At 61.2% G+C, this 230,686-nt stretch carries 200 protein-coding genes, 1 tRNA gene, 11 pseudogenes and 2 riboswitches (2 of these 214 cut by a window edge); of the genes and pseudogenes, 115 read left to right on the top strand and 97 right to left on the bottom strand.

Features of this window, described 5'->3' with window-relative positions; translation table 11 throughout:
* Positions 1-343 carry the 5' portion of a TadE/TadG family type IV pilus assembly protein gene (locus tag JG739_RS31510; protein WP_202364704.1) on the bottom strand. The gene continues 218 nt to the left of window position 1, outside the view, so the window shows 343 of its 561 coding nt (coding positions 1-343); it begins with the start codon at positions 341-343; its stop codon lies beyond the left edge, outside the window.
* A gap of 152 nt (positions 344-495) precedes the next feature.
* Positions 496-918, bottom strand: a complete 423-nt coding sequence (locus JG739_RS31505) for a pilus assembly protein N-terminal domain-containing protein (protein WP_202364703.1) — start codon at positions 916-918, stop codon at positions 496-498.
* 633 nt (positions 919-1,551) lie between these two features.
* On the opposite strand from JG739_RS31505, the gene JG739_RS31500 reads away from it, so the two are divergent.
* From JG739_RS31500 to JG739_RS31455, 10 genes are all read left to right on the top strand, one after another.
* Positions 1,552-1,722: a Flp family type IVb pilin gene (locus JG739_RS31500; RefSeq protein WP_202364702.1), complete on the top strand. Its 171-nt coding sequence runs from the start codon at positions 1,552-1,554 to the stop codon at positions 1,720-1,722.
* 160 nt (positions 1,723-1,882) lie between these two features.
* Positions 1,883-2,401, top strand: a complete 519-nt coding sequence (locus JG739_RS31495; RefSeq protein ID WP_202364701.1) for an A24 family peptidase — start codon at positions 1,883-1,885, stop codon at positions 2,399-2,401.
* Between the two features lie 211 nt (positions 2,402-2,612).
* Positions 2,613-3,425 (top strand): Flp pilus assembly protein CpaB, encoded by an 813-nt coding sequence (gene cpaB / locus JG739_RS31490; RefSeq protein WP_202364700.1) that lies wholly within the window; start codon positions 2,613-2,615, stop codon positions 3,423-3,425.
* A complete protein-coding gene (locus JG739_RS31485; protein WP_202364699.1) occupies positions 3,422-4,939 on the top strand; it encodes a type II and III secretion system protein family protein in 1,518 nt (505 codons plus the stop codon). The genes cpaB and JG739_RS31485 overlap by 4 nt, the downstream gene beginning before the upstream one ends.
* Before the next feature lie 12 nt (positions 4,940-4,951).
* On the top strand, positions 4,952-5,689 hold the full coding sequence (locus JG739_RS31480) for a CpaD family pilus assembly protein (RefSeq protein ID WP_202364698.1): 738 nt from the start codon (positions 4,952-4,954) through the stop codon (positions 5,687-5,689).
* Between the two features lie 34 nt (positions 5,690-5,723).
* Complete coding sequence (locus JG739_RS31475) at positions 5,724-7,007, top strand: AAA family ATPase (RefSeq protein WP_202364697.1); 1,284 nt, start codon at positions 5,724-5,726, stop codon at positions 7,005-7,007.
* A gap of 29 nt (positions 7,008-7,036) precedes the next feature.
* Positions 7,037-8,542, top strand: coding sequence for a CpaF family protein (locus JG739_RS31470; RefSeq protein ID WP_202364696.1), 1,506 nt, complete (start codon positions 7,037-7,039; stop codon positions 8,540-8,542).
* Positions 8,543-8,571: 29 nt separating this feature from the next.
* Positions 8,572-9,585, top strand: coding sequence for a type II secretion system F family protein (locus tag JG739_RS31465; protein WP_202364695.1), 1,014 nt, complete (start codon positions 8,572-8,574; stop codon positions 9,583-9,585).
* A 12-nt stretch (positions 9,586-9,597) separates the two neighbouring features.
* Positions 9,598-10,614 (top strand): type II secretion system F family protein, encoded by a 1,017-nt coding sequence (locus tag JG739_RS31460; protein WP_202364694.1) that lies wholly within the window; start codon positions 9,598-9,600, stop codon positions 10,612-10,614.
* 549 nt (positions 10,615-11,163) lie between these two features.
* On the top strand, positions 11,164-12,288 hold the full coding sequence (locus JG739_RS31455; protein WP_446720507.1) for an IS110 family transposase: 1,125 nt from the start codon (positions 11,164-11,166) through the stop codon (positions 12,286-12,288).
* 434 nt (positions 12,289-12,722) lie between these two features.
* Here JG739_RS31455 and JG739_RS31450 read toward each other — a convergent pair whose 3' ends face one another.
* Positions 12,723-13,544 carry a tetratricopeptide repeat protein gene (locus JG739_RS31450; RefSeq protein ID WP_202367718.1) on the bottom strand — a complete coding sequence of 274 codons (822 nt, stop codon included), beginning with the start codon at positions 13,542-13,544 and terminating at the stop codon, positions 12,723-12,725.
* Between the two features lie 122 nt (positions 13,545-13,666).
* On the opposite strand from JG739_RS31450, the gene JG739_RS31445 reads away from it, so the two are divergent.
* From JG739_RS31445 to pdeM, 5 genes are all read left to right on the top strand, one after another.
* A complete protein-coding gene (locus JG739_RS31445; RefSeq protein WP_202364693.1) occupies positions 13,667-15,031 on the top strand; it encodes a leucyl aminopeptidase family protein in 1,365 nt (454 codons plus the stop codon).
* A gap of 61 nt (positions 15,032-15,092) precedes the next feature.
* Positions 15,093-15,443: a MarR family winged helix-turn-helix transcriptional regulator gene (locus JG739_RS31440; RefSeq protein ID WP_202364692.1), complete on the top strand. Its 351-nt coding sequence runs from the start codon at positions 15,093-15,095 to the stop codon at positions 15,441-15,443.
* Between the two features lie 37 nt (positions 15,444-15,480).
* On the top strand, positions 15,481-16,341 hold the full coding sequence (locus JG739_RS31435; protein WP_244749651.1) for a C40 family peptidase: 861 nt from the start codon (positions 15,481-15,483) through the stop codon (positions 16,339-16,341).
* A gap of 365 nt (positions 16,342-16,706) precedes the next feature.
* Positions 16,707-19,229 carry a ligase-associated DNA damage response DEXH box helicase gene (locus JG739_RS31430; protein ID WP_202364690.1) on the top strand — a complete coding sequence of 841 codons (2,523 nt, stop codon included), beginning with the start codon at positions 16,707-16,709 and terminating at the stop codon, positions 19,227-19,229.
* Entirely contained in the window at positions 19,226-19,936 is a 711-nt protein-coding gene (gene pdeM, locus JG739_RS31425; protein WP_202364689.1) for a ligase-associated DNA damage response endonuclease PdeM, read from the top strand. Before JG739_RS31430 ends, pdeM begins: the two co-directional genes overlap by 4 nt.
* Before the next feature lie 6 nt (positions 19,937-19,942).
* On the opposite strand, the gene JG739_RS31420 is transcribed toward pdeM, so the two are convergent.
* Genes JG739_RS31420 through JG739_RS31410 form a run of 3 tightly spaced genes read right to left on the bottom strand, consistent with a single transcriptional unit; the run spans position 19,943 to position 24,549 of the window.
* Positions 19,943-20,878: a dimethyl sulfoxide reductase anchor subunit family protein gene (locus JG739_RS31420; protein ID WP_202364688.1), complete on the bottom strand. Its 936-nt coding sequence runs from the start codon at positions 20,876-20,878 to the stop codon at positions 19,943-19,945.
* Positions 20,879-20,887: 9 nt separating this feature from the next.
* A complete protein-coding gene (locus JG739_RS31415; RefSeq protein ID WP_202364687.1) occupies positions 20,888-21,622 on the bottom strand; it encodes a 4Fe-4S dicluster domain-containing protein in 735 nt (244 codons plus the stop codon).
* The gene (locus JG739_RS31410; protein ID WP_202364686.1) at positions 21,619-24,549 is read right to left on the bottom strand and encodes a molybdopterin oxidoreductase family protein; all 2,931 of its coding nucleotides are present in this window, start codon (positions 24,547-24,549) and stop codon (positions 21,619-21,621) included. The genes JG739_RS31415 and JG739_RS31410 overlap by 4 nt, the downstream gene beginning before the upstream one ends.
* 278 nt (positions 24,550-24,827) lie before the next feature.
* Between JG739_RS31410 and JG739_RS31405 the strand changes: the two genes are divergently transcribed.
* Positions 24,828-25,730 (top strand): LysR substrate-binding domain-containing protein, encoded by a 903-nt coding sequence (locus tag JG739_RS31405; RefSeq protein WP_202364685.1) that lies wholly within the window; start codon positions 24,828-24,830, stop codon positions 25,728-25,730.
* A 6-nt stretch (positions 25,731-25,736) separates the two neighbouring features.
* Here JG739_RS31405 and JG739_RS31400 read toward each other — a convergent pair whose 3' ends face one another.
* From JG739_RS31400 to JG739_RS31385, 4 genes are all read right to left on the bottom strand, one after another.
* Positions 25,737-26,993, bottom strand: a complete 1,257-nt coding sequence (locus JG739_RS31400; protein ID WP_202364684.1) for an Hsp70 family protein — start codon at positions 26,991-26,993, stop codon at positions 25,737-25,739.
* Between the two features lie 110 nt (positions 26,994-27,103).
* Complete coding sequence (locus tag JG739_RS31395) at positions 27,104-27,895, bottom strand: TIGR02186 family protein (RefSeq protein ID WP_202364683.1); 792 nt, start codon at positions 27,893-27,895, stop codon at positions 27,104-27,106.
* Positions 27,895-28,818, bottom strand: a complete 924-nt coding sequence (locus JG739_RS31390; RefSeq protein WP_202364682.1) for a sulfite exporter TauE/SafE family protein — start codon at positions 28,816-28,818, stop codon at positions 27,895-27,897. Before JG739_RS31390 ends, JG739_RS31395 begins: the two co-directional genes overlap by 1 nt.
* A gap of 192 nt (positions 28,819-29,010) precedes the next feature.
* Complete coding sequence (locus JG739_RS31385; protein ID WP_202364681.1) at positions 29,011-33,000, bottom strand: peptidoglycan-binding protein; 3,990 nt, start codon at positions 32,998-33,000, stop codon at positions 29,011-29,013.
* A gap of 466 nt (positions 33,001-33,466) precedes the next feature.
* Between JG739_RS31385 and JG739_RS31380 the strand changes: the two genes are divergently transcribed.
* From JG739_RS31380 to JG739_RS31350, 7 genes are all read left to right on the top strand, one after another.
* A complete protein-coding gene (locus tag JG739_RS31380; RefSeq protein WP_202367717.1) occupies positions 33,467-33,928 on the top strand; it encodes a MerR family transcriptional regulator in 462 nt (153 codons plus the stop codon).
* Positions 33,929-34,211: 283 nt separating this feature from the next.
* Entirely contained in the window at positions 34,212-36,008 is a 1,797-nt protein-coding gene (locus JG739_RS31375) for an acyl-CoA dehydrogenase (protein WP_202364680.1), read from the top strand.
* 238 nt (positions 36,009-36,246) lie between these two features.
* Positions 36,247-37,416, top strand: a complete 1,170-nt coding sequence (locus tag JG739_RS31370; RefSeq protein WP_202364679.1) for an acyl-CoA dehydrogenase family protein — start codon at positions 36,247-36,249, stop codon at positions 37,414-37,416.
* Positions 37,417-37,446: 30 nt separating this feature from the next.
* The gene (locus tag JG739_RS31365; RefSeq protein WP_202364678.1) at positions 37,447-38,655 is read left to right on the top strand and encodes an acetyl-CoA C-acetyltransferase; all 1,209 of its coding nucleotides are present in this window, start codon (positions 37,447-37,449) and stop codon (positions 38,653-38,655) included.
* 14 nt (positions 38,656-38,669) lie between these two features.
* Positions 38,670-40,889, top strand: a complete 2,220-nt coding sequence (locus JG739_RS31360) for a 3-hydroxyacyl-CoA dehydrogenase NAD-binding domain-containing protein (RefSeq protein WP_202364677.1) — start codon at positions 38,670-38,672, stop codon at positions 40,887-40,889.
* An 82-nt stretch (positions 40,890-40,971) separates the two neighbouring features.
* Positions 40,972-41,622 carry a S24 family peptidase gene (locus JG739_RS31355; RefSeq protein ID WP_202364676.1) on the top strand — a complete coding sequence of 217 codons (651 nt, stop codon included), beginning with the start codon at positions 40,972-40,974 and terminating at the stop codon, positions 41,620-41,622.
* A gap of 8 nt (positions 41,623-41,630) precedes the next feature.
* Positions 41,631-42,494: a thermonuclease family protein gene (locus JG739_RS31350; RefSeq protein ID WP_202364675.1), complete on the top strand. Its 864-nt coding sequence runs from the start codon at positions 41,631-41,633 to the stop codon at positions 42,492-42,494.
* Here the strand turns inward: JG739_RS31350 and JG739_RS31345 are convergent.
* A complete protein-coding gene (locus JG739_RS31345; RefSeq protein ID WP_202364674.1) occupies positions 42,457-44,106 on the bottom strand; it encodes a lysine--tRNA ligase in 1,650 nt (549 codons plus the stop codon). The two genes, JG739_RS31350 and JG739_RS31345, sit on opposite strands and share 38 nt — an antisense overlap.
* 167 nt (positions 44,107-44,273) lie before the next feature.
* On the opposite strand from JG739_RS31345, the gene JG739_RS31340 reads away from it, so the two are divergent.
* Complete coding sequence (locus JG739_RS31340; RefSeq protein WP_202364673.1) at positions 44,274-44,684, top strand: tellurite resistance TerB family protein; 411 nt, start codon at positions 44,274-44,276, stop codon at positions 44,682-44,684.
* A gap of 40 nt (positions 44,685-44,724) precedes the next feature.
* Here JG739_RS31340 and JG739_RS31335 read toward each other — a convergent pair whose 3' ends face one another.
* Positions 44,725-45,543: a transporter substrate-binding domain-containing protein gene (locus tag JG739_RS31335; RefSeq protein ID WP_202367716.1), complete on the bottom strand. Its 819-nt coding sequence runs from the start codon at positions 45,541-45,543 to the stop codon at positions 44,725-44,727.
* A 287-nt stretch (positions 45,544-45,830) separates the two neighbouring features.
* Here JG739_RS31335 and JG739_RS31330 point away from each other — a divergent pair, with 287 nt between their 5' ends.
* The 3 genes from JG739_RS31330 to JG739_RS31320 all read left to right on the top strand — a co-directional run bounded on the left by JG739_RS31330 (position 45,831) and on the right by JG739_RS31320 (position 48,060).
* Entirely contained in the window at positions 45,831-46,562 is a 732-nt protein-coding gene (locus tag JG739_RS31330; protein ID WP_202364672.1) for a helix-turn-helix transcriptional regulator, read from the top strand.
* A gap of 97 nt (positions 46,563-46,659) precedes the next feature.
* Positions 46,660-47,298 (top strand): acyl-homoserine-lactone synthase, encoded by a 639-nt coding sequence (locus tag JG739_RS31325; RefSeq protein ID WP_077377404.1) that lies wholly within the window; start codon positions 46,660-46,662, stop codon positions 47,296-47,298.
* A 15-nt stretch (positions 47,299-47,313) separates the two neighbouring features.
* Positions 47,314-48,060: an enoyl-CoA hydratase-related protein gene (locus tag JG739_RS31320; protein WP_202364671.1), complete on the top strand. Its 747-nt coding sequence runs from the start codon at positions 47,314-47,316 to the stop codon at positions 48,058-48,060.
* A gap of 71 nt (positions 48,061-48,131) precedes the next feature.
* Here JG739_RS31320 and ppk2 read toward each other — a convergent pair whose 3' ends face one another.
* Positions 48,132-49,040, bottom strand: coding sequence for a polyphosphate kinase 2 (gene ppk2, locus JG739_RS31315; protein WP_202364670.1), 909 nt, complete (start codon positions 49,038-49,040; stop codon positions 48,132-48,134).
* A gap of 212 nt (positions 49,041-49,252) precedes the next feature.
* Between ppk2 and JG739_RS31310 the strand changes: the two genes are divergently transcribed.
* On the top strand, positions 49,253-50,524 hold the full coding sequence (locus JG739_RS31310) for a sensor histidine kinase (protein ID WP_202364669.1): 1,272 nt from the start codon (positions 49,253-49,255) through the stop codon (positions 50,522-50,524).
* Positions 50,525-50,725: 201 nt separating this feature from the next.
* Positions 50,726-51,448, top strand: a complete 723-nt coding sequence (phoU, locus tag JG739_RS31305) for a phosphate signaling complex protein PhoU (protein ID WP_202364668.1) — start codon at positions 50,726-50,728, stop codon at positions 51,446-51,448.
* 114 nt (positions 51,449-51,562) lie between these two features.
* On the opposite strand, the gene JG739_RS31300 is transcribed toward phoU, so the two are convergent.
* On the bottom strand, positions 51,563-52,081 hold the full coding sequence (locus JG739_RS31300; RefSeq protein WP_202364667.1) for a GcrA family cell cycle regulator: 519 nt from the start codon (positions 52,079-52,081) through the stop codon (positions 51,563-51,565).
* Between the two features lie 355 nt (positions 52,082-52,436).
* On the opposite strand from JG739_RS31300, the gene JG739_RS31295 reads away from it, so the two are divergent.
* The 3 genes from JG739_RS31295 to JG739_RS31285 all read left to right on the top strand — a co-directional run bounded on the left by JG739_RS31295 (position 52,437) and on the right by JG739_RS31285 (position 55,722).
* The gene (locus JG739_RS31295) at positions 52,437-53,636 is read left to right on the top strand and encodes an aspartate aminotransferase family protein (RefSeq protein ID WP_202364666.1); all 1,200 of its coding nucleotides are present in this window, start codon (positions 52,437-52,439) and stop codon (positions 53,634-53,636) included.
* Between the two features lie 16 nt (positions 53,637-53,652).
* Positions 53,653-54,564 (top strand): ornithine carbamoyltransferase, encoded by a 912-nt coding sequence (gene argF / locus JG739_RS31290; RefSeq protein WP_202364665.1) that lies wholly within the window; start codon positions 53,653-53,655, stop codon positions 54,562-54,564.
* 147 nt (positions 54,565-54,711) lie between these two features.
* Positions 54,712-55,722 carry an Hsp33 family molecular chaperone gene (locus JG739_RS31285; protein ID WP_202364664.1) on the top strand — a complete coding sequence of 337 codons (1,011 nt, stop codon included), beginning with the start codon at positions 54,712-54,714 and terminating at the stop codon, positions 55,720-55,722.
* Between the two features lie 232 nt (positions 55,723-55,954).
* On the opposite strand, the gene apaG is transcribed toward JG739_RS31285, so the two are convergent.
* Positions 55,955-56,347 carry a Co2+/Mg2+ efflux protein ApaG gene (gene apaG / locus JG739_RS31280; RefSeq protein WP_202364663.1) on the bottom strand — a complete coding sequence of 131 codons (393 nt, stop codon included), beginning with the start codon at positions 56,345-56,347 and terminating at the stop codon, positions 55,955-55,957.
* 357 nt (positions 56,348-56,704) lie between these two features.
* Here apaG and JG739_RS31275 point away from each other — a divergent pair, with 357 nt between their 5' ends.
* Positions 56,705-57,856 carry a ceramide glucosyltransferase gene (locus JG739_RS31275; RefSeq protein WP_202367715.1) on the top strand — a complete coding sequence of 384 codons (1,152 nt, stop codon included), beginning with the start codon at positions 56,705-56,707 and terminating at the stop codon, positions 57,854-57,856.
* A gap of 151 nt (positions 57,857-58,007) precedes the next feature.
* Here JG739_RS31275 and JG739_RS31270 read toward each other — a convergent pair whose 3' ends face one another.
* Positions 58,008-59,198: an O-succinylhomoserine sulfhydrylase gene (locus JG739_RS31270; RefSeq protein WP_202364662.1), complete on the bottom strand. Its 1,191-nt coding sequence runs from the start codon at positions 59,196-59,198 to the stop codon at positions 58,008-58,010.
* 72 nt (positions 59,199-59,270) lie between these two features.
* Positions 59,271-59,348, bottom strand: a riboswitch (SAM riboswitch).
* Positions 59,349-59,472: 124 nt separating this feature from the next.
* On the opposite strand from JG739_RS31270, the gene JG739_RS31265 reads away from it, so the two are divergent.
* The gene (locus JG739_RS31265; RefSeq protein ID WP_202364661.1) at positions 59,473-60,567 is read left to right on the top strand and encodes a 2'-deoxycytidine 5'-triphosphate deaminase; all 1,095 of its coding nucleotides are present in this window, start codon (positions 59,473-59,475) and stop codon (positions 60,565-60,567) included.
* 92 nt (positions 60,568-60,659) lie between these two features.
* The gene (locus tag JG739_RS31260; protein ID WP_202364660.1) at positions 60,660-61,433 is read left to right on the top strand and encodes an ABC transporter substrate-binding protein; all 774 of its coding nucleotides are present in this window, start codon (positions 60,660-60,662) and stop codon (positions 61,431-61,433) included.
* A 177-nt stretch (positions 61,434-61,610) separates the two neighbouring features.
* On the opposite strand, the gene araD1 is transcribed toward JG739_RS31260, so the two are convergent.
* From araD1 to chvE, 4 genes are all read right to left on the bottom strand, one after another.
* Complete coding sequence (gene araD1, locus JG739_RS31255; protein ID WP_202364659.1) at positions 61,611-62,603, bottom strand: AraD1 family protein; 993 nt, start codon at positions 62,601-62,603, stop codon at positions 61,611-61,613.
* Between the two features lie 287 nt (positions 62,604-62,890).
* A complete protein-coding gene (gene mmsB, locus JG739_RS31250) occupies positions 62,891-64,183 on the bottom strand; it encodes a multiple monosaccharide ABC transporter permease (protein WP_244749649.1) in 1,293 nt (430 codons plus the stop codon).
* Positions 64,180-65,712, bottom strand: coding sequence for a multiple monosaccharide ABC transporter ATP-binding protein (gene mmsA / locus JG739_RS31245; protein ID WP_202364658.1), 1,533 nt, complete (start codon positions 65,710-65,712; stop codon positions 64,180-64,182). The genes mmsB and mmsA overlap by 4 nt, the downstream gene beginning before the upstream one ends.
* 101 nt (positions 65,713-65,813) lie before the next feature.
* The gene (gene chvE, locus JG739_RS31240) at positions 65,814-66,878 is read right to left on the bottom strand and encodes a multiple monosaccharide ABC transporter substrate-binding protein (RefSeq protein ID WP_202364657.1); all 1,065 of its coding nucleotides are present in this window, start codon (positions 66,876-66,878) and stop codon (positions 65,814-65,816) included.
* Positions 66,879-67,216: 338 nt separating this feature from the next.
* On the opposite strand from chvE, the gene JG739_RS31235 reads away from it, so the two are divergent.
* Together JG739_RS31235 and JG739_RS31230 are read left to right on the top strand one after the other, a co-directional pair.
* A complete protein-coding gene (locus JG739_RS31235; protein ID WP_202364656.1) occupies positions 67,217-68,206 on the top strand; it encodes a LysR family transcriptional regulator in 990 nt (329 codons plus the stop codon).
* Between the two features lie 215 nt (positions 68,207-68,421).
* Positions 68,422-69,423 carry a L,D-transpeptidase family protein gene (locus JG739_RS31230; protein WP_202364655.1) on the top strand — a complete coding sequence of 334 codons (1,002 nt, stop codon included), beginning with the start codon at positions 68,422-68,424 and terminating at the stop codon, positions 69,421-69,423.
* A 195-nt stretch (positions 69,424-69,618) separates the two neighbouring features.
* Here JG739_RS31230 and JG739_RS31225 read toward each other — a convergent pair whose 3' ends face one another.
* The 8 genes from JG739_RS31225 to JG739_RS31190 all read right to left on the bottom strand — a co-directional run bounded on the left by JG739_RS31225 (position 69,619) and on the right by JG739_RS31190 (position 75,705).
* Positions 69,619-70,500, bottom strand: a complete 882-nt coding sequence (locus JG739_RS31225; RefSeq protein ID WP_202364654.1) for a hypothetical protein — start codon at positions 70,498-70,500, stop codon at positions 69,619-69,621.
* Positions 70,497-70,799, bottom strand: coding sequence for a phage holin family protein (locus JG739_RS31220; RefSeq protein WP_244750002.1), 303 nt, complete (start codon positions 70,797-70,799; stop codon positions 70,497-70,499). Before JG739_RS31220 ends, JG739_RS31225 begins: the two co-directional genes overlap by 4 nt.
* A gap of 89 nt (positions 70,800-70,888) precedes the next feature.
* Positions 70,889-71,602: a hypothetical protein gene (locus JG739_RS31215; RefSeq protein ID WP_202364652.1), complete on the bottom strand. Its 714-nt coding sequence runs from the start codon at positions 71,600-71,602 to the stop codon at positions 70,889-70,891.
* A gap of 328 nt (positions 71,603-71,930) precedes the next feature.
* The gene (locus JG739_RS31210; RefSeq protein ID WP_202364651.1) at positions 71,931-72,134 is read right to left on the bottom strand and encodes a hypothetical protein; all 204 of its coding nucleotides are present in this window, start codon (positions 72,132-72,134) and stop codon (positions 71,931-71,933) included.
* A 138-nt stretch (positions 72,135-72,272) separates the two neighbouring features.
* Complete coding sequence (locus tag JG739_RS31205) at positions 72,273-72,998, bottom strand: Crp/Fnr family transcriptional regulator (RefSeq protein WP_202364650.1); 726 nt, start codon at positions 72,996-72,998, stop codon at positions 72,273-72,275.
* 153 nt (positions 72,999-73,151) lie between these two features.
* A complete protein-coding gene (locus JG739_RS31200; RefSeq protein WP_202364649.1) occupies positions 73,152-73,400 on the bottom strand; it encodes a DUF3606 domain-containing protein in 249 nt (82 codons plus the stop codon).
* Between the two features lie 269 nt (positions 73,401-73,669).
* Positions 73,670-73,743 (bottom strand) — tRNA-Gly (locus JG739_RS31195).
* A 90-nt stretch (positions 73,744-73,833) separates the two neighbouring features.
* Entirely contained in the window at positions 73,834-75,705 is a 1,872-nt protein-coding gene (locus tag JG739_RS31190) for an acyltransferase family protein (RefSeq protein WP_202364648.1), read from the bottom strand.
* Between the two features lie 287 nt (positions 75,706-75,992).
* On the opposite strand from JG739_RS31190, the gene JG739_RS31185 reads away from it, so the two are divergent.
* Complete coding sequence (locus tag JG739_RS31185) at positions 75,993-76,256, top strand: DUF6460 domain-containing protein (RefSeq protein ID WP_202364647.1); 264 nt, start codon at positions 75,993-75,995, stop codon at positions 76,254-76,256.
* Between the two features lie 41 nt (positions 76,257-76,297).
* Here the strand turns inward: JG739_RS31185 and JG739_RS31180 are convergent, their stop codons facing one another.
* From JG739_RS31180 to JG739_RS31170, 3 genes are all read right to left on the bottom strand, one after another.
* Entirely contained in the window at positions 76,298-77,200 is a 903-nt protein-coding gene (locus JG739_RS31180; protein ID WP_202367713.1) for a histone deacetylase family protein, read from the bottom strand.
* A 160-nt stretch (positions 77,201-77,360) separates the two neighbouring features.
* Complete coding sequence (locus JG739_RS31175) at positions 77,361-78,437, bottom strand: quinone-dependent dihydroorotate dehydrogenase (RefSeq protein ID WP_202364646.1); 1,077 nt, start codon at positions 78,435-78,437, stop codon at positions 77,361-77,363.
* Complete coding sequence (locus tag JG739_RS31170; RefSeq protein WP_202364645.1) at positions 78,434-78,784, bottom strand: DUF952 domain-containing protein; 351 nt, start codon at positions 78,782-78,784, stop codon at positions 78,434-78,436. The genes JG739_RS31175 and JG739_RS31170 overlap by 4 nt, the downstream gene beginning before the upstream one ends.
* 168 nt (positions 78,785-78,952) lie before the next feature.
* Between JG739_RS31170 and JG739_RS31165 the strand changes: the two genes are divergently transcribed.
* Both JG739_RS31165 and JG739_RS31160 read left to right on the top strand, forming a co-directional pair.
* Entirely contained in the window at positions 78,953-79,390 is a 438-nt protein-coding gene (locus JG739_RS31165; protein ID WP_202364644.1) for a hypothetical protein, read from the top strand.
* Between the two features lie 126 nt (positions 79,391-79,516).
* Positions 79,517-80,176, top strand: a complete 660-nt coding sequence (locus JG739_RS31160; protein ID WP_192364323.1) for a response regulator transcription factor — start codon at positions 79,517-79,519, stop codon at positions 80,174-80,176.
* Between the two features lie 12 nt (positions 80,177-80,188).
* Here JG739_RS31160 and JG739_RS31155 read toward each other — a convergent pair whose 3' ends face one another.
* Positions 80,189-83,677: a PAS domain-containing hybrid sensor histidine kinase/response regulator gene (locus tag JG739_RS31155; RefSeq protein ID WP_202364643.1), complete on the bottom strand. Its 3,489-nt coding sequence runs from the start codon at positions 83,675-83,677 to the stop codon at positions 80,189-80,191.
* Positions 83,678-83,915: 238 nt separating this feature from the next.
* Between JG739_RS31155 and mscL the strand changes: the two genes are divergently transcribed.
* Positions 83,916-84,338 (top strand): large conductance mechanosensitive channel protein MscL, encoded by a 423-nt coding sequence (gene mscL / locus JG739_RS31150; protein WP_202364642.1) that lies wholly within the window; start codon positions 83,916-83,918, stop codon positions 84,336-84,338.
* Between the two features lie 112 nt (positions 84,339-84,450).
* Positions 84,451-85,617: a pyridoxal phosphate-dependent aminotransferase gene (locus JG739_RS31145; protein ID WP_202364641.1), complete on the top strand. Its 1,167-nt coding sequence runs from the start codon at positions 84,451-84,453 to the stop codon at positions 85,615-85,617.
* A gap of 230 nt (positions 85,618-85,847) precedes the next feature.
* Here JG739_RS31145 and hemA read toward each other — a convergent pair whose 3' ends face one another.
* The gene (hemA, locus tag JG739_RS31140) at positions 85,848-87,125 is read right to left on the bottom strand and encodes a 5-aminolevulinate synthase (RefSeq protein WP_027155522.1); all 1,278 of its coding nucleotides are present in this window, start codon (positions 87,123-87,125) and stop codon (positions 85,848-85,850) included.
* A 281-nt stretch (positions 87,126-87,406) separates the two neighbouring features.
* Here hemA and galE point away from each other — a divergent pair, with 281 nt between their 5' ends.
* The 3 genes from galE to JG739_RS31125 all read left to right on the top strand — a co-directional run bounded on the left by galE (position 87,407) and on the right by JG739_RS31125 (position 91,228).
* On the top strand, positions 87,407-88,402 hold the full coding sequence (galE, locus tag JG739_RS31135) for a UDP-glucose 4-epimerase GalE (RefSeq protein WP_202364640.1): 996 nt from the start codon (positions 87,407-87,409) through the stop codon (positions 88,400-88,402).
* A gap of 94 nt (positions 88,403-88,496) precedes the next feature.
* Positions 88,497-89,753 carry a D-amino acid dehydrogenase gene (locus tag JG739_RS31130; RefSeq protein WP_202364639.1) on the top strand — a complete coding sequence of 419 codons (1,257 nt, stop codon included), beginning with the start codon at positions 88,497-88,499 and terminating at the stop codon, positions 89,751-89,753.
* Between the two features lie 260 nt (positions 89,754-90,013).
* Positions 90,014-91,228: an integrase core domain-containing protein gene (locus tag JG739_RS31125; RefSeq protein WP_202362542.1), complete on the top strand. Its 1,215-nt coding sequence runs from the start codon at positions 90,014-90,016 to the stop codon at positions 91,226-91,228.
* Between the two features lie 75 nt (positions 91,229-91,303).
* On the opposite strand, the gene JG739_RS31120 is transcribed toward JG739_RS31125, so the two are convergent.
* The 7 genes from JG739_RS31120 to JG739_RS31090 all read right to left on the bottom strand — a co-directional run bounded on the left by JG739_RS31120 (position 91,304) and on the right by JG739_RS31090 (position 98,423).
* Positions 91,304-92,662 carry an FGGY-family carbohydrate kinase gene (locus tag JG739_RS31120; protein WP_202364638.1) on the bottom strand — a complete coding sequence of 453 codons (1,359 nt, stop codon included), beginning with the start codon at positions 92,660-92,662 and terminating at the stop codon, positions 91,304-91,306.
* Positions 92,659-92,976 carry an L-rhamnose mutarotase gene (gene rhaM, locus JG739_RS31115; protein ID WP_202364637.1) on the bottom strand — a complete coding sequence of 106 codons (318 nt, stop codon included), beginning with the start codon at positions 92,974-92,976 and terminating at the stop codon, positions 92,659-92,661. Before rhaM ends, JG739_RS31120 begins: the two co-directional genes overlap by 4 nt.
* A complete protein-coding gene (locus JG739_RS31110) occupies positions 92,976-93,977 on the bottom strand; it encodes an ABC transporter permease (RefSeq protein ID WP_202364636.1) in 1,002 nt (333 codons plus the stop codon). The genes rhaM and JG739_RS31110 overlap by 1 nt, the downstream gene beginning before the upstream one ends.
* Positions 93,974-94,951 carry an ABC transporter permease gene (locus JG739_RS31105; RefSeq protein WP_202364635.1) on the bottom strand — a complete coding sequence of 326 codons (978 nt, stop codon included), beginning with the start codon at positions 94,949-94,951 and terminating at the stop codon, positions 93,974-93,976. The genes JG739_RS31110 and JG739_RS31105 overlap by 4 nt, the downstream gene beginning before the upstream one ends.
* Complete coding sequence (locus JG739_RS31100) at positions 94,948-96,489, bottom strand: sugar ABC transporter ATP-binding protein (protein WP_202364634.1); 1,542 nt, start codon at positions 96,487-96,489, stop codon at positions 94,948-94,950. The genes JG739_RS31105 and JG739_RS31100 overlap by 4 nt, the downstream gene beginning before the upstream one ends.
* A gap of 83 nt (positions 96,490-96,572) precedes the next feature.
* Positions 96,573-97,568 (bottom strand): rhamnose ABC transporter substrate-binding protein, encoded by a 996-nt coding sequence (gene rhaS, locus JG739_RS31095; protein ID WP_202364633.1) that lies wholly within the window; start codon positions 97,566-97,568, stop codon positions 96,573-96,575.
* Between the two features lie 45 nt (positions 97,569-97,613).
* Positions 97,614-98,423, bottom strand: coding sequence for a DeoR/GlpR family DNA-binding transcription regulator (locus tag JG739_RS31090; protein ID WP_202364632.1), 810 nt, complete (start codon positions 98,421-98,423; stop codon positions 97,614-97,616).
* Positions 98,424-98,615: 192 nt separating this feature from the next.
* Here JG739_RS31090 and JG739_RS31085 point away from each other — a divergent pair, with 192 nt between their 5' ends.
* The 3 genes from JG739_RS31085 (at position 98,616) to ggt (ending at position 104,307) form a co-directional block, all read left to right on the top strand.
* Entirely contained in the window at positions 98,616-100,718 is a 2,103-nt protein-coding gene (locus JG739_RS31085) for a bifunctional rhamnulose-1-phosphate aldolase/short-chain dehydrogenase (RefSeq protein WP_202364631.1), read from the top strand.
* A 150-nt stretch (positions 100,719-100,868) separates the two neighbouring features.
* Positions 100,869-102,161 carry an L-rhamnose catabolism isomerase gene (gene rhaI, locus JG739_RS31080; protein ID WP_202364630.1) on the top strand — a complete coding sequence of 431 codons (1,293 nt, stop codon included), beginning with the start codon at positions 100,869-100,871 and terminating at the stop codon, positions 102,159-102,161.
* A 412-nt stretch (positions 102,162-102,573) separates the two neighbouring features.
* On the top strand, positions 102,574-104,307 hold the full coding sequence (gene ggt / locus JG739_RS31075) for a gamma-glutamyltransferase (RefSeq protein WP_202364629.1): 1,734 nt from the start codon (positions 102,574-102,576) through the stop codon (positions 104,305-104,307).
* 153 nt (positions 104,308-104,460) lie between these two features.
* Here ggt and JG739_RS31070 read toward each other — a convergent pair whose 3' ends face one another.
* The 3 genes from JG739_RS31070 to JG739_RS31060 all read right to left on the bottom strand — a co-directional run bounded on the left by JG739_RS31070 (position 104,461) and on the right by JG739_RS31060 (position 106,618).
* On the bottom strand, positions 104,461-104,805 hold the full coding sequence (locus JG739_RS31070; RefSeq protein WP_370463479.1) for a hypothetical protein: 345 nt from the start codon (positions 104,803-104,805) through the stop codon (positions 104,461-104,463).
* Between the two features lie 563 nt (positions 104,806-105,368).
* Positions 105,369-105,893, bottom strand: coding sequence for a hypothetical protein (locus tag JG739_RS31065; protein WP_244749648.1), 525 nt, complete (start codon positions 105,891-105,893; stop codon positions 105,369-105,371).
* A gap of 194 nt (positions 105,894-106,087) precedes the next feature.
* Positions 106,088-106,618, bottom strand: a complete 531-nt coding sequence (locus tag JG739_RS31060) for a class I SAM-dependent methyltransferase (protein ID WP_202364628.1) — start codon at positions 106,616-106,618, stop codon at positions 106,088-106,090.
* A gap of 643 nt (positions 106,619-107,261) precedes the next feature.
* Between JG739_RS31060 and JG739_RS31055 the strand changes: the two genes are divergently transcribed.
* From JG739_RS31055 to JG739_RS31040, 4 genes are all read left to right on the top strand, one after another.
* Positions 107,262-108,050: an NYN domain-containing protein gene (locus JG739_RS31055; RefSeq protein WP_202364627.1), complete on the top strand. Its 789-nt coding sequence runs from the start codon at positions 107,262-107,264 to the stop codon at positions 108,048-108,050.
* Between the two features lie 467 nt (positions 108,051-108,517).
* Entirely contained in the window at positions 108,518-109,363 is an 846-nt protein-coding gene (locus JG739_RS31050) for a type IV toxin-antitoxin system AbiEi family antitoxin domain-containing protein (RefSeq protein WP_244749647.1), read from the top strand.
* Positions 109,360-109,569 carry a nucleotidyl transferase AbiEii/AbiGii toxin family protein gene (locus JG739_RS31045; RefSeq protein WP_202364626.1) on the top strand — a complete coding sequence of 70 codons (210 nt, stop codon included), beginning with the start codon at positions 109,360-109,362 and terminating at the stop codon, positions 109,567-109,569. The genes JG739_RS31050 and JG739_RS31045 overlap by 4 nt, the downstream gene beginning before the upstream one ends.
* A gap of 611 nt (positions 109,570-110,180) precedes the next feature.
* Positions 110,181-110,762, top strand: coding sequence for a reverse transcriptase domain-containing protein (locus JG739_RS31040; protein ID WP_244749999.1), 582 nt, complete (start codon positions 110,181-110,183; stop codon positions 110,760-110,762).
* A gap of 11 nt (positions 110,763-110,773) precedes the next feature.
* Here JG739_RS31040 and JG739_RS31035 read toward each other — a convergent pair whose 3' ends face one another.
* Both JG739_RS31035 and JG739_RS31030 read right to left on the bottom strand, forming a co-directional pair.
* The gene (locus JG739_RS31035; protein WP_202364473.1) at positions 110,774-112,999 is read right to left on the bottom strand and encodes a recombinase family protein; all 2,226 of its coding nucleotides are present in this window, start codon (positions 112,997-112,999) and stop codon (positions 110,774-110,776) included.
* Entirely contained in the window at positions 112,992-113,150 is a 159-nt protein-coding gene (locus tag JG739_RS31030; protein ID WP_202364472.1) for a hypothetical protein, read from the bottom strand. Before JG739_RS31030 ends, JG739_RS31035 begins: the two co-directional genes overlap by 8 nt.
* Before the next feature lie 360 nt (positions 113,151-113,510).
* Between JG739_RS31030 and JG739_RS31025 the strand changes: the two genes are divergently transcribed.
* The 3 genes and pseudogenes from JG739_RS31025 to JG739_RS31015 all read left to right on the top strand — a co-directional run bounded on the left by JG739_RS31025 (position 113,511) and on the right by JG739_RS31015 (position 115,768).
* Complete coding sequence (locus JG739_RS31025) at positions 113,511-114,428, top strand: group II intron maturase-specific domain-containing protein (RefSeq protein WP_244749641.1); 918 nt, start codon at positions 113,511-113,513, stop codon at positions 114,426-114,428.
* 84 nt (positions 114,429-114,512) lie between these two features.
* Positions 114,513-115,301: pseudogene (locus JG739_RS31020) on the top strand (nucleotidyl transferase AbiEii/AbiGii toxin family protein); the annotation flags it as partial.
* Positions 115,302-115,381: 80 nt separating this feature from the next.
* Complete coding sequence (locus JG739_RS31015; RefSeq protein ID WP_172234340.1) at positions 115,382-115,768, top strand: 3'-5' exonuclease; 387 nt, start codon at positions 115,382-115,384, stop codon at positions 115,766-115,768.
* Positions 115,769-115,812: 44 nt separating this feature from the next.
* Here the strand turns inward: JG739_RS31015 and JG739_RS31010 are convergent, their stop codons facing one another.
* The 7 genes from JG739_RS31010 to JG739_RS30980 form a co-directional block, all read right to left on the bottom strand.
* Complete coding sequence (locus JG739_RS31010; protein WP_202364625.1) at positions 115,813-116,673, bottom strand: ABC transporter permease; 861 nt, start codon at positions 116,671-116,673, stop codon at positions 115,813-115,815.
* On the bottom strand, positions 116,670-117,611 hold the full coding sequence (locus tag JG739_RS31005) for an ABC transporter permease (protein WP_172374760.1): 942 nt from the start codon (positions 117,609-117,611) through the stop codon (positions 116,670-116,672). Before JG739_RS31005 ends, JG739_RS31010 begins: the two co-directional genes overlap by 4 nt.
* Positions 117,611-118,570, bottom strand: a complete 960-nt coding sequence (locus tag JG739_RS31000; RefSeq protein WP_202364624.1) for an ABC transporter ATP-binding protein — start codon at positions 118,568-118,570, stop codon at positions 117,611-117,613. Before JG739_RS31000 ends, JG739_RS31005 begins: the two co-directional genes overlap by 1 nt.
* Positions 118,567-119,598 carry an ABC transporter ATP-binding protein gene (locus JG739_RS30995; protein WP_202364623.1) on the bottom strand — a complete coding sequence of 344 codons (1,032 nt, stop codon included), beginning with the start codon at positions 119,596-119,598 and terminating at the stop codon, positions 118,567-118,569. Before JG739_RS30995 ends, JG739_RS31000 begins: the two co-directional genes overlap by 4 nt.
* Before the next feature lie 5 nt (positions 119,599-119,603).
* Positions 119,604-121,166, bottom strand: a complete 1,563-nt coding sequence (locus JG739_RS30990; RefSeq protein WP_202364622.1) for an ABC transporter substrate-binding protein — start codon at positions 121,164-121,166, stop codon at positions 119,604-119,606.
* Positions 121,167-121,356: 190 nt separating this feature from the next.
* Positions 121,357-122,148: a DeoR/GlpR family DNA-binding transcription regulator gene (locus tag JG739_RS30985; protein WP_010913596.1), complete on the bottom strand. Its 792-nt coding sequence runs from the start codon at positions 122,146-122,148 to the stop codon at positions 121,357-121,359.
* A 54-nt stretch (positions 122,149-122,202) separates the two neighbouring features.
* On the bottom strand, positions 122,203-123,909 hold the full coding sequence (locus JG739_RS30980) for a pyridoxal phosphate-dependent aminotransferase (RefSeq protein ID WP_202364621.1): 1,707 nt from the start codon (positions 123,907-123,909) through the stop codon (positions 122,203-122,205).
* 166 nt (positions 123,910-124,075) lie between these two features.
* Between JG739_RS30980 and JG739_RS30975 the strand changes: the two genes are divergently transcribed.
* A complete protein-coding gene (locus tag JG739_RS30975; protein ID WP_202364620.1) occupies positions 124,076-125,383 on the top strand; it encodes an alkaline phosphatase family protein in 1,308 nt (435 codons plus the stop codon).
* A 38-nt stretch (positions 125,384-125,421) separates the two neighbouring features.
* Here the strand turns inward: JG739_RS30975 and asnB are convergent, their stop codons facing one another.
* The 8 genes from asnB to JG739_RS30935 form a co-directional block, all read right to left on the bottom strand.
* Positions 125,422-127,314, bottom strand: coding sequence for an asparagine synthase (glutamine-hydrolyzing) (asnB, locus tag JG739_RS30970; RefSeq protein ID WP_202364619.1), 1,893 nt, complete (start codon positions 127,312-127,314; stop codon positions 125,422-125,424).
* 32 nt (positions 127,315-127,346) lie between these two features.
* Entirely contained in the window at positions 127,347-128,261 is a 915-nt protein-coding gene (locus JG739_RS30965) for a class I SAM-dependent methyltransferase (protein ID WP_202364618.1), read from the bottom strand.
* A gap of 30 nt (positions 128,262-128,291) precedes the next feature.
* Positions 128,292-128,891 (bottom strand): phosphatidylcholine/phosphatidylserine synthase, encoded by a 600-nt coding sequence (locus JG739_RS30960; protein ID WP_199201497.1) that lies wholly within the window; start codon positions 128,889-128,891, stop codon positions 128,292-128,294.
* Positions 128,888-129,706 carry a phosphocholine cytidylyltransferase family protein gene (locus JG739_RS30955; RefSeq protein ID WP_202330550.1) on the bottom strand — a complete coding sequence of 273 codons (819 nt, stop codon included), beginning with the start codon at positions 129,704-129,706 and terminating at the stop codon, positions 128,888-128,890. The genes JG739_RS30960 and JG739_RS30955 overlap by 4 nt, the downstream gene beginning before the upstream one ends.
* Positions 129,707-129,736: 30 nt before the next feature.
* The gene (locus tag JG739_RS30950) at positions 129,737-130,927 is read right to left on the bottom strand and encodes an aminotransferase class I/II-fold pyridoxal phosphate-dependent enzyme (protein ID WP_202364617.1); all 1,191 of its coding nucleotides are present in this window, start codon (positions 130,925-130,927) and stop codon (positions 129,737-129,739) included.
* A gap of 47 nt (positions 130,928-130,974) precedes the next feature.
* Positions 130,975-131,883: a phosphoenolpyruvate mutase gene (aepX, locus tag JG739_RS30945; RefSeq protein WP_202364616.1), complete on the bottom strand. Its 909-nt coding sequence runs from the start codon at positions 131,881-131,883 to the stop codon at positions 130,975-130,977.
* A 507-nt stretch (positions 131,884-132,390) separates the two neighbouring features.
* Complete coding sequence (locus JG739_RS30940; RefSeq protein ID WP_010913587.1) at positions 132,391-133,434, bottom strand: LLM class flavin-dependent oxidoreductase; 1,044 nt, start codon at positions 133,432-133,434, stop codon at positions 132,391-132,393.
* Positions 133,435-133,684: 250 nt separating this feature from the next.
* Positions 133,685-135,277 (bottom strand): SDR family oxidoreductase, encoded by a 1,593-nt coding sequence (locus JG739_RS30935; RefSeq protein WP_244750001.1) that lies wholly within the window; start codon positions 135,275-135,277, stop codon positions 133,685-133,687.
* Here JG739_RS30935 and JG739_RS35775 point away from each other — a divergent pair.
* The gene (locus tag JG739_RS35775; protein WP_006333834.1) at positions 135,167-135,400 is read left to right on the top strand and encodes a hypothetical protein; all 234 of its coding nucleotides are present in this window, start codon (positions 135,167-135,169) and stop codon (positions 135,398-135,400) included. The genes JG739_RS30935 and JG739_RS35775 overlap by 111 nt on opposite strands.
* Positions 135,401-135,508: 108 nt before the next feature.
* Here the strand turns inward: JG739_RS35775 and JG739_RS30930 are convergent, their stop codons facing one another.
* The 4 genes from JG739_RS30930 to JG739_RS30915 all read right to left on the bottom strand — a co-directional run bounded on the left by JG739_RS30930 (position 135,509) and on the right by JG739_RS30915 (position 138,210).
* Positions 135,509-136,048 carry a nuclear transport factor 2 family protein gene (locus JG739_RS30930; protein ID WP_010913584.1) on the bottom strand — a complete coding sequence of 180 codons (540 nt, stop codon included), beginning with the start codon at positions 136,046-136,048 and terminating at the stop codon, positions 135,509-135,511.
* Positions 136,049-136,259: 211 nt separating this feature from the next.
* Positions 136,260-136,505 carry a ferredoxin gene (locus JG739_RS30925; protein ID WP_202367710.1) on the bottom strand — a complete coding sequence of 82 codons (246 nt, stop codon included), beginning with the start codon at positions 136,503-136,505 and terminating at the stop codon, positions 136,260-136,262.
* Positions 136,506-136,543: 38 nt separating this feature from the next.
* Positions 136,544-137,761, bottom strand: coding sequence for a cytochrome P450 (locus JG739_RS30920; protein WP_010913582.1), 1,218 nt, complete (start codon positions 137,759-137,761; stop codon positions 136,544-136,546).
* A 17-nt stretch (positions 137,762-137,778) separates the two neighbouring features.
* The gene (locus JG739_RS30915; RefSeq protein ID WP_010913581.1) at positions 137,779-138,210 is read right to left on the bottom strand and encodes a hypothetical protein; all 432 of its coding nucleotides are present in this window, start codon (positions 138,208-138,210) and stop codon (positions 137,779-137,781) included.
* Between the two features lie 1,001 nt (positions 138,211-139,211).
* On the opposite strand from JG739_RS30915, the gene JG739_RS30910 reads away from it, so the two are divergent.
* Together JG739_RS30910 and rpoN are read left to right on the top strand one after the other, a co-directional pair.
* Positions 139,212-139,760: a peroxiredoxin gene (locus tag JG739_RS30910; protein WP_096458527.1), complete on the top strand. Its 549-nt coding sequence runs from the start codon at positions 139,212-139,214 to the stop codon at positions 139,758-139,760.
* Positions 139,761-139,834: 74 nt separating this feature from the next.
* Complete coding sequence (gene rpoN, locus JG739_RS30905; RefSeq protein ID WP_096453603.1) at positions 139,835-141,289, top strand: RNA polymerase factor sigma-54; 1,455 nt, start codon at positions 139,835-139,837, stop codon at positions 141,287-141,289.
* On the opposite strand, the gene JG739_RS30900 is transcribed toward rpoN, so the two are convergent.
* From JG739_RS30900 to JG739_RS30885, 4 genes are all read right to left on the bottom strand, one after another.
* Positions 141,286-141,933: a nitrogen fixation protein NifQ gene (locus JG739_RS30900; RefSeq protein WP_010913578.1), complete on the bottom strand. Its 648-nt coding sequence runs from the start codon at positions 141,931-141,933 to the stop codon at positions 141,286-141,288. The two genes, rpoN and JG739_RS30900, sit on opposite strands and share 4 nt — an antisense overlap.
* A complete protein-coding gene (gene fdxB / locus JG739_RS30895) occupies positions 141,930-142,247 on the bottom strand; it encodes a ferredoxin III, nif-specific (RefSeq protein WP_096453599.1) in 318 nt (105 codons plus the stop codon). The genes JG739_RS30900 and fdxB overlap by 4 nt, the downstream gene beginning before the upstream one ends.
* Positions 142,244-142,447: a CCE_0567 family metalloprotein gene (locus tag JG739_RS30890; RefSeq protein ID WP_027033180.1), complete on the bottom strand. Its 204-nt coding sequence runs from the start codon at positions 142,445-142,447 to the stop codon at positions 142,244-142,246. The genes fdxB and JG739_RS30890 overlap by 4 nt, the downstream gene beginning before the upstream one ends.
* A gap of 618 nt (positions 142,448-143,065) precedes the next feature.
* Positions 143,066-144,961: an ABC transporter ATP-binding protein gene (locus tag JG739_RS30885; RefSeq protein ID WP_244750000.1), complete on the bottom strand. Its 1,896-nt coding sequence runs from the start codon at positions 144,959-144,961 to the stop codon at positions 143,066-143,068.
* Positions 144,962-144,995: 34 nt separating this feature from the next.
* Between JG739_RS30885 and JG739_RS30880 the strand changes: the two genes are divergently transcribed.
* Complete coding sequence (locus JG739_RS30880; RefSeq protein WP_171903241.1) at positions 144,996-145,151, top strand: hypothetical protein; 156 nt, start codon at positions 144,996-144,998, stop codon at positions 145,149-145,151.
* Between the two features lie 214 nt (positions 145,152-145,365).
* Here JG739_RS30880 and JG739_RS30875 read toward each other — a convergent pair whose 3' ends face one another.
* Positions 145,366-145,677: a hypothetical protein gene (locus tag JG739_RS30875; RefSeq protein ID WP_199201489.1), complete on the bottom strand. Its 312-nt coding sequence runs from the start codon at positions 145,675-145,677 to the stop codon at positions 145,366-145,368.
* Between JG739_RS30875 and nifS the strand changes: the two genes are divergently transcribed.
* From nifS to JG739_RS30815, 12 genes are all read left to right on the top strand, one after another.
* Positions 145,676-146,932 carry a cysteine desulfurase NifS gene (gene nifS / locus JG739_RS30870; RefSeq protein WP_199201488.1) on the top strand — a complete coding sequence of 419 codons (1,257 nt, stop codon included), beginning with the start codon at positions 145,676-145,678 and terminating at the stop codon, positions 146,930-146,932. The two genes, JG739_RS30875 and nifS, sit on opposite strands and share 2 nt — an antisense overlap.
* Positions 146,913-147,293 (top strand): nitrogenase stabilizing/protective protein NifW, encoded by a 381-nt coding sequence (nifW, locus tag JG739_RS30865; RefSeq protein ID WP_202308795.1) that lies wholly within the window; start codon positions 146,913-146,915, stop codon positions 147,291-147,293. Before nifS ends, nifW begins: the two co-directional genes overlap by 20 nt.
* Positions 147,294-147,479: 186 nt before the next feature.
* Complete coding sequence (locus JG739_RS30860; protein ID WP_010913571.1) at positions 147,480-148,331, top strand: electron transfer flavoprotein subunit beta/FixA family protein; 852 nt, start codon at positions 147,480-147,482, stop codon at positions 148,329-148,331.
* Positions 148,332-148,351: 20 nt separating this feature from the next.
* Positions 148,352-149,458 (top strand): electron transfer flavoprotein subunit alpha/FixB family protein, encoded by a 1,107-nt coding sequence (locus tag JG739_RS30855; RefSeq protein WP_010913570.1) that lies wholly within the window; start codon positions 148,352-148,354, stop codon positions 149,456-149,458.
* Between the two features lie 11 nt (positions 149,459-149,469).
* Complete coding sequence (locus tag JG739_RS30850) at positions 149,470-150,777, top strand: FAD-dependent oxidoreductase (RefSeq protein ID WP_027056558.1); 1,308 nt, start codon at positions 149,470-149,472, stop codon at positions 150,775-150,777.
* 12 nt (positions 150,778-150,789) lie between these two features.
* Positions 150,790-151,089: a ferredoxin family protein gene (locus JG739_RS30845; protein WP_006333856.1), complete on the top strand. Its 300-nt coding sequence runs from the start codon at positions 150,790-150,792 to the stop codon at positions 151,087-151,089.
* A gap of 156 nt (positions 151,090-151,245) precedes the next feature.
* Positions 151,246-153,006 carry a nif-specific transcriptional activator NifA gene (nifA, locus tag JG739_RS30840; protein ID WP_044548983.1) on the top strand — a complete coding sequence of 587 codons (1,761 nt, stop codon included), beginning with the start codon at positions 151,246-151,248 and terminating at the stop codon, positions 153,004-153,006.
* Between the two features lie 250 nt (positions 153,007-153,256).
* Positions 153,257-154,738, top strand: a complete 1,482-nt coding sequence (nifB, locus tag JG739_RS30835; RefSeq protein ID WP_096453589.1) for a nitrogenase cofactor biosynthesis protein NifB — start codon at positions 153,257-153,259, stop codon at positions 154,736-154,738.
* Positions 154,739-154,770: 32 nt separating this feature from the next.
* The gene (locus JG739_RS30830; protein WP_010913566.1) at positions 154,771-154,965 is read left to right on the top strand and encodes a 4Fe-4S binding protein; all 195 of its coding nucleotides are present in this window, start codon (positions 154,771-154,773) and stop codon (positions 154,963-154,965) included.
* A 90-nt stretch (positions 154,966-155,055) separates the two neighbouring features.
* Positions 155,056-155,382, top strand: a complete 327-nt coding sequence (locus JG739_RS30825; protein ID WP_096453587.1) for a nitrogen fixation protein NifZ — start codon at positions 155,056-155,058, stop codon at positions 155,380-155,382.
* Positions 155,379-155,591 carry a putative nitrogen fixation protein NifT gene (nifT, locus tag JG739_RS30820; protein WP_010913564.1) on the top strand — a complete coding sequence of 71 codons (213 nt, stop codon included), beginning with the start codon at positions 155,379-155,381 and terminating at the stop codon, positions 155,589-155,591. Before JG739_RS30825 ends, nifT begins: the two co-directional genes overlap by 4 nt.
* Positions 155,592-155,632: 41 nt before the next feature.
* The gene (locus JG739_RS30815; protein ID WP_044548978.1) at positions 155,633-156,544 is read left to right on the top strand and encodes an SIR2 family NAD-dependent protein deacylase; all 912 of its coding nucleotides are present in this window, start codon (positions 155,633-155,635) and stop codon (positions 156,542-156,544) included.
* A gap of 235 nt (positions 156,545-156,779) precedes the next feature.
* On the opposite strand, the gene JG739_RS30810 is transcribed toward JG739_RS30815, so the two are convergent.
* The 4 genes from JG739_RS30810 to JG739_RS30795 form a co-directional block, all read right to left on the bottom strand.
* Positions 156,780-157,364 (bottom strand): hypothetical protein, encoded by a 585-nt coding sequence (locus JG739_RS30810; RefSeq protein ID WP_202364614.1) that lies wholly within the window; start codon positions 157,362-157,364, stop codon positions 156,780-156,782.
* 235 nt (positions 157,365-157,599) lie between these two features.
* Positions 157,600-158,568, bottom strand: a complete 969-nt coding sequence (locus JG739_RS30805) for a GDP-L-fucose synthase family protein (protein WP_027033168.1) — start codon at positions 158,566-158,568, stop codon at positions 157,600-157,602.
* A 72-nt stretch (positions 158,569-158,640) separates the two neighbouring features.
* Positions 158,641-159,741, bottom strand: a complete 1,101-nt coding sequence (gene gmd, locus JG739_RS30800) for a GDP-mannose 4,6-dehydratase (protein ID WP_010913561.1) — start codon at positions 159,739-159,741, stop codon at positions 158,641-158,643.
* A gap of 142 nt (positions 159,742-159,883) precedes the next feature.
* Complete coding sequence (locus JG739_RS30795) at positions 159,884-160,873, bottom strand: nodulation protein NodZ (RefSeq protein WP_096453585.1); 990 nt, start codon at positions 160,871-160,873, stop codon at positions 159,884-159,886.
* A 462-nt stretch (positions 160,874-161,335) separates the two neighbouring features.
* On the opposite strand from JG739_RS30795, the pseudogene JG739_RS30790 reads away from it, so the two are divergent.
* Positions 161,336-161,731 (top strand): annotated as a pseudogene (locus JG739_RS30790) (IS481 family transposase); the annotation flags it as partial.
* 73 nt (positions 161,732-161,804) lie between these two features.
* On the opposite strand, the gene JG739_RS30785 reads toward JG739_RS30790, so the two are convergent.
* Positions 161,805-162,971, bottom strand: coding sequence for an NAD(P)/FAD-dependent oxidoreductase (locus JG739_RS30785; protein WP_202364613.1), 1,167 nt, complete (start codon positions 162,969-162,971; stop codon positions 161,805-161,807).
* Positions 162,972-163,103: 132 nt separating this feature from the next.
* A complete protein-coding gene (locus tag JG739_RS35770; RefSeq protein ID WP_446720348.1) occupies positions 163,104-163,241 on the bottom strand; it encodes a methionine adenosyltransferase domain-containing protein in 138 nt (45 codons plus the stop codon).
* Positions 163,242-163,307: 66 nt separating this feature from the next.
* Between JG739_RS35770 and JG739_RS35765 the strand changes: the two genes are divergently transcribed.
* A complete protein-coding gene (locus JG739_RS35765) occupies positions 163,308-163,577 on the top strand; it encodes a hypothetical protein (protein ID WP_244749646.1) in 270 nt (89 codons plus the stop codon).
* Between the two features lie 223 nt (positions 163,578-163,800).
* Here the strand turns inward: JG739_RS35765 and JG739_RS30775 are convergent.
* The 3 genes and pseudogenes from JG739_RS30775 to JG739_RS30765 form a co-directional block, all read right to left on the bottom strand.
* Positions 163,801-164,322: pseudogene (locus tag JG739_RS30775) on the bottom strand (IS3 family transposase); the annotation flags it as partial.
* A 77-nt stretch (positions 164,323-164,399) separates the two neighbouring features.
* A complete protein-coding gene (locus tag JG739_RS30770) occupies positions 164,400-165,767 on the bottom strand; it encodes a sigma-54-dependent transcriptional regulator (protein WP_172352494.1) in 1,368 nt (455 codons plus the stop codon).
* The gene (locus JG739_RS30765) at positions 165,764-167,635 is read right to left on the bottom strand and encodes a sensor histidine kinase (RefSeq protein WP_244749645.1); all 1,872 of its coding nucleotides are present in this window, start codon (positions 167,633-167,635) and stop codon (positions 165,764-165,766) included. The genes JG739_RS30770 and JG739_RS30765 overlap by 4 nt, the downstream gene beginning before the upstream one ends.
* A 256-nt stretch (positions 167,636-167,891) precedes the next feature.
* Between JG739_RS30765 and JG739_RS30760 the strand changes: the two genes are divergently transcribed.
* The 16 genes from JG739_RS30760 (at position 167,892) to tnpC (JG739_RS30685) (ending at position 186,672) form a co-directional block, all read left to right on the top strand.
* Complete coding sequence (locus JG739_RS30760; RefSeq protein ID WP_202367708.1) at positions 167,892-169,325, top strand: dicarboxylate/amino acid:cation symporter; 1,434 nt, start codon at positions 167,892-167,894, stop codon at positions 169,323-169,325.
* 318 nt (positions 169,326-169,643) lie between these two features.
* Positions 169,644-170,675, top strand: coding sequence for a LacI family DNA-binding transcriptional regulator (locus JG739_RS30755; RefSeq protein ID WP_010913552.1), 1,032 nt, complete (start codon positions 169,644-169,646; stop codon positions 170,673-170,675).
* Positions 170,676-171,304: 629 nt separating this feature from the next.
* Positions 171,305-173,047 carry a nif-specific transcriptional activator NifA gene (gene nifA, locus JG739_RS30750; protein ID WP_202367707.1) on the top strand — a complete coding sequence of 581 codons (1,743 nt, stop codon included), beginning with the start codon at positions 171,305-171,307 and terminating at the stop codon, positions 173,045-173,047.
* A gap of 576 nt (positions 173,048-173,623) precedes the next feature.
* Positions 173,624-174,583 (top strand): NUDIX hydrolase, encoded by a 960-nt coding sequence (locus tag JG739_RS30745; protein WP_010913550.1) that lies wholly within the window; start codon positions 173,624-173,626, stop codon positions 174,581-174,583.
* 64 nt (positions 174,584-174,647) lie between these two features.
* Positions 174,648-175,622, top strand: coding sequence for a quinolinate synthase NadA (gene nadA / locus JG739_RS30740; RefSeq protein WP_006333927.1), 975 nt, complete (start codon positions 174,648-174,650; stop codon positions 175,620-175,622).
* Positions 175,619-177,160 (top strand): L-aspartate oxidase, encoded by a 1,542-nt coding sequence (locus JG739_RS30735; RefSeq protein ID WP_202364612.1) that lies wholly within the window; start codon positions 175,619-175,621, stop codon positions 177,158-177,160. The genes nadA and JG739_RS30735 overlap by 4 nt, the downstream gene beginning before the upstream one ends.
* A 1-nt stretch (position 177,161) precedes the next feature.
* Positions 177,162-178,043 carry a carboxylating nicotinate-nucleotide diphosphorylase gene (nadC, locus tag JG739_RS30730; protein WP_010913548.1) on the top strand — a complete coding sequence of 294 codons (882 nt, stop codon included), beginning with the start codon at positions 177,162-177,164 and terminating at the stop codon, positions 178,041-178,043.
* A gap of 503 nt (positions 178,044-178,546) precedes the next feature.
* Positions 178,547-179,542: a biotin synthase BioB gene (gene bioB, locus JG739_RS30725; RefSeq protein ID WP_010913547.1), complete on the top strand. Its 996-nt coding sequence runs from the start codon at positions 178,547-178,549 to the stop codon at positions 179,540-179,542.
* Positions 179,539-180,678, top strand: a complete 1,140-nt coding sequence (locus tag JG739_RS30720; RefSeq protein WP_202364611.1) for an 8-amino-7-oxononanoate synthase — start codon at positions 179,539-179,541, stop codon at positions 180,676-180,678. Before bioB ends, JG739_RS30720 begins: the two co-directional genes overlap by 4 nt.
* Positions 180,675-181,310: a dethiobiotin synthase gene (bioD, locus tag JG739_RS30715; protein WP_202364610.1), complete on the top strand. Its 636-nt coding sequence runs from the start codon at positions 180,675-180,677 to the stop codon at positions 181,308-181,310. The genes JG739_RS30720 and bioD overlap by 4 nt, the downstream gene beginning before the upstream one ends.
* Positions 181,310-182,575, top strand: a complete 1,266-nt coding sequence (locus JG739_RS30710) for an adenosylmethionine--8-amino-7-oxononanoate transaminase (RefSeq protein WP_202364609.1) — start codon at positions 181,310-181,312, stop codon at positions 182,573-182,575. The genes bioD and JG739_RS30710 overlap by 1 nt, the downstream gene beginning before the upstream one ends.
* Positions 182,572-183,555 (top strand): beta-ketoacyl-ACP synthase III, encoded by a 984-nt coding sequence (locus JG739_RS30705; protein WP_202364608.1) that lies wholly within the window; start codon positions 182,572-182,574, stop codon positions 183,553-183,555. The genes JG739_RS30710 and JG739_RS30705 overlap by 4 nt, the downstream gene beginning before the upstream one ends.
* A gap of 58 nt (positions 183,556-183,613) precedes the next feature.
* Positions 183,614-184,066, top strand: a complete 453-nt coding sequence (gene panD, locus JG739_RS30700; protein WP_202364607.1) for an aspartate 1-decarboxylase — start codon at positions 183,614-183,616, stop codon at positions 184,064-184,066.
* 161 nt (positions 184,067-184,227) lie between these two features.
* On the top strand, positions 184,228-184,614 hold the full coding sequence (locus JG739_RS30695; RefSeq protein ID WP_183445375.1) for a transposase: 387 nt from the start codon (positions 184,228-184,230) through the stop codon (positions 184,612-184,614).
* Positions 184,611-184,955, top strand: a complete 345-nt coding sequence (gene tnpB, locus JG739_RS30690; protein WP_183445374.1) for an IS66 family insertion sequence element accessory protein TnpB — start codon at positions 184,611-184,613, stop codon at positions 184,953-184,955. The genes JG739_RS30695 and tnpB (JG739_RS30690) overlap by 4 nt, the downstream gene beginning before the upstream one ends.
* 76 nt (positions 184,956-185,031) lie before the next feature.
* Positions 185,032-186,672 (top strand): IS66 family transposase, encoded by a 1,641-nt coding sequence (gene tnpC / locus JG739_RS30685; RefSeq protein ID WP_202364606.1) that lies wholly within the window; start codon positions 185,032-185,034, stop codon positions 186,670-186,672.
* A 377-nt stretch (positions 186,673-187,049) separates the two neighbouring features.
* Here the strand turns inward: tnpC (JG739_RS30685) and JG739_RS30680 are convergent, their stop codons facing one another.
* Positions 187,050-187,241, bottom strand: a complete 192-nt coding sequence (locus JG739_RS30680; protein WP_010913541.1) for a hypothetical protein — start codon at positions 187,239-187,241, stop codon at positions 187,050-187,052.
* Positions 187,242-187,545: 304 nt separating this feature from the next.
* Positions 187,546-187,671, bottom strand: a pseudogene (locus tag JG739_RS30675) (beta-ketoacyl-ACP reductase); the annotation flags it as partial.
* A 201-nt stretch (positions 187,672-187,872) separates the two neighbouring features.
* Between JG739_RS30675 and JG739_RS36560 the strand changes: the two are divergent.
* Positions 187,873-188,016, top strand: a pseudogene (locus JG739_RS36560) (LysR family transcriptional regulator); the annotation flags it as partial.
* Here the strand turns inward: JG739_RS36560 and JG739_RS30670 are convergent.
* The 4 genes and pseudogenes from JG739_RS30670 to JG739_RS30655 all read right to left on the bottom strand — a co-directional run bounded on the left by JG739_RS30670 (position 188,003) and on the right by JG739_RS30655 (position 191,741).
* A pseudogene (locus JG739_RS30670) lies at positions 188,003-189,207 on the bottom strand (beta-ketoacyl-[acyl-carrier-protein] synthase family protein). The pseudogenes JG739_RS36560 and JG739_RS30670 sit on opposite strands and share 14 nt — an antisense overlap.
* Positions 189,208-189,503, bottom strand: a pseudogene (locus JG739_RS30665) (acyl carrier protein).
* Between the two features lie 290 nt (positions 189,504-189,793).
* Entirely contained in the window at positions 189,794-190,702 is a 909-nt protein-coding gene (locus JG739_RS35755) for a hypothetical protein (RefSeq protein WP_244749644.1), read from the bottom strand.
* Between the two features lie 649 nt (positions 190,703-191,351).
* A complete protein-coding gene (locus JG739_RS30655; RefSeq protein ID WP_080511923.1) occupies positions 191,352-191,741 on the bottom strand; it encodes a hypothetical protein in 390 nt (129 codons plus the stop codon).
* A gap of 57 nt (positions 191,742-191,798) precedes the next feature.
* On the opposite strand from JG739_RS30655, the pseudogene JG739_RS30650 reads away from it, so the two are divergent.
* Positions 191,799-192,013: pseudogene (locus tag JG739_RS30650) on the top strand (MFS transporter); the annotation flags it as partial.
* Positions 192,014-192,132: 119 nt separating this feature from the next.
* On the opposite strand, the gene JG739_RS35750 reads toward JG739_RS30650, so the two are convergent.
* The gene (locus JG739_RS35750) at positions 192,133-192,318 is read right to left on the bottom strand and encodes a hypothetical protein (protein ID WP_202362419.1); all 186 of its coding nucleotides are present in this window, start codon (positions 192,316-192,318) and stop codon (positions 192,133-192,135) included.
* On the opposite strand from JG739_RS35750, the gene JG739_RS35745 reads away from it, so the two are divergent.
* Positions 192,230-192,748, top strand: a complete 519-nt coding sequence (locus JG739_RS35745; RefSeq protein WP_342216469.1) for a hypothetical protein — start codon at positions 192,230-192,232, stop codon at positions 192,746-192,748. The two genes, JG739_RS35750 and JG739_RS35745, sit on opposite strands and share 89 nt — an antisense overlap.
* A 274-nt stretch (positions 192,749-193,022) precedes the next feature.
* Positions 193,023-194,315, top strand: coding sequence for an oxygen-independent coproporphyrinogen III oxidase (hemN, locus tag JG739_RS30640; RefSeq protein WP_202364605.1), 1,293 nt, complete (start codon positions 193,023-193,025; stop codon positions 194,313-194,315).
* A gap of 4 nt (positions 194,316-194,319) precedes the next feature.
* Here hemN and tnpC (JG739_RS30635) read toward each other — a convergent pair whose 3' ends face one another.
* From tnpC (JG739_RS30635) to JG739_RS30625, 3 genes are all read right to left on the bottom strand, one after another.
* A complete protein-coding gene (tnpC, locus tag JG739_RS30635) occupies positions 194,320-195,960 on the bottom strand; it encodes an IS66 family transposase (RefSeq protein WP_183445373.1) in 1,641 nt (546 codons plus the stop codon).
* Between the two features lie 76 nt (positions 195,961-196,036).
* Positions 196,037-196,381, bottom strand: coding sequence for an IS66 family insertion sequence element accessory protein TnpB (gene tnpB, locus JG739_RS30630; protein ID WP_183445374.1), 345 nt, complete (start codon positions 196,379-196,381; stop codon positions 196,037-196,039).
* Positions 196,378-196,764, bottom strand: coding sequence for a transposase (locus JG739_RS30625; protein WP_183445375.1), 387 nt, complete (start codon positions 196,762-196,764; stop codon positions 196,378-196,380). Before JG739_RS30625 ends, tnpB (JG739_RS30630) begins: the two co-directional genes overlap by 4 nt.
* Before the next feature lie 441 nt (positions 196,765-197,205).
* Here JG739_RS30625 and JG739_RS30620 point away from each other — a divergent pair, with 441 nt between their 5' ends.
* From JG739_RS30620 to JG739_RS30595, 5 genes and pseudogenes are all read left to right on the top strand, one after another.
* On the top strand, positions 197,206-198,018 hold the full coding sequence (locus tag JG739_RS30620; protein ID WP_010913531.1) for an arylamine N-acetyltransferase family protein: 813 nt from the start codon (positions 197,206-197,208) through the stop codon (positions 198,016-198,018).
* A gap of 268 nt (positions 198,019-198,286) precedes the next feature.
* A pseudogene (locus tag JG739_RS30615) lies at positions 198,287-198,778 on the top strand (Tn3 family transposase); the annotation flags it as partial.
* A 364-nt stretch (positions 198,779-199,142) separates the two neighbouring features.
* Complete coding sequence (groES, locus tag JG739_RS30610; RefSeq protein ID WP_010913529.1) at positions 199,143-199,439, top strand: co-chaperone GroES; 297 nt, start codon at positions 199,143-199,145, stop codon at positions 199,437-199,439.
* Positions 199,440-199,504: 65 nt separating this feature from the next.
* Positions 199,505-201,163: a chaperonin GroEL gene (groL, locus tag JG739_RS30605; protein WP_096453558.1), complete on the top strand. Its 1,659-nt coding sequence runs from the start codon at positions 199,505-199,507 to the stop codon at positions 201,161-201,163.
* Between the two features lie 550 nt (positions 201,164-201,713).
* Complete coding sequence (locus JG739_RS30595; RefSeq protein WP_202364604.1) at positions 201,714-203,207, top strand: NAD-dependent succinate-semialdehyde dehydrogenase; 1,494 nt, start codon at positions 201,714-201,716, stop codon at positions 203,205-203,207.
* Between the two features lie 303 nt (positions 203,208-203,510).
* On the opposite strand, the gene JG739_RS30590 is transcribed toward JG739_RS30595, so the two are convergent.
* Both JG739_RS30590 and JG739_RS30585 read right to left on the bottom strand, forming a co-directional pair.
* Complete coding sequence (locus JG739_RS30590) at positions 203,511-204,194, bottom strand: transposase (protein ID WP_080511922.1); 684 nt, start codon at positions 204,192-204,194, stop codon at positions 203,511-203,513.
* Between the two features lie 626 nt (positions 204,195-204,820).
* Entirely contained in the window at positions 204,821-205,906 is a 1,086-nt protein-coding gene (locus tag JG739_RS30585; protein ID WP_202364603.1) for a cytochrome-c peroxidase, read from the bottom strand.
* Positions 205,907-206,694: 788 nt separating this feature from the next.
* On the opposite strand from JG739_RS30585, the gene JG739_RS30580 reads away from it, so the two are divergent.
* The gene (locus tag JG739_RS30580) at positions 206,695-206,955 is read left to right on the top strand and encodes a transcriptional regulator (protein WP_006333988.1); all 261 of its coding nucleotides are present in this window, start codon (positions 206,695-206,697) and stop codon (positions 206,953-206,955) included.
* A 1,023-nt stretch (positions 206,956-207,978) separates the two neighbouring features.
* On the opposite strand, the gene JG739_RS30570 is transcribed toward JG739_RS30580, so the two are convergent.
* Both JG739_RS30570 and JG739_RS30565 read right to left on the bottom strand, forming a co-directional pair.
* Complete coding sequence (locus JG739_RS30570; protein ID WP_010913522.1) at positions 207,979-209,394, bottom strand: mannose-1-phosphate guanylyltransferase/mannose-6-phosphate isomerase; 1,416 nt, start codon at positions 209,392-209,394, stop codon at positions 207,979-207,981.
* Positions 209,394-210,827, bottom strand: coding sequence for a phosphomannomutase (locus JG739_RS30565; RefSeq protein WP_202364601.1), 1,434 nt, complete (start codon positions 210,825-210,827; stop codon positions 209,394-209,396). The genes JG739_RS30570 and JG739_RS30565 overlap by 1 nt, the downstream gene beginning before the upstream one ends.
* 412 nt (positions 210,828-211,239) lie before the next feature.
* Here JG739_RS30565 and JG739_RS36275 point away from each other — a divergent pair.
* From JG739_RS36275 to JG739_RS30515, 11 genes and pseudogenes are all read left to right on the top strand, one after another.
* A pseudogene (locus JG739_RS36275) lies at positions 211,240-211,437 on the top strand (hypothetical protein); the annotation flags it as partial.
* A gap of 83 nt (positions 211,438-211,520) precedes the next feature.
* Entirely contained in the window at positions 211,521-211,790 is a 270-nt protein-coding gene (locus JG739_RS36270) for a hypothetical protein (protein ID WP_342216473.1), read from the top strand.
* A gap of 526 nt (positions 211,791-212,316) precedes the next feature.
* Positions 212,317-213,015 carry a 7-cyano-7-deazaguanine synthase QueC gene (queC, locus tag JG739_RS30555; protein ID WP_172352507.1) on the top strand — a complete coding sequence of 233 codons (699 nt, stop codon included), beginning with the start codon at positions 212,317-212,319 and terminating at the stop codon, positions 213,013-213,015.
* On the top strand, positions 213,015-213,371 hold the full coding sequence (gene queD, locus JG739_RS30550) for a 6-carboxytetrahydropterin synthase QueD (RefSeq protein WP_202364600.1): 357 nt from the start codon (positions 213,015-213,017) through the stop codon (positions 213,369-213,371). Before queC ends, queD begins: the two co-directional genes overlap by 1 nt.
* On the top strand, positions 213,368-214,105 hold the full coding sequence (gene queE / locus JG739_RS30545; protein ID WP_136617730.1) for a 7-carboxy-7-deazaguanine synthase QueE: 738 nt from the start codon (positions 213,368-213,370) through the stop codon (positions 214,103-214,105). The genes queD and queE overlap by 4 nt, the downstream gene beginning before the upstream one ends.
* Before the next feature lie 280 nt (positions 214,106-214,385).
* Positions 214,386-214,502: riboswitch (TPP riboswitch) on the top strand.
* 103 nt (positions 214,503-214,605) lie between these two features.
* Positions 214,606-216,441, top strand: a complete 1,836-nt coding sequence (gene thiC, locus JG739_RS30540) for a phosphomethylpyrimidine synthase ThiC (protein WP_202364599.1) — start codon at positions 214,606-214,608, stop codon at positions 216,439-216,441.
* Positions 216,438-217,439, top strand: coding sequence for a glycine oxidase ThiO (thiO, locus tag JG739_RS30535; protein WP_202364598.1), 1,002 nt, complete (start codon positions 216,438-216,440; stop codon positions 217,437-217,439). Before thiC ends, thiO begins: the two co-directional genes overlap by 4 nt.
* Positions 217,408-217,605 (top strand): sulfur carrier protein ThiS, encoded by a 198-nt coding sequence (gene thiS, locus JG739_RS30530; protein ID WP_202364597.1) that lies wholly within the window; start codon positions 217,408-217,410, stop codon positions 217,603-217,605. Before thiO ends, thiS begins: the two co-directional genes overlap by 32 nt.
* A gap of 3 nt (positions 217,606-217,608) precedes the next feature.
* Positions 217,609-218,382 carry a thiazole synthase gene (locus JG739_RS30525; protein WP_202364596.1) on the top strand — a complete coding sequence of 258 codons (774 nt, stop codon included), beginning with the start codon at positions 217,609-217,611 and terminating at the stop codon, positions 218,380-218,382.
* Positions 218,379-218,984 (top strand): thiamine phosphate synthase, encoded by a 606-nt coding sequence (locus JG739_RS30520; protein ID WP_202364595.1) that lies wholly within the window; start codon positions 218,379-218,381, stop codon positions 218,982-218,984. Before JG739_RS30525 ends, JG739_RS30520 begins: the two co-directional genes overlap by 4 nt.
* On the top strand, positions 218,975-219,745 hold the full coding sequence (locus JG739_RS30515) for a hydroxymethylpyrimidine/phosphomethylpyrimidine kinase (protein WP_202367705.1): 771 nt from the start codon (positions 218,975-218,977) through the stop codon (positions 219,743-219,745). The genes JG739_RS30520 and JG739_RS30515 overlap by 10 nt, the downstream gene beginning before the upstream one ends.
* Positions 219,746-219,939: 194 nt before the next feature.
* Here JG739_RS30515 and JG739_RS30510 read toward each other — a convergent pair whose 3' ends face one another.
* From JG739_RS30510 to JG739_RS36555, 3 genes and pseudogenes are all read right to left on the bottom strand, one after another.
* Positions 219,940-221,034, bottom strand: coding sequence for an LLM class flavin-dependent oxidoreductase (locus JG739_RS30510; RefSeq protein WP_244749643.1), 1,095 nt, complete (start codon positions 221,032-221,034; stop codon positions 219,940-219,942).
* A gap of 126 nt (positions 221,035-221,160) precedes the next feature.
* Positions 221,161-222,270 (bottom strand): histidinol-phosphate transaminase, encoded by a 1,110-nt coding sequence (gene hisC / locus JG739_RS30505; RefSeq protein WP_202364594.1) that lies wholly within the window; start codon positions 222,268-222,270, stop codon positions 221,161-221,163.
* 617 nt (positions 222,271-222,887) lie between these two features.
* A pseudogene (locus JG739_RS36555) lies at positions 222,888-223,125 on the bottom strand (GAF domain-containing protein); the annotation flags it as partial.
* Between the two features lie 1,171 nt (positions 223,126-224,296).
* On the opposite strand from JG739_RS36555, the gene JG739_RS30495 reads away from it, so the two are divergent.
* Genes JG739_RS30495 through JG739_RS30485 form a run of 3 tightly spaced genes read left to right on the top strand, consistent with a single transcriptional unit; the run spans position 224,297 to position 227,303 of the window.
* Positions 224,297-224,572: a hypothetical protein gene (locus JG739_RS30495; protein ID WP_202364593.1), complete on the top strand. Its 276-nt coding sequence runs from the start codon at positions 224,297-224,299 to the stop codon at positions 224,570-224,572.
* A gap of 19 nt (positions 224,573-224,591) precedes the next feature.
* Complete coding sequence (locus JG739_RS30490; RefSeq protein WP_202364592.1) at positions 224,592-226,505, top strand: hypothetical protein; 1,914 nt, start codon at positions 224,592-224,594, stop codon at positions 226,503-226,505.
* 12 nt (positions 226,506-226,517) lie between these two features.
* Positions 226,518-227,303 (top strand): hypothetical protein, encoded by a 786-nt coding sequence (locus JG739_RS30485; RefSeq protein WP_202364591.1) that lies wholly within the window; start codon positions 226,518-226,520, stop codon positions 227,301-227,303.
* Between the two features lie 261 nt (positions 227,304-227,564).
* Here JG739_RS30485 and JG739_RS30480 read toward each other — a convergent pair whose 3' ends face one another.
* Together JG739_RS30480 and JG739_RS30475 are read right to left on the bottom strand one after the other, a co-directional pair.
* Entirely contained in the window at positions 227,565-228,275 is a 711-nt protein-coding gene (locus tag JG739_RS30480; protein ID WP_202364590.1) for a hypothetical protein, read from the bottom strand.
* 29 nt (positions 228,276-228,304) lie between these two features.
* On the bottom strand, positions 228,305-228,904 hold the full coding sequence (locus JG739_RS30475; RefSeq protein WP_202364589.1) for a hypothetical protein: 600 nt from the start codon (positions 228,902-228,904) through the stop codon (positions 228,305-228,307).
* Positions 228,905-229,106: 202 nt separating this feature from the next.
* Between JG739_RS30475 and JG739_RS30470 the strand changes: the two genes are divergently transcribed.
* Positions 229,107-230,686: the beginning of an SIR2 family NAD-dependent protein deacylase gene (locus JG739_RS30470; RefSeq protein ID WP_202364588.1), read on the top strand. 2,128 nt of this gene lie beyond the right edge of the window; the window shows 1,580 of its 3,708 coding nt (coding positions 1-1,580); its start codon is at positions 229,107-229,109; its stop codon lies off the right edge, out of view.

Genomic DNA, 230,686 nt, shown 5'->3' with positions numbered 1-230,686 from the left:
AGCCCGCCTGGGCTGCGGCGGCGAAGCTCGGATACGCGCGCAGATCCACTTCCAATCCGGGGCAGCCCTTGGCGACCATGATCTCCAACTGCCTGCAGATCATGGTCTTCAGCGTCGCCTCGGTTACGTTCGCCTGTCTTTCCTGGCCCGTTCGGAGCCGGCGCGCGACATCGTCGGTGATATTGGCCATCACCTCTTGCCCGGCAAATGAAATGCAGCTCTCCAGTATGGCAAAGACGAGGAGCGCAAACGGCACCGCAAGCATCGCGAACTCCAGAGCGGTGCTGCCGCGCCGGTCGCCAAGGAAGCGCGCCGAAAAACTTGATCGTCCTGCTTTGCTCATGTCCCGTGCCTACCAATCCCTTAGGGGTGTCGGAGGCAAGATTAGCGTAAACCCATTGAAGTGCGGTTTGGATGATCGTTAAATTCGGCTGGAAGGTTTTAACAGGCCGATAACCGAAGCGGCTTTTCAGGGAGACGAAACGGTCGGGTCGCTTACTGGCCGGCGCTCATCTCGGCTTCCGAGGCCTTTTCAGCGTCGCTCTTATACGAGCTCTCGCAATACGGTGTGCAGGACATGGTCTGTATTTCGGCGCGTCGATAGATGCGCACCGATGACGCGCCCTGTCGCACGACGGTGATCTGCTCGTCGACGATCGGACGGCCCTCCTGATCGAGGACGACGAGATTGGTAACGCCGAAGCCCTTGCCGGTCAGCACGATCGTCGAAGCATCCTGCACCGAGGCGTCGGCGATCGCCGGATTGCCGACGACGATCGTATCGGCGGCGCGCGACAATTTGACGATCTTCGCCTGGTGCATTGTGACCTCGATGCCGGTGTCGGCCTTGGCCGGCACGACAAGAGCCGTGGCGGCAAGAAGTGCTGCAATCGGAAAGGACGATCTCGGCCCGGTCATTGTAGCGCTCCACGGCGGCAAATTGCTCAACGGAACATGAGCGAGATTGGTGAACCAACGGTTAAGCGAGGAGGGCCGTGAAAACGCCCCCGTGCCTTCGTCATCCTAGGTCGAAGCAAGGAGCGAAGCGACGCGGCGCAGAACCTAGGATCCATGCCGTGACCTCGGAGCGCTGCTGCGGAGCAGAACCTTTAATGCCGGCGGGACAGCGCCCCCCTCTGTCCTGCCGGACATCTCCCCCACAAGTGGGGAGATTGGCCTTCATCACTGATTTCGCCAACCACCAACCCTGCAAAAAGGACGCTGTCCGCGAAGCTGCCGATCTCCCCCCAAGTGGGGGAGATGTCCGGCAGGACAGAGGGGGGGCGCTTCGCTCCGCCATCAAAGGTTCTGCACAGTCGTGACGCTCTGAGGTAACGGCAGTCGCGTCTTTCGCGGCCCTTGACCTGCCTGTCGCATCCATAGGCGTCACTTAGTCTACGGTTAACCACGCAATGTCATCGAAACCGGAAAGGAATCGCTAAGGCTGTTTATTAAGCCGATCGAAAGAGCTTCTCCGTAGATTGGCAGCATCCGATCAGCCACCAGAGAAGTTGACGGAATTGCTGTAACACCTGGAGTAGGAGCTCTCGAATGTCTAATCTCATTGCACGTTTTGTGAAGGACGAATCCGGCGCGACCGCCATCGAATACGGTCTGATCGCCGCACTCATCGCGCTCGCCATCATGGTCGGCGCCACCTCGCTGGGCGACGCGCTGAACGCCAAGTTCACCACCATCGCCGGTAAGGTGAGCGGTAGCTGACCGTAACAGGTTCGGTTGTACTCCAATAAGGGCCGCCGCATTGGCGGCCCTTATTTAGTCTTTAGTCCTAGCATGATTTGAAATTCCAGCCCTCATCAATCGTCAAGCGAATATGACTAGGCTGGGGGCCAGATACAATTTGACCACAGGCGCCGCGCCCATGCTTGAAGCCGTGATCTTCGTCGTGTTTCCGTTCTGCATGCTCTTTGCCGCGATCTCCGACATGCTGTCGATGACAATCGCCAATCGCGTGCCGGTGCTGCTTGTCGCCGTCTTCGCCCTGGTCGCGCCGCTGACCGGCATGGACTGGGCAAGCTATGGCTGGCATTTCGCCGCCGGTGGCCTGGTTCTCGCCGTGACCTTTGGGCTGTTCGCGCTGGGCGGCATGGGTGGCGGCGACGCCAAGCTGCTGGCCGCCACCGCCGTTTGGATGGGGCTGAACATCCACCTCGTCGAATATCTCGTGGTCTCGACCTCCATCGGTGGCCTGCTGACGCTCGCCATCCTCGTCTATCGGAAATCGCCGCTTGCAGCCGTCACAAGCCACAATCCGTTCTTACGCCATTTCGCCGACGAGACATCAGGCGTTCCCTATGGCATTGCGCTTGGCATTGGCGGCCTGCTCACCTTTCCGGATTCGCCGTTGATGGCGTGGGCACTTGCAAGGCTGGCGGCCTGATTCTTCGCTCGTCAGGCCAGCCTACCATTCCTTCAATTTGACGTTGAAACAGGGCGGCTTGGCCCCTTTTTTGCGGTCCGGAGCGATGCCTAAAATTTATGTAAACGTTAAATTAAGCACGATCGTAAGTATTAAATTAACCTTGTTTTGACGATTGCCGCTGCAAGGTCCGGCTTGGCTAGGTTGTTTGCCAAGGACGAGGTTCGGACAGATGCCAGCATCCCGATTGATCATTCTAGGCGTGGCGGTAGCCGCGGCGGGTGGCGCAGGATATGTCGCAAAAAACATGGTGGCGGCTCCGCCGCCTCAAATCGTCGATTCCGGCCCCGAGACGCCGGCAATCGCGCTGCAGGACGTGCTTGTCCTGTCCGGTGACGTTCCGATGGGCAGCCCGCTCGACAACAACATCGCCTGGCAGTCATGGCCGGCCGATGGCATCAACGCGAATTTCATCACCCGCGCCGCCGAGCCCGATGCGTTGGAGAAGCTGAAAGGCGGTATTGCCCGTGTGGCGATGTATGCCGGTGAGCCGCTGCGCCGCTCCAAGCTGATCGGCGAGGGACAGAGCTTCATGTCGTCGATCCTGCCCTCGGGCATGCGGGCCGTCGCCACAGCCGTATCGGCCGACACTTCGGCCGGCGGCTTCATTCTTCCCAATGATTTCGTCGACGTCATCATGACCCGCAGAGCCGATGCGGCAGGCGGCGGCAGCGGCTTTACCACCGAGACCATCCTCAAGAACATTCGCGTCCTGGCGATCGACCAGACCATCCAGGAGGACGAGGAAGGCAAGCGCACCAGGGTCGGCCAGACCGCCACCCTGGAACTGACACCGCAGCAGGCGGAAATCATCACAGTCGCCCAGCAGATGGCGGATCGGCTGACATTAGCGCTGCGGTCGATCACCGACACCCAGGAGAAGGATCTGGGCGAGGCCGACTATCTCGTTTCCGGCAATGGGCGGCGCGGCACGGTGCGCCTGATCAAGTCGGGCGAAGTTTCCGAAGTGGGAGCAAGGCAATGAGGTTAAACGCTCCGGTCGTACTGGCTGCGGCAATCGGCCTGTTCCTGCTTGGGACCAACGCGCATGGCCTCCTCGAGGCCAATGCGGCAGGCGCCGAGGTGTCGGCTTCGACCGCCACCCAGCGCGTAAAGCTCGGTCTCAACAAATCCGTGGTCATCGACCTGCCGAGCGATGCCTATGATATTCTCGTCGCCAACCCGGCGGTCGCCGATGCGGTGACCCGCACCGCCAGGCGCATCTATCTCTTTGGAAAGGCGGTCGGCGACACCAACATCTTCGTCTTCGGCCCCAATGGCGAACAGATCGTCAGCCTGGATCTGGCGGTCGAACGCGACGTTGCCGGACTGGAAGACTATATCAGGCGCTTCATACCGTCATCGAGCATCACGGTCGAATTGCTGAACGACAACGTCGTCCTGACCGGAACCGTGGACACGCCCCTGGATGCCAAGCGCGCGGTCGATCTGGCCACCATCTTCGTGTCGGGCGGTGAAGCGACCACTGGACAGTATTCGCAGACCGCCTTCGGCGGCTCGGCCGAAGCCGGCGTCGACATCGACAATCCCGATTCCGAGCGTCGCGTCAGCCAGATCGTCAACCTGCTGCAGATCATCGGCGACGACCAGGTGACGCTGAAGGTGACGGTCGCCGAAGTCAGCCGCTCGGTAATGAAGCAACTCGGTGTCAACCTGATCGGCAGCGGCAGCAGCAACGGCATCAGTTGGAGCGCGATAAGCGACAACTTCGCCGGCTTGGGCAAGTCGCTGTCGAACTCTGGCCTGGCTATCGGCACCTCGACGCTGGACGCCTACATAAACGCCATGGAACAGTCAGGCGTCATGAAAACCCTGGCCGAGCCGACGTTGACGGCCGTATCCGGCGAGAAGGCGACCTTCAAAGTCGGCGGCGAATATAATTTGGTGACCAGCGCTTCCCGAGCCGTGTCCGACGATAACCAGACCGGTGTGAAGACGTATGAAATCGAGAAGATCGAATACGGCATTGGCCTGGAATTCCAGCCGGTGGTGCTGTCTCCCGGCCGCATCAGCCTGAAGGTCAGGACGTCGGTTTCCGAGCCGACGACGGAGGGATCGGTATCTTTGTCCGATGGCGTAACAAGCCCCGGTATGAACGCCCTGTCGATTCGTAAACGCTTGGCCGACACGACGGTGGAGCTGCCTTCCGGCGGCTCGATGATGATCGCCGGCCTGGTTCGGGATGACATCAGGCAAGCCGTCAACGGCCTGCCGGGGCTGACCAAGATTCCGGTGCTCGGCACGCTGTTCCGCAGCCGCGATTTCGTCCGCAACGAGACCGAGCTGGTCATCATCATCACGCCCTATCTGGTCAAGCCGGTGACGCGCAACGCCCTTGCCAAGCCGGACGACAATTTCAACGCCGCCAGCGACGGCGCCGGCATGTTCCTTGGCCGTGTCAATCGCGTCTACGGCACCATGCAGACCGACAAGCCCAACGGCCGTTATCACGGCGTCGTCGGCTTCATCTACAAATAGGGGGAAGCGGACATGTCTCAGTCGGCGTTGAAGGCAAGGACGATCACCGCAGCGATGCGATCCGGCCGTTCGCGGATCTGCCGGCCGGTCCTGCCGCTCCTGGCGGGTGCGGTCGCGGTATTGCTGGCCGGCTGCGCCAACCGGGACAGCATCACGGTCGGCGCTGTTCCGGACGACTATCGCACCAACCATCCGATCGTCATCGCCGAGAAAAACCAGAAGATCGACCTTCCGGTCGGCGCCGGCGATCGCGGCATGACCCGGTCGCAGCGCGACACGCTTCTGGGCTTCCTGGACGGCTATGACAAGAGCGCCGCTCCGACCCTGACGATCTCGATCCCGAGCGGTTCGGCCAACGAGATCGCCGCGACCGCGGCCGGGCGCGATTTCGCCAGGCTTGCGATTGCCAGCGGCATCAGCCGGAACCGGATTGTCATCACCACCTACCAGTCGGTTTCGGCCGAAGCGTCCGCCCCGATCCGCGTCGCCTATGTCACGGTGAAGGCGCAGACCGGCAGATGCGGGCGCTGGCCCGAAGACCTGCTGCAGACCTCGGAAAACAAGCACCATGCCGATTTCGGCTGCTCATATCAGAACAATCTTGCCGCCCAGATGGCAAACCCGACCGATCTGCTCGGGCCGCGCAAGCAATCCGATATCGACGCGGAAAATCGCGGCGAAGTGATCGACGTCTACCGCCAGAGAGGCATTTCGGACGAATTCCTCGGCAATTCGGAAGTCGATTATTGAGCTTGAGCCGCGCAAGTCACGGAAAGAAATGACGATGAGCAATCTTGCCTACGACACCGGGATAGATGGCGGCGAAATCTCGCAGCAGGACATCGCCGCCATGCAGGCGTTGCGGCCGATTCCGCGCATCTCGATTCAGGCATTCTGCGAGACCGAGGGCGTTGCCAATCCGGTCGAGCGCGCCGGAGAGGATCGTCGCATGGCGAAGGCCCATCTGAAGGTTCATATGGGCGGCATCGCCACCGCCATCGAGTTCTACCAATCGGCGCCGACACCGAACCTGATCCTGCTGGAATCGCGCAGCGAGCCGAAGCAATTGCTCGAGCAGCTCACGCAGCTCTCCGAATATTGCGATCCGACCTCAAAGGTCGTGGTCATCGGCCACTACAATGATGTCGGGTTGTATCGCGAGCTCATCCGCTCCGGCATTTCCGAATATGTCATCGCGCCGGTATCGATGGCCGATATCGTCAGCGTGGTATCGACGATCTTCGTTGATCCGGAAGCCGAGCCGATCGGCCGCTCGATCGCCTTCATCGGCGCCAAGGGTGGCGTCGGCTCCTCGACCATTGCCCACAATGTGGCCTGGGCGATGTCGTCGCTGTTCAAGTCCGAAGTGGTTGTCGCCGATCTCGACCTGGCTTTCGGAACCGCCAACATCAATTTCGATCAGGATCCGGCGCAAGGCATTGCCGAAGCCGTTTTCTCGCCGGAGCGCCTCGACGAGGTCTATCTCGACCGGCTGCTCGCCCAGTGCGCCGAGCATTTGTCGCTGCTTGCAGCGCCGTCAACTCTCGATCGGGTCTACGATTTCGATCCCGACGCTTTCACGCAGCTTATCGACACGGCGCAGCGCAGCGTGCCGCTGCTGGTGCTCGATGTTCCGCACGTCTGGACAGGCTGGACCAAGAACATACTGGTCAAGGCCGACGAGATCGTGATCACGGCGACGCCGGAGCTGGCCAATCTGCGCAACACCAAGAATCTCACCGACATGCTCAAGCGGCTTCGCCCCAACGATCCGCCGCCGAAGCTGATCATCAATCAGGCCGGTATGCCGAAGCGCCCGGAGATCTCGACATCCGACTTCGCCGACTCGCTCGGCCTGTCGCCGATGTCGGTCATTGCTTTCGAGCCGCTGTTGTTCGGAAACGCCGCCAACAATGGGCGCATGCTCGGCGAGATGGATGCCAGGAACCCGGTCGTCGGCACGATCAACGAGATTGCGCATGTGCTGACCGGGCGCAGCGAAATCAAGGCGAGAAAGAAAGCGGGCCTAGGCAATCTCCTTGGCAAGCTCTCGCGCGGCAAGAAGTGATGCTTCCGGGGCGGAATTGGTAATCGATCATGTTTGGTAAAAGAGGCAGCGACGACGGCAGCCGGTCCACCCCGGAATTCCGCCAGCCGGCACCAGCGCCTGCCGCGCCGGCGGCAAAACCTGTTGAAACGGCGGTTCTTGCCAAACCCGCACCGCCGCCATCTGGCACGCTTGGCGCGCCGGCGCCCGTGCGCCGTGCGGTCGAGGCGCCGCCATTGGCCCCGGAGCCGAAAAAGCTCCAGCGCCAAAAGAGCGAAACCTACTACGATACCAAGAGCCAGGTCTTTGCCGCGCTCATCGACACCATCGACCTGTCGCAACTCGCCAAGCTCGATCCGGAGAGCGCACGCGAGGAAATCCGCGACATCGTCAACGATATCATCGCGATCAAGAATTTCGCGATGTCGATCGCCGAGCAGGAAGAACTGCTGGAGGATATCTGTAATGACGTGCTCGGTTACGGGCCGCTGGAGCCGTTGCTCGCCCGCGACGACATCGCCGACATCATGGTCAACGGCTCCAAGGACGTTTATATCGAGGTAAACGGCAAGGTCGAGCAGACCGGCATTCGTTTCCGCGATAACCAGCAGCTCCTCAACATCTGCCAGCGCATCGTCAGCCAGGTTGGCCGCCGCGTCGATGAATCGAGCCCGATCTGCGACGCGCGCCTTCCCGATGGCTCCCGCGTCAACGTCATCGCGCCGCCACTCGCCATCGACGGCACCGCGCTCACCATCCGCAAGTTCAAGAAGGACAAGCTGACGCTCGACCAGCTGGTCAAGTTCGGCGCCATTTCGCCGCACGGCGCCGAGATTCTCAAGATCATTGGCCGCGTCCGCTGCAACATCGTCATTTCAGGCGGTACCGGTTCGGGCAAGACGACGCTGCTCAACTGCCTGACCAATTATATCGACCGCGAGGAACGCGTCATCACCTGCGAGGATTCGGCCGAGCTGCAGTTGCAGCAGCCGCATGTCGTGCGTCTGGAAACCCGCCCGCCCAATCTCGAGGGCGAGGGCGAGGTGACCATGCGCGATCTGGTCAAGAACTGCCTGCGCATGCGGCCCGAGCGCATCATCGTCGGCGAAGTGCGCGGACCTGAAGTGTTCGATCTTCTGCAGGCGATGAACACCGGCCATGACGGCTCGATGGGCACGATCCACTCGAACAGCCCGCGCGAATGCCTGAACCGTATCGAATCGATGATCGCGATGGGCGGTTACACGCTGCCGCAGAAAACCGTGCGTGAAATCGTCGTCGGTTCCGTGGACGTGATCATCCAGGCGGCACGCCTGCGCGACGGATCGCGGCGCATCACCCACATCACCGAGGTGATCGGAATGGAGGGCGACGTCATCATCACGCAGGACATCGTTCTCTACAACATCAAAGGCGAGGACGCGAACGGCAGGCTGCTGGGAGAGCATGTTTCAACAGGCATCGGTCGTCCGCATTTCTGGGAGCGCGCCCGCTACTATGGCGAGGAACAGCGCCTCGCCAATGCGCTCGAGGCAATGGAGAAACGCGCTGACTGATTCATCTGGAGGCGTAGGAGCCAGGGCCGATGTTTGGAATTGACGGCACCGTGCTGGCATTCATCGTGCTCGCCGGCTTCAGCGCCGGCGCAGTCGCCTACGCCTTTCTGTTCAACCGGATCAGCGCCGAGAGGCAGGTCGGCAGGCGGCTTGAAACGATCAAGACCGCCGAGACGGATGGTGCCGTCGTCAAGGCTTCGCGCGATCGTGTCGCGGAAGCGGCCAAGCGGCGCAAATCGGTTCAGGATTCGCTGAAGGATCTCGAACAGAAGCACAAAACCAGCCAGGGCATCGTCAAAAAACCGCCGCTGAAGGCCCAGATCCGTCAGGCGGGCATGAAGGTCTCGATCGAGCGCTTCTATCTCTACTCGGCGGTTTGCGGCGTCGTCCTGACGTTTCTTGCCTGGTTCGCCGGCGCGCCGTTGTTTGTCCTGCCGGGCACGCTCCTGGTCGGTGGCCTCGGCCTGCCACGCTGGTTCGTCTCGTTTTGCCGCGCCCGCCGGGTCAAGGCATTCCTCAACGAATTTCCGAACGCGCTCGACATCATCGTGCGTGCGGTCAAATCCGGCCTGCCGCTGAACGATGCCGTCCGCCTGATCGCCAATGAATCGCCCGAACCGGTCAAGACCGAGTTCCGCCGCATCATCGATTCGCAGCAGATGGGCCTGTCGATCCCCGACGCCAGCATGCGTATGGCCGAGACGATGCCGTGCACCGAGGCGAGCTTCTTCGGCATCGTCATCCAGATCCAGTCCCAGGCCGGCGGCAATCTCTCCGAGGCTCTGGGCAATCTTTCGCGGGTGCTTCGCGACCGCAAGAAGATGAAGGCCAAGGTCCAGGCGCTGTCGATGGAAGCGAAAGCGTCCGCGGTGATCATCGGCGCCTTGCCATTCGTCGTCGCCTTTCTCGTCTACCTGACAAGCCCGAACTACATCATGCCATTGTTCACCACCAGCGTCGGCAATCTGATCCTCGGCTGCTCCGCCGCCTGGATGTCGATCGGCATCCTGGTGATGCGCAAGATGATGAACTTCGATGTTTAGGATTTCGAGCGCATGACCGAGAACGTCGTCAAAACCCTTACCGATCCGGCATTTCTGATTGCCCTGTTGGTCGGCATTGCGGTGTTTGCGACCGTGTTCACGCTGCTGCCTGCCTTTGGCGGAAACCAGCTCAAGGCGCGCATGAAATCGGTGGCGCTGGAGCGCGACGAACTGCGCGCCAAGCAGCGTGCGCGGCTTGCCCTCGATGCCGATCGCCGCCGCAAGGGCCTGCGCGAGCAACAGTCGATCGGCATGCGCAATATTGTCGACCGGCTGGACCTGAGGCGCGCCCTGGCCGATGAAGGCACCTTGCAGAAACTCAAGGTGGCTGGCTTCCGCGGGCAGAATCCGTTGACGCGTTTCCTTTTCTTTCGTCTGATCCTGCCCTTTGTCGGCTTTGCCCTGGCCGCGATCTATCTGTTCGTGCTCGGCGGGTTGCCGGAGCAGCCGCCTGTCATCAAGTTGTTCGTCTGTATCGTCGTCGCCTATGCGGGTTTTTACGCGCCGGTGCTCTATGTCAACAACCGCGCCACCAAGCGCAAGCAGTCGATCCAGATGGCGTGGCCGGACGCGCTCGACCTGATGCTGATCTGCGTCGAATCCGGCATGTCGGTGGAGGCGGCGTTTCGCAAGGTCGCCGACGAGATCGGCGCGCAGTCGGTGGCGCTTGCCGAAGAGTTCATCCTGACCAATGCCGAGCTTTCCTACTTGCAGGAACGCAAGCAGGCTTACGAGAACCTTGCAAGCCGCACCGGGCTGGAATCGGTCAAGTCGGTGTCGCAGGCGCTGGTCCAGGCCGAGCGCTACGGCACGCCGGTGGCGCACGCGCTGCGCGTGCTTGCCGGCGAAAGCCGCGACATGCGCATGAACGCCGCCGAGAAGAAGGCCGCGGCCCTGCCGCCGAAGCTCACCGTGCCGATGATCCTGTTCTTCCTGCCGGTGCTGTTCGCCATCATACTGGGTCCCGCCGGCATCCAGGTAAGCGAGCGCGGCATTTTCGGCGACCAGCCGTCATCGAGCAGCCAATAGACGAGGCGACAATGCAATTCATGCGGAGCCGCACTTGCGCATGACGTCGAAAATCGGAACCGATTTTCGTTGCGCTGAAGCGATCATCTCTGACGCTGGGGATTAGCCACAGGCCAACATGCCTTCGTCATCCTAGGGCGAAGCAAGGAGCGAAGCGACGCGGCGCAGACCCTAGCTAGGATCCATGCCGTTACTTCAGAGCGTTGCTGTGGTGCAGAACCTTTGATCGCCGAGGGACAGCGCCCCCCTCTGTCCTGCCGGACATCTCCCCCACAAGGAGGGAGATTGGCGGTTTTAGCGCCCCGCTAGTCCTGCAATGTTGAAGGGTTGGCCAAGGCCGGCGGTCACGGCCAATCTCCCCCTCGTGGGACCCTCGTGGGGGAGATGTCCGGCAGGACAGAGGGGGGCGCGAAGGATCGCTACAGAGCGCTTTTATTCTGAGCCGCTGCATTCTTCGGCTGAGGTAACGGCATGATGGGGTGGACGGCGCCCGACGGCATCGGATGTGCCAGAATGAGTTCGTTGAGATCTCAAACAAGGGAGCCGTCCGTGGAACAGCTTATCCGTATTGGCATGGATACGTCCAAGAGTGTTTTTCAGCTGCATGGTGTCGACGCTGCGGAGCGTCCGGTGCTGGTGCGTAAATTGCGACGGCGGGCGGTAGTCCCGTTCTTCGCCAAGCTTGCGCCAGTGAGGATCGGGTTGGAGGCGTGCGGCGGCTCGCATTACTGGGCGCGCACGCTGTCGGGGCTGGGTCATGAGGTGGTGCTGATCGCGGCGCAGCACGTGAAGCCGTATGTGCGGCGCGGCAAGCATGACGCGGCTGACGCCGAGGCGACCTGCGAGGCGATGAGCCGGCCCAGGACACGCTTTGTTGGGGTCAAGAGCGGCGAGCAGCAAGCGGCGCAGATGCTGTTTGGGGTGCGCGAGCAGCTGGTGCGGCGGCGCACGCAGCTTTCCAACACGATCCGCGGCTACGCAGCCGAATTCGGCCTGGTGGCCGCACAAGGCCTTGCCCGCATCGAGCCACTGCTGGCCCGCATTGCCGGCGACGCGACGGTGCCGGCGCTGGCAAAGGAACTGTTTGAGACGCTCGGCGAGGAATACCGCGCGGTGTGCGCGCGATACGCGGCAATCGACAAGAAGCTGTTGGCCCATCACCGCAAGGACGAGACTGGACAGCGACTGGCTGCGATGCCCGGCGTCGGGCCGGTCGTGGCGAGCCTGCTCGGCGTCAAGGTCACTGATGCGACAGCGTTCGGCTCGGGACGCGACTTCGCGGCGTGGCTGGGGCTGACGCCGAAGAACCATTCGACCGCCGGCAAGAACCGGCTGGGGGTGATCACGCGGGCCGGCGACGAGATGCTGCGGCAGGCGCTGGTGGTGGGCGCGACGGCCCACATCCAGCAGGTGCGTCGCGGCCGCGCCAAGGCCTCGCCGTGGCTGGCGGCGTTGATTGCGCGCAAGCCGCCGAAGCTGGCGGCTGTGGCGCTCGCCAACAAGACCGCCCGCATGGCCTGGAAGATGATGATCACCGGCGAGCCGTACCGTTGCGGCCCATCCGGGCAGCCTGACGCCTCCTCGCCGCCCTCAAGGCCGCTTCGCGCCGCCTGCGGCGGTGGCCTGCGGCCAGCCCTGACCGCGGCTCAGCACGGCGCTGACATGCCCGGATAGGCCGCAACGGAGGAACACCGAACACAAGCTCTTGCAACGGAAGGAAGATGGACGTGATCGATCGATCCGTGACGCGCGAAACTCCGAGGGATCCATTGGCCAACGAAACCGCTGGCATGATTGGAACGGGCGTCGCGAACCCCACCTTGGCCAGCGGCCGCACGGACCGCGCTCAAAGGCCGGACATATGGACGCAAGCGATCGAAAACGACGCAAGACAACCGTTGCAGGCAGGGCGCCGTCCACATATGGATCCCAGGGTCTGCGCCGCGTCGCTTCGCTCCTTGCTTGCCCTGGGATGACGAAGTGGAGGGGTATCTCAGCCAAGCTCCAAGGTTTGCGATTGCCACTGACGCGAATTATCGCCATTCGCTGCCTATCGCCGATCGGTCAAAATCACTCTGTCGAGGCCTCTGGCGCCGGGGCGGGCGCGGTCAGTTGGTGGCGGGCTTTGTCTTGTCCTGGTCCTTGAGTTGGCTCCAGGCGTTCTGCTGGGCGAGCATCTGGCGAAGATAAGCCACGTTCGCCTGCGCCTGTTCGGACGAAAGCTCCTGCGAGGCGATCTTCTCGGCCTCGTCGAAGCGGCCCTGCAGGCCGACGACCAGCGCCAGGTTCTGGCGGACGCGGCTGTCGGCGTTCGGCTGCTGGGCGGCCGAGCTCATATAGGTTTCAGCCGTGCGCAGATCACCTTCCAGCACATAGGACATGCCGAGATTGGAAAGGATCGAAGGTTCGTTCGGCTTGAGGTCAAGCGCCTTGCGGTAATTCTGGCGCGCCGCGTCTCTCTGGCCAAGCTGATCGAGAATAGCGGCTTCCGCCGACACCAGCTTCCAGTCGGGATATTCCGGTGTCTGCGCGCGGCGCACCGCGTCGAGCGCCGGCTCGAACTGCCCGTTGGCGGCAAGCGCCTTGCCATAGGCGGCGAGCACTTCGCGGTCCTTCGGCAGGACGATCGCCAGTTTGCGCATCACGGCGAGCGACTGGTCGGCGTCGCCATCCATTTGCAGCGCCGCGGCATAATTCGTCGCGATCCGCTTGTCGTTGGGGTTCTTGGCATAGGACTGACCCAGCGCGATCGTCGCCTTGTGCAACTCGCCGGCCGACATGGTTTCCAACGGTTTGCCGCTGGGGCGTCCTATCGAGCCCGTCGTCAACTTGCTGGTTCCGCAGCCTGCAACGCTGGCCGCGAGCGCCATTATGAATGCCGTGGTGATCAGCCGCTTTCCCCTGGCGTTCGTCATGCTGTTGGTCGGCATCTGCACCAGGGCCTCCATTCGTCAAATTGGCTATTACGTGGCCATCTTCCCTCCCGCAGAAATATTCTGTTAACCCTAACGGATAGTTAAAAAGCGCCGACTCGGAAGCCGGAGACCATCGAATGCCAGTCGAATTCATCGAGGGAAAACTGAAGACCACGCTGCCGGTCCATCTGGTGGCGAAGAACAGACTGGATGCAGCGGCGCTTGCCTCGTCTTCGCTCGCCTGGGCCAGGGCCAACGGCTTTTCCGGTCAGGCCGGCAGGACGCTGATCCTGCCCGGCGAAAACGGCGCGCTTGCCGGAGCACTGTTCGGCACCGGCGACGGCGAAGGCGCGCTTGCCGTCGGCGCGCTGGCGAGAGCCTTGCCCGAAGGCGATTGGCATTTCGCCTCGACACTGGCCGAGCCGGAAATCGCGGCCATCGCACTGGCGCTCGGCGGCTATGTCTTCACCCGCTACGGCAAAAAGCCTGGCAAGACGCTGCGTTTTTCGCTCCCGCCAGGCGCTGAAGGGGCGTATGTTCGCCGCATCGCCGATGGCGTTTTCCTGACGCGCGATCTGGTCAACACGCCGACCAGCGACATGGGACCGGACGAGTTGGAGGAGGCAGCTCGGAACTTGGCCGGGACGTACAAGGCCGAAGCGTCGGTGACCAGGGGCGACGACCTGCTCAAGAAGAATTTCCCGATGATCCATGCGGTCGGCCGCGCTTCCGTCGGCGCACCGCGGCTGATCGATATGATTTGGGGACCGGAGAACGCCCCGAAGGTGACGCTGGTCGGCAAGGGCGTCTGCTTCGACACCGGTGGTCTCGACATCAAGCCGTCCTCGGGCATGCTCTTGATGAAGAAGGACATGGGCGGCGCGGCCAACGTATTGGGCCTCGCCTCGATGATCATGGCCGCCAGGCTAAAAGTCCGGCTGCGTGTACTGATCCCAGCGGTCGAAAATTCGATTGCCGGCAACGCCTTCCGGCCCGGCGACGTGCTGGTGAGCCGTAAGGGCATCACAGTCGAGATCGGCAACACCGACGCCGAGGGGCGGCTGGTGCTGGCGGACGCCTTGGCACTGGCGGACGACGACGAGCCGCAGCTGCTGATCGACATGGCGACCCTGACCGGGGCTGCTCGCGTCGCGCTCGGTCCCGACCTGCCGCCGTTCTACACCGGCGATGAAGCGCTGGCCTCCGACCTGGCTGCGGCCTCTGTCGCAGTCGAGGATCCTCTGTGGCGCATGCCGCTGTGGAAACCCTATGACGCAAAGCTGTCGTCGAAGATCGCCGACATCAGCAACGTCACGTCAGACAGTTTCGCCGGCTCGATCACCGCAGCGCTTTTCCTCAAGCGCTTCATCGAGAAGACCGCCGTCTGGGCGCATTTCGACATCTTCGCCTGGAACCCGTCCGATCGTCCGCAGGGCCTGGCCGGCGGCGAAGCGCAAGGCATCCGCGCGCTGGAAAGGGTTATCTCGAAACGCTATGCCTGACAGCTCCTGTTCAGCACGAGACTGAAACGGAACCGAAACAATTTGCCGTCATTCTGGTCGGATGTCGATCTCGATGCGTCCAAGCCAGGCCTTGCGACTGTGGCAGCAGGTGGTGCTGTCGCAGGTGCGCGACGACGCACCAGACCTCACCATGCGCCAGACGGCGATCCTGTTCACCATCTATCTCGACCCGCCGCCGCATACGGTGCGCGGGCTCGCCGCCCGGCTCAATGTCACCAAGCCGGTGATCACCCGGGCGCTCGACACGATGGGCGCAATGAAGCTGGTTTCGCGCCATCGCGATGAGCTCGACAAGCGCAACGTGCTGGTCAAGCGAACCGTAGAAGGCGCTCTCTTTGTCGAGCGCTTCGGCGATGTTATCATCGCCAGAGCCCAGGAATTGCCCATCTGACCGAACCGCCGACCTCCCTTCTGAACGAGTTGCCGATTTGACCGCCAGGGATGCCCGCCTTCACGCCTTCCGTTCCGATCTCGCCGATGCCAGGCTGGAGGGCGAGGTCGCCGCCGATCGCTTCGTCGCCGGGCGGCCAGCGCGGATTTCAGCCGCAGTGGCCGATATCCGCAAGGCGCCGCGGCCGGATGCCGGCGTCAACACGCAAGCCCTGTTCGGCGACGACGTCCTCGTCTTCGAAGACGTCGAGGGCTGGGCCTGGATCCAATCGGAGCGCGACGGCTATGTCGGCTATGTCGGCGACACCGTCCTGGGCGGACGGGACCATACGCCAACCCATGTCGTCTCGGTGCCGCGCACCTTCCTCTATCCCGGACCGGATTTGCGGCTTCCGCCGAGCGGGCAACTTTCGATGGGATCGGCGGTGACGGTGGTGGGCGCGGCAGAAACGCGCGGCACGCATTACGCGCTGCTGCCGTCCGGCGACGCCGTCATATCAGGCCATCTCAGCCCCCTGGGAGAGCCGGCTGCCGACTATGTCGCGGTCGCGGAGGCTTTTCTCGGCACGCCCTATCTGTGGGGCGGCGCCTCCGGCTTCGGCATCGATTGCTCCGGCCTCGTGCAACTGGCGATGCACATGGCCGGCAGGCAAGTGCTGCGCGATTCCGACATGCAGGCGGCGACCATCGGCGAGCCGCTCGACCCGGGTCCGGAGTTTGCCGGGTTGCGGCGCGGCGACCTGGTGTTCTGGAAAGGCCATGTCGCTGTCATGACCGACCCGGAAACGATGATCCACGCCAACGGCCACACCATGCTGGTCTCGCGTGAAGGGTTCAGGCAAGCCGTCGCCCGCATCGGCTATCTCTATGGCAGTCCGACAGGGTTCCGGCGGCCGTAGGGTAAGCGCTTTTCCTTCTCCCACAAGGAGGGCTTTGCGTGGGTTGAGGAGAGGGGGCGCTGTCGCTCGACCTCTCAAGACTTGGGTTCCTCGCCCCCGCCAAGGGCGGGGGAGAGGTGGCCGCGAAGCGGCCGGAGAGGGGGCTTTCGTCGGGCGCAGTCCCCCTCTCCGTCTCGGCTTCGCCGAGCCACCTCGCCCCCACTTCGTGGGGGCGAGGAACCCAAGCTGGAACGAAACCGCGATCCACACTGCCCTCTGCCCTGCCCGGCATCTCTCCCACAACAAGGGGAGAAGGGACAAGAAAACGATCACCTTTTGTTCCGATTGTTCTTGGCGATTGCTCGCCGCCGCGCTACCTCTGGCGGGTGACAGAGCAGCCGCGCCTTGCCGAACAGAATGCCGCCGCGCACTTGCCCGAGCCATTCCTCAAATGGTTTGCGCAAAAAGGCTGGTCGCCGCGCGCCCATCAGATCGAATTGCTGGCGACTGCCCAGGCCGGGCAGTCGGTTCTGCTGATCGCGCCGACCGGCGCCGGCAAGACGCTGGCCGGCTTTCTGCCGTCACTAACCGAGCTGGCCGGGCGGCCAGGGAGAAGGCCGGGGCAGGCGCGTCGCGGCATCCACACGCTCTACATCTCGCCGCTGAAAGCGCTGGCCGTCGACATCGAGCGCAATCTCGGCAAGCCGGTGGAAGAGATCGGTTTGTCCGTCACCATCGAGACGCGCACCGGCGACACGCCCGCGCACAAGCGCCAGCGGCAGAAGCTGGCGCCGCCCGACATCCTCCTGACCACGCCCGAGCAACTGGCGCTGCTGATTGCTGCGCCCGATGCCAGGCGCTTCTTCGAGGATCTGCGCTATGTCGTGCTCGACGAACTGCATTCTTTGGTGACGTCGAAGCGCGGCCATCTCCTGGCGCTCGGGCTGGCCCGGCTGCGGTCCTTTGTTCCCGGCTTGCAGACGATCGGCCTGTCGGCGACGGTCGCCGAGCCGGACGAATTGCGGCGCTGGCTGGTCAGCCAGAATCCACCGGGCGGCATGGCCGAATTGATCGTCGTCACCGGCGGCGCCAAGCCCGAGATCTCCATCCTCGATTCGGAGGAGCACGTGCCGTGGGCGGGACATTCGGCCCGCTACGCCACACCGGAAATCTACAACGAGGTCAAACGTCACAAGACGACGCTGCTGTTCGTCAACACGCGCAGCCAGGCCGAGCTGCTGTTCCAGGAATTGTGGCGGGTCAATGACGACACTTTGCCGATCGCGCTGCATCACGGCTCGCTCGATGTCGCCCAGCGCCGGCGCGTCGAAAAAGCGATGGGTGAGAATGCGCTGCGCGCCATCGTCGCCACCTCGACGCTCGACCTCGGCATCGACTGGGGCGATGTCGACCTGGTCGTCCATGTCGGCGCTCCCAAGGGTGCCAGCCGGCTGGCGCAGCGCATCGGCCGCGCCAACCACCGTATGGATGAGCCGTCGAAGGCGATTCTGATTCCGGCCAACCGGTTCGAGGTGCTGGAATGCCGGGCGGCGCTCGACGCCAATTATCTCGGCGCCCAGGACACGCCGCCGCTGGTCGATGGCGGGCTCGATGTGCTGGCGCAGCATGTCTTGGGTTGCGCCTGCGGCGCGCCTTTTCATGCCGATGCGCTGTTCGAGGAGGTGCGAACCGCCGCGCCCTATGCCGAACTCGACCGGCCGACTTTCGATCGTGTCGTCGACTTCGTCGCCACCGGTGGCTATGCGCTGAAGAACTACGAGCGCTACGCCCGCATCCGGCTGAACAAGGATGGGCTGTGGCGGGTGTCCAATCCTCGCATCGCCCAGCAGTACCGGCTGAATGTCGGCACCATCATCGAGGTGCCGGCGCTCAACGTGCGTTACGTCAAGGCCGGCAGCAAAGGCTCTGCCTCGCGCGGCGGTCGGGTTCTCGGCAAGATCGAGGAGGCGTTCCTCGAAACGCTGACGCATGGCGACACCTTCATGTTCGCCGGCAAGGTGCTCCGCTTCGAGGGCATCCGCGACAATGAGTGCTTCGTGTCGAATGCGCCCGGCAGCGACGCCAAGGTGCCCTATTATGGCGGCGGCAAATTCCCGCTTTCGACTTACCTCGCCGAACAGATCCGCATCATGCTGGACGACCCGCAGCGCTGGAAGAAGCTGCCGGAACAGGTCGCCGACTGGCTGCGCTTCCAGGCCGACAAATCGGTGCTGCCGAAACGCGACGACCTGCTGATCGAGACCTTTCCGCGCGGCAACCGCCACTATCTGGTGGCCTACCCGTTCGAGGGCAGGCTGGCGCACCAGACGCTCGGCATGCTGCTTACCCGCCGCCTCGACAGGGCGGGAGCCAGGCCGCTCGGCTTCGTCGCCACCGACTATGTGCTTGCCATATGGTCGCTGGCCGATATGGGCAGGATGTTCCGAGCGAGGAAACCGTCGCTCAGCCAGCTTTTCGACCAGGACATGCTGGGCGACGATCTCGAAGCCTGGCTGGCCGACAGTTGGCTATTGAAGCGCACCTTCCGCAATTGCGCGCTCATCTCCGGACTGATCGAAAAACGACATCCGGGCCAGGAGAAGAGCGGCCGCCAGGTCACCGTCTCGACCGACCTCATCTACGACGTTTTGCGCAGCCATGAGCCTGACCACATCCTGCTGCAGGCGACGCGTGCCGACGCGGCCACGAGGCTGCTGGATGTCAGCAGACTTGGCGAGATGCTCTCGCGCATCCAGGGACGAATCGTGCATAAGCATCTCGAGCAGATCTCGCCGCTCGCCGTGCCGATCATGCTCGAGATCGGCAAGATGCCGGTGCATGGCGAGGCCGATGATACGCTGCTGATGGATGCGGCAACGCTGGTCGAGGAGGCCATGGGGACGAAATGACATTCGCACTCGCCATGACTGCGCTCCTGGCGGATCCTATCGGCATCGCTGGCGAGCGCGCGATCTGCGACCGGCGCGGCGTGCTTTATTTTCCCGAGCTTCGGCTTCTGACAGTGTCCGACCTGCATCTGGAAAAGGGTTCGTCGCTGGCACGGCGCGGTTCATTGATCCCGCCTTATGATACCGGTGCGACGTTGCTGCGATTGCAGGCGGTGATTGCCGATTATCAGCCGGCGATCGTCATCAGCCTCGGCGACAGCTTTCATGACGGCGGCGGCGCTGCGCGCATGCATGCAAGCTTTCGCGAACGCCTGGAAGCGCTGATGGCCGGCCGCGACTGGTTCTGGGTTGCCGGCAATCATGACCCGGATGCGCCGGCCGACCTGCCCGGCGATACGGTCCGCGAACTGGCCATAGGCTCTCTCGTATTCCGGCACGAGCCTTCGGCGGTGAGAGTGGAAGGCGAGGTATCAGGTCATCTGCACCCTTGCGCCCGAATCGTGCAGCAAGGCCGCTCGGTGCGACGGCGCTGCTTCGCCGGCGACGGCGGCCGCATGATCATGCCGGCCTTCGGCGCCTATACCGGCTCGCTCAATGTGCTCGACCGCGCCTATGCCGGGCTGTTCCGTCGCGAAACGCTGATGGCCTATATGCTTGGCACCGAGCGCATTTTTGCGATCTCCCACGCCATGCTGCGACCAGGCTGAGCTGCTCTACCTGCCGTAGTAGAGAGTGACGGTGTGTTTCGCCTCGGCGAAGAACAGCCAGCGTTCGACCAGCATGCCAGCGAATTGGGCTGATGTGGCGACTGCCGACAGCACCGCCGCATAGGGCCGTGGCAAGGCGAACGCGGCAATCAGCAGCGAGGCGGGCAGGGCGAAGGCCAGCACTTGCGTGATCTGGCGCAGCCGCGCCTTGTGCTTGCGCGCGATGCGAAAGCCCATCTCCTTGAGCAGGTAGTTTTCTTCGGTGTGCGGCCATTCCAGCGACCGCACGGTACCGCTGGCAAGTCCGGTCGCGGTGTTGGCGTTGGTCGGGATTTCCAGCCTGTCGTTGTATCGCCAGGTTGCCAGCTTCCAGCCCCAGCCGAGCAAGGTCAGCAGCACGCAACCCGTCAGAACGATAGTCGAGCCGAGGGCGAAAGCCTGCAGCAGCGCGTTGAGAAGCACGCTGCCGCTCATCGCCGAAAAGATCAGATAGCCGGGCAAGGTAAAGCGGCTGTGCCACTGGGCGATCGGCTTCAGCGAGGCGTAGATCATGCCGGTGGTGCAGACGGTGGCGACCGCGCCGACCGCAGCCAGCAGTCCGGCGACGGCCACCCAGCCGTTTGTGCGGCCGATGAACACCCAGCCGACGGCGAACAATCCCGCCGGCACGAAGGTTGCGACCGAGGCGACACCTTCGCGCGACAGCCACGAGCTGCGCCATTGCGAGAATGCTCTCCAGGCGCGTTCTGGGCGGCCGAGATGGCCGGCCGACGACAACAGGCCGGCCGAGATCAGGCCGAGCGCCAGCCCCATGCCGACAAGGCCGAGCCAGAAGTCAGGCGGGACAAATCCTTGTCCGGCCAACACGCCGAGCAGTGCGAGCAGGCCGTAACCGGCGCCCGTGGCAGTGGTGAAGAAGACGACGGAGAAGGCTGGATGCATGGATGCTGATCAATGCGAAAGCATGCGGTCGACCCAGCCGAGGAAGCCGCCTTCGGCCTGCACCGGTTCGAGCCTCGGCGCCGGCACCGATGCGGCGCGCGGCGTGTGGGCGCGCGGCGGCAAATATTTGTTGGTTGGGTGATAGCCGAGTTCGGGCATCAGGTCGACGCCGCCGCGCTCGGCCACCAGCTGCGAGATCGCCGATGCCGGGTCGCCGAGATCGCCAAAGTGCCGCGCGCTGGTTGGACAGGCGGCGACGCAGGCCGGCACGCGGTCTTCTTGCGCCAGATTGTCGTTGTAGATGCGGTCGACGCATAGCGTGCACTTCTTCATCACGCCGACATCGGTATCGAATTCGCGCGCGCCATAGGGGCAGGCCCAGCTGCATAATTTGCAGCCGATGCACTTGTCCTCGTCGACCAGCACGATGCCGTCCGAGGCCCGCTTGTAGGAGGCGCCGGTCGGGCAGACGGTGACGCAGGCCGGTGTCTCGCAATGCAGGCAGGAGCGTGGGAAATTGACCGTTCGCCCGCCCATCTCCGTCATATGCTCATAGCTGTGGACGCGGTTGAACCATACCCCGTCGGCATCGCCGCCATAGGGATCGATGTCGGTCAGCGGCGCCATGTGACCGCCGGTATTCCATTCCTTGCAGGCGGTGACGCAGGCCTGGCAGCCGACGCAGGTGTCGAGGTCGATGACCAGGCCGAGTTTTTTGTCGGTATGGGCGGGAACGCAGGTCATTCGGGAGCTTCTCTTTTCATGCGGAACTCGGCGCCGAAATTGAGCTTGTCGGGCGAGGGCTCAAAATGCGGCGGTTGCCGGAAGCGCTCGAACTGCGGCTCGGTGAAGCCGGCTTCTTCAGCCGCGCATTTGACGATGCGGACGCGCAGGTCGAACCATGCCGCCTGGCCGGTCACCGGATCGGAATTCGAATAGCGTCTGCCGTTCGCATCAGCGGAAGTCTGGTCGCCAATGATATGGTTGAGCAGGAAGCCGCGGTTGGATTCGGCGGCGTCGTCCTTCAGGCCCCAGCTGCCGCGCCGCTTGCCGATCGCGTTCCAAGTCCACACCGTATCCGCGTTGACCCCGTCGACCAGCTTGATCTGTCCCTTGACCCTGCCGTTGATGCTCTCGATCCACACCCAGTCATCGTCGACAAGCCCGAGGCCGGCGGCGGTGCGGCTGTGCACGAACAGCCGGTTCTGGCTGGTGATCTGCCTGAGCCAGGCGTTTTGCGAGCCCCAGGAATGATACATGTGCATCGGCCGCTGCGTCAGCGCGTGCAGCTTGTATTTCTCGAGGTCGACAGCCGCCTCCTCGAACGGCGTGTACCAGAACGGCAGCGGGTCCATATAGGTCTCGATGCGGCTGCGCTCCGCCTCTGGCGGCAGCACCCGCCCATGGCCGCGGCCGGCGAGCCGAAAGCGCTGCATCGGCTCGCAATAGAGCTGGAACACGATCGGCTCGGCCTTCGGGATGAAACCCATAGTCTCGGCGAAGTCGAGATAGGAGCGGTTGGCCATCTTGTAGTAGCGCTGGTCGTCGGCAAAATCATGGTGCCAGAAGCCGCCATTGTCGATGTAACGCTGAAGCTGGTCGGGATTGGCCTCGCCCTTGCCGATCGAGGTTCCGTCCTTGCCGCGCCAGCCGGCGAGCGGGCCGATGCCCGGCGTGCGCTCATGATTGACGATGTAATCGGCATAGTCGCGGTATTTGGCCGAGCCGTCGTCGTCGACGAAGCCGGGCAGGCCGAGCCGCGCCCCGAGCTCGATCAGCACCGTCTGGAACGGGCGGACGTCGCGGTCCGGCTCGACAACCGGATGGCGGATGGCGTCGCCCGGTCCATCGGCATGGCTGATCGGCCGGTCGAGCAGGCTGATGCAGTCATGCCTTTCGAGATAGGTCGTGTCAGGCAGCACGACATCGGCGAACGGCACGGTCTCGGAATAATAGGCGTCGGAATAGATGATGAACGGGATCTTGTACTCGCCTGACGCGTCCATGTCGGTCAGCATCGCCATCGTCTCGACGGTGTTCATCGACGAGTTCCAGGCCATGTTGGACATGTACATGAACAGCGTATCGATCCTGTAGGGATCGCTGGCCCAGGCGTTACGGATGACCGTGTGCATGAGCCCGTGTGCTGCCAGCGGCGCATCCCAGGAATAGGCCTTGTCAATACGGATCGGCGTGCCGACGTCATCGACCAGCAGATCGTCCGGGCCGCAGACGAATCCAAGCGGCATGCCTTCGAGCGGCGTCATCGGCCTGACGTCCTTGCCCGCCGGCTTCGGCCCCGGCGGCGCCGACCGCGGATAGGGCGGCTTGAAGCGAAATCCGCCGGGCACGTCAACCGTACCCAGGAGTACTTGCAGCAGGTGGATGGCGCGGCAGGTGTGAAAACCGTTGGAATGCGCCGAGATGCCGCGCATCGCGTGCATCGACACCGGCCGGCCCTTGATCGTCTCATGCCGGCGGCCGGCCCAGTCGGTCCACGCCACCGGCAGTTCGATCGCCTGTTCGAAGGCGACATGCGCCAGTTCGGCGGCGATGCGGCGGATGGTGTCGGCGGCAACGCCGCAACGTTCGGCGACCGCATCGGGAGAATAGCTCTCCTGCAGATAGCGGTCGGCAACCAGCTGGAAGACCGGAACGCAGCGGCGGCCATCGACCTGGAAGTTGCCGGTCAGCGCCGGTTTTGCACCATTATCGGTGGCGCTGACGGGCATTTTCGCCACCCTGTCCCAGGCCAGCGGATTGCCGTCGCTGTCGCGCGCGAACAGCCCGTCATCGGCAGCATTCGGCTCCTGGATGACGAGGACATGGGCATTGGTATAGCGCAGCAAATAATCGAGATCGACGCGGCCGGCCTTCAGCAGCTCGTGGATGAGGGCAAACACGAACAGGCCGTCGGTTCCGGGCCGGATGCCGATCCAGTCATCGGCAATGGCGTTGTAGCCGGTGCGGCACGGATTGATCGAGACCACCTTGGCGCCGCGCGCCTTGAGCTTGCCGAGACCGATCTTGATCGGATTGGAATCATGGTCCTCGGCAACTCCGAACAGCATGAAATACTTGGTGTTGTCCCAGTCGGGTTCGCCGAACTCCCAGAACGAGCCGCCGATCGTATAGAGCCCGCCGGCCGCCATGTTGACCGAGCAGAAGCCGCCATGGGCGGCGAAATTCGGCGTGCCGAACTGGCTCGCCCACCAGCCGGTCAACGATTGCGACTGGTCGCGGCCGGTGAAGAAGGCGAGTTTCTTCGGGTCGGTGCGGCGGATTTTCGACAGCCGTTCCGTCGCGATCGACAAGGCCTCCTCCCACTCGATCTCGCGAAACTCTCCCGAGCCGCGCGGACCGGTGCGCAGCAATGGCTTCTTCAGCCGGGCCGGGCTGTAATGCTGCATGATGCCGGCGCTGCCCTTGCCGCACAGCACGCCGCGATTGACCGGATGGTCCTTGTTGCCGTTGATGTAGCGGACCTTGCCGTCCTTGATGTGGACGTCGATGCCGCAGCGGCAGGCGCACATGTAGCAGGTGGTCTTGGCGATGCTGTCGGAGACGTCAGGCGAGGTATCGACGCCATCACCCTCGTCGGGCGCGCGGGTGTTGGCAAGCGATCGTTGGGACGGTGCCGAATTGGCGCCGCGCAGCGTTCCGTGGTTCATGATCCGGCGCTTTTGCGGTCTGCGAATTTGGCTCTCGTCTTCGGCCCGGGGCCGCGCATGTAGTGTTCTTCCGGATGATAGCGGTTGCCGGCAAGCCGACACCGCAGACCGCGGGTCCAATGGGCAAACAAGGATTTGAACCGCTCGATCACTTTTCTACCCGTTGCAGCTTGGCCGCGATTTTTTTCCAACTCCGTCGGGAAAATTAGAACAAAACAATCGATCCTTCTAACAAATTACTCTTGTAATTCCGATCGAATTTCTTTCTTAATTCTGCCATGACCCTGGACCAACTGCGCATATTCGTTGCTGTCGCCGAACGTGGGCACATGACCAAGGCGGCCGAACTGCTGGGCATTTCCCAGTCGGCCGCCTCGGCCGCCATCCGCTCGCTCGAGCAGCAGCATGGCGTCCAGCTGTTCAACCGGGTCGGTCGCAACATCGAGCTGGCGCAGACCGGGCGCAGGTTTCTGCCCGAGGCCAAGGCCGTGCTCGAACGGGCGGCTGCCGCCCACGACGTGCTGGAGCATGTCTCGCAGACGATCACCGGCAGCCTTTCCATCGCCGCCAGCCAGACCATCGCCAGCTACTGGCTGCCGCGCCGGCTGGCCTCCTTCCACGAGGCCTATCCCGCCGTCAGGCTGAGCGTGACCATCGGCAACACCAGGCAGGTTGAGACCACCGTACTGGACGGTACGGCTGATTTTGGCCTGGTCGAGGGGCGCACTGAATCCGACATATTGCGGCGCGCCAAGGTCGATGTGGATCGCCTGATGCTGGTCGTGGCGCATTCGCATCCCGAGATCGCTGAAGTCTCGCGCGGGCATCCCGATATCAGGGAGCTCCGCTGGATCATCAGGGAGGGCGGATCAGGCACGCGCGAGGTGCTGGAAGATCTTGCCCGCCGCGAAGGGATCTCGTTCGCGGACCTGCGGATATTCCTGGTGCTGCCAAGCAACGAGGCGGTCCGTCAGGCGGTCGAGGCCGGCGCCGGCGCCACCATCATTTCGGAGCTCGTCGTCGAACGCGCGGTTGCCGAGGGCAGCCTGCGGTCCGTGTCGATCGATCTGCCGAAGCGCGATTTCGCCATGATCACGCATCGTGACCGGCAGGCAAGCCTGGCCCAGATGGCGCTCAAGGCGCATCTCGGCGCGAAGGCCGGCGAGACCGCCAGGGGGTAAGCCGGGTCAAGCGAATTTCCGCTGCGCATCGAGCGCCAGCCCAAGCCCGACCGAGCCGAACATGTCACCTTCGATGACCGACGCCTGCGGCACCAGAGCCAATATCTGCTCCCTTGCCAGCGGGATGGCGGTCGATCCGCCGGTCAGGAACACTGCGGTGATGGCGGACGGTTTCACCTGCGCGTCGCGGATCGTCTCACCAACCGTCGCGGCAACCCGCTCGATATCCCTGGCGATCGTGGCCTCGAGCCCGGCGCGGGTAATTTCGGTCGCAAACTTCGCTCCGGTCAGCGCGACCATCACCTTGGCCGACGGTTGCTCCGTCAGCGCGATCTTGGCCCGCTCGACCAAAGCGGCCAGCGCGTGCCCGTAACGATGCTCGACGATGTCGATGAAGCGGTCGACCAGGTCGGCGCGTTCCGCCTCGTAGCGGATCTGGCGCAGATGCGTCATCGCCCGGGTGGTGTAGACCAGATTGATGCGCTGCCATGTCGCCAGGTCGATGAAGTAGCTGGCCGGCAAGTTGCGCTTGCCGTCCTTGGTCGGCGAGAGGTAGCCGAGCTGCGGCATCACATGGGCGATGCTCAACAGCCGGTCGAAGTCGGTGCCGCCGATATGGATGCCTCGGCTCGCCAGAATGTCGTCCTTGCGATCCAGCGAGCGGGCGCGCTGAGGCGAGACCCGAACGATCGAGAAGTCGGACGTGCCGCCGCCCATGTCGACGATCAGCGCCAGCTCTTCGCGCGTCACCTTCTGCTCGTAGTCGAGCGCCGCCGCGATCGGCTCGAACTGGAAGGCGATATGCTTGAAGCCATGGGTGCGGGCCGCGTTTTCGAGTTCACCTTCGGCCTTGGCGTCGGCCTCGGTATCGTCGTCGACGAACTGCACGGGACGACCGAGCACCACGCTCTCGACCACGTCGCCGGCATCCTCTTCCAGCCTTCTCCTGAGGTGACCTACGAACAGACCGATGATCTCGGTGAAGGCGATCGATCGGGTCTTGATGCGGGTCTTTTCATTGACCAGCGTACCGCCGAGTACGCTCTTCAGCGAGCGCATCAGGCGACCCTCGACACTATCGGTATAGTTGGCGATGGCGCGGCGCCCAAAGTAGGTGCGGTTGTCCTCGAAATTGAAGAACACCGCGCTGGGCAGCGTCACCTCGCCGTCTTCCAGCGCCACCAATTGCGGCTGCCCGTTCCTGATCACGCCGACGGTGGAATTCGAAGTGCCGAAGTCGATACCGCCGAATGCTGGTCGCATCGCAAAGTCCTGTATTTTTGATTTGGGGAGCGACAGCCGGTGTTCGGCCGGGCCGCGGTCGCGATCTAACCCGCGAGCGTAAAAAGGGGAACCGCCTTTTGAAGAGAGTTTTAATCCTTCCGGAAGACGAGCCTTCCGAGCCAGCCGGTCAGCATGGCAAGCGATACGGCGAAGATGCCGTAAAGCAAGGAATAATCGTGGGCGACGCGGAAGATCGACTGTTCGAAACCGGACTTGCGGATTTCGAGCTGGGCGGAACTTTCCTTGATGAACAGGCCGCTCTTGAACAGGAACGCGCGGGCCTTGTGGGTGCCGACCGGAACATTGGGGGCGAGCCTGACGGTGGCGCGGAACAGGTTCTGCGACAGGAATTGCACGCCGCCGACATTCACGCTGTAGAGGCCGGTCGCCGTTTTGCGCTCGCGCAGCGCCGCGGTGAATTCCTGGATGGTCGCCGGACTGTCGTCATCGTCGGCCGGCTGCATGTAGATGTTGGCGGCGCCGAGGGACAGTTGCTTGTAGCTGTTGGGGTCGGTGACGTCCTGCAGCGGCCGCGTCGTCGCCACCGAATAGGACACCGGCACATTCTCGAAGGTCTCGGACTCCAGATTGATCCAGATGCCGAGCACCCGGTCCTTGCGGCGCACGACGACCGGCCGGGCCGGACCCTCAAGCACGACGACGATGTCGTAGCGCCCCTGGCGGGCGACACGCGGGTCGGCATTTTCCAATGAGCCGAAGATGGTGAGGTCGGCACCGGAAAAGCCGGCGGTGATTGAGACATGGTCGGTGGACAGGCCGATCTGGATGTTTTCGGTAACTGGCGTCTGCGCTCTGGCCGGTGACAAGGCGGCGAGCAGCGACAGCGAGGCAGCGGCCAGGAAAGCCCTAAAGCCCGCCATCAGCTCGGATCCACGCCGGACAGCGAATAGAGGCTGGGCGGCGTCACGAACAGATCGATGGCGAGCCGGAAGGCAACCGCCAGCACCAGCAGTGCCAGCAGCGCCCTGAGCTGCTCGCCGCGCAGCCTTTGGCCGGCCTTGGCGCCGTATTGCGCGCCGGCGACGCCGCCCGCCATCAACAGGAAGGCGAGCATGACGTCGACCGTCTGGTTGGTGGTGGCATGGACCAGCGTGGTGTAGGCCGAGGTGAAGATGATCTGGAACAGCGAGGTGCCGATGACGACGTTGGTCGGCACTTTCAAGAGATAGATCAGCGCCGGCACCATGATGAAGCCGCCGCCGACGCCCATGATCGACGACAGGAAACCGATGCCGGCACCGAGGCCGAGCACCGGGATGACGCTGACGAAAAGCTTTGAGGCCCTGAACCGCATTTTCAGCGGCAAGCGGTGGATCCAGTTGTGCTGGCCGGATTTCTTCAGCACCGGTGCCGCGCCGCTGCGCGTGGCGCGCAGCGCATTGACGCTCTCGACCAGCATCAGCCCGCCGACGGTGCCGAGCAGCACGACATAGAGCAGCGAGATGAACAGGTCGAGCTGGCCAAGCCGGCGCAAGAAGCCAAAGACGAAGATGCCGCCGGTCGAGCCGACGATGCCGCCGGCCAAAAGCACACCGCCGAGCTTGAAGTCGAGCGTGCCGCGCTTCAGGTGCGACAATGCGCCGGAGAAGGAGGAGGCGATGACCTGGTTGGCGCCGGTGGCGACCGCGATCGCCGGCGGTATGTTGTAGAAGATCAGCAGCGGCGTGATCAGGAAGCCGCCGCCGACTCCGAACATGCCCGATAAGAAACCCACCGCCGCGCCCATGGCCAGCAGCACGAAGATGTTGACGGAAATTTCCGCGATCGGGAGATAGATGCCCACCCGTCAGTCTCGATCAGTTTGCCCCGTCGGCGAATGCAACCATTGCGGGCATTCGTGCCAAAAAGCCCATCTCGTTCTTGCGCCGGCCGGGCGGCGAAGTCAAACCTCGCCACGTCGCCGAAACAAAAAACAACTCAATCAGTTAACAGGCAAATGTGTGGCAAAGGCGTCGCGGAAACGACGCATCCGACGTTATTTGCGCGCCAGCAGCGCCTTGACCAGCTTTTCGTCGACCGTGCCGGTCGGCTTCAGATCGTTGTCGGTCTGGAAAGCCATGATGGCATCCTTGGTTTTCTGGCCCATCACGCCGTCGTCATTGCCGGCCTCATAGCCGTTCTTGTTGAGAATGCGCTGGATGTTCTGAACGACCTTCTTCATGTCGACACTGGCGGTCGTCTGCGGCGTGCCGTCCTGCCACGATTCGGGAATATCGGCCGAATTGGCCGCGGGATCGAGCGGCTTTGCCTTCCACAGTTCGGTGGCGGCGCGTGCGCGTTCGAGCTGCTCGGGCCTGAGCGCCTTGGCGATCTCGTCGCGCTTTGCCGCCGCGTCCTTGTCGCCGGTCTTGGCGACGAGCGCGAACCATTTGTAGGATTCTTCGAAATTCTGCTTCATGCCGACGCCCTTCGCCGCCAGGATGCCGAGATTGAACTGGCTGTCCTTGACGCCGAGATCGGCGGCGGCCTGGAACCAGTGCGCGGCCGATTCATTGTCGGTCACGCCGTCCGCAGCCATGGCGAAGAGCACGGCGAGATTGTGCATGGCGCTGGCGTTACCCTGCGCCGCCGCGAGCTGGTACCAGGTTTTCGCCTTCTTGACATCGCGCGCGACACCGGTGCCCTTCTCGTAGAGGTTGCCGATGCGGTATTCCGCCGGCGCGTAGCCGAGCTCGGCTGATTTCTCGTACCATTTGGCCGCCGCTGCCATGTCTTGCTTGACGCCGCGCGATTCGGCGTAGCGCGAGCCGATCTCGAACAGTGCCTTGGCGTCGCCGCCGGCCGCTGCGTCACGCAAAGCGGCTGGGCCGGCATCGGCTGGAATGTCGATCTTGGCAGTGGCCGCTGCCGTCGAGGCAACCGCTGACGTGACCGTGCCGGTCATGTCCCGGGTCGCGGGGCTGGCGTCCGGCGCCGTCGCCATTGGTTCGGCGTCCGCAACCGTCGGGCCCGCAGGTGCCGACGCTGTCATGTTCGCCGCCGCCGGATCGGGCGACGTCGTTGAAACCATTGGCACAGGAACAGGATCGGCCGCGGACCCTGGGTCGATCGGCGTTTCGGCATCCGCCGATATTTCGTTATCCGACGGCGTGGCGATGCCGGTCTGCGCCGGCATGTCGCCCTCGGCTACCGATTCGGATGGCTCTGCCTGCCGGGTGGCGCGGTCTGGTGCGCTATCCCTTGCGGTTTGTGCGTCGGTCTTCGGCTCGCTGACGGTACCGGTCGATGCGGTTTCCGCTGGCTGCGCGGCCGCCATCGGCGCCGTATCATTGCTGGCCCTTTCGACCGGGTCGGAGACAAAGGCCTTGCCTAATTGCAGGCCGGCGAGCGCCAGCATGACAGCGGCGGCCGCCATCAGAATCGGCTTGCGTCGCGCCTTGAGCAGATCGCCGATCCTGAGCGCCTTTACCGGCCCCCTCATCGTCGACTGCTTTTTGAGAGCGTCGGCCTCGGCAGCGGCCGCTTGCGCCGCGCGTCTGGCTGCGGCGATGAAGTCGGATTTCGATGCATCGGCATTGCCGGCCCTGACGGGCGGGCCGCGTTCGTCGCGCACGCGCTTCATGATGGCGTTGAGGTCCGGTGGACCGGAGCCGGGCTCCAGCGGCCGGTTTGCAAGCTTCGGGTCCAGCGGCTCGTCGAGATCGGCAATCGGTATCTCGACATCAGGCGCGGAGCCGGCAAGCGGTGGAACGATCGTCTCCTTCTTGGCCTTGAAGGCGCGCGCCAGTCCGCCGAGCATCGACTTCCGGCCGCCGGTCGGCTGGCTTTTTTCCGCCGTGTCCGAGCCAAGCGCCGCCATGGCCGCGGCCGCGGCGGCTTCGGCCGGCGTACGGGTGCCCGGGTCGCTACGCGTACCCGGGTCGCCGCGGGAACCTGATTCATCGCTGATCATGGCAGAGACATGGCTGTCGAGGTCGGCCGTGTCTTCCGTCAGCGGCAATGGCTGGTCGATGTCCATGGACGGCGCGTCACGTACGGCCATCTTTGACGATCGCACGCCGCGCCAGCCGTCCGGCTCGGCCGGTTCCGTATTCAGAAATTCGCTCACAGCGTCGGTTGGCTCGCCGGTTTCCAGCGAGCCCAGCCGGTCGACGATCTTGAGCAGCGTGTCGTGGATGGCTTCAAAGGTCCTCGAATTGCGCTCGTCGGAACGGCGCGTCAGTGCTTCAAGCGTCTTCAGATCCTGGGCGAGGCCAGAGACGGCCGCCGTGTTGGCACTTGAGCCCGCCAACGAACGGACGGCGCTCTCGGCTGCCTCGCGCGCCGCGCTGAGGATGGAATCGCGGGTGCCGGCCAGCGACTTCTCGATTTCGTTGAGACGAGGGCTGATATCCTCCAATTCCGGCAGTGGCGCGCCTGGTTTCGAAAGGTGCGCCGACAGGCCCGCGACCTGCGCTTCCAGGCTGCGGATCAGGGCCGGGTCGATGCCGGCGACTTGTGCCGCGGATGAATCCAGCCGGATTGAAATGTCTTCGAGCCGGCTTTCCAGGCCACGGATCGCCGCTTCACCTGCGTGATCGGGAATGCGCGTCTCCAAGCGCTTGGCCAGCGCGCTGAAGCGGGCGTCGAGGGCGTCCATGATGCCGGCCCCGTCGATCTGCGGCATGCGCTGGTCCAGCCTGTCGGCAACTTCGTCCAGCCGGCGCTCGAGATCGCGAAACAGCATGTTGCCCTGTTCAATCGCGTCGCCCTGGCGGCGCTCCATCATACCGGACAGCACGTCGAAACGCTGTTCCAGGCCCTGGAAGATATAGTCGGCGTCCGGCATGGCAGGCGCCCGGTCGATCTTGTCGGCAATAAGCGCGATCTGCTTGTCCAGACGCTCCATCGCCTGCTCCGGCAAATTGGCCCGGCTGGCAAGATCGTCGACACGGCTCGACAGCATGTTGAGGCGGTCGATGACCTCGCCGCTGGGGTGGACTTGCGTCACTTCCTCGATCTGTGCGGCAAGCGAGGCGATCCGCTTCTCGATACGCTCGAATGCTTCGGGGTCGAATGAATTGGCCTGCGCGGCGACGGTCGAGGCGACGATGGCGCGCGAAATCTCGTCCAGCCGCTCATCGATCATTGCGAATGTGCTGCTGCCGAGGCTGTCCTGCTGGAGGGCGAAATGCTCGACGGCGCCGGCAAGCGTGCGGACCTTTTCTTCGAGTGAACGCAGCGACAGCGATTCCGGCAGATTGTTGACGGCATTGCTGATCTGTTCGAGCCGTTCGGTCAGCATCGAAAGACCGGGTGCGTCCGACCGCTGTCGCTGATCGGCATCGACACGATCCTCGAACGCGGTCCAGCGGCGGTCGAACTCATCCCAGCGGCGGCCGACCGCCTGCACGCTCTCCTCGCGCGCCAACGTGTCGAGCGCGGCCTTGACCTGCTCCAGGTCGAGCCGGAGCATGTTGACGCTTCTGTCGTCGCTCTTTTCGGCCAGGGACTGGATGGCGCCGGAAAGCCGCTCGAACTCGACGCCGAGTTCGGCGCTGCCTTTGCCTCCGGATTGGCCACCCGGCTGGGTGCTTGCCTGGAAAGCCCGCTCGATGTCGTTGCGCAGCGCTTCGAATTCGCGCTGCAGGCCGGCGGTCATCTGGTGGCGCAGTTCCTCGCGCAGGCCGCGCAATTCGCCGGCGATCTTGCCGACCACGGCGACGCCGTCTTCCTGGCCGCGCACGCGGTCGATGTCGCGGGCGATCGCCTGGTAATTCTGATCGAAGTAATTCTGGTCGAAGGCAGCCGGCTCCGGGCTTTTCGGCGGCTGCGCCGGGCGCGGATCCTCATAGGGTCGGGCGCTGGCATAGCGCGGCTCAGCGCTCAGCCGGCGCGGATCGGGACGTTCGCTCAAGTCCTCGCGCGTCCGCTCCAGCCGCTGCTCCAGCGTTTCCAGAGAACGGTTGAGCTGTTCAAGCGTGGTGTACGGCCTGCGCTGCCGGCCGGCGTTGAGTGTATCGAGATAGGACCGCTTGCTGTTCATCGATGCGCCCGTTCAGTTTCACTGCTGGCTTTATGACCAGTTTTCCCAAAGTCCTGCCGGAAGCGAAGGCGGCCGCGGCTTTGCTGCGGTGGAAGACTAGCTTCCCGGGTTTCACCCGCGCTCCGAAAAACCGTGAAAAATTCGCTACAGGATAAACACGGGTGACCGACATGCGCACAATTCGCCCAACGTGGTAAACAACGCGTTAACCAAGCTTAAGAAGTTACAACATCGTCGACGAGCGCCTGGGCCATGCGCTGGCGGATGCGGCAAAAAGATCCTCCCGCACGACGCCCTTGCTTCGTGAGGCGGCTATCGGTATAGAATTGACGTAAACGTAAGGGTGCAAGACTGTGCCGTTTGCGATTTGTTTGTTGAAACCACGGGTGGAAGCACGCCCCCGCTTCCACTCAGGCGACGCACGGTCCGGGACCGCGGCGCCACCAGATGGGGAAAGCCAGTGACCATGAAACTTGTTTCGCCCGGCGAAGCCGCGGCCAATACCAATGACATGTCTGATAAAGCCGGCGAGGATCTTGTCCGCATCGGCGAGATGGCCAAGAAATACGGAGTAACGCTGCGTACGCTGCGTTTCTACGAGGACAAGGGCCTTCTCAATCCGCAGCGCGACGGCTCGACCCGTCTCTACACGCGCCGCGACAAGGCGCGGCTGAAGCTGATCCTGCTCGGCCGCAAGGTCGGATTCTCGCTGCGCGACGTCAAGCAGATGATGGATCTGTATGACCCAACCGGTTCCAACACCAAGCAGTTGCGGCTGACGCTCGACAAGTCGGAGAAGCAGCTTGCCCGTCTGCGGAAGCAGCGGGCGCTGATCGATGATGCCATCAACGAGTTGAGCAACTCGATGGCGGCGGTGCGTCAGATGCTGAGCGAACGCTCGGCGGCGCAGGCCAGCGTCGCCGGGTAATTCCTCGCCGGATTCCTGTGAACGGCCTTTCTGGGAGAGAGCCGCGTGGACCTTGGCCGCGCGGCTCTTTGCGTTGTCTTGCGGCTGCGTCGGGATTTTTCAATCTGTTCGGACTGGCTACGGCCAGCGCCGTTACGCTTGTGAGCGAGCGGCGGGGATAATTTGTCGCATCAAAAAATTGACGTTTACGCAAACGTCAACTTTTGCTATTCCGATCTGAACATTGGTCCGCATGCCTTCACACTGGGGATTCGGGGCCAAGGCCGCATGGTGGAGGAAACGCATGCCGATCTACAGGGCGCCGGTCCAGGACACGCTGTTTGTGCTGAACGAAGTACTGGGCTACCAGCGCTATTCCAATCTTCCTGGATTTTCCGACGCGACGCCGGACGTGGTCGAGGCCATCCTCGCCGAGGGCGCCAAGCTCGCTGAAAATGTCATGCAGCCGCTGAACCGCGTCGGCGACATGGAAGGCTGCGTGCGTCATGGCGACGGTTCGGTGACGACGCCGAAAGGCTTCAAGGAGGCCTTCGACCAATACCGCGAGGGCGGCTGGATGGGGCTGGCCGCGCCCGTCGAATTTGGCGGCCAGGGTTTGCCTTACGCGGTGCATACCGCTGTTTCCGAATATATGATTTCGGCCAACATGTCGCTGATGATGTACCCCGGCCTGACGCAGGGAGCGATCGCCGCGATCATTACTCACGGCACCGACGAGCAGAAGGCGCTCTGGTTGCCGAAGCTGGTCGAAGGCGTCTGGACCGGCACCATGAACCTGACCGAGCCGCATTGCGGCACCGATCTCGGCCTGCTGCGCACCAAGGCGGTTCCCAACGGCGACGGCACCTACAGGATCTCAGGCCAGAAGATCTTCATATCGGCCGGCGAGCACGACATGTCGGACAACATCGTCCACCTGGTGTTGGCCCGCATCGAGGGCGCGCCGGAAGGCGTGAAGGGCATTTCGCTGTTCATCGTGCCAAAACTCAAGCTCGATGCATCAGGCAATCCTGGCGAGAAAAACACCGTCTCCTGCGGCTCGATCGAGGAGAAGATGGGCATCCATGGCAATTCGACCTGCGTCATGAATTATGACGAGGCGCAAGGCACGCTGCTTGGCGAGACGAATGGCGGGCTGAAAGCCATGTTCACGATGATGAACGAAGCGAGGCTCGGCGTCGGCCTGCAGGGGCTTTCTGTGTCGGAGGTCGCCTATCAGAACGCTGTGTCCTATGCCAAGGATCGCCTGCAGGGACGCTCGCTGTCAGGGCCGAAGGCGCCGGACAAAAAGGCCGATCCGATCATCGTCCACCCCGATATCCGTCGCAGCCTGATGACCATGAAGGCCTTCAACGAGGCCGGTCGCGCACTGGCGCTGTGGACGGCAATCAAGTCCGATATCGCCCACCGCGCCAGTGACGACAAGGACCGCCAGGCCGCCGACGACTACACCGGGCTGATGACGCCGGTGGTCAAGGGGGTGCTCACCGACAAGGGTTTCGACCACGCGGTGATGGCGCAGCAAGTGTTCGGCGGGCACGGCTATATCGAAGAGCACGGCATGAGCCAGTTCGTGCGCGATGCCCGCATCGCCATGATCTACGAGGGTGCCAACGGCATCCAGGCGCTTGACCTCGTCGGCCGCAAGCTGGCCTTGAATGGCGGCCGTGCCGTGCAGGCCTTCTTCAAGGAGGTCGGCGAATTCTGCGAGGAGAACCGCACTGACGAGAAGATGGCGCCCTTCACCAGGGTGCTGAAGAAGAGCCTCAACGATCTGCAGGCGGCGACGATGTGGCTGATGCAGAACGGCATGGCCAAGCCCGACAACGCCGGTGCCGCCTCGACCGACTACATGCATCTCTTCGGCCTCGTGGCGCTGGGCTATATGTGGGCGCAGATGGCCAAGGCAGCCCGGGCGAAATTGGCCAATGGCGCCAATGGTTCTTCGGCCTTCTACGACAGCAAGCTGGTGACGGCGCGCTTCTTCATGGAGCGGATCATGCCGGAGACATCGGCGCACCTCGCCCGCATCTCCAGCGGCGCCGATACATTGATGGCACTGCAGGCGGAAGCGTTCTAAGCTCGATTTCCCTCCCCCTCGAGGGGAGGGTGGCCGCGAAGCGGCCGGGAGGGGTCCTGCGTGTAGTGCGCCGACCTGGTTGGCGCCTTGGGAGGAGAATGATCGCGTTGCCTCAAATCCATGTCGGTTTCGAACTGCAGCAAGATAAGGCCGAGCACTCCATCGGCGACCCCACCCGGCCCTTCGGGCCACCCTCCCCTCGAGGGGGAGGGGGATGTCGGCGCGAGGGAGAAACAGCATGACCAACCCCGCCGAAATTCTTGGCCTTCCCAAACCCGCCTGGGCGGCGGACGAGGTCGGCATGCTCTACGACATGGCGCACCGCTTCATGTCGGAAGAGATCGCGCCGCGCTATGACGAGTTCGAGAAGAACGAGATGGTCGACCGCGAGTGCTGGCTGAAGGCGGGCGCGGCCGGTCTGCTCTGTGCCTCGATGCCGGAGGAATATGGCGGTTCGGGCGGGACGTTCGCGCATGAGAGCGCCATCATTGAGGCGATCGGCCATGTCGGCGTCGACGGTTTCGGCATCGGCCTGCACAATTCGATCGTCGCCCCCTACATCCTCCACTACGGCTCGGAGGAGCAGAAGAAGAAGTGGCTGCCGAAGCTGGCGACCGGCGAGCTGATCGGCGCAATCGCCATGACCGAACCCGGCGCCGGCTCCGATCTGCAAGGCGTAAAGACGCGCGCCGAGAAGGACGGCAACCAGTACAAGGTCAACGGCTCGAAGACCTTCATCACCAACGGCCAGCTCGCCAACTTCATCATAATCGTCACCAAGACCGATCCGGAGAAGGGCGCCAAGGGCACTTCGCTGATCGTCGTCGAGACCGATGAGATCGAAGGGTTCGAGCGCGGCCGCAACCTCGACAAGATCGGGCTCAAGGCCAACGACACGTCGGAACTGTTCTTCAACGATATGCGCGTGCCGACTTCCAATCTGCTCGGCCGCGAGGAAGGCCAGGGCTTCGTCCAGTTGATGCAGCAATTGCCGCAGGAGCGGCTGCAGATCGGCACTGGCGCCATCGCCATGGTCGAACGGGCGCTGGCGTTGACCATCGACTACGTCAAGGAGCGCAAGGCCTTCGGCAAGGCGATCATCGATTTCCAGAACACCCAGTTCAAGCTGGCCGAACTGAAGACCGAGGCGACCATCGGCCGGGTCTTCTACAATGACTGCGTCGCCCGCCATATCGATGCTGGTCTCGACCCGGTGACGGCCTCGATGGCCAAATACTGGCTGTCCGACCTGCAGGGAAAAGTCGTCGACGAATGCCTTCAATTGCATGGCGGCTATGGCTACATGAATGAGTATCCGATCGCCCGCATGTTCCGCGATGCCCGCGTCCAGCGCATCTACGGCGGCACCAACGAGATCATGAAATTGCTGATCGGGCGCTCTCTCTGAGAGACTTTCAGCAAACCAAGGAGCAGGAAAATGGCCGAAGCTTATGTCTATGACGCCGTGCGCACGCCGCGCGGCAGGGGCAAGAAGGATGGCTCGCTGCACGAGGTGCCGGCGGTGCGGCTCGGCGCCAAGGTGCTTGAGGCGATCCGCGACCGCAATGGGCTGGACACCGGCACCGTCGACGACATCATCTTCGGCTGCGTCGATCCAGTCGGCGAGGCGGGTTCCGTCATTCCGCGCGCCGCCGCTTTCGAGGCCGGTTACGATACCAAAGCCCCCGGCATGCAGATCTCGCGTTTCTGCGCCTCTGGCCTGGATGCCATCAATTTCGGCGCCGCCAAGATCGCGCAGGGCGCCGACGAGATCGTCATCGCCGGCGGCGTCGAATCGATGTCGCGCGTCGGCATGGGCGCGTCCGGCGGCGCCTGGTTCATGGACCCCTCGGTCGGCCTGCCGGGCTGGTTCGTGCCGCAGGGCATCTCGGCCGATCTGATCGCCACGAAGTACGGCTTTTCGCGCGACGACGTCGACGCCTATGCGGTCGAAAGCCAGAAGCGCGCCGCCAACGCCTGGGGCGAAGGCCGCTTCAAGAATTCGGTGATCTCGATCAAGGACCAGAACGGCCTGACCATTCTCGACCACGATGAGCACATGCGGCCTTCGACCGATATGCAATCGCTGGCGGCCCTCAACCCGTCTTTCGTCATGCCCGGCGAAATGGGCGGCTTCGATGCCGTCGCGGTGCAGAAGCATCCCGAAGTGGAGGAGGTCAATCACGTCCACCACGCCGGCAATTCGTCCGGCATCGTCGACGGCGCGGCAGCCGTTCTGCTCGGCTCGAAGAAGGCCGGAAAGTCGCTCGACCTGAAGCCGCGCGCGCGCATCCGTGCATTCGCCAATATCGGCTCGGAGCCGGTGCTGATGCTGACCGGTCCGGTCGACGTGACCGAGAAGCTGCTGAAGCGCGCCAGGATAAAGCTGTCGGACATCGACCTGTTCGAACTCAACGAGGCGTTCGCCTCGGTGGTGCTGCGCTACATGCAGGCTTTCGACATTTCGCACGACAGGATCAACGTCAATGGCGGCGCCATCGCCATGGGCCATCCGCTCGGCGCAACTGGTGCGATGATCTTCGGAACGGTGCTGGACGAACTGGAGCGCCGCGACCTGAACACCGCGCTGGTGACGCTCTGCATCGGCGCTGGCATGGGCACCGCAACGATCATCGAACGCGTCTGACGGGAGAGAGACCGATGAGCTACACCAATTTCACCCTCGACATCGACGCCGATGGCATCGCGCTGGTCACCTGGGACATGCCCGACCGCTCGATGAACGTTTTCACCGAAGAGGCGATGCTGGAGCTGAACGCCATCGTCGACAAGGTGGCGAACGACGCGGGGATCAAGGGGGCAGTGATCACCTCCGGTAAGGACACGTTCTCCGGCGGTGCAGACATCACCATGCTGCAGAAGATGCTGTCGAAGTTCGCAGCCGATAAAGCCAAGGACCTGGACAAGGCGACCAAGGTATTGTTCGACAATGCCGGCTACATGACCGGCCTGTTCCGCAAGTTGGAGACCTCAGGCAAGCCGTGGGTATCGGCGATCAACGGCACCTGCATGGGCGGCGCCTTCGAGCTGTCGCTCGCTTGCCATGGCCGTGTCGCGGCCGATTCTGACAAGGTCAAGATGGCGCTCCCCGAAGTGAAGATCGGCATCTTCCCGGGTGCCGGCGGCACCCAGCGCGTGCCGCGGCTGACCGACCAGCAGCAGGCGCTGCAGATGCTGACTTCCGGTCAGACGCTGTCGCCGCAGAAGGCCAAGTCGATGGGCCTGATCCATGAGATTGCCGAACCGACGAAGCTGGTCGATACCGCCAAAGCCATGATCAAAAATGGCTTGAAGCCAGTGGCGCCGTGGGACGAGAAGGGCTTCAAGCTGCCCGGCGGGCCGGTCTATTCGGTGGCCGGCGCCAATCTGTGGCCACCGGCAATCGCTATCCTGCGCCGCGAGACCTATGGCAACTATCCGGCTGCCGCGGCCATCCTGAAATGCGTCTATGAAGGCTTGCTGGTGCCGTTCGACACCGGCTTGCGCATCGAGCAGCGTTATTTCACCGAGATCATGCAGACCAGGGCGGCGGCGGCGATGATCCGCTCGCTGTTCGTGTCGCTGCAGGAACTGAACAAGGGCGCGCGTCGCCCGGCCGGCGTGCCGGAAACCAAGTTCAAGAAGATCGGCGTGCTCGGCGCCGGCTTCATGGGCGCTGGCATCGCCTATGTCACGGCCAAGGCCGGGATTCCGGTGGTGCTGCTCGACCGCGACATGGACGCTGCCGCCAAGGGCAAGGCGCATTCGGACAGCCTGATCTCGGATCAGGTCAGGAAGGGCCGCGCCAAGCCGGAGGACAAGGACAGGCTGCTGTCGCTGATCACGCCGACGGCGGACTATGCCGACCTCACAGGCTGCGACCTGGTGGTCGAGGCGGTATTCGAGGATTCGGGCGTCAAGAAGGACGCCACCGAAAAGGCGGAGGCCGTGCTGAAGCCGTCGGCGGTCTTCGCGTCGAACACGTCCACCATCCCGATCACGTCGCTGGCGAAGAATTCGGCGCGGCCGAAGAATTTCATCGGCATCCATTTCTTCTCGCCGGTCGACAAGATGATGCTGGTCGAAATCATTTTGGGCAAGAAGACGGGCGACAAGGCGCTGGCCACCGCGATCGACTTCGTTCGCGCCATCAAGAAGACGCCGATCGTCGTCAACGACACGCGCGGCTTCTACGTCAACCGCTGCGTACTGCGCTACATGTCGGAAGCCTACAAGATGCTCATCGAGGGCGTTCCGGCGCCGATGATCGAGAACGCAGCGAAGGCCGCAGGCATGCCGGTCGGCCCCTTGGCGCTGACGGACGAAACGGCGATCGACCTCGCGCAGAAGATCATGAAGCAGACCATGCGCGATCTCGGCGACAAGGCTGTCGACGCGAAGCAGATGGCGCTGATCAACACGCTGGTCGATACGCATGGCCGCTTCGGCCGCAAGAACGGCAAAGGTTTTTACGATTATCCGCAAAAGCCTGCCAAGAAGAAGCTGTGGCCGGGCCTGAAGGATCTCTATCCGCAGTTGGCGCCTGAAAAGGTCGACTATGAGGAGCTGAAGCAGCGGCTCCTGGTCACCATTGCATTGGAGGCGGCGCGGGTGATGGAGGAGGGCATCGTCACCGATCCGCGCGAGGCCGATGTCGGCTCGATCCTCGCCTTCGGCTTCGCACCATTTACCGGCGGCGTGCTGTCCTACATCGACGGCATCGGCGCGAAGAAATTCGTAAAGATCGCCAAGGGTCTGCAGAAGAAGTACGGCGGCGAGTTCAAAGCGCCGAAGCTGCTGCTCGACATGGCAGAGAAGGGCGAGACTTTCTACGAACGCTTCGATCCCTATGCCAGGAGTGAGGCCAGGAAGGCGGCGTGACGCCGCCTTCGGTGGTGGACAAAATCACGGCCAGCGGTTAGAACGGAGAAGGTATTTTTTCCTGTTCTGAAGGAGAGCAAAAGTGCTCTCGCATGACCGCGTATGGGCCGCTATCGATGCTCTCGCCGAGCGCTATTCGCTCTCGGCGTCGGGACTGGCAAAACGCGCGGGCCTCGATTCGACCGCCTTCAACAAATCGAAGCGGCTGTCCTCGGACGGGCGGCCGCGCTGGCCGTCGACCGAGTCGCTGGCCAAGATCATCGAGGCGACCGGCGCCTCGCTCGACGAATTCACCGGGCTGGTCGAAGGCCGGGGCAAGGCCGTTCCCGGATCTCTGCCGCCACAGAGGTTTTCGGTGCCGCTGCTCGGCTTCGCCCAGGCCGGCGCCGGCGGCTTCTTCGACGATGCCGGCTTTCCCGTGGGGCAGGGCTGGGACCTGATCGAGCTTCCGGCACGGGCGACCGAAACCTCCTATGCGCTGCAGGTCCAAGGCGATTCCATGCTGCCGCTCTACCGCAACGGCGACGTGCTGATTGTCGAGCCGGGCGCCGCCACCCGCAAGGGCGACCGCGTCGTCGTCAAGACCAATGCCGGCGAGGTGATGGCCAAGGTGTTGGAGCGTCAGACGGCGAAGTCGATCATGCTGGTCTCGCTCAATCCCGATCACCCGGATCGCGACATCCCGATGCGCGATGTCGAATGGGTGGCGCGGATTGTCTGGGCAAGCCAGTAGGGCCGCCGGTGCGCCCGCTTCATGCAGCCGCTGCGGTGTTGACGATCCTGGTAATGGGGGCTGCGATTGCCGCCGGTGGCCGCGCCGTGCTGCAGGACGAAAATCGGCGCGTCGCGGCTCGGGCGCAGGCCGGCATCGCGGTGCAATCCCAAGCGCCTGCGCCATCAGCAAATCCGCGCCCCAAGGCGGCGAAGCAACCGGAGGCACATTCCAGAGCCATCGATCCCAAAGTCGTCGCGCCGCCGCAGCTTCAGCCCGAAGAGCTTGAACGGGTCGAGCCGCGCGCGCCGCTGAGTGAGTTGGCGCTGGCCGGGCCGCCCAAGCCGCCCAAAACGAAAATGCCCGACGACTGGAACGGGACAAAACTGTTCCAGCCGGTTGCATCGGCCGCCGGCGTGATCGAGGCCAAGGGCTACTCCGTCGCGATTTCCGGCGTCGACATCGTCAGGCAGGACGAAAATTGCACCGACGGCGGCAAGTCCTGGACGTGTGGCGCCCGGGCGCGAACGGCGTTCCGTGCCTTCCTGCGCGGTCGGGCGGTGGTCTGCACGGTGCCACCCGAGGGCGGCCGCGACCTGATCACCGCCGAATGCCGCGTCGGCAACCAGGATGTCGGCCAGTGGTTGATCGAAAACGGCTGGGCGCGCGCCGCCAAGGGTGGCCCTTATGTCGAGGCCGGCGACAAGGCCCGTATGGCGAGGAAGGGCATTTTCGGGCCGGCGCCCAGTCTCTCCGGCCTGCCTCCGGCACCAGCCCCTTTTGCGGCCCCGACGCAGCCGACGCAGCCGATTCTCGATCCGTCGGCGGCGGCTACGCCGCCAACCGATTCGTCGGCTACGCCGCCAGCTGGCCGGCCAGCGCCTTCTGAATGAGCGCGCGGGTTTCTGCTATGCCGTAGAGCGCGGCGAAGGAACCGAAGCGCGGGCCGCGCTCCTGTCCGATCAGCACCTGGTAGATCATCTGGAAGAAGGCGACGGAGACGCCCGGCCCGCCTTCCGGGCTCTGCTTCGAATGGTCTTGATAGCGTTCGATCTTGCGCGCGACGTTGAGCGCGGCATTCTGGATCGCCTCGCCATCGGCATCTGGCGGCAATGCGGCGAGCGCTTCGGACAGTTTCGTCAGCGCCTCGCGCTCGACCGCATCGGCGGCCCGGTACACCTTGGCCGGCTTCACGAAATCGTCGAAATAGCGGATTGCATATTCGGCCAACCGGTCGAGTTCGGGATGGGTCTTCGGCGTCACGCCTGACGTGTGGCGCAAAATGAACCCCCACAGCACGTCCTTGTTCTGGGCATTCGAGGCGCTGACCAGGTTGAGGAGCAGCGCGAACGACACCGGCAGGTCGACGACAGGCGGGTTACCATCATGCATGTGCCAGACGGGATTTCCCAGCCGCTCCTTCCACTCCTGCCGGCGATAGGCGGACAGAAAGGCGTAATACTCGTCCACCGCCTTCGGAATGACGTCGAAATAGAGTTTCTTGGCCTGCCGCGGCCGCTGGTACATGTAGAGCTCGAGGCTTTCGGTCGGCGCGTAGGTCAGCCACTCGTCTATGGTCAGTCCGTTGCCCTTGGACTTCGAAATCTTCTGACCGTTCTCGTCGAGGAACAGCTCATAGACGAAATGCTCGGGCGCCCGCCCGCCCAGGATATTGCAGATACGGTCGTAGATCACCGCATTCGTCTGGTGGTCTTTGCCGAACATTTCGAAATCGACGCCGAGCGCCGCCCAGCGCATGCCGAAATCCGGCTTCCACTGCAGCTTCACCCTGCCGCCGGTTATCGGCAGCGTGGTTTCGGTGCCGTCATCGTCGAAGGTGATAGTGCCGGCCTTGGCGTCGACATGCTTCATGGGGACGTAAAGCACTCGGCCGCTTTTGGGGGAAATCGGCAGGAACGGACTGTAGGTCGCCTGACGCTCGCCGCCGAGCGTCGGCAGCATCACCGCCATGATCTCGTCGAAACGCTCGGCGGCGCGCAACAGGGTTTCGTCAAAATGGCCAGCCTTATAATATTCCGTTGCGCTGGCGAACTCGTAATCGAAGCCGAACGTGTCCAGAAAGCGGCAAAGCATTGCGTTGTTGTGGTCTGCGAAGCTTGCATAGTCGCCGCCGAAAGGATTGGGGACGGACGAGAGCGGCTTGTGCAGGTGCGGCTCGAGTGCGGCGCGATCGGGGACGTTGTCCGGGATCTTGCGCATGCCGTCCATGTCGTCGGAAAAGCACAAGATCTTGGTTTTGACCGTATCGCCGGTGAGCACGCGGAAGGCGTGGCGCACCATCGAGGTGCGTGCGACCTCGCCGAAAGTACCGATGTGCGGCAGCCCCGACGGACCGTAGCCGGTCTCAAACAGTACGGTTTCGGGAAAGTCAGTGCCTTTGTAGCGCTCGACGATCTTCCTGGCTTCCTCGAATGGCCACGCCTTGCTTTCAGCCGCTGCCGCAAGCACCTCGGGATTGAGATCGACGATGTTTGATCCCGCCATGTCACTGTTTTCCAACTTATTCGCCGGCATCGCCGCAAAAGGGGCCGGATGATTTTTTCAACCGGTCTCTAGGCGCGCCTGCCGTGGGCGTCAACGATCGCGGCGCTTTTTCCTTGCGACGTCGGTGCCGCGTTCCTAACTTCGGAGCCCGTTTGAGGAGTATTTAAATGCCATTGCCGCCGCATGAAGCCCTGATCCATCTGATGGTCATCACCTCCGCGTCCGATCGCGACATGACCAATGTCGAATTGGCACGGATTGGCGACGTCGTTCGCTCGTGGCCGGTGTTCGAGGATTTCGACCACGACCGCCTGGTCGGCGTCGCCCAGGACTGCCAGAAGTTGCTGCACGAAAAGGACGGGTTGGAAGGCGTTTTGGCGCACGTCGCCGAAGCACTGCCCGAGCGCCTGCTCGACACCGCTTATGCCGCAGCCTTCGAGGTTGCGGCCGTCGACCTCGAAATGCGCCTGGAGGAGGTGAGGGTGCTGCAGCTTATCCGTCGCCAGCTCGATCTCGACACGCTCACCGTCGCCGCCATCGCCCGGGCTGCCAAGGCCCGCCTGCGCACGCTGACTTGATCCAGACCCCAAGGGATCAGAAAAAAACCGACCGGCCGGGTCAGAAAAAGCTGACCGGGAAATAGCGCAGGTAGAATTCGGCAAAGGTGCCCTTCACCGAAATCTGCTGTAGTGCGTAGTCGAACGCTGCGGCCAGCGCTGGATCCTCGGCCCGGGTGGCGATGGCCATGCCCGACCCCAGATATTCGGGCGCCAGATAGGGACCGCCGGCGAAGCGGCAGCAGGCTGCGGCATTCGAACTGCCCAGCCAGAAGGCGAAGCGCATGCCGTCGCCGAAGCCGGCGTCGACTTTGCCGGTCTTGAGACCATCGTAAAGCTCTTCCAACTGCGCGAAGGGAACGACCTGGACGGTGCCGAAATAGTCGCGCAGCATCCGCTCATGCGCGGAGCCTGCGGTCACGCCGACGCGCTTGCCGCGCAGTCTGTCGAAGATCGGCTCCGTGAGCGCCTTTGCCTTCGGCATGATGAAGCGCGCCGGAAACTGCAGGTAGGAACGCGAGAAGGCATATTTCGACCGCGACTCCGGCGTGGCGGCAATGCCGGCAATGATCGCTTCGCCTTCGCCCTTCTTCAGTGCCGCTTCGAGCTCGGCCCAAGGCAGCGCCTGGATCTGGCATTTTTCGGCGATGTCGAGTTCGGCGCAGATCGCGCGCGCCAGATCGACATGGAAGCCGGACAGGCGGCCCGCCCCGTCGAGGAAATTGAACGGCGGGAAATCGGTGGTGGTCAGGAATCTCAGACGCGGCAGCGCGGACAGGTCAGGCTTCGGCAGCCGCTCCTTGGCATCCCACAGCACCGGCACTTGTGGCTCCGCGGCGCGTGCAGTGGTGAGCCACTGTGCCCCTGTCATTGCCAGCATCAAGACGATGGTCATCCACCGAATTGCCACGATCGAGCTCCGCCCTGTCCTGTCCAATGTGGCTTTTGGTACGAAAATGCCACAGGCACAACGGTTTTTGATTTCATCACGCCGATTTAGGGCTATGCTTCAGCGAGCTTGCAAACATGTGTGGCGTCGGCTGGAGGGTAGCCGCAACGCCGCAAACTGAGGAGCAGGTTTGCAATCCGGGGTCGAGGGCGAAGTGCGGGTGAAGCACTGGGCCAATTGATCTCAACACGGGAAGGCAACATGGGGTAGATGTTGCAATGGGCCACTTCGATCGCACATTGGAATTCATCGATCAGCTGCAGCACGCCGATACGGCGGCCGCGGTCTGCGAAAAGCTGCTTGGCATAACCTCGGAGTTCGGCCTGACCGCACTGATGGCCGGAACGGTTCCGCAACCGGGCACGCCAAGTGGCCAGCAAAAGGACCATGTGCTGCTTTGCGAGTGGCCGGGAGAATGGCTGGAGCGCTATGTGGCGCGCAATTATGTCGACCATGACCCGGTTGTCAGCCACATGAAGCAGCTGCAGGCGCCGTTCCAGTGGCGGGAAGCGTCTCAGGCCATTCGCATCGACAAGAGCAGCGGCGAAGTGATGGGCGACGCCGGCGAATTCAAGCTGCGCGACGGATTGGCCTTCCCGCTGATCACGCTCGATGGCCAGATCGTCATGGTGTCGCTGGGCGGCGAGGCCGTCGAATTGTCGGGCGCCGATTTTGGGCTGGTGTCGCTGGTGGCGACCTATGCGATTGGCCGCGCCATGCAGATCCACACGATGGCGGCCAAGACCATCGACCACGTCGAACTGACGCCGCGTGAGCGCGAATGCATGCAATGGGCCGCCGTCGGCAAGTCCGAATGGGAGATTTCACAGATTCTCGGCATTTCGGAGCACACATCAGAGAAACACCTTCTTAACGCCAAAAGCAAACTCGGTGCCGTCAACCGGGTGCAGGCGGTCGCGGAAGCGATAAGGCGCGGCTATATTAGCTAGCTCTGCCGCGCCGGCCTAGAAATTCTTGCCTACGTGATCGCGTAATTTTCTCGGGACAGCCCGGCCGTATCTTCCTATTGAACCTAGGAGACGGCAGATGCTTTTTTCCCTTACCACACAGGAACTTATGGAACGTCCCGACCTTTGGGAGGCCGTTCATCGCCTACGCTACAAGATTTTCGTCGAGGAGATGGGGTGGACCGACCTGCAGCGCCCCGATGGCCTTGAGATCGATCAGTTCGACCATGACGAGGCGGTGCATCAACTCGTCATCCGCAATGGCGAGCTCGCCGGTTATCAGCGGATGTTGCCGACAACGCGTGCGCATCTTCTGACCGAGGTGCTGGCGGACCTCTATGAAGGGACGCCGCCATCCGGGCCGAACGTCTGGGAACTGACCCGCTATGCGGTGGCGCCGGGCTTTCGTGACGGCAAGCGCGGCGTCTCGACGGTCGGCACCGAGCTAATTGCCGGCTTCGTCGAGTGGGGGCTGAAGCGGAACGTCAACCAGGTGATCATCGAGTTCGAGCCGATGTGGGTCCTGCGGGCGCTGCAGTTGCATTTCCTGGCGAAGCCGCTTGGCTACCAGCGCACCTATGGCAACCAGCAGGTCGTCGCCACACTGCTCACCTTCAACGAGCACACGCTTGAGGTGGTGCGGTCGCGTCGCAGTCATTTCGCGCCGGTGCTGGCCAGGGGATATCCCGACAGGCTCGGAATGAGGCAAGCCTCGTGAGAATTGGAGAAAGCCATGAACATCCACCCGCAAAGAGAGTTCCGCAATCATACGTTGATCGTCACGGTGTCGTCTGATGACGGCCGGCCGGTGCTGGACGGGCGAGCCTATGAAAGCCTGGCCAGGATCTTCCACGAAGCTGCAATCGACGACGATGTGCGCGTCGTGGTGCTGCGCGGCCTCGCCGGCTGCTTCTGCCTCGGCGGCGATTTCTCCGAGTTCCTCGACGCCAACAAGCATCAACGGTTGATCGCTGCCGTCACCGACATGTTCCGCACGTTGGCGACGTTTCCCAAGCCGGTCCTTGCCTGTGTCGACGGCGACGCCGTCGGTGTCGGCTGCACCATCCTGTTCCATTGCGACATGGTGATCGCATCTGACGAAAGCACGTTCCGGGTGCCGTTCGTCGATTTCGGCCTGGTGCCGGACGCGGCGACCAGCATCCTGGCGCCGCAGAAACTCGGTTATGCCGGCGCTTTCCGCTTCTTCTGCCTGGGCGACACACTCAGAGCCGCGGACGCCCGGATGCTTGGCCTGGTCACGGAGATCGTGGTCGGCGATGTCGAGGAAGCCGCACTTGGCAGAGCCAGGCAACTCGCCAAGAAGCCGGTTGCCGCACTGTTGCAGACGCGCGACCTGCTCAAGGGCGACACAGGCGCGCTCTGCGACCGCATCGACCAGGAGATTTCGCTGTTTCAGCAGGCTTTGCAGGACGATACCACCCTGCGGCGGCTGCAGCGGATTGCCCGGCTGGCGGCATGAGAAGTCGTTCGGCAGGATGACAGAATCATCCGGAATCGTCCCGCGCGTCCTTTGGGGCGCGCGGCGGCGCTTCAGGCCTGTATTCCCAGGAACGAAGGCCCTTCCCCGATGATCTTCCTGTCTTCCGTGCCGATGGCGTCGAGATCGCGGCCGTCATAGGGGAGCGACAACAGGATGCGCCGGATGACGGCAAGTCGCGCGCGCCGCTTGTCGTTGGCCCGTACGATGATCCAGGGCGCGAATTCCTTATGCGTGCGTTCGAACATGAGATCGCGCGCCCTGGTGTAATCGTCCCATTTTGAGATGCCGGCAATGTCGATGGGCGAGAATTTCCAGCTCTTCAAAGGACTCCAGCGGCGATCGTGAAACCGCTCAAGCTGTGTTTCCCGACCGATGTTCAGCCAGAATTTGAAGAAATGGATGCCTTCGTTGCAGATCATCCGTTCGAAATACGGCGTCTCGTCCAGGAATTTCTGATGCTGCTCCGGCGTGCAGAAGCCCATGACCGGCTCGACGCCGGCGCGATTGTACCAGGAGCGATCGAAGGTGACGAACTCGCCCGATGTCGGAAAGTGCGCGACATAGCGCTGGAAATACCATTGCCCGAGTTCGGTTGGGCTAGGCTTGGTCAGCGCCACATTGCGCGCTGTCCTGGGGTTCATGTACTGGCGCAGCGCGAAGATCGTGCCGCCCTTGCCGGCGGCATCGCGTCCTTCGAACAGCGACATCACCCGCTTGCCCGCCGCTTGCAGCCATGCCTGCGCCTTGGCCAGCTCGATCTGCAGCCGCTCGAGCGTCTCGTCATACTCCTCGCTATCCATTTTCTTGTCGTAGGGGTAGCCGCCAGCGGTCAGCTTGTTGTCTTCGACCCAGTCCGGAAGCTTGGGATCCTCGATGTCGAACTCGCGCTCCTTGCCGTCGATGCGGATCTTGAGCGGACCTGGAACGGGCGCGGCGGCATTTTCCCTAGGGTTTTTCATCGAGACGAACCTTTCCAGTTTCCGGACACATGCTATTGGAGCCTTACTGCATCGGCCCGAAAATCGGAATCGATTTCGGAAAGAACGATGCAGCGGATTAGAAGTAGTAGAGCGTCCTTTTCCAATTGGACGCACGGCGCTCTAGCGCCGGTCAGCGGAAGGTCGACCCGGCCGGGCGGGGATGGAGGCACAGTGCGCGCGAATGGCTGACAATGGCTGACATGGGCGGCGCAGAACAGCCAAGCACGGCGCAAGCGGTCGCCACCCGGTTGTGGAATAGCCGCTGGCTGTTGGCCGCCGGCATCGTCGCGGTCTTGACGGTGTATGCTTTCGCAGACACGTCCTTCTATGTTGTGCTGCTGGCATGTGCAGTGCTGCTGCTTGCCGCCGCGATGTTGCCGGCCGGCGTTGCGCGCCAGTCCGCGGAGGATGCCGCGGCGATCGAGGCTGGCGGGCTGCAACAGCTGTCGGGAGAATATCTGGCGGCCGCCGTTGCCGATCCGCTGATCATCTTCGATCGCACCGCCACGATCGTCCATGCCAACGCCGCCGCCTTCGCCGCCTTCGGCGGCATCGCACCGGGCATGTCGCTGGCGCTGAAATTCCGCGCGCCCGAGATGCAGGCCTTGCTGGACAGTATTCTGTCGGGTGCCGCCGCTTCGGACGTCGTCGACTATACCGAAAAGCTGCCGGTCGAACGGGCCTATCGGGTGAGTGCGTCTTCGGTCGGTCACGGCACCGACCTCTATGTGCTGGTCTTCAAGGACCAGAGCGAGGCGCGCCGCATCGACCGGATGCGGGCAGACTTCATCGCCAATGCCAGCCATGAACTGCGCACCCCGCTCGCCTCGATCTCCGGTTTCATCGAGACGCTGCGCGGCCCGGCCCGCAACGATCCGGTGGCGCGCGAGCAGTTCCTGCAGATCATGCACAACCAGACCGGCCGCATGGCGCGCCTGATCGATGACCTGCTGTCGTTGTCGCGGCTGGAGATGAAACCCTATCTGAAGCCGGGAACCGAGGTCGATCTTCGCCAGACCCTCGACAGCGTCATCGATTCGCTGGGTCCGCTTGCCCGGGAAAACAGCGTTGCCATCGAGCGGGATTTCGCGAACGGACCACTCAATGTGCCGGGGGATCGCGATGAACTTTTCCAGGTTTTCGAAAATCTGCTGGAAAACGCCTGCAAATATGGACAGGCGGGTGGACGTGTCGTGGTGACGATTGCCCACAGCGACGACGGCCCCGAACCGGGCATCGACGTCACCATCCGGGACTTCGGCCCCGGCATTCCCGAGGAGCACATCCCGCGCATCACCGAACGCTTCTACCGCGTCGATGTCGAAAACAGCCGGACCCAGAAGGGCACCGGCCTTGGCCTGTCCATCGTCAAGCATATCCTGACGCGTCACAACGCCAGACTGTCGATCAAGTCGGAGGTCGGCAACGGCGCAGCTTTCACGGTGCATTTGCCGGCACACTGACGCTCACGATCCAAGAACGCGCCGACCCTAAAACCGGAAGATTTTAAGATAGCCGTATGCGTGGATAAGGCGCTTAGAGCGTACTATCTATCCAAGTGGGCGCACGTCGCTCTAACGGTTTCTTTTTTCTGTCATCCGGCTAGTGTATCAGCGGGGATTCGAGGAAACGACTCGGGACCAGAAGACCGGGAAGGCATCTCCATGCAGTCCGTGCACATCGTCAGCGCCTATGACGAGGAGCTGAAATATCTGTCGAAGCGCATTGCCGCGATGGGCGGCCACGCCGAACGCATGGTCGAACAGGCGATTGCGGCCCTGGTCAACGCCGACCCTGGCCTTGCCCAGAAGGTCATCCGCGACGATGCCGTTCTTGACCAGGGGCAGCGCGAGATCGACGACAAGGCGATCATCATCATCGCCAAGCGCCAGCCGATGGCGACGGATTTGCGCGAGATCGTCGGGGCGATCCGCATCTCGGCGGATCTCGAGCGGGTCGGCGACCTCGGCAAGAATGTCGCCAAACGCGTTGTTGCCGTCATAGAAGGGCGCCAGCCGACCAGCCTGTTCCGCGGCATCGAGGCCTTGGCCGACCTGGCGTTGACGCAGCTCAAGGAAGTGCTTGACGTCTACGCGTCGCGCTCGGTGGAAAAGATCGGCTTCGTGCGTGACCGCGACGATGAGATCGATGCCGTGTACACCTCGCTGTTTCGCGAGTTGCTGACCTACATGATGGAAGATCCGCGCAACATCACGCCCTGCACGCATCTGCTGTTCTGCGCCAAGAACATCGAGCGGATCGGCGACCACGCCACCAACATCGCCGAGACGATCTACTACATCGTCACCGGCGACCAGATGCCGGCCGAGCGGCCGAAGGGCGACAAGACAGACAGGATTGTTATTCCGGTAGCGAATAGGGAGTAGCGAATAGGGAAAGACCGCTTGCTTTCGATTCACAAGGGATCAAGCTACTTCTATTCGCTATTCGCTATTCGCTATTCGCTATTCGCTATTCGCTATTCGCTATTCGCTATTCCCTCACCGGCTGCGCCGCCGCTCCGAAGCGGGCTGAAACGCAACGCGGGCGTGATACTTGCAATAGGGTCCGGTTTCGGCCGCGTCGTTGCCGCAGAAATGGAACTCTTCCGAAAGCGGATCGCCATTCGGCCATTTGCATGTCCGCTCGGTCAATTCGACAAGCTGCAGATGCCGCGAGATCGGCACGACGACGTTCTCGACCGGACGGACATAATGACGCGTCACCGGTACGGCGTCGAATTGCGCCTGCAGCGCGGTCGCGCCGATCGACGTGGTGATATGCCGCGCAGTGCTTGCCGCCCGCGACACTGATTTCTGCACGGTCGACCCCTGCACGCTCTTCTTCTGGCGTGCCGGCGTGGCAGTCGCGCGTCCGCGGCCCGACAGTTTCAGCCGATGCACCTTGCCGATGACGGCATTGCGGCTGACACCCCCAAGCTGTGCGGCGATCGCGCTGGCGCTCAGCCCCTCAGACCACAGTTTTCTAAGAAGTTCGACCCGCTCGTCAGTCCAATTCATGAGACCGCGCTCCTGCTGAAATGTGCGGCGATCGGAATCCTTCCACGATCCGGCTTCCGCCGGGCAGACACCACATATATCGGGTGATTAGGTCCGCCGCACGAAATCTAGTTATTTCTCGACCTACAATTACCTTATGCGCTGACTCGGTGACAAGAGTCCGAGGGCCAACGCGAATCGGTTTTTTTGGTTTTCCCCAACTTGCCCGGTCGCTGATGAGCCGGCGTCTCGCTGGAAAGCTTGCCGCGCGTCCTTGCGCGACGTTTTCGTTGACTTCATGGCCGAAAAACACGATAAGCCGCAAAGGCCGCCGCTTTGGCGGCTTTTTGATTTTCCGGTTCCGGAGACGCATATAATGAGCGGTTCGGCGCTTTTCGAGACCTTTACCCGCGCGCCCCTGGCCTTCGACCATGGGGAAGGCACTTGGCTGGTCACCGACAAGGGCGAGCGATATCTCGATTTTGGCGGCGGCGTTGCCGTGAATTCGCTGGGCCACAGCCATCCGCATCTGGTCTCGGCACTCACCGAGCAGGCGGCCAAGCTCTGGCATGTCTCCAACCTCTACGAGATTCCGGGGCAGAGCCGTCTGGGCGAGCGGCTGGCCAACGCAACCTTCGCCGACAAGGTGTTTTTCACCAATTCCGGCGCCGAGGCGCTGGAATGCGCCATCAAGACGGCGCGGCGCTACCATTTCGTCAAGGGCCATCCCGAGCGCTTTCGCATCGTCACCTTCGAAGGCGCCTTTCATGGCCGCACGCTGGCGACCATCGCCGCCGGCGGCCAGTATAAATACCTGGAAGGTTTCGGCCCCAAGGTCGAAGGTTTCGACCAGGTCGGCTTCGATGACATCGACGCGGCCGAAAAGGCGATCACATCAGAGACCGCCGCGATCCTGATCGAGCCGGTGCAGGGCGAGGGCGGTATTCGCCCGGTGCCGACGCAGTCGCTGAAGCGGCTGAGGCAACTCTGCGAACAGCATGACCTGCTGCTGATCTTCGACGAGGTCCAGTGCGGCATCGGCCGCACCGGAAAACTGTTTGCCCATGAATGGGCTGGCGTCACGCCCGACATCATGGCCGTCGCCAAGGGCATCGGCGGCGGCTTCCCGGTGGGCGCCTGCCTCGCCACCGACGAGGCAGCCGCCGGCATGACCGCCGGCGTGCACGGCACCACTTTCGGCGGCAATCCGCTGGCGATGGCGGTCGGCAACGCCGTGCTCGACGTCGTGCTGGAAGACGGTTTTCTGGAAGATGTGCAGCGCAAGGCGTTGCTGCTGAAGCAGGGGCTGGCGGGTATCGCCGACGAATTTCCCGACGTCATCGAAGACATCAGAGGCAGCGGTCTGATGCTCGGCCTGAAATGCGCCGCGCCCAACACCAAGGTGAACATGGCGTTGCGCGACCAGCATCTGCTGGCGGTTCCGGCCGGCGACAACGTTCTTCGCCTGCTGCCGCCGCTCACCGTCACCGACGCCGAGATCCATGAGGCGCTCGACCGCATCCGCGCCGGCGCCCGGGGCCTGTCGGACGCCATCGCCGCGGCTGCGGCGAAATAACAGTCGGAAGACCCAAATGAGCCTTCGCCATTTCACCGATCTTTCCGCCGTTTCCGAGGGCGATCTGCGCCTTATGCTGGACGATGCCGTCGTGCGAAAGGCAAGGCTCAAGGCTGGCGAGCGGACAAAACCGCTTGAAGGCAAGGTGCTGGCGATGATCTTCGACAAGCCGTCGACGCGCACGCGCGTGTCCTTCGACGTCGGCATGCGCCAGCTTGGCGGCGAGACCATCATGCTGACCGGCGCCGAGATGCAGCTTGGCCGCTCCGAAACCATCGCCGACACGGCCAAGGTGCTGTCGCGCTATGTCGATGCGATCATGATCCGCACCACATCGCATGACCGGCTGCTGGAGCTGACTGAGAACGCCACCGTCCCCGTCATCAATGGGCTGACCGACGATACCCACCCCTGCCAGCTGATGGCCGACATCATGACCTTCGAGGAGCATCGCGGCCCGGTCGCCGGCAAGACCATCGCCTGGACCGGCGACGGCAACAACGTGCTGCATTCGCTGCTGGAGGCCTCGGCGCGGTTCCGCTTCAACCTCAACGTCGCCGTGCCGGAAGGCAGCGAGCCGGCGCAGAAGCATGTCGACTGGTCGAGGGCGCATGGCGGCAAGTTGAACTTCACCCGCTCGCCCGAGGAGGCCGTCCACGAGGCCGACTGTGTCGTTACCGATTGCTGGGTGTCGATGGGCCAGGAGCACCGTGCTCGCGGCCACAATGTCTTCTCACCCTATCAGGTCAATGCGGCACTTATGGCGAAGGCAAAGCCCGATGCGTTGTTCATGCACTGCCTGCCAGCGCATCGCGGCGAGGAGGTCACCAACGAAGTCATCGACGGGCCGCATTCGGTGGTGTTCGACGAGGCCGAGAACCGGCTCCACGCGCAGAAGGCGGTTCTGGCGTGGTGCCTCGGCGCTTGATCCGGGCCGCCTTGATCAGGACCACCGAGATCCGGGCCGCCTTGATCCGGGAGTGCGTGATGCCTATCTCAGGCGCATCACGCAAATCGAGCGCGTTTCGACGCATGCGCCCCGGAGGGCGGCATCGCCGCGCCCCGGAGCTTTGTCATGTTGGAAACTCGTCAATTGGCTGAACATCAACCCAAACTCGGCGAATTCGGTTACGCCGGCGACGATCATGTCGTGCCCTTCGAGGTCGGCCCGCTCGACGTGCGCGGCCGCACCGTCCAGCTGGGGCCGATGCTCGACGCGATCCTCAGCCGTCATGACTATCCCGAGCCGGTCGCCCGCCTGCTGGCGGAAGCCTGCGTGCTGACGGTGCTGCTCGGCACCTCGCTCAAGTTCGAGGGCAAATTCATCCTGCAGACCCGCACCGACGGGCCGGTCGACATGCTGGTGGCGGATTTTTCCACGCCGCATGCGCTCCGCGCCTATGCCCGCTTCGACGGCGACCGGCTGGAGGCACTGACATCTGCCGGCGAGACCTCGCAGCAGACGCTGCTCGGCAGCGGTGTCCTGGCGCTGACCATCGACCAGGGCGCCCACACGCAGCGCTATCAGGGCATCGTCCAGCTCGACGGCGAGACGCTGGAGGAGGCTGCGCGCACCTATTTCCGGCAGTCGGAGCAGATCCCGACCGATCTCAGGCTTTCGGTGGCCAAGCTGTTGACGCCCGGCATCGGCGGTGCCCGCGAGCAATGGCGCGCCGGTGGCATTCTGGCGCAGTTCCTGCCGCAATCGTCCGAACGCATGCGCGTGCCCGACCTTCCGGGTGGCGATGGCGATCCGCGCGAGGATATCCATCATCCGGCCGACAATTCCTGGCAGGAACTGCTCGCGTTGCTTGGCACTATCGAGCCGACGGAACTGATCGACCCGACGATCGGCGCCGAGCGGTTGCTTTACCGGCTGTTCCACGAGCATGGCGTGCGCGTCTTCGGCGGCGTGCCGGTAGCCGACCAGTGCTCATGCTCCAGGGAAAAAATCCGCGGCATTCTCGAAGGCTTCTCCGCCGACGAGATCAAGGACAGCACTGAGGATGGCGGCATTCACGTCGCCTGCGAATTCTGCTCGAAGCAGTATGACTTCGACCCGGCGGAATTTGCTGCGGCTCAGTAAGGAAGTCCCTTCTCCCCGTCCGCGGGGAGAAGGTGCCCGAAGGGCCGATGAGGGGCAGCGCAAAGTTCGGCGAATGGCCGCGTGTATTCATTCAGACGCCATTGTGCATGCAAGAAAATCTCACGAGCCCGGCGCCGCCCCTCATTGCCCTGCCGGGCATTTCTCCCCTTACAGTGACTTACAGTGACGGGGAGAAAGACGCTGTCGCGCAGAGTTTCGCCAATCGCCGTTCTCAGTTGACGGTGCGCCGTGTGCCCGGCAGATCGAGCGAAAAGGCGGGGATGGCGACGTCGAACGTCTCGCCCCGCTTGTTGCGCATCGTGTAGTGGCCGACCATGATGCCGGATGGCGTCGAGAGTGGGCAGCCAGACGTATACTGATAACTATCGCCGGGATTGAGTTCAGGCTGTTCGCCGACAACGCCGGCGCCGCGCACCTCCTCGACCCGGCCGGTGCCGTCGGTGATCTGCCAATAGCGTGACAGAAGCTGCACGAATTCATCCGACTGGTTGTCGATGGTCACCTGGTAGCCCCAGACATAGCGGTTCTCCGACGGGTCGGAGCGATCTTCCAGATAGAACGGCCTGACCTGTACTTCGATGTCGCGCGTGACGGCGCTGTACATAAATCACTCCACAATATGCAGACGGAACATTCGACTCTCTCCGCAGTTCGGTCAACGGGGTGCCTCCGCTCAGTGCCTGCCATCGTTGCCTGAATCTGTTGAGCGCAGGTGCCGAACAACAATGTCATTTGAGTGACACATGACAATGATGGTGTGCAGGGCCGGGGATGGTGTGCAGGGCTGGCGACTTAGCATTCTGTCGAACTACCGCTTCGGCCCGAAAATCGAATTCGATTTTCGGAAAGCACGGTGCGTAGACTCAAAGTGTTAGAGCGTCCTTGCGCGTCCAACTGGACGCGCGGCGTTCTAATGAAAACGGCTTTCATGCGGCCGGCTTTCTGGAGCGACCAGATATTGATGGAATTGACAGTCACAGCCGCCTTGTTTTCCATAACACTCCTTATTGTCAATCTCGCCAGCATTCTGCTCGCTTCGTTGAAGCTGAAGCGGCCCGGCAGGATCACGCCGCCAGCCGGCAAGGCGCCGCCGGTGTCGATCGTCGTGCCGTCGCGCGGCGCCGAGCCGTTTACCGAGGAGACGCTCGAGCGCGCCTTCTCTCTCGACTGGCCGCATTATGAGCTCATCTTCTGCGTCGCCCATGCCGACGACCCGGTGGTCGGGCCGATCACCGATGCGATCGCCCGCTTCCCGGCCGTGCCGGCCCGGCTGCTGGTCGGCGACGACCGCATCAGCGGCAATCCGAAACTCAACAATTGCGTGAAGGGCTGGGAGGCAGCGCGTCACCACTGGGTCATCCTTGCCGATTCCAACGTCCTGATGCCGAGGGACTATGTCCAGCATCTGATGAAGGCATGGCGGCAGGACACCGGCCTCGTCTGCTCGACGCCGATCGGCTCGCGGCCGGACGGGTTCTGGGCGGAGGTCGAATGCGCTTTCCTCAACACGCTGCAGGCGCGCTGGCAATATACCGGCGAGGCGCTCGGCCTCGGTTTTGCTCAGGGCAAGAGCATGCTGTGGAACAAGCCATTGCTCGACGCCAATGGCGGCATCCGCGCGCTTGCTGCCGAGATCGCCGAGGACGCCGCCGCGACCAAGCTGGTCAACGGGCTCGGACTGCGCGTCAATCTCGTCGCCGCGCCCTTCGAGCAGCCGCTCGGTTCGCGCACATTTGGCGAAATCTGGTCGCGCCAGGTCCGCTGGGCGCGCCTGCGTCGCGTCACCTTCCCACTGTTCTTCGCGCCCGAGATCCTGATCGGAGCGGTGCCGCCGCTGGTGCTTGCGCTGGTTGCGGCAGCAGGCGCCGGTTTCAGCCTGCCGGCTACCGTCATCGCCGTGCTGATCGTCGCCTATCTCCCTGAATGCGCTCTCGCTTCGGCCAAGGGCTGGCACCTGTCGTTGCGCATGATCCCGGCGATGGTTGCGCGCGATGTGATGCTTCCCGCCATCTGGGTGCGCGGCTGGCTCAGCGGCGCCGTCGACTGGCGCGGCAACACGATGACCATCTCCCGCGCCGGTGCGGAATTGGAAGAGACCCCGTCGGGCGCCTGATCGCGCCTGCTTTGCAGATCAGGGCGCAGCAGTTCGGCGCGTATCCCTAAAGCGCATCGCGTTCGACCAGCCTCATGCGACGCGCTTTAGGTTCCTTGTTTTCATGCATGTCGTTATCGCAAAACCGCTGCACACTTTTGCGCGACATGCATTATCTGGCAGCTTTCAAGGCCTGCTCGATGTCTTCGAGCAAGTCGTCAGTGTCCTCCAGTCCGACGGACAGCCTGAGCGTGCCTGGCCCGATGCCGAGTTCGGCGCGCGCCTCGTCGCTCAGATTCTTGTGCGTCGTCGTCGCCGGATGGGTGATCAGGCTCTTGGCGTCACCGAGATTGTTGGAGATCAGCACGACATCCAGCGCGTTCTGGAAGGCGAAGGCCGCCTGCTTGCCCCCGTCGACGTCGAGGCAGATCAGCGTCGAGCCGCCCGTCATCTGCTTCTTGACGACCGCCGCCTGCGGGTGATCGGCGCGGCCGGGATAGATGACGCGGACAATTTCCGATCGCTCGGCGAGGAAGTCAGCGATCCGGCCGGCACTTTCCGTCTGCTGGCGAACGCGCAGCGGCAGCGTCTCCAGGCCCTTCAGCAGCGTCCAGGCGTTGAACGGCGAGAGGCTGGGACCGGTGTGGCGGAAGTAGTCGTGCAAATTCTCATCGATCCACTTCTTGTCCGACAGGATGATGCCGCCGAGGCAGCGCCCCTGGCCGTCGATGTGCTTGGTCGCCGAATAGACGACGATATGGGCGCCGAGCTGCAACGGCTTCTGCTGCAAGGGCGTGGCAAAGACGTTGTCGACGATCAGCCGCGCGCCGATCGAATCGGCAAGCGAGGCTACGGCTGCGATGTCGACGACCTCCAGCGTTGGATTGGTCGGGCTTTCAAGGAAGAACAACTTGGTGTTGGGCCTGACCGCCTTTTGCCAATTGGCGATGTCGGTGCCGTCGACCAGCGTCGCCTCGATGCCGTATTTCGGCGCCAGCGTCTCGACCACCCAGCGACAGGAGCCGAACAGCGCGCGCGCCGCCACGATGTGGTCGCCCGCCCGGGCACTGCACAGCAACGCCGCCGTCACCGCCGCCATGCCGGATGCGGTGGCGCGGGCATCTTCGGCGCCTTCCAGCGCACACATGCGCTTCTCGAACATGTCGACCGTCGGATTGGCATAGCGCGAATAGATGAAGCCCGGTTCCTCGCCCTTGAAGCGGGCTTCCGCCGCCTGCGCCGTGTCGTAGACATAGCCTTGCGTGAGATACATCGCCTCGGAGGTTTCGCCAAAGCCGGAACGCAGCGTTCCTGCATGCACGAGGGCAGTCTGAGGCTTCCAGTTGCGCGTGTTGCTCGTCATCACCTTGTTCCAAACAAAAAAATCGTCCAAACACAAAAAAACCGGCCGCGAAAGTCGCAACCGGTCGTACGGCCTTTCGGCCCGACGGTCCTTTAGCGACTTGTTTAACGTGGCTGCAAGCCGACCGGCCAAATCACCACGGGATAACGATCCTTTAGACCTGCACCGCGCTTGCGTCAATTGCCGGCATGATTAAGAGGTTTGTACCAGCGGGTTCCGGGGCAAGAACCTGCGACAAGACGAGACCACGCCCGGCCTTCGAGCGGAGCCAGACTTGCGGCAGACAGGCATTCTTCCGGATCAGGATATTTCCGCGCTGTACCGATCGGGCGCGCTGAAGTCAGAGCGCGCGCTCGACGCCGACCAGGTCCAGCCGGCCAGCCTCGACCTCAGGCTTGGCGACAAGGCCTGGCGGGTGCGCGCCTCCTTCCTGCCCGGCCCCAACCACAGGGTTGCTGAAAAACTCGACCGCCTGAAGCTGCACGAAATCAATCTCGCCGATGGTGCGGTGCTGGAGACGGGCTGCGTCTATATCGTGCCGCTGCTCGAGAGCCTGGCGCTTCCGGTAAACATTTCCGCTTCGGCCAACCCGAAGAGCTCGACCGGACGGCTCGACATCTTCACCCGGGTGATGACCGACCGCGGCCACGAGTTCGACAAGATCGCTGCCGGCTACGACGGCCCGCTCTATCTCGAAGTCAGCCCGCGCACCTTTCCGATCGTCGTTCGTACCGGCTCGCGGCTGTCGCAGATCCGGTTCCGCACCGGCAATGCGCTTTTATCGGAAAGCGAGCTGCACGAATTGCACCGTGCCGAGACGCTCGTCGCCACCGAGCCGCCGAACATTTCCGGCGGCGGCATCGCCCTGTCGATCGACCTCGACGGCGACAAGGACGGGCTGGTCGGCTACCGCGGCAAGCACCACACCGGCCTGGTCGATGTCGATAAGCGCGCCGCACAGGATGTCGTCGATTTCTGGGAGCCGCTCTACAAGAGCGGCGCCGGCGAACTGGTGCTCGACCCGGACGAATTTTATATCCTCGTCAGCCAGGAAGCGGTGCATGTGCCGCCGCTTTACGCCGCCGAGATGACGCCCTTCGATCCGCTGGTCGGCGAATTCCGCGTCCACTATGCCGGTTTCTTCGATCCGGGTTTCGGCCATTCGGCCTCGGGCGGCACCGGCAGCCGGGCCGTGCTCGAGGTGCGCAGCCACGAAGTGCCGTTCATCCTCGATCACGGCCAGATCGTCGGACGGCTGGTCTACGAGCACATGCTGAAGCGGCCGCAGGCGCTCTACGGCACAGATCTCGGCTCGAACTATCAGGCACAGGGCCTGAAACTGTCCAAGCATTTTCGCGCCGCGCGCTGATCGCCCACTATGATCAGACCATGCTTGCCTGGCCCTGCGGGTCGTGCTTGGCTGTGCCTGGCCGTCAACGCGGTTGAACAAGGGGAACAAAAATGCAGATTTCAAGATGGATCGCATCGGCAGCAACAGCCGTCATGCTGGCGATATCAGCCGGGTCCCTGTCGGCGCAAGCACAGGAAAAACTGAAGATCGCCACTGAAGGCGCCTATCCGCCGTTCAACACCATCACCGCGGATGGCAAGCTCGTAGGCTTCGACGTCGACATCACCAATGCGCTTTGCGCTCAGATGAAGGTCGAATGCGAACTTGTCACGCAGGACTGGGACGGCATGATCCCGGCGCTCCAGGCCAAAAAATTCGATGCCATCATCGCGTCGATGAGCATCACCGAGGAACGCAAGAAGCAGGTCTCCTTCACCAACAAATACTATACGACGCCGCTTTCTCTGGTGGCCCTGAAGGACAGCGATATTGCCTCGACCGAACCGGCGGCACTCGCCGGCAAGACAGTCGGCGCGCAGGCTTCGACCACCCAGGCCGACTATGCCCAGGATGTCTATGGCAAGGCCGGCGCCGAGGCGAAGCTCTATCCAACCCAGGAGGAGGCGGTCACCGATCTGATGAACGGCCGTCTCGATGCCGTCCTTTCCGACAAGTTCGTGCTGATGGACTGGATGAAGAAATCGAGCGACGGCTGCTGCAAGATGGTCGGTGACGTCAAGGGCACGGAGACCGAAGCCGGTATCGCCGTGCGCCAGGAAGACAATGCGCTGCGCGAAAAGCTCAATGCCGCGATCGATGCGATTGTCGCAGACGGCACCTACAAGAAGATCCAGGCCAAATATTTCGATTTCGATATTTACTGAGGGCGGAACTGTCGATCCCCCCGCTTGAGGGGGAGATGGCCGGCAGGCCAGAGGGGGTCGCTGCGCGTAAAGTGCCAACGCTGTTTCCGTCACGAGAAACGGCGTTGGCGATTTATGTGAGACGACCCCCTCTGTCACCTTCGGCGACATCTCCCCCTCAAGGGGGGAGAGCACACATCAAAGCGCCTTCACCGCCACTTTCACCGGCTGCTCGATTTCAAGCGGGTTGCGCAGCGGCAGGCCGAAATCCTTGGCCTCGATCTCGAAGACGTCGCCGGCCTCGGTCCTGACGCCGTCGGCGAAGGACAGTGTCGCAGTGCCGAACATGTGCACATGCACGTCGCCCGGCTGGCGGAAGGCCGAATATTTGAAATGGTGATGTTCGAGATTGGCGATGGTGTGCGACATGTTCGCCTCGCCCGACAGGAACGGTTTTTCCCACAGCAACTGGCCGTCGCGCAGGATGCGCGAGGAACCCCTGACGTCGGACGGCAGCTCGCCGATCAGGATCTCCGGTCCGAACGAGGCGTTGCGCAGCTTGGAATGCGCGAGGAAAAGGTAGTTCACGCGCTCGGTGACGTGATCGGAAAACTCGTTTGACAGCGTGAAGCCGACGCGGAACGGGACGCCGTCGTCGCCGATGACATAGATGCCGGCGACTTCCGGCTCCTCGCCGGCATCCTGGGCGAAGGCGGGCGACAGAAGTGCGGCACCGGGCGCCACTGCCATGGTGCCGTTGCCCTTGTAGAACCATTCCGGTTGCACGCCGGTCTGGCCCTTGGCCGGCTTGCCGCCCTCCAGCCCCATGCGGAACATCTTCATGGAATCGGTGAGTTGCTCCTCGCCGTCGCTGCTGAGCTTCTTATGCATGGAATCGCGGGTCGCGGCGGAGCCGAGATGTGTCAGCCCGGTGCCGGTGAGGTGGAGATGCGCCGGGTCGGGATGGTTGATCGGCGACAACAGCCGCCCCTTCTTGTAGGCGGCATCGAGGTCGACCGCTTCACCAAAACCCTTGCGTTCGATGAGGGCGACGAGCCCGGTGCCGGTGCGCGCGGCCTCCATCGCCAGCGAATAGACGCTGCGGGCGCCGTTGATGATTCTGGTCTTGCCGCCGTTGCGGGCGACGACGCGGATGGTCTCCGCCTCGTCGAGGATTTGGGAAATCAGCATGACGTACCCTCTCTCAATTGCCTTGGCCGGCCTGCCAGTTCTGGCAAGCTTTTCCTGGCGCGGCTCGGACGGTGTCCACGCCACGGGTGAAATTCTTCGTCCGGATTGCTCGCGGGCCCGGTCCCCTGGGGGACTTCCTTGCGCCGCCCGGCAGCGCCGCGATGTGACCCGTGCCTCCTAAAAGCGCGCTACGTTCGAATACGGGCCCGCTTTAATCCTTGCCTTTATGCATGCCGTTGTCGCAACACGCTGCAGACGATTGGCGACATGCATGAGTTCCCTCGCCCTCAAGCCTTGTTCTTGTTGTAGACGTCGAAGATCACGGCGCCGAGCAGCACCAGGCCTTTGACCACCTGCTGCCAATCGACATTGACGCCCATGATCGACATGCCGTTGTTCATGACGCCCATGATGAAACCGCCGACCACCGCGCCAACAACCTGACCGACGCCACCCATCGCCGAAGCGCCGCCGATGAACACAGCGGCGATGACGTCGAGCTCGCTGCCGAGGCCGGCCGCCGGCACCGCCTGGCCAAGGCGCGCCGCAATAATCAGCCCGCCGAGCGCCGAGAGCACGCCCATATTGATGAACACCATCAGGGTCAGCCGCTCGGTCTTGATGCCCGATAGCTGCGCCGCCTTGGCATTGCCGCCCATTGCGTAGACGCGGCGGCCGACGGTCATGCGTTTGGTGACGAAGACGAACAGCGCGATCAGCACGCCCATCACCACCAGAACGATCGGCAGACCCCGGTAAGTGGCGAATTGGTAGACCAGAAACAGCGCCAGGGCGCTGGTCACCAGGGTCTTGACGACGAACAGCGTGAAGGGTTCGGCCTGGTAGCCGTGGCGCTCGCGGCTGCGCCGTGCCCTGAGCCCGAAATAAGCATAGGCGACCACGGCGATGATGCCGAGCACGATCGTCGTCATGTGCAGCGTCAGCCCGCTACCGACGATGGTCTTGCCGGCGGCGTTCACGACCGGGGGGATCAGCGTCAATGAGCCGATCACGTCGGGAATGAAGCCGGAACTGAGCGCCTTGAAGCCGACTGGAAGCGGCCCCACGGAAGATCCGCCACCCAGCAGCGCCTGGCAGATGCCGCGGAAGATCAGCATCCCCGCCAGCGTGACGATGAAGCTCGGTATTCGGTGATAGGCAATCCAGTAGCCTTGTGCCGCGCCGATTGCACCGCCGACGATCAGGCAGATGATCGACACCACCAGCGGATTGCTGAAAGGGCCGAGCGGCCAGATGACCATCATCATCGCCGCCAGTGCGCCGATGAAACCGGCGACGGAGCCGACGCTGAGATCGATATGGCCGGAGACGATCACCAGCAGCATACCCAGCGCCATCACGATGATAAAACTGTTCTGCTGCACCAGGTTGCTCAAGTTCACCGGCTTGAACAACGTTCCGGACGTCGTGTACTGGAAGAACACCATGATGGCGATAAGCGCCAGGATCAGACCGTATTCGCGCAGGTTGGTGACCAGCGCCGAGACGGCAACGCGCGGCCCCTGCTGCACATCTTCGGCGACGCCGCTTTTCGGGACGGGAGCGCTTTCGGTGCTCATGATGCTTTTCCTTCTCCGCGAACGATGGCGCGCATGATCTTTTCCTGGCTGGCATCGCTCGCCGCCATTTCGCCGACGATACGCCCTTCGTTCATGACATAGATACGGTCGGTGATGCCGAGCAGTTCGGGCATCTCAGACGAGATGACGATGATCGCCTTACCCTCCGAGGCGAGACGCGCGATGATCGTGTAGATTTCATACTTGGCGCCAACGTCGATGCCGCGCGTCGGCTCGTCGAGGATCAGCACCTCCGGATTGGCGAACAGCCACTTCGACAGCACCACCTTCTGTTGGTTGCCGCCCGATAGATTGCCGGTCATCTGATAAACGCTGGACGAGCGGATGTTGGTCTTGGCCTTGTAGTCGTTGGCGACGGCGAGCTCGCGCATGTCGTCGATCACGTTATGGCGCGACACGCCGGGAAGATTGGCCAGCGTGATGTTGTGCTTGATATGGTCGATCAGGTTGAGACCGTAGGTCTTGCGGTCTTCGGTGACGTAAGCAATGCCGTGTTCCACTGCCTTGCTGACAGAGGAGACATCGATGGGCTTGCCCTTGAGCAGCACCTCGCCGGTGATGTGGCGGCCATAGGAGCGGCCGAACAGGCTCATCGCGAATTCGGTGCGTCCGGCCCCCATCAGCCCGGCGATACCCACCACCTCGCCCTTGCGGACGTCGATATCGATACCCTTGATCACTTGCCGCTCGGCATGGATCGGATGATAGACCGACCAGTTCTTCACCTGGAGCACGACCTCACCGATGTCAGGCTCGCGCGACGGATAACGGTCGTCCAGCGAGCGGCCGACCATCGAGGTGATGATGCGGTCTTCCGAGATGTCCTTCTTCGCCAGCGTCTCGATCGTCCGCCCGTCGCGGATGATCGTGACCTTGTCGGCGACCCGGTTGATTTCGTTGAGCTTGTGCGAGATCAGGATCGAGGTGATGCCCTGGCGCTTGAATTCGAGCAGCAGGTCGAGCAGCGCCTGGCTGTCCTTTTCGGACAGGCTCGCCGTCGGCTCGTCGAGGATCAGCAACTGCACTTCCTTGCTGAGCGCCTTGGCGATCTCGACCAGTTGCTGCTTGCCGACGCCGATATTGGTGATCAGCGTCTTGGGGTCTTCCTTAAGGCCCACCTTCTTGAGCAGAGCGCTGGTGCGCGTCTCGTTGGCGTTCCAGTCGATGATGCCATAGCTGGCGTGTTCGTTGCCGAGGAAGATGTTTTCGGCGATCGACAGCATCGGCACCAGCGCGAGTTCCTGGTGGATGATGACGATGCCGCGGCGCTCGCTGTCGTGGATGCCTTTGAAATGGCACTCATCGCCGCGATAGACGATTTCGCCGTCATAGGTGCCGGCTGGATACACGCCCGACAGCACCTTCATCAGTGTCGACTTGCCGGCGCCATTCTCGCCGACCACGGCGTGGATCTCGCCTTCCTCGACGCTGAGGTTGACATTCGAAAGCGCCTTGACGCCGGGAAACGTCTTGGTGATCTCACGCATCTCCAAAATCGTCGAGGCCATCGGCAATACCACTCCTGCGAGGTCCGGAAAAGAAACCGGGGGTCGTTCACTGAAGAAGCGGGGTCCTGCGTTACGCAGGACCCCGGGTTTTACGTCTGCGGTTACTTCAGCTCTTCGGCCTTGATGTAGCCGGAATCGACCACCAGGGCCTGGTAGTTCGACTTGTCGACATCATGCGGCGTCAGCAGGATCGAGGGGACGACCTTGACGTCGTTGTTGTAGGTCTTGGTGTCGAGGCCTTCCGGCTTGCCGCCCGAGAGCACCTTGTCGACGAGCTCGACCGTCGCCTTGGCGAGTTCGCGGGTGTCCTTGAACACGGTCGAGTACTGCTCGCCGGCGATGATCGCCTTGACCGACGCGGTTTCGGCGTCCTGGCCGGTGACGATTGGCCATGGCTGATCGGCCGTGCCGTAACCAACGGCGCGCAGCGAGGCGATGATGCCGCGCGACAGGCCGTCATATGGCGAGAGCACGCCATCGACGCGGCTGCCATCCGAGTAGTTGGCGGAGAGCAGGTTGTCCATGCGGGCCTGGGCGGTGGCCGCCAGCCAGCGGAGCGTGCCGACCTTGTCCATGCCCATCTGGCCGGACTTCACCACCAGGGTCTTGTCGTCGATCAGCGGCTGCAGAACGGACATGGCGCCGTCGTAGAAGAAGAAGGCGTTGTTGTCGTCGGGCGAGCCGCCGAACAGTTCGACGTTGAACGGACCCTTGTTCTCGGGATAGCCGAGGCCCTTGAGCAGCGATTTCGCCTGGATGACGCCGACGCCGAAATTGTCGAATGTGGTGTAGTAGTCGACATTCGGAGTCTTCTTGATCAGTCGGTCATAGGCGACGACGACGACGCCGGCGTCAGCCGCCTTTTGCAGCGCGTCCGACAAGGTGGTGCCGTCGATCGAGGCGATGATCAGCGCCTTTGGGCCCTTGGTGATTTCGTTTTCCAGCTGGCTGAGCTGATTGGGGATATCGTCCTGCGCATATTGCAGGTCGACAGTGTAGCCCAGAGCCTCGAGCTGGGACTTGACGGCGTCGCCGTCGTTGATCCAGCGCTGCGAGGTCTTGGTCGGCATCAGCACGCCGATAAGGCCTTCGCCTGCCTGCGCCGGGACCGTCATGGCCGCGATGCTAAGGGCCGCGACGGCGGCCAGTGTCTTGATGATCTTCACATTAACTCTCCCTGGTTGATGGACGCGTACCCTGGGTTTCGTGGGCCGCGCGATCGTGCAGGAGCGCCAAAAACGCGCAGCTGCCGCCATATCGATCTCCGGTATCCTCCCAATCGGCCCTGAGACTCTGGTTCCGGTCGATGCGATTTTTCTCGCTGGCGACGGTCAGGTTTCAGGACGCGCAGAGGGTGTGGCGCTTTGCCATAACTGTCAAATGCGATCTTTGGTAGTTGCTATACCAAAACTGATATACTGAAGATGGGCCAAAAGAATTCAAAGTGGCCAAAAGATCGGGCCGGGATTGCCGGCCGGCCACCAGCGAGGAGCAAACCGATATCATGGCGGCGCTACGGGATCCTGACGGACTTTCAGAGGGTTACGGGGAACGTCACGGCAGGAGTGAGACCTTGCTGCGCAGCGGCCTCAGTCTGCGCCATATGCGCATGATCGCAGCCCTCGACGACCATGGCCGGGTCAGCGCGGCAGCCCAACTCATGAACATCTCCCAGCCCGCCGCCTCGCGCATGATCGCCGAGATGGAGGCGGTGCTCGACGTCAAGCTGTGCGAGAGGCTGCCGCGCGGCATCACGCTGACGCCCTATGGCAAGGCGTTGGCGAGGCGCGCGCGATCGATCCTGCTCGAGATGCGTGAAGTCGACCGCGAGATATCCGAGCTCAAGGCGGGCAAGGGCGGCTCGGTGTTCCTGGGCGCGGTGACGGCCCCTGCAATCGAACTCGCCGTGCCGGCGATCCGCGAAATCCGGCGCATCTATCCGCGTATCGAGATCACCATGCAGGTCGAGACCTCCAATGTGCTGGCGCGCGAGCTGATCGCCACACGTCACGATTTCATCATCGCGCGCATCCCCGAGGACCTCAATCCGCGGCTGTTCGAGGCCCGCGTCATCGGCGTCGAGAAAGCCTGCCTCATTGTGCGCCGCGGCCACCCGCTGGCCAAGGGCAAGGCGGTGCGGCTGGAGGAGACTGCCGCCTATGACTGGGTTTTCCAGTCGGGCGGCTCGCCGCTGCGCCAGGCGATGGAGAGCAATTTCCTGAACCGCAACATCGCGCTGCCGGACCGCATCCTCAACACCAGCTCGCTGCTGCTCACCCTGGTTATGGTCGCGCAGTCGGACGCCATCGCGCCGGTGTCGATCCAGGTGGCGAAATTCATCCAGAACCCCGAGGGGCTGGCCGGCGCCATCGACGTCGTCCAGACCGAATTCGACATCGAGGTCAGGCCTTACAGTCTGATCACCGTAAAAAATCGCGTGCTGTCGCCGGCGGCCAAGATGCTGCACGACTTCATTTTGCGAGAAGTGGGCTGACGGCGTTAAATCAAGCGCTTCATTGCCAATCCATTGCCCGGCTATCGCAGCTGCGGCTCCCCGACCATGTCGCTTCAACCCCATATCGCTTCAATCCCATGTCGCTTCAATCAGAATATCGCTTCAATCAGAATATCGCTCGAACGAAGGAACCACACGGGGCCGTGCCGCGTCATAGAAGCGGGCTCCTGTTGCCGGGCCCAGGAACGCTATCGATGATCAGGCTTCTCCTCGTCTTCGCCGCGATGCTTGCCCTCGCATGCGGCGGGGCGCGTTCGGCCAAGCTGGACCTGGCGACCGTCAATCAGGCCCAATTCACCGCCGGCGAACCGAAGGAGGTCGATCCGACGCTGCTCAAGGCGCAGATTCTTTTGGATCGCGCCCGCTTCTCGCCGGGGCTGATCGACGGTCGCCTTTCAGAGAATTTTGCCAAGGCAGTCGGCGCCTTTCAGCAGGCGAACGGACTTCGGTCCGATGGCAAGCTCACTGCGGAGACCTGGAGCAAGCTCACGGCAACCTCCGCCGCCCCGGTACTGGTGACCTATGAGGTGACGCGCAAGGATTTGCGCGGACCTTTCACCAGGCGTATTCCGGCTCGCATGGAGAGGATGGCCCGTCTGCGGCGGCTCGCCTATCGCAGCGCGAGGGAGAAGCTGGCAGAGCGCTTCCATGTCAGCGAGCAGTTGCTCAGGATGCTCAATCCGGGTGTCGGGCTCAGGCCCGGCAAGACCTTGATCGTGCCTGATGTTGGCCGCGGCGATCCTCCCGCGGCCGTTGCCGGCATTGAGGTCGACAAGGGCACTCGCCTGGTGCGCGTGCTCGACCCTTCCGGCAAATGGCTGGCAGTCTACCCCGCCTCGATCGGCAGCGATGAAAACCCGGCGCCAAGCGGCAGCGCGCAGGTCAAGCGCGTGGTGAGAAATCCGACCTATCACTACGATCCGGATTTCGCCTTCAAGGGAGTCAAGACCAAGCGTCCCTTCACCATCGCTGCCGGGCCGAACAATCCGGTGGGATCGGTGTGGATCGATCTCTCCATCGAAAGCTACGGCATCCACGGAACGCCCGATCCTGGCAAGATCGGCACGACCTTCTCGCATGGCTGCATCCGGCTGACCAATTGGGATGTCGAAGATCTCGGCTCCATGGTGCAGCCGGGCACGAAAGTCGAGTTCAAGGACGAGATCGCCGGCGCCGTCGACAAGCTTGCCCCGTAGCAAACTACGTAGCAAAGCCGACTGGCCAGCCACCTGCTCTCGCAAGGCGTGCGCCGGAGACCTTCGCCGCGTTCCAAATATGCGCTTCGCCAGAGGGCCGCTACTTCAACAAAACCACATCCGCAATCACTTCCGATGCGACGGCGCGATGCCGGATGACGTCCTATGGACCCGGCCTTCAGGCCGGTGGCGATGCTACGAGATGGTGGAAGACTCGTCCGACGACCCCGGCAAACGATCGCGAATGGCCTCCTCGGTTCGCTTTGCCGTCGATTCGACAACTTTGCCGACCTTGCCTGCTAGCGTGTCGGCATCTCGACCCGAGCCTTGCCGATCGGCCTCTTCCTTGACCGTTTCATAGGCTTCGGCGGCAACTTGCTTTGCTTGCTCCAGGCCCGTATCGAAAACCTCCTCCGCACTGTCGCGAATTTTGTCGCGGTAGGCGCCAAGTTGCTCATCCTCTGTGGCTGTGTGGGGCAGCATCACCCCGATGGCAGTGCCCAGCGCGAGGCCGACTGCGGCGATAGCCAGCGGTTCGCGCTCGAACAGGTCCTGTGCCGATTGGCGCGTCCGAGCCGCTATTTCGCTGGCGCTTGAGCCGAGCTGGCCGGCGGTGTTTGTCATCCTCTCCTTGGCGCCCGTTGCGGCGTTTGCCGCAGCTTCGGCCGCGCCGCTTGCTGCCGATGTGACCGAACCGGCGGTATCCGAGAGCATAGCCCCGATTCCGGACGCTTCGCTGCCCTGGCTTAAATCATCGCTGCGCCGGTCGGAGAACGCGTCAGGAGCCGTGCCTGTCCGATAGTCAGCGGCAGCCGAATTGGTTGCCGACGGGCCGTTGCCGAGCATCAGCCAGGCCAGGCCGGCTCCAATCAACGTGAGCGGCAACGGGTTGTCCCTGACTTGCGACTTGAGGTTGCCAAGCATGGCGGACCCCTCGCCGCCTGCAAACATTCCGGTAAATTCGTCGATCAATTGACCCGGTGTCATCTTGCTGCGGATCGAATCGGCGGTGTCTGCTACTTTGGCCCGGGCGATGTCGGCATCGCGTTCAAGCTCGGCTGCGGATTTGTCGCTCATCTCATTTGATCCTTGATCACGCGTGCATCGCGCTTCAGTTGGTCTTGTGTGCGATCGGGCGTCAGCTCGGAAGGAGCCATGCTTTTCGTGCCAGAGCGCAAGAGAATGATCCCCAGTGCCGCGACGACGATCCCGACCAGCAGCGAGGACCATCCCGCTCCCAGGCCGGCACTCGCCAGCGCGATTACGAGTGCTTGCAAAAGCACCATCAAGGCCGCGAGAAGGCATATGGCGCCGGCCAGAACCTCGGCGGCGCCTGAGCCGGCCTTGCTGATTTTTTCCGACATTTCGGCCCGCAACAGCCTGCTTTCGGTTTGGAGCAGGTTTGCGACCTGCTGTGCCAGATCGCTGACGAGGGTTGCGAGGCCGCGACTTTCCTGGTTGTTGGTCAAGGCTTCCGCTCCAGGCTTTCGCCGGCCCAATCGCCACCGGCCGATTTTCCACCGGCCAAGGCATCGCCGGCCCTGTCGTCTCTGGGCTGATTGTCGTCTCTGGGCTGATTGTCTTCTCTGGGCTGATTGAAGCGGGGCGGCGTCGTGTCAGGTGCCTCTGCCGATCGCGTGGCGGACTTATCCGAGTTCGAAATCGTGCCGGAAGGCCGTCCCGATCGACGCTGTGCTTCGGCGCGGGCAGATGGCGGCGAGCTCTTGATAAACCGGCCCAGCGCCAAGCCTGCCAATACTGAGCCGGCTATCAGTGCCCCTGAGTTTTCGCGGCCGAACGACCGCATCTCGCCAAGAACGTCTTCGAACGGTTTGTTCTTCAACGAAGATGAAAGGCGTTCAAGCGAGCCGGCGGCATCGAGGGTGAACTTCGAAGCAGTCCGTTGATCATTATTGGCCAGATGCTCGCTTGCTGCTCGCAAGGCTCCGCTAAAGGCCTTTAGGTTGGAACTGATATCGCGCTGTGTTCCCTCGGCCTTGTCGAATAACGCCTGCTTCGCTTCAGCAGCGTAGTCGCCCGCCTTCCTGGCGAGTTCGTCGCGAGCGTCGTGTAGCGCCTCTGTCGCGGTCTGCGTTTCCTGCTGGAACCGTTCTGACAGTTCACTTCTGGCTGTTTCGAAATCGGCCGGCTTACGGCCCTGATCGTCTTGGCCCTGCATGGTATCTCCTAATGGAACCCGAGGAAGGAGAGGATCGCAAGCACGACGACGACAAGACCGATGAGATAAATGACATTGTTCATGGCGGCAATCTCCTCCATTGCCTAACGAACTTGCCGGGGGCAAACATGTTCCATCACTTCAAGCTAAAATAGCAATCGCTAACCAATCGCGAGGTCGGCTGAAGTCTCAGGGAACTTCGCCCGCGCCGTGAGCCAAGAAGCGGAGACCTAGGCCGACATGCGGAGCCTGGTCCGCGCCTCGGTCCACCGGACCTCAAAGGCTAATGGTCGGGCTAGTAGCAGGCTAGTATAACGACGCGCCACGTCTAGCTCTCATTAAGATCAAAGCTCACCGGAAGGTTGTAGTCTATTGCACGATTGGCAATCATGTTCGCCAGGTCGGAATCAGAGACCGAACATGCCGGAACAATCTGTTTGAGCGCCTTAACGGCGAGCCCCGTCGATATGAAACTATGGCGACGCCTCCGACTATTTACATAATGTTCGATGAGATTTTCGAGGTCACGCATGTGCAATCCTTCTTTGATGTCAACTGAGCCAATTGAACCCAGCTGTAATCGATCCGGAGCGAGGGCTCATTCACATTGTTTACTTGACGAGAAATTTTGATGCCGCATCAGCGCGCCGACGCGCCTGGCCGCGGGCGGTCACCGTGGCTCATGGAAGAGATTTAGGTAAGTCGCATCAAAGTCGGCCAGCAAGGCCAAGCGCTGGAAATCAACGATAACAATCCTCCGGTCTTTCCAGATAACCAGGTCCTTCGCTCGAAGTTCCTGCAGCGTCCGATTCACGTGAACTACGGACAGACCAAGCACGTCGCCCATTTCCGCTTGCGTCAGTGGAATAGCGAACGTCTGGTCAGAGGCCAATCCGACTATCTCTAACCGGACATACAACTCGCAAATTATATGTGCGAGATGCTGTTTGGCGGAGCGACGCCCGAGGCAGGTTATCCAAGTCCTTTGGATCGAGGCGTCGATAGTCGTCGAAAGCCAGAGCATCCGCGTGAGATGTGGGCTTCCACCCATTGCTTTAAGCAGGTCTTTGTGTCGAATAAAAACGACATCGCACAAACCCAGGGCGCTCACGCTGTGATCCATCACTTTTAGCAGCAAACTATGCAGATCGACAAAGTCTCCCGGCACGTGAATTGCCGTTATTTGGCGCTTTCCTTCCCGAATAGCCTGGTTTCGAACTGCGAACCCATTCGCGACAAGGCAGCTTTCGGTGGGACGGGAACCCTCCCTGACGATCTCCTCATCGGGTCCGAAAGTTACCGGCCGAACCGGAAGAGCATCAATGAGCGCGATCTCGTCTGGCGGCAGGGTGTCGCGGCGGTCGAGCATGCGAACCAAGAGGTCTTTGCCGAACATCGTGGTTCCTTTTCAGCAGATCAGGCATCGAGTTCCAGCGGCTCGCGCCACTTGACGTACCGCAGGTCCCGAGCATCTACGACCTGGCCGCCTGTCGGACACAGATAGAAATGGTCGCTCAAAATTCGACTTCTTCGCTATGTCGCTTGCCGGTCAGGGGCGGCCCTGGTTGTGAAAGGTTCGGTCGTCGTTTGAGACCCGTTCTTGTGTGGTCACGGCGTTTCCGAGCTTCCGAGCCTCCCGATACAGGGTCTCGCGATCAGTGCCGTGTTTGCCAAAAAGCTCGCGGATCTGCGGTATTGAGAGGCCGAACTTGGTAGCGAAATAGCGGAACTCATAGTCTTGGTCGCGCGCGACGCGGTTTCCGTCACCGGAACCTTTATTGCTCTTGTCGTCGGCCATTTTGGTTCCTCCCTGGCTGGCCTTCAGATCAAACGCAACGCGGATCAGCGTCTTTTGTTGCTGCCTCTTATTAGAATCACGTTATGTTCCATTCAGCTGATATATGCCGCCCACCTAGACCCGATCATGTGGTCCGTGAGGTGCGGCGCTGGCGGGCAGAACTTCGTTGCGCAGATGATGCCTTCCTTGGTGGCCAGGCCGATCCAAGGTGACGAACGGATTCCACCGATCGCAGCTCATCGTCAACCTCAATCACTTTCTGGGGAAGCTGGAGCGGGTAGCGGGAATCGAACCCGCGCGTTCAGCTTGGGAAGCTGACAGGCTACCATTACATCATACCCGCGCAGCAGCCTCGTTACCACGCAAGCCGGCGGTCGGGCAATGGTTGAGCGTGCACTCGCCCCTGCACTCGTGCCTGCAAGCTGCCCGACTGTCACTGCGTCTTGGCAAGGGCATCGTCTGTGGCAAAGGCCGGCCAGTATTTCGAAATCGCCAGCGTGGCGCCGATTGAAGAGAAATGGCCATAGTCGAAATAAAGAAACTGGCCCGCCTCGGCGTAGGAGCAGCGTCCGGCGCTACAGAGGAAATTCAGCGGATCGATGAAGGTGGCGCCCTTGGTAAATGCGCGCACACGGTTGTTGATGTCGGGATCCATGGCCATTGGCCACGATGTATCATCGAGATTTTCGCGCTTTGCGAAGAACGCGATTTTCCGAACGTCGGTTATGAACTGTGGAGACTGGCCGATGACAAACACACGCACACCCAGGCCACGAAGCGTATCGATCGTTTGCTGGAGACCGTCGAAATTTCTTGCCTCATAATCGGTCCACCGACCGCTGAGCACAACCGTCTTGATGCCGGCGTCCTGGATGATCTTCAGGGCCTGCTGATTGAACCGCATGCAATCTGGGCGGCCATAGGAGAAGTAGGACAGAATCGGTGGGCAGCCCGCGTAGGTGTATTCCACGATGTTGGCCCGGAGTTGATTTATGTTGGCGTCCAGGCCTGGAACATAGTGGGCGGCGAACGAGTCACCCCACAACAAAACGGTTGTGGGGAAGCCGCGTGTGCGCGTGCAATCCTCGATATTCCAGTTTTCGATCTGGCTGAAGCCCTCGTTGAAACAGGTGCCATTGCCCCAGTCCCCGACAGGAATCCGCTGTTGGACATAGTCTGGAAAGCGTTGCGGAAAGCCGTTGCCGAGCGCCCCGGCCGCCCCGCCAAGGCAAAGAACAGCGATTGCGCCCGCTGAAAAGGCGAAGATAGGCGCTGGCGCGGTGAAGCTCCTTTTCTGCCGAAACGGCTGCTCGACGTACTTCCAGGAAAACGCAGCCAGCGCGAAGCTTGCCACCGTCAACGCAACGGTCATCGACGGATCGAACTCTTCCAGTGAGAGATAGTGCGCGAACGCATTGATCGGCCAGTGGACAAGATACAGCGAATACGAGATCAGGCCGATCCAGACCAGCGGCCGGACTTCCAGTATGCGGCTGGCGATCGTCGAGGGGCTATTTTGGCCGACATAGATAAGGAGGGCCGTTCCGAGGCAAGGATACAAAGCGTTGTAGCCCGGGAACGGGTCGCTCTCCGAGATCGCAAAGAACCCGATGGCAAGAAGGCCAAATCCGGCCAACCCGAGCAGTTCCATAAGAAACCGGCTGCTCAGCGGCGGGGGGCGTTTCAGCATAAGCACGGCGCCCAGCATGAGCTCCCAGATCCGTGTCGGCAGCAGGTAGAATCCCGCGCTTGGCGCCAGCCACGTCGCCATGACCGCCAGCACGAAGCTACCGAGGATGATCGGCAGGAGTATCGTCAGCCAGCGTTTGGCAAAATAGCGATAGATCAGGAACATCAGGATCGGGGCAAAGATATAGTATTGCTCCTCGACCGAAAGCGACCATGTGTGCAACAGCGGTCGGAGCTCGGCATCGATCGAGAAGTAATTTGACGTCTTCCAAAAATAGATGTTCGACCAGAAAGTCGAGGCCGCTATGACGCTCAGACTGAATTCATGCAGATCCGACGGCAGAAGAATGAACAATGCGGCAATGCAGGTAAGAAGCGTCACAAAGATCAGCGCCGGCAGGATGCGCCGGGCGCGGCGCCAGTAGAAGGCGACGATCGAAAACTGGCCGCGTTCAAGGTCGTCCAGAAGGCTTCCGGTGATCAGGTAACCAGATATGACGAAGAAGATATCGACGCCGGTAAAGCCGCCTGGAATTGCCGAGATTCCGAAATGAAAGAGTACAACCGGCAGGACCGCAACGGCCCGAAGACCATCGATATCGCGCCTGTACTTCATTCAAAAAATCCTGTGTTCGCAGGTCACGGCGAGACAGCGCAGTCCGTCCATCACCGTGCGATACGAGTGGGTCTGGCAGATCGATATCAACGGGTCGCCCTCAGTCGCCTAATTTTGCTGCACTGCAACATCGGTGTCAAGGCTGGCGATCAGACAATCCGGCTAACCCGGCTGTCCGGGCAACTGGGTGAGCGACCGCCTTGATGCCGGGCGGCCAAGTGCGTATTTCTGGGGCTGTGCCCGAATCGAGGCAATCGAATCGGGGCAACCGAATCTGGAGACACGCATTGTCCGCACTGACGCGCTTTCTCGGCGACACGCCGCTCCGGGTGCTCCTGAAGCTGCTGGTGGTATCGTTCCTCGTCGGCCTTGTCATGAACGCTTTCGGCTGGTCGCCGATGGATGTGCTCTACGGCATCCGCAATGTCTTCGTCGATCTCTGGAACCTGGGCTTCCGCGCTATTGACCGTTTCCTCGGCTATATCCTGCTGGGCGCGGCAATCGTCATTCCGGCCTTCATCCTGCTCAGGATCGCCAACTACCGAAAGTAGAACATGACCCTGAGCCGAAGGTCGGCGTAGCAAAAAAGCCGTCAGGCGAAGCCTGACGCCGTTTCGAACAGGATGGCATGGCGCGCCGCCAGAGCCGCCACGTCAGTCGAATAGCCGCCGCCGATAACGCCGCAGACCGGGATGTTGAGCGCGCGGAAATGACGGATCACCATGTCGTCGCGCGCGCGCAGCCCCACGTTCGACAGCGACAACCTGCCTAGCCGGTCCTCGGCATGAACGTCGACCCCGGCATTGTAAAAAACGATGTCCCAGCGCGCCTTAGCGGTGAGTTCCGGCAGGATGCCGCCCAACCTTTCGAGATAGGCCGCGTCGCCGATGCCGTCGGGCAGGGCGATGTCGAGGTCGGAAGCGATCTTGCGAGTCGGATAGTTGCGGTCGCCATGCATGGAAAAGGTGAAAACGCGCCGTTCATCGCCCAGAATGTCGGCCGTGCCGTCGCCCTGATGCACGTCGAGATCGACGATCAAGATATTGCCGGCGGCTGCTTCGGCAAGCAGCACCAGTGAAGCCACGGCAACATCGTTGAAGGTGCAGAAGCCGGCGCCTTGCGCGCGCCGGGCATGATGGCTGCCGCCGGCGGTATTGCAGGCGATGCCGTTCAGCAACGCCAGCCGCGCTGCCAGCACGGTGCCACCCGTTGCGAGCTGCGCCCTCAGCGAGACGCGCGGGCCTATCGGAAAGCCGATCTCGCGTTCGATTTTTTCGGGCACTTCGCAGGCCAGCACCTGGTCGACATAGCCGGCGGCATGGGCAAGCTTCAGCCAAGATGCCGGCGCCGGCTCGGGCATGTTGAGCGCGGCGTGGCCGGCCAGTCCGCGCGCGCCCAAGGCTTCCATCAGCAGCTTGTATTTGCTCATCGGGAAGCGATGGTTGACGGCAAAACCGGCGTCGTAGTCGGGATGATGAACGATCTGCAGGGGCATGAGCGGCAGCTGCGCCAGGCGGGTTTTCGGTTGGCCGTGGTTGGACGACTGGGACGAGGCGTCCGGAAACTGGGCCACATCGGCTGTTCGATCAAGCCGCAATGAGGGAGCGGATCCTGGATCAGGTGTCGAAAACGACCCGCGGCAGGTCCTTCTCGGGTTAAAGCGGCCTGGATGCCCATCGGTCGAGGCTGGTATCGCGCAACTCGCGCAGTGATTTGAGCCGTTGCATGTCTGCGAACCGGACCATACCGGCAAGAATGCGGCCCGGCAGTGCAGGCCCGGCATAGATCATGCCGGTGTAGAGCTGGACGAGATCGGCGCCGGCGCGGATCTTTTCAAGTGCCGTCTCCGCGGAATCGACGCCGCCGACGCCGATGATGGCGGGGTCCGGGCCAAGCAGTTTGCGCATCTTGGCCAGCACGATGGTCGAGCGCTCGAATAGCGGTTTTCCCGAAAGCCCGCCGGTCTCGCCGGCGACACCGGCGCTGCGCAGCCGCGGCCGCGCGATGGTGGTGTTGGAGACGATGACGCCGTCTATTGCTTTCTCTGCAACCTCGGCGGCGATATCCTCCAGCTCGGCCTCGACCAGGTCCGGCGCGATCTTCAGAAAGACGGGCGGCTGCGCGGCCGCTGCCGCACGTGCGGCCATGACGCGCGACAGCAACTCGCCAAGCTGTTCACGCGCCTGCATGTTGCGCAGGCCCGGCGTGTTCGGCGAGGAGATGTTGACCGTCAGGTAGCTGGCGTAGGGCGCGAACCTGGCAACGCCGCGTTCATAGTCACTGACGCGGTCGGTGCTGTCCTTGTTGGCGCCGATATTGACGCCGATGATGCCGGCGCGGCCCTTGCGGGCGGCAAGCCGTTGTTCGGCGGCCGCGTGACCCTCATTGTTGAAGCCCAGCCGATTGATCACCGCCTCGTCCGATGTCAGCCGGAAGATGCGCGGCTTCGGGTTGCCGGCCTGCGGCAGCGGCGTGATCGTGCCGATCTCGGCAAAGCCGAAGCCGAGGCCAAGCAGCGCATCGGGAACCTCGGCGTTCTTGTCGTAGCCGGCGGCCATGCCGAGCGGATTGGGGAAATCGATGCCGCAGACGCTGACTTTCAGCCTGTCGTCGCGCACGGCTCTCCCGCCTGTCGGCAGCCCGCATTTCAGCGCCGCGATCGACAGGCCGTGGGCGGCTTCCGGGTCGAATGCGAACAGGAACCTCTGGCCGAGCCGGTCGAGCACGCTCATTCGGCCTCCAGCGTCGGGAATTGATGCAGGCCATCGGTGCCGAGCGGCAATGGTCGTACCCAGACGACGGCGTTGAGGTCGAGCGGGCCGTAAAGATGCGGGAACAGCGCACCACCGCGCGAGACCTCGTATTTCAGCGCATCACCGAGCTCAGCGCCATCGACGGCGACCAGCAGCAGCCCGGTCTGGCCGGCAAAGTGTTTGGCCGCCGTTTCCCTGGCCTGGCCGGCGGTGGAAAAATGAATGAAGCCGTCGGCGACATCGATCAGCGCGCCGGTGAAGCTGCCATTTCTTTCGGCCTCGCGCCACAGCGGTTCAGGTACTATCTTGTAGATAAGCTGAGACATGGTTGCGCTATAGTCCGAACCAATCGTACGGGGAAGAGGCAAACAGGTTCCGGAAAAGTGTCACACGGTTTTCCGACAGGAACCTGCGTCAGGGTAAAGGCCAGGGTTCTTCCCCATTTCCGGCGCAAACATGCGATAAATTGCACTTACTGGCCTATGGAGGACAATATGCGTCCGCAGCACGTCTTGATTCCCGCAGCACTCGTCTCGCTCGTCGCGGCATCAGCATTTTCCGAGGAAGCCGACCGCTACCGGCTGGAAAAGTCGGCTACCGGCTATGTCCGCATGGACACGCAGACCGGTGCGATGTCGATCTGCGAGGAGCGTTCCGGCCAGCTCGTCTGCAAGATGGCGGCCGATGAACGCGCCGCCTTCCAGGACGAGATCGACCGGCTGCAAAATTCCGTGAAGGCGCTCGACCAGCGCGTCGTCAAGCTCGAGAACTCGCTTGCCGCCCGCTTTGAGTCGACATTGCCCAGCGAGGAGGATTTCAACAAGACGATGAGCTACATGGAGCGCTTCCTGCGCGGCTTCATCGGCATCGTCAAGGACATGGAAAAGGACAGCGGCGAGGATCCCGCAAAGCCCAATCCGCAAAAAACCTGAGCACCGTTCACCGGGGAAACCCGGCACATAGCCTTTGCCGCTTGAAAACGGCTGGTATCGCCGCATAATCGTTCGACTGATCCCGTAAGAAGCAGACAATCATCAATGGGATTCGGGGAGGGACTTGTGCCGTCGGGCTACACTTTCGTCATCGCTGACGATCATCCGCTTTTTCGCGGTGCGCTGAGAGAGGCGCTTGCCGGCATCGGCAACGTCGCCGGCATTCATGAGGCCGGCGATTTCGAAAGCGCCAAGGCGCTGGTCGTGGCCAATGAGGACGTCGATCTGGTACTGCTCGACCTGTCGATGCCGGGCGCGAGCGGCCTTTCCGGCCTGATCTCGCTGCGCGGCATCCATCCGACGGTGCCGCTGGTGGTGGTGTCGGCACATGACGACCCGGTGACTATCCGGCGCGCGCTCGACCTCGGCGCTTCGGGTTTCATCTCCAAATCGGCCAGCATGGAGGAGATCCGCAGTGCCGTGCAGTCGGTGCTTGCCGGCGACATCGCTGCGCCTACGGGCATCGATCTCGGCGTCGAGCGCGATCCCGAGATATCCGATCTGATCAAGCGGCTGCAGACGCTGACGCCGCAGCAGACGCGCGTGCTCGGCATGCTGGCCGAAGGGCTGCTCAACAAGCAGATCGCCTACGAACTCGGCGTCTCCGAGGCGACGATCAAGGCGCATGTCTCGGCCATCCTGCAGAAGCTCGGCGTCGACAGCCGCACCCAGGCGGTGATCCTGCTGTCGAAGATCGGCAGCGATCCACTGCAGGCGACGGGATGACCCCTTCCGGCTCTACTCTGCCGCCGACACCAGCGGCCTGACCCTCGCCATCATCGAGCGCAGCACCGCTGGTTTGAGCGGCTTGTTGATCACCGGCACGTCGAGCCTGCCGGCGCTGGCGCGCACCTCGCTCGATCGGTCGGCGGTGACCAGCACGGCCGGCATGTCCTGGCCGTGGATGGCGCGCAGTTTGGCGATCGCGTCAAGGCCGGTCTCGCCGTCGAGATGGTAGTCGGCAAGCACGATGTCGGGTCGACGCATTCCGGATCGCTCGAGATCCCTCGAGCCGGCAAGCGTGTCGACGCTGCAGCCCCAGCCTTCGAGCAGCAGTCGCATGCCGTCGAGGATACGGGCATCGTTGTCGATGCAGAGCACGCGAAGCCCGGCAAGCGAAGCAGCAGTGCGGACCGGCGCTTTCGCCGTGACCACGCGCCGTGGCTCCTGCGCTGCCGCGACCGGCAGGATGACGGAAAAGCGCGTGCCTTTGCCCGGGCTTGAAAAGATCCGGATTTCGAGGCGCAAGACGCGAGCGATGCGGTCGACGATGGAGAGGCCGAGGCCGAGGCCTTCGGCTTCGCGTGCGCCCTCATCGAGCCGGGTGAATTCGTGAAAAACCGTGTTCAGCTTGTCGCCGGCAATGCCGATGCCGGTATCGATCACCTGGATCTCGGCCAGTTCGCCGCGCCGCCGCACTCCGACCAGGACGCGGCCGCGGCGCGTGTATTTGATGGCGTTGGACACCAGGTTCTGGATCAGGCGGCGTAGCAGATTGCGATCCGTCATCACGCTGAGTGACGAGGGCATGATCGTCAGGCCGAGTTTCCTCTCGGCGGCAAGCGGCTGGAAGTCGTTGCCGATCTGCCGCAGCAACTCGTCCAGGCTGAAGACGGTGTCGTCCGGTTTCATCGCTCCGGCATCGAGGCGGGAGATGTCGAGCACCGCGCCGAGAATGGTCTCGACCGATTCCAGCGAAGATTCGATGTTGTTAGCGGCCTTGCCGGTCGGGCCCTTGCCGGCTTTCTCGATCAGCGACGAGCAATAGAGGCGGGCGGCGTTCAGGGGCTGCAGGATATCGTGGCCGGCGGCGGCAAGGAACCGCGTCTTGCCGAGATTGGCCTCCTCGGCCAGCATCTGCGCCTGTGCCAGTTCCTCGTTGACGCGGGTCAGTTCGACGGTGCGGTCCTTGACGCGTTGTTCCAACGATTCATTGGCGCGCTTGAGCGCCAGATCCTGCTCGACGCGTCCTGAGATGTCGGCATAGGTGGCAACGATGCCGCCATCAGGCATTGGGTTGGAGCGCAATTCCAGGATGCGGCCGCTGGTCTTCAGCTCCATCTGCCAGGGGCTGACGAAACTGGTGAGGCGGTTGAGCATTGCCACCCGCTGGTCGGCCGGAATGTCGCCGCGCTCGGCAAGGTGGCGCAGGATGCGGTCGAGCGAGACGCCGACCTGGCCCATCTCGTCGGGCAGGTCGAACAGCGCCCGATACTGGCGATTCCAGCAGATCAGCCGGAAATCCCTGTCGAAGACGGTGATGCCCTGTTCCATCTGGTCGAGCGCGATCTGCAGCAGGTCGCGATTGTGCTGCAGCGCCTCGGTGGCGTCGTCGAGCAGGCGGAAGGCATCTTTGGATTCGCGGTCGTTGCGGCGTAGCAGCAGCGACAGGATCAGCCGCGCCGAGGAGGAGCCGACGGCACTCGCCAGAAGCTGCTCGGAGAAGCGGATGACGTCCATGCTGGCTTGTTCGTTGCCGTGCAGCGAGGAACCGCTGCTCTCTTCAAACGACTGGAAGGACCGCTCGGTGCGTTCGACGCCAAGATAGCGCGCGATGGTGTCCTTAAGGTCGTTGACGGTGACGGTGGTGCGGAAGCGGCGCAGGCTCGGCATCGGGCTCGCCTCGCGCGGCACGAAAATCGACGCCTGGATACGCTCCAGCGGCACCGACGCGCGCGACAGCGAGCCTAACACGAAGAATAGCGTGTTGACTGACAGGCTCCACAGGACACCGTGGTTCAGCGGCTCGGCGACGGTGCCGAACAGCGCTTGCGGCCGCAATGCTTCGAAACCGAAAAGGCCGTGGACGACGATGCCGGTATCGGACGCGGCGAGCGAAGGAAGCAGCAGCGTATAGCTCCAGACGACGATGCCGGCGACCATGCCGAGTGCCGCCCCCCTGCCGTTGGCGCCGCGCCAGATCAATCCGCCGATCAAGGCCGGCGCGAACTGCGCGATAGCGGCGAACGACATCAGGCCGATCGAGGAGAGCCGCGCGCTGTCGGTGCTCTCGCGATAGTAGAGGAAGGCGATGAACAGCATGATGAAGATCGCCGCCCGTCGCACGTTGAGGATGAGCGCTGACCAGTCCTCGTTCTCCGATGTCGTGGTCTTGAGCAGGCGACGCACAAACAGCGGAATGACGAGGTCGTTGGAGATCATGATCGACAGCGCGACGCTTTCGACGATCACCATTGCGGTCGCGGCCGATAGGCCGCCGACAAATGCCGCCATGGCCAACACATCGTGACCGCTGAGCAGCGGCAGCGACAGGACGTAGAGGTCGCTGCTGGTTCTGGTGCCGACCAGCGCCAGGCCGGCGAGCGCGATCGGCAGCACGAAAAGATTGATCGCCACCAGATAGAACGGAAACACCCATGTCGCAGTGCGCAGCTCGGCCTCGCTGCGGTTCTCGACGATGGTGACGTAGAACTGGCGCGGCAGCATGATGATGGCGAAACCGCTCAAACATGTCAGCACCAGCCAGGTGGCGAGCGAGGTGCTGTAGCCCATCGCTTGCTGAACTTGCGAATTCTGGGCGAGCTTGTCGACCATATCGCCCGGGCCGCCGAAGATCAGGAACGTCACCATCAGGCCGATCGCCAGGAAGGCGGCGAGCTTGACCACGGATTCGACCGCTACCGCCAGCACCAGCCCATCCTGGTGTTCGGTGGCGTCGGCATGGCGCGTGCCGAACAGCACCGCAAACAGCGCAAGCAGCATGGCGACGACCAGCGAGATGTCGCTGACGAAAGGATCGAAGGAAGGCGGCGAGCCGGTATAATGCTCGACCATCATGCTGACTGAGCCGGAAATCGCCTTCAACTGCAGCGCCATGTAAGGCACCACGCCGATCGTCGCGATCAGCGTGGCGATCGCCGCTACGGCAAAACTCTTGCCGTAGCGGGCGCCGAGGAAGTCGGCGATCGAAGTGATCTTCTCTGTCTTGGCCAGCCTGACGATGCGCCGAAGCAGCGGAAAGCCGAACACGAACACCAGCACCGGGCCGATATAGATGCCTAGGAATTCGAGGCCGCGCTCGGAGGAAAGGCCGACCGAACCGAAGAAGGTCCAGGAGGTGCAGTAGATCGCCAGGCTGAGCGCATAGATGAAGGGCCGGGCCCGGTCAGGCCCGGATGTCGTCGAGCGTTGGTCGCCGAGGCTGGCGATGACGAACAGCAACGTCACGTAGGCGATCGCGATGATGACGATGAACCAGCCCTGCACGGCCCGATAATCCTCCCTTGCCGGTTTTCGGATCCGGCCTGCTGAGACGCAATCACAGCTTGGCGATCAAGTCCATCGCGGCTTTCGCCGCAGGATGGCTGCGGCTTCGGGAAATTTTGGCCGGAACCGGTCTTTTGTCGATGCTGCAACCGCAGGTTTTTGCTATTGTGCCAGTGGGGGGAACGAAGCGGGGCCGAACGAAGCGGGCAGAGGCGGCGGCCAGGACAAGGAGGGTCGGATGCTGAAAGAATTCCAAGAATTCATTTCCCGGGGCAATGTCATGGACCTGGCCGTCGGCGTCATCATCGGCGCCGCCTTCGGCAAGATCGTCGATTCCCTAGTCAACGACATCATCATGCCGATCATCGGGGCGATTTTCGGCGGACTCGACTTCAACAATTATTTCCTGCCCTTGTCCTCAGCCGTCAACGCCACATCGCTGGCGGAAGCCAAGAGGCAGGGCGCAGTCTTCGCCTATGGCAGCTTCATCACCGTGGCGCTGAACTTCATCATCCTCGCCTTCATCATATTCCTGATGGTCAAGACGGTAAACAATCTGCGCAGGCGGCTGGAGCGTGAGAAGCCGGCTGCGCCTGCGGCCGCTCCACCGGCCGATGTTGCGCTGCTTACCGAAATTCGCGATCTCCTCGCCAGGAAATAGCGCAGGGGCAAGATCTCTGGACCAAAACCCCGGTCGATTTCGGCCGGGGTTTTCTATTTTCGCCTGTCGTAAAACACGTTAGCTGTCCAGAAGGCGAAAAACGGATCCATCCATGACCCTGATCGAGAATTTGCGCGCCGAGGCTCGGGCCGCGCCGGAAAGCGGCATTGTCGCCGTCATGAACCGCGGCCGCGACCGCGACGGCATGATCCCGCTCTGGGCTGGCGAGGGCGACCTGCCGACGCCCGCCTTCATCACCGATGCCGCTGCCCGGGCGCTGGCCGGCGGCGAGACCTTCTATACCTGGCAGAAAGGCATCCCCGAACTGAGGCAGGCGCTCGCCCGCTATTACGTCAGGCATTTCGGCAAGAGCTTCGCTGAGCAAGAATTCATCGTCACCGGCTCTGGCATGCATGCCATCCAGCTGGCGCTCGACGCTGTCGCCGGCAATGGCGACGAGGTCGTCTATCTGTCGCCGGCCTGGCCGAACTTCGCCGCAGCCGCCGGCGTGGCGGGCGCCGTCCCGGTCGCAGTCACGCTCGACCAGTCCGGCAATGGCTGGTCCTGCGACATCGGCAAGATCGAGGCGGCGATCACGCCAAGGACAAAGGCGCTGTTCGTCAACTCGCCGTCCAACCCGACCGGCTGGACCGCCGACAGCGAGACACTGCAGGCGATCCTCGATCTTGCCCGCGAACGGGGGCTGTGGATCATCGCCGACGAGATCTATTCGCTGTTCCACTACGGCGACGGCCGCGCGCCGTCCTTCATCGACATCATGGCCGACGAGGATCGCATCCTGTTCGTCAACAGTTTCTCCAAGAACTGGTCGATGACCGGCTGGCGGGTCGGCTGGATCAAGGTCCATCCTTGCCTGCAGCAGGTGTTCGAGAACCTGGTCCAGTATTCGACCTCCGGCGTTGCCCAGTTCATGCAGCGCGGCGCCGTCGTCGCCCTCGATGAAGGCGACGCCTTCATCGTCGAGCAGGTGGAGCGGGCGAGGGCGGCGCGTGACCTAGTCTGCGGTATCCTGGCGGCGACCGGCAGGGCGCGCTTCACCGTGCCGCAGGGAGCCTTCTACCTGTTCTTCGCAGTCGACGGGATCGCCGATTCACGCGCCGCCGCCTTCGACATCGTCGACCGCGCCAATGTCGGTCTGGCGCCCGGAACCGCATTCGGTCCCGGCGGCGAAGCCTTCCTCAGGCTATGCTTCCACCGCCGCCTCGACCAGCTCGAGGAGGCCGCGCACCGGCTGGCGAAGTGGATGAGGAGTGTGTGAGGTTCAGGTCCGCCGGAGGGAGCGTAGCATCTGGATCGCTGCACGCTGGGCCACTGTAACCGGCATGGACTCTTCGCGGGCGTCGGGAGATTGGCTGGAACTCTCCTTTCGCTTCGTCATCCTTGGGCGGAGCAGGAGCGAAGCGACGTCGCGGAGACCCAAGGATCCATGCCGTGACCTTCGAACGCCGCGGCGTCCGAAGAACAAGACGGCGCCCGCCGCGGCGACCTTCAGCCGCCCGACTTCGGCACCAGCAGCGGAATGACGCGGTCGCTTTCCCTCACCGCCGGCCGGCCCGCAGAACCGTAGGAGATGCCCAAGGCGTCCCAGGTCTCGACCAGCGCGTCCTGAAGTTCCGCGATCAGTTGATCCGAATGGAATGGCGTCGGCGTGATGCGCAACCGTTCGGTGCCGCGTGGCACGGTCGGGTAGTTGATCGGCTGGATGTAGATGCCGTGGACGCCGAGCAGGCGGTCGCTGGCCATCTTGCACAGCTCGGGATCGCCGACGAGCAGCGGCACGATGTGGGTAGCGGAGTCCATCACCGGCAGGCCGGCGGCGGTAAGAACCTGCTTGGTCCGCGTCGCCTGGCGCTGCTGCGCGGCGCGTTCGGCCTGCGAGCGCTTGAGATGGCGGATCGACGTGGTCGCCGCGGCGGCAATGGCCGGCGGCAGCGCCGTGGTGAAGATGAAGCCCGGCGCATAGGAGCGCACGGCATCGATCACCGCACTTGTGCCGGTGATATAGCCGCCGAGCGTGCCGAACGCCTTGGCCAGCGTGCCTTCGATGATGTCGATACGGTCGGCCAACCCTTCGCGCTCGGTGATGCCGCCGCCGCGCGGCCCGTACATGCCGACGGCATGCACCTCGTCGATATAGGTCATGGCGTTGTAGCGCTCGGCAAGTTCGACGATCTGCTTGATCGGCGCGATGTCGCCATCCATCGAATAGACGCTCTCGAAGACGATCAGCTTGGCGCGCTCGCGGCCGGCCGCCTGCAGCAGGCTTTCGAGATGCGCAACGTCGTTGTGGCGGAAGATCTTCTTCTCGGCACCCGAACGCCGCACGCCCTCGATCATCGAGGCGTGGTTCAACTCGTCCGAGACGATCAGGCAGTTGGGCAGCAGCCGCGCAATGGTCGAGATCGAGGCTTCGTTGGAGACGAAGCCGGAGGTAAAGACCAGCGCGGCTTCCTTGTCGTGCAGGTCGGCCAGTTCCAGTTCGAGCTCGACCAGCGGATTGCTGGTGCCGGAGATGTTGCGGGTGCCACCGGCGCCGGATCCCATCTTGCCGGCAGCGTTCTGCATCGCGGCGATGACGTCTGGATGCTGGCCCATGCCGAGATAGTCGTTGGAGCACCAGACGGTGATTTCCTGGGCGCGGCCGTTGGCGCGCCAGATGGCGCGTGGGAAGTTCCCGACGATGCGCTCGAGGTCGGCGAAGATGCGGTAGCGACGCTCTGCGTGGAGCTGGTCGATCGCGTCTTCGAAGAACCGCTGATAGTTCATGTCGGCTTCCCAATTTTTGCGTGGGATCATAATCATTGCCCTATTCGACGTCTACTTGGCCTTTTTGGTCAAAATGCCACGCCCCAAGCCTGTTCCTAACGGCCACGGATCATGGCCTATTCCCTTGATGTGGATCAATTTTGTTTCAGGACGATGCCATGCGCCGATGAGACTGGTTACCGCAGGCACTGATGGACATGGACCAATGGCCTGGCGGTAGGCTTTCCAGTAAGGCGGGTGTTGAGACAGCTTCCGATAAATCTTGAGCAGCGAGGACACGGATGACGGTTTTGGTGACAGGCGGCGCCGGCTATATCGGCAGCCATATGGTCTGGGAGCTGCTGGACGCGGGCGAGAGCGTTGTCGTCCTTGACCGGCTGTCGACCGGCTTCGAATGGGCGGTGGCGCCGGAGGCAAAGCTTGTCGTCGGCGATGTCGCCGACAAGGAGCTGGTCGGCGGGGTCATCCGCGACAATCATATCGATGCGATCATCCATTTTGCCGGCTCCATCGTGGTTCCCGAATCGGTCGCCGACCCGCTCGGCTACTACGAGAACAACACCTGCAAGACACGCACGCTGATCGAGACCGCGGTGCGCGAAGGCGTGCCCAATTTCATCTTCTCCTCGACCGCCGCGGTCTATGGCGGCGCCGGGCTGGAGCCGGTGCGCGAGGATGCGCGCCTTGCACCGGAATCGCCCTATGGCCTGTCCAAGCTGATGAGCGAATGGATGTTGCGCGACGCGGCGATCGCCCACGGCTTGCGCTATACGGCGCTTCGCTACTTCAACGTCGCCGGCGCCGATCCGAGGGGCCGCACCGGCCAGTCGACGCCGGGCGCCACGCATCTGATCAAGGTCGCCTGCGAGACGGCGCTCGGCAAGCGGCCCTTCATGCAGGTGTTCGGCACCGACTATCCGACGCCCGACGGCACCTGCATGCGCGACTATATCCATGTCAGCGATCTGGCGGCGGCGCATCGGCTGGCGCTGGAGCGACTGCGCGCCGGGGGGACAAGCCTCGTCGCCAATTGCGGCTACAGCCACGGCTATTCGGTGCTCGAGGTGATCGACAGCGTGCGGCGCGTCTTTGGCCATGATTTCGACGTGCGGATCGGCGAGCGCCGCGCGGGCGACGCGGCGGCAGTGGTCGCCAATTCGGAGCTGGCGCGCGGCGAGCTTGGCTGGACGCCGCAGCGCGACGACCTCGACCGGATCGTCGCCGATGCGCTGGCCTGGGAACGCATCCTGACCAGCAAGAATTCGTCGCGGAGCTGAAGTCCCGGTTTTTCCTGCGTGGGCTCGTAGATCGAGCCTAGAAGCGCTATCGAAGGAGCGGCGCTTCGGCTGCATGTGATCTTCGGGGGGCGGCATGAGAATATCAGTGCTCGGAGCCGGTGTGGTCGGCACGGCGGCGGCCTATTATCTGGCGAGCGACGGCCACGAGGTGACCGTCATCGAGCGCCATCCGATGGCGGCGCGCGGCACCAGCCAATCGAATGCCGGCCTTGTGTCGCCCGGCGACGCCACCGCCTGGGCCTCGCCCTCTGCGCTGAAGACGTTTTTGCGCGCGCTTTACAACCACGATCTCGGCATCAAGGTGCGGCTGCGCTTCGATCCCTATTTCTTCGCCTGGAGCCTGCGCTTCCTGCGCCAGTGCACGCATGCGCGGCTGCGCGCCAACACCGACATCAAGCTGCGCCTGGCGCTTTATTCGCGCGACTGCATCAACGCCATCTCGGCCGATACCGGCATTCACTATGACGAGCGCAAGAAGGGCATTCTCTATTTCTTCCGCTCGCAGCAGAGTTTTGATACCGGCACCGACAACTACCGCTATCTCGCCGAGCACGGTCTGCCGATCGAGATCGTCGGCCGCGAGCGGCTGGTCGAGCTCGAGCCCGGCCTTGCCGGGGCCAGGGACAGAATAGCCGGCGGCGTCTATTCGCCGATCGACCAGACCGGCGACTCCAGCCACTTCACCCGAAACCTGGCTGCCTATGCCGCCGAGAAACTCGACGTCCAGTTTCTATACGGCACGACGGTCGAAGGCCTCGACATCGAAGGTGATCGGGTGCGCGCGGTGATGACCTCGGCTGGCCCGATAACAGGCGACGCCGTCGTCATCTCGATGGGGCCGGAGAGCGGCCTGCTCGGCCGCCGCTACGGCATCGACCTGCCGGTCTATCCGGTCAAGGGTTATACCGCGACCGTGCCGCTGGAGGACGAAAACAAGGGGCCGACCATGGGCGGCGCCGACGAGGATCAGCTTATCGCCTATTCCAGGCTCGGCAACCGGCTGCGCCTCGCTTCAACCGCTGAGTTCACCGGCTTCGACCGCACCCACAAGCCAAGCGATTTCGCCGCCATGTTCAGGACTGGCAAGGAGCTTTTCCCCGGTGCCTTCGACGAGAACAAGGCCGAGCTCTGGGCCGGCTTGCGGCCGATGATGCCGAATTCGGTGCCGGTCATCGGCAGGGCGCGTTACAAAAATCTCTATCTCGACACCGGCCACGGCCATGTCGGCTGGACCATGGCCTGCGGCTCGGGAAAATTCCTTGCCGATCTAGTCGCTGGCCGCAAGCCGGAGATCGACCCGCAAGGTCTGGTCTACGGGTCAGCACGTTGAGGTGTCTCCAATTTCTGACCTCAGCGCTGCCCCTCATCCGCCTGCCGGCACCTTCTCCCCGTAAACGGGGAGAAGAGGGCTGGCCGCGATGTCGGCGCACTTTCTGCAACGCTGGAGATTGGCGAAATCCTTGACGAAGGCATCTTTCTCCCCGTCCCTATACGGGGAGAAATGCCCGGCTGTCCGAACCGGATAGATAGGTAACAGAGTAGACCGATTGCATAGGTGACAGTTTTCTTGTCCGCCGGGAGGTACCGGCGATGGTTTGGCGAGAGACTGACATCATGGACGAGCGGTTGAGGTTTATAGTGGATTGCCTTTCGGGAGAGGAGACGATGACGGCTGTTTGCGAGCGGTACGGGATATCGCGCAAGATCGGCTACAAGTGGCTTGGTCGTTACCGGGAGTTCGGCCCGGAAGGTTTGCATGATCTGCCGCGAGCGCCGCTCAATCACGGCCGCGCGACCGCTGCCGATCTGGTTGAGCGGATCGTTGCGCTGAAGGAGGCGCATCCGGCATGGGGGCCCAAGAAGATCATCGGGCGGCTCAAGCGTGAGGCGCCGTCGCACCCGTGGCCGGCGATCTCGACGGCCGGCGAGATTCTGAAGCGCCACGGCCTTGTCGGCCGGCGGCGGGGGCGCTGGAGAGCTGTGGGCAACGGCCCCTGGCCAGATGCGCAAAGGCCGAATGCGGTGTGGACGGGCGACCACAAGGGCTGGTTCCGGACCCGTGACGGGTGGCGCTGCGAACCGTTGACAGTGCTGGATGCGTGGAGCCGCTACCTGTTGGCGCTCGAAGCGACGGGTTCGACGGCAGATGAGGAGGCCTGGCCGGTGTTCGAACGGCTGTTTGAGGAGCATGGTCTGCCGGATCGGTTCAGAAGCGACAATGGTTCACCCTTCGCGTCGGCCGGCGTCACCGGGCTGACGCCGCTTGCGGTGCGCTTCATCAAGCTCGGCATCGCGCTGGAGCGGATCGCGCCCGGCAAGCCTCAGCAGAACGGCTGCCACGAGCGCTTTCACCTGACCATGTTGCCGCTGGCCAAGGCGCCTGAGATCGACAGACAGGCGCAGAGCCAGGCTTTCGACGCCTTCCGTCGCGAGTACAATGAGGAGCGTCCGCATGAGGCGCTCGGCATGGACACGCCGGCCGAATACTACCGCGGTAGCGAGCGGCAAATGCCGGCCAACGTGCCCGAGCCCGACTATCCGGCCGAGGCCGCAGTCAGGCGCGTGCGCAACAATGGCGCGATCAAGTGGCAGGGCGGCGAGATCTATGTCTCGGCCTCGCTTGCCGGCGAGCCGGTCGCCGTCGAAGAAACCGAAACCGGCGAATGGGCCTTACGCTTCTACGCCCACCCGCTCGGCCACATCGATCTCAAGCGAATGCGCCTGGTCCGCCGCAGCGCCTTGCAACCCCGACCAGCCGGCGCTGCGGCGGACACCACTGCGCAGGAGAAGGGGGGAAAACTGTAACCTATGTATCCGGTTCAAACTGTTACCTATCTATCGGCTGGACACGGCAGGGCAATGAGGGGCGGCGCAGACCTCTCAAACAGAGCGTTGCCACGCCCTTGCATAATCCCCGCAGGCTGGGTCGGCCGGCGGTTCGATCCTTTCGCCTTTGCCCTGGACCCTGCTTTGGTCCGACGCCAGCAAGGCGGCGCCGATGCTGGTGCCGGTGGCCGCCTCGGACGCAATGACGGCACGCGCCGTCGCTGCAGCGAGCATGCGCGTGAAAAGCCGGTTGCGGGCGAACGGGCCCTCGACGATGGTCGGGCCGTCGGCGCCGATCAGATCGAGGCAAGTCGCGGTCATCAGCGCCAGATAATAAGAGATAGCGGCAAAGCGCTGGCCGTTGTTGATGCCGTCGGCGTTGAGCCATGCGGCGGCGTGATGAGGAAACGGCCCCGAACCCTGTTGGGTCGAAGGCAGCAGGGATGTCTTCCGCGCGAGCACTGTGGCGACATCATCGCCGGTCCAGTCCTCTGATTGGCCTTGCGTCAGCAGCGAAAATTCGCGGCCGCCCATGAAACGCGCCGACGGCACCGGATCGCCGAGTGCATTGACGTTGACCAGCGTGTCGCGGGCCGGGTCGAGCGTAACCTTGTTGCCGCCGACCGCCATCGACACCACCCAGGTGCCGGTCGAGACGACCGAGAAGGGCGGCGTATCGGACAGGAGATGCGGCAGCAGCGACGCGTTGGAATCGTGCAGCCCGCAAAACACCGGCGTTTGCGCATCAAGCCCGGTTAGCTTGGCAAGGGCAGGCAGGATCGGGCCGAGGCGATCCTTCGCCGGCCGCACCGGCGCCATCAGCTGGCGCCATTGCATCTTGTCGACCAGCGACGAAAAATCCGCCTTCCAGGGGTTCCACAGATCCGTATGGCAGCCGAGCGAGGTCACTTCGTTGGCGGCGACGCCGGTCAGGCGCAACGCCCAGTATTGCGGGTACATCAGGATCGCGGCCGCCTTGTCGAACTCTGCCGGGAAGCGCTTCTGCTGCCAGAACAGCTGCGCGCCGAGATTGAGGCCGACCGGCAGGCGCGGCGTGCCCGTCTCGGCGAAGGCCGGACGGATCGCGTCATAGTCCTTGGCGAGGGTGTCGGGCCCGGCGAATTCATAGTCGAGCACCGGCAGCGCCAGCTCACCGGCAGCGTCCACCAGCGCGCCCGTCGCGCCATGGGTGGTGATCGATATCGCATCAATGCGCTGTTCGCGATTGATCCCGGTGAGGCTGTCGAGGATGAACGACCACAGAAGCTCGACATCGTGGTGCGGGTAGGGACCGTCGGCAACGGGCGCGTTCGCCATGCGGCGCAGCACGACTTCGCGCAGATCGGCAAGATCGACCAGCGCCAGCTTGGCGTTGGTCTTGCCGATATCGATGACTGCGACGTGGCGGGTCATTCCATATGGAACATGGTTTCCAGCGGCACCGCCACCGGCACGTTATCAGGCCTGGTCTCCATGATGGCGGCCATCCCGGCCCACCAGCGCTGCATCAGGGGATGCTTCGGCAGTTCGTCCATGCCGTGGTCGTCGCGTCGCCACAGCACGCCGAACAGTATGTTGGTTTCATCGTCGAGATGGATCGAATAGTCGGAAACGCCGGCCTGTTTCAGCAGTGCGACCAGCGACGGCCAGATGTCGTCATGGCGCCTTTTGTATTCGGCCTTCATCCCCGGATTGAGCTTCATCTTGAACGCGTATTTTTCGGCCATCAGGTAAAACGCTCCCGCCGCAGCCGCCGCCAGACGATCGGCAGCGCGATGACGATGATCAGCAGCAGGCCGATGAAGATCGACATGACGATCCCGGGCACGTTGAGCAGCCCCAAGCCAAAAGTCACCAGCCCCATGATGAAGGCGGCGAGCACCACGCCCACAATGCTGCCGGCGCCGCCCAGGATGCTGACGCCACCAAGCACCACCATGGTGATGACTTCCAATTCGTAGCCTTGCGCGATCGACGGCCGGGTCGAGCCGAGCCGCGAGGTGATCAGCACCGAGGCGATGCCCGCCATCAGCCCGGTCAGGCAGAACAGGATGAACTTGATCCGGCCGACGCGCACGCCGGAAAACTGCGCCGCAACCGGATTGTTGCCGATGGCGAAGACGCGGCGGCCGAAGCTGGTCCGGTGCAGAAGGAACCAGTAGATGACCGCCGCGACGAGGAACAGCGTCAGCTCGAACGACACCACCCACCAGACATAGCCCTGGCCGAAGAAGGCGAAGCTCGGGGGATAGCCTTTGTAGGCCTGGTCGCCGAGCACGATGAAGGCGATGCCGCGAAACAGGCTCATCGTACCGATGGTCACGACGATCGACGGCAGGCCGAGCCTGGTGACGAGCAGCCCGTTGAAGGCGCCGCAGCCGAGCCCGACCAGGATACCGATCGCCACCAGCACCGGCGTGCCGGCGCCGGCCTGCACCGCCATGCCCATAATCGTCGAGGCCAGCGCAATGATGGCTGCGACCGACAGGTCGATCTCGCCCGAAATGATCAGCAACGCCATGGCAAGCGCGATCAGCGCCTTTTCGGTGAAGTTGAAGGTCAGGTCCGACAGCGACCACGCGTCGAGGAAATAGGGCGAGGCGAAGCTATTGACGGCGAAGATGGCGACCGCCACCGCGACCAGCAGCGCCTCCCACGAGAAGATCGCCGCGTTGAGCGGCTTGTCGAGCCGGTCGGGAATGTGGCGTGGGGCAGGGGTGTCGGTCATGCCGTTTCCGCCTTCTTGAGAATGATGCGGCCTTGCCGGCGTTCGCCGCGCGCGTTGAGCACCACAGCCAGGATGATGGCGCTGCCCGAAATCGCCATCTGCCAGAACGGCGAGATGTTGATGACCGGCAGCGCGTTGGAGATGATGCCGAGGAACAGCGAACCGAGCACCGCGCCGCCGACCGAGCCGATGCCGCCGGCGATCGAGATGCCGCCGATGACGCAGGCGGCGATGATATTGAGTTCGTAGCCGTTGGCGACCTCGACCGAGGCGATGACGTAGCGCGAGATCCAGAGGTAACCGCAGAGACCGGCGGCCATCCCCGAAATGCAGAAGACGATGAACTTGGTGCGGCCGACATCGATGCCGGCATAGACCGACGCGGTTGGATTGACGCCGATGGCGTAGATCGAGCGGCCGAGCGCGGTGCGCGTCATCAACAGGAAGAACAAGGCGATAACCAGTATGGCAATCCACGACAACACCGGAATGCCGAGGAAAGCCGCGCGTTGCAGGCCGATGAAATCAGGGCTCATCTGATCGGCATTGACCCAGGCGCCGCCTGAAATGACGAAGGTGGCGCCGCGATAGATGGTGAGCGTGCCGAGCGTCACCACGATCGACGGGATGTTCAGCCGCCATACCAAAAAACCGTTGATGGCGCCGAGCACCAGGCCGACCAGAAGGGCGATGACGATCAGCAGCGGGATCGGGATTGCCGGATGCGCGGCGTTCAGCATCGCCACCACCATGCCGGTGAAGCACAGGTTCGACGCCATCGACAGGTCGATCGAGCGGGTCAGGATCACCACCATCTGCCCCAGCGCCAGGATCATCAGGATCGAGGTGTCGTTGAACACCTGGCGCAGATTGCCGAAGGCGGCAAAGCCCGGAAAGCGCATCGAGATCAGCCCGATCAGCACGGCGATTGCGGCGAGCAGCCAGACTTCGCGGTATTTGAGCAAAACCTTCATGCTGCAATCCCTGCTGCCGTCTTGACCAGCGTTTCGGCGTCGAGCCCCTTGTTGTCATAGATCGAGGCGATGCGGCCCTCGCGCATGACGACGACCCGGTCGGACATGCCGAGGATTTCGGGCAGTTCGGACGACACCATGATCACCGACAGGCCTTGTGCGACGAGTTCGGCCATGAAGCCGTGCACGGCGGCCTTGGAGCCGATGTCGATGCCTTTGGTCGGCTCGTCGAGGATGATCACCTTGGGCGCGGTCGCCAGCCATTTGGCGATGACGATCTTCTGCTGATTGCCGCCCGACAGCGTGCCGACGTCCTGGCTGAGCGAGGCGGCGCGCAAATCGAGCCGCTCGGTATAGGAACGGGCCAGCGCGAACTCCTCCGCCAGCCGCAGCATGCCCGATTTGGACGTGCGCTTGAGTGAGGGCAGCGAGATGTTCTGGAAGATCGGCAGGCCGATCACCACGCCTTGTTTGCCGCGTTCTTCCGGCACGTAGACGATGCCGGCATCGATCGAATCCGCCGCCGATTTCGGCACAATCGCCTTGCCTTCCAGCGTGATCGTGCCGCTGCTGGTGCGGGTGATGCCTGATATTGCCTGCATCACCTCGCTGCGGCCGGCGCCGACAAGGCCGTAGAAGCCGAGGATCTCGCCTCTGTGCAGCTCGAAGCCGATGTCGTCGAACTCGGTCGGGTGCGACAGGCCGGAGACGGCAAGCACCGGCGCGCCGATCTCGGCCTTGCGCTGCGGAAAAATGTGGTCGACGGCGCGGCCGACCATCATGCGCACGATCTGGCTCTGGCCGGCATCCCTGATCAGGCCTTCGCCGACAATCTCGCCGTCGCGGAACACCGTATAGCGATCGGCGATGCGATAGATCTCGTCGAACTTGTGGCTGATGAACAGGATCGCCTTGCCTTCGCTCTTCAGGAACTCGATGAGCAGGAAAAGCTCCTCGATCTCCTTCAGCGACAGCGCTGCGGTCGGCTCGTCCATGATGACTATCTGGGCATCGATCGACATGGCGCGGGCAACGGCGACGAGATGCTTGTTGGCGATGCCGAGATCCTTCAGCCGCGCATCGGCGTCGATATGGCCGGCGCCCATCGTGTTCAATACTTCATGGGCATTCTTGCGCATGGTGCGCCAGTCGATGGTGCCGAAGCGCGATCGCGGCGCATGGCCGAGAAAGATGTTCTCGGCCACCGTCAAATCGTCGAACAGCACGGTTTCCTGATGGATGGCGGTGATGCCGTGCCCGAAGGCGGCATGCGCACTGGGCAGGGTGACGGCCTGGCCATCGATGCTGATGGTGCCCGCGTCGGGCTGGTAGATGCCGGTCATGATCTTGACCAGCGTCGACTTGCCGGCGCCGTTCTCGCCGATCAGCGCGGTCACCTGGCCGGGGTAGAGCGACAGGCTGACATTGTGCAGCGCGCGCACGCCGGGAAAACTCTTCGAGATGCCGGCCAGGGTCAGGCGCGGAGCCGCAGCCAAAGGCTGCTCGGTGGTCGGGTCGAGTTGGGCTGTCGTGTCCATGGTCGTATCAAGCCCTGAAGCAGGTCCGTTTGAGGACGCGGCGGAACTTGAGTTCCGCCGCGCCGGCTTGAAGCGCTCCAGGATCAATAGATCTTGGAGAACTCTTCGATGTTCGACTTGTCGAACTTGAAGGGCGGCGCCATCGCAGCCGAATTGGTGTCGTCGAGCGTGACTTTTCCAACGCGGCCGATCGACAGCGTCGCACCCGGCTTGGCTTCTTCCTTCTTCACCGCCAAATCATGGGCGAGGTAGACGGCCGAGTAGCCGAGATCGATCGGGTTCCACAGTGCGACCGCCTGGCTGGCGCCGTTGTCGATGAACTTCTTGAACTCCGACGGCAGCGCCAGGCCGGTGACGTTGACCTTGCCGATCAGGCCCTGGTCGGTCACCACCTGCGCGGCGGCCACGACGCCGACCGTGGTCGGTGCGATGATCGCCTTGAGGTTTGGATAGGACTTCAGCAGGCCCTTGGCCTCGTCCGTGCTCTTGGCCGAGTCGTCGTCGCCATAGACGGTGGCGACTAGATTGATCTTCGGGAATTTCTCCGGCAGCACCTTCTTGGCCGCGTCGATCCAGGCGTTCTGGTTGGTCGCAGTCGACGAAGCCGACAGGATGGCGACATCGCCGCCTTCCGGCAGATAGTCGGCGGCAAGCTTGATGATGGTCTCGCCGATCAGGTTGGTGTCCGACGGGTTGAGGTGAAGCTGGCGGCCTTCCGGAGCGACGCCCGAATCCCACGAGATGACGGTGATGCCGCGATCCATCGCCTTCTTCAGCGCCGGCACCAGCGCGTCGGCATCATTGGCCGAAATGGCGATCGCGTCGACTTTTTGGGCGATCAGCGAGTTGATCACCTCGATCTGGGCTTCGGCGGTCGCCTTGGTCGGGCCGGTGTAGATGATGTCAACGTCGCCAAGCTCCTTGGCAGCCTCTTCGGCGCCCTTGTTGGCGGCATCGAAGAAGCCATTGCCGAGCGACTTCACCACCAGCGCGATTTTTACGTTCTCGGCATAGGCGGCATTCACGAACATGGCGGCGGAGAACGCCGCCGTAACCATCAATTTCTTCAGAAAGCTCATCGAATATCCTCCCTTGAGCGTTGCATTCCATCGCCGCTGCGAGCCTCAGGCCTGCAGCGAAGATTCTTCCCTATTGGCTGCCGTTGTGCGGGCGACGACCAGCGTCACTCCGGCGGCCTCCAACATCTTGGCCTCGCGATCCTCGACGCCGTCGTCGGTGATGACGGTGGCGATGCGCGTGAGACCGCACAGGATCAGGCTCGAGCGTTTGCGGAATTTTGACGAGTCGACCAGCACCACCAGTTCGTCGGCCTGATCGATCAGTTTCTGCTCGGCCTGGATCAGCAGCGGATCGCCTTCCATCAGGCCGAGCGGCCCGAGCCCTTGCGCGCCCATGAACATGCGGCGCGCATAGAAATTTCGCGTCACATCATTGTCGAAGGGCGACAGGATGATGTTCTGCTCGCGGTAGATGGTGCCGCCCGACAGCATCACCGTGTTCTTCGAGTGCTTGAGCAGGTGCTCGGCGATCGGGAAGGAGTTGGTGAAGATCGGCATCCGGCGGCCGGTCAGGAAATGCACCATCTGGAAGGTGGTGGTGCCGCCATTGATGATGATCGGCTCGCCGTCCTTGCATAGTTCCACGGCGTCCCGCGCGATCGCCCGCTTCTGCGCAGCGTTGATCGTCTCGTTGACGGAAAAAGGCCGGCCGGCAAGGCCGATGAATTGCGGCGGGGTGATCGCCTCGGCGCCGCCGCGCACGCGGCGCAGGCGCTTTTGCACATGCAATGCGGCGATGTCGCGCCGGATCGTCGCCTCGGACGAGTCCGTCAGGTCGACCATCTCCTGCACCGTCACCACAGGCTTTTCCTGGACGGCGGACAAAATGATCCTGTGGCGTTCTTTTTCGTGCATGGTTCCTCCCTGCCAGCACATCTAGGCACCCAAAACGCGCAGTGTCAATCATTTCCGATCAGATAAATCCATTGTGCAGTGCAATATGATTGATATTGATCGTTTGTGATTGACAACGCCGCCGCTTGCGTAGAAATTCGGACCAAAGGGGTCGCGCCTTTTTGCGCGTCTCACGTCACGGGAGGATTACCTATGCTCGACAAGCGCTCCGGCACGCGCCTCGCCAATCTTTGGGATGAGGCGAAGGTCCTTGAAATGAGCGAGCCGGAACGTCTCGTCTATCGCTCGAATGTCCTTGGCTCCGACAAGCGCGTCACCAACTATGGCGGCGGCAACACCTCCTCAAAAATCTGGCAAAAGGATCCGCTCACCGGCGAAAGCGTGGAAGTGCTGTGGGTGAAGGGCTCGGGCGGCGACAGCGCCTCGATTAAAATAGACGGCTTCGCCACGCTCTACATGGATAAGTTGCGCGCGCTTAAGGGTCTCTATCGCGGCCTCGAGCACGAGGACGAGATGGTCGGCTATCTGCCCCATTGCACCTTCGATCTTAACCCGCGCGCGGCCTCGATCGACACGCCGCTGCATGCCTTCGTGCCGAAGCCGCATGTCGACCACATGCATCCCGACGCCATCATCGCGATTGCCGCCGCCAAGGATTCGCAGGCGCTGACCAGGGAGATCTTCGGCGATGCGATCGGCTGGCTGCCATGGAAGCGCCCGGGCTTCGAACTCGGCCTGTGGCTGGAAAAATTCTGCCTCGAGAACCCTGAAGCCAAGGGCGTAGTGCTGGCAAGCCACGGCCTGTTCACCTGGGGCGACAGCCCTCGGGAATGCTACGAGACGACGATCTCGGTGATCAACCAGGCGATCGAATGGTTCGAACGCAAGTCTGAAGGCAAGCCGATCTTCGGTGGTGAAGTCGTAAAATCGCTCGACGCACTGGCGCGTCGCGCCGTTGCGGCAAGACTGATGCCGAGGATCCGCGGCCTGATTTCGGAGAAAAGCCACAAGCTTGGCCATTTCGACGATTCGCCGGCCGTGCTCGAATTCGTCAATTCGAAGGATTTGCGCCCGCTCGCGGCGCTCGGCACCTCCTGCCCGGATCATTTCCTGCGCACCAAGATTCGGCCGCTGGTCATCGAATTCGATCCCAAAAATCCCGATGTCGACGCCGTCATCGCTCGCCTCGCCGACGATTTGGCGCAGTATCGCGTTGGCTACCAGGCCTATTATGACAGGTGCAAGCATGCGGATTCGCCACCGGTGCGTGATCCGAACGCCGTGGTCTATCTGATGCCCGGCGTCGGCATGTTCACCTTCGCCGGCGACAAGGCGACGGCGCGCATTTCGGGCGAATTCTACGTCAACGCCATCAATGTCATGCGCGGCGCCTCGACGGTGTCGACCTATGTCGGACTGCCCGAGCAGGAAGCGTTCGACATCGAATACTGGCTGCTCGAAGAGGCAAAGCTGCAGCGCCTGCCCAAGCCGAAATCGCTTGCCGGCCAGATCGCGCTGGTCACCGGCGGTGCCGGCGGCATCGGCCGGGCGACGGCCAACCGGTTGCTGCGCGAGGGCGCCTGCGTCGTGCTGGCCGACATCGACGAGACAGCCCTTGCCAGCGCCAATGACGACTTGGCCAAGGCCTATGGCAAGGATTTCGTGCGGCCGGTGGTGATCGACGTCACCTCAGAGGACCAGGTGGTCTCCGGTTTCGCCGAAACGGCGGTCGAGTTCGGCGGCATCGATATTCTGGTGTCGAATGCCGGCCTGGCAACCTCGGCGCCGATCGAGGAGACGACGCTGGCGCTGTGGAACAAGAACATGGACATCTTGTCGACCGGCTATTTCCTCGCTTCGCGCGAAGCATTCCGGCTGTTCCGGGCGCAGAAGATCGGCGGCAATGTCGTCTTCGTCGCCTCCAAGAACGGGCTTGCGGCATCGCCCAACGCCGCGGCCTATTGCACCGCCAAGGCCGCCGAAATCCATCTGGCGCGCTGCCTGGCGCTGGAGGGCGCGGAAGCGCAGATCAGGGTCAATGTCGTCAATCCCGACGCCGTGCTGCGCGGCTCGAAGATCTGGACCGGCGAGTGGAAGGAACAACGCGCCGCCGCCTACAAGATGTCGACCGACGACCTCGAGGAGCATTATCGCTCGCGCTCGATGCTGAAGCGTTCGGTATTCCCCGAAGACATCGCCGAGGCGATCTATTTCTTCGCCTCCGACATGTCGGCCAAGTCGACCGGTAACATCGTCAATGTCGACGCCGGCAACGCCCAGAGTTTTACGCGCTAGCTTTTACCCTCCCCCTTGTGGGGAGGGTCGGCGGGCAGTCACCGCGAAGCGGGGAATGCCTGACGGGGTGGGGGTACCCCCGCCCGGCCTTGCGGGCCACCCTCCCCACGAGGGGCAGCGCCAACCGAAAGCATTTGGGAGGAAGCACCCATGTCCGAAACCATCATCTCCGCCGACATCGTCGACAAGGACAACGCCGCGCGCGAAGCCGAGCTCAAGCGCGATTACGATGCACTCGGCGAACGCCTCGACCGCCGCGGCATCGCCGTCGACGCCATCCGCGACAAGGTCGAAAAATTCGCTGTGGCGATCCCGTCCTGGGGCGTCGGCACCGGTGGCACCCGCTTTGCCCGCTTTCCCGGCGCTGGCGAGCCGCGCGATATCTTCGACAAGATCGAGGACTGCGCCGTGATCCGGCAGTTGACGCAGGCCACACCCACCGTCTCGCTGCACATTCCCTGGGACAAGGCCGACCCGGACCGTCTGAAACAGGCGGCCTCGCGCTTCGGCCTTGGCTTCGACGCCATGAACTCCAACACCTTCTCCGACGCCAGTGACCAAAAACTGTCCTACAAGTTCGGCTCGCTGTCGCATGCCGACGCCGGCACCCGCCGGCAGGCGGTCGAGCACAATCTCGAATGCATCGAGATCGGCAAGACGCTCGGCTCCAAGGCACTGACGGTATGGATCGGCGACGGCTCGAACTTTCCCGGCCAGGTCAATTTCGCCAAGGCGTTCGAGCGCTATCTCGACGCGATGAAGCAGATCTACGCCGGACTGCCTGACGACTGGAAGCTGTTCACCGAGCACAAGATGTACGAGCCGGCCTTCTATTCGACGGTCGTGCAGGATTGGGGCACCAACTACATCATCGCCAAGGAACTCGGCGACAAGGCCTTCTGCCTGGTCGACCTCGGCCATCACGCGCCCAACGTTAACATCGAGATGATCGTGTCCCGGCTGATCCAGTTCAAGAAACTCGGCGGCTTTCATTTCAACGATTCGAAATATGGCGACGACGATCTCGACGCCGGCTCCATCGATCCCTACCGGCTGTTCCTCGTCTTCAACGAACTGGTCGATGCCGAGCTTTCCGGTGCCGAAGGTTTTGATCCGGCGCACATGCTCGACCAGAGCCACAATGTCACCGATCCGATCGAAAGCCTGATGCTGTCGGCGGTCGAGGTGCAGCGCGCCTATGCGCAGGCGCTGCTGGTCGACCGCAAGGCGCTGGAGGTCTATCAGGACGCCAATGACGCGCTGATGGCGACGCAGACGCTGAAAGCCGCCTATCGCACTGATGTCGAGCCGATCCTCGCCGTGGCGCGGCTGAACACAGGCGGCGCCATCGATCCGGTCGCCGCCTACCGAGCCGCCGGCTACCGAGCCAAGGTCGCAGCGGAACGGCCGCCAGTTGCAAGTGGCGGCGGCGGGATTGTTTGAGTGCGGCCTGAAACGAAAAACCCGCCTGAAGCGAAAAGGCTTGCCTGCCTTCAGCGTTGGAAGTTGGCGAAAACCGACGGCGAAATCCGATCTCCCCCGCTTGCGGGGGAGATGTCCGGCAGGACAGAGGGGGGGTGGGAAGGATCGCGGCTTCATCCAGCTTTGGTTCCTCGCCCCACGAAAGTGGGGAGAGGTGGCTCGGCGAAGCCGAGACGGAGAGGGGGCTGCGCTCTACCAAGCCCCCTCTCCGGCCGCTTCGCGGCCACCTCTCCCCCGCTTCGCGGCGGGCGAGGAACCCAGGTCTTGAGAGTTCGTGGAAGGTACAAGCCTCGCCTTTCTCGCATCATTGTCAGTAGACTCGCCCGCTCTAACAGTTTCTTCTAGGCGCGTCCCACGCCTCGGAGAACGGGCCATGCACCGCCGCACCCTAATCGCACTCAGTCTTTCCCTCACCTTGACCTTTGCGCCGCTGGCGGCCGCATTGGCCGCCTCGCCGCAGCCGGCGAAGGGCGAGCATGGCATGGTGGTGACCGCCCAGCATCTGGCGTCGGAAGTCGGCGTCGAGGTGCTGAAGAAGGGTGGCAACGCCGTCGATGCCGCAGTCGCCGTCGGCTACGCGCTGGCTGTGGTCTATCCAAACGCCGGCAATATCGGCGGTGGCGGCTTCATGACCATCCGCTTCAAGGACGGCCGCTCGACGTTCCTCGATTTCCGCGAGCGCGCGCCGCTCGCCTCGACGAAAACCATGTATCTCGACAAGGACGGCAAGCCGATCAAAGGCGCCAGCCTCGACGGCTATCTCGCTGTCGGCGTGCCGGGCTCGGTGGCCGGCTTCGAGACCGCCCGGGAAAAATACGGCACGCTGACGCGGCAGGACTTGATGGCGCCGGCCATCCGCTATGCCAGGGACGGTTTTGTGCTGGAGCAGGGCGATGTCGCCTCGCTCGAAGGCGGCGCCGAGCGGCTGGCCAGGGACCCGGCCGCGGCCGCCATCTTCCTGAAGCCGGACGGCAAGCCTTATGTCGTCGGCGAGCGCCTCGTCCAGGCCGATCTCGCCGCTTCGCTGTCGGCGATTTCGGAACGCGGTCGCGATGCCTTCTACAAAGGACCGATCGCCGACAGCATCGTCAAGGCGAGCGCGCAAAAGGGCGGTATTCTGGCCAAGGCGGATTTCGAGACCTACGCGGTCCGCGAGCTAAAACCGGTGACCTGCAGCTACCGCGGCTATGAGATCACCTCGTCGCCGCCGCCGAGTTCGGGCGGCGTCATCATCTGCGAGATCCTCAACGTGCTGGAAGGTTACCCGCTGTCCTATCTCGGTGCGGGCTCTGCCGAAACCGTCCGGGTCATGGTCGAGGCGATGCGCCATGCCTATGTCGATCGCAACTTGGCGCTCGGCGATCCCGACTTCGTCGACAATCCGGTCGAAAAGCTGCTCGACAAGAACTATGCGAAAGAAATCCGCGAAAAGATCGATCCGTTCCGGGCCGGCGTGTCGCAGGATCTGATGCCGAAGGGTTTTGGCGAGAGCCAGGAGACGACGCATTATTCGATCGTCGACAATGACGGCAACGCCGTCGCGGTGACCTATACGCTGAACGGCGCTTTCGGCGCCGCCGTCATCGCCGACGGCACCGGCATCCTGCTCAACAACGAGATGGACGATTTCACCCAGAAACCGGGCGTGCCCAATCTCTACGGACTGGTCCAGGGTGAGGCGAATGCGATCGCCCCGAAGAAGACGCCGCTGTCGTCGATGAGCCCGACCATCGTCGCCAAAGACGGCAAGCCGTTCATGGTCATCGGCAGCCCCGGCGGATCGCGCATCATCACCATCACGCTGGAAGCGATCGTCAACGTCGTCGATCACGGCATGAACATCCAGGAGGCGATCGACGCGCCGCGCATCCACCACCAATGGCTGCCCGACACGGTCTATGTCGAACCGTTCGGCCTGTCGCCCGATACCGAAAAACTGCTCGCCGGCATGGGCTACCGCCTCGATGCCGCTGAGGCGACCTGGGGCCAGGCGGCCGGCATCCTGATCGGCGGCAAGAGCCTGGCCGAGATCGAGAAGGGCGGCGGCGCCCGCTACAACGGCGCTATCGACAGCCGCGCCGCATCCGGCGAGGCGATCGGATATTAGAATTCGCGCCCGGGTCTGTTGAGATTCAGGTCAGGCCGCGCCGAGAACGATGGTTTCCGAGAACCGGAACGGAGCGTACTTTCTGTACGCGAGTACCGAAGCGCAGGAAACCACCGTTCGCAGGCCGGCATCACCTGAATGTCGGCAGACCCGTCAGATGACCAGCGTGATGGTGGACGCAATCAGCAACACCGCCGCGATGCCGACGAACAGGGCATAGATACGCGGCCGATCGAGCAGCAGCGCATTTCCCGATATCCACGCCGCGGTGGCGCCGCCAAGCGCGTAGAGAAAGCCGTTGCGGTGCCCCAGGGCCAGGTTTGCGGCCATCAAGCCGCCAATGATGAGAGCGCCGAACACGATGATGACGGCGACCGCGTATTTCTCGAAATCGTTGCTGGCCACACCCGGACCCATCACGTTCAACGTCGTCAGGTCGTCCGGGTCGAAAGGGCTGGCCGACCCATATTCGTCTTGACCGGCAGGCTCGTGCATCATTCATTCTCCTTGAAGCGGCAACAAATCATCAAGCCTTGCCGAGTGCAACCGGATCGCGACGCGTTCAATGCGATCGGCACGGTCTTCAACACTTTCTGGCCGCGGTTTGCTACCGTCTTGCTGGATTTAATGCATGTCGCGCAAAGCTGTGCAGTGGTTTTGCGGTAACGACATGCAAAAAAACAACAACCTGAAGCGCGTCGCCCGGTCGAACGCGACGCGGTTCAGGTCGGATCGTGCTGTCGTTCCAGGCGATCTGTCGGACCGGAATCGCCAGTCGGGGCGTTTTGACCTGAAAGTCCGCCGCTCTGGAGGCGGTATGAACCTTCGGCCTGACCGCGCGTGACGTGCTGGTGGCCAAGATCGGGCCGGTGGTGAAGATTGTCGGTTGTGGAGAGTGGCCGGCGCCATGTTGGGGGGCGTTGGGGTAGATTGCCTGATGGGCGCCGGCCAAGCGGAAATCAGGTCCGCCGCGAGCAAACATAACAGGAATTGCGCGGTATGGCAGTGGTGTGATCGCGGAAGACGGTTCGCGCTTTCCCGGTGCGGTGTCCCATTATCGGTCAATCAGTCTGGCACCTGAATTGCACTGTAAGCAATGCCGGGGCAACGGCCCGGAAGTTGTTCCCTAATATCGGGCCTCGCCGCTTCGCAAATGGAGCGGCAGGCAGTTCGAACAGTTTGGCGCCATTCTCCTGGCCCCGCTCGACATAGCCGATTATCCGGAACCATTTTGCGACGTCCGGCCTCTGGAGCCAGCTGCGCGAGTGAATGGGGAGGTTGCCGGCGAGTGCCTGGATATGGCGAATGTGCCGCTTGCAGAACCGAACGGTCGCGGCGCTGAAGAAATCTTCCTGCGCGGCGAACAGCGTATCAGCAGCGTCGCTATTCTCGTGCCAGGCGATGAGCGCTACGGTTTTTTCGCCCTGCACGAGCGCGTGAGCACGGCCTTCCTTCAAGTTCATCATCAGATTGTCGTAGGCGATCTTGCTGTCCTTGCCGGCCGCGACGTACTCGTCCGATATCCGCTTGGACAGATCACGGAAAACATTTTCCAGATCTCCAACCGTTGCTGCGCGTGCTCTCATTTCGCCTCCTGGAGCCCCAGCGGTCAGTTTGCCCTAAGGACAGGGGATCACCAAGCAAATCAAATCCGTCATCCGCCCAATGCGAGCAAAGATGTTTCGCCGGGCGAGGCCGCCATGATGCGCTCAGGTCAAGTGATTTTGCCGATAGGAGCGGAAATGCGTCTGGGGTCGCGTGACATCGCCATCCGCCCGGCCTAGTGGCGATGATACGCCAGAACTGTACTGCCGCGTGGCGACGTGTGGCGATCAGATAAGATGAACCCAGCACTCTCGATCAAAGACTGAAGCCGGATGTCGTCTTCGTCGGGGACTCGCGCCACAATCGTCTGTGCGCGGTTGATGATGTCGGTGAAGATGCGATCGGCTTCCTCCTGACCCAACCCCCTGCGGACATGCTGGTACACAGCGAGAAGAAGCACGATATCGTAACGGTCATCCAGAACAGATTGAAGCTTTCGGCTGCCTAGGTTCATGGTGTCAAATCGACTTTCTATGTTCGATCCTAGAAAGATGGAACGCGCCACGCGGGTGTGTGGCTTTAGAATGTCAATGCCGTGGATGTAGGCCGGTCTGCGTTTGGCGATTTCATAAGCGACGATGCCCATATTGCAGCCAACATCAAGGATCGTAATACCGGAGTAGTTTACCCCGCATGAAAATAATCCATCGAGCCGATCGTCCCATGTTCCTGCGCTATATTTCTTGTGCGATTTCCAAAAAGGCACGACTATCCTTTCGTGTCCTGGACCAAAGTCGAATTTTATCTGCGCCCGCTAGCATTTTCCGGCAAAGTCCAACGAAACGTCTGTCGGACGGTTAAGCAATTGCCATGAAAAATGGTGCCAGAGGCGGATTCGAAGTAAATGAAATCTGGTTTTGCTTTCAAATGTTTGTGGTTCGCATAGCCACGGCACCTACCAACAGGACTACCAACAAAATATTTCTGTGGATTAGTTTGGTTCCCAAACCTCGCTCTGCACGCTACGACGCCGGCATACCTGCACCTTATCTCACAAGCCGATAGCGGTTGCTACTTGGGGTGGCCCAGTTCGTCCCCCTCAATGACATCCCATGATGCGGGGGGGAGACCGCTACATCGCGAGACCCACTATCGACGAAGCACTCTTCTGCTATCGGCGACGGTCAGCAAGAGCGTAAACGTCGTCGAAGATCGATCGAAATTAGGTGGCAGGGTCCCCACGGGCTCGATAGGCCAACTGCCCCTCGCCGTGCACCCGAGGGCGCTGCCTGAACCACAATCGTGCGCACATCGCACATAGATGCTATCAATGAAGATGCGCAGGGAGGGCGAACAATCGAATGGAGAATGAGGACAGGTCGCGAACCAGATCTGATCGGCGAATCGCCTTGCTCATCGATGCGGACAATGTGTCCCACGGCAAGATCGCAGCGATACTGGCGGAACTTTCAAAATACGGCACGGCCAATATCCGCCGCGCCTATGGCGACTGGGCAAGCGCCAATCTCAGGAACTGGAAAGACAAGCTGCACAATTTTGCAATTCGGCCCATTCAACAGTTCACCTATTCGGCCGGCAAAAACGCCACCGATATTGCGCTTGTGATCGATGCAATGGAGCTTCTCTACACGCAAAAGCTTGACGCTTTCTGTTTGGCTTCCAGCGACGCCGATTTCACACCATTAGTGATGCAATTGAAGGCCAATGGACACGAAGTCTACGGATTTGGGGAACGCAAAACGCCCACTCCCTTCATCAATGCCTGCACGACTTTCCTCTACCTCGATAGCCTGGACGATGCTGAGCAACCGACAACTCCTGAAGCCCCCGGCGAGAAACCAAAGACCAAAGCGGAATCGGCGGCCAAATCTAAAACGCCCGCCGAAAAGTCCGCCGACAAGCGAACGGGCAAATCTCTGTCGCAAGATACGACCCTCATGACGATTCTGCGTGGCGCTGTGGAAGCCACGGCGCAAGACGATGGATGGGCAGCTATGTCATCGGCAGGAAGCGCAGCGAAACGACAGGCGCCCATCGATCCACGAAACTATGGGGTCAAGAATTTTCCGGCACTTTTCGCGGCGACTGGCCTCTTCGACATAATGAAGATGGAGAATGGGCAGAGCTACGTCGCAGACAAGCGGAACAAGGACCGCTCACCATTGCCGAGCCGATAGGGATAAGAAATTCCATCATTGCCGTTGATGGCCAAGGCGCCGGCGAGCGCTTTTCTTGCCTTCTAACACCACTACCAACGACAGGCCGAAGCTTACATCTCTCCTCTGGGTATCGCAGGCCGGTTACCATCAAGAAGCGCCGCAAAGCTGATGCGAGCATGGGCTAACTACGTCAACCCGGTCAAAGCCGAGAACGTGGTGCCTATTCACGAACGTTTCTCTGTCTTAGATTCTCGTCGCCCGCCCCGAAGCCGCTTAGGGGGCGTCTCCCGCGGGCGACTCGATGAGGAGGTCAGTCGCGACCTACCTCAAGCGCGTCCCCGCAACCAATTAACCGTCCCGGTCTAGCCGGGGCGATTTTTTGCGTTTTAAAGGCCCGGTCTCCTGCCTATTGATCTGTTCGCTCTACTTCGCACTTATCGCGAAATTGGAGAGACACAGAAACGGCTGAAACTTCATTGCTTTAGTTGCAAAAATTCGCAGTTTTTGCTAAATTAACGCAAATGACGAAAAGTCCTTCCCGTCTTCCCCAAGGTCGTTCCCAACTTGTCCGTGTGCTGTCCGCGGCGGGCGACGTCATTCACGTCGATGATGTAGTGGCTGCGCTCCAACTGGACCGCACCGCCGCCGCCCAGCGATTGTCGCGCTGGGTCGAGCAGGGATGGCTGAGCCGGGTGGGCCGCGGCGCCTATGTTGCAGCGTCAATTGATACGATGGGGTCGGATCGCGTCCTTGATGATCCATGGGTGCTCGTCCCCGCGCTCTTCGCGCCAGCCTATATCGGGGGTCGCACCGCGGCCGAGCATTGGGACCTCACCGAACAAATCTTCAAGGACATTCTCGTGATGACCGCACAGGCTGTGCGGCAGAAGCGCCAAGAGAGACACGGCACGCTTTTTTCGTTGAAGCACATCGATGAGCGGAAGCTCTTTGGCACGAAGAGCGTCTGGCGCCATCAGACGCGTGTGCCCGTATCGGACGTGCACCGTACGATCATCGATATGCTGGATGACCCAGCGATCGGCGGCGGAATCCAGCACCTGGCCGATTGCCTCGCTGCCTACCTACGCCGTGGCGACCGCGACGACGAGAAGCTCATCGAGTACGCGGTGCGTCTCGCCAATGGCGCCGTTTTCAAGCGCCTGGGCTTTCTTGCGGAACGCTCCCCCGAAGGAGCGGCGCTGGCGCGCCTTTGCGAACACCATCTCAGCGGCGGCCACGCCAAGCTCGACCCCGCCCAGGATGGGCCGCACGTCGTGACAAAGTGGCGACTGCGCGTTCCCCCGAGCTGGGCTCGCGAGGGAACGACATGATCGAAAAGCGCGAAATCCTCGCCATCGCCCAGCAGACATCCCTCACGCCACATGTCGTTGAGAAGGACTACGTCCTCGGATGGATGCTTGCCGGTATCTACCAACACGAGGATCTCGTGGAGAATTGGGTGTTCAAGGGCGGCACGTGCCTGAAGAAATGTTTCTTCGAGACCTATCGCTTTTCCGAAGACCTCGGTGCGCCGTGACGGCGCGGGAGGGTAGTATGACATAGTTAGAACCCCTCCTAGCTTTGCTGATTTTCGACCGACGGCTGCAATGCCGTCCCTTTCGTGGGAACAACGAAAGGAAGGGGACCGAAAAGCTGGACCGGGTGTCGCCGGTTCGGTGCCATAAGCAGATCGGTCTGAACTGTACCGGACGGAAGCCATCACTACCGGGCCGGGCTACCGCAGTGCTCATGGTGAGACAACGAAGTGCGTGACTGAAGCCTCTGAATATCCGAGAAGTTTCCCAACCGTGATGGCGGGGGAGACAAACAGAGCGATCAGACATGGCAGGGCTCAATGTTCCCTGCTGAGGGGTGCGAGAAATACGCACTCGGGGTGGGCGAGTTCCTTCAACCCACTCTCCGTATCGCCAGGGGTATAGCGCACCACCTACAGGCACGAAGGTTGAAAATCGGAACACGGGAACCTGAACCGTCTGCCCGGCAGGAACCGGGCTAGCCGCGACGACCGGAGACGGGCGTGTTCAGGGGCGGAGCCTCCGTAGTAGTCCGAGTCCAGGAAAGCTGGGCACATGGCGAAGGGAGGCAGGAAGACGATCGGTTGGCATGACGGAGGAGTGATCTGTGGACATGGATCATCAGGCTGATGAAGCTTGGGTACTCGGCGTTCAGCGCAAACTGTATCAGTGGAGTAAGGCGAATCCCGACGAACAGTGGCGGGACATGTGGGGCTGGCTGACAGACTCGCGCATGCTTCGTCACGCTTGGCGTCGCGTGTCCACCAATAAGGGCGGGCGCACGGCCGGGGTCGACGGGATGACCGTAGGACGCATCCGGAAGAGAGGAGAGCTACGCTTTCTCGACAGGCTTCAGGCTGAACTGCGCTCTTGCGCGTACAGACCGAGCCCGGCGAGGCGCAAGCTCATCCCCAAAGCCGGTAAACCGGGGCAGTTCCGGCCCCTGGGCATTCCCACGGTCAAGGACCGCGTCGTACAAAGCGCGGTCAAAACACTTCTGGAGCCAATCTTCGAGGCGCAGTTCTGGCATGTTTCCTATGGGTTCAGGCCCGGACGGAGCACGCACGGCGCCTTGGAGCATATCCGACGGGCTGCTCAGTCGCATAAACGCGGCGGGGATACCCGGAGGCACGGGATGCCATATCCGTGGGTCATCGAGGGAGACATCAAGGGCTGCTTGGATCCATTGTCATAATGCCCCCTGGTTCATGAAGTGTGTTCGAAGAGGGTGGGATCGTGATCTATGGTCTTGATCCATAAACCTTTTCTCTGTCCGCGGACGATATGGACGGCGTCCAGTTCGCCGCGTTTTATTCGCTGCAACAAACTTTGGCGGGAAAGCCCGAGGGTGTCCATGGCATCGCGGATCGGTTCAAAGCCGTGGCCGGGTGTGGTGAGGAAGCGGGCCTTGAGCTCCGGGGTTAGGCGAATGCGCCAGGGCGCGCCGGGCGTGATTTGTTCGCCCTGGATCAGGCCGTCGTTGATGTGGCGGTGGAGCGTCGACGGCGCCACGCCGAGGCTGGCGGCGGCCTGACGGACGGTGACGATGTCGCCGTTGGCGGCCGGCGGCTTGGCCTTGCAGACAGGAATCTTCCAGTGGTTGCGCAGATAGCCGACGCGATTGGCATCGAAGCGGTGGCCGTACGCCGTTCGGCGACCCTGGCGGTTGAGGACGCCGGCGATGACGGCGTCGGGGTAATGCGGTGCCAGCCGCCGCAGCAGCGCCAGCGTATCTTCGTCGGTACGAACCGTCGCCGGTCGCGAGCGCGGTAAGGCGACGGTGAGGCGGCTCGTAGCATCGCCCTTCCAGCGCAGCACCAGACGCGCCGCTGCCTCGCCGCGATCAATATGGAGGGTGACCTCCTCGAGGAGAGTGCGCAGCAATTCCTTGCGGTCACGCGGCGTGGTGGTGGGCGCGTGCCAAACGCTCGCCAGATCGGCCCCGAGGGCAAGCAGCTTTTCCCGCTCCGTGGCCGACAGGACGCGCGGACGCTGCTCCTCGCGCCGCGCCAGTTCCGCCTTTGCCGCCTCCAGTGCGCGCAGCGCCTCCTCCCACTCCTGCTCGAGCCTGCGGGCGACCAGGCGATTGTCGGGATCGACGGCGCAATAGCGGCGCTCGGCGCGGTTGACGACGAAGACGGCGCGCTCCACGTCGAGCCGCCATTGCTTGAGGGCCGCCTCGCGATCGTTCTCCAGCCGCTCGGCCGCTTCGAGCGTGGCGGTCAGGCACACCGGCTCCAGCGCTTCCAGGAAGGCCGCCACCACGGCTTCATCGATCTGCCCGCCGCCAACATTGAGGCAATGGACGCCTCTGCCCTCGACGACCACCTTGCCGGGACAATGGTAGCCCGGCGTCACGGTGCGGCCGCGATAATGGGTGTGCAGCCGTCGCCCGCAATGGCCGCAACGGGCAATGCCCTGCAGCAGGGCGCCGCCCTCTCTGGCGGCGCCACCGGCCTGTTCCTGCGCCTTGGCGTGCGTCCGGGGCTGGGTGTTGGCCGCCATGCGCTCTCGATTGGCCTCGAAGGTCGGCCAGTCGAGATAGCCCTGGTGGTGGTCCTTGATCAGCACTTGCCAGTCTTCCATCGGCAGCTTGCGCATCCGCTTGCGCCGCGCGCCGGTTTCGTCGAGCACCGTCTCTCGGCGATTCTTGCCATAGACATAGGCGCCCGCATAGACCGGATTGGCAAGCACGCTGTGAATGGCGTGGTAGCTGGCCTCGCCCCAGCGCAGCTCTGTGCGTGCATTAAGCCACAGCGGGAACTTCATTCCTTGCTCGCGGAACCACAGCCACACGCGGCGCGCCGAGCCGAGCTCGGCAAAGCGGGCAAAGACGGTGCGGATGGCATGGGCGACGGCCTCGTCGGGATGGATCAGGATCTCGCCGTCTTCGTCCCCCCAGATGAAGCCGATCGGTAGGCCGCGGCGCAATTCGCCGCGCGCTGCCTTGTTGCGGATGCCGCCATCGAGGCGGGCGCGCAGGACGTGCAATTCGGCCTCGCTCATGGCGCCTTTCAAACCGAGCAAAAGTCTATCGTTGAACAGGGCCGGGTGGTAGATTCCGTCGGCATCGCCAATCAGCGTATCGGTCAGCCCCGCCAACTCGATCAGCCGGTGCCAGTCGGCATTGTTGCGCGCCAGTCGCGAAACCTCCAGGCCAAGCACGATGCCGACCCGGGCCAGCGCCACCTCGCTGGTCAGCCGGGCAAAGCCGGCGCGCATGACGCTGCCTGCGCCGGACAGGCCGAGGTCCTCGTCGATGACCAGGACACGCTCGTCCGGCCAACCCAGCTCGCGCGCCCGCTCGGCCAGCCCGTATTGTCGCTCGGTCGATTCACGGTTGTTCTCCACCTGCGAGGCGCTCGACTGGCGCAGGTAGACGACAGCCAACCGGGCCTGGTGACCGGCGGCGATTTTGCTGTGTTCAGTCATGACCGGCCTCCCTCACTGTCAGCATGCGCGCGATCACGAGGGCGAGCCGGCGCAACGCCTCCGCCCGCGCCTCGGCGTCCAGCGTCTCCCAGGCGGGTGGGTCGGGAGGCCGCTTGCGGTCTTCCTCGGCGAATCTCAGCTTCAGTTGCATGTCGCTCCTCCTTGTCATCGGGCGGCGACTCGCCGCGCCGCTCAAGAAGAGCGTCGGTCAGAAGGCGCAGATGCAGAAGGTCTGAAATCCGCCCAATGCTGGAGTGATTTGCTGGCGAGGCTGTGGAACCACCATCCATGCCCCCGAGATCCGTCCACGCCACGGGAATGTAGGTCCGGCTGCCGTCCGGCAATTCTACAAGCAGCGTTGGCTCGCCGCGGCGTTTGAGTCGGCTGATTACGGCCAGAGGCCGCCCTTCAAAGGCGTGGCCCTCCCGCATGATCGTTGCCGAGGCGGGAAGGTCCTGGTGATGGGCAGTCTGGAGATGTTTCCTTTGACAACATCAACCATCACTATCTGATGGAACGGCTACGCAAACGCGTCGCCGACCAGCGGGTGGTACGGTTGGTCGGGCAGTTCCTGAAAGCCGGCGTGCTGGCGGAGGAGCAGTTCTTCCGCACGGAAGCCGGAACCCCGCAAGGTGGGATCATATCACCGCTGCTCGCCAACATTGCGCTCAGCGCGATTGAGGAGAGATATAAACGGTGGGTGCATCCTGATCTGACGGGGAGGTCTTCACGACAATCGATACTCTCGGCGGCATCGGGTAGACGTATGTGGGATCGCAAAGCAGGGCACTGCGTGTGCTTCCCTGTGCGCTATGCAGACGACTTCGTGGTGCTGGTTTCCGGCACGCAGGAACAGGCCATCGAGGAGAAATCCGCGCTGGCAAAATACCTGCGGGAAACAACGGGCCTTGAGTTGTCACCGGAAAAGACGAAGATCACCGCAATGACGGACGGGTTCGAGTTCCTCGGATTCCGCTTCGTCATGGAATGGGACGGGCGCTACGGATATTGTGCACGCGTACAAATCCCCAAGGCCAAGTCCCTCGATCTCCGTCACAAAGTCAAGGAGTGCACTGGGCGTGACAGCGCGAGAGGCACCCTTGGTGCAAAGCTTCAGGAGCTTAATCCCATCCTGCGCGGATGGGCGAATTACTTCCGCTTTTGCTACGGAGCCAGCAACGTGTTTACCAGCCTCGACTGGTACACCGGGGATCGGCTCTGGCGCTGGCAACGGAAAGTTCGCCCAAACGCCAACGCGAGCGAAATCGCAAAAGGCCGACAGCGTAGCAGTCGCCGTCCGACGGTGAGACTGTGGCGCGATGGGTCCGTCGAGCAATATATGCTCGCATGGACTCTCGTCTGCCGGTTTCGTCTGGCGTGGATGGGAACGCCAAACTTCGCCACGTCTTCTGGCGAGCCGGATGCATAACGAAAGGTGCACGTCCGGTTCTGCGAGGGGTGGTGAGAAACGGACCGCTGCAAGGCGGCACCGCGCTCGCCACCTACTCTACGCCTAACATACGACATCCGGCCGATTGCACCCGACTTGGTGGGCGACGACGGCGAAGCGTTGCCGGAGACCCGTAGCGAGGAAAAACGCTGGTCCAGTGAGGTGCGTAAGCGCCTGCCCAATTGGGTTGAAGGAAGCGTTCAGCCGATCATCGCAGATGCGCTCGCGGCTGAAGCTTTGGCGGCCGCCATCCGCGTCGAGGGCGAGAAGCTGTTCATCGATTACGAAGCCGCGACGCCTGGCTCCGGCTATGTGGCGCCGAGCGTGATGCTCGAATTCGGAGCACGATCGACGGGCGAGCCCGCGAGCTTGCGCGACATCGCCTGCGACGCGTCTGGCCTGATCGAGGGCGTGACCTTTCCCACGGCTCGTCCACGCGTGATGCATGCGGAGCGAACCTTCTGGGAGAAGGCGACGGCCATCCATGTCTTCTGCCTGCAGGAGCGCCGGCGCGGCGATCGCTTTGCTCGTCACTGGCACGATGTCGCGCGGTTGGACGAAACCGGTTTTACCCCGTCCGCCTTTGCTGATCGCGATCTGGCGAACGCAGTGGCGCGCCACAAGACCATGTTCTTCGCCGAGAAAGCGCCCGATCGAACGCCCATCGATTACGCGGCGGCTGTCAACGGCGGTCTGCGGCTTGTGCCCGCAGGCGATGGTCTGAAGGCGCTTGAAGAGGACTACGCCCGCATGGTCGACGACGGGCTTCTTCTGGAAGACGCGGAGCCTTTCGAAGCGCTGATGGCGCGATGTGCCGATATCGCCGAGCGAGCCAATTACATCCGCGAATAGAAAAAACTGGGGGGGCGGCGCCGTGCGAATTTCGCGGATCAAAATTACAAACTTCGCCAATCGGCGCGCTGCGGGCGGGAATGCTCGATGCGCTGATGGCGGCAGAGCCAAGCCTCGCCGATCAGCGCGAACAGGTGGTGCGCATGTCGGCGGCGCTCGCTGTCGGCGGGCCGCTCGCCGACCTGGATCTGGCGAGCCTCGGTGGACGCGACGCGTCGCCTCTCCATCTTAATCTGTTGACGCCGCACTCGGCAAAGGGCTGCGAAGATGATGTCGTGATCATGGTGGGACTCGATCTGGGCGGTTTGCCCTGGCGCAACGAGCAGCCGGCGGCGCGACGCGAAAGCCGACGGCTGTTCTATGTTGGCCTGACGCGGGCCCGCGACGAGATCCATATGCTGTATTCCGGTTACGTCGATACCGGCCGCGGGCGAAGGTTCGGCACCCCGTCCCGTGCAAGAGCGTAGCCGTCGACAAGTGTGGAGATCAGCTCCTTTGCATTGGGAAACCGTTATTTGAGGGTCGGGTCGAGCTTATCGCGCAACCAGTCGCCGAGGACGCTAACGGCAACGGCCGTCATGACAATGACGAGGCTTGGAGCGAGCAGCATCCAGGAGGCGCGCGTGATATACTCGCGGCCGGCCGCGACCATGACACCCAGGCTGGTCATCGGCGGTTGAACGCCGAGGCCGAGGAAGGAGAGTCCGCTTTCCACCAGGACGATTTCCGGAAAGGTCACCGTCGCCGCCACGATAAGCGTCGCCGCGCTGTTGGGCAGGATATGCCGCAGATAGACACGCAGCGGATGGGCGCCGAGTTGGCGCGTTGCGCTCGCATAGCCCTGCGCGCTGGCGGTGATTGCCAGTCCTCGTGCCAACCGCGCATTCCGCTCCCAGCCATAAAGTCCCATCAGGGCGACGAACAGCGTCAGCGAATTACCGAAACAGGCGAGCATTGCCAGCGCCACGATTAGAAATGGTAGCGAAGCCTGTACGTCGATCATTAGCAGCAGGGCATGCTCGACGAGCCCGCGGAAATACGCGGCGATGAAGCCAATCCCGGTACCGACCAACACGCTGATCGCAGTGGCGCCGAAGGCGACCAGCAAGCTGGTGCGGATCGAGTAGAAAAGACGCGAGACCACGTCACGGCCCAGATCGTCGGTTCCCAGGACGTGTAGCATCGTTCCGCCAAAGCCGACGGGCGGCGCCAGGCGATGGCGCAGGTCGATGGAAGTGATCTCATGGGGAGCCATCAGCGGCGCGGCGAGCGCCGTGAGGAGCATGAGGAGAACCCAGCCCACAGCAAGGAGTGTCGGCAGGTCCACCGAGCGAGGCGGCGGACGGTTGGTTTTTACAGTTGCCGTTTTCATTGCGATCCTGAGTTTGTTCCACGCAAGCGCGGATCGAACACGCCATAAAGCAGGTCCATCAGCAGGTTGGCCGACGTCATGGTCAGCGCCACGAGAAGGAGGATGACCTGCACCACGGCGAGATCACGGTTCGCAACCGAAACCACCAGCAATTGGCCGATGCCGGGCCAGCCGAAGACGCTTTCCACCAGTACGGCGCCCGCGACCTGGCCGCCGAGCATCAGGCCGAACAGCGTCAGCACAGGAATGATCGCATTCGGAAAGGCATGGTGGCGAACCACCTGCCGCCACGTCACGCCCTTGGCGCTGGCCGCCACGATGTAGAGCTGCGACAGAACTTCGATCATGGCGCTACGCGTGAAGCGCGCGATAATGGCCGCCCCGCCCAAACCAAGCGTGAGCACCGGCAGTACGAAGCTTTCCGGCCGATCCGCGCCGCCGGACGGGAACAGGCCGAGCGTCACGGAAAAGATCAGGATCAGCAATAGCCCGAGCACGAAGCTTGGCACGGTGAAGCCGAACACGGTCAGCATCATCACCGATCGGTCGACCCAGGTGTCGCGATGCATGGCGGCGTAGGCGCCGACCGGAATGCCGATTAGCATCGTGAGCGCCAGTGCCGGCAGCATCAGCGCCAATGTCAGGGGCGCGCGCTCGAACACAAGCTGCAGGGCCGGTTTTCCAGCCAGCATGGAATTCCCGAAATCGCAGTGAAGTGCCGCCAGGACATAGCGGACATACTGCACATACAGAGGCTGATCGAGCCCCCAATGCCGACGAAACGCCTCAAGATCCGGGGCGCGGGCGCTGGGACCGAGTATCTGCAGCGCCGGGTCTCCCGAGGCCCGCAGCACCACGAATGTAAAGGTCACCACGATCAGGATGGACAGGCCGGCACGCAGGACCTTGGGGCCGGCGAAACGAAACACCGCACTCATCAATGCCTCACCAAATGGCAGGCGACCTGCCGTTCCGGTCCTAGCGGCAGGAGTTCGGGCAGGCTCTGGCGGCAGACATCGCGCGCAAGTGGACAGCGTGGATGAAACGGGCATCCGCACGGCCGATCGGTGGGGCTTGGCGGTTCGCCTGGCAACGCCACATAATGATCGAATCCGCCCGGAAGCCTCGGCATGGCCGAGACGAGCGCCTGCGTATAGGGATGGGCGGGTTGATCGATAATGGCGTCGGCGCGCCCCTGCTCGACGACGCGGCCAAGATACATGACGACGATCCGGTCGCTGACATGGCGAACGACCCGCAAGTCATGGCTGATGAACAAGAGGCCGAGCCCGAGCTCCTGCTGAACATCCATGAGCAGATTGACGATTTGCGCCTGGACGGACACGTCGAGCGCCGAGACCGGCTCATCGCAAACCAGAAGCGAGGGTTTTGGCGCGAGCGCCCGCGCAAGCACGACGCGTTGGCGCTGGCCGCCGGAAAGCTGATGCGGATAGAGCATGCCATGGTCTTCGCCGAGGCCGACGCTGTGGAGAAGCTCGGCCACGCGTTGCTTGCGGCTTGCCGGATCGCCAATTCCGTGAATCGCCAGCGGCTCGGCGACGAGAGCGCTGACAGTCATTCGGCGATCAAGCGCTGCCAAGGTGTCCTGAAAGACCAGCTGCATTTGGCGCCGCTGCGCGCGCCACCTTCTGCTGTCGATGCGCGGCAGCGGCAAACCCTGAAACAGCACACCTCCGCTGTCCGGCGGCTCCAGACCGAGCGCAATACGGCCGGTGGTGGACTTGCCGCATCCGGATTCGCCGACAATGCCGGTCGTCCGGCCCATCTCGACATCCAGCGACACGCCATCGACTGCTACAAGATATTTCCGCGGTCCGTAGAGTGGCGAGCCGAGGGGAAAGCGACGGGTGATGTTGTTGAGACGCAGCAGGGTCATTGATACGTGCCGGCGTCCAAACGAAGGCAACGCACCGAATGCCGCGCGGCGACCTGCCGCGGTTCCGGTCGGCTCGTGCCACATGCCGTGATCGCGTGCCGGCAGCGTGGCGCATAGGCGCATCCCGGCGGCAGATTGCGTTGTGGCGGCGCGCCGGCAATGGCGGTCAACCGCATGCGCGGACCGTGCGAGGGCGGAATGGCACCGATCAGGTCGCGTGTATAGGGGTGTTCCGGCGCGGTCAGAAGCGTGTGTTTCGGCGCCGTTTCGACGATCTTGCCCGCATACATGACGCATACCCGGTCACAGACGGCCGTCACCGCGGCGAGATCATGGCTGATCATGACCAGCGCCATGCCAGTGTCACGTTGAATATCTTTGAGCAGCAGCAGAATCTGCGCCTGCACGGTGGCGTCGAGCGCGGTCGTTGGCTCGTCGGCGATCAGCAGTTCGGGCCGGCCGGCGAGCGCGATGGCAATCATCACCCGCTGGTTCTGGCCGCCCGACAGTTCGTGGGGGTAGGTGTTGAGCCTGCTTGCCGCAGTGGCTATGCCGACCTGGTCGAGCAGGCGGCAGGCCTCGGCTCGGGCGGCGGCACCGCTGAGGCCCCGGTGCAGGCGAAGCGCTTCGGTGATCTGCGCGCCGATGCGATGCACCGGGTTCAGCGCGCTGGCCGGATCCTGGAAGATCATGGCAATGCGTCCGCCGCGCACCCGATCCAAAACGGATTGTCGTGCGCCCACAAGATCGAGATCACCAATCCTGGCCTCGCCTCCGATCTCGGCGGATTTCGGCAGCAGGCCAAGAACCGCCCGCCAGGTCACGGACTTGCCGCAGCCGGATTCGCCGACGATACCCAAGGCCTCGCCTTTGTTCACAGCGAGATCGACACCGTGCAGCACAGGCACATCGCCGAACGCCACCCTCAAGCCAGCAATGCTGATGGCAGGTTTGGTGGCGGAAGCCCCGATGTCATGGGCCGGCAACAGCGCGGCGCCCGCGCTGTCCTGGAAAGACTTATGCAGCATGGAACTCAGGCCACCGGCTCAGGCGGCATCTTCGGACCGAGATACATTTGCGGCAACGGGTTGGGCTGCCAGCTGACATCCGCCTTCTGCCCATAGATGAAGGGCATGGAGTGCAGCGGCGTGATGCAAGGGTCCTCGATCTCGACAATGTCCTGCATCCGTTTGAAGGCCGCCTGGCGCTTGGCGAGATCGGTCGTCGTTTCAAGCTCGTGACCGAGCGCGTTAAACTCGGCATTGGTCCAGCCGCCTGTTGACTGGAGGTCATTGGTCGGACCGATAATCTGCCACAGCATGGAAACGGGATCGGCGTAGAAGGCGCCGCCGGACGTGTCATTGATGCCGCCAATGTCGCCGACCTGCGTCCAGTTTTCACACATGATCAGCTTGACGTTGATCCCGGCAGCCTTCCACATCTCGACAAGCGCCTGGTTCTCGGCGAGCTGCATCGGATAATAGGTGCCGACGGAAGGGTAAGGGATTTCCTCGCCCCTGTAGGATGACTTGGCGAGCAGTTCCTTGACCTGCGCCGGATCATAGGACACCCCCTTGCGGTCGGGGTCGTTGATCTCGCTGAAGATCGGTAGCTGCCAGCTGGTCAGCGCTTTCGCCCGGCCGTCCCAGAGGCCGTCCGCCAGCGCACCGCGATCGATAGCGAGAGCGAGCGCGCGACGCAGATCGACATCTTTCAGGATGGGAGTCCTGAGCGGAGCAAATGTGAGAAAGCGGAACCACATGGCTTCGCCACCAACAATCGAGAGGCCGTTGACTCCCTCAATTTCGGCAATGTGGTCCGGAGTGATGTCTGTGACGATATCGTAATCGCCCGACTTCAGTCCGGCGATGCGCGCGGCGATTTCCGGCAGCCGCTTGAAGCGGATCGAGGCAAATGGCGGCTGGCCTCCCCAATATTCGTCGTGCGCCACCAGTGTGATCTCGTCCCCATTGCGGACCTCGCCGATCTTGTAAGGGCCGGTCCCGATCGGCTTCGCCGCCCAGGCGTCGTAGCTGCTGGCGCCAGCCCGTGCCCTGGCGCTGATGATCTGCGTGCCCCAGGCGCCGAGCCGCTGGGCGAAGACCGGATCCTCTGTCCTGGTGATCAAACGGACAGTGCGATCATTGATCTTCTGCACATCGGCGAGCGAGGAGAGGAAGTTGGCAAACACGGCCGCGCCCGGCGCTTTTTCGCCGCGCAGTCGATCCGGCCCGAGCGAGAAGACAACGTCATCCGCCGTCATTGTGGAACCGTCATGAAACTTCACATTGTCGCGCAACGTGATCTCATGGATCGTGGCGTCGATTTGCTTCAATGATGTCGCGAGCGCGAAATTCAGGCGAAAATTGTCGTTGTAGTCGGTCCGTAAAAGCTGATCGAAAATGCTGTATTGCACCCGCCAGGAAACGTTGGCGATGGAGGAGCCGTCCACCGGTTCCAGAATTGTGCGCAGGTCCTGAACGGCAATATTGAGGTTCGGCCGCCGGCCGGTTGCCGCCATGATCGTGTTCGGCAATGCTATTGCGCCAGCCGCCATGGCGGTCATGCCGAGAAATCTGCGACGTGTCGTTTGCATATCAAAATCCCCTCTCTTTCAGTCGGGATGACAATCGGAGCGAATGAAATCCGCTCCCGAGACGGGCTGAGACATAGCGCAGTTATGTGACGGTTTTTTGCAGGTTTGAGACGGATTGTGTTGGTTATTGAAAACAAGAGGAAAAAAATGTTTCACAATTGGGGCAGCCGTGCGGGCTGAAAGCAGAGGATCAAGTAGAGACCAGTGCGGGGTTGTGACGGTTTTGCGGATATAGAACTTCAACACCGGCGGCTTCGATCTTGTCCAGCATGTCCGATGCAGGCCTCCGGTCGGTGATGATCGCGGTAATCGCCGAATGGGGCAGGATGCGGTAGCGCGCCGACAAGCCGAATTTGCTGTGATCGGCGAGAATGACAATTTTCCGTGCTTGCTCGCAGAGCGTCGCAGCAAGCTCCTGTCCGACCTGTTCATGGTCGAAGACGCCATTCGGATGCACCGCATTGACGCCGATAAATGCGACGTCGATCTGCTGTTCGCGGAGTGTACGCAAGGCGGTGAATCCGCTTACGGTCCGGAAATCGACATTGAAATCGCCCCCCAGCATGACAACGCGATGCCGATGGCCTTCGGCCGCGGCGATGGCAGTATCAACCATGTTGGTGACGACGCGCATTTCCGGCAGGGCCGATATGCGGCTGGCCAACGACAGAATGGTGCTGCCGCCCCCGAAAAAGAGATTCTGACCGGGCTTCAGAAGACCCAGGGCGATCTCAGCGATGGTGCTTTTTTCCGCGCGCTCGGAAACAGCTCGCGATGAGATGGCCAGCAGCTTTGGCTGTTGCGTTGCGACCGCGCCACCATGGACCCGTGCGACCAAGCCATCCTGCTCGAGCCGTTTGATATCCCGCCGCGCAGTCTCTTCTGAAATATTGAACCGCTGCATCAAATCTCGGATGCGCACTTCGCCATTCGCCTGGATGATTTCAACGAGCCTTTTATGACGATTGTAACTAAGCGACATGCTTCTCTCTCTCGCGGCATTCGAAAAAAGACCATTCAGTTCGCTGCGCAAATGTCACGTCAGGGCGTCACTCTCAGAGGCCGTTGAGCGGCTTAAGGTGCGCCGCAGGGTTTTTGCCAGCCTTTCGTTTTCCGTCCGACTTCGAACCGTCAGGCGCAGATATCGATCTGCGTCGTTCATGGCTTGATAGCCGCATTCTCTTACGAGGACGGATTCGAACAGAACGAGGCGGCGCTTGAGCTCGGCAGCGGATACCGAATTTTCAGGCAGCCGGCACAAGATGAAATTCGTTTGCGAAGGTACGACGTCGAGGCCCGGTACCGTCCGCAGCTCCTCGATGAACAGCTCTCTATCTTCTCGCAACATCTCTAGACTGTGTTCCAATTCCTCTGCGAATTCGGGAAGCAGGAACAGTGTGTATTCCGCAATGCCGTTAATGTTCCACAGCGGCAGTTTCCGGCGCACGGCGGCAACGAGGGTGGGATCGCCAGCCATGAGGTAGGCGAGCCGGATTCCGCCAAGTCCGAAGGCCTTTCCAAGGCTCTTCACCACGATCAAATTGGCACAGGACGGAACCAGATTCTCAACGCTGTTTGGTCGGCCATCAGCGGGAAAATCAATGAACGATTCATCCACGATCAGCCGTCGCCCTCGAGATCCTAGGGCCTCCGCCAGCCATGCCACGTCAGCATGATCAACAAGTCGACCGGTCGGATTGTTTGGATTTACAACGATTGCCGTATCCGCGCCTCTCGCCAGTACGAATTCCAGGAAAGCTCGAACGTCGAGATCGAAATAGGGCGGGGTGAGGACGAAGTTGTTCTTTTGTTCGTCATCGAGAGGTGTTTGAAAGCCGGCGAACGTCGGCACGGGAATCGCGATTGTTGGGTTCAGCGTTGAATAGAGCGCCTGGATGAGGTCGGTCACCCCGTTTCCGACTGCAATAAAGTCCGGCTGCTGCGAGGTCATCGTGCCAACAACTGAAGCGATATCGATCTGCTGAGAAGGATAGCATGTCAACACGCCCTCGAGCCTCGCCGCCAGCCGATCGTAAAAAGTCTTGGGAGGGAAGCGGGTATTGCAAAGAAGCATGTGCTCGGCGATTGGCTTGCGCCAATAACCTCCGACGCTCGTTTCCAGACGCCGCAGCACGTTCTCTTTGTCACACCGAAATTCCGCGATGGATGCGTCGACACCGTCGCAAATATCGAGCAGCTTGGAGCCGGCAGTCAGCACATTGCCAGGCAACGCTACGTCCAGCTGGGACAGGCCCGCGACTAACCTGCTGAAGGCCTGATGCAGAGATGCCGCGGCGCGGCTTTCGGCCAGAAGATTGCGTAGAACATCAGCACTCAATCGATAAATCCCGGTCGGCGCGTCGGGCCGCCAAGCGGAGCCGCGCAAACCCTTGTTGGTATTGATACCGTCAAGAACCTCACTGTCGAAAAGCGGTGTTCCCCATATCAGGAGAGTATCGCCATCATGTTGGCGGAACTTCTCAATGAGATCGCCGTCATGCGCGTCGTGCCACGAAAGCGTATTTGTGCTGTCCTGCAGGCGGAACCCATCGAATGTGCCGCTACTCAAGTTTTCAACGAGAGTGACATCTTCAATGCCGTTTTCGACACAGGCGTTGACTAGACGGTCCAAGAGCGGCTGACCGTTGATAGGAACCAACGGCGCATCGTAGCTGCCACTCCACAGATGTATTTTTGGCCCTGCGAAATCGAGGACAAAAATAGCACGGGTCGTATCGGCCACCTCGGACTCCTTTCTTCTGAAGGAAACAAAAAGAGCGCGTAGAAGCGCCCATTCCCAAAATCAAAACGACCCACTGGCGCTCGAAGTATCCCGTGATGCGTTCATACCGGCGTCATCCGAAGCCTATAGGGGGCTTTGGTTTCGATCGGTCTCTTCCAGGTGCAACATGACCTACACCAATCCATCCAGGCCTACCGCTCGTTTTCAGACGCCTGCCTCGATAAAGCCGCGCGCTCCTACGAAAGCGATTCTGATCCTCATGGACGGCGTAAGCGCGGACTATTTCGAAAAGCACAAACATCGGTTGCCGACGCTTCTTCGTTTGGCAGGAGACGGTCTGTCCATCACTCGCCTGCGCTCAACGGTGCCGGGAACGTCGATGCCGGGGCGCGCAAGCATGCTAACCGGCGCGGCGCCTCAAGCGAACGGGATCTACGGAAACCACATTGTGCGAGATGGCTCGTTTGTCTGCGCCGACGCGTCTGATCTGCGGGTTCCGACCATTGCAAAGCTTGCCAAAAATAGCGGGCTTGATGTCGCGTCCATCGGCGCTGGGTTGATCGACCCAGCCGATTGCGATGTCTTCGTGCCGGCCTGGTGGGAACGAGGGTTTCTCCAGGGAAGCCGGTCATTTAAGAGCCTGCCCGAAAACCGCATCGCTCGCTCGCGCATGATCAAAGATCCAAATGGACGGTTGCGAGCCGCCGGCGTGTTCGATCTCTTCGGCTTCCCGTCCAGTAGTGACACCGTTGCGAGCACTCCTCTCGTTGCGGGCCTGGCCGCGGATCATCTCATGATCGGGGCTGCAGGGGCGCTGGCTTGCTCGGAGAACCCGCCTGATCTCATTTTGACCGAGATCGACATGACGGATTCGATTCAGCATCAGTTCGGATACGAAAGCGAGGCGGCACATTGGTCTATCGCCGCGGCCGACATGATGATTGGCGCTCTCATCGAAGGACTGAGGCGAGTCGGGCGGGAAGACGATTACGCGATCGTAGTCGCAAGTGACCATGGACATAGCGCCGTCCACACAACCATTTATCCGGATGCGATCATCCCTGACTTGCTTTGGGAAAGTGAAGGAGCGACGCTCCATGTCCTGGTTGACGGAGCTCATGACCGCAGAATCGCAGACGGACTGTTGGCGCGCTTCCAAGTGGAGCCGTGGTCGAGCGACCATGTTCCGGTAAATGAACGCGATTGCATAGCGACCTATGTCGCACCTCCTGGACACTCCTTCGAGGAGACCGTTGGAGACGCGCAAGAAGCTGGCCCGACGGGCAGACCTCGATACTTGTCCACCCACGGTTTCCGACCGGGCAGCGCGGAGGACGATCGGATATGCCTGTTGAGCATCCCTGGAATGGAACCTTGCAATATTGCCTGGGGCTCCGCTGAAGAGTTCACGCCAACCATTGCTCAGATCTTGGGATTGTCCGACGCCCCGTTTTCGGCAAAGGGGCTTCTGTAAAATGCCCGCAAGCGACCGCCTGCGGGCTCGGATATTCGTCATGAGAATACCTCTTTGAAGAATATCCCAAGGTTGGCCAATAGCCAGCACTTCCGACCAAACGAGTCTGAAGGATTTCGTCGTCCGGCCTCGAACCAACGCCGCAAAGCAGCAGGATCGAACAAATCTCCCAGTGGAGAGTCCTTATCAAACAGCAGCCTTCGATATTCCGTTGCTCCCTCGCCAACGGCCCACTGACCCAGTGGCAGTGGAAATCCCATCTTTTTGCGAGATAGAACAGATCTGGGCAAGACGCTCCGGTATTCCCTTCGCAAGGGATATTTTGAGACGTCGAGACGTTCGCTGAAGGAAGCAACCGGATGCCACAGTGCCTGGACCGAAGCGATTGGAGACCTCCACCTCAACCGCTGTGAGCCGGGCATCGCCATTGCGGCGGTAACGAGCTGGTGATCGGTATAAGGAACGCGAGCTTCAAGCCCAGCTGCCATTGTGGTGTTGTCAACCATTTCCAGCAATGCGGGCAAATGCGTAGAGACGAGAACATATGAGATCTTGCTAAAGAAATCTCCGCCGGCCTCTGCAAATTGAGTCGAGAAGTGATCGAACAGAGCCATCTCGTGCTCCCTTCGTATCCGGCCATCGATAGCAAGCGAGCGGATTTCATCGGTCGGGAAGTAGCTGTAGCGCTCCAGGAAGAACTGCAGCTGACTGCAATGGACGCCGAGTCCGAGGCGTCGGCGTGCGATCTGCGCAAGAGCAGGTGGTAATGCGGCGATGATCTTGCTTCGATTGTAATCATACGGCGTACGGAACAATCGGCTGTAGCCAGCAAAAATCTCATCGGCACCCTCGCCGGTGAGGACGACCTTATGCTCCTTCGAAATCGCCTTTGCGAGCGTAAACATGGCGATTTCGTTATGCATCCCAAGTGGATGTCCGCGCAGGCGAACCAGCTCTGACACAGCGTTGATGTCGGAAGGTTCTCCGATTGGAACGACCCGGTGAATGAGCCCGAACTCAGCGGCGACCTCCATCGCATAGGCCGTCTCGTCATAATCGGCGGTCTCGACCTTGCCGGTATAGCAGATCGGACGGATTTGTGAGCGAGCGGATGCCTCATAGGCCAGGATGCTCGAGTCAAGTCCACCGGACAACAATGCGGCGACCGGTACGTCAGACACCAGCTGACGTTCGACGGCGCTTCCAAATAGTCTCCTTATGTCGGAATAGTCCGGCTTCGATCGCGAAATGCGCTCGGACAGATTCCACCAACGCTCCGACGTGTGTCGCCCGTTTGTTATTTCGAGGAGATGGCCGGGCTCTAACTTGGAAATCCCGGCAAACAGCGTCCTGGCGCCGACAACCGCGCGATAGGAAAGAAAACTGAGCGCGCCGATGATGTCGGGTCCGCGTATCACGCCCGGCCAGCGAATGAGAGCGTTCGGCTGCGATGCAAAGAGAAGGCCAAGATCGCAGATCGTGTAGTAAAGGGGTTTTACCCCCAAACGATCTCGGGCGATGAGAGCAAGCGAGTTCCGGGGATCGAAAAGCGCGAAGGCAAACATCCCGTCAAGGCGGTTTAAGAATGACTTTCCCCAAGCAATATAGCTAAGAATTAGAACCTCGGTGTCGGACACCGTCGAAAAGGAAAAACCCATATCCCTCAATTCAGCTCTAATTTCCCGATAGTTGAATATCTCGCCGTTGTACGTCACCACCACTCCGGTATTGTCATCGCGATAGGGCTGATTGGCGCGAGAATGAGCGTCGACAATCGACAGCCGTCGATGCGCGAATGCGACCGATTGATCAATGTATAGGCCGCTGGCATCAGGCCCGCGATGAGCGAGAGCCTCAGCGCAACGCTCAACGGCCTCAGCACAAACGGGTGTTCCCTCGTTTTTGAGGACTATCCCAAAGATTCCGCACATCGGGGTCGCTCTCTTGGCACGAATAACGCCAACTACGTGCTCGGCTTGTCGCCGATCATCTGGATGCAGCCATCGCCGAACCAGAAGCGGGCCAGCGGGTGGTCATAATGACGGTACATCGGAGCGAGAAAGCGCCGAAGATTATGGAAATTTTTTGTATACCTTGAGATCCTGCGGATCTTCTCGAAGCCGCACTCGCCATACCAGCCTCGGATTTGCACCTCTGTGAATGCGAACCCGTGATAGGTCGGCGCCTGGAAACGATCCCGGATCGTCACGAACAAATCATCATCAAAAAGACTCCGAAAGAATTCGTTTTCGCCAGGTATATATTCTTTCTCTTCGCCGTCCTTTATTCGCAACAGCCAGTTAATGGCTTCGCGTGCGGTGGATGCATCCAGATTGTCAATGGAACTGCGGAATTGTTCGTCGCTTTGGTAGAGTTCTCGCAAGTGATTGATGCATCGGTATATGACGCCGTTGGCGGTGCCCATAATCGTCAAAAAGAAGCTGCCGCCGGGGCGGGTTACACGGGCAAGCTCTTCAAAGCCTTTTTTCGGATTGCTGGTGTGCGGCAAAACCCCTGCGCAATGGACAAAATCGAAACTGAAGTCGTCAAACGGCAGATCGAGCACACTGCCCGCGACCAGTTCCGAGCGCGGCCCAAATCGGCTGAGGCGTTTGCGCGCGCAATCCATCCAATCATTGCTCAATTCAAGCGAAACAACGTTTCGTGCCCCCTTGTCGAGAAACGCATAGGACGCATTCGCGTTGGAGCCGCAGCCCGCGTCCAGGACATCAAGACCGCGGAAGCTACCGGTAGGCAAGCCGAAATATTCCTCCTCGATCAGAGAGACCAACCTGTCGAATATGTGGTCGTCATTCTCCTGCTGGCGCTGGTAGCGATCAAAGACGGTGCGAGTTTCGGCCTCGAAAGAGTTTTCCATGTATTCTCTTCCCTATAGCTGCAAACTGATTCACTTTGTGAGTAAGGCGACAGATCCGGCTGCGGCGAGTGTAAGGTTACCCAAGCGCAACGCACTGCCGGTACCTGGAAATTTGAAGTTTGAAAGATGCAGGACCGACAGCACAAACCCTGCACCGATCAATAGGTTGCCAAGGCCTTGCACCGGCAAGTGATGGTCGGCGACGAAGAGGAACGCCAACACGAAGAGATTATTGTTCAACGGCAATCCTCTGCCGAATCCGTCAGCGTCCAGTCCGAACGTCGAAAAATAGCTGAGGCGCAGAGCCCCTGACAGGATGAGGCAGTTGGCAGCCAACAATGCGAGAACGGAGAACGCGTTGAAGGACAAAATCAGAACCGCTGGAAAGACGGCTGCGTAGACCAAATCAAGCAGCCCGTCCAACGCGCCACCCAGCTGTGCCATCAAAGCGGACCGGTTCGGGGAACTCTTCGCGACCATGCCGTCGGCATCATCTGCCAAAAGAGCCCACAAGCCGAAACAGATGCCAATCTCGAAGCGCCCGATCAAAGCAAAGTAGATCGCCGTGGTGGCCAATATCAGCCCAAGGGCTGTAATGGCATTTGCAGCGTCGAACAGATAGCGGATCATCCTCCTACCCCCGCCACGGCGGCCGGCGCGTCGGCACTATGTCTGTGAGGTCGCTCGAAGGCGAAAATCCTTTCCGCTACCCGCAGGTCCTGTTCACTGTCGATCTCGTACCATCGCAAATCGTCACATCGCGCCGCGGCGAGTTGCAGTCCGCGCTGCTCGATGAGATGCGCGAGCAGCTCCTCGGTATAGGCTTTGATTGCGCCCGAGCCGATCAGGTCGTGGAGGACCGGGACGATCACCGTTTGGAGTTCGGCGCCAGAGAACCGGATGAGGTTCATCATCTTGAAGAGCACCGGGGTGCCTGATGCCAGATTTGCCGCCGTCTGCTTCAACCGGACTTCGGATATGAAGCCGTCGCTGGAAAGGACGGCCGCGGATCCTTCCATGGATGGATCGAAGGGCGCGACCGCAGCGGCATTGGGCGCCTCGACCCTGATCAGGTGGCGCAGTGCATCTTCTTCGAAGAAGACGTCACCTTCGAGGAGATAACAGTCGCCGGAAAGAAGCGTGTCGCGTGCCAGCCAGAGCGAGTACGCGCTCCCTGTCTTGTCGAAGACCGAGGACTCGACATAGTTGATTTCAACTCTGCCGAAGCGTTCGCCACAGGCATGGCGAATGGCATCCTTGCGATAGCCGACAACAATCGTCACCTCTTCAACTCCCACCGTCTGAAGGTTCCACAGTGCATTGTGAAGTATCGGTGTGCCGTTGACTTCGACGAGGGGCTTGGGACACAGATCGGTCAGCGGACGCAGGCGGGAGCCGAAGCCGGCAGCGAGAATGACGGCTTTCCTGGGAGCAGCGGGAGGCATCTCATTCACCTCTTTCGTTTTGTTGCGGTGTCATTTCCAGGCGTTGAGGAATTCGACGAGCCGGGCCAGGCCGGTCGCGAGTTTTTCAGGTGGAATTCCATAGGACAGGCGCAGGCCGGCGGGGTCACCGAACGCGGTGCCCGACACAGCTGCGACGCCAGCTTCGGCAAGCAGAGCCGTCACGATATCGTCGGCTGTCGTTGAGGCGCAGTCTTCCGATCCCGGTCGCAGCAGATGGGAAAGGTCGAGATAGAAATAAAAACCCCCTTGCGCCCTGGCGACCAGTACACGCATCAATGAAGAAAGCACGTCGAGGCCAGCCCGTCTGGCGCTTGTCAGGCGTGAACGCAGCTTGCTTTCATAGTCCGAGCCGCCCCTTTGCAAATGGGCGAGTACCGCGTGCTGGGCAATTACGTTTGGATTCGAGGTAGTGTGCGATTGCAGGGCCTTGACGGCATTGATCACCTCTTTTGGACCCGCCAGATAACCGATGCGCCAGCCGGTCAATGCCAGTGATTTGCTGAAGGAATTGACGATCAGCGCGCGTGCTCGAATTTCGGGAGCGACCGAGACGATCGGATGGTGGGTATGATCCCCATGCACGAAGTCGCCATAGCACTCGTCGAAAATGATCCACAGGTTGCAGCTGACCGCCAATTGAGCGATGGCCATCATGGTCTCAACATCGTAAACCGCACCGGCCGGATTGCTGGGCGTGTTGATGACGATCGCCCGCGTGCGCTCAGTGACCGCGTCCTTGATGTGCTCGGGGCGCGGGACGTAACCATTGGATTTGGTGTCGACGAAGACCGGTGTGCCGCCGGCGATTAGCGCCTGGGCCGGAAACGTTGTCCAGTAAGGCGCCGGGATGATGACCTCGTCGCCCGGGTTCAGCAGCACCATTGCGGCATTGAACAAGGCCTGCTTCGCTCCGGACGTCACGGCAACTTCCTCGGCCTTCCAGATCTGTCCGGTATCGAGGGAGATCTTCCGCGCCAGTGCCTCGCGCAGCTCCACCATGCCAAGCGTATCGGTGTAGCGATTGACGCCCTTATTGATGGCATCGATCGCGCCGTCGCGAATCGTGGGAGGAAGCTCGCTCCAGATCTCGCCGGCGGTCAGATCGATGATCTCCTTGCCAGCATCGGCCGCCGCTTTTGCGGCAGCGCGCGCCGCGGCGGTACTCGATGTGCCAAACAGGTTTGTCCGATGCGCAAGCATGTGCGCTCCCGTTTTCGTTTTGCTTTTCAAAAGACGGGCTGGGCCTGCTATCGCACGCCGGTCGCCGTCTGCGGCAGATACTTCTCTTCCGCCGCTGAGAGTTCCTGGTAATTGAGCAGATCGAAGAGTTCGTCGAGCGTCGCCACCTCGTCCTCGATACCGGCGGTACTTTCTTCGCAGAGGATGCGGTCGCAGACCTGGCGCATGGCCGATATCGCCGCGCGCATGTTGTGGTTCGCCCAGATGACCGTGGAGATTCCGGCCGCCCGATACGCGGAGACCGGTGTGCGGTAATATTTCGTAGGCACGATCACGACCGGAAGGCGGTTCTGCCAGGCGCGCGTGAAGGCGAAAATCTGCTCAGCGTTGGACTTGCGGGAATGAATCAGAATAGCATCGGCGCCGGCCTCAGCGTAGGCTTGTGCTCGCGCCAGCGCCTCATCCTCTCCGCGGCCGGCGATGAGCGCCTCGATCCGGGCGACCAGAACGAACTCCGCATCCGGCACTTGATCCTTCACCGCCTTAAGCCGGCCGCAGAACTCGGGAATATCGGCCAACGGGTGCCGATCACCGATGAACGAGTTCATTTTCGGGAACGCCGTGTCCTCGAGACATATGCCGCTCGCGCCGTGTTGGCGCAGCTTGCGGGCGACCAAACGGGCATTGTTGAAGTTCCCGAACCCGCTGTCCCCGTCGACGAGGACTGGAATGTCCACCGTGTCGGAAATTCGCTCAACGACATCGACGAGTTGGGACCAGGAAGCTTCGTTCGCATCTCGATATCCGAGACTGGATGAAATCGAGAGGCCGGACGCCCAGAGCGCCTTGAAGCCAGCGCGCTCGGCAATCGCCGCCGAAAGGCCGTCATGAGCCTCCATTGCGAAGGCGAGTTCACTGGACGCGATCATTGGGCGCAAGCTCTCTCGCGTCTGCGCACCAGACTGCCTCTCCACCATGCGGTCTCACCTCCACCGACGCTGTCCAGCCGACAAGCCTGTCATCGCTGCCGACGAAGTACTTTCAGAGGCGAACCGCTCTGCCCACCGATCGGCGATCTGCCACTGTCGTGCACACATACAGAATCAATGAAGCAAGGCGCGTGCCGAATTGGCGAACCACCTGCGCCGCACCAGTTCTCCATACCGGCGGGCCAGGTCCCCTCTCGACATTTGTCGGGCTTCCGACATCCTCGTCCAACTTCGGACACAAGAGGGGTAGCGGGAGTGGCTATTCGTCTACGCCATGGCGGCCGTTCCGAGGCTGCCGATCAACGGTCTCAAGCGAGATGGCCAGGGAGCGGAAGACCGGCGGTCCGTGCAGGCAAGGACGGACGACGTTGGTCTTCGATCCCGGTGATCGCCGGTCGGCTTGATTATTTATCCATGCCTCATGGACGAAGTGTCGAGCATCGGCATGCGAGATTTCAGCTCCCCCAGTGGCCGTTCCGAACTTCAAGCCTTGACCTAACCAAGCGACTTGTTGATCGATGGGATGATCTTGTCTCCCCAGAGCTCAATCTGGCGTAGCATCGTCTTTTGGTCGAAATCTCCCAATTGGGTCTGAATTGCGATCTGGTCCGGCTTCAGGATACTTATCTCTTCCAGCAGGCGATCGATGACGCGACTTACGCTGCCGATCGGCAGGTTCTGGCGCATGGTCTCGAACGACAGATCCTGCTGCGTCGGTGTTTCCTGCAGCAGATAGCCGTCCCGGCTCTGCTGGCGGCGCTGATGAAGTGCTTCAGATAGCCGGCGCTGGAAGCGGGCGTTGTCGAGATAGCTGTCGATCTCCGCCTGATCGTCGCTGGCATAGCAGCAGCGCAGAAGCCCTATCTTGGCGGCGGTGACATCCTTACCCCGCGAGGCCGCTGCTGCCTCGATGGTCTCACGCAGCGTTCTTAAGTTTTCCAAGCCGTTGTGGAACGCCGTGACGAAAAGATTGTGGCCCTCACGATAGGCCCGGCACATGCTTCGCGCGGACCCGCAGGCGATCCAGATCGGTGGGGCTGGCCTTTGGATGGTGCGCAGCGAAATCGCCGTTAAAGGTATCTTCTCATACTGGCCATTGTGCTCGAAGACCTTCTGGTTAAGGCCCTTGAGAAGGATATCCAGGTATTCCGCAAACACGGCCGGCGCCTGATCGACATCGACGCCGAAGCGCTCGAACTCGAACTGCTGGTATCCCGAGCCGACGCCGAGTTCGAGGCGGCCGTTCGAAACGATCTCGGCAAAGCCGATCTCGGAGAGCAGGCGCTGCGGTTGATATAGCGGCAGCACACACACACCGGTGCCAAGGCGAATGGTGCTCGTAAGGCCAGCACAGTGCGCCACCATCATCAAGGGCGAGGGAACCAGGCTGTAATTGTTGAAGTGGTGCTCGGCGAACCAAGCGGTGTTGAAGCCAGCCTGCTCCGAAGCGATTGTCTGTTCAATGGAGTTACCGATGACGCTGTCGCACGATTGATGATAGCCTCGCTGGGCCGCCAAGATGAACGTCGCGAATTCCATGGCGTGTCCCTCGTTTACACAAAGTGGCCAATCAAGCCTTCGACTTGTGCCGATTGCGGGTGGGTCGCGGTATCGATGCGGCCTGGCGACGACGTAGTCGACGATCTTGCGCAAAGCCGCTTATCGTTCGGCGGCCGCAGGCAAGCGCCAAAACCTGGCTAGTCATTCGACCCTGATGACGAGTTTTCCGTCACCGATGAAGACGATCACTTGGCAAGCCGCGCTTGGCACGTTCCATGCAGCCGCAGTCTCAATCCTCGAACCTCGTCGGCTTCGACGAACCGCAACCCGTCGCCGGCGAACATTCCGTTGGATTTTCTTGATCGGTTGGCTGGGCGTTTCGCGCGTCAGCCAACGAGGTCAAGCCGCCGTCCACGTAGAGGGTCGAGCCGTTTACGTATGAGGCATCAGGCGAGGCCAGAAAGAACACTGCCTCGGCGACGTCTTCGGGCTCTCCCATCCGCCCCATCGGGATGCGCCGTTTGATCGCTACGGAATCGATGCAGCCGGACTCGACCAACTGAGCAATGTCAGGCGTACGGATATAGCCAAGAGCGACGGTGGCCGTTCGGATGCCGACCGACCCGAGTTCGGCCGCCATGCACCGGGTCAGAATGTTCATACCCGCCCTGGACGCCCCATAGGCATGGCGCGGCACGAAGGGCAGGAAACTATTGATCGATCCAAGATTGAGGATTACGCCGCCGGCGTCCATCGACTTGATCGCCTCGCGCGCGCAGGTGAAGGTGCCGGTGAGATTGACGTCCAGCACCCGCTCGATCTGTTGCGGGATTTCGATCCCTCGCACAAACGTATCGGCAATAGCAGCACAGTTGACGAGGACCTCGATGCGACCGAAGCGCCCCCGTATTTCCTCGAACAGCGCCACCACGTCGCTCTCGACCGCCAAGTCGACGGATTTCGCCACGTGCCTGCCGCCCAGCAAATCAGCGAGTTCTGCCGCCCCAGCACCATCTTTATCAGCAATCACGACTGTGTCGGAGTTCGCGGCAAAGCGGCGAACGACGGCGGCGCCTATACCGTTCGCGCCGCCCGTCACGACCACTGTGCGCGCGCCAGTTCGTTCGGCCGGCCGGAAGAGTTCGGCTCGAGGCGTCTCGTCGACCGGCGGGTGCGCGTCGCCCGGCTGGTTGAACGACATCCAACCGCCGTCGACCGTCAGCACCGATCCTGTGATGTAGCCCGTCTGTGCGCTGGCCAAAAAACGCACGGCCCGAGCGATCTCGTCGGGGCGCGCCATTCGCCCCATGGGCACGCGGCGGCGCACGGCCGCGAGGTCCATCTTGCCCGCACGTTCCAGTTCCGCCACCATCGGCGTGCGCACGTATCCTGGCGCTACCGCCGTTACGCGGATGCCGCGCGAGGCCCACTCGCATGCAAGCGATCTCGTGAGAGCGATCAAGCCTGCCTTCGAGCTGGCATAGGCGTTGCGCTTGGGATTGCCGAGCACGCCCGCCAGCGAAGCGACGTTGACAATGGCAGCGCCGGGCTGCATGCGCCTCGCCGCTTCGCCGGCCATGATGAAAGGCCCGATCAGATTTGTTGCCAGCACGCGTCGGAAGGCCTCGAAACCGGTGTCGATAGTCGCAGCCATGGCGGGTCCTATCGCCGCGTTGTTGACGAGAACATCGATTTTCGCGAACTGCGCTTCGATGCGGCCGTATAGGGCGACAATGTCCTCTTCTCGTGAGACATCGCATTCGAGGCCCAGATGCGGATGGCCGAGACCGCCGGCCAGTTCAAGAACGCCGCTGCCAGGAAGGTCCACCGCAACGACGATGTCTCCATCGGCGGCAACGATCTCGACCAGCGCACGGCCGATTCCGCCTGCCGCTCCCGTTATGATGACGACCCGTCCTGCCTGCTTCATATGAACCTCTCCGCAGCCAGCGTCAGAGATATCGACGCGAGTCAGCCGCAAGACCGGTCGCGGACGTCCTGGTGACGGCGAGTTTCCATACCGGGTAGACGTGTTGCGTTCCGCGACCGCTCCCGCGACGCGGCTCCGCAATTGGGAGCCTTGGAAAGCATTGTGGTGACATGCATGGCATTTTCATTTTGATGACGAGCTGCGGCGCTTCCTGAGCGCGTAAACCGGGTCATTGGGATGCGCTGCTCCGATCGGTTGCCGCAAGCCGAACCGTTCTGCCTCGGGGACCGCTGGTGGGGTCTGCTCTTCGAGCCAATCGTAAACGACGGTCCGTTCGGCAATGCGCCACGCCCCTTCCCTCTTCTGAAAAAGATCGCAGTAACGGCCGCAGAGAAGCACCTGGCGTGCTTCTCCGTCATTGTCTGGTCCGCGTTGCAGCGCGGTGAAATAGCTTTCGACCACGGCCTCCGACGGGTCGATGAATTCGATCAAGACGTTCGTGATCTGGTGGATTAAGCGCGGTCCGGTTTTGAAGAGACCAAGCGCAAACTCAAAGAAGCCCTCGGCTGAGCCGCGATAGGCACCGTGATTGTCATGCGCATCGGGCCAATATGCACTGCGCAGCGCAGCCTCATCCGCGCGGTCTATGCCGCGGCAGTACCGATAAAGGCAGTCGCGGATCGCCTCGCGGTCGCGCAGTTCGGTGATTTTTGCCTGGCCCATCGCTCTGTCGCAAATTTGAGATTGGAAGAGGCGTTTCGTGCCTCTAGGTGCGTGCAAGGTCGAACCGATCGGCAACTGAAGAAGCCAGAACGGAGACGAACTTCACGTGTCGCGTGCGTGTCATTGAGGTCTCGATGCCGGAGAGGAGGTTGGCAGGGAAGCGGCCGGACATCTTGCTTTGCGGTGTGGGGCCACGTCTCGTCGATTCCACCTAAGCTTCCCCAGTTCTTGGTTGCATGGCGGCTGGTTCGAACCGCGCTGCCGAGGTGCGATCGACTTCCAGCGCACGTTCGGGGCAGGATCGCGCGCCTTGTGACGCAAGCAGTTGCTCCCCCTCCGCAACCTGAATGTCACCGGGCAGGATGTAGCCATTGTCATCAAGCTTGAAGATGTCCGGCGCTTGCGCCCAGCATCGCGCGTGACCCTGGCATTTGGCATTGTGGACGATAATGCGCATAGCGCTGCCTCCATTGTCTTGGCATGGCTCGGCGATGGTCATGACCAGTCCAGGATCAGATTTTCGATCCCGAACACATGGCCGCCACAGGTGATGGGCGCTGTACCCTCCTTGATCCGGAAGGTCGGTATGCGCGCCAGCCATTCCTCCAGGCCAATGACAATCTCGCGCCGGGCAAGGTGTGAGCCAAGGCAACGGTGGGGACCATAGCCAAAGGCGGCGTGGCGGTTGTGATCTCGCGCCAGATCGACCGTGTTGGGGGATTCGAATTCCTCCGGGTCGCGATTTGCAATCATCGTGGCGCACGAAACATAGTCCCCCTTTCGGATCGGCGCGCCTTCGAAGTCGATATCTTTCGTAGCCACGCGGATCAACTGAATGGGCGGATAGGCCCGCAGCAACTCTTCGGTTGCGAGCAGGATGCGGGCCGGTTCGCTGCGCAGCAGTTCCTGATCCTTGAGGTTGCGCGCTAGATAAGCCAGGTCAAAGCCAATAGCTGCTGCGACAGTGTCAAGTCCCGCGACGAACACAAGCACGCCGATGCCACGGATCTCCCCGTCGGTTAGCCGGCGGCCCTCGATCTGTGCCTGCACGATGAAGGTCATGAGATCGTCGACCGGATCCTTGCGGCGATTGGTTGCAAGTTCATCGATGAAAGCCACAATCTTGCGGGCAGCCACAGGTCGTTCCACATCGTCGCCGTGGAGCAGATCTTTCGCCCAGCCGACAAATGTATCGAGTCCCTGATCCGGCAACCCCAGAAACCGAAGGAAGATGCTGACAGTGAACGGAAAGGCAAAATCCTTCATGACGTCGCAGCTCGTGGCCGATGCGGTGATCCGGTCGATCAGGGCTATCGCTCGCTCACGGACAGCCGGTTCCAGTGCCGTCACCCGCTTGGGCGAAAGCAGCGGACTGAGCAGTGAGCGAAATGCGCCATGGGCCGGTGGATCGAGCTCAAGCGGGATCGTCGGCCAGGTTTCGCCCAGTATGGAGGAGAAGATGCTGCGATGGCTGGAAAAAGTTTCAGTGTCCTGCAGCACCTTACGCTGATCTGCGGCGCGGGTGATGACCCAGGTGCCCCGGCCATCTTGCGTGTTGTAGGGGGAATAGAAGATCGGAGGCCCGTCATGGGCGCAAGCGACGGCTGCGTGTGGATCCCCGTTGGGCGTTGGTGGCATGCCTGGCGATGTGAACAGGCTGAAGTCTCTCACCATTTCGGGCGGGACATGATCTGGGACCGGGTTGATCGCCATTGCATTTCTCCTGCCGTCTAACCACTAACCAGGCCGCGCACCATGGCATCTTGGTCATCTAGAGAGCCGACGAGCGAAATCGTCGGAGACCCGGCGTTTTCCAGCTTCGAACGGCGAACCGGAATGAAGCTCTTGCTCCACAGCGGTTCGGGGTCGATCATCTCTGCGAGGATATCCGCAGCGCGGCACGCGAAAGACCGGTTGGCCGCCGAAGTGCTCGCCGGTCTCCTCAAGCGCCGGCGAGAGGGCAGGAGCAAGCACATTCTGGTCGAACCGTATCTGCAGATCGATCGGTGGCCATTGGCCGGTGCCGGGCGGTTGTGACGGTGACGCCAGTCACGCCGGTCGATATTGCATTCCGCGGGCAATGCCCGTTTCGGATAGAATCTGAACTGACGCTGACCTGACATGTCGTCTTCCTTCATTGCATTGAGCGCGATATCACTCACGAATGGACGCCAGTCGGTATCTCCTGCCGTCTCACATGAGAGCTTCAAAAGTCGTGCCAACGGCGCGGAAAGAGCCCTGCAGGAGATTTTCTACATATCATTCAACAGCTTGAACGAATGCGCAGCCGCAAGCCTGGCTGTCCCGGACATGACAAACCCGACAGCAAAGTCGCGGCAGCTTCAAAATGCTCCGAGAGCACAAGGCGGCTTTTTCCATCACCTTGGGACCGTGCCCGCCTCACGCAAGCGCGGTTCAGAAAGATCACATGGCCAGCTTGCTAATGGACGTGCTGGCTTTTTTGTACCCGTTGTCGATTTCGAAGCGGTCTCGCGAGCGTCGATAGGGCGAAGCGCGTGGGCCTGTCAGCCGTCTCAATCCTGAGAACGGAGGCCATAGGGACCCTCGTCAGGTTAACCCCGATCGACTCCTGTCCCTCGTTCCGAGTTTGAGCCCAGATTTTCGCTTCGAATACGAGCCACGTGTTCGCCGCGCCGGCGACCCGGACCCGGCGACCCTCCGGTCCGACTTCCGACATTTTTGTCCAGCTTCGGACAAAGAGGGTCGCGGCTTGATACCCATAAAGGGGATCCCCTCCGCCCAGAGCCCACGATCTGGTGATTATGGGCGCGCTCGGTCTCGGCGAAGGCATGGTTCTGGCCGCTCAAGGCAAAGAGGGTCGCTGCAAAAAACAGTGTGAACCCAAGCCTAAAATCAAATGGCATGGCGCTTGCGTCGTACTCGGCAGAACCCATCACAAGGTGGCCAGGAGTAAGACCATTGCTGACATCGCGACGCCCCGTACAAGCGCGTACCGTTCTCGTTGCCGCGGCAAATCGAGAGCTCGTTTCTTCAGACGCCCGTGCTTGCGAGCGGTTTTGCCATGGCTGATCCAAGGCCGACACAAAACGCGCGGCGCCCGGCCGAATTGCCGGCCGAGGTCGATGCCGTGTCAGTTTCAACCGAAAAAGCAGCGCACCAGTTTTCCTCCAGGAGCACATTGATGACCGTCAAAAAAAAGGTTCCTTTCGTCACCTTTCGCACGCGTGTTCGCGATGACTCCATCGAGGGGCCAAACCCGTACCGCTGGGAAGACAAGACATCCGACGACTATTTCCGCGGCAAGCGCATCATCCTGTTCTCGCTGCCCGGTGCCTTCACCCCGACCTGCTCGACCTTGCAGTTGCCCGATTTCGAAATGCTCTACGACGAGTTCGAGAAGGAGGGAATTGACGCGATCTACTGCGTTTCCGTCAACGATGCCTTCGTCATGAATGCCTGGGGCAAGGCCCTGGGGCTGCAGAAAGTCCAGCTCATCCCAGACGGCTCGGGCGAGTTCACCCGCAAGATGGGCATGCTGGTTGCCAAGGACAATCTCGGCTTCGGCATGCGCTCCTGGCGCTACGCTGCCGTGATCAACAATGGCGTAGTGGAGCAGTGCTTCGAGGAGGACGGTTTCTGCGACAACTGCGAGGCCGATCCCTATGGCGTATCGTCGCCGCAGAACGTCCTTGAAACGTTGAGAGCCGCCAAAGCCGTGACGGCTGCATGATCTAGACGAGTCAACGTCTCGAAAATCCCCTTGCACAAGGCGAAGGGTCGCTCGGTAGGAGTTTCACGCTAGCCATGGAGTCCTCAGCAAGCCTGCTTCAGCGTCAGAAGCAATCGTTGGTTTTGACGCCGCAAATGATGGAATCCATTCGCCTGTTGCAACTGGCGCATCCCGAACTGCATCAGTTCGTCGAGCAGGAAATCGAGAAGAACCCCTTTCTGGAACGGGCCTCAAACCGGGCGCCGAAGGACATTCCGTCGATTTCGGCCGGGAACCCGCGCATCGGGCCGACCACGGGCGGAATATCGGATCGGGCCTCGCAGTGGAAATCAATCCGCGGCAAAAACAATGTCCAACCGGGGGGAAACCATGCGTTCGAAGATTCCTGGACGTCCATCGAAACATTGCACGACCATGTCGCTCGTCAGATCGCTCTCAGCGCATTCGCGCCGCTGGAGCGGCGAATAGCTGGCGAGCTTGCCGGTCATCTGGAAGACACCGGATACCTTCCGGTGAACCTTTCGGAACTGGCCCGCAGCCTGAATGTCCGGGAGGCTGTTGTGGAACGGGTTCTCGGAACCTTGCAGCAGTTCGATCCACCGGGTATTTTTGCGCGAACTCTCAGCGAATGCCTTGAGATACAATTGCGGCAGCTAGACAGGTTCGACCCGGCAATGGCAGCGCTGGTCGCCAATCTTGAAGCGCTGGCGCGACGCGATTTTCAAACATTGAAGCGCCATTGCGGTGTCGATGAAGACGACCTTCTCGAAATGTTGCACGAAATCCGCGCGCTCGATCCCAAGCCCGGAAACCGATTCCAATCCGGAGGGCCTGAATCGATCATTCCCGACGTCTTGGTCCAGCCCTCTCCCGGAGGTGGGTGGCAAATCGAACTCAATCCAGACACGCTGCCTAGGCTGCTGATGAACCAAAACTATTTTGCCCAGGTCTCCCGCCTAAGCGCTCAAAATTCGAAAGATCAGTCATTTCTCAACGAATGCCTCCAAAACGCGAACTGGCTAATCCGCAGCCTTGATCAGCGCGCCAAGACGATCCTCAAGGTAGCGGCTGAAATCATCCGCCAGCAGGACGCCTTTTTTGAACATGGGGTCGCCCACCTGCGGCCTCTCAATCTCAGAACTGTCGCGGATGCGATCAACGTGCACCAGTCGACGGTAAGCCGGGTAACGTCGAACAAGTACATGCTGACCCCGCGCGGCGTGTTCGAACTGAAGTATTTTTTCACTGTCGCGATCGGCTCCTCCGAAGGCGGCGACGCGTACTCCGCCGAAGCTGTTCGCCATCAAATCAAGGCGATGGTTGCCGTGGAATCGCCCAACGAAGTGCTTTCAGACGACGACATTGCCACCCGGCTCAAGGAAACCGGGATCGACATTGCTCGCCGCACCGTTGCGAAATATCGTGAGGCGCTGAACATCCCGTCCTCCGCGCGACGTCGCCGGGAAAAGCGCGTGCGTCTTCGATGCCAATCAAGCCCGGTCGGCGGCGGCGACGAAAGCGGCTCTTAAGCGAGCCCGTTCTTGATCCGTGCCAAGTGGCTTTCGCCTTCCTCCGGGCCAAAACAGCTTTCGAAATCGCCGCATTCCTGACAACTGGGCGCGGTGCATAGCGAAAAGCCTTCAGCCTCGCAGAGCTTACGATAGAAATACTTCTTCCATTTCATGTTTTTGGTGTTGCCGGCCGCCAGCGCCGGGAAATGCCTGGCCATTAAGCGGCTGAGTTCGGCCCGATTGAAAAGGCCAAGGTCCTGCCACAGATGGTCATTGCGCAAACTGCGCCTGGCGATGATCTTGGCGAAGAGGGTGCTCGCCGGATCGCCTGGCCTGGCATGCCCAATAAGCAAGCCGCGCAGAAGCCCTTCCTCCATATCCGGCTCGGGATCGGTCAGCTTTTCCAGCGCGAAGGCGTTGACGGGAACAGCCGGGAAATAGCGTGTCATGACATCTCGCAGGTCGGCACGCGAAAGGCCGGTTGCTTCGGTCGCGGTCGCCTTGCCGGCCTCGACCTCCTCGAACGCGAGGTAGAAAACACAGGCAAGCACATGCCGGTCGAACGCCGCCGCCTGGTCTGTCGGCGGCCATTGGCTGGTGCTGAAACAGCCACGGTGATGGGCGAATGTGGCGCCGTTCTGCTGGTCTTGTTCCCAGCTCATGCAGCAAGCTGGTCGGCCGCAAGGTGGGTCTGGCAGTTCTTCGGGCAGACGCGGCCGCAGGCGCCGCAGCCGATGCAGCGGCCGGCATGGTCGACGATCATGACCATGCGGTTGAGCTCGCCGTCGAAGTCGTCGTCCTCGCCCGCGCAGATGCCGAGGATTTCGCCTGCGTCATCGACGCCATGAAGGTGCATGACCTCGCGCGAGCAGACCTTGAAGCAGCGGCCGCAGCCGATGCAGGTCGCGCCATCGATCGCCGTCAGATAGTGCGGCGTCCAGGGAGAGCCGTCGCGGGTGACGAAAGCGCCCGTCATTGTGAATTCTCCAACGCTGCGAGTTCTTCCTTTGCCGCATCCAACTCGGCAAAAACCTCGAAGGCTTTCCAGGCGACCGCCTCGATCTCGGTCCAGTTGACCGGAAGGTCCTCGGCAAGGTCGTGCAATTCCATCTTGGCGGCTCCCGCGCGCGACTGCAGCTTGCGGACCTTCTTCTGTAACAGCGCAAGGTCTGACATGATCCCCTTCCTCGCAAGCCGGTCGTTACGCCCGCGCCATGTCGGGACGCGCTTCGATGGCCACGAGCGCATCGCCGGCGCGCCGGCCTCGGCGGGTTTCCGGAACGTCTCGAAGCCGAACCGGTGATGCCGATGGACGCTGCAGCCAGCTTATGCAATCCCGCGCGGCGAGACGAAGGTCCGTATCCTTCGAGTTCGGCATAAGAGCGGTTGAGCGCAGACGACAATCAAGATCTTGTTCCCGACGTCGACGCGGGCGGTGAGCGCATATTGTGAGGGTGTCGATTTGGCGACGCCCCTATGCCAAAGAAGGCGGATCTCGCGTGGATCCGGCGCGTTGCTTTCCTTCGCTCCATTGATCGCATCAACCAGGATCTAAATAATCGCGAGGCGGCTGCCGCCTCAGGAGGAAGCCTCAAGCGCCGTGCCGGGAACGCAGGACGCAGCTCATAAAAAGTTGTCTTCATCCCATTCATGGGTTTGCTCAAGAGCGCGGCAGGAAGACAGGCCGGCACCAGGCGTGTCGTGGATTGGACAAGCCCGACGACAGGTTGCGGCCGCCTTTTCAGGACCGGTCCGACAGGATTGCTGGGGAGGCAAGCTGAATTCACGCCGCGTTCAACCGCGTTGCACATTGGTCTCATCCCACCCCCTTGTCAGCTCCAAGGCCTGCCGCTCGAACAGGCGGCGGTAGATGCCGTCGCGACGGATCAGCGCGGCATGGTCGCCCTGCTCGGTGATGCAACCACGGTCGAAGACAAGCAGCCGGTCGAGTTCGCGCACCGTCGAGAGCCGGTGCGCAATGACGAGCGTGGTGCGCCCGACCATGAGCCGCTCCATCGCCTTCTGGATCAGCACCTCCGATTCCGAGTCGAGGCTCGATGTCGCCTCGTCCAGAATCAGGATCGGGGCATCGGCGAGGAAGGCGCGCGCTATCGCCACACGCTGGCGCTCGCCGCCTGAAAGCTTCACGCCGCGTTCGCCGACCAGCGTACCATAGCCGTTCGGCAGGCGCGCAATGAAGTCATGCGCGCTGGCGAGCCGCGCCGCCTGCTCAATGTCGGATCGAGAAGCACCCGGCCGCCCATAGGCTATGTTCTCGGCCAGCGAGCGGTGGAACAGGAGGGGCTCCTGCTGTACGATCGCGATCTGCGAGCGCAGCGAGGCCTGCGTCACCCGCGAGATGTCCTGCCCATCGATCAAGATTCGTCCAGCATCCAGGTCGTAAAGCCGCTGGATGAGCTTGACGAAAGTGGTCTTGCCGGAGCCAGAGGGGCCGACCAGACCGACCCGTGCGCCGGCCTCAATCGAAATCGACAAGTCGCTGTAGAATGGCGACCAATGATTGCCGTAGTGGAAATGGACGCTCTCAAAATCGATGTGACCCTTCGTGATCCGGATCGGCTTGGCGCCCGGAACATCGGCCACGTCGGGCGGCTGGCTGTAGGTTTTGACCAGTTCCTCCATCTCATTTACAGAGCGCTGGATGGTGCGCACGTGCATGGAAACATCACGCAAGTAGCCATACAGGACGGTGAAAGACGCGAGCACCAAGGCGATGTCACCTGGGGTCGCCTGGCCGCGCGACCACATAAATAAGGCATAGCCGATCAAAGCCGCTCTCATCGCAAGAAGCATGATCCCCTGGAAAGCAGCACTGACCGTCCCGCGCACCCAGGTCCGGCGGGTGCGGTGCCGCCACTTGGAGATGACTTTCGCGAGGCGATAATCTTCCCGCGCTTCGGCGCCGAAGCCTTTGACCACCGCGTTACAGCTGATCGCGTCCGCAAGCGAGCCGCCAAGCCTCGTATCCCAGTTGTTGGCGAGGCTTGCCGCTGGCGCCACATAGCCGAGCGACAGGATAATGATCAGCGCCACATAGCCAACCGAGCCGCAAGCGATGATTAGCCCCATCATCGGCCAATACCAGCCGAGCAGGACGCTCGACCCCACGAGCATGATGAGCGAGGGGAACAACGCGAAAAGGATCGTGTCGTTGAGGAGGCAGAGCGCCCACATCCCGCGCGTGATCTTGCGCACCGTCGAGCCGGCGAAGGTTTTCGCATGCCAATCGGTCGAAAAGCGCTGGACGCGATGGAACGCGTCGCTGGCGATGTCCGACATCATCTTCAGAATGAAGTCATTGATGGCAATGAAGGCGACGTTGCGCATGACGACGGCGCCGAGTGTGAGCGCAATCAACATTGAAAAGGCCGCAAGAGCCGCATCCCACACGACGGCGTCGGCTGCCGCTCCTTGGGCGACCGCGTCTACGAGCCGTCCGGAATAGAGCGGCGTCAGAACGTCAAGGAGCGTTGCGACAAGCACCGCGATCATAATGATCGCGAGCCGGACCGGCTGCCTGCTCCAGTGGCGCATGGTGAAGGCGAAAACGTCGCGAAAGGCGGCGCCGCGCAGATCGATGTGAAAACGACGCTTGGCTTTGTGCGAGCGCAGCAGGCCGCTCGGTCTCAAGAAACCCGAAATGGAAGGTCTGCGTGAGGACGAAAACATCGCTCGGAATGCGGGTGGCTGATCTGGAGCTGACATGTTGGTTTCTTTCCTTCGTTCCATCGATCGCGATGTCACCCGCGAGATGAATATCGGCCGCGGGCACGCGCTGCCCTACGAGGAGAGAACCGCAAAAGCCGCGCCAAAGGCTCAGAAAGAAGCTCAGAAGAATTTTCTGCATATTCTACAATGACAAACGAGATCTCAGCAGGGCAACGGGGGCGTAACAGTGGCGTGTCGCGCACTCGACAAACCCGACAGGACGCCTCGGTCGCGCGGGCATCCTTGGCGAACGGCCCGACAGGATTACTCCTCACGCGAAGCGGAATCTACGCCCGATTCAACGGCGTTCCGCGTTGAACAATTCCCGCCGATGTCGGAAATGCGACATAGCAGTGTTAGAGCCATCATGTTGTTTTGAAATGATTCCCTTCTTTGGCACGGTCCATGCGTAGCTGTTCGCGAACGCGTCCGGCCTGAAGGAGAGACAGTCCATGATCAAGCGCACCGAAAACGCCGTGACCTAAAGACCGCGCTTGCCGGGGGCCGAGCCGGCGCAACGCTGGCGCACCAAGGTCGAGGCGGGTTGCCGCGCCGGCGCCAAGAAGCGCGCAGGCCGAATGTGGCGGCGGCAACTCCTTCGGCTGACCATCATCATCATCATGACAGACCGGGCGTGCGCCTTGTGTGATTGCGCTCAGGAGAAGGATCACATCCATGAGACCTGTTTATCTGGACAACAACGCAACGACACGGGTCGATCCGGAAGTCGTTCAAGCGATGCTGCCGTTTTTTACCGACCATTTCGGCAACCCTTCGTCGAGCCACGATTTTGGCGCTTCCGCCGGGGCGGCGGTGAGAAAGACGCGCCTGCAGGTGCAAACGCTCATCGGCGCGGAGTTCGACGACGAGATCACCTTCACCTCGGGCGGGACGGAAAGCGACAACGCGGCGATCCTTTCAGCGCTCGAGGTGATGCCTGAGCGCACAGAGATCGTGACTTCCGCAGTCGAGCATTCGGCCGTGCTGACGCTTTGCGCCCACCTGGAGAAGACGCGCGCCATCAAGGTGCATAGGATCCCGGTGGATCGCCACGGCCGGCTCGACCTCGACACTTATAAGGCCGCTCTCACCCCGCGCGTGGCGATCGTCTCGATCATGTCGGCGAACAACGAGACCGGAACGATCTTCCCGGTGGTCGAGCTTGCTGAGTTGGCCAAAGAAGTCGGCGCCCTTTTCCATACCGACGCGGTGCAAGCGGTCGGCAAGCTTGCGATCGACCTGAAATCGACGGCAATCGATATGCTGTCTCTCTCCGGTCACAAATTACACGGACCGAAAGGGATCGGCGCACTTTATATAAAGCGCGGCGTGCGCTTCTGTCCGCTGATCAAGGGGGGAGGCCAGGAGGGCAACCGCCGCGCCGGCACGGAGAATACGCCAGGCATCGTCGGCCTCGGCGTGGCAGCCGATCTTGCCTTGAACTTCATGGACGACGCGAACACACGGGTAAAGGCGTTGCGCGACCGCCTGGAGAAGGAACTTCTCCAAAGCATCCCAGACGCCTTCGTCGCCGGCGATTTGCTAAAGCGGTTGCCGAATACCGCAAACATCGCCTTTGGAGATATCGAAGGTGAGGGCATACTGCATTTCCTCAATCGCGAGGGCATTGCCTGCTCCTCCGGCTCTGCTTGCGCCTGCGGCTCGCTGGAGCCGAGCCACGTCTTGGTGGCGATGAATATCCCCAATAACGCGGCACACGGCGCAATCCGTTTCTCCTTTTCGCGCAACAACGGCGAGGAGGACGTCGACCGGGTGCTCGAGGTCATGCCCGGGATCGTGAAGAAGCTGCGTGAGCTTTCCCCATCTGCCAGCCAGGCGAGAGAACTTCAATCAACTCCAGGCCTGGGCGACAAGGCAAACCCGACAACCGTTTCCGGCCCAGGAGAATGCAATGCGCAGTTGTTTCGCTGAAAGCCGCGCCGTTGTCACCGACATCCTCGCCCGGCTGAAGAGCCTGTCGGCTGCGGAGGAGTTCTTCGCAGTCCTTGGCATCTCTTATGATCCGAAGGTGCTCAATGTCTCACGGCTGCATATCCTGAAGCGCATGGGCCAATATCTCGCTGAAGAGGATTTCGCCGGTCTTCCCGACGGGGTGATCGCCGCGCGGGCGCGTGCGACGTTGGAACGCGCCTATGAGGATTTCGCGACATCCTCGCCACTCACCCACCGGGTCTTCAAGGTGCTCAAAGAGCACGATCCCGACAAACCGGCCACTCGGGACCACACCTTTGTCCCGTTCGAGTCGATCCTGAGGCGGTTCGGGACAGAATGAACGCGACACGAGTGCGACGCGACAATGTCGAAAAGCCGACAAACTCGGTCATCACGACGGTACCGTTCGGAAGAAAACAACCCCATGTCAAAAGGAAACAGAGCAACGCAAAGCGGTTGGCACGAATGATGCTGCGAAGGAGATGAACGCCAGGGCCGCTTGCGGATTGGAGCCGAGAAAGACGCAATGCACATTGTAATCTGTATCAAGCAGGTGCCGGACTCCGCGCAGATACGTGTCCACCCGGTGACGAACACGATCATGCGCCAGGGCGTGCCGACCATCATCAACCCTTACGACCTGTTCGCCCTCGAAGAGGCACTGAGATTGCGCGACGCCCATGGCGGCGAGGTCACCGTGCTTACGATGGGTCCGCCGATGGCAGAAGATGCGCTGCGCAAGGCGCTCACCTATGGCGCCGACCGCGCGGTACTCTTGACCGACCGCTGTTTTGCCGGCTCCGACACGCTGGCGACCTCCTTCGCGCTTTCTCGGGCAATCGTGAGAATTGGCGAGACCTTCGGCGCGCCGGACATCGTCTTCGCCGGCAAGCAGACGATTGACGGCGATACCGCCCAGGTCGGGCCCGGCATCGCCAAGCGCCTCGGCCTCCTGCAGTTCACCTATGTGGCGAAGATCGACTCTATCGATGTCGATGCTCGCGAGATCACCGTCAAGCGCCGTTCGGAAGGCGGTACGCAGATGCTGAAAAGCAGGCTGCCTTGCCTCATCACAATGCTGGAAGGCACCAACGAAATCCGCAGAGGCTCGCTCGAGGACGCCATGCGCGCCGCGCGCAGCCAGATCGTGAAATGGAGCGCGGCCGAAGCTGGCATTGAGGACCTCAACAAATGCGGCCTGCGCGGCTCGCCGACGGTCGTCAAGCGCGTTTTCGCCCCTACCACGCGGGCGGAAAAGGCGACGCAGATCGACATGACCGACAAGACGCAGCACGACCTCGCTGACGAACTGATCGCCTCAATCTTTACCCGCCAGCCAGCGCTGGAACACGAACTCGCCTTCGACGGCGGCCAGTGACGGGACGGCAAGGAGAGATGATGTCGAACGCGAACCGCGAAGCCCCTCCTTCCGCCGGCCGTGCCGGCATCAAGAGGGAATTGCCTGAGCACTTTAGGGACTATCGGCACGTCTGGGTTTTCATCGAACTGGAACGCAGCGAGGTCCATCCCGTGTCCTTCGAACTGCTTGGCGAAGGCCGCAAGCTCGCCGACAAGCTAGGCATCCAGCTTGCGGGGATCGTGCTTGGACCGCCGGGTGACGCGACGCAGCATGCCGTTGCCGAGGCCTTCGCTTACGGCGCCGACCTTGTCTACCTCGTCGAGGCACCGTTGCTTGCCGACTATCGCAACGAGCCTTTCACTAAGGCGATGACGGATCTGGTCAATACCCACAAGCCGGAAATCCTGCTTCTCGGTGCGACCACGCTCGGCAGGGATCTCGCTGGCTCAGTAGCGACGACCTTGCTGACAGGGCTCACTGCCGACTGTACCGAACTCGATGTAGATGTCGACGGTTCGCTCGCCGCGACCCGTCCGACTTTCGGGGGTTCCTTGCTGTGCACGATCTATACGCTCAACTACCGGCCGCAGATGGCCACGGTACGACCGAGGGTTATGGCCATGCCACCGCGGACGGACAAGCCGGTCGGGCGTGTCATCCGGCACAAGCTGTCAATGACCGAGGAAGAGATCATCACCAAAGTCCTTGGCTTCAACCTCGATCGCCAATCGGCAAAGGCAAATCTCGCCTACGCCGACATCGTGGTTGCCGGAGGCCTCGGTCTCGGCTCAGCGGAGAATTTGCAGCTTGTGAAGAATCTAGCGCGGGCAATCGGCGCCGAATATGGCTGTTCGCGCCCGTTGGTCCAGAAGGGCTGGATGCCTGCCGATCGGCAGGTTGGCCAAACGGGCAAGACCATCCGGCCAAAGCTTTACATAGCGGCCGGGATTTCCGGCGCCATTCAGCATCGGGTTGGCGTGGAGGGGGCTGATTTGATCGTAGCCATCAACACCGACCCGAACGCCCCGATCTTCGAATTTGCCCATCTCGGCATCGTCACCGACGCAATCCGTTTCCTGCCGGCATTGACGGAAGCTTTCACCCGGCGGCTGTCGCCGCACAGCCACGACAAGCTTGCGAGCTAAGGGAGAGGGCCATGATCGAGGAAGAATTCGACGCCATCGTCGTCGGGGCCGGTATGTCCGGAAACGCGGCCGCCTACACCATGGCAAGCCAGGGCCTGACGGTGCTGCAGTTGGAGCGCGGCGAGTATCCGGGCTCCAAGAATGTCCAGGGCGCCATCATGTACGCCGACATGTTGGAGCAAATCATTCCGGATTTCCGGGATGATGCGCCTCTCGAGCGGCATCTGGTCGAGCAGCGATTCTGGGTGATGGACGACACCTCCCACACCGGGATGCAGTATCGATCGGACGATTTCAACGAGGCGAAGCCCAATCGCTACACGATCATCCGCGCCCAATTCGACAAGTGGTTTTCGCGCAAGGTGCGCCAGGCCGGCGCGACGGTGCTGTGCGAGACGACGGTGACCGAACTTGTCCGCAATGCCAGCGGCAAGGTGATCGGCGTGCGCACCGACCGGGCTGGCGGGCCGATCTACGCGGACGTCGTCGTGCTCGCAGAAGGTGTCAACGGACTGCTCGGTACACGGGCCGGCCTGCGCAAGATGCCGAAGCCAGAAAGCGTGGCGCTCGCTGTCAAGGAAATGCATTTCCTACCCGATGAGGTCATTGAGCAGCGGTTCGGCCTCCAGGGCGACGAAGGCTGCGTGATCGAAGCGGCGGGCACGATTTCCCGCAGCATGGCCGGACTGGCCTTCCTCTACACCAACAAGGAGTCGATCTCTCTCGGCATTGGCTGCCTCGTCTCCGATTTCGCCCAGACAATGGAGAGCCCTTACGTCCTCCTCGACAACTTCAAAAACCATCCTTCGATCCGGCCGCTGATCGCGGGCTCGGAAGTCAAGGAGTATTCCGCGCATCTCATTCCCGAAGGTGGCTACAAGGCAATTCCGCAGCTCTTCGGCGACGGTTGGGTGGCGGTCGGTGATGCCGCCCAACTGAACAACGCTATTCACCGCGAGGGTTCGAACCTTGCCATGACTTCCGGTCGCATCGCGGGCGAGGCAATCATTGAGATCAAGGGCCGCAACCAGCCGATGATCAGGAGGAACCTCGCCCTCTACAAGACCATGCTGGACAAGTCCTTCGTAGTCAAAGACCTGATGAAATATAAGGACATGCCGGCCCTGATACACACCAATTCCCGCAATTTCTTCATGACTTACCCGCAGTTGATGTCGCAGGCCGCGCAGAACTTCATGCGGGTCGACGGAACCCCGAAAATCGAGAAGGAAAAGGCGACCACTGCTGCCTTCATCAAGGCGCGTTCGCGCTGGGGGCTGATCAGCGATGTGGTCCGCCTGGCACTCGCCTGGCGCTGAAGGAGAAACAGGATGACGATGGCCGTGACGAAGTTACGTGTCGAGGAGAAGCTTTATCAGAACCGCTATCTGGTCGATCCGGGCCGCCCGCATATCAAAGTGCGACCGCACGAGAGGCCGAGCGCGAACCTGCTCGCGCTGACACACATCTGCCCGGCCAAATGCTATGAGTTGAACGACAAGGGACAGGTGGAGACCACTTCCGACGGCTGCATGGAATGCGGCACCTGTCGCGTGCTGTGCGAGGCCAGCGGTGAGATCGTGTGGAATTACCCGCGCGGCGGCTTCGGCGTTCTCTTCAAGTTCGGATGACTGGCGCAAAGAGCGGGAAACGAGAGGCTCGGAATGCGGTCAAGACCGCCAATATTGTTCACAATTGCCGAAAGGCTGAAAATACTATGTTTCTGGAACTCAAAATACAAAAAAGGGCCTGGGAGGAGCACCTTGGACAACCCTTGAGGTGTTTGCATGGCTCACATGCTTCCAGATCAGGTCGGTGAAATTGTATCTCGGAACACCCCGCCTGAACCTGCGGTCGAAGCGGCGCGCAATGCGGACAGCTTGCTCGGGGGAATCTACGAGATATCGAAGATTCTGACTGCCCCGACCCGGCTGGAGATTACGCTTGCCAATGTCGCGAATATCCTCTCCTCGTTTGTGCAAATGCGTCATGGCGCAATTGTCGTCCTGGACGCTGAAGGAGAGCCGCAGATTAGCGCAACTACCGGCGGCGCTGTGCCTCAGTCAGCCATCGGCAGTGTCATACCCCAGGCCGTAATAGACAAAATCGTCGCTACTGGAGTGCCGATCGTCATACAAGACACAAGCACGTCGGAGCTGTTTCAGGCCGATCCTCAATCGACCAGCGGCACGATCGCAACTGCGTTTATCGGTGTCCCGCTAAAGGCTGAGGAAAAGATCTTCGGGACGCTGTCGATCGACCGGGTCAGGAACGGTACCACCAAGTTCCGTTACGAGGAGGACTTACGTTTCCTGGCCATGGTCGCCAATCTGGTCGGCCGGACCATCCGCCTGCATCGCACTTTGAGCACGGCTGGTCAGCGACTTATCGAGAAGCAACCGAGACCAGAGCAATCGCTCGACGAGGACAGGACCCATCCGGCCCGACATCCGCATGTCAAGATCGACGGAATCATCGGAGAAAGTCCCGCACTCAAGCAAGTGCTGGAGATCGTCTCGGTCGTGGCCAGGACCAATTCTACCGTGCTTCTGCGAGGCGAAAGCGGTACCGGCAAGGAGTTCTTTGCACAGGCCATCCATAAGCTTTCGCATCGGAGGGAGAAATCCTTCGTCAAATTGAACTGCGCCGCATTGCCCGAAAGCGTCTTGGAATCGGAGCTCTTTGGCCACGAGAAGGGCGCCTTCACCGGGGCTATCCTGCAGCGCGCCGGCCGGTTCGAATTGGCGAATGGCGGAACCCTGCTGCTTGATGAAATCGGCGAGATTTCGCCTGCCTTTCAAGCCAAGCTGTTGCGCGTCTTGCAGGAAGGAGAACTTGAGCGAGTGGGCGGCACCAGGACCCTAAAGGTTGACGTGCGGCTCATATGCGCCACCAACAAGGACCTCGAGATGGCTGTCCGGAATGGAGAGTTCAGGGCCGACCTTTATTACCGCATCAATGTGGTGCCAATAGTCTTGCCTCCCCTCAGAGAGCGGCCGGGCGATATTCCACGCCTTGCCAAAGCTCTCCTCGATAGATTCAACAAGGAGAACCATCGCGATCTTGCCTTCACGCCGTCGGCGCTTGACCTGATCTCGCAATGCTATTTCCCTGGCAACGTGCGTGAGTTGGAGAATTGTGTGCGACGGACGGCCACACTTGCGCGATCAATGACAATAACTCCGTCGGATTTCGCCTGCCAGAACAGCCAGTGCCTTTCTTCGCTTCTGTGGAAAGGAGTCGGCCGTTCGCACGGCGCCTATGCCGTCGACGAGTTCGCACGTGGCAATATGATGCCGGTTGGATCGCCGCTGCCTGCCATGCGAGTCGGCCCCTCCCAGAATGAGGCATCGCCCGGCGAGACCTGCGACCCCAACCATCCAGCTTGCCCAGCAATCAACCAGCGTCTGACGGAACGCGACCGACTGATCGATGCGATGGAGAAAGCCGGCTGGGTTCAGGCCAAGGCGGCTCGTTTCCTCGGTCTCACGCCGCGGCAGGTCGGCTATGCTCTGCGCCGGCATCATATCGAAGTGAAGAAGTTCTAAACGTCCCTGATGACATCAAACGTGGGGGCGCGGTTGCTGCCCGCACCGGGCGTAACTGAGACAAGACGTCACTTTTCGCGTTGCTTTTGACCGTTGTCGGCGACCTGACAAAACCGTGTCGCAGGAAACGGACACAATTGGACACAAAAGGCCGACGTAAAAGCCAACATGACGGATAAGACCGCTTTTGGGGTTGGCATATCTCTTGCGCTCTGAAGTGCGATGTTCACACCACGCACGGAGCCGCTCCATGTCCGCACCGATGATTTCGCTACAGGGCCTTTCCGGCACGACAGTCTTCGATCAGTCGCCGGCGAGAGCGAAATCCGGTGGCTGCGCATCTTCATCCTGCGGCTCCTCCGCGAAGCCGCACGAGATGGACTCGGCCGTCTGGGAGAAGATCAAGGATCATCCCTGCTTTTCAGAGGAAGCGCACCACTATTTCGCGCGCATGCATGTGGCGGTCGCCCCAGCCTGCAATATTCAATGCAACTACTGCAATCGCAAATATGACTGCGCCAACGAAAGCCGGCCTGGGGTCGTTTCGGAAAGGCTGACGCCCGACCAGGCGCTGCGCAAGGTGATCGGGGTTGCCAACGAAGTGCCGCAGCTTTCCGTGCTTGGCATCGCCGGACCGGGCGATGCCTGTTACGACTGGAAGAACACAAAGGCGACATTCCAACGGGTCGCCAAGGAAATCGGCGACATCAAGCTGTGCATCTCAACCAACGGGCTCGCGCTGCCAGACCGCGTCGCCGAGCTTGCCGAAATGAATGTCGATCACGTGACGATCACCATCAACATGGTCGACCCGCGGATCGGTGCCAAGATCTATCCGTGGATCTTCTATGGCAACCGCCGTTATACCGGCGTTGAGGCCGCCACGATCCTGCACGAACGACAGATGTCGGGGCTGGAGATGCTGACGGCGCGCGGCATCCTCACCAAGATCAATTCGGTAATGATCCCCGGCGTAAACGATGAGCACCTGATCGAGGTGAATAAATGGGTCAAGGAGCGCGGCGCGTTCCTGCACAATGTCATGCCGCTGATTTCCGACCCGGCGCACGGTACGCATTACGGCCTGAGTGGGCAGCGCGGCCCCAAGGCAATGGAGCTGAAGGCCCTTCAGGATCGTCTCGAAGGCGGCGCCAAGTTGATGCGCCACTGCCGGCAGTGCCGGGCCGATGCTGTCGGCCTGCTCGGCGAGGATCGTGGCCAGGAATTCACGCTCGACCGGCTTCCCGACAAGGTCACGTACGACGCCAGCAAGCGCGAGACATATCGGGCAGTGGTCGCGCGCGAGCGGGGCGATCGCCTGGCGGCCAAGAGCGAGGCGCTCGGGATGGTCAAGACCGCAGGCTCCGGCAAATCGCTTCTGGTAGCGGTGGCGACCAAGGGTGGCGGCCGCATCAACGAGCATTTCGGCCATGCGAAGGAATTCCAGGTTTATGAGGCCTCTCCGAAAGGGATCAGTTTCGTCGGTCATCGCAAGGTCGAACAGTATTGCCTCGGCGGCCGGGCCGAGGACAAGAGCCTCGACGGCGTCATCTCTACGCTCGAAGGCGTAGACATCGTGCTGTGCGCGAGAATTGGAAATTGCCCCGAGGATCGTCTCAAGGAAGGTGGGATCCGAGCAACGGAGGCTTACGGGTATGACTACATCGAGACCGCGATCGGCGCGCTTTACGCCGCCGAGTTTGGGAGTGAGCCACTGGCTGCGACGGCCTGAGCCGCCTCATTCTAACCGAACCGGAGTTGAAAATGGCCTTTAAGATCATCGCTTCCCAATGCACCCAGTGCGGTGCCTGTGAGTTTGAATGCCCTTCGGGCGCGATTAAGTTCAAGGGCGAGACCTACGTGATCGATCCGAAAAAGTGCACCGAATGCGAGGGGACCTTCGAAACGCAGCAATGCGCCTCGGTATGTCCGGTGTCGAAGACTTGCGTCCCTGCCTGACCTCCATTTCGGCTACTGACACGGTCGAGGCGCCTCCGCAGGACCATCGACCTCCTGTTGGAAAGCTGCAGCCGAGAGAAAGGAACGGCCATGAGCCTCGGACGCGAACAGGACATCGAAATCCGTACACCCCCGCGATTCATGCCGGGTGAGCGGGTCCGCGCCACACGCCACATAAAAAATGACGGCACCTATCCGGGCAAGGAGATCGGTGAAAATCTGGTGCGCAAAGGCGACGAGGGCTATGTGCGCGACATCGGCACCTTTCTCCAGCAGTTCTACATCTATGCGGTCGAATGGGTCGATCGCGGCACCGTCGTCGGCATGCGTGCGCGTGAACTCATGAGCCTTGAGACGGCCCGGACTCCTTCCAGTGCCGAAATCGGTGCTGGGTTTGACGAAGGAACGGCCCGATGAGGGTAATGATCCGCAGGACCCGTGCTGGCTTGTCGGCATATATTCCCAAAAAGGATCTCGAAGAGCCGATCATCAAGGTCGACAACGAACACTTATGGGGTGGCGCCGTGACGCTGAAGAACGGCTGGCGGCTAGTCCTGCCCGACCTTCCGCGCGATACGCCTTTGCCGATTACCGTGGAAGCAAGGAAGATTTCCGACGAGGACTGACCTTCGGGTTGACACAAAGAGAGCGGCAAAGGGATACGAGCATGAACACAATGACCTCGGGCCATCTCGTCGTCATTCGGGACAGTTTTGCCGAAAGGCAGCTTGACCTTTTGAAGAAAGGGCTCGCGGCCGATCAGGTCATTCCCTATCTCGGCCCGGGTCTGCTTGAGATCCGCTCCGCGGGACCGCCCGTACCGCATACCCCCGAAGCCGTTGCCGCAGCGCTCAACAAGCGCGCGCCAGCCCCTTCGAAGATTCGCACCAACATGTGGTCGGTAGCGCAGTATATCGAACAGCGCCGGCACCGCCGGACGCTTCAAGTTTGGATGGCCGAAATATTCGCGGCCCCGGTGGTGCCGACCATCTTGCATGCCTGGCTTGCAACGCTGCCGCTCTCCGTGATCGTCGACAGCTGGTACGACGGTGCCATGCGCGCGGCTCTAATACAGACCCGCCGAACGGACGTCGTCGAAATACAGGGCGTAACACGGGCGCACGAGATCGGTGACATTTGGACGAAAGCCTACGATTTGTCCGGGATATTACTCGAATCCGCACCAGCGGCGAAGACGGTTCTCTACGCCCCTCACGGCGGTGCCAGGCCGGCCGCAAACTTCCTCGTCGCAGATTCCGACTACGTTGAAGTGCTGAGCGAAATCGACATCCAGACGCCGATCCCTGACCTGGTGAAGGAACGGCGAGCTAGTCGTGGTCTTTTCTTCATCGGCTGCCGCTTCAACGATCAGATGCTGCGCACCTATGCCCGGCAGATCATGAAGCGCTCCAATGGCCCACATTTTGCGGCAATCGATACAGCGACGCTGACCAAGAACGAGCGTCGTTTCCTTGCGGCAAGCGCAATCACGGTCATTGACATGCCGACGGGTCAGGCCGCAGCCCGTCTCGTCGGACTGGGCGAGACATTGCATGAAGCCAAACGGGGTATCGTTTGAGCCATTCTCAGACACCTCAACATTGCCGAAAAGGTAAAACGGGCAATTGACTTCCGGGTTTTTCAACAACTCCGAGAGGCACTCTGAAAAGCTACGACGGTTATTGCATTCGAGGCTGCAGCGGATATGGCATTCGATGCTGCGGATGAACACAGCGGCGACGGGCTCGAACCAGCCGAGCAGAGCATAGTCTGGCGCCAGGGTTGTCGCGGCGAGCGGTCGCAGCTGATCGGCTTCACTTGGCGGTAAAAGCTGTGGCACGGCGCGATGACCAGGGCCGGTTGGGGTCGATGCCAATCGAGCTAAGGCCAAGCGTGCTCACCGCATAGGCGGTCACCTGCCACTGCCATCCCAGAGCGTCAGGATGATCGCGTTGCGCGACAGCTTGGCGCGCCGCAGACGCGAGCGATTGGTTCAGGGCAGCCCGCTTCGCCATCAACGAGACCCGCTGCTGCATGAGTTGTAACGCCCGCACCACGGCGCCGCGAATCCGCGCTTGTGGCGCCATGACCTTGAGGCGAGTGAGTTCGGCGCTAACAACGCAGACTGAACCAATCCGATCAGCCCGGCCCATGCCGGAGAGCACGGCGACCAATGCCGCCAGCTCCACCACGCAGGGGACACGATCCCGCCTGCGGCTAAGCGCGAGTTGAAAAGCATACGTCGACGCCCGCCATTTCCGCATGCACCGCCTTGGATAAGGCCTGCCTCGAGGCATGATGCGGGCCTGGTTGGCTTTCCTGTCGATGCCAGCTTCGTAAGCAGCGGCTCCCGCGAGGTCGAGCAGTTCTAACTGGCGGCTTGAGTTGACGGCGCTCACGCACAGCCGTTCCAGGTGCGGCCAGTTATGCGGCCTTCCCCTTCCCATTTGGCTTGGGCAAGCTTCTGGGTGATCCTCTGCATCGCCGGTCGCAGAGAGGTCCGGTCTGCAAAGTCAGCACAGGCCACTATTGCGGCCGCCTCGAGATGTATGCGTCCCTCTCATCTGTTTGGCCGGACTGGGCGAGCTTGCACCCGGTCGGACATGCAGTCCAACCTGGATGCGCGCTTCCACATCAAGCCGCATGAAGGCGAAGAAAATCCTCATACGTCGCTTGCAACCCGGCACCAAGGGACGTTTTGGCTTTCCAGCCAAGGTTACGCAAGCGCGTTACGTCCAGTAGCTTGCGCGGAGTACCGTCTGGCTTCGTCGTGTCGAACACCAAATTGCCCTCCCAGCAGACCGCCGCCTTGACGAGTTCCGCCACCTCGCGAATTGTGACGTCCTCACCAACGCCAACATTAATCAGGGGCGCAGTGTCGGGGGCTGTCAAGGCGTCAAAATCCGAATCTGGCAGGCCAAGCAGGAACGCAATGGCATCGCCTACATCCGACGAATACATAAACTCTCGCCGAGGATTTCCGGATCCCCAGACCCCCACAGAGGAGTCGCCGTTCATTTTAGCTTGATGAAAGCGGCGTATCAGAGCAGGCAGAACGTGACAATTTTCGGGGTGATAATTATCGCCGGGACCATATAAATTGGTCGGCATCAACGCGAGATAGCGCGCCTTGTACTGCCGGTTGAAAGACCAGCACGATTCGACACCTGCGATTTTTGCCAAAGCGTAGGGACGATTCGTCGCTTCAAGCGGACCGGTGAGAAGGTATTCCTCCCGTATCGGCTGCGGACAGTCGCGTGGATAGATACACGAGGAGCCAAGAAAAATCATCCGTTCGACGCCGGAAGCGTAAGCGGCATCAAAAACACTGACTTGAATCGCGAGGTTGTTATGAAGGAAATCGACAGGGGAGCTGGCGTTCGCCAGTATACCACCAACCTTCGCGGCGCACATAACGACGTAATCTGGCCGCTGCGACATGAAGAACCTGCGCGTCTCGCTCCGGTCAAATAGATCCAGTTCGTCGTGAGTACGTGTTATTATCTCATAGGATCCTAACGCCTCGAGGGCTCTCATCGTGGCCGATCCAACAAGGCCGCGATGGCCTGCCACATAGACTTTCTTCATCTTTTTGTTTTCCATTGTTAACGCTCTGGGCGCTCCTTAAGAAGGCCACCATAGCACTGACAACAACCCCGCATGGCGCCGCCGTTGTCAGCATAACTCTCGTGGACTGTGTGAATAATAACCCTGATTCATCAGCACTGCTTCACGCTCCGCCATGCGCAAATCTTCCCGAACCATCTCCCTAACCAATTCGATGAAGGAGATTTTGGGCTCCCACCCAAGTTTTTCTTTCGCCTTGCGGGCATCGCCGAGAAGTGTCTCGACTTCTGCAGGACGAAAATAGCGGGGATCTACTTTTACGATCAGAGCTCCCGTCTTTGCATCGTACCCCTCTTCGTCGACCCCTTCCCCCACCCAACGAACATCGATGCCGAGTTCAGCGGCCGCGACGGTGACGAATTCGCGCACCGAATGTTGCTCACCGCTAGCGATCACAAAGTCTTCAGGTTGCTGCTGCTGCAGCATCAACCACTGCATCTGGACGTAGTCTCGAGCGTGCCCCCAATCGCGACGCGCATTAAGGTTGCCGAGGAATAGAGTGCGTTGCATTCCAAGCTTAATCCGAGTCAAGGCGCGCGTGATTTTGCGAGTTACAAATGTTTCTCCGCGCGCAGGTGACTCATGATTAAATAAAATGCCGTTACATGCATACAAATTGTAAGATTCTCGATAATTTACGGTGATCCAGTGAGCATACAATTTGGCAACAGCGTAGGGGGACCGGGGGTAGAACGGTGTCGTCTCGGTCTGTGGCGTTTCCCGCACCAGCCCGTAGAGCTCAGACGTCGAGGCTTGGTAGTAGCGCGTATGCTTGACGAGCCCCAGGATCCGAATTGCCTCGAGGATACGCAGCGCACCCAAGGCATCGGAGTTCGCGGTGTATTCTGGTTCTTCAAAGGAGACTGCAACGTGGCTCTGAGCTGCCAAATTGTAAATTTCGTCCGGCTGAACCAGTTGGATGACGCGCGTAAGGCTCGACGAGTCTGTCAAGTCCCCGTGGTGAAGTGTAAGATCAACGCCACTTTCATGAGGGTCATGATAGAGATGGTCTATACGGCCAGTATTAAAAAGAGACGATCGTCTCTTTATCCCATGCACAGAATAGCCCTTTTCTAAAAGCAATTCTGCGAGGTAGGAACCGTCTTGTCCCGTAACCCCGGTGATTAAAGCTACTTTTCTCTTTGACAAGCTTGAATCCTTTTGATTTTGACGCGCCCATGAAAACGCTCGCCTGCGGCGGGATTGCGTGGCGAGAAAGGGGCGTATTGGGCAGGGCGAACGGGGGCCTCTGCGCGAAGGCAAGGGAGAGTTCGATCGGGATGCCAGCCTTTCATGGAGCCGGGGAACGTTCGAAAGTGTTGTCGATCAAGATCAAACGACGCGGGTCATTCAAATCGAATTCGACAATTCGTGGCACGAAGAGGCGGGCGTAGCGGGTGAAGGCGCTAGTCGGAGGAAAGCGAATAACAGTGTCGCATCGACCGAGGAGATACATCTCAACGAGCGCGGAAAACCCCCCGTCGGTGCCCAGTGCTGCACTGTGTAAGGGGCCGGCCTGATCCGCCTGGAAGCGTTTTGGGACGGTGAAAAGTTCGGGAAATACGCCCGACAGGTGATCAACAACCTTGGCGCTGTCTGTACACAAGAACACCCTTACAGGTCTTGAATGCGGTTGCGCCTTGGCCATACGAATGGCAGTGCATACCTGCTCTAAGGCAACCTTCGGATCAGCCCAGTAAGGTGCGTGATCCATAATATCTTCGCCGTTGCCGTGGCGGACATGGACTCCAATTATGCTGTGCCCGTCAAAATGTTCCTGGTAGAGCGCTTCAATGCGATCCTCAATTTCGACCCTCGGTGTGATGCTCCTAAATATGGTTCGCTCGGCCTTTTCATCGCAGCGCCACATCAAGCAAGCATCACACACTACCGTGTTGGCTTCACAATCATCTTGGGCCTGGAAAAGATCGTTAAGCTCGTCACGTTCTTGGAAAATCTGTTCATCCGGACGGTACACGCAGTCGATGGATGGCTTGTTCCACCACGACGGGAAGAAGGGACCAGGGAATGAGACGTGGTTGATCTGGTCATCGCAAATGACCCGTACACCACCGATATCCTCAATTGGCTTGAAGAAAGCTGGAAAGGCATTCGCAAACGGGTTGTCAAGGTAACAAGAGCCGCGCCAATCTATTGCTAAAGCTCGTCCCGTCCGATGTGCGTAGTCCCAAGCCGACGCGAGAGACCACAGGCAATCACCGAGACCCGTGCGCCGTCGAGAAACAACGAACCGATCGTTCCTTGAGCGATCAACAAGCATCTAAATTGCCTCTCTCCAGAACACCACAAGCCTCAGCTTTGCTGCTGCGTTTGAGGCAAGCGCCTGCGCAATTCGGGGAAGATTGTCGTGCTGTGCCAATGCGATGTAGCTTGCGTCTGTCGCGGAAGTGCCTGGCCGCGATGGACGCGCGCCTGGGCTGGTCTTCCGCGCAGACCAGAAAATGCTCTTCGGAGCCAACGCAAACATCAACCACTTTCCTTAAGGCTGCTACATTCTTGAATTCTTTCTATGCATCGTGCCGTAACATCGGTAAAATCGTCTGTTTCGATGAAACGCATCCACGCCATGGATGGCTAGCGACATGGGTTCCAGAGCGTTGGTTGTGAACCCGCTCGCTGTGCTCGACGCACCGCTAACCCCAGCGGAACCTCACGGTGACAGCACGCAGCATCGACCTAAGTAAGCCGGCCATGAGCGCGGGCCGCGGCCACGAAGCTTCGACTGGGCCAGGTTCTGCATGGGAGCGCCACAAAGAAAGAGGCGATGGGTCGAGCTGTAAGCGAGCCTGAGCTCGCTTTCGAAGCGCTATGCCATCAACCCCAAGACGGTCGCGAAGTGGAGGAGCGGAGTTCGACCGCCGATCTGCCCACCGGCCCCAGGGAGCCGAGATCGAAGGTGCTGTCTGCCGTAGAAGAGGACCGTTGTTGTGGCCTTCCGCCGCAACACACTGCTGCCGCTGGACGATTGCCTCTACGGCCTTGCAGCCGACGATCCCGCATCTGACGCGCTCTTCATTGCACCGATGTCTGCAGCGCAAGCATCGGCTTCTTCCACATTGATATTGCGGAGATCCCAACCGAACAGGGCAAGCTAAACATCAAGGCCTTTGTACCGCGGCACCGCCTGTCGCGAACCTTCGCGCCCCTCTGTCCCGCCGGCACCAAAGGAGACCGTCGCGGCGCCGTTGTTGCTAGATCACATTCAATTCCCTAAACGCCCGCCCTTCGGCGACACGGATGTACCCAAACGCGGAGCAATCGACCGTGCGGTAGCCGCCATGCACGAGAAGCTCGGCCAGCGCCTTGCCGACCGCCGGGGCCTGCTGCAGACCGTGGCCTGAAAATCCGTTGGCGAAGAGGAAATTTTTCACCTTGGGGTGCGGCCCGATCACCGCGTTCTGGTCGAGCGTGTTGTAATCGTAGTGCCCGGCCCAGGCGCGGGTAGGCTTGATGGCCTCGAAGGCTGGAATGCGGGTCGCCAGCACCGGCCAAATCACCTCTTCGAACAGCGGCCAGTCGACCTCGAAATCCTGGGGATCGGCCGGGCCGTCGCCCTCTTCCGGCTCGGCGCCGCCGGTGAGATAGACCGGGCCTTCCGGCCTGACATAGATGCCGGAGGGATCGACCAGCAGCGGCATGTCGGCATATTTTTCGCGCGCCTCGAAGACGAAGACATTGCGCTTGCGCGGCTCGACCGGCAGCGCCAGCCCGGCGAGAGCGGCGACCTTGCCGGCATTCGGCCCGGCGGCATTGAGGACGGTGCCGGCTTCGATCGTCTCGCCATTGTCGAGCCTGACGCCGGTGACACGGTGGCCCTGCCGCTCGATGCCGATGACCGAGGCGGTCATAAAGTCCACGTTCTTGCCGCGCAGCGCCTTGCGGAACAGCGTCAGCATCGCATGCGCGTCGAACCAGCCTTCGCCGGTCCGACCATAGGCGCCGGCAGAAATGCCTTCGGTCGACAGCCAGGCGAAGCGCTGCGTCAACTGCTCGGCATCCTCGAGCACGATGTCGGCGCCCTCGGCGATCTGCGCCTCGTGATTGGCCTTGAGGATCGGTAGCCCGGCTTCTCCGGCGAGGATCAGATAGCCGCTCTCGCGGAACCCGATATCGGCATCCGTGCCGAATTCTTCCTTCAGCCGCCGGAACAGTTTCATGGTGAACTGCGACAGGCGGATGTTCTGCGGGATCGAGAATTGCTGGCGAATGGAGGCGCAGGACAACGTCGTTGCCGCGTGCGCGAACTGCGGATCGCGCTCGATCAGCGCGATCGAGCCGGAAAACCCTTCCTCGCGCAGATAGTAGGCGATCGAAGAGCCGACGATGGCTCCTCCGATGATAACGATGTCGTAACGCACTTTTTTGTCGCCTTTCCGGTAACCGCCCGTGTCGATCACACAGCCGTCAGCATGATGTCGAAGCGCCTGCCGCGGCGGGCGCGGGCCTAGCGAGTTGAAAAGGGTTGCCGCATGCGCTTGATCCAGCGGCGCTCACGCAGCTGCCGGTCCTGCCCCACGCGGCAAGTCGTCGGCTCTGTCCGTCTTCTCCCAGGTGAACTCAGGCTCTTCACGGCCGAAGTGTCCGTATGTCGCCGTGTTGCGGTATATCGGGCGTACGAGATCAAGCATCTTGATGATGCCTTTCGGTCGGAGATCGAAAACATGCGAATCCAAACATGAGCCCTGATCCCGCCCTTGCTCGAGATCCTGCCATCGTCCTTCATCAACGCCCTGGCTGGTGTCGGGCGACTGCCCGGTGAGAGCCAGAACGACGGCGCAATTTCGACCATCAAAGCCGATGGCATCGTCGTAGCCAATATCGAGTATCGTATCGCGGGCGACTTGGGTGTAATCGATGTGCGCATGGCTGGTACCCTCGTCCTGCTGGCTTTGTCATTTCGCGCTCTTCGCAAATGCTGTTTGGCGGCGGAACATAAAACGACACCAGATTTCTGCCGCCACTGATCTCGAAAGTTGTGATGAGCGTACCATTGACAGCGATTTGCGCTCGCAACGATTCCATGAATTTCTTTGAAGGATCTGTTGCAACGCTAAACAACAACGCAACGAGATTGGCGGGGGCCTGGTAAGACGGCAAGCTCGAACTGGTTGGCCAAGAGGGAGGCGATCGGCGCACCTTTCCCCAGGCGACGTGCTAACTTGCATCGTGCACCTCATCCGCCATTTGCTAAATGTTTAGTCCCGGCATTTGCTGGAGCGGATTGAAAGTGAACGCTCGGGCTGGGAAGCCCATGCCTTCCAGATGAACTCGCAGGGCGTGAGGCCCTTGAGGGTCTTCAGCTTGCGGCCGAAATTGTAGGCCGCGACGAAGTCGGCAAGATGCCGACGCAGTTGGTCGCGATCGTCGTAGTGGAAGCGCTTGACGGTTGCGTCTTGATGGTCCGGTTCATTCTCTTGACTCTTCTCGCCGGCCTGTCGCCGTCGACATCTGGCAATCGGCCGATGCTTGCCTGCAGGCAGCGGTGGGAGCGCGTCAGATGCGTGACGTCGGCTGCAACGCGTAGAGGCAATCGTCGAGCGGCAGCAGCCTTGTTGCGGCGGAAGGCCACAACAACGGTTTTCCTCGACAGACAGAACTGTCGACTCCCTGGAGCCGGTGGACAGATCGCGGTCGAATTCCGCTTCTCCACTTCGCGACCGTCTTGGGGTTGATGCCATAGCGCTCCGAAAGCGACCTCAGGCTCGCTTCACCTAGCCCATAGTGCATCCTTTGAGTCGGACGAGAATGGCGAAATTTCTTTTCCGCGACATGCAAGCAAGAAGGCTTCAGCCAATGGCGGTTTTTCGATAATCGGCCGTGTCTATCCCATGTCGTTTCAGCTTGTCGTAGAAGGTCTTGCGGGGAACTCCCAGGACTTCGATCGTTCGCCTCACGTCGCCGCCGCATTCCTGCAAGGCATCGCGGATGACAGTCGCCTCATAAAGGCTGACCTTCTCGGACAAGTGGAGGCTTGATACCGCTTGTTCCTTTCGACCTGATGCAATGGGCGTGCCTAGCCTTTCAAGTCCCAATGCAACGCGATCGGCGAAATGCACGAGTTCACGGACATTGCCGGGCCAATTGTGGCTCACGAGGCGATCGCGCACGCCAGCGCTGATGTCCGGAACTGGCCTGCTGAAGCGTTTGGAGGCGCGTTCCAGGAAATGCCCAAAGAGCATCGGGATGTCTTCGCGCCTTTCGCGAAGCGGCGGGATGCGGAGCGTCACCACATTCAGCCGGAAATAAAGGTCTTCCCGGAAATCTCCGCGGGCGGCCGGATCGCCGAGATCGGCCTTGGTAGCCGACACGACACGAAGGTCGATGCTGCGGGTTTCGTTCGTGCCAAGCGGCGTGATCTGCCGGGTCTCAAGCACCCTCAGAAGCTTCACCTGGAGTGCTGGCGGCATCGACTCGATTTCGTCGAGGAAGAGCGTCCCTCCGTTCGAATGCTCGATGCGACCGGTCCTGCGCCTCTGCGCGCCAGTAAAGGCGCCTGCCTCGTGCCCGAAAAGTTCGCTATCGATGACGCTTTCGGGCAGCGCTCCACAATTCAGGGCAACGAAGGGCTTCGTGCGTCGTCTGCTCCAGCGGTGAAGCAGATCCGCGACCACCTCCTTGCCCGTGCCCGTCTCGCCTTCCACAAGGACATCCACATCGGTATCGGCGATCTGGCGGAGAGTTTCGCGCAATCGAATCATGGTCGGTGCCTCCCCGATCAGCGGGATATCGCCCGCAGATCGGACAACCGCATCCCTAAGACGTCTGTTTTCCAGGACCAGGCGCCGTTTTTCCGAAGCGCGATGCAGCGTCACGAGAAGCCGGTCGTTCGCATATGGCTTCGAGATGAAATCGTAGGCGCCATCCTTGATGGCGGCAACGGCCAGCTCGACGTCGGCATGCCCGGTGATCAGGACAACCGGAATTTCCGGGTCGATCGCCTTCACTCGCTCGAAGAGCTGAAGTCCGTTCAGCCCGGGCATACGGATGTCACTCACGACAGGGCCATCGAAGTTCCCGTCGATTCTGGCGAGTGCGGCCTCAGCCGAACCGAACACGCTCGGTGAGAACGAGGCAAGCTTCAGCATCTGCGTGGCTGCGCGAAGCACATCCTCGTCATCGTCGATAAAAATGACCGGTCCTGATTCAGCACTCATGCCGCTCGCCTCAGCTCGACCGTGAAGGAAGTCCCTCTCCCGTGGCCGGCATCATCATGCCGCAACGAGCCGCCGAGCTCACGTGCGATCTCTTGCGAAATGACCAGGCCAAGACCGAGACCCTTTTCCTTGTTGGTAACGAACGGCATGAAGAGGCTCCTGCGAATGTCGGGGGCAAGGCCGGGGCCGTTGTCCCGAAGGGAAATAGCGACCATTTCCCCGTTTTCGGCGAGCGCTATCTCGACGCGGGGCTCCGGTTGATCCTTCAGAGCGTCAAGCGCGTTCTGGAGAAGGTTGACGAGTATCTGCTCCAGTCGCATGCGGCTTGCCATGACAATTGGAGACGGATCGATCCGCTTCCGTTCAATCGTCACCCCGGAATCGCGAATTCGGCCTGAAAGAAGCGACAGAGCGCCGTCGATCGCGTCGTCCGCCAGTATCGGTCCTATCGATCCGCTGGCGCGGCGGGAAAAGGACCTTAGCGTTTCAGTGATCGTGCCGATCCTGCCGGTCATGGCGACGATCGAGGTCAGATTCTCGGCGGTTTCTTGCGACCGGCCGATCCCTAGAAGACGCGCGGCATTTTCAGCATAGGTGCGGATTGCGGCGACCGGCTGGTTGATCTCGTGGGCGACCCCGGCCGTTATCTGTCCCAGGATTGACAAGCGGTTCGCCTGGGCGAGTTCGTCGCGCAGGCGACGCACTCTTGCTTCAGCGTTCTCTCGCTCGGCGATCTCACCGGCGAGCGCTGCGTTCGAGCTTTGGAGCTCCGCCGTGCGCAGTTCGACGCGATGCTCCAGTTCCGCATTCAGCAACACAAGCACTTCTTGCCGCTGCCGGGCCGCCCGCCGCCGTCGAACAATGATGAAAATGACGAATCCAACGAGAACGAGGGCAAGCAGCGTTGTCACGCGGGCTGTCATGACCGCCGAGGAGATCTCGGTGTCGGCGGGGATGAGCAACGACATGCGCCAGCCCGGAACTGCTTTGCCGAGATCCTGCGAAACCGCAACGAAACCGGCTGATCGACTCTCAGGAGTTGCGGTGACCAGGTTGTCGCCGCGGCGGGAAAGCGGCACCGGCTCGAAAGTCACGCCCGGTAGCTGCAGACGATCGCGAGCGGTTTGCTTCTCCTTTGCGGAAAGCGGTGAGAGAGCGCCAAAACGCCATTGGGGCACGCTCGTGGCAAGAACCACGCCTCGCTCATCGGTCGTGAAGACCACGAAGCCGCTCTCCAGCCAACGCGACTCGACGCGGTCGAGCTCCACCTTCACCACAACCACACCGAGCGGCCCCTCCGGCCCATCGACCCGGCTCGACAGATAGAGACCAGGGCGCGCGCTAACCGTGCCGAGCGCATATTGCATAGCCGCGCCATCCGCCATCGCCTCGGTGAAGTAGTGGCGAAAGCGGTAATCGCTGCCGACGAAACTGGTCGGCTCGCCGGCGTTGCTCGCAGCGACCGCTACGCCCTCAGGATTAATGATGTAGAGTATAGAAGAGCCGGCGTCGCGCGCGATGGCGCGAAGCTTCTCATCAAGCGCGGCTTCGTTGGCAGTGCTCGGACTGCGAAGCATCTCCTGAACGGCACCGTCGCGTGCCAGAACCAGCGGAATCATTCGCTGCTTCTCGATCTCTCCTTTCAAACTGTCGGCTGCAAGCGGGAACGCGGCAAGAGCACGGTCGCGTAGGGCATACTCTGCTCTGGTGCCGGCGATGCGTCCCGTTGCAAAGACGACGAAACAGAGCGCCGCACCAAGAATTGCAAGCAAAACCACAAGCCAGAGAGATCGACCGCCGGATCTACCAGGGAAGACCAATGGGGCGCGCTGGAAGGCGCCATTACCCATGTCTTCTTCTTCTGCCATCGTATTCTTAAAACCGATCATTGACGAACCATAGTGCGGGGTTCCGCCAGAAGGGAAGGCGATCCGTGCGGAAAACCGCACAATCTTGCTGCGCGATTTGTTGAAGATACCTGAGGCTCCGGCGATTTCCGCGCTCTCTTGGCTTGGCACGGCTATTGCAGTCAACAACGCAGCAGCGTTCGACCGGGGCGCCGCGATGGGAGAAGCCGCGGGGAGGAACAGCCCGCCCCAAACCGGTCAGGGAGAGAAAACTTACATGTTGACCCCACTGGCTCCAAGCGTAAAGCGCGCACCCCGCAAGACCCTTTTTGCCAAGCCTTACGTGCAGGTGCTTGTCGCAATCCTGCTCGGAGTCGCGGTTGGCCATTTTTATCCGCAAATCGGAGAAAACCTGAAGCCGCTCGGCGATGCCTTCATCAAGCTCGTCAAGATGATCATCGCGCCCGTTATCTTTCTGACCGTGTCGACTGGAATTGCCGGCATGAGCGATCTTCAGAAGGTCGGCCGTGTTGCCGGCAAGGCGATGGTCTATTTCTTCACCTTCTCGACGCTCGCGCTTATCGTCGGCCTCATCGTCGGCAATGTCATTCAGCCTGGCGCCGGCCTCAACATCGATCTGACCTCGCTCGACGTCCAAGCCGTCAATGGCTATGCCTCAAAGGCCCATGAGCAGTCCGTGACCGGCTTCCTCATGAACATGATCCCGACCACGATTGTCGGCGCCTTTGTGGAAGGCGACATTCTACAGGTGTTGTTCTTCTCCGTCCTCTTCGGCATCGCGCTGGCGATGGTCGGAGAATCGGGCAAATCGGTTCTTTCCTTCCTTCAGGACCTCACTGCACCCGTTTTCAAATTGGTCGGCATCCTGATGAAAGCCGCGCCGATCGGTGCTTTCGGAGCAATGGCCTTCACGATTGGCAAATATGGCATCGGTTCGGTAGCCCACCTTGCGATGCTGGTCGGGACCTTCTATCTCACGGCCTTCCTCTTCGTATTCGGGGTTCTCGGTGCAGTCTGTCGCTACAACGGCTTCTCGATCTTTTCTCTTATCCGCTACATAAAGGAAGAGCTGCTGCTGGTCCTCGGAACGTCCTCCTCCGAGGCTGCGCTGCCCTCTCTCATGGCGAAAATGGAAAAGGCCGGCGCCAAGCGCTCGGTCGTGGGCCTGGTTATCCCGACCGGATATTCCTTCAATCTGGATGGCACCAATATCTACATGACCCTCGCGGCCCTTTTCATCGCGCAGGCGACGAATACGGATTTGTCAGTTGGCGATCAGGTCCTGCTGCTGCTCGTCGCGATGCTTTCCTCCAAGGGTGCAGCAGGTGTCACAGGTGCCGGCTTCGTCACGTTGGCCGCTACGCTCTCCGTAGTGCCGGCAGTTCCCGTTGCTGGAATGGCGCTGATCCTTGGCGTCGATCGCTTCATGTCGGAATGCAGGGCACTGACGAATTTGGTCGGTAACGCGGTGGCATCGCTCGTCGTCGCCCGCTGGGAAGCCGAACTGGATCAGGCGCAATTGAAAGCTGCATTCTGCGGCCACCAGCCTGCCGAGACATCAACCGGCCAGCCACTGATAACGCCCGCGCCGAGCAACTCGGCAGCATCGCTGCCGGTTGAACCGCCTGGCTGGTCCCAAACGCCGGACGATCGGGCCGCGGGTTCCAAACAAACTCTCGCGGGCCGATGAAATCAACAATCCCGAAATGCAGTGGGTGCAAAATCATCTGCGCCTTGCGAAGGTCTTGCACCGGTCACGACACACAAGCCCTCGATGATGCGCTTAATGCCTCCGAAGTTTGCGACGGTTCGTGGAACCGGGCGCGGAGCTGGGTCGGAGCCGTCGGCACGGCTGAACAATTCGCCCAGGCTCTACATTTCGGCTTCTACCTCGCACCATGCCACGACCAGAATTCGGTAGCGAACAGGATCAATGCAGGAATGACAGATTTTACTGAATCGACCTTTGCCGGATTTCTTCTTGATGTCGTTTAATCAGACTCGAACAATGGCGAAGCGACCCATAATTGCTGATATCGCCCGGGAAGCCGGGGTTAGTGTTGCCACCGTTGACCGAGTTCTGAATGCCCGTCATCCGGTGCGGAAGGAGACTGCGCAGCGGGTCTTAGCGGCGGCACAGGCCATCGGATATCACGCCGCAGGTCTTATCAAGCAGCGCCTGCAGCCGGACCTGCCGCAATATCGGCTTGGCTTCATCTTGAGAAAACCGACTCACCACTTCTACCAGGGCTTCGCGCGTGAGGTCGAAGCGGCGGTCAACGCGGCGAAGTGCTTCCATGGCACTTCGCTCATCGAATTCGCGCCGTCGCACATGCCATGCGACCTTATTCCATTGCTCAAGGAATTCGGAGCGCGCTGCCACGCGATCGCCATGGTGGCGCCGGACCATCCGGCGATCACGGCAGCCGTCCAAGAACTCAAGGCAAAAGGCATCCCCGTTTTCTCGCTGCTTTCCGATTTCGCCGAAGGTGTTCGTGAGGGTTATATCGGCCTCGACAACCGCAAGGTCGGGCGGACGACAGCGTGGATGCTTTCAAAGGTCGCAAGACGGCCGGGCAAGGTGGCGGTTTTTGTCGGCAGCCACCGTTTTCAGGGGCAGGAGCTGCGGGAGGTCGGCTTTCGCTCCTATTTCCGTGAGAATGCACCGGCATTCGAGCTGCTCGATCCGCTCGTGAACCTTGAGGCACGGCAGATCACCTACGAGGCCACGCTGGATCTCATGCAACGGGAACCCGAACTCACCGGCTTCTATGTGGCCGGCGGAGGTATGGAGGGAGCGATCTCCGCGCTCCGTGAAGAAGGCGAAAGCCGGGGTCTCGTCGCGATCGTTAACGAGATCACGCCGGAGTCACGGGCTGCACTCGCAGATGGCATGATCACGATGTCGGTCGCCACGCCCCAGCGCCTGCTTTGCCAGGAACTGATGACGCTGATGGCCCAGGCCATCAAGGTCGGCACTTCGGAGACGCTTGGGCAGACTTTTCTGCCGTTTGAGATCTATCTGCCGGAAAACATCTGAAAAACTGATAAAATACTATCATGAGAGCCTAATTTCCTTTCATTCATGAAAGAAAAGCAGCGGGAGTTTGATTGACTCACCTGCCTCATTCCGGTCTCGTTTAACAACGAATGATTGCTGCGCGGCGGAAGCCAGTCAGCCGAGAACGACGACCCGCACTTCATGAAGAGAGAGGAAAGCCATGCGTCAAGCATCGCTCCGCTTTGCGATCGACCGCATGACGCCGCCCCATCTTGCCAGGGCCGCACTTGCTCGCGGCCCGGGCCTGACTGGCATCGACATTAGCTATCATCTCGATGGCAATTTCATTGCGCGCGAAAAGCCGGCTGCAGACGTCCGTCTTGCCGACGGATCAATCGTCACGACTATCTTCATCAACGCCTTTACGTGCTTCAATGAATCGCCGCGTGCAAGGGCGAGGCGAGCAAACTCGTCGATTGTGCAGCGGCCTGCGGAGCGAAGACGCCGACGAATGCGATTCGCCAAGGACATCCACGCGCTGGAGGGTAGGCGCACTTGCCTCGGGCATCGATTTCATGGCGCGAGATGATGATCACATGCAACACGATACTCGCAACTGCGAGCAAAGTGCCAGGCAGATCTCGTCACGCTGCATATCGCTTCCAAAAATGAAAAAGTCCAATTCGAAGTCCGAGACGAATCATGTGGTCCCTATTGTGCCGTTGCACGAGAGGGCGCCGGACATCTTTGAAACGTCGACAGCGCTCACCGCTCCCTCTGGGCTGGAAGCCACGTTGGCCAACGTCGTCGACCTCCTGCCATCGTTGGTGCAGGTGCGGCACGGCATCATCTCGCTCTGCGATGGTGCCGGCATACCGGACATGACCGTCGGCGCCGGCTGGAGCGAAGGCAGCGATGAGCGCTACCGCAAGCATCTGCCACGGGCGGCGATCGACCAGATCATAACGACGGGCATGGCGCTCGTCGCCGAGAACATAGCGTTGGATCCGGCTTTCAACGCCGCCGACAAGGACGTGCTCGGGGCGTCCGACAACATGAAAGTGTCGTTCATCGGCGTACCCATTCGCGTCGATGCGAACGTCGTGGGCACGCTGACCATCGACCGCATCCTGGACAACAAATCAGGCTCCCTCCTCGATTACGACCTGCGCCTCCTTACCACAATCGCTAATCTGGTTGGACAGACAGTGAAGCTGCATCGCCTGTTCGCGTCCGACCGCGAGCGACTGATGGCCGAGAAAATCCGGATGCAAAAGCAATTCGGCGAACTCAAGCAGCCTGGGCATGAGGGCAAAAGGGCTCATGTCAAGGGGATCATTGGCGACAGCCCGGCGCTGCGCGGGCTGCTTGAGAAGGTCGCGTTAGTAGCCAGGTCCAACAGCACCGTTTTGCTGCGCGGGGAATCCGGGACCGGCAAGGAGCTGGTCGCCAAGGCCGTTCACGAGATGTCGGGACGCGCCAAGCGGCCGTTCATCAAGCTCAATTGCGCAGCGCTCCCTGAGACAGTCCTGGAATCCGAACTGTTCGGTCACGAAAAGGGGGCCTTTACCAGTGCATTCAACTCGCGCAAGGGGCGCTTTGAGCTCGCCGACAAGGGAACGTTGTTTCTGGACGAGATCGGTGAGATTTCGGCCTCGTTCCAGGCAAAGCTGCTGCGCGTGCTGCAGGAGCAGGAGTTCGAGCGCGTCGGCAGCAACCAGACGATTAAGGTCGACGTTCGCGTGATTGCCGCCACGAACAGGAACCTGGAAGACGCGGTTGCAAGGAACGAGTTTCGCGCCGACCTTTATTATCGCATCAGCGTTGTTCCCCTGCTGGTGCCGCCATTGCGCGAAAGGCGCGGTGATATTCCGCTCCTTGCCGCTGAGTTTCTCAAGAATTTCAACAGCGAGAACGGCCGTACGATGGTCTTCGATGCGAGTGCGACTGAAGTGCTGATGAACTGTGCTTTTCCCGGAAATGTCCGCGAGCTTGAAAATTGCGTGCAGCGGACGGCGACCCTGGCAGCGGGAGCGTCAATCGGCAGAAACGACTTTGACTGCTGCCATGGCCGATGCCTTTCCGCGATGCTATGGAAGCACGCATCGAAGGAGACTGCGCCGAAATCGGAGCCGATCGCACCATTGCCACTGAACCCGGCCATGCAATCGTCTGGTGCTTTTGCTTCGGCCGCCATTGGGGTCCCGCATGACGACAGCGAGCAGGCACTGCCAGCGCCTGTTCGGCTAGGCCTCGTAAGCGACGCGAAGATGACCGATCGCGAGCGTCTCATCGCGGCCATGGAAAGATCCGGCTGGGTACAGGCAAAGGCAGCGCGCCTGCTTGGACTGACGCCGCGCCAGATTGGTTACGCGCTGAGGAAATACGGTATCGAGATCAAGAATCTCTGAACCTGCTGTCGGATTTCAAGCGGGGCCACGAGATAGCGCGCGAGGCGAATAGCTGGGACAAATTAGCGTTGATTGGTACGGCTCGGACCTCCGTCGGTGAGGCGTTGCAGCCCTCCTGTTGGCGCCGGCCGCAATCCACGGCCCGCTCGACCGCACGGCGCTTGGTATCCCAGTCAAGTTGGCGCAAACGCAGCGCCGTCATGGTCGGTCCGATGGCCATGTCGCTCCGCCGGCCCCGTGCCGGATGTCTCGCCATTGAAACGGAGAACAGTGCGCCGTCAACCAACCTTACCGGAGTGGTGTAGGTCGTCAGGCAGATAAGCGCCGTGCTGCCTTTCGCGCACGCATATCCGGCGGCGTGATCGCCTTTTACGATACCTCCGACGCTCAATCGACGTCTCTCCTCACCCAGCGTCACCCACGGCGAGTGTCGCGTTTGGCATATTTTTGTGCAGGTTCGAAGAGGTAAAGTCGCCACAGCGCGTGGTGTTGACGCGACGATTGGTATGATAAAGAACAGAACTAAATCGGTTTAGACAGTTCGCACGGAGGTCTAACCCAAGTGGCTCAGGAACCATGGATCAGGCCAAAGGACCAAGGAAAGGCAGAACCATAGGCAAGACCAACAATGTCAACGCCGACCTGATCGCAGTCGTGGTCGCCGTGAACGACGCTGGACCATGTGTTCTGACCATCGAACAGGGGGCCGCTCTTCCCTCGGGCCCGTTTGAGCTCGCTCATCGTTCGCTCCAGTCGGGGCTTAGGGCATGGGTGGAACTGCAGACCGGTCAGCCTCTCGGTTATATCGAGCAGCTCTACACCTTTGCCGATCGCGATCGGGTCGGCGCCAACCAGCGCGTGATCTCGATCAGCTATCTCGCACTCACCCGCGAAGAAGATGCGGGCGCCTCGGGCAGGCGCAGTTGGGCCAGCTGGTACGACTATTTCCCGTGGGAGGATCATCGGTCCGGCAGGCCCCCGATAGTGCTGGAAGAATTGCGGCCGCGCCTTATCGAATGGGCGGACGGCGCGGACGACGGCGCGACGCGCTTCGATCGCCGACGGCGAGCGGCGGTTGCCTTTGCCTTGGACGGCCGGGCATGGAACGAAGAACTCGCGCTGCAGCGCTACGAGCTGCTCTACGAAGCCGCCCTGGTGGAGGAAGCAAAGCGCGGCGGAGTTTCGGCCATCCTCCCTTCGGTGCCGGGCAGATCGATGATCGCCGATCACCGCCGCATTCTGGCAACGGCTATTGCACGACTGCGCTCCAAAATTAAATACCGGCCTGTTGTGTTCGAACTGATGCCGCCGCTCTTCACGCTTTTGCAGCTACAGCGAACTGTGGAGGCGCTCTCCGGCAGGCTCATCAACAAGCCGAACTTTCGCCGGCTCATAGAGCAGCAGGAACTGGTTGAGAAGACCGGGGCGACGACCGCCGAGACCGGCGGCCGGCCTGCGCAGCTCTACCGCTTCCATCATACTATTCTCGACGAGAGGCCTGTGGCCGGCACAAAATTACCGCTCGCACGGGCTTGACACCCCTTATAGTCACAACGATTATATATATCTTATAATCAGATGGACTATAACCGGAGGCTCGATGAGTGCCGTCCTGCCTTCGAGCGCCTCACTGTACGACCGCGTTCGGCGCGTTATCCCACCGATCGAGTGGTCGGTCTTCGTCGAGGATATCGACGCAATCCTGAATCTGAAGCGACAGCGCAATGCGGTCATCCTGGCGCATAACTACCAGACGCCGGAGATTTTTCACTGCGTGGCTGACATCGTCGGCGACAGCCTGGCGCTGGCCCGCAAGGCGATGACAGTCGATGCCGAAATCATCGTGCTCGCGGGCGTGCATTTTATGGCTGAGACCGCCAAGCTCCTCAATCCGGACAAGACCGTGCTCATCCCGGATCTCGGCGCCGGCTGTTCGCTGGCCGAGTCGATCACCGCCGAAGACGTGCGCCTGATGCGGCAGCGTTATCCGAGCGTTCCAGTGGTGACCTACGTCAACACCTCCGCCGCGGTGAAGGCTGAATCCGACATCTGCTGCACCTCGGGCAATGCGCTCGCGGTGGTGAAATCGCTCGGCGCGCCGCGTGTGATCATGCTGCCCGATGAATATCTGGCGAAGAACATCGCGGCGCAGACCAAGGTCGAGATCATTGCCTGGAAGGGGCGCTGCGAGGTGCACGAACGCTTCACCGCGGCCGACATCCGCGAGCTGCGTGAGGCCCATCCCGGCATCAGTGTACTTGCCCATCCCGAATGTCCGCCTGAAGTGGTCGCGGAAGCCGACTTCGCCGGCTCGACGGCGGCGATGTCCGACTATGTCGCGCGGCATAGGCCGGCGCGTGTGGTGCTGATGACGGAATGTTCCATGAGCGACAACGTCGCGGTCGAGCATCCGGAAGTAGATTTCGTGCGCCCATGCAATCTGTGCCCGCATATGAAGCGCATCACGCTCGCCAACATCCGGACCGCGCTCGAGGAGAACCGCCACGTCGTCACGATCGATCCTCATGTCGCTGAACGGGCCCGCTGGGCTGTGGAACGCATGCTCTTTGTATGACGGCGGACATCCATCACATTGGCGGAGCGCCGGTCATCATCGGCGCTGGTATCGCCGGGCTCATGACGGCGCTACACTTGGCGCCGCAACCAGTCGTCCTTCTGTCAAGGACCTCGCTCGGAACCGAAGGCTCGAGCATTCTAGCCCAGGGCGGGCTCGCAGCGAGTCTGGGGGAGGACGACAGCCCCGACCTGCACCTCGCCGATACGCTTGCTGCCGGCGATGGGCTTTGCGACGAACAAATGGCCAGGCGGGTGGTAGAGGCCGCACCTCAAGCCGTCGAGAATCTCATTCGTCTTGGTACTCCTTTCGACCGCTCGCTAGACGGGAGGCTGCAGCTGGGCCTGGAAGCGGCGCATTCGCGTCGCCGCATCGTGCACGCCGCCGGCGACGCAACTGGCCGCGAGTTGTTTCGGGCGCTACTCGGCGTGGCGCGGCGAACCCGTTCGATCACGATCATGGAAGGCATGACAGCGCTTCGCTTGGTTGTCGCGGAGGGCAGCATTGTTGGCTTGCTGACTGTCCTGCATGGCGCCGTGTTCGCATTGCCCACACGCCGCGTGGTGCTGGCGACCGGTGGGATAGGCGGCCTGTTTTGCGATACAACCAATCCGCTCTCCTCATTCGGGCACGGCCTGGCGCTGGCAGCCTGTGCTGGAGCGGAACTAGCCGATCTCGAATTCGTGCAATTCCACCCGACGGCCCTCGACATTGCGCGCCGGCCAATGCCGCTTGTCAGCGAAGCAGTGCGTGGCGAAGGCGCGGTGCTGATCGATGAGCACGGCCATCGCTTCCTGGCAGACACGCCCGGGGCAGAACTCGCATCGCGCGATGTGGTCGCGCGGGCGATCTCCGATCAGCTCGCAGCCGGGCATGGCGTCTATCTCGATGCCCGACATTGTCTCGGGCAGAAATTCGCAAGACGCTTTCCGGCAATCGACGCTATTTGCAAGCATGCCGGCATCGATCCGGCGGTGGAACCCATTCCCGTGCGGCCCGCTGCTCACTATCACATGGGCGGCGTGGCCGTTGACGCCGAGGGGCGAACTTCCGTTAGCGGCCTGTGGGCCTGTGGCGAAGTCGCATGCACAGGACTGCATGGCGCCAACCGGCTTGCCAGCAACTCGCTGACCGAAGCGGTTGCAACCGCCGCCTGGGTGGCTGAAAGCGTCGCAGCTACCTCTGCGGGTGGGCAGTGGCCTAGGCTTCCGGCAACTGTTCCCATCCGGCCCGACCCTTCACCTATTCGCCCGATTGTGTCCAATGCGCTTGGCATTGTTCGGAATGGGAAATCATTGTGCGACACGGTCGCGACACTGCTGCCGATCTCTGTTTGCGAGACGGCCGCGGCCGATCCGGCCCTGGTGGCATTGTTGATGGCGATCGCCGCCCTTCGGCGCGAGGAGAGCCGCGGCTCCCACTTTCGATCCGATTTCCCCGGGCGCGATGCCGCCGCCCTCCCCTCACGATTGACGCTCTGCACAGCTTTTGAGAATGCCGTCACGCTCAGATGGCAAGCATCCGAACGGAGCCGTTGACATGACTTCACTTGCACCACTTCCCCAGATCATCATGGAGCCCATCGTGCGTTCTGCCCTGCTTGAAGACCTGGGCAGAGCCGGCGACATCACGAGCGATGCGATCATCCCCGCCGATTGCAAAGCGACGCTGGCGTTGAATGCCCGGCAGGCAGGCGTTGTTGCCGGGCTCGACTTGGTCATGTTTGCCTTCCTGCTGGTCGATCCCGGGATCAGCATCCAGCTGCGGTGTCCTGAGGGCGGCAAGGTTTCGGCCGGCCAGACCATCGCGATCGTAAACGGGCCGGCGCGCAGCCTGCTGACGGCGGAGCGGACGGCGCTCAATTTCTTATGCAAACTCAGCGGCATCGCGACGGCAACGGCTACGCTCGTAAACGCGGTGAGGGGCCATAACGCAAAAATCGTGTGCACACGCAAAACGACGCCCGGCCTGCGTGTCCTGGAAAAGTATGCGGTACGAGCGGGCGGCGGTGCCAATCACCGCTTCGCGCTCGACGACGCCGTGCTGATCAAGGACAACCACATCGCCATTGCCGGCGATATCCGCACCGCAATCGAGCGGGCGCGCCGCGCCATCGGTCACATGGTCAAGATCGAGGTCGAGGTCGACAGGCTGGACCAGTTGGAGATCGCGCTTACAGCGGGCGTCGACGCCGTGCTCCTCGACAACATGTCGGTCGAGGACCTTGCGCAGGCTGTGGCTATGGTCGGTGGCCGCGCGATCACCGAGGCTTCGGGCCGGGTGACGCGGGCGAGCGCCCCGGCAATTGCGGCGACCGGCGTCGACCTCATATCGGTCGGCTGGCTTACCCACAGCGCGCCCATTCTCGACATTGGTCTCGACATGCCGGCCGACCGAAATTGCAACAGGCATCTGAACTGATGGAGAGGACATGAACCGGGATCGCAGGAACTCCTTTGGTCGCAGGCTAACCTGCGTCAGCACGTCCCCGGTTCCACCAACAGCCGACGCAAGCCTTCTCGGCGCCAGGCGACACGCTTCAACAACGGAGGCGGGAGGGACGGACCAGCAAGGCACAGAAAGCCGCGTCGCAGTCCTTGGCGTCATCATCTGCCGACTCGACGAGATGCGCCAGTTGGCGGCCTCTCACGGGCTGGAACTTCTGAGTTATCTCCTGGACGTCGCCTTCACCGAATCCTGCGACGCGATCAGAAAGGAGCATTCCTGTGCTCAGAGTAAAATAACGGAAACCGTAATCCCCACGGATGACGTGAGTTGAGCCTGCGGGCAGCAGTTGGAGAGTCCGCTCAAGAGCGCCACCAGTCGCGTTTCGATAGAAGACTTCCCGCTGGCATGCGCCTTGTCTTCAGCATCCACTGCAACGCTCCAGGTCAAGGACGGAAGATTATGGAGAACAAGACCTTATGAACGAACTCAGCCCAGACCTGACCTCGGATCCAATCGGTTGGGCGCTTCCCCCTTGGACGCGAGCGGAAGCCCAAGCGCTCCACGACGCGCCATTCAACGACCTTTTGTTTCAGGCGCAGACCGTTCACCGGCAGAACTTCGATCCCAACAAGGTCCAGCTGAGCCGGCTTCTCAGCATCAAGACCGGCGGATGCCCGGAGGATTGCGGCTATTGCAGCCAATCGGCACATCACGAAAGCGGGTTGAAGGCGTCAAAGCTGATGGAGGTCCGGCGCGTCATCGCCGAGGCGACCAAGGCACGCGATGCCGGCGCCACCCGCTATTGCATGGGCGCGGCCTGGCGAAACCCGAAGGCGCGCGACATGGACGCGGTGGTGGCGATGGTCGAGGGTGTCAAGGCACTCGGCATGGAGACCTGCATGACGCTCGGCATGCTCGATCTTGAGCAGGCCGCTCGTCTGAAACAGGCCGGTCTCGACTACTACAACCACAACATCGACACCTCCGAGCGCTATTACTCAGAGATCATCTCGACCCGCACGTTTGCCGACCGGCTGGATACGCTCGCCAATGTCCGCGACAGCGGCATTAAGGTCTGTTGCGGCGGCATTGTCGGCATGGGCGAAGAGCCGGTGGACCGGATCGACATGCTGGTGACGCTGGCCAACCTGCCGGAGCATCCCGAAAGCGTTCCGATCAACATGCTGATCCCGATCGAGGGCACCCCGCTGGCCGAGGCCAAACCCATCGAGCCGATCGAATTCGTGCGCGTGATCGCGCTGGCCCGCATCATGATGCCGAAGTCGCACGTGCGTCTTTCCGCCGGCCGCACCGCCATGACCGATGAAATGCAGGCGCTGTGCTTTTTTGCCGGCGCCAACTCGATCTTCGTCGGCGACACACTGCTGACGGCGGACAATCCCGGCGAAGACAAGGATACTCTGCTGTTCCAGCGTCTCGGCATCGAGCCGATGGAAATCGGCACGCAATGAACGAGGCACTTCTTGCCCGGTATGACGCGTCCTTGCGCGGACTGGCGCGCAAGGACCGGCTGCGCACACTTGCACCGCGCGCCGGGCTCGACTTCTCGTCGAACGACTATCTCGGGCTTGCCGCCTCCAAAAGACTTGGCGAAGCGGTCGCGGCGGCGATTGCGCGGGGGACGCCGGTCGGCGCGACCGGATCGCGGTTGTTAAGGGGCAACTCACCGGAGCACGAGGCCCTGGAGGCAGACGCCGCGGCGTTCTTCGGCGCCGAACGCGCGCTGTTCTTCGGCAGCGGCTATATCGCCAACTTCGCTCTGCTGACGACGCTGCCGCAAAAGGGCGACCTCTTGATCCTCGACGACCTTGCTCATGCCAGCATGCATGAGGGGGCGCAGGCCGGGCGCGCCGAGTTCGTGCTGGCCGCGCATAACGACGTCGATGCTGTCGAGGACGCGATCACGCGCTGGCGCGCCGGAGGCGGCATGGGGCGCGTCTGGATCGTGGTCGAAAGCCTCTACAGCATGGATGGCGACCGCGCGCCGATGGAGGGCCTGGTCGCGCTTGCCGATCGGCACGAGGCATTCCTCGTCGTCGACGAGGCGCATGCCACCGGCGTCTGGGGATCGGACGGACGCGGCCTCGCCGCTGCCTTCGAGGGCCGCGACAACATCGTCGCGCTCCACACATGCGGCAAGGCGCTCGGCGCGTCCGGCGCGCTGGTCACCGGGCCGGGGCTGCTGTGCGACTATCTCGTCAACCGCTGCCGGCCATTCATCTACGCAACCGCGCCGTCGCCGCTGATGGCAGTGGCAGTGCGCGAGGCGATTGCCATGCTGTCCGATGAGCCTCAACGCCGCGTCCAGTTGCAGGAGCGCGTTGCCTTCGCGGGCCGCCAACTGGCCGACCGCTGCGGCGTGACACCCAGCGGCTCGCAGATCCAGCCCTTTGTCATCGGTGATAACAGGCGCACCATGGCGGTGGCGGCGGCGCTGCAGGCGCGCGGTTTCGACATACGCGGCATTCGTCCGCCGACCGTGCCGGAGGGCACGTCGCGGCTGCGCATCTCGCTGACACTCAACGTCAGCGAGGCCGACATTTCGGCCATGGTCGAGGCGCTCGTCGAAGTGTTGGCCTCGGCATGACCAAGCGCATCGTCATCACCGGAACGGATACCGGCATCGGCAAGACGGTGTTTTCGGCGGGGCTGGCCGGCCTGCTCAACGGTTTCTACTGGAAGCCGGTGCAATCGGGCCTCGACGGCGAAACCGACAGCGAGGTTGTGGAACGGCTAGCCGGCCTGCCGACAGGGCGCGTGCTGCCCGAAGTGTATCGCCTGAAGGAGCCGCTTTCGCCGCATCGTTCAGCCGAACTCGACGGCGTCGCGATAGACGTGGCAAAGCTCTCGCTTCCGGACTTGCCGGGTCCGATCGTCATCGAAGGTGCCGGGGGACTGATGGTGCCGCTCAACCGGCAGAAAAAGTTCATCGACATATTCGCTCAGTGGCGGGTGCCGGTCATCCTATGCGCCCGTACCAAGCTCGGCACGATCAACCACACCCTCTTGTCGATCGAGGCGCTCAGAGCCCGTTCTATCCCGCTCATCGGCATTGCCTTCATCGGCGATGAGGTGGCCGATACGCAGAGAACAATCGTGGAATTCAGCGGCGTGCGCCAACTTGGCAGGCTGCCGCACATCGATCCGCTGACGAGTGAGACGCTGCGGGAAGCGATGGTTGCCGGCTTCGACCTCACAGCGATCGCCGGGGGCGAATGATGTCGCAGTCTCAAGTCTGGCATCCCTTCACCCAGCACGCGCTCGAGCCCGCCATCCCTGAAATCGTCCGGACGGAAGGCGCCTACCTCCACAAGGCCGACGGCACGCGCATCCTGGATGCCATTTCGTCCTGGTGGGTCGTCACCCACGGCCACCGCCATCCCGGCATCATCAAGGCCATCGAGACGACCGCGGCGAGCCTCGACCAGATCATCTTCGCTGGCTTCACCCACGAGCCGGCCGAACGCCTGGCGAGCGCACTTGTCGGCCTCGCTCCGTCTGGCCTCGACTGGGTGTTCTATTCCGACAGTGGTTCGACCTCCGTCGAAGTCGCGCTGAAGATGGCGCTTGGCTATTTCCGCAACATCGGCGCGCCGCGTTCGCGCATCGTCGTCATGGAGCACAGCTATCATGGCGACACGATCGGCACGATGAGCGTCGGAGCCCGCGGTGTGTTCAACGCTGCCTACGAGCCGCTGCTGTTCGAGGTCGACACCATCCCCTTCCCGGCCGCTGGGCGCGAGCAGGAGACGCTGGACCGGTTCGAGGCAGTCTCCCGCGACCGGCGCGCGGCCGCGCTGATCGTCGAGCCGCTGGTGCTTGGCGCGGGCGGCATGCTGATGTATCCGGCCTGGGTTCTGGCCGAGTTGAAGAAGATCGCAGAGGCCTCCGGCACGCTGCTGATCGCCGACGAGGTTATGACCGGCTGGGGCCGCACCGGGACCATGTTCGCCTGCGAGCAGGCAGCGATCTCTCCGGACATCCTGTGCACCTCGAAGGGCCTGACCGGCGGCGTGATCCCGTTGGCCGCCACGCTTGCCACCGACGCCATCTTCCAGGCCCACTATGCCGAAGACCGGAGGAAGACCTTCTTCCACTCGAGTTCCTACACCGCCAATCCGATTGCCTGTGCGGCGGCACTCGCCAATGTCGAGATCTGGCGTGACGAACCGGTGGCCGAGCGTATCGCGGCCCTGAGCGCGAGACTGGCCGCCGGGCTTCGGCGCTTTGGCGACAATCCGGCCTTCGCCGACATCCGGACAACCGGCACGATCGCAGCCCTCGATCTGCGCACCGGCTCCGCCGGCTATCTGGCCGAGATCGGGCCGGAGCTGCGCGCTTTCTTCCTCGGGCGCGGACTGCTCGTGCGCCCGCTCGGCAATGTCCTCTATCTCCTGCCGCCCTATTGCATCACCGGCGGCGAGCTCGACGGGCTCTACGACGCCATCGAGGAGGCCGGCGAACGCTTCGGTTCGAGGCCGTGAGCGGGTTGTCGCGCCTTCTCGGCTTCGGCCATCATGCGCCCGCGCGCAAGGTCGAGAACCCGGAAATCGAAAACCGTCTCGGGCTCGACCCCGGCTGGATTGAACGGCGCACCGGCATACGGTCGCGCTTCTGGGCCACGGAAGAAGACACGTTGTCAGGCCTTGCCGCGCAAGCCGGCGACATGGCGCTGGCGAGCGCCGGCATCGACCGCAGCGACGTCGGCCTTTTGTTGCTTGCCACCTCGACACCCGATCACCTGCTGCCGCCCAGTGCGCCGCTGGTCGCGCATCGGCTGGGGCTTAGCCGCGCCGGTGCGGTCGATCTGACCGGCGCCTGCGCCGGCTTCGTCTATGCGCTGATGTTCGCGGACGGGTTCACCCGCCTGCACGGCAAACCAGCGCTGGTCATCGCCGCCAACATCCTCAGCCGCCGCATCAATCCAGCCGAGCGCGCGAGCTCAGTCCTTTTCGCCGATGCCGCCGGCGCCCTGGTGATCGGTCCTTGCGAGGATCCCTATCAGGGTATTCTCGGCGCTTCGGTGGATTCCGACGGCTCGCGCTACGGGCTGATCCAGATCCCGGCAGGCGGAAGCAACACCCCGTTCCATGGCGAGCTCGATCTCGAGCAGACCCGCATGACGATCACCGACGGCCGCGAAGTGTTCGCCAAGGCGGTTGAGATGATGACTGCCTGCTCGCAGGACGCACTCGCGGCGGCCCGGATGCGGCCGCAGGACATCGATCGGTTCGTACCGCACCAGGCCAATGCCCGCATTTTCGATGCGGTCGGGCGAAACCTCGGCATCGCCGATGAAGCGATCGTCAAGACGATCGCCGAGTATGGCAACTCTTCCGCCGCGACGATCCCGCTCTCGCTGTCGCTCGCCCATCGGGCGGCGCCGTTCCGGCCGGGGGAGAAGGTTCTTCTGGCGGCCGCGGGTGCGGGTCTTAGCGGCGGTGCGCTCGTCGTTGGAATTTAGCCGCGCGAACCGAACTGCCAAGACTGACCTTGAACGATGAATACAGGGACAACGACCAATGCGAAAACTAGTCGCCGGCAAGCTGCACGGCATCCACGTCACAGAAGCGAACCTCAACTACCATGGTTCGATAACGCTCGACCCCGACCACTGCGAGGCAGCCGGGATCCTGCCGATGGAATTCGTGGAGATATGGAACAAGAATTCCGGTGCGCGGATTTCGACCTATGTCATCCTCGGCGAGCGCGGCTCACGGTGCTGCATCCTCAACGGAGCGGCGGCTCGCACCTGTCAGCCCGACGACCCGATTATCGTCTGCAACGCCATCTACCTGGACGAAGCGCATATCACTTCGCTGAAGCCGCGCATCGTCACGTTCGACCAGGATAACCACATACTCGACCGCCTGAGCTACTCCGTCGATATTGACACAGACGGCCGTTACAGTTTCGCCATTCTTGACGAGGCGGATGAGCCTTTGGTCATTCCTGCCCTGGTCTCCGGGGCGTGAGCCGCGCTCCACAGATGTGCGAGCCTCGGCACTGAAGAGCGTCTGGTCTAAGACTCGACGAAGTTGCTGATGCTCAGCTTCGAAGTAAGCGCGTAGGCGTCCCCACGTAGCGTGCAGGCGGTTGATCGCTCATTTTCAGCATGAATCATGCGGAGAATCCTATGAGCGACAGTATGAGCCATCATCGAACATTCGAGATTTTGACGGCGGAGCCTGTGCCGTCCCGACGCAAGCCGCGCCATCGGTCGGACGAAGAGAAGGCACGGCTTGTCGCCGAAGCGTTCTCGCCAGGGGGCAATGTCTCGGCGGTTGCGCGTTCCGAGGGGCTGGACCCCTCGCAGCTCTATGCGTGGCGCCGCAAGGCGCTTTCGTCGGGCATGGTTGCGCCACTGACGGAGGGAGCGAGCAAGCCGGCGAAGTTCACGCGCTTTGAAGCGGTGGGCAGCGACACGGTGGAAATCGTCATTGGCGACGCAGTGGTGCGCGCCGGCGGCGATGTCGATCCCGATCGCCTGGCGAGGATCATCCGCGCGGTTCGTAAGGCATGATCGCTTCCGGTGTGGTGGTTTACGTGTCGTGCCAGCCGGTCGACTTCCGCAAGGGCGCGGCATCTTTGATGGCGCTGGTCAGGGATGGCGGCCTGGACCCATTCTCGGGGGCACTTCACGTATTCCGTTCGAAGCGTGCGGACCGGGTTCGCATCGTGTGGTGGGACGGCAGCGGGGTTTGTCTTTATTCGAAGACTCTGGAAGATCACAGCTTCTGCTGGCCGGGGATATCGGCCGCGCGCATGCGTCTCGACCACGCCCAGTTGATGGCGCTTCTGGCCGGACTGGACTGGAAAAAGATTCGTCCGGCCAGGGTCAGGCGGCCGTTATCGACGGGCTGAAACCGGCCTGCGGCAAGATGAATCATGCGGCTGGAACGGTTGGGAAAGCGGCTGTTTTTGTGCTCTGTTGCTTGCCATGGTTCTACCGGGTCTTGCCCTTCCCGACGACGTTGATGCGCTGAAGGCGATGATCCTTTCCATGGCTCGCGAGCAGGCTGCAAGCGAGGCCCGGATCGCAGTCGCCGACGCTCGGATCGCAGCATCTGAGGCGGAGGTCGCCCGGCTGAAAGCTGTCGAGAAAAGCGCCAGCGAGCGGATCGCCAATCTCACGTCAATCCTGAAAGTTTTACAGCGCACGCAACATGGCACGCGTTCCGAGCGGCTACGCCTGGCCATCGACGACGAGCAGGCCTCCTTTGCCTTCGAAGAGGTCGAGACCGGCCTTTCGGAAATCCGGAGCGAACTCGACCGCGCGGTCGGGAACAAGCCGAAGCGCGCCCCGCGTCCGCGCAAGGGCTTTGCTGCCCACCTCGAACGCATCGAGGAGGTCGTCGAGCCGGAAATCCCGGCCGACTGCGAGGGGCTTGAAAAGGTTCTGATCGGCGAGGATCGATCCGAGCGGCTGGACGTCGTGCCGCCGAAGTTCCAGGTCATCGTCACGCGCCGTCCCAAATACGCCTTCCGGGGCCGTGACGGCGTGGTCCAGGCTCTGGCGCCGGCGCACATCATCGAAAGCGGGCTGCCGACGGAGCGGCTGCTCGCCTATATCGCCGTCTCCAAATACGCCGACGGCCTCCCGCTTTATCGGCAGGAGGCGATCTATCTGCGCGACGGCGTCGAGATCAGCCGGTCGTTGATGGCGCAGTGGATGGGGCATCTGGGCTTCGAGCTGCAGATGCTTGCTGATTACATACTGGAGCGCATCAAGGAGGGCGAAAGGGTCTTCGCCGACGAGACGACCTTGCCCACCCTTGCCCCTGGTTCCGGGAAAACCACGAAAGCCTGGTTGTGGGCCTACGCACGGGATGACCGACCCTATGGCGGAACCAGTCCGCCAATGGTTGCCTATCGTTTTGAAGACAGCAGAGGTGCGGATTGCGTGGCGCGCCACCTCGCCGGATTCAGCGGTATCCTGCAAGTGGATGGCTACTCGGCCTATACCAACCTGGTCAAGGCACGGGCCAAAGCCGGCAGCAATGAAACAATCCGGCTCGCCGGGTGCTGGGCTCACCTGCGGCGCAAATTCTACGACCTGCACATCAGCGGGGTCTCGCAGGCCGCGACGGATTCGATCATCGCCATGACCGAATTGTGGAAGGTCGAGGACGAGGTCCGCGGCAAGGATGCCGGAAGCCGCGCCGCGCTACGTCAGGAAAAGTCCGTGGCCATTGTCGCGAGCCTCTTCGATCTATGGGAAGCGGAACTGGGCAAGGTCTCCGGAAAATCCAAGACCGCCGAGGCGATCCGCTACGCGCTCACCCGGCGGGAGGCGCTGGAACGCTTTCTGATGGACGGTCGCATCGAAATCGACTCCAATATCGTCGAGCGTGCAATCAGGCCCCAGACGATCACGCGAAAGAATAGTCTATTCGCCGGCAGCCACGGCGGTGGACGAACCTGGGCGACGGTAGCCACCTTGCTGCAAACCTGCAACATGAACAGCGTCGATCCGCTCGACTGGCTCTCGCAGACCTTGACCCGCATCGCTCAAGGCTGGCCGGCATCCGAAATCGAAATGCTCATGCCTTGGAACTTTAGGCCTGACGTTATCGGCTGACCGCTTACGCTTCGAAAGGCTGATGCCCACCACGCCTTGGGCACCGTGGGCCTTCGTGGGATGGCGCAATGTCTCGCAGCTGCTGATCCGCGAACAGCGGTTTGCATGTCTGACCCTTGTCTCAGGTTACTTGCGGTGGCGGCTTGCAAATTCTTGCTGCTTTCTCAAGCGCCGCGGCCGGGTCCTTGACGACCTGGCTTTTCATGATCTTTGCCGCCGTGTCGATCAAGCAGGCTACCGTCTTCCGCATCGGCAGCGGTGCCAACCATCATCGCGAATATGGCTAGCCGAACGGCCGCAAGCAGCATTGAGGTGGGCCTTCGGCAAGTGTTTCCCGCCGGCGCCAAGGCTCACCAGCCATCCGACGCCTGATCCGGTTACATATCAGGTTCGTCGATCGGTGGCTTGGCAGCAAGACCGAGCCTGGCTCGTTGGCCATCGGCGTAATTTTCGGCGGGAAACTGTGTCTTGAACCGAAGAACTGTCAGTTTGCCGTCCTCGACAATATGAACAACCCATCCCCCACCACAACGCTTGACGCGCACGTCATTAGGTTCGCCAGCCACCATTGCTGCCCCTCATTTTCGTCGCCCTTGGGCTGAGACTGGAAGTCGTTTCCGCACATCGGAAAACATAGGACCTTACGTAACGTCAAGCCCCGATTTTGGGATAGCCGATGCCTTGTCGATTTCAGGGTGACGGCGATTCTGGTCCGCAACGTCCGTGAGTGCTCAAATCGATTTAGATGCGCAGATTTTGCATGTTAATTCAGCCTTGTTATCCACAGCTAACGTGAATGGGAACGCGTATTCAGTCCGAGTACCTCTGCAAAAAATCTGCCGCTCTGGTGCCTCAGCGCGATCACCCGGCAATCGCCGGAAACAGTCTTGTCCGCCCGCCAAGCTCGGCAGCCAACATCTCGAGCTTTTCGACACGCGTGCCGTGCAGGCCGACGGTTGCGCCCTGCGCGTGCAGCGTCCGCGCCACGGCCTCGCCGATTCCACCACTTGCTCCGGTGACGAGCGCGTTGCGGCCGGTCTTCCACGGAAGCGGTCACTGGCGGCCATGCGCCTTTCAGATATTATCGGATACAGCTTTGGACAGGCCATCGAGCCGAACTCGAAGGGCTCGCTTAACCTTCCGGGTAGCGGTACGTCGACGTCGCTTCAACAGTTGAGAATTTTGCAAAAGATGGGGCCCCGGCTTGTCCAGCTTCCGCTGCCACTTGGCGCATTCACCGAGGCGGTCCAAGGGCACGTCCTTCACAATCGTGATCCGGCAAGCATTTGGAAACGAGAGATAGAGTTACTGGAGGCATCTCGCATGCCTTCTACACTTGCTTGAACGCCAGAACTGCGTTCATGCCGCCCATGGCGAAAGCGTTGCTCAGTGCCACGCGCACCTTGCGCTCGCGCGCCACATTGGGCGTGACGTCGAGATCGCAATCGGGGTCTGGCTCGCGATAGTTCGCGGTCGGCGGCACAATGCCCTCCTGGATCGCCATCACGGAGGCGATCATTTCAAGTGCGCTCGCTGCGCCCAGGCAATGCGCGTACATGGACTTGGTGGACGAGACAGACATCGAATAGGCATAGTCTCCGAAGACGCGCTTGATCGCCGCCGTCTCAGTCTGATCGTTGGCCTTGGTGCCGGTGCCGTGGGCGTTTAGGTAGTCCACGTCCTCCGCATTCAGCCCGGCGTCGGCAAGGCAAGCGCGGATCGCGGCCTCCGGCCCCTCGACAGACGGCGCGACGATGTGGAAGGCGTCGCCGGAAAGGCCGATGCCTGCGATCTCGGCAAGGATTGTGGCACCGCGCACGGCGGCATGCTCATAGCTTTCCAGCACGGCCATGCCCGCACCCTCGCCTATCACCACTCCCTTCCTGTCGGAGAAGGGCCGGCACGTATCTGGAGCGAGCGCGCGCATTGCTTCCCATGCCTTCATCTGAAGGCATACGAGCGGCGCTTCGGCGCCTCCGGCAAGCATCACGTCGGCCCGGCCGAGCTTGATCTGATCCGCGGCCGAAGCGATCGCATGGTTGGCTGATGCGCATGCGGAGGCGATGGCAAAGACCGGGCCGCGCAGGCCGAGACTCACGCTGACCTGGCTGGCAGCGGCGCTCGGCAACCCCCTTGGTGCAGTGTAAATGCCAGCACGCTTCGCGCCGCCCAAAAGGAGGTCACGGTAGGTTTCTTCGACCGTTCCCCAGCCCCAGCCGCAGACGCCCACTGTCGCGCCGAAGCGATACGGATTTCCCTTATCGCAGGAAAGTCCGGCGTGCTGCATGGCTTCACGCGCTGCAAGCACAGCGAGCAAGCTGTGGCGGTCCATAGAGACGAGCTGGTTGCGGCCGATGTCGTGCTCGGGCAGCTCCTTGATCTCGGTACCGACAGTCCCCTTCATCTCATGAAGCGCGGAAGTGACCATCGGGCGGATGGCGGAGCGACCTTCGCGCATCTCTTTCCAGATAGAGGCGGCGTTGTTGCCTAGCCGCAAAGCCCCCCTATCCCAGTAATGACGACTCGCCTGTCCAATCAGACCTCCTTCGCGAGCAAACCGCGGACGGCTTCCACCATGTCGCCGACATTCTTGAGATTCGACCAGGCGTCAGCCGCGTCATGTCGATCTTGATGTCGTAGGCCTGCTCCACATCCCAGAGGAGATCCGCCAGACCCAGCGAATCGACTCCGAGCGAGGTCAGTTCCGTGGCAGTCGTTATTTCGCCGATGGTGGACACACTCTCGCCGCTCTCCGATTCGACGCGGTTCCCTGTTGCGCCGCTTTCGGTCGCGTGGCTCAGGGGCTTCGCAGCCCCGCCGGGAATGGTCATCAGCCGCTTCACGCCTTCATCCGCGAGAGCCGAGCGGGCAACATCGCGTTCGATGACCTGGAGGTGGGACCAGATGATCCGTGAGGGGAACGCCACGCCGGCCTGGCTCGCCAATGACTTCAATGCCAACCGTCGGCATAGAGCGGTCCGGTAAGCTTGGCGCCATTGTCATTGGCGAAGCCTTCGGCGAGCACCTCGATTTCGTCGAGGCCGGCCGCGATAGCCCGCTTCACCCGAGCGGGACGCAGGGCAGTGGCGTTGCGGACAAAAAAGCCCGCGGCCCGCGCCCGTCATCCCGTTTTGCCAAGCGAAATGTCGTCGAGGTCCTCTTCGATCACCCCAGCCGCGTATAGCTGATCGAGCAAGTCGGCGACTGCAAGGACGCTCGCTCCGTCCATGGCCCGCATAATCAGCTCCGAGGCTGTACAGTTCGCGCTCGCGATTAGATGGCCAATGGGAATCGGAACCACCCCGTCGAGCACTCGATGCTCACTGTTGCGTGAGCGGAGATGGAAGCAGTGGTCCCCTGCCTCGTATTGCAGGTCTCCGCGGAAGCGAATTGGCCGGTTGGGAGGGGGGCTTTCGAGCATATTCTCGTCGATGATGCTATCGAGACCTTCCCGGAACTCGTCGGGCGCGCTGAAGAAACGTTGAGCCACGATTCGGTACCCGAGAGGCCAGCGTTCGCTACCCGGTACCGGCGTCACCAGTTGTAAACGTCCCTGCCGCATGTTCACGAGAAAGCCAGAAACACAGGCGATTGTCGTGGGACAGCCCTCCGGCACGGCGATTGCGGCGTCTTTGCCGGCTGCCCTGAGTTTCTCCTTCCGCGCTCGTGCGCGCCCGGTGAAAGCCTTTGCGGTCGGCCCGTCCTTGCCCTGCAGGATGAGTTCGACCCCCATCAGGTCCTCGGGCGAAAACGCCGCGTGTATCTGATTAAGATGGTCCGTGCTTAGCACTGAGAAACGATTGGTCACGCGACCGTAGCGTTCGAACAGTTCGAGCACGCGGTTGGTGAGTGCCTGATCCTTGAGCGGGGCCGCCGTCGTCGTTTGTGGCAATTCGCCCGTGATCTGATGGTAGTCGAACAGAAAACGGTCGTACTCCGGGTTGTCGATCGGGTCTGTGCCCAGTAACAGAAGCCAGTGCGGACTGCCGAACCAAACATTTCGCTCGCCGCACGGAGCACGCCGCGCCAAACCTCTGCATGCTCCTCAGTGTATTCATAGTAACCTTTGAAGGTACCCGCCGAGAGGCCACAGAACCAGCAACCGACGGTGCAGCCTTCGCTCAGCTCGAAAGCGATGACAGAGTGCGCGATTGACGGCGCCAATTCGCCCATTTCGTCGTTACAGCGCCGGATTTGGCGCTCGCGCCAGGCATGAAAGCGAGGATTGATAGTCGACATTTCGCCTTGGCCGCGCAGGAGGTCGCGATGGCGCAACATCTCCCGCGTATACTCATCCCACATCATAGCCAGCGGCCACGGGGCAGACTCCGGCTTGAAGCGATACTTCAGGTAGTCACCGCACCAGAGCGGCAGCATCTCCATTGGGTCAACTTCGATGCCGTATCGCGCGGTCACTATCCGAGGGTTGTCGAGGTTCTCGGAAAGCGCCGTACGGAATTTCCCATCACCGGCCAGCCGCTCCATGAAGCGCTTGATATGTGACAAACTGCGCCGTTCCTTAGGCGTGCGCCGATCAAAAATCTGCCGCCAGCGTTCGCTCCGAGGGTAGAGATGAGCCCTTGCAGCGGTCCCTTGTCCGCCTGATGGCATTATCTCGTTGACAAGCTTTGCGATCATGTTCTCTTCAGACCGGCTCCTTCGAGCCAATGCGATCAGAGCTAGCTCGCGACAGCTACAACTATCACAACAACGACAACGACCGCGACCGCGACCGCGACCGCTGCAGTTTTTCCATCGACTTTAACAGGGCTCATGGACGTACACGGAGCGCAATTAGCCAACGCATTGGTGTGTACAAGGCTGGTCAAGGTCGAAACACTCGAACCACCCTTGCGGCCCGCAGTCGCGCGAAGCTTCTTGCTATTTGGTTTTTCTCGGCTGTTCGATCGGATAAAACCTTTAACCTCGTCGAGTGTGATGTTGTAGTCGAGGTCCTTTGCAAATTCTACAATCGATGCAAGCCCTCCAGCACGCCGTTTGAGGTTTTCAAGCGGACTGCCTTTTTTTCCCAACTCGTTGATGAATCGCTCTACGTCAGCTCGCGCCATAGCTAATTCCCGCCTCTGCTCAGTGTCCGAGCTATCCAGCCATCTCGCTCTCACAAGCGATCTCTGATTTTCGGCTTGGCCAGCATTTCCATACTGGCGCTGCTCCCTCTCGTCGTCCGGAATCAATTGAAGAGCGGACGGATCGTCTACGGCATTTTATTGGCGGCTTCGGCACCGGTGCTTTCATCGCGGGCATGAGCAACGGCTACCTGAGGCGAATCACGTCTCAAAACAAGCTGGTGGCGTTCGCCTCTGTCGCTTGGGCAGCATGCTCCCAAGCGACAAGCGTGTCGCGCTTGCGACAATTACGGTGCGACTTATCCTAGACGGCCGCCCACCGCCCCAGAATAATCCATTGAATTCAAGCGTGTCTTACTGGCACAGCTCTTGCCTAGAAGAGGCGAAGCGGTTCATTTCCATCGCTTCGGCTACGTTTTTCGAGGCTTTCGAAAGAGCTAACCATCAGCAGTACATCTATGAACAGCTTAATGACGGCGACGGCCTTAGCTACGGCGACCGCCATGACGGCTTCCGCCCAGCCCCAGATGACCACCATCGCCAAGGCGATCGGTTCCAACCCCAACGAGGCTCCTAACGATGCCACCGACCCCCGCGCCTATCTGAACGAGGTCGACGACGTCGAGGCGATGACCTGGGTCAGGGCGCATAACCTATCGACCGTCAATAAGCTGTCGAAAGATCCGCGCTACAGAGAATACCAAGCCGACATTCTGAAGATCCTACAGGCCACCGATCGTATTGCTTCGCCCGGCCTTGCGCAAGGCGACATGATCGACAACTCTGGCAGGACGGGACGCACGTGCAAGCCTTGTGGCGGCGTGCGAACTGGGAATCCTACAGGTCAGGCAAGCCGCAATGGCGCACCATCCTCGATGTCGATGCACTGTCCAAGGCCGAGGGCAACCTGCAGGGATACGCCCGCCGTTACGCCCTCGAATACACCCACATGTCTCAAAAACTCATGGACAATAGTGCGCAAGCCTTAGGACCGTGTGGATTGAAGCGAGATGAAGCCGGCGGCGAGGGCGGAGACGTGGCGCGCACTACGGGTGGAATCGAACACCTGCACCAGATGCGCCGACCAAATCCGCCCTTCGCCAACAGCGCCCCAATAAAGCGCACCCGTGCGCGCTTCCATGGAGACTATTGTACACAGGCTAATTGGCACGACGGAAATACAAGTTGCGCCGCGACAGTTGAAGATCAGAGACATAGGAGAGCGCGGCAGGTATGGAGCTAACATCAAGATGAGAAACGGCTATGCTACAGACAAAACATAGCGAGGCGTGCCTGCCTTGGTATTTCAATTATCCAACTGCACCGCAGTTCTCCGCAGCGATCGGCGCGGAGGCCTATGGGGAATGGCTCGGCGGCCTATCGGCTAACGATCCCGTATCGCTCTATATCCATATTCCGTTCTGCCGGTCGATGTGCTGGTATTGCGGCTGCCCTACTACCATCACCCAGCGGGACCCGCCGAACCAAAATTACGTGGCGGCGCTGCGCGGCGAGATCCATTTGGTCTCAGAGCTAACGCCGCAGGCGCTGCCCGTGAGCGACGTGCACTTTGGCGGCGGAACGCCCACGCTCCTTGAGCCAACGGAATTCCTCGCCTTGACGGAGCTTCTACGCCGCCGCTTCGCGTTCAGGCAAAAGACCGCCATCGCCGTCGAGATCGATCCGCGCACGTTCACCGCGGAGATGGCCGAAGCCTTAAGTGCAGCCGGGGTGAACCGCGCGAGCCTCGGCGTGCAAAGTTTCGACCCCAGTGTTCAAAAAGCGATCAATCGTATCCAGAGTGTAGAGCAGACGGCGACTGCCGTCGAAAACCTGCGCCAGCAGGGAATAAACCGCATTAACATCGATCTCATCTACGGTCTTCCCAATCAGACGATGCAGTCCTGCGTCCAGACCGCCACGGTGGCGGTGGCGATGCGCCCGCAGCGGATTGCCGTGTTCGGATACGCTCACACGCCGTCTTCTAATAAACATCAGCGCCTCATCGAAAAGGCAGGACTACCGGACAGCGCTGCCCGCGCCGAACAAGCTGCGGCCGTCGCCGAGACGCTGGTTGCTGCCGGCTACCGAGAGATTGGGGTCGACCACTTCGCCTTGCCGGACGACGAGCTCGCATTGGCTCAGAAAACCGGTCGCCTGCGGCGCAACTCCCAAGGTTACTCTGCCGACACCTGCAAAACCCTGATCGCCTTTGGTGCGTCGGCTATCGGGCGTGTTGGAGAGGGTTACGTCGAGAACGCAGGCGCGCTGGAGGCCTATAGTCAGCATATCGCAGCTGGTCGCTTGGCAACGTCGAAGGGCTACCGTCTCATCGGCGAAGACCGCGTCCGAGGCGCAATCATCGAGCGACTGATGTGTGATCTCGAGGCCGACGTACCGGCAATCTGTGCCGCCCACGGATTTGATTGGACCCATTTTCTCGATTCAGCTGAGCGCTTGGCGATGCTGGCCGACGACGGGATAGTGGACGTCGAGAATGGCTTCATCCGCGTGCGGCATGGCCATCGCATTTTGCTTCGCTCTGTTGCTGCGTAAGCGGTCAGCCGATAACGTCAGGCCTAAAGTTCCAAGGCATGAGCATTTCGATTTCGGATGCCGGCCAGCCTTGAGCGATGCGGGTCAAGGTCTGCGAGAGCCAGTCGAGCGGATCGACGCTGTTCATTTTGCAGGTTTGCAGCAAGGTGGCTACCGTCGCCCAGGTTCGTCCACCGCCGTGGCTGCCGGCGAATAGACTATTCTTTCGCGTGATCGTCTGGGGCCTGATTGCACGCTCGACGATATTGGAGTCGATTTCGATGCGACCGTCCATCAGAAAGCGTTCCAGCGCCTCCCGCCGGGTGAGCGCGTAGCGGATCGCCTCGGCGGTCTTGGATTTTCCGGAGACCTTGCCCAGTTCCGCTTCCCATAGATCGAAGAGGCTCGCGACAATGGCCACGGACTTTTCCTGACGTAGCGCGGCGCGGCTTCCGGCATCCTTGCCGCGGACCTCGTCCTCGACCTTCCACAATTCGGTCATGGCGATGATCGAATCCGTCGCGGCCTGCGAGACCCCGCTGATGTGCAGGTCGTAGAATTTGCGCCGCAGGTGAGCCCAGCACCCGGCGAGCCGGATTGTTTCATTGCTGCCGGCTTTGGCCCGTGCCTTGACCAGGTTGGTATAGGCCGAGTAGCCATCCACTTGCAGGATACCGCTGAATCCGGCGAGGTGGCGCGCCACGCAATCCGCACCTCTGCTGTCTTCAAAACGATAGGCAACCATTGGCGGACTGGTTCCGCCATAGGGTCGGTCATCCCGTGCGTAGGCCCACAACCAGGCTTTCGTGGTTTTCCCGGAACCAGGGGCAAGGGTGGGCAAGGTCGTCTCGTCGGCGAAGACCCTTTCGCCCTCCTTGATGCGCTCCAGTATGTAATCAGCAAGCATCTGCAGCTCGAAGCCCAGATGCCCCATCCACTGCGCCATCAACGACCGGCTGATCTCGACGCCGTCGCGCAGATAGATCGCCTCCTGCCGATAAAGCGGGAGGCCGTCGGCGTATTTGGAGACGGCGATATAGGCGAGCAGCCGCTCCGTCGGCAGCCCGCTTTCGATGATGTGCGCCGGCGCCAGAGCCTGGACCACGCCGTCACGGCCCCGGAAGGCGTATTTGGGACGGCGCGTGACGATGACCTGGAACTTCGGCGGCACGACGTCCAGCCGCTCGGATCGATCCTCGCCGATCAGAACCTTTTCAAGCCCCTCGCAGTCGGCCGGGATTTCCGGCTCGACGACCTCCTCGATGCGTTCGAGGTGGGCAGCAAAGCCCTTGCGCGGACGCGGGGCGCGCTTCGGCTTGTTCCCGACCGCGCGGTCGAGTTCGCTCCGGATTTCCGAAAGGCCGGTCTCGACCTCTTCGAAGGCAAAGGAGGCCTGCTCGTCGTCGATGGCCAGGCGTAGCCGCTCGGAACGCGTGCCATGTTGCGTGCGCTGTAAAACTTTCAGGATTGACGTGAGATTGGCGATCCGCTCGCTGGCGCTTTTCTCGACAGCTTTCAGCCGGGCGACCTCCGCCTCAGATGCTGCGATCCGAGCGTCGGCGACTGCGATCCGGGCCTCGCTTGCAGCCTGCTCGCGAGCCATGGAAAGGATCATCGCCTTCAGCGCATCAACGTCGTCGGGAAGGGCAAGACCCGGTAGAACCATGGCAAGCAACAGAGCACAAAAACAGCCGCTTTCCCAACCGTTCCAGCCGCATGATTCATCTTGCCGCAGGCCGGTTTCAGCCCGTCGATAACGGCCGCCTGACCCTGGCCGGACGAATCTTTTTCCAGTCCAGTCCGGCCAGAAGCGCCATCAACTGGGCGTGGTCGAGACGCATGCGCGCGGCCGATATCCCCGGCCAGCAGAAGCTGTGATCTTCCAGAGTCTTCGAATAAAGACAAACCCCGCTGCCGTCCCACCACACGATGCGAACCCGGTCCGCACGCTTCGAACGGAATACGTGAAGTGCCCCCGAGAATGGGTCCAGGCCGCCATCCCTGACCAGCGCCATCAAAGATGCCGCGCCCTTGCGGAAGTCGACCGGCTGGCACGACACGTAAACCACCACACCGGAAGCGATCATGCCTTACGAACCGCGCGGATGATCCTCGCCAGGCGATCGGGATCGACATCGCCGCCGGCGCGCACCACTGCGTCGCCAATGACGATTTCCACCGTGTCGCTGCCCACCGCTTCAAAGCGCGTGAACTTCGCCGGCTTGCTCGCTCCCTCCGTCAGTGGCGCAACCATGCCCGACGAAAGCGCCTTGCGGCGCCACGCATAGAGCTGCGAGGGGTCCAGCCCCTCGGAACGCGCAACCGCCGAGACATTGCCCCCTGGCGAGAACGCTTCGGCGACAAGCCGTGCCTTCTCTTCGTCCGACCGATGGCGCGGCTTGCGTCGGGACGGCACAGGCTCCGCCGTCAAAATCTCGAATGTTCGATGATGGCTCATACTGTCGCTCATAGGATTCTCCGCATGATTCATGCTGAAAATGAGCGATCAACCGCCTGCACGCTACGTGGGGACGCCTACGCGCTTACGTTGCTGCCGCGTTCGACGCTTATCTCGACCAATCGTAGTGAGCCACAGCGAGTCACCATGAGCGGAGGCCTGAGAAGGTCGACTGTTGCAATCCGCTGTGGATCGGAAGTCCTTTGTGTACCCGTTTTTGCAGCACCGTGATGTTCAGTGCCCTGTACGAGCAATGCCCGCGTTTCCGGATCACGAGGGGTATTTGCAGCGCTCGAAACGCCGCTTTGGTTCAGTGCGAACACGAGGAATGGTCGGCATGTTCACTTCTATAGGGGGAGATGGCCACCTTACTCTGCTCCGTGAACCCTGGGACGTCATCGCGCTTTCGGCAGGCGTTCAACGAATACGAATCCTAGGTGTTAAGGACATCCCATGGCATTCAATATTGCGATCTATCTGAATCGTATCGGCCTTGCTCGAGTGCCGACAACGGTCGACGGTCTTGTTGCCCTTCAGCAGGCTCAAATGCGCGCGATTCCCTTTGAAAACATCGATGTGCTGTTGGGTGATATACCCAATCTGACTGAGAATTCGATCTGGGCCAAACTGATCAATGCCCGGCGAGGGGGGTATTGCTTCGAATTGAACAAGTTGTTTGGCTTGGCGCTCGAAGCACTCGGTTTCACGATCCAGCCCATCCTTTGCAGAGTGCGTATGGGTGCTGCGGAGGGTGGGCCACGCACACACCAGGCATTCATCTTAACCATCGAGGGCGTCGACTGGCTCGCCGACGCTGGCTTCGGTGGTCCAGCACCGATTGCACCGCTACGGATCGATACAGAGGAACTGCAAACAGCTGGCCGTGACGTGTTTCGCCTGCGAGCTGACTCCGCCAGCGGAGAACTCGTCGTTGAACGCAAGAACGGGAATGAATGGTTCCCTCTTTATGGTTTCGATCGAGCCACCGCCTTGCCCTCAGATTTTGAGGGCGCCAACTTCATCTGCGCTCGCTGGGACCGTTCGCCGTTTCCATCCAGCCTCATGATGAGCGTGCTGACAGCCGAAGGGCCTGCGAACTTGTTCAACAAGGATTTCAGCTTGATTCGGAACCAAATTGAGGAAACAGAAACCCTCAAAACGAAGAGCGAACTGCAGCGAGTCTTGTCCGATGTTTTTCGGCTGCACCTTCCTCGGTCCACGATTGATTCGTTGTGGGAAAAGCTTGGGTCGCGTGGACGGGTATAGGAAAGAAGGCCGTCAAGCCTTGCACTGCGGCGGTTTTCAGCAGTCGGATTTGCCCTTTTTGCAGGCACCGTGTGTGGCATCACTCGAAGCCCCATACGTAAATGACCCTGCTCGCTTAAGACCGCTCACCAGCCGTCAGCGGTGGCAGCCAATCGGCAGCTCTAACCATGATCTCCGAATTGGAAAGGTGAGCGTCGGTTACGGTGTCGCCACAAGCGATCAAGCATACCAGTCGACCCAGCATCAGGCTGCGCTGCCGTGTCCACCGCGCGCTACTAGCGCTCACCAGATCGGCTGGATGAGAACCTTCCATGCCCGGTCGGAGACCTATCGCGCGGCGCAAGCATGCATCACCGATGCGCACACCCGGCATCCACATTCTCGATTTTGGGGCAATGGAACGACCGCGTCATCCGATGGGCAGTTCTTTCGCGCGAGCGACCGAGCGGCGAAGCGCGGCGACGTCAATCTGCACTATGGCAGCGAGCCGGGCTCGAAGTTCTATAGCCATCTGTCAGATCAGTACGGCTACTTCAGCATCCTGCCGATCAGCCCGACCGAAAGCGAGGCAGCCTATGTGCTCGATGGGCTGTTCGACCAGGACACGATCCTCGACATCCAGGAACACTTCACCGATACGGGCGGCGCGAGCGATCACGTCTTCGGGCTGTTTGCCCTGATCGGCAAACGCTTCGCGCCGCGACTACGCAACCTCAAGGACCGGAAGTTCCGCACGTTCTCCGAAGCGATGAGCGCTCCTTTTGGCGATGCAACCCGAGGTTAGGGATGAATTGCAAAAGGCTCAAGACTGTTCGGCTGGCCGTCGATTCCGGCCGACTGCTCGGCCGTTAATTTCACATAATTTCACATTCCAAATAAGACACAAAAGTCGGCCCAAAGCTTACGGCCGAAACGCGCGTAGGCAGTGGGATTGCGCCGTAAATGGGGGTCCGGCTTCCGCGCCGATTCCACATCTTTTGCCCTCCGGTCCGTCCCCCCGCCCGTCTTGACTAAGTACGAACCTACAGCCTATCTCACGATCATCTTAGCACTCCCCAATAGCGAGTGCTAACCACCCTCCGGCAACGGAGAACCTTTCAACCTGCGCACCAGGGATAGTAAAAATGGCACAGTCGAATTTGCGGCCGCTTCATGACCGCGTGGTCGTTCGCCGAGTCGAATCCGAATCCAAGACCGCCGGCGGGATCATCATACCCGACACGGCAAAGGAAAAGCCGCAGGAAGGCGAGATCATCGCCGTCGGTTCCGGCGCCCGCGACGAAGCCGGCAAGCTCGTTCCGCTGGACGTCAAGGCCGGCGACCGCATCCTGTTCGGCAAGTGGTCGGGCACCGAAGTCAAGCTCAATGGCGAAGACCTTCTGATCATGAAGGAAGCCGACATCATGGGCATCATCGGCTAACACGCCGCTGCCTTTCATCCGTACCATCCAATCTGAATTTCGGGCGAAATGCCCAGGAGTACAAAATGGCTGCCAAAGACGTAAAATTCTCCCGTGACGCCCGCGAGCGCATGCTGCGCGGTGTCAACATCCTCGCCGACGCGGTGAAGGTGACGCTCGGCCCCAAGGGCCGCAACGTCGTTATCGACAAGTCGTTCGGCGCCCCGCGCATCACCAAGGACGGCGTCACCGTCGCCAAGGAAATCGAGCTTGAAGACAAGTTCGAAAACATGGGCGCACAGATGGTCCGCGAAGTTGCTTCGAAGACCAACGACATCGCCGGTGACGGCACCACGACCGCAACCGTTCTGGCGCAGTCGATCGTCCAGGAAGGCCACAAGGCTGTTGCCGCCGGCATGAACCCGATGGACCTGAAGCGCGGCATCGACCTCGCGGTTAGCGACGTCGTCTCGACGCTGATCAAGAACGCCACGAAGATCAAGACCTCGGAAGAGGTTGCCCAGGTCGGCACAATCGCCGGCAATGGCGACGAGTCGGTCGGCAAGATGATCGCGGAAGCGATGCAGAAGGTCGGCAACGAAGGCGTCATCACGGTTGAGGAAGCCAAGACCGCCGAGACGGAACTCGAAGTCGTCGAAGGCATGCAGTTCGACCGCGGCTATCTCTCGCCCTACTTCGTCACCAACGCCGACAAGATGGTTGCCGATCTCGAGGACGCCTACATCCTGCTGCACGAGAAGAAGCTCTCCAACCTGCAGGCGATGCTGCCGGTTCTCGAAGCCGTCGTGCAGACCTCGAAGCCGCTGCTCATCATCTCGGAAGACGTCGAAGGCGAGGCCCTGGCCACGCTGGTCGTCAACAAGCTGCGTGGCGGTCTGAAGATCGCCGCCGTCAAGGCGCCGGGCTTCGGTGATCGCCGCAAGGCCATGCTGGAAGACATCGCCATCCTCACCGGTGGCCAGGTCATCTCGGAAGACCTCGGCATCAAGCTCGAGAACGTCGGCCTTGACATGCTCGGCCGCGCCAAGAAGGTGTCGATCTCCAAGGAGAACACCACCATCGTAGACGGTGCCGGCAAGAAGGAAGAGATCCAGGGCCGCGTCGCCCAGATCAAGCAGCAGATCGAGGAGACCACCTCGGACTACGACAAGGAGAAGCTGCAGGAGCGTCTCGCCAAGCTCGCGGGCGGCGTTGCGGTGATCCGCGTCGGCGGCGCGACGGAAGTCGAAGTCAAGGAAAAGAAGGACCGCGTTGACGATGCGCTGAACGCGACACGCGCAGCCGTCGAAGAAGGCATCGTTCCCGGCGGCGGCGTTGCCCTGCTGCGCGCTTCGCTGAGCATCAACGCTGTCGGCGCAAACTCCGACCAGACCGCTGGCATCAGCATCGTGCGTCGTGCGCTGCAGGCTCCGGCCCGCCAGATCGCGGCCAACGCCGGCGCGGAAGCCTCGATCGTTGCCGGCAAGATCCTTGAGAACAAGGGCGCGACCTTCGGTTTCAACGCCCAGACCGGCGAATATGGCGACATGATCGCCATGGGCATCGTCGATCCGGTCAAGGTCGTGCGCACGGCTCTCCAGGACGCGGCCTCGGTCGCCGGCCTGCTGGTCACCACCGAAGCCATGATCGCGGAGGCTCCGAAGAAGGAGTCGGCTGGCGGCGGCGGCATGCCTGGCGGCATGGGCGGCGGCGGCATGGGCGGCATGGGCGGCATGGATTTCTAATCTAGCCTCTATCAGCTTTCGGATACCGAGAGGGCGGCACCGACGCCGCCCCCTTTTTTTGGGACGGAGCCGGTCGGAAAAGGTTTGGGCTCGCGTGATATTATCGTGCGCGCGCCTACACGGCCACACTACATCGTCGCAGTGGAGCTTTCGGGTGGCGTACTGAACAAACATGGCTTTGTGCGCGACTATCAAGACTTAGCAGCGCTTAAGCCACTACATCGATGGCACGTTCGACCATGGCGGTAGGTTTTCGATATGCCTGGTATGAGCGGCCGTGGAAGCCGCTCAAAGAATGATACCGCAGTGCTGTTGCCAACGTCGGCGATTTCGATGATCGACTCCGCCTATGCCAGCTCTTCACGAGCTCTATCCGCGCTTGCCTGTTATGGAGCGAAAGCCTTAGCGCGACTCGTGATTGAGGCTGTCATTGCTATGGGCTAATCAGTCGGGAAGCTGCGCTTGCAATGACCGAGGGCCGGAACGATCTCGTCCGATCATCTGGCACAAGTTGTGCTTATTAGTACGTTGCGAAGCTAGTAACTTAACCATGAAGGGGGACGACGGTTTGACCGTGACACAGTCGCTGACGAGACGTCTCAAAAATCCCGAGCTATTTGACGATCTGGCCGGTGTGCCTGGTCGGAAGGCGGAGCAATCCACGAGGCGTTTTTCGGTGTTCAATCCCTCAACGGGCGAGCTGTTGGCTGAGCTTCCAGATATGGATGTCCGGGACGTTTCCAAGGCAATCGATAAGGCTGAAGCTGCGCAGGAACATTGGGCGGCGCTCACCGCGCGCGAGCGCTCCGACATCTTATGGGAATGGCACCAACTGATCCTCGACCACAGCGAGGATCTTGCAGCCATTTTGACGGCTGAAATGGGTAAGCCGCTTGCAGAGGCGAAGTCTGAAATCGCCCATGCCGCAGCCTACCTCCAATGGTATGCCGAGGAGGCCAATCGCATCTATGGCGAGACGATTTCGCCGCCTTCTAACGACAGGCGTATGCTGGTAATCAAACAGCCGATCGGTGTTGTCGGCGCCATTACTCCTTGGAATTTTCCCGCCTCGATGGTGGCTCGCAAGATTTCGCCTGCGCTTGCTGCCGGCTGCGCGATTGTTCTGAAACCCGCGGAGCAAACACCGCTTGTCGCGGGTGCTATGTTCACGCTTGCCCGGATGGCAGGTTTTCCCGATGGCGTTCTAAACTTGATCTACGCATCGGAAGGCGATGCGGTTGGGCGTGAACTTTGCTCGAACCCGAAGGTCCGCAAGATCAGCTTCACTGGGTCGACCGAGGTCGGGCGGCTGCTCATGCGGGAGTGTTCGGATCAGATCAAAAGAACCAGCTTCGAACTTGGTGGTAACGCTCCTTTCATTGTTTTTGATGATGCAGACGTCGACGCTGCCGTCGATGGTGCGCTACAGGCAAAGTTTCGGAATGCAGGCCAGACCTGCGTTTCAGCCAATCGGCTTTACGTACAGTCCAGCGTGTATAATGAATTCTGCGACAAATTCACCAAGCGCGTCAGTGCATTGCGCGTCGGTGACGGTTTCGAGCCAGAAGTTGCGATCGGTCCCCTGATCGATAAGTGCGCGCTTGCAAAGATTGAAGATCATATTCGCGATGCTGTGCGGCAGGGTGGGAAGATCCGTTGCGGTGGCAACCGTATCGGCGAATCGGGAACCTTCTTCGAGCCCACGGTGATCACCGACGTCGAAAGGTCAATGCGGGTCGCTCAGGAAGAAACCTTCGGACCGCTGGCTCCCATAATCCGCTTCAACGATCCCGACCAGGTGGTGCGCGAGGCGAATGACACGATTTACGGTCTTGCAGCCTACTTCTACGCTTCCAATCTAAAGCGCGTGTGGCGCGTGGCTGAAGCCCTCGAATACGGAATGGTCGGCATCAATACGGGACGCATGTCATCCGAGGCCGCACCCTTTGGCGGAATGAAGCAATCAGGGATCGGTCGTGAGGGGTCGCGCCACGGCCTCGAGGATTATCTCGAAATGAAGTACCTGTGCATGGGTGGGCTATAATCCCACAGCATCCGCGTCCCATTGACTTCGCCCTGATAATCCGCCGCGGCCATCGATGGAATGGTGGCCTTCGATCAAGGCCCAGCGTAAAACCTTGATGCTGTCATCCTTGCCTTCGGCCGCGTTCACCGATCCCTGATTGACACGTGCTTGCCATGTGCCGCTTCAATCCGCCGGGAGTGGTTTGTCCTGTCTCGGCCGCGACAGATCAGGGTGCTGGTGCGCAAAATCTCCGTCCATCCGACAGCCGGCGAGCCTTCGATCACAGTTCTACCGTCTGGTCGAATGGCGGCATCTTAAGCCTTATTGCAGTCCTAGCTTCCTCTTCAGTTCCGCGTTCTCTGTGCGTAGGCGTTCCGCGAGCAGGCTCTTCAATCGCTTGTTTTCTTTCTCGAGGGCGACCAGGTCCTTCAGATCGTCGCCATCGGATCTAGGCGCCGCGGCCTTCTTCCAGTGATAATAGGTCTGTTCCGATATACCCGCCTGCTTTACGGCGCTCTTGAGAGTGGTGCCGCCGCTGATCGACGTCTCGACCTGAGCGAGCATTTGGGCGCGCTCTTTTCCGGAGTAGACCTTCCGGGCGCTCCGCACGGCCGCTGCTGTTGCTGTTGCTTCCGCCGGGGACGCCGCATTGGCGCCATTCTTGCGACCAGGATCAGTCTTGGCCTTCCGCGAAGGTTGGGTTTTCTTCTTCGTTTCCGGCGTCCTTCCTTTGGGAGCGTGTTCGGTTGCAGCTTCTACTGATTCAGCTTCTAGGGGATTTGCCATGAGATACTCCGCTCGCGGTTTGTGGGCGTGTTCAGCATCAAGGGCTATGACATTAGAGTCAATCAGCCGACGATTTGGCAGATCCATATCTTTGAGCTCCCTTGTTGTGTCGGCTATAGCCGCGGAGAGATCGACATCGCTCCAGATGGAATGGCCCCGTTTTTGATAATTGCGCTTTTGTTTGACCTCCACAGTGAACGGTCGGGTCTGCCGCCTCATAGTTTCTTCCTTGTTAGAACGAATTGCACAGGAGGTCGCGGCTGACGATAAATGAACAACTGGCGCTTCCTCTGTTGCGCCGAGCTATATGGATGAGATAGCCCGAGAGCAAGCGGCACTTGCGGTGTGCATTGACAAATGCTCGGGCCACGTCGCTGGCTGGCCGCAGCTTTGTTTTCATATCGATGCGTTTGCAGAGCTGGAACAGCGGCTCGCGCGTCGCAACGCCATCGAGCACGTTTTGAAGGGGTGGATCTGAAGGCATCCGGTTTCTGCTGGGCGCACGCCAGCGGCTCGCGGAATATTGTCCGCGATGGCTCGATCAGGTGGTTGCGAGCTTGTCAGCGGATCTAAAGCGGGGGTAGGGGGTACATGTAACGACACATCACGACACAGTCGGCTAGTCGGAGCGTCTGATCGACGTGGCCGGCAAGGCGGGTCATGCTGTCGTGACGCAAGTGGGCGTCGACGGGTCAGGTTTTCATTTAGCGTTTCAATTGAATTCGGAAATGAAAGTCCCCCTAGCTTTCCAGTTGGATAGGCCTCGCCGGAAGTCATGATCGTCTCGTCCCAGTGAAGGTCGCAATCATTCGTGATTGCGACCTTCGCTAGCCAGCTCCGGCCAATCATTGCGGGAGGATATGCAATACAGGTCGAGGCGTTGTCGGCGTTTCGGCGGGTAAGACGGGATAGGCGACCTCCGGTACTTTTCCGGTCAGCGAATTAAGGAAGGCAACGAGCAGGTCGACTTCTTTTTCCGTCAATTCTTGGCCGAGCTGGGTGGTCCCCATAATGGCGACGGCCTGTTTCAGATCCCAAACCTTGCCCGAATGAAAGTATGGCGCGGTGAGTGCTACGTTGCGCAACGGCGCCACGCGGAAAACATAGGAATCGTCGGCTTCATGGGTCACGGCAAATCGGCCTTTGTCGTTTTCCGGCAGGACATCGGGGTTGGGCTTTTCAACGAGGCCGAATGGGGAATAGCCCTCCCCACCCACGTTGATACCGCCGTGGCAGGACGAGCAGCCTTTGTCCATGAAAAGCGTCAGGCCCTGTTTCTGTTCGGAAGTCATAGCGGCGTCATCGCCGTTGAGGAAGGCATCGAAGGGCGCCGGTGTGACCAGTGTCGCCTCAAAGGCTTCGATTGCCTTGGCGACGTTTTCGAAGGTGACGCGATCGGCTTCGCCCGGGAAAGCTGAATTGAACCACTCGACATATTGCGGCATCGACTTGAGCGTGGCGATGAGTTGACCTGGTGTGTTGGCCATTTCGACAACGGCTTGGATCGGTGCCTTGGCCTGAACCTTCAGGTCTTCAGCACGACCATCCCAGAACTGCGCTATGTTGAAGACAGCGTTCAGTACCGTCGGCGCGTTGCGCGGTCCCTTCTGCCAACCATGGCCGATCGAGCTTTCTTGATTGTCGTCGCCCCCGGTGGCCAAGTTGTGGCACGAATTGCACGACAAGACGCCTGACGCCGAGACGCGTGGATCGAAGAACATTGCCTTGCCTAGGGCTATCTTCTCCGGTGTGATCGGGTTGTTGGCGACTGTCGGCGTGATGGATGGTAGAGGCTTGAAGGTGGCCCGTGCTGTTTCTCTGAGGTATACGGGGATCGTTTGCGCAGCAAAAGCGATGGCCGGCAACGCGACAGCCACCGTAGTGAATAGGATTTTCACAAGTGATCTCCCTGCGTTTTGCACGGAAGCCATTGTTGATATGCGGTTCGTGAACGCCTTGCGCTAAAGGCGGCAATCCTCTTTGAATAAAATCGATTCTGACGCGGACCTGACATATTGTCTTCCTTCGTTGCATTGCGCGATATCACCCACGATGAACGCCAGTCGGTATCTCCTGTCGCCTCTCGAGAAGCATCAAAAGTCGTGCCAACTGAGCAGAAGGAACCTCCGGGGATTTTCTGGTCATCATTCAATAGGTTGAAGGAATTCGCAGCAAAGCGCAGCCCTACTCCGGTGTCGCGGATCTGACAGCCAACAGTCGGGCTGAAACAGAGAGATGTTGGTCCCTCAGCGTCTTGTCCGATGGGCACCCGGCCTCCTGCATGGGCGGGAGGGGACCACACGGTATTAAAGCTCAAGATGAACGCCGCCGGCAAGCATCGCTAGACAGTCCCCGCAGATACTTTGACGCTGGTCCGCGAGCTGGTGCGCCTAGTGCCCGACCGCCAGATCGCGGCTCCTCAATCGCGCCGCAAGCCGACGGCGCGTTAAAGCGGCCGCGCAATCATCGATGTGAGCGTGATGACGGCGCTGCGCACTGTGTCGTCGAATTGTGGCCACTGGAGCAATCCTCGTAAAGCGAGCCAAGGTTCTTGATCTAAACGGCGGCGGCCGCCATATTAACGTAGCGCCTCTCACACGTTCGAGAGTGATCGCATTTTTGGATGCCGCCGGCTCGGGCCGTTTCGGCATCCCATTTCAACATCGGCCGCCGCTTGTTTCGAGTCATCGAATGGCCGTTCTCTGCATTTGGAGGCAAAATGACCGCAACGCCTTTCGCGCTGCCCGAGGCAGTGCTTACCGCAATCTCAAACGGAAAACCCGTAATTCAGGCATATCGGGAACATCTTGGCTATTCGACCGAGGACATTGCCGTGACCAGCGGTCTGACAGTCGAGGAGGTCGGGCTGATCGAATCTGGCCATTGTTTCGACAAGGGCTATCGCGATCGGATCGCTCGGGCGCTTGGCTTGGCTGAGAGTATCTTCGATGAAATCTCGGGTATCCCGAACGCTGCCTGACGTCGGCCTCTGAAGATTACCCGCCGCCTGCCAGGTCGGATCAAAATCCCAAGGGTATATCAATACCCTTACGGCGGCGGGGCGGTGGCAGAATTCTTATTTCTACGGAATCGATTCGCTCTGCGGGAGATCGGCCTCATGCTGGGCGACACGGATGTAACCTTGGCCCGCACGAGAGGCCAGATCTGTGGATAGAGAGAACCGGCTAGCCGCGTTGATGGTACGAGGGCATGTGGACAAAATATCCCTACCCGATGGTGGCGCCGAACTACGGCACAACGATCAGCGCTTGCGAAGTCGAGCGCTTAGGCGAAAGATTTCGGCGGAACCACCCGAGGCCATCAGGAAGATTCGTCACGATGAAAGCGATCCCTTGCCCGTTCTGCACAAGCTGCGAGGTTAGGCCATATGAAACGGACGAGGCGCGCGTTGTGATGAAATGCGAGGACTGCGGTGCATCGGGGCCGGTCTGCATCGACGAAGTCAACGCCGTCGAAAGCTGGAATTACCGTCCATCTGCCCAGCCCGAATAGGATTGTCCACGTGGCATGGCGATAGCGATGCGCCTACGCCTAATGGCCCCGGTCCGTCACCGGCGCGCAGGAGCGTATTATCTTCGTCAGCCGGTGCCGCGTTTCTCTTGCGAGCCCCCGCCAGTCAGGCCCGGCGCATGCTGGCCTACCCCCGTCAGAGTGCCAGGCCGCTCATGTCGCGCCTGCCGTACATGGCAACGAACCTTATCGCGCATCTGATCGACTGATATTGCCGATCACCTTCCGCTACTCGAGCGGCTGTAGCAGCGCATGCCGTTACATCGGATGCGCAAGTGTCGTCTGACAATCTCGCCGGAAAACTGCCGTCTCAACAATTCGGCCAGCCTGTCGTTTCGACATCGCTCACTAGCCATACTCATAAAACCTGTTCTGGTTTGCCTCGCCTTGCCTAGCCGCCGGTCGCCTGACAGCCCACATGCCGACGCAGGTTCGGTCTGCCAGCCACCGTAGGGCATGTGACGTTGGACTGTCACGTTCGACCGTATACGTCCTCAAGCCGCACGATGTCATCTTCGCCGAGATACTCGCCGCTTTGGACCTCGATCATCACCAGTCCGATATTGCCGGGGTTTTCGAGCCGGTGTTTGTGGCCGCAAGGGATATAGGTGGATTGATTAGTGGTCAGGAGTAGCTCCTGGTCGCCGTTGACTATTTTCGCAGTGCCGCTGACCACGACCCAGTGCTCGGAGCGGTGATGGTGCATCTGCAGGCTCAAGCGTCCGCCCGGCTTCACCTCGATGCGCTTGATCTTGAAGCGCTCGCTTTCCTCCAGAACCGTGTAGGTGCCCCAGGGCCGGTGCACGGTACTGTGAAGCAAGTGCGCTTCATGTCCCGCAGCCTTGAGTCCCTCGAAGAGTTTCTTGACGTCCTGGACGCGATCGCGGGATGCAACCAGCAATGCATCGGGGGAATCCACGATCACCAGGTCGCTGATGCCGACGGTGCCGATGACGCGTTTGTCCGAGCTTATGTAACTGCCCACGGTGTCGACCACATGGACATCGCCGCGAATCCTGTTGCCGCTCCCGTCAGCGGCGACCAGTTCGGCCATTGCGTTCCAAGATCCAATGTCGTTCCACCCCATTTCGCAGGGAACGACAGCGAGATTGTGGGTTTTTTCCATCACCGCATGGTCGAGTGAAATACGCGGCGCCATGGCGAAGTGCTCAGATGAGAGTTCGACGCTGGCAACATGTTCGCCGTGGCTGACGCGAGCATTATCATAGCTATCGAGAACGGCATCGATCACCTGCGGGCAATGCGCAGCCATTTCGTCGAGCATGACCTGCGCCTTGAAGCAGAAGATGCCGGCGTTCCAGAAGAAACGTTTGGACGCGACATAAGATTTGGCAGTCTCGGCGTTCGGTTTCTCGACGAACCGGACAACTTTCTCACCGTCGGCCTCGATGTAGCCGAATGCGGTGTCTGGCCTATCCGGGGTTATCCCCAAGGTTGCGATACGCCCCTGCAGCGCCTGTTCGATTGCCCGGTTCATGGCGGTTTGAAATGCGGGCAGATCACCAATCATATGGTCGGCGGGAAAAACACACAGAACAGCATCGGGACCCTGTGTTGCCTTGGCATGGACGGTTGCCGCAGCGACGGCGGCGGCGGTATCCCGACCCTCAGGCTCAAGCAGAAAGGTGCGTGGCAAAACAACGGAATCCAGCTCGTCGAAAACGTCTTTCGTAAGGAAGAGGTGCCCCGTGGACGTCACGGTAACAAGCTCCACGACATGCTGCATCGAAGCGGCGCGCAACACGGTGTGCTGGATGAGCGAAAGTCCATCCGCCACCTTGAGAAAAGGTTTGGGGTGCGATTGCCTTGAGGCGGGCCAGAGCCGCGAACCAGCTCCACCGCTGATGATGACCGGAACCACTTTCATCAAAGGTCCTCTATCTCGTCTGTAAGCGCGAACGCATGTGCCCCTTGCAGCGTCGAGGCGACGATCGCCATGGCCCTGCTCTCGGTCGAAGCTTCCGAGTAGCAGCGCAGTTCCGGGGCATTGCCGGAAGGCCGCAGATGTATGATCTCACCTGAAAGCATCCGCGCCCTGAGGCCATCGGTTTCGTCAATTTCGGCGACGGTCCCGAACGAGGCAAGAAAGTGCTGCAGTGCGTTCCGGCTTGCGAGATGATCCATCAATCTGCGCGAACTTTCCGCGGGGAAGTTCTGAAGCCGGTCACTGGCGCACACAGGAAGATTCCAAAGCCCGCGCAGTCGCGACAGCTTCTTTTTTGTCGACGCCATGGTACTGAGCACGGCCAAAATCGGGAGGAATGAGTCCCGCGTCGGCAGTGCAGTCAATGTCTTCCCATTCACGACACAATCCGAGCCCAGCAGAACACCACCATTGGCCTCAAAGCCGACGATGACGCCGCCGGCGCCGTGTAATGCTTCCATTGCTTCAATGACAAATGGAGACCCGACTTTCGTCCTCTGGACCGCGAAACCCAAGGCCTTCGAAATTCCCGAATTGGAGGTCACTGGCGTCACGATCGTGTCTGCCTTCAGGAAAAGAGCCGTTGCAAGCCCAACCAGGTCGCCGCGAAGAAGATCGCCATTTTCATCAGCGATGAGTGGCCGATCAGCGTCCGCATCGGTCGACACGATGGCATCGAGACCGAATTCGCGGACCCAGTTCTTCAATTTTGCGATTGTTGCTGCGTCCACGGCTTCGGTATCGACAGGTACAAAGGTCCCGGTTTTCCCGACGGCGACCACGCTGGCACCGAGCGATCGAAGAACCTGTACCAACAGTTCCGCCGCGACCGAACTGTGCTGATAGACACCAAGTCTCATGCCGGAAAGTGAGCCCGGCTCCAGCATGTCATGGGCGCGCTCTCGATAAGAGGCGATCGCTTCTTCACGGTGCATAGGCCACGTCGTTCCCAGACAAGCCGTTGGTAAGCAATACGCAATTGATCTTTCGGCTACAAAGCGCGTAATCGCGGCCTCATCCGCCTTGCTGATTTCACCATTCGGGCCATAGAATTTGATGCCATTGCGATCGGCTGGAATGTGTGACCCGGTCACCATAAGAGCCGCCGCGCCGTGTTTGCATGCAAATAGTGCCAGGGCAGGCGTAGGTATCGTGCCGCAATCGATCGGCTGGAAACCATTTGCGGCCAACGCCGCCATGCAATTGTTGGCTATCGCCTGACTGCTGTCACGTAGGTCACGGCCTATGAAGACCGAACTATTCGGCTGAACCCGGCTGGAAATCAAACGCCAAGCGAAAGCTTCGGTATAAAGTCCGCTGGCCTTTCCGACCAATTCCGAAGCCAAACCTCGAACGCCGCTTGACCCGAATTTCATGATTTCGCTTTGCTAGTGGACAGGCAGGGTGGGGTAATGTTGCAATGGCTAGTACTTTCTATTGCAAGCGCCATCGTTCTCAGCCACCTGCTGTTCAGGTATGCAGTCTCTACAACACGGTGTGGCGTAAGGACCTCTCAGAGTTCCGCCGAACAGCAGGGCATCCACTGGCACAGGGGCATCCACAGTTCTCCATCTATTGGAATCTTTTGGCGCGCTCATCTAATGATCAAGGCAGTGGGGTGATCGATCGGTGCCTGCCTATGCAGCATCATGACAGGTCCGTAAACTTGGTTGTTTGGATGGAATGCATCCATGGCATGGATAGGGCTAGAAGGCCGTCTCGATCAGCGCAATGGAACCCTGTGATTCTTGGGTAATGGATTAAGGTCAGCCAGAGCGCTCGCCGACCATGGCGTCGCCTAGGGCGCTGGACCCAAGCAGGAACCGATGCTCGGATCAGTTGGGCGACGATCAGCGCCGACAATGTCTTGCCTTGCGACGCCTTCAGAAAGTTGTTTCTGGAATTGCGTTCGATCAAGGCCCAGCGCAAAACCTATATGCAGACGTCGCCGCCGCAATCTTCGCCTTCGGCTTTGTCTACATCCACCCGTTCGAGGACGGAAACGGCCGCATTCACCGCTACCTGATCCACCACGTCCTTGCCATGCACCGCTTCAATCGCCGGGAGTGGTGTTTCCCGTCTCGGCCGCGATCCTGGACCAGATCGACGAATACAGGCGCGTGCTGGAGAGCAATTCGAAGCGCCTTCTGCCATTGGTCGAATGGGAACCGACGCCGCAATTCAACGTCCGGGTGCTGAATGACACCGGGGATTTCTACCGATACTTCGATGCAACCCCGCACGCCGAATTTCTTTATGCCTGCGCTCGGCGGACGATCGAACGGTACCTTCCTGGCGAAACAGCTTTTCTGCAGCGCTACGATCAATTCCGGCAATAGGTGAATGCCTTTATCGACATGCCCGAGCGGCTGATCGATCTGCTCTTCCGTTTTCTTAACCAGAATGGTGGCCCCTATCGAGCCGCGCCCTCGGAAAGGAATTCCCAGCTCTGACCAATGACGAGGCGCGGCGGCTCGAGGCGATCTATGCGCAGACCAGAAAACGGCAAAGCACGAGGCAGAAGCCTTTGACTGGACTGCCGGTCGACCCTTGCGTTGTCGCCGAAACTCGGGACGTCATGTTCTGGGGCAAACCGGACAAGCCGAAGGTGTGTCGGGAATGCTGCTGGGCCACGGCAGTGATTTCTGCATCGTCTATACGCCTATATACGCAGTGCCGGCGTCAGCACCCCAGCGGTCGAAGATACGCGACAAGTCGCGTGCAAAGTCATCCTGGGGACGCTGACAACAAGGTACGTGGGCTCAATCGCGTGCACCCCATTCACAAAACCGGCTCCGTGGAGTAGTGGGAACGCAGAGAAATCTCCGGTCGCAGCCTTACCCGGTCAAAACAAGGATTCAAACCATGAATGCCCTCGTCATCTGCTCCGGCGGATTGGACTCTGTTTCGCTCGCTCACAAGGTGGCGACCGAGCAGAAACTCATTGGCCTGCTTTCGTTCGATTACGGCCAGAGGCACAAAAAGGAACTCGGCTTTGCCGCTATGTGCGCCAAGCGGCTGGGTGTTCCGCACCAGATCGTCGATATCCGCGATGTCGGCCGGAACCTGAGCGGCTCGGCGCTGACTGATAACGTGGACGTGCCCGACGGGCACTATGCCGAAGACTCCATGAGGATCACGGTGGTGCCGAATAGGAACGCCATCATGCTGGCCATCGCCTTCGGGGTTGCCGCCGCGCAGCAGGCCGATGCGGTGGCCACTGCCGTCCACGGCGGAGATCATTTCATCTATCCAGATTGCCGGCCCGCTTTTATCGACGCCTTTCAGACGATGCAGAACCATGCCCTCGCAGGCTACGCCGATATCCGCCTGTACGCTCCGTATGTGAATATGTCGAAGGCCGACATCGTCAGCGAGGGGGCAAAGTACGCCACACCGTTCGAGGCGACGTGGTCCTGCTACAAGGGCGGTGCACGTCATTGCGGTCGCTGCGGGACATGCGTCGAACGGCGCGAAGCATTCGATCTGGCCGGCATCACCGACCCGACAGATTATGAGGATGCAGACTTCTGGCTCCACGCTATCCAGACAACGAGCGCGTGATGTTCCGCATTACCAAAGAGTTCCACTTCTCGGCCTCGCATCAGCTCACCTCCTTGCCATCCGATCATCAGTGCGCACGCCTGCACGGCCACAACTACGTCGTCGTCGTGGAGCTTTCAGGTGGCGAACTGGACGAACACGGCTTTGTGCGCGACTACCAAGATCTGGCGGCGTTCAAGCACTACATCGATGGGACGTTCGACCATCGGCATCTTAACGACGTGCTGGGGCATGACCATGCCACAGCGGAATGTCTGGCCAGGCACTTCTACCACTGGTGCAAGATGCGGCTACCCGAAACCTCCGCCGTGCGGGTGAGCGAGACGCCGAAAACCTGGGCGGAATACCGACCATGACTTGCGCGTTGCATCCCGGAATCCGGGTGAGCGAGATTTTTGGGCCGACCATTCAGGGCGAAGGCGTGCTGATCGGCTTGCCGACGGTGTTCGTAAGAACCGGCGGGTGCGATTATCGCTGTTCCTGGTGCGACAGCCTGCATGCGGTGGACCGTCGCTTCCGCCATGATTGGGAGATGATGTCTCCCGACGCGGTTTGGCAAAAGGTCATTGCGCTTTCCGGCGGTCAGCCCGTGATGGTATCGCTGTCGGGCGGCAATCCGGCCATCCAGCCGCTTGGCCAGTTGATCGACCGCGGGCATGGTGAGGGCTACCGTTTTGCATTGGAAACCCAAGGCTCGGTGTCTAAGCAATGGTTCGCGGATCTCGACGTGCTGGTACTAAGCCCCAAGCCGCCCTCAAGCGAAATGACGACAGATTGGGCCGCGTTCGACGCCTGCTTAGAGGCGGCGCAGGATAAGCCGCAGATGGCGCTCAAGCTCGTTGTCTTCGACGATGATGACTATGCCTATGCCAAAGACGCCGCGGCGCGCTACCCGCAATTACCCGTCTATCTGCAGCCCGGCAATCACACGCCGCCGCGTCCCGGCGACGAAGACGCGTTCATCGACATGGCCGGTGTGATGAGGCGCATGGAATGGCTGGTTGAAAAGGTGACCCGTGACAGGTGGTTCGAGGCGCGTGTACTGCCGCAGCTTCATGTTCTGCTCTGGGGGAACAAACGGGGCGTCTAGCCGAAGCGGAAGGATTGCCGACGACGAGCAAGACAGACATCTATAACAATCTCACCCAACTGGGTGGCAGCAGCGTCGTTCCGGAAAGCCCCGAAAATACCGTGCTGGAAAAGGCACCGAATCCGCATGAGGCCTCGCCTTATTGGGGGCGCTTCACCGCTGCTCTGGGACGTCACTTGCTCTCGATGCTAGCATCCTTTTCCGCTGGGTTTGTTTGGTCGTCGATCACCGCTGCGGGACGAATGCGCTTGACAAAATAGCGCCGGCCCATTCAATTCGACGCATTCACCAGGGGAGTCCCGGCAAGGGGCTGAGATACTGCTGGCTTTCGCGGCGCAGTGACCCGTTGAACCTGATCCAGTTCATACTGGCGTAGGGACGGTGCAAGCGCTTTGCGGGAGTTTACACCCGAGGTCCTGTTTCGGCAGGTCGACAAAAGCGTCTTTTCATCCTTCCGGCACAGAACTGGGTCTCCAATGCATGAGCAAAGGAGCCTCAAGATGAATGCCCTCACACCCGCCGTGTCGACGGGACCGCTGCCCGCCTCACGAAAGATCCACAAGCCCGGTGCCATCCACCCGCAGATCAGGGTTCCGATGCGCGAAATTTCCGTCCATCCGACGGCCGGCGAGCCGGCCGTCATCGTCTACGATCCATCCGGCCCCTATACAGACCCGACTGTCGAAACCAGCATCGAAAAGGGACTTGTCCGGCTTCGCCACGAATGGGTCACGGCGCGCGGCGATGTCGAAGCCTATGACGGCCGCCATGTCCGGCCGGAAGACAATGGGTTCGCCACCGGCGAGCGCCTGACGCCGGAATTCCCCATTCGCAACCGGCCGCTCAGGGCCAAGGCAGGCAAGGCGGTGACCCAGCTTGCCTATGCGCGCGCCGGCATCATCACGCCCGAAATGGAGTTCGTCGCCATCCGCGAGAACCTCGGCCGCGAGATCCTGCGCGGCAAGCTTGAGCGTGACGGGGAAGCCTTCGGCGCGGCGATCCCAGACTTCGTCACGCCGGAATTCGTGCGCGACGAGGTGGCGCGCGGGCGGGCGATCATTCCTGCCAACATCAATCATCCCGAGAGCGAGCCGATGATCATCGGTCGCAATTTCCTGGTCAAGATCAACGCCAATATCGGCAACTCGGCGGTCACTTCCTCGATGGCCGAGGAGGTCGAGAAAATGGTGTGGGCGATCCGCTGGGGCGCCGACACGGTGATGGACCTGTCGACTGGCCGCAACATCCACAACATCCGCGAATGGATCGTGCGCAATGCACCGGTGCCGATCGGCACGGTGCCGCTCTATCAGGCGCTCGAAAAGGTCAACGGCATTGCCGAGGACCTGACCTGGGAGGTCTACCGCGACACGCTGATCGAGCAGGCCGAACAGGGCGTGGACTATTTCACCATCCACGCCGGCGTGCGGCTGCACTACATCCCGCTGACAGTTAACCGGGTCACCGGCATAGTCTCCCGAGGTGGTTCGATCATGGCCAAATGGTGCCTGCACCATCACCGCGAAAGCTTCCTCTACGAGCATTTCGCGGAGATCTGCGACATCTGCCGCGCCTATGACGTGTCCTTCTCGCTCGGCGACGGCCTTCGCCCCGGCTCGATAGCCGACGCCAACGACGCGGCGCAATTCGCCGAGCTGGAAACGCTCGGCGAGCTGACGAAGATCGCCTGGGCCAAGGATTGTCAGGTGATGATCGAGGGCCCCGGCCACGTGCCGATGCACAAGATCAAGGAAAACATGGACAAGCAGCTCGCCGTCTGCGGCGAGGCGCCCTTCTACACGCTTGGACCGCTGACGACCGACATCGCGCCGGGCTATGACCACATCACCTCAGGTATCGGCGCCGCCATGATCGGCTGGTTCGGCACCGCCATGCTCTGCTACGTCACGCCCAAGGAGCATCTCGGCCTTCCCGATCGCAACGACGTCAAGATTGGCGTGATCACCTACAAGATCGCCGCCCATGCCGCCGATCTGGCGAAGGGCCATCCGGCGGCGAAAGTCAGGGATGATGCCCTTTCCCGCGCGCGCTTCGAGTTCCGCTGGGAGGACCAGTTCAACCTGTCGCTCGATCCCGAAACGGCGCGGTCCTTCCACGACCAGACCTTGCCCAAGGAGGCGCACAAGGTGGCACATTTCTGCTCGATGTGCGGGCCGAAATTCTGCTCCATGCGCATCTCCCACGACATTCGCGCCGAAGCACAAAAGGAGGGCATGGCGGCGATGGCGGCGAAATACCGTGAGGGTGGCGATCTCTACATGCCGGCTGACGAGACCGGCGTAGCGCTCATGCCAGAGGCGCCGAAACCATCATGAAGGTGTTGGTCAAAGGGGCCGGCGTCGCCGGCCTCACCGCCGCCTTCGAACTCGCCGCCCGCGGCGCGACGGTCACAGTCGCCGAGATTCGACAGACCCTTGGCGGCAATGCATCGTGGTTCGCCGGCGGCATGCTGGCGCCATGGTGCGAGCGTGAAAGCGCCGAGCAGCCGGTGCTGGATCTCGGACGCGATGCCGCCGACTGGTGGGATGCGGCGACGCCCGGCCAGGTGACGCGGGCCGGAACACTGGTCGTGGCCGCGCCGCGCGATGCGGGCGAGCTCGACCGCTTCGCCAGCCGCACGTCAGGCCATCGGCGTGTCGACGAAGACGAAATCGCGCTGCTGGAGCCCGACCTTGCCGGTCGCTTCCGGCGAGGATTGCTGTTTCCCGATGAGGCTCATCTCGACCCGCGCCAGGCGATGGCGGCACTCCATGAAAAGCTCACAGCCATGGGGGGCGAATTCCACTTCGGCGCCGACGCCCGGCAGGTTTCCGGTTTCGATCGCCAGATCGACTGCACGGGGATGGCGGCGGTCGACGACAGGCTGCGCGGCGTTCGCGGCGAGATGCTGATCCTGCGCACGCCTGACATTTCGCTGTCGCGCCCGGTCCGGCTGCTTCATCCGCGCTTTCCGCTCTACATGGTGCCGCGCACCAACCACCGTTTCATGATCGGCGCGACGATGATTGAAAGCCAGTCCGCCGGGCCGGTCACGGCGCGTTCCATGATGGAGCTGCTGGGTGCCGCCTATGCCCTCCATCCGGCCTTTGGCGAGGCCGAGATCGTTGAAACCGGTGTCGGCGTTCGTCCGGCCTTTCCCGACAACCTGCCCCGCGTCGAAACGAGCGGAGACACCGTCGCGATCAATGGGCTCTATCGCCACGGTTTTCTCCTCGCCCCCGCCATGGCGCGCCAGGCTGCCGACCTGGTTTTCAATCAAGACGGAACCAAGGAACGTACTCATGAAACTGATGGTCAACGGCGAAGCGCATGAGGTTGCCGCCACCACGCTGGCGGAGCTGCTTACCGCGCTCGACTATGAGGGCGATTGGCTCGCCACTGCCGTCAACAGCGACCTCGTGCACAAAGCCAAGCGGGCGGAATTCCAGTTGAGCGAAGGCGACCGGATCGAAATCCTCTCACCCATGCAGGGAGGTTAGACCATGTTCGAGCTTTATGGAACCGAGCTTCCGTCGCGTCTGCTTCTCGGCACCGCTCAATATCCTTCGCCGGCCATCCTTGCCGAGGCAGTCAAGGCGTCGGGCACGTCGGTGGTGACGGTCTCGTTGCGCCGTGAGATGGCAGGCGGCAGGGCCGGCGAAAAATTCTGGTCGTTGATCCGGTCGCTGGGTGTCAGAATCCTGCCCAACACTGCCGGCTGTCACTCCGCCAAGGAAGCGGTCACGACCGCGAAAATGGCGCGTGAGGTCTTCGGTACGAACTGGATCAAGCTCGAAGTGATCGGCAACCACGACACGCTGCAACCAGACGTGTTCGGCCTTGTCGAAGCCGCCCGCATCCTGTGCGAGGACGGTTTTGATGTATTCCCCTATACCACCGATGACCTTGTCGTCGCCGAGCGGCTGCTGGAGGTGGGCTGCAAGGTCTTGATGCCGTGGTGCGCACCGATCGGTTCGGCGCTGGGGCCGATCAACATCACGGCGCTGCGTTCTATGCGCGGACATTTCCCTGACGTCCCGCTGATCGTGGATGCGGGGCTCGGACGGCCGTCGCACGCGGCCACCGTCATGGAACTCGGCTTTGACGCCGTGCTCCTGAACACAGCGGTCGCCAAGGCGGCCGATCCGGTTGGCATGGCGCGTGCTTTCGGTAAGGCGGTCGACGCCGGTCGTGAGGCTTTCAGTTCGGGAATGCTCGAACCGCGCGACGTCGCCGTGCCATCGACACCGATGATCGGCAGGGCAGTTTTTTCATGAAGCTCGATCCCTTCTACCTGATCGTCGACAGCGCCGCCTGGATTGGGCGGTTGGCACCACTCGGCGTCAAGCTGGTTCAGCTTCGCATCAAGGACATGGGCGAGGACCGACTGCGCGCCGAAATCCGGAAGGCAAAGGCCTTGTGCGCCGAGCACCAAAGCCAGCTCATCGTCAACGACCATTGGCGCCTGGCAATCGAGGAAGGCTGCGACTTCGTCCATCTCGGCCAGGAGGATTTGCAGACCGCCGACCGCGCGCGGATTCGGGCAGCCGGCGTCAGGCTCGGGCTGAGCACGCATGATCATGTCGAACTGGAGACGGCCATGTTTGCCGAGCCCGACTATATCGCGCTCGGTCCCATCTATCCAACCATCCTGAAGAAGATGAAATGGGCGCCGCAAGGGCTCGAACGGATCAGCGAGTGGAAGTGCCGGGTCGCGGCGATTCCCCTGGTCGCGATTGGCGGTCTCAACCCTGACCGCCTCGACGGCGCTTTTGAGGCTGGTGCGGACAGCGCGGCGGTGGTGACCGACATCACGCTGAACGACGACCCCGAAGCGCGCACACGAGAATGGATCGAAAAGACGGAGCGATGGCGCTGAGGCGAGAACCGCATGTGCTTGTCGTTGGTGGGTCGGACTCCAGCGGTGGAGCTGGAATTGCCCGCGATATAGAAACGGTTTCCGCCTTCGGGCTGCGCAGTTGTCTTGCCATCACCGCCGTGACAGTCCAGACGCACTCGGCTGTCGAGCACGTCAAGCTTGTGCCGTCGGAGCTTGTCGCCGCTCAGATGCGCGCCGCGTTCGCTGCCAACGCTGTCGCGGCCGTCAAGATAGGCATGATTGGGACATCGGCGGCTGTTGAGGCAGTCGGCGCTGTTTTGGTCAACCGCCAAGTGCCTGTGGTACTCGACCCGGTCCTGGCCTCTACCTCGGGACGCAATCTGCTGGCGGACGATGCCATTAATATGCTGCGCCACGATCTGATGCCGATCTGCCGGCTTGTAACGCCTAACCTGGTCGAGCTGGCTGCGTTTACCGGCTCGTCACCGGCCGCGGACGAAGAAGGGGCTTGTCGTCAGGCTGAAGAGCTATCGAGGACGGTGAGGACCGCCGTACTCGTCAAGGGCGGCCATGCACAAGGAACCCGTTGCGTCGACGTGCTTTTGCAGCCGAACCAACCTGCAGTTCGGTTCGAGGCGCCCCGCTTGCCGCGTGGGATGCGCGGAACGGGTTGCATGATGGCCAGCGCAGTCGCCGCCTCGCTTGCTCTTGGAGCGTCGCTGGAAGCGAGCGTGCGCCAAGCCAAGCAACATGTTTTCGATGCGCTTGCCGGATCGAAGGACATCGGGCCGACAAGCTGATCGGGCCGAACGTATCCAACGCTCCGATCAAGTCTGGCAGGCGATCGTGGGTCTACTCCTAGGACATGAAGGCCCTATCCGAGGGGTGAAAATGCGGCATACACGGTCGCTTTCGCCCATGAACAACACGCCGCTTTGAGGAGGAGCCGCATGCCTCTGTGCCAACAGGTTGATGGGTCATCCGAAACCCGCACCTAGTCGTCGCTAGCGACCGCATGCCGCTTGGCACGTTGTTGGGTGAGCGAACGTTCGAACCGGGGTAAGCCAACTCGAGCCATAATTACGGATTGAATCGCCGTTGCGGTATATAGGGAAGCATCTAACGACAGATTCCCAAACGCCGGTTGACAAAGGAGGTAGTTTGCACCTGCCGCTTCCAGCTGATCAAGAAGAGCTTGTCCCGCAGATGCTGCCGTTCCTACTACGCACAATTCCTTCTCGATTGCTGCATCGAAGGTCAGCGGCAGGTTTGGTGGAGTCGGCATACCATTGAGATCATAAAGGAATTTAAAGCTCTTGAGCCACCGTTCGTAAGCAGGTGCGGCGAGTGAACGTGCATCTGTTTCAGAACGCCCAATCACGACCATTCGGAGCAATCCAAGAAATGGCGCTTGGTCGTCCGCCTCACTGGTGTGCTCTCGACCGGCGCGGAAGGCATCAGTGATTCTTCGAACGGAAGAGGAAGGTCCCACGCACGCGATGTTCATGCCATTCGCAGCGGCCCAGCCTGCCGATTCCGGTCGATTGGTGGCGATCCAAGTCGGCGGATGTGGACGCTGATGAGTTCTTAGCGTCAGCGGAACGCTGTTCAACTCAAAATGGCGACCTTGATACGATAGCGTGCCGCCCTTCAGCGCATTGATAAGAATTTCGCTGGCTTCCGCATAGTGGTTTGGCGCCGCGTCCGAGCCAATCCCGAAGTAACCCAATTCGATCGGGAGCGAGCCGCGCCCTATCCCAAGTTCGAGCCTGCCACCGCTCAATTGGTCCAGCATACAGATCTCTTCGAACGCACGTAGCGGATGATAGAGGGCAAGCAGCATTACCAACGGGCCGACACGAAGGCGCCGGGTTCGTTGGGCTACGCTCGACAAGAACAGATTCGGTGAGGGACCTCTCCCATGTGGGGTACAATGGTGCTCTGCGAGATGATATGCATAGAATCCAAGGTGATCGCACGCCTCCGCTAACATCAGGCGATCTTCGTACTGTCGGGCGATATCGGGGCCGTCCTCGTCCAGATGATCGAAGATGCCGACAGCTAGGCCTGAAGGAAAGGCCTTATCCATGATATTCTCTCCATTTTTGACGCAACAAGTCCGGTTGCTTGCGTATTCCAAGCATTTTAAAGATTTCTCGCTTATGTAATCGCTCGGATTATTGCCTGCGAAATGCTAAAGCAGAGCCTTAGCAACCTAACGCGAGGGCCTTGACATATTCAATATTCGACTAATACGACTCGCGGCACGAAGAAAAGCATCCATTTGCTCTTTTGTACCGATGCTGACGCGGATGTAATTTTCCAAACCTTTATCGGGAAAGACGGCAACAAGTATTTTTTGCCTTGCAAAGGCTGATTGCCACCATGAGCCGTCCTGTCCCGTTGGCACGCGGGCAAGCAAGAAGTTTGCGTGGGAAGGGATTACGGAAAATCCAAGTTGCGACAGCGCGAGCGTCACTCGCCGTCGTTCATGCCTGATGTGTCTGTGGTTGTCTGCATAGGCGGCGCGGTGCGCAAGGACGCTGATACCAACCGCCTGCCCGATCACATTCATGTTGAAGACGTTCTGGATGTTGCGTAGCCTGCCGATAATTTCAGGGTGACCGAAACCGAAACCGACGCGAACGCCGGCGGCAGCATAGCTTTTCGAAAATGTCCTTAAGACCAGAAGGTTCGAATAGCGATTGATGAGGCGTAGACCATTCTCGGGTGCAAAGTCGACGTAGGCCTCATCCAGCACGATCAAGCGGTCCGATTTCGCTACCAGGCGTTCGATATCGGCCACCGGAACGAACGTTCCGGTCGGATTGTTCGGATTGGCTAACAGAATGAACTTGGCGTCCTTTGCAGGACCGAAGAGCAATTGGTCCATCGGCAAGGAATGATCTTCGCTAAATTTGATTTCGACAAATTGAGCACCCTGCAACGTTGCAAGTTTGCGGTTGAACGAAAACCCTGGCGACATCATCGCCACGCTATCCCCCGGGGCAAGGAAAGCTCTGTAGACAAGTCCAAGCAGTTCAGACGATCCGTTGCCGGCGATCACCTGATCCATGGAGACGCTGTAGGCATTTGCGGCTGCTTCCCTCAAGCTGATGCTATCGTCTTCTGGATATAGATACTGCCGTTCGAGAGCTGCAATCGCACTTTGCATTATGATTGCTGGAAGCGGGAAGGGGTTCTCATTCGTGTTTAGTTTTACCCAACTTGAATCCGGCGCTGGTGTATCGGATGGCAGAGCATCTAACTGTCTCGCCATTTGCGAAAGAGACGAAAGCACGCTCTGAAGTTTTGCATCGGACATGTTTTTCTCCGTTTCAGTCGCAGAGGGAATCCGGGATGAACTGATGGTCTAGAGCACATGGCCGACCGACGGTTCGTTCACACCGCCGTTGTCAGCACATTGATCCCGTGAGGTCGGGCGGGCTGTCCTCCCGAGTCGGATTGGCCCGACCCGCACGTCCGCATCCACTCGTCATCGGGCCAAGGCTCCGCCAACCACCAATGCTTGATTTGTCCCTGATATTTGCCTCGGTCGGCCTTTCAAGGACTTGATCTGATGCCGTATTCCCTCAGCGTGTAACCAATCTGGCGCGGCGTCAGTCCAAGCAGGCGCCGCCTTTGCCTGCACCGAGCCACATCTCTCCACGGCCGCAATGACACGCTCGCGATTTGACATACTCGTACCTTTAAAGAGGCTGCGCCGGCAGGCGCCAGCGGTGCCTGGTCGCTGAGGACGGACGGGACCGTAGCGGCGGCCCAAGGAGCAGCCTCAGTCGGCCGCGTGGCCGGCCTGTCTGGCATCATCGGCCCCAGTTGCAGCACCTTGTTGCCCGGTCCGCTCTTCCACGGCGCCGCGGAAAAACACTGACCGTGGCAGCAGTCAAAGTCGTTTCTGCCGATTGACGCTCCCGCTGTCAGGAACATGCGATGCAGCTTCACTGTCTGCCCAACCAGATTGGCGATTGTGGTGAGGAGGCGGAGGTCGTAATCGAGGAGGGAACCTGATTTGTTGTCCAAGATGCGGTCGATGGTCGGCGTGCCCACGACGTTCGCATCGACGCGAACGGGTACGCCGATGAACGACACTTTCATGTTGTCGGACGCCCCGAGCACTTTCCTTGTCGGCGGCGTTGAAAGCCGGATCCACCGCTTGGTTGCGGATTTTGACTGGTCACGGGCAAGCGCGAAAAACGCCCTGGCCGTAAGTCGGGGCGCTGCAAAGTGGTCGAGTGCGCAGCGGTGCGATGCCTTGCCATAGCTTTCCTTTCATGAATCGCGACCGTCGACTGACTTCTGCACGCCGCAACCGCACGTTGATTCACGAGACCGGAATGGGGCGGGAGAGTCAATCGAGCTTTCTTGCATTCGCGAAAGGAAACTCTGCTCTCATGAGAGAATTCCATCAGTTTCATATAGCTCCGGTAGATGATATCGGACGGCAGAATGTCTGCCCCGGCGTTCCCGCGGTGCCGGTCCTGATGGCCCGGGCCATCAGCACCATCAACTCCTGGCAAAGCTGGCGCAGTGGCGTGGCGACCGCCATCGCGACGATGTCATCTACGAGGGCCGACCGCGACGCCGGCGCGATTTCATTCACAATCGCGACAGGGTCTTGACCTTTGCGCACCTCGCGGAGCGCCTGATGGCCCTGCCCCCGCCAACCATACAGAAGCCGACGAGCTCAGGTTGCCGTGCATGAGATGCAGCGTGGTCTCGTATGTGATCTGCCGCTTCTCGAGGGTCACAAGCGTATTGAGCACCTCGAAAGTCGGCGCGTTGTCACGGAAATAGGAGCGAAAGCCGATTTCGCGGAGCTCCTGCCCCAGCAAGCGGTGGCTGCCGACGAAGACCGCCGCCTTGCCGGGCCGTTTTGCGACCGTGGAAAACATCCAAGTGGCGCCCCCCCGACCTTGCGGTTGTCGAGGCCGATATAGCCCTCGCGCACGCCGGCGGCGAAGTCGGAAAGCGCGAAAACCGGAATGTCTTTCGCCTTGACCTCCTCGACTGCTGCCTGATCTTCGGGTGGTCCGGCGCCGGCATGGCGATAGCATGGCAGCGTCCGCTAAGGTCCTTGTGCTCGCCGGCTCCTTCGGGCAGTTGGGGATAGTCGAGCCGGTGCTTCCACCGCTAACTCGTTGAGGCCTTGTTGACCGACAGCTACGTTCGCGAAGATCGAGCCGGTCGCTCCCATCGGCTAAGATGGGCGGCTATGTCGACGAGCGCAAAGACAGCGCAGCATCGACTCATTACTTGCGATCGTCTCAGCATTCAGGAGTTCTCGCATCGCCACCCAGAACTCACCATTCCTGTGAGGACCCATCGACCGCATGGACCAAGTCGTAAAGGGGGTGCGCGCCAGCTACGATAGCCTGAGTGAAATCGCACATCCGAATTGGTCCGGCGTCGCCGGACTATATTCTAAGCCCGACCCTCCACGGTATTTGACAGATTTCGGACGCGGATTGAGGGATACAAAGGGCACCGTCGACATGATCGTCAATGCGCTGCTTGGCTCACTCGGCTTGTTCGAACTTGCGTACAATCGAATATCCGAAGCCATGCCGGAATTCCTGGCGGAACTTGAACCCATTTTGAGCGAATGAACATTCCCAGGTCGCAAGCATGGATCACGGGCAAGCGCAGAAGTCCTACGGCACCGATCGAGCGCAACTCGTCTACGGAAGGCGCCCCGACGGGACATTCGCTCATATTGGCGAGGTCGCGCGCGGGCTGGCTTGCGGCTGCGTCTGCCCGGCCTGCGATGGGCAACTAGTGGCCCGGCTGAAGGAGGATCACCGCGTGGCGCATTTCGCCCACCACGGTGTTGAGACCTGTGGAGGTGGTCCGGAGACGGTTTTGCATTTGCTGGCAAAGGAAGCGTTTCGCAGCAATCCGAAGCTGATCCTGCCAGAGCGGCTTGGGCTCGATAACAAACGCCTGGTGATGAAGCCCAGCCTGGAGGTCGAAACCGAATTTCTTCGGCTCGAGTACAACGATTCCAAGACCATCATTCCCGACCTCTATATTCGCGCGCTCGGCTACGACCTGTTCGTCGAGGTCGCCGTCACGCATTTCGCAGACAGCGCCAAAATCCAGCGCCTCAGGGAACACAAGATCCCCGCCGTCGAAATCGATCTGTCCAAGCTTCCGCGTGACTCCCTAAGGGATGCCATCAACGAGGCGGTGCTGAAAACCGCAACGCGTCGGTGGCTTTATCATCCAGGCATCGAAGCTGCGCGGGCCAAGCAAGACGCAGATGAGCTCAAATGGCAGCAAGAACGGGGCAGGCGCGAGGCTGCCGCGACGGCCAAATACCGAAGCCGGGTAGAGCAAACAGCGGCAGCATACAGACAGGCATTGGCGAACCCGGTCGGCCGAGACGTCGTCGTCGTCCCACGCGAGGTCGAGCTTCAAGCGATCGGTCTTGCAAAGTTTGTCGGTCGCGACGTCCCGGGCTTCGCCTGTTTTTCCGAACCGCCGGCGGTATGGCAAGCCATCATCCTGGCCGAGGTCTTTCATGATCGCTGCCTCGGCAACGCCCAGTGCAAAGCCGTGCCGATCGTCAACCATCTGGAAAAACGCCGGCTGATCCAAAAAGCCTTTCTGCGTGTGTCTGGCGAGGTGGCAGACGACGTCACCGCGATCGATGCCCGCTTCGCCCCGGCGTGGAAGGCGGTCGACAATTATCTGAAATATTTGCTCGGTGAGGGTGTCCTTATCCCGCAAGGCTTCGGTGTCATACTCGCCCCGGCGTTTGCTAAACCATGGAACGTGAGGACCCTGGCTGCAAGCCAAAGAACCGCTTTGATTCAGGAGACCGTGCAGCGGGTAGGGTGGATACTTAGCGAGCTTCCCGAAGACGAACGAGTGGGCTCAACGGTCGAGCAGTGGCTGCAATCGGTTCACCAGGAATCCGGTTTGACCTATGACAAGGCACTACGCTCAGAGGTCGAGGCGCCCAAGATCATCGGCGAAATCGCAACCATTGTGCAGATGCTGGAAGGAAACGGTCCTCTTTTCTATGGGAGCGCAGGGCTGCCTATCGGCAAGGCGATTTCCCGCCGCAAAGCCAAGATGGAAGAACAGGCCGAAGTACGGCGCCAACGGCAGTTGCTGGAAGCAAGTCGCCTTCGTCACTCGCGGCGTGATCGTTTATGCGTCGATGCGGAAACGGAATTGAACGGCGAGGATCGAAGCGCGTTCCTGCACACCAAACGCGCGGACATGAGCGATATGTCGCCCGTGGAGCTGGCTGAAGACAGCGAGTTCGGATTGACCCGCGCGCGGGAGGCTCTCTCGGTCTTCGTTAGGCAGCGCCGTAGGGAAGCCGAGGCCGCGGCCGAGAAAGCAGCCTATCAGGACAAGATCCGCGAGCTGGCAGAAGCGCGACTTTCCCCCGCGGACGCGATTGCGTTTTTGAAGGCACGTGAAGACGATATCGGAGCCCCGCTGCAATACGTCAAAGACGAACGGACGTTTCAGAAGGCCTGTGCGAGACTGACGCAATGGGAGAACCAGTTCGGAAACCAGTTCTGAAATTCGGGGACGGTGAGCCAGTTTTTTGGACAAGCAGACATCAATCTTACTAATTATTGGCCAGCCGACTGGCTCGCTGCGGTGCAGAGCGTCGGGGCATGCGACCTGGCGGAGAACACAAGGAACTGCCACCTGAGACTGTTCAAATATCTACCGGAGCAGTATGCCAGCAGCGTCCTCGATGGGAACCTCCTGTTTCGCAACCTGCCGTACTTCATGAAGATCGAAGGCGACCCGCGTGTCGATGCCTACGAGGGTATGCATGTGGACGCGCCGAATAACGATGTAACCATCACTAACGTAACGACCGGGCAGAAGATTGTTGGCCGCTTCGCCTACCACAACGAGCTGAACCGGCCGGAGCTTATTTTCTGCTTTTGCCTCTCTATGGCTTATGATGCCGGTTTGCGAAAATTCGGTGGAGCCTGCATAGAAATTACCGATGAGCAGGCATTGCATGACCGCATCGCTGGCGCCTTATTGCGCCGAAGCCGTCTTACCCGGCTCGATCGACCATTGTTGCGAGCGGATCGGATCACCTACTACCGAACTGATGCCGCCGTGGCCGAAGGCGTCGATATCAAGAACCCTACACATCTTCCTTTTTTGAAGCGCGATACCTACGCTGCGGAGCAGGAATACAGATATGTCTTTGCCAAGCGGGGAGGTTACGAACTCAATCAGGTCATCGTGAACAGGCTTCATCAGCGCAACGCCGACATCGCTAAATTAAAGGCTGACGAGATTACGCTTCGCATAGGCTCCATCCGAGATATTGCAGAAGCGAGAGCCGTCTAAGCCATCATTTGCATAGGCTTGATTCCGTCACGGACAGCAAAAAAGGCCAGTGCCAGAGGAGCCTGTGAATTATGTCGTGCATCGCTGACAAAGCGTGGGCATCGTATGATGCCTGCTTAAAGCCTTCTCTGCCGGCGCCGCATGGCTCGTCGGCAATTCGGCGCAGACAGCAACGTGTAACTTGTGGATCTCGAGTGCAGCCACTGCAGCGCTACGCATTCCTCAACCGTGATCATGTCGACTCGGGCCTGCATTTTCATGCTAAATGTTCGGCTTCGTTGACCGCCGCCCTGGCAGGGAGTTGCTCGCCTCGACTGGTTCGAAGAGTCTGATGGGCGTCATCTCTGAATATCGAACGCTGAATGGACCGGAATTCCGCATGATCCGGCGCCATTCGTCAGTCAGCTCAGACGGCGTAAAGATCAGATTCGGCTCACATTTGCCGTGCATGTCAATTCGAAAACCGTCTCGGCCGTATTCGGCAAGCTTGTATTGGTTGCCGATAAAATGAATGGCTTTGATCTTTTCCGCCAATGACTTGTTCATGAACAGAGCAATCATGCAGTCGTCAATGTCAGAGAGACGGAGGTAGGGACCGAAGCGAAAGCTTCCGCCTCCATACCCAAACTCAGCACGCAAAAAGCGCACATTCTCCAACCCAACTGACGTGAATGTGCCGACGCTGGTGCCCTCTCCGTCATCGAGACTCTCATCTGAGTCGGCAACATCCTCTTCCGGCTCATCTTCCGACGTCGGAATACGTCGCTCCCACTTGGCCCCCATCATTCCGTGCAAGATTCCCGCGCGCATGGCCTCAACGTCGGCCACGGATTTTGCGCTCGCTCTGTCAGCTCGATCCGATGTTCCAAACGTTACCATAAGGAGCCCATCTCGCGGTTCGGCGAGACTCATGCTCACGAAAAACCGGAAGTGGCCGATTTCATTACCATTGTATTCGCGGTCCAGTTCCAAGAGGACGAGGAACCGCTCAAGGGGAGCATTCATCTCATGCAGAATTGCATTCGGTTCAGCGATCTCTTTATTTCGCTGAATCCATCAACAATTACACTTTGAATATCGTCGCCCCATCGCGCGAAGAATGTCGCCTGTTCCGCGTCAGACATTGGGATGCCGAGTGACTGAAATCGAATCGCCATTCCATCTGCGCCGTCAAGAACCAGGCGAATTCTTTCCCGATCGAAGATTTCGCAATAGGCCAACCCGCTTTTCGTGGCTTTCTCAACCAGGGCATTCTTTTCGCCGGCTGTAAGATTCACGTTTGTGAAGAGGACAAACGCCTTGATTTCAGGATCGGCAGCGGCCGCACTCGCCAAATCCGCCGCGAATTTTTTCTGAGCTTTTTTCTTGTGATCCGTCGAGTCGTTGGCTTGATTGACAAACCCGATAGCACCAAAGGTTTTCTGTTCCCCACTCAAGACAGCTTCAATATCTCGACCGCCATCAGGTCCACCCCGAGGGTGACGTGGCCGAACTTTCGTGAACCGCTTGTCCAAGGCTAGGACAGCGGTGCACATCCGTTCCCTTTGCAACTGGTTTGTATCCAGATAGCTTTTCAATCGTTCATCAGTTCCAAAAGTCATGGCACCGGTTTCTTTGACAACAAGGAAGAGCGAGATCCACGTTTTTCCCTTCTAAACTGTTACTCGCCAGCGAGTTCGATCAACCAGTTTGATCGACTCAAATTATTGGCAAGAATTTCGTTTCGAGGCTATCCCGGTCTGGCGAAGCTACGACGCTCCATTCCTGCGAACTGCAGGACGCAAGGGGATGCGATTAAGAACGATGAGTACCTTTACGGACGCACCGCATATTGCGCGAATCGCCGAGGCTCTTTGGGCGCGAGAGCCGGTGGGGTCGGCAGCTCTGCTGGTCGGCGCTGGTTTCAGCCGCAACGCTACTCCGGTGCGGGCCTCCGGGGGTACGATGCCAGCCTGGAACGACATCTACGGAACAATGGTAAACCAGCTTTACCCGGCACAATCCGGCAAGGCGACAGACGAAAACGAACAAAGCGAACGGCTGTTGAAACAGAGCGGCGCCACCAGCGCATATCTGCGGGTGGCAGAAGAATTCGAGGCACAATTCGGACGCAATGTGCTCGACAAATTGATATTGGCAAATGTCCCCGACCGCCAGTTCACACCGGGCAAACTGCACAAAATGCTCGTCCAACTCCCGTGGGCTGACATCATGACGACCAACTGGGACACCCTGCTTGAACGGGCGGCTGAAAGCGCAGAAGAGCGGGTCTATGACATCCTGCGCACCGTCGAGGAGATTCCGGAGGCGCGGGCACCGAGGGTTATCAAGCTGCACGGCAGTTTCCCGTCGCATCGACCATTTGTCTTCACGGAAGAGGATTTCCGGACCTATCCGGCGCGATTTGGGGCGTTCGTCAACCTCGCGCAGCAACTCGCGATGGAGAATACGCTGGTTCTACTGGGATTCTCCGGCGACGACCCGAACTTCCTGTTCTGGTCTGGCTGGGTGCGCGATCGGCTAGGGTCTAAGGCCCCGCTGATCTATCTGGTGGGCGCCCTTGGATTAAGCGCACCGAAACGCAAGATGCTCGAAAGCCGGCGCATTCAGCCAATCGATCTCGCGAAACTTGAGATGTTCGAGACCTGGCCGAAGAGCCAGCAGATAGAGAATGCCCATCAGTGGTTCCTTGAATGCTTACGTGCGGCTGAACCATATCGAGCGAAGCGCTGGCCGCAGCCGGCTGCAGGCTTTGTACCCCCGCTCTTGCATGTCAGCCCGGTTCCCGATTCAAGATCACCGATGCCGGATCCGCAGTCGACTGACATAAACACACCTGTCCAAAAGGTTCGCGAGTTGGTCTTACAGTGGCGGCAGAACCGTACCGTATACCCCGGCTGGATTGTGCCGCCCTTTGCTACGAGCCAATTGCTCTGGCGACGTCTATCGATGCGTCTCGACGAGATCATTGGCGGATTGCGTGCCCTCGACGAGGACGAGCGGCTCGACGCATTGTTCGAGCTCAACTGGCGACAGGAGGCCGCGCTCGTTCCGTTGGTATTGACCGTCGATGATGTGATTCTGGAACTTCTGGACGCTCTGATCGGTCGTTACGAGCAATTAGCAGCCGAGCCGGCAAGACAATTTCGGGCCCTTGCGCTGGCGGTGTTGCGCCACGCGCGCGAAGAGAATGACGCCGGCCTTCACAAGCGCTGGTCGGACTGGCTGGCGCCCAGACTCGCGGAGGACACGGAAGGGCTCGAACGCCTGACTTATGAGAGTTGCCTGGGCCTGCGCGCAGATTTTGATATCGACGGGCTTGAGGCAGCGCTCAACAAGTGGAATGTCCAAGGCGACAGCTTCTGGCTGCTGCGCAAAGCGGC

This window comes from Mesorhizobium sp. L-2-11, from assembly GCF_016756595.1.
In the GTDB taxonomy this organism is placed as follows: Bacteria; Pseudomonadota; Alphaproteobacteria; order Rhizobiales; family Rhizobiaceae; genus Mesorhizobium.
Note: the sequence above shows the minus strand (reverse complement) of the source record. Positions and strands in the feature narration are given on the sequence as shown.

Bases quoted from the DNA above. Each gene is read 5' to 3' on its own strand.
- JG739_RS31310 (WP_202364669.1), top strand. From the start codon at position 49,253: ATGGCTGACATGGGCGGCGCAGAACAGCCAAGCACGGCGCAAGCGGTC.
- JG739_RS30910 (WP_096458527.1), top strand. From the start codon at position 139,212: ATGACCGTCAAAAAAAAGGTTCCTTTCGTCACCTTTCGCACGCGTGTT.
- mmsA (WP_202364658.1), bottom strand. From the start codon at position 65,712: ATGGCCTCGACGATTTTGGAGATGCGTGAGATCACCAAGACGTTTCCC.
- JG739_RS30510 (WP_244749643.1), bottom strand. From the start codon at position 221,034: ATGGATAAGGCCTTTCCTTCAGGCCTAGCTGTCGGCATCTTCGATCAT.
- pdeM (WP_202364689.1), top strand. From the start codon at position 19,226: ATGACATTCGCACTCGCCATGACTGCGCTCCTGGCGGATCCTATCGGC.
- hemA (WP_027155522.1), bottom strand. From the start codon at position 87,125: ATGAACTATCAGCGGTTCTTCGAAGACGCGATCGACCAGCTCCACGCA.
- tnpC (WP_183445373.1), bottom strand. From the start codon at position 195,960: ATGGTTCTACCGGGTCTTGCCCTTCCCGACGACGTTGATGCGCTGAAG.
- hisC (WP_202364594.1), bottom strand. From the start codon at position 222,270: ATGTCCGATGCAAAACTTCAGAGCGTGCTTTCGTCTCTTTCGCAAATG.
- JG739_RS31145 (WP_202364641.1), top strand. From the start codon at position 84,451: ATGACCCTGATCGAGAATTTGCGCGCCGAGGCTCGGGCCGCGCCGGAA.
- JG739_RS31420 (WP_202364688.1), bottom strand. From the start codon at position 20,878: ATGCATCCAGCCTTCTCCGTCGTCTTCTTCACCACTGCCACGGGCGCC.
- JG739_RS31320 (WP_202364671.1), top strand. From the start codon at position 47,314: ATGAACATCCACCCGCAAAGAGAGTTCCGCAATCATACGTTGATCGTC.
- JG739_RS31010 (WP_202364625.1), bottom strand. From the start codon at position 116,673: ATGAAAACGGCAACTGTAAAAACCAACCGTCCGCCGCCTCGCTCGGTG.
- JG739_RS31235 (WP_202364656.1), top strand. From the start codon at position 67,217: ATGGCGGCGCTACGGGATCCTGACGGACTTTCAGAGGGTTACGGGGAA.
- galE (WP_202364640.1), top strand. From the start codon at position 87,407: ATGACGGTTTTGGTGACAGGCGGCGCCGGCTATATCGGCAGCCATATG.
- JG739_RS30845 (WP_006333856.1), top strand. From the start codon at position 150,790: ATGACGATGGCCGTGACGAAGTTACGTGTCGAGGAGAAGCTTTATCAG.
- rhaM (WP_202364637.1), bottom strand. From the start codon at position 92,976: ATGGCCGAAAAATACGCGTTCAAGATGAAGCTCAATCCGGGGATGAAG.
- JG739_RS30985 (WP_010913596.1), bottom strand. From the start codon at position 122,148: ATGTCGCTTAGTTACAATCGTCATAAAAGGCTCGTTGAAATCATCCAG.
- JG739_RS30765 (WP_244749645.1), bottom strand. From the start codon at position 167,635: ATGGCAGAAGAAGAAGACATGGGTAATGGCGCCTTCCAGCGCGCCCCA.
- JG739_RS31105 (WP_202364635.1), bottom strand. From the start codon at position 94,951: ATGAAGGTTTTGCTCAAATACCGCGAAGTCTGGCTGCTCGCCGCAATC.
- JG739_RS30930 (WP_010913584.1), bottom strand. From the start codon at position 136,048: ATGGGCCAGGCAAAAATCACCGAACTGCGCGACCGCGAGGCGATCCGC.
- JG739_RS30680 (WP_010913541.1), bottom strand. From the start codon at position 187,241: ATGGTGGCTGGCGAACCTAATGACGTGCGCGTCAAGCGTTGTGGTGGG.
- JG739_RS30875 (WP_199201489.1), bottom strand. From the start codon at position 145,677: ATGGATGTGATCCTTCTCCTGAGCGCAATCACACAAGGCGCACGCCCG.
- JG739_RS31480 (WP_202364698.1), top strand. From the start codon at position 4,952: ATGTCTCAGTCGGCGTTGAAGGCAAGGACGATCACCGCAGCGATGCGA.
- JG739_RS31330 (WP_202364672.1), top strand. From the start codon at position 45,831: ATGGGCCACTTCGATCGCACATTGGAATTCATCGATCAGCTGCAGCAC.
- JG739_RS30760 (WP_202367708.1), top strand. From the start codon at position 167,892: ATGTTGACCCCACTGGCTCCAAGCGTAAAGCGCGCACCCCGCAAGACC.
- JG739_RS30965 (WP_202364618.1), bottom strand. From the start codon at position 128,261: ATGGAAAACTCTTTCGAGGCCGAAACTCGCACCGTCTTTGATCGCTAC.
- JG739_RS31225 (WP_202364654.1), bottom strand. From the start codon at position 70,500: ATGAGCGACAAATCCGCAGCCGAGCTTGAACGCGATGCCGACATCGCC.
- JG739_RS31505 (WP_202364703.1), bottom strand. From the start codon at position 918: ATGACCGGGCCGAGATCGTCCTTTCCGATTGCAGCACTTCTTGCCGCC.
- JG739_RS31370 (WP_202364679.1), top strand. From the start codon at position 36,247: ATGACCAACCCCGCCGAAATTCTTGGCCTTCCCAAACCCGCCTGGGCG.
- JG739_RS30950 (WP_202364617.1), bottom strand. From the start codon at position 130,927: ATGCTTGCGCATCGGACAAACCTGTTTGGCACATCGAGTACCGCCGCG.
- JG739_RS31165 (WP_202364644.1), top strand. From the start codon at position 78,953: ATGCGTCCGCAGCACGTCTTGATTCCCGCAGCACTCGTCTCGCTCGTC.
- JG739_RS30525 (WP_202364596.1), top strand. From the start codon at position 217,609: ATGTTCGAGCTTTATGGAACCGAGCTTCCGTCGCGTCTGCTTCTCGGC.
- JG739_RS35770 (WP_446720348.1), bottom strand. From the start codon at position 163,241: ATGCTTGATCTCGTACGCCCGATATACCGCAACACGGCGACATACGGA.
- JG739_RS31335 (WP_202367716.1), bottom strand. From the start codon at position 45,543: ATGCTGGCAATGACAGGGGCACAGTGGCTCACCACTGCACGCGCCGCG.
- JG739_RS31365 (WP_202364678.1), top strand. From the start codon at position 37,447: ATGGCCGAAGCTTATGTCTATGACGCCGTGCGCACGCCGCGCGGCAGG.
- JG739_RS31345 (WP_202364674.1), bottom strand. From the start codon at position 44,106: ATGGCGGGATCAAACATCGTCGATCTCAATCCCGAGGTGCTTGCGGCA.
- rpoN (WP_096453603.1), top strand. From the start codon at position 139,835: ATGGAGTCCTCAGCAAGCCTGCTTCAGCGTCAGAAGCAATCGTTGGTT.
- JG739_RS30830 (WP_010913566.1), top strand. From the start codon at position 154,771: ATGGCCTTTAAGATCATCGCTTCCCAATGCACCCAGTGCGGTGCCTGT.
- JG739_RS31325 (WP_077377404.1), top strand. From the start codon at position 46,660: ATGCTTTTTTCCCTTACCACACAGGAACTTATGGAACGTCCCGACCTT.
- JG739_RS30860 (WP_010913571.1), top strand. From the start codon at position 147,480: ATGCACATTGTAATCTGTATCAAGCAGGTGCCGGACTCCGCGCAGATA.
- JG739_RS31300 (WP_202364667.1), bottom strand. From the start codon at position 52,081: ATGAATTGGACTGACGAGCGGGTCGAACTTCTTAGAAAACTGTGGTCT.
- aepX (WP_202364616.1), bottom strand. From the start codon at position 131,883: ATGGTGGAGAGGCAGTCTGGTGCGCAGACGCGAGAGAGCTTGCGCCCA.
- mscL (WP_202364642.1), top strand. From the start codon at position 83,916: ATGCTGAAAGAATTCCAAGAATTCATTTCCCGGGGCAATGTCATGGAC.
- tnpB (WP_183445374.1), bottom strand. From the start codon at position 196,381: ATGATCGCTTCCGGTGTGGTGGTTTACGTGTCGTGCCAGCCGGTCGAC.
- JG739_RS30885 (WP_244750000.1), bottom strand. From the start codon at position 144,961: ATGTTTTCGTCCTCACGCAGACCTTCCATTTCGGGTTTCTTGAGACCG.
- JG739_RS31200 (WP_202364649.1), bottom strand. From the start codon at position 73,400: ATGGCCGACGACAAGAGCAATAAAGGTTCCGGTGACGGAAACCGCGTC.
- JG739_RS30890 (WP_027033180.1), bottom strand. From the start codon at position 142,447: ATGTCAGACCTTGCGCTGTTACAGAAGAAGGTCCGCAAGCTGCAGTCG.
- JG739_RS31375 (WP_202364680.1), top strand. From the start codon at position 34,212: ATGCCGATCTACAGGGCGCCGGTCCAGGACACGCTGTTTGTGCTGAAC.
- JG739_RS31015 (WP_172234340.1), top strand. From the start codon at position 115,382: ATGCTCGATGCGCTGATGGCGGCAGAGCCAAGCCTCGCCGATCAGCGC.
- JG739_RS30695 (WP_183445375.1), top strand. From the start codon at position 184,228: ATGAGCGACAGTATGAGCCATCATCGAACATTCGAGATTTTGACGGCG.
- JG739_RS31190 (WP_202364648.1), bottom strand. From the start codon at position 75,705: ATGAAGTACAGGCGCGATATCGATGGTCTTCGGGCCGTTGCGGTCCTG.
- JG739_RS30490 (WP_202364592.1), top strand. From the start codon at position 224,592: ATGGATCACGGGCAAGCGCAGAAGTCCTACGGCACCGATCGAGCGCAA.
- JG739_RS30900 (WP_010913578.1), bottom strand. From the start codon at position 141,933: ATGAGCTGGGAACAAGACCAGCAGAACGGCGCCACATTCGCCCATCAC.
- JG739_RS31475 (WP_202364697.1), top strand. From the start codon at position 5,724: ATGAGCAATCTTGCCTACGACACCGGGATAGATGGCGGCGAAATCTCG.
- queC (WP_172352507.1), top strand. From the start codon at position 212,317: ATGAATGCCCTCGTCATCTGCTCCGGCGGATTGGACTCTGTTTCGCTC.
- JG739_RS30745 (WP_010913550.1), top strand. From the start codon at position 173,624: ATGGATCAGGCCAAAGGACCAAGGAAAGGCAGAACCATAGGCAAGACC.
- JG739_RS30825 (WP_096453587.1), top strand. From the start codon at position 155,056: ATGAGCCTCGGACGCGAACAGGACATCGAAATCCGTACACCCCCGCGA.
- JG739_RS31210 (WP_202364651.1), bottom strand. From the start codon at position 72,134: ATGCGTGACCTCGAAAATCTCATCGAACATTATGTAAATAGTCGGAGG.
- JG739_RS31175 (WP_202364646.1), bottom strand. From the start codon at position 78,437: ATGAGCGTGCTCGACCGGCTCGGCCAGAGGTTCCTGTTCGCATTCGAC.
- JG739_RS31065 (WP_244749648.1), bottom strand. From the start codon at position 105,893: ATGAGAGCACGCGCAGCAACGGTTGGAGATCTGGAAAATGTTTTCCGT.
- nifT (WP_010913564.1), top strand. From the start codon at position 155,379: ATGAGGGTAATGATCCGCAGGACCCGTGCTGGCTTGTCGGCATATATT.
- JG739_RS31170 (WP_202364645.1), bottom strand. From the start codon at position 78,784: ATGTCTCAGCTTATCTACAAGATAGTACCTGAACCGCTGTGGCGCGAG.
- nifW (WP_202308795.1), top strand. From the start codon at position 146,913: ATGCGCAGTTGTTTCGCTGAAAGCCGCGCCGTTGTCACCGACATCCTC.
- JG739_RS31500 (WP_202364702.1), top strand. From the start codon at position 1,552: ATGTCTAATCTCATTGCACGTTTTGTGAAGGACGAATCCGGCGCGACC.
- JG739_RS30815 (WP_044548978.1), top strand. From the start codon at position 155,633: ATGAACACAATGACCTCGGGCCATCTCGTCGTCATTCGGGACAGTTTT.
- JG739_RS30710 (WP_202364609.1), top strand. From the start codon at position 181,310: ATGTCGCAGTCTCAAGTCTGGCATCCCTTCACCCAGCACGCGCTCGAG.
- groES (WP_010913529.1), top strand. From the start codon at position 199,143: ATGGCACAGTCGAATTTGCGGCCGCTTCATGACCGCGTGGTCGTTCGC.
- JG739_RS35775 (WP_006333834.1), top strand. From the start codon at position 135,167: ATGCGGATGGCCGAGACCGCCGGCCAGTTCAAGAACGCCGCTGCCAGG.
- JG739_RS30850 (WP_027056558.1), top strand. From the start codon at position 149,470: ATGATCGAGGAAGAATTCGACGCCATCGTCGTCGGGGCCGGTATGTCC.
- hemN (WP_202364605.1), top strand. From the start codon at position 193,023: ATGCTACAGACAAAACATAGCGAGGCGTGCCTGCCTTGGTATTTCAAT.
- JG739_RS31450 (WP_202367718.1), bottom strand. From the start codon at position 13,544: ATGCCGACCAACAGCATGACGAACGCCAGGGGAAAGCGGCTGATCACC.
- JG739_RS30585 (WP_202364603.1), bottom strand. From the start codon at position 205,906: ATGGCTTCCGTGCAAAACGCAGGGAGATCACTTGTGAAAATCCTATTC.
- JG739_RS30655 (WP_080511923.1), bottom strand. From the start codon at position 191,741: ATGGCGCGAGCTGACGTAGAGCGATTCATCAACGAGTTGGGAAAAAAA.
- JG739_RS31130 (WP_202364639.1), top strand. From the start codon at position 88,497: ATGAGAATATCAGTGCTCGGAGCCGGTGTGGTCGGCACGGCGGCGGCC.
- phoU (WP_202364668.1), top strand. From the start codon at position 50,726: ATGCAGTCCGTGCACATCGTCAGCGCCTATGACGAGGAGCTGAAATAT.
- JG739_RS31000 (WP_202364624.1), bottom strand. From the start codon at position 118,570: ATGACCCTGCTGCGTCTCAACAACATCACCCGTCGCTTTCCCCTCGGC.
- panD (WP_202364607.1), top strand. From the start codon at position 183,614: ATGCGAAAACTAGTCGCCGGCAAGCTGCACGGCATCCACGTCACAGAA.
- JG739_RS30940 (WP_010913587.1), bottom strand. From the start codon at position 133,434: ATGGAATTCGCGACGTTCATCTTGGCGGCCCAGCGAGGCTATCATCAA.
- JG739_RS31045 (WP_202364626.1), top strand. From the start codon at position 109,360: ATGATCGAAAAGCGCGAAATCCTCGCCATCGCCCAGCAGACATCCCTC.
- nadA (WP_006333927.1), top strand. From the start codon at position 174,648: ATGAGTGCCGTCCTGCCTTCGAGCGCCTCACTGTACGACCGCGTTCGG.
- araD1 (WP_202364659.1), bottom strand. From the start codon at position 62,603: ATGCTGATTTCCCAAATCCTCGACGAGGCGGAGACCATCCGCGTCGTC.
- JG739_RS30855 (WP_010913570.1), top strand. From the start codon at position 148,352: ATGTCGAACGCGAACCGCGAAGCCCCTCCTTCCGCCGGCCGTGCCGGC.
- JG739_RS30995 (WP_202364623.1), bottom strand. From the start codon at position 119,598: ATGCTGCATAAGTCTTTCCAGGACAGCGCGGGCGCCGCGCTGTTGCCG.
- JG739_RS30580 (WP_006333988.1), top strand. From the start codon at position 206,695: ATGACCGCAACGCCTTTCGCGCTGCCCGAGGCAGTGCTTACCGCAATC.
- JG739_RS31465 (WP_202364695.1), top strand. From the start codon at position 8,572: ATGTTTGGAATTGACGGCACCGTGCTGGCATTCATCGTGCTCGCCGGC.
- JG739_RS31395 (WP_202364683.1), bottom strand. From the start codon at position 27,895: ATGGCGGGCTTTAGGGCTTTCCTGGCCGCTGCCTCGCTGTCGCTGCTC.
- JG739_RS31440 (WP_202364692.1), top strand. From the start codon at position 15,093: ATGTCGATCTCGATGCGTCCAAGCCAGGCCTTGCGACTGTGGCAGCAG.
- JG739_RS30625 (WP_183445375.1), bottom strand. From the start codon at position 196,764: ATGAGCGACAGTATGAGCCATCATCGAACATTCGAGATTTTGACGGCG.
- JG739_RS31485 (WP_202364699.1), top strand. From the start codon at position 3,422: ATGAGGTTAAACGCTCCGGTCGTACTGGCTGCGGCAATCGGCCTGTTC.
- asnB (WP_202364619.1), bottom strand. From the start codon at position 127,314: ATGTGCGGAATCTTTGGGATAGTCCTCAAAAACGAGGGAACACCCGTT.
- JG739_RS31035 (WP_202364473.1), bottom strand. From the start codon at position 112,999: ATGACTGAACACAGCAAAATCGCCGCCGGTCACCAGGCCCGGTTGGCT.
- JG739_RS31090 (WP_202364632.1), bottom strand. From the start codon at position 98,423: ATGCACGAAAAAGAACGCCACAGGATCATTTTGTCCGCCGTCCAGGAA.
- JG739_RS31270 (WP_202364662.1), bottom strand. From the start codon at position 59,198: ATGACGAGCAACACGCGCAACTGGAAGCCTCAGACTGCCCTCGTGCAT.
- JG739_RS30520 (WP_202364595.1), top strand. From the start codon at position 218,379: ATGAAGCTCGATCCCTTCTACCTGATCGTCGACAGCGCCGCCTGGATT.
- JG739_RS31025 (WP_244749641.1), top strand. From the start codon at position 113,511: ATGGAACGGCTACGCAAACGCGTCGCCGACCAGCGGGTGGTACGGTTG.
- JG739_RS30880 (WP_171903241.1), top strand. From the start codon at position 144,996: ATGTTGGTTTCTTTCCTTCGTTCCATCGATCGCGATGTCACCCGCGAG.
- JG739_RS31230 (WP_202364655.1), top strand. From the start codon at position 68,422: ATGATCAGGCTTCTCCTCGTCTTCGCCGCGATGCTTGCCCTCGCATGC.
- JG739_RS30770 (WP_172352494.1), bottom strand. From the start codon at position 165,767: ATGAGTGCTGAATCAGGACCGGTCATTTTTATCGACGATGACGAGGAT.
- JG739_RS31275 (WP_202367715.1), top strand. From the start codon at position 56,705: ATGGAATTGACAGTCACAGCCGCCTTGTTTTCCATAACACTCCTTATT.
- ppk2 (WP_202364670.1), bottom strand. From the start codon at position 49,040: ATGAAAAACCCTAGGGAAAATGCCGCCGCGCCCGTTCCAGGTCCGCTC.
- JG739_RS31120 (WP_202364638.1), bottom strand. From the start codon at position 92,662: ATGACCCGCCACGTCGCAGTCATCGATATCGGCAAGACCAACGCCAAG.
- JG739_RS30495 (WP_202364593.1), top strand. From the start codon at position 224,297: ATGGACCAAGTCGTAAAGGGGGTGCGCGCCAGCTACGATAGCCTGAGT.
- JG739_RS31260 (WP_202364660.1), top strand. From the start codon at position 60,660: ATGCAGATTTCAAGATGGATCGCATCGGCAGCAACAGCCGTCATGCTG.
- JG739_RS31215 (WP_202364652.1), bottom strand. From the start codon at position 71,602: ATGCAGGGCCAAGACGATCAGGGCCGTAAGCCGGCCGATTTCGAAACA.
- JG739_RS31470 (WP_202364696.1), top strand. From the start codon at position 7,037: ATGTTTGGTAAAAGAGGCAGCGACGACGGCAGCCGGTCCACCCCGGAA.
- rhaS (WP_202364633.1), bottom strand. From the start codon at position 97,568: ATGAGCTTTCTGAAGAAATTGATGGTTACGGCGGCGTTCTCCGCCGCC.
- JG739_RS30570 (WP_010913522.1), bottom strand. From the start codon at position 209,394: ATGAAAGTGGTTCCGGTCATCATCAGCGGTGGAGCTGGTTCGCGGCTC.
- JG739_RS30755 (WP_010913552.1), top strand. From the start codon at position 169,644: ATGGCGAAGCGACCCATAATTGCTGATATCGCCCGGGAAGCCGGGGTT.
- JG739_RS30975 (WP_202364620.1), top strand. From the start codon at position 124,076: ATGACCTACACCAATCCATCCAGGCCTACCGCTCGTTTTCAGACGCCT.
- JG739_RS30720 (WP_202364611.1), top strand. From the start codon at position 179,539: ATGAACGAGGCACTTCTTGCCCGGTATGACGCGTCCTTGCGCGGACTG.
- JG739_RS30920 (WP_010913582.1), bottom strand. From the start codon at position 137,761: ATGGCGATCAACCCGGTCCCAGATCATGTCCCGCCCGAAATGGTGAGA.
- JG739_RS30925 (WP_202367710.1), bottom strand. From the start codon at position 136,505: ATGCGCATTATCGTCCACAATGCCAAATGCCAGGGTCACGCGCGATGC.
- JG739_RS30620 (WP_010913531.1), top strand. From the start codon at position 197,206: ATGGCATTCAATATTGCGATCTATCTGAATCGTATCGGCCTTGCTCGA.
- tnpC (WP_202364606.1), top strand. From the start codon at position 185,032: ATGGTTCTACCGGGTCTTGCCCTTCCCGACGACGTTGATGCGCTGAAG.
- thiC (WP_202364599.1), top strand. From the start codon at position 214,606: ATGAATGCCCTCACACCCGCCGTGTCGACGGGACCGCTGCCCGCCTCA.
- apaG (WP_202364663.1), bottom strand. From the start codon at position 56,347: ATGTACAGCGCCGTCACGCGCGACATCGAAGTACAGGTCAGGCCGTTC.
- tnpB (WP_183445374.1), top strand. From the start codon at position 184,611: ATGATCGCTTCCGGTGTGGTGGTTTACGTGTCGTGCCAGCCGGTCGAC.
- JG739_RS31400 (WP_202364684.1), bottom strand. From the start codon at position 26,993: ATGCGACCAGCATTCGGCGGTATCGACTTCGGCACTTCGAATTCCACC.
- JG739_RS31110 (WP_202364636.1), bottom strand. From the start codon at position 93,977: ATGACCGACACCCCTGCCCCACGCCACATTCCCGACCGGCTCGACAAG.
- thiO (WP_202364598.1), top strand. From the start codon at position 216,438: ATGAAGGTGTTGGTCAAAGGGGCCGGCGTCGCCGGCCTCACCGCCGCC.
- argF (WP_202364665.1), top strand. From the start codon at position 53,653: ATGAGCCTTCGCCATTTCACCGATCTTTCCGCCGTTTCCGAGGGCGAT.
- JG739_RS31295 (WP_202364666.1), top strand. From the start codon at position 52,437: ATGAGCGGTTCGGCGCTTTTCGAGACCTTTACCCGCGCGCCCCTGGCC.
- fdxB (WP_096453599.1), bottom strand. From the start codon at position 142,247: ATGACGGGCGCTTTCGTCACCCGCGACGGCTCTCCCTGGACGCCGCAC.
- JG739_RS31285 (WP_202364664.1), top strand. From the start codon at position 54,712: ATGTTGGAAACTCGTCAATTGGCTGAACATCAACCCAAACTCGGCGAA.
- JG739_RS30795 (WP_096453585.1), bottom strand. From the start codon at position 160,873: ATGCTTGTTGATCGCTCAAGGAACGATCGGTTCGTTGTTTCTCGACGG.
- mmsB (WP_244749649.1), bottom strand. From the start codon at position 64,183: ATGAGCACCGAAAGCGCTCCCGTCCCGAAAAGCGGCGTCGCCGAAGAT.
- ggt (WP_202364629.1), top strand. From the start codon at position 102,574: ATGCACCGCCGCACCCTAATCGCACTCAGTCTTTCCCTCACCTTGACC.
- JG739_RS30595 (WP_202364604.1), top strand. From the start codon at position 201,714: ATGAAGGGGGACGACGGTTTGACCGTGACACAGTCGCTGACGAGACGT.
- JG739_RS30805 (WP_027033168.1), bottom strand. From the start codon at position 158,568: ATGGAAAACAAAAAGATGAAGAAAGTCTATGTGGCAGGCCATCGCGGC.
- nifA (WP_044548983.1), top strand. From the start codon at position 151,246: ATGGCTCACATGCTTCCAGATCAGGTCGGTGAAATTGTATCTCGGAAC.
- nifS (WP_199201488.1), top strand. From the start codon at position 145,676: ATGAGACCTGTTTATCTGGACAACAACGCAACGACACGGGTCGATCCG.
- JG739_RS31495 (WP_202364701.1), top strand. From the start codon at position 1,883: ATGCTTGAAGCCGTGATCTTCGTCGTGTTTCCGTTCTGCATGCTCTTT.
- JG739_RS30515 (WP_202367705.1), top strand. From the start codon at position 218,975: ATGGCGCTGAGGCGAGAACCGCATGTGCTTGTCGTTGGTGGGTCGGAC.
- thiS (WP_202364597.1), top strand. From the start codon at position 217,408: ATGAAACTGATGGTCAACGGCGAAGCGCATGAGGTTGCCGCCACCACG.
- JG739_RS31180 (WP_202367713.1), bottom strand. From the start codon at position 77,200: ATGCCCCTGCAGATCGTTCATCATCCCGACTACGACGCCGGTTTTGCC.
- JG739_RS31005 (WP_172374760.1), bottom strand. From the start codon at position 117,611: ATGAGTGCGGTGTTTCGTTTCGCCGGCCCCAAGGTCCTGCGTGCCGGC.
- JG739_RS31445 (WP_202364693.1), top strand. From the start codon at position 13,667: ATGCCAGTCGAATTCATCGAGGGAAAACTGAAGACCACGCTGCCGGTC.
- JG739_RS30590 (WP_080511922.1), bottom strand. From the start codon at position 204,194: ATGAGGCGGCAGACCCGACCGTTCACTGTGGAGGTCAAACAAAAGCGC.
- cpaB (WP_202364700.1), top strand. From the start codon at position 2,613: ATGCCAGCATCCCGATTGATCATTCTAGGCGTGGCGGTAGCCGCGGCG.
- JG739_RS31415 (WP_202364687.1), bottom strand. From the start codon at position 21,622: ATGACCTGCGTTCCCGCCCATACCGACAAAAAACTCGGCCTGGTCATC.
- JG739_RS31340 (WP_202364673.1), top strand. From the start codon at position 44,274: ATGCCATTGCCGCCGCATGAAGCCCTGATCCATCTGATGGTCATCACC.
- JG739_RS31460 (WP_202364694.1), top strand. From the start codon at position 9,598: ATGACCGAGAACGTCGTCAAAACCCTTACCGATCCGGCATTTCTGATT.
- groL (WP_096453558.1), top strand. From the start codon at position 199,505: ATGGCTGCCAAAGACGTAAAATTCTCCCGTGACGCCCGCGAGCGCATG.
- JG739_RS31380 (WP_202367717.1), top strand. From the start codon at position 33,467: ATGAAACTTGTTTCGCCCGGCGAAGCCGCGGCCAATACCAATGACATG.
- JG739_RS30955 (WP_202330550.1), bottom strand. From the start codon at position 129,706: ATGCCTCCCGCTGCTCCCAGGAAAGCCGTCATTCTCGCTGCCGGCTTC.
- JG739_RS30960 (WP_199201497.1), bottom strand. From the start codon at position 128,891: ATGATCCGCTATCTGTTCGACGCTGCAAATGCCATTACAGCCCTTGGG.
- queD (WP_202364600.1), top strand. From the start codon at position 213,015: ATGTTCCGCATTACCAAAGAGTTCCACTTCTCGGCCTCGCATCAGCTC.
- JG739_RS31070 (WP_370463479.1), bottom strand. From the start codon at position 104,805: ATGATGCACGAGCCTGCCGGTCAAGACGAATATGGGTCGGCCAGCCCT.
- nifA (WP_202367707.1), top strand. From the start codon at position 171,305: ATGAAAAAGTCCAATTCGAAGTCCGAGACGAATCATGTGGTCCCTATT.
- JG739_RS30565 (WP_202364601.1), bottom strand. From the start codon at position 210,827: ATGAAATTCGGGTCAAGCGGCGTTCGAGGTTTGGCTTCGGAATTGGTC.
- JG739_RS31040 (WP_244749999.1), top strand. From the start codon at position 110,181: ATGGATCATCAGGCTGATGAAGCTTGGGTACTCGGCGTTCAGCGCAAA.
- JG739_RS31125 (WP_202362542.1), top strand. From the start codon at position 90,014: ATGGTTTGGCGAGAGACTGACATCATGGACGAGCGGTTGAGGTTTATA.
- queE (WP_136617730.1), top strand. From the start codon at position 213,368: ATGACTTGCGCGTTGCATCCCGGAATCCGGGTGAGCGAGATTTTTGGG.
- nadC (WP_010913548.1), top strand. From the start codon at position 177,162: ATGACTTCACTTGCACCACTTCCCCAGATCATCATGGAGCCCATCGTG.
- JG739_RS31100 (WP_202364634.1), bottom strand. From the start codon at position 96,489: ATGGACACGACAGCCCAACTCGACCCGACCACCGAGCAGCCTTTGGCT.
- JG739_RS31405 (WP_202364685.1), top strand. From the start codon at position 24,828: ATGACCCTGGACCAACTGCGCATATTCGTTGCTGTCGCCGAACGTGGG.
- JG739_RS35745 (WP_342216469.1), top strand. From the start codon at position 192,230: ATGACGGCGACGGCCTTAGCTACGGCGACCGCCATGACGGCTTCCGCC.
- rhaI (WP_202364630.1), top strand. From the start codon at position 100,869: ATGTCCGAAACCATCATCTCCGCCGACATCGTCGACAAGGACAACGCC.
- JG739_RS31205 (WP_202364650.1), bottom strand. From the start codon at position 72,998: ATGTTCGGCAAAGACCTCTTGGTTCGCATGCTCGACCGCCGCGACACC.
- bioD (WP_202364610.1), top strand. From the start codon at position 180,675: ATGACCAAGCGCATCGTCATCACCGGAACGGATACCGGCATCGGCAAG.
- nifB (WP_096453589.1), top strand. From the start codon at position 153,257: ATGTCCGCACCGATGATTTCGCTACAGGGCCTTTCCGGCACGACAGTC.
- JG739_RS31085 (WP_202364631.1), top strand. From the start codon at position 98,616: ATGCTCGACAAGCGCTCCGGCACGCGCCTCGCCAATCTTTGGGATGAG.
- JG739_RS31385 (WP_202364681.1), bottom strand. From the start codon at position 33,000: ATGAACAGCAAGCGGTCCTATCTCGATACACTCAACGCCGGCCGGCAG.
- JG739_RS30475 (WP_202364589.1), bottom strand. From the start codon at position 228,904: ATGACTTTTGGAACTGATGAACGATTGAAAAGCTATCTGGATACAAAC.
- JG739_RS31030 (WP_202364472.1), bottom strand. From the start codon at position 113,150: ATGCAACTGAAGCTGAGATTCGCCGAGGAAGACCGCAAGCGGCCTCCC.
- JG739_RS30990 (WP_202364622.1), bottom strand. From the start codon at position 121,166: ATGCAAACGACACGTCGCAGATTTCTCGGCATGACCGCCATGGCGGCT.
- JG739_RS30735 (WP_202364612.1), top strand. From the start codon at position 175,619: ATGACGGCGGACATCCATCACATTGGCGGAGCGCCGGTCATCATCGGC.
- JG739_RS31360 (WP_202364677.1), top strand. From the start codon at position 38,670: ATGAGCTACACCAATTTCACCCTCGACATCGACGCCGATGGCATCGCG.
- JG739_RS31410 (WP_202364686.1), bottom strand. From the start codon at position 24,549: ATGAACCACGGAACGCTGCGCGGCGCCAATTCGGCACCGTCCCAACGA.
- bioB (WP_010913547.1), top strand. From the start codon at position 178,547: ATGAACGAACTCAGCCCAGACCTGACCTCGGATCCAATCGGTTGGGCG.